Source organism: Acidicapsa dinghuensis (assembly GCF_025685685.1).
GTDB lineage: Bacteria > Acidobacteriota > Terriglobia > Terriglobales > Acidobacteriaceae > Acidicapsa > Acidicapsa dinghuensis.
This window is the reverse complement of record NZ_JAGSYH010000001.1, coordinates 634387-865072: the sequence shown is the minus strand read 5'-3', so window position 1 is coordinate 865072 and position 230686 is coordinate 634387. Positions and strand designations below refer to the sequence as shown.

The window sequence follows — 230686 nt, the reverse complement described above, 5'->3', positions numbered from 1 at the left end:
CCTCATTTGAACTCACTCACGACAAGCCTTTTGTTCAGGTGATGGTCAACGGTAAAGGACCTTACCGTTTCATTGTCGATACCGGGACGGCGGGAGAGGCGTTTGTTTCAAGTGCGCTGGCGGATGATTTGCATCTGCCAGTCGTTGGAGCGGTGCATCTCACAGATCCCAGTCATCAGGGCGGGCAGCACGTGTCGGTGGTTGCGATTGAGACGCTCAATGTGGCGGGTGTCGAGTTTAAGGGAGTCCGGGCTGTCAGACATGCGCTGAGTCAGGCGGATGGAAGCTGTGACGGACTGCTGGGATTTGGATTGTTTCGCCAGTATCTGTTGACGCTGGATTATCCGCACCGGCAGCTTTCGCTCTCAGAGGGAGCTATCGCACAGGATGCCGGCGGTTCCGTTTTACCGTTCCAGACACCGTACGGAATTCCGATCATTTCGCTGAAGATAAGCGATCTCGAGATGCAGGCGCAGATCGACTCGGGAGGAACGGGGCTGAGCATACCGGATGCGTTTGCGTCGAGACTGAAGTTTGGCATGGATCCGACTCTGTTTGGATTTGCCGAGTCGTTATCAACACGATTTGTGCTCAGGTCCGCGCAGCTTGCAGGGGATGTGCATCTGGGAGACTATGTGTTTTCGCGACCGTTTGTGGAGATTGAATCGGCGTTTCCGCTGGCCAATCTAGGATCGAGCGCGATGCAGGGGTTTGTGCTCACGTTTGATCAGAAGCATGGGCTGGTGCAGTTTGTGTCGAGCGAACAGACGCATCATCTGGGAGCTACGCCAACGGCGGTGACGCTTGAACATGCGCCGAAAGAAGAACTGCCTGCTCTGGCGCTGGTTCCGGTGGGTTAAAAAGAGGAGGTTTGCAAAGGGATTTGAGTGGCTATTCTGGCTAGCTTAGTTTGGCGGGGGAGCTCTGACCACTATAATGGCGGTGTGAATCGAATAGCGTCTGGATTGCTCCCAGTATTTTCGATCGATCGCAACGCAAAGGTACCGCTGCACCGGCAAATCTATGACGGATTCCGGTCTGCGATTCTGCGCCGGGATCTAAGGCCGGGGCAGCAGATACCGTCGAGCAGGGAACTCGCGGCGGAGATGCATGTGTCGCGGTTTCCGGTATTGAATGCGTATGCGCAACTGCTGGCGGAAGGATATTTCGAGAGCCGTGTCGGATCGGGAACATTTGTATCGACGTCGCTACCAGAGCAGAAGATGTCGGTATCGCTGCCGCCGAAGGAGCCTACACGCGAGCCGTCGGGGCCGCGCAGCGTCTCGCGTCGGTCGTTGCAGTATCCAGATTTTGAGTACCATGCAGCGATTCGTGGATGGGGCGCGTTTGGAGTGCACCAGCCTGCGATCGAGGAGTTTCCGTTTACGATCTGGTCTTCGTTGGTGGCGCGGCATACGAAGAACCCGCAACTGAATGCAATCCATCACATCGATCCCATGGGTACGGAGCGCTTTCGCAAGGCGATTGCGGAGTATCTGCGCAGCGCGCGAGGCGTGAAGTGCGAGGCGGACCAGGTGATGATTGTTTCCGGTTCGCAGCAGGCGCTGGATATTACAGCTCGTGTGCTTTTCGATCCGGGAGATCCGGTATGGATTGAGGAACCTGGCTATCGGCTGGAACGCAATGTGCTGCTGGCGGCGGGCTGCAAGTTGATACCGGTTCCGGTGGATCGCGAGGGATTGGATGTGAATGCGGGGATGGCTAAGAATCGCAAGGCGCGAGCCGCGTTTGTAACGCCATCGCATCAGTATCCACTGGGATCGACGATGAGCGCCTCGCGGCGGTTGCAGTTGCTGAACTGGGCGCAGCAGGCGGGGGCCTGGATCATTGAAGACGACTATGACAGCGAATACCGGTATGAGAGCCTGCCGATTGCGTCGCTGCATGGGCTGGATGTGAATTCGCGGGTGATTTATATCGGGACATTCAGCAAAGTGCTGTTTGCCTCGCTGCGGCTGGGCTACATTGTGATTCCGGAGGATTTGGTGCAGCGCTTTGTTGCTGTGCGTCATCTGATGGATATTTTTCCGCCGTATCTGTATCAGGAAGTGCTGACCGACGTCATTACCGAGGGGCACTTCGCGCGGCATTTGCGCAAGATGCGCCAGTTGTACGGGGAAAAGCGCACGATTCTGGCTGACAGCGTGCGCGAGGAATTTGGCGGGGCGGTTGAGATTCACGGCGTCGAGGCGGGGATGCACCTGGCGGTGACTTTTCCCGGTGGAGTTGCGGATGTGGAGATTGCTCAACGCGCGGCGAAGGAGCGATTGTGGCTGTGGCCGCTTTCTCCGTCATACATGGGAGACCATCCGAAGCAGGGATTCGTGCTCGGATTCGGCAGCACGCCGCGAGATCATATCCGGCGAACGGTGAGGCAGTTGAAAGCGCTCATCGAAACCTATAAATGAAGCCTATAAGTAAAGAGCGATAGAGCGCGCAGCGCGGGGAGTCGGCGGGCGTGAGCGCCGATTCCATTCTTTTGGCGGCGATCTGGTTTATGATTGGCTACACATAACTTGAAAGCAGCCTCATAGATAGAGCAGATCCGACGACCCACATGGATTTTGAACAGCTTAGAACGTTTCAGCTGGTGAGTCGCCTGAAGAGTTTTTCGCGCGCGGCCAGCCAGTTGGGCATAACGCAACCAGCGATTTCGGCGCAGATTCGATCACTTGAGACTGAGGTGGGAGCGCGTCTCTTCGATCGTGAGGGCGGCAAAGTCAGCATGACTGCTGCGGGACGGCTATTTGAGCCGTTTGCAGAGCATTGCCTGCAGTGCCAGAGCCATATCTTCGCTGGTATCAGCGAGCTGTATCGTTCGCCGCGCGGCGTGCTTTCGGTGAGTACAAGCGAGGCGGCGAGTTTGTATGTGCTGCCGCAGGTGTTTGCTGAGTTCAAGAAGCTATACAGCCGAGTGCAACTTAGCATTGTGCGAGCGGAACGCACGCGCACGCTGGAGTCGATCGTTAACCGTGAAGTGGATTTCGGAATTGTGTCATTGCCAGTGCGGGATAATCGGCTGATGGTGCATGCCATTCACCGAGATGAAGTGGTGCTGGTGGCTCCGGCTTCGCATCCACTGGCGCTGACGAGTTCGGTCGAACTCGATCAAATCATGCAATTTCCCCTGCTGATGACGCGGCAGGGAAGCCAGAGGCAGAAGATCGACCAGTTTTTTCAGAGCAAAGATGCGAGACCGCGTATCGCGATGGAACTGGAGTCGAGTGAGTTGCTGAAGCGGTTGATCGCGGCCGGAATCGGCGTTGGATTTCTGCCGCAGGCCAATGTGGCCCACGATGTGGCTGCTGGAGAGCTGAAGACGGTTCGAGTCAGTGGAATGCATGTATATCGTGAGCTTGGGCTGATATGCCTCAAAGACAAGCGTTTGACGCGTGCGGAACACGCTTTTCTGGAAGTAGCCACGCGTGGGACCGCAGGACCGGAAACCGGCACAAAGCCAAAGCCGCATAGTGCATAATGTTGCGAAATTGGTGCTGGAAGTGGAGAGCCGGTGTACTTTTCGGGGCATAACAGCTTGACGATGGAATCCAGAACTGTCAAAATTTCCGGCAAAGATTGGTGGTCATTTCAATTTGACTGCCGATGCGCTGCCTGACTGACCGCTTTATCGAAATGAAACAAGAGGCAACAGGCCCAGGCGGTGCGGGGTGACGTAATATGACTCACCTGCAATCGGGATTTGGAAAGCACAACTGGCGGCACCTTGTACGCACGATGTTTCCAGCCCTCATGCTGATAATTCCCCTCTCCACGCAGATCGACGCTCAGGGGGCCTCGGAAGTTCAGGTTTCCGTGGCGGTCAAGCCGGCCAGCTCGGTTACTGCATCACCGACACCTGTTCCAAAGCTTTCGCATCAGGAGATGGCGGATCTACTGATGGTTCGGCGGGAGTATCAGGCAGCGCTTGCGGAGTATCTGCAGGTTGAGCCCCGGACGGCAAAGACCTGGAACCAGATTGGCATTGCACAACAACAACTGCTACTGGAGCAGGATGCGCGCAAGAGCTATGAGCGGGCAATCAAGCTCGATCCGCACAACGCGGATGCGCTGAATAACCTGGGGTCAATCTATTACTCGCTGAAAGACTATCGTCACGCAGAGCACATGTATCGAAAGGCGCTCAAGCTTCGACCGGACTCCGCGCTGATTTACAAAAATCTCGGGACGGATATGCTGGCCAAGCACGATTTCAGCAAGGGATGGGTGTGCTATCAGCAAGCACTTTCACTCGATCCCGAGGTATTTGAGCGGATGCACGTGTTACGGGTTGGCGATCCTACGCCTGCCATGCAACGTGGGGCTATGAACTTCTATCTCGCAAAAAGTTATGCCAAGGTTGGCATGAACGATCGGGCGGTGGAATATCTGCGGATGGCGATTGATGAAGGGTTTGCCGACCGCAGGAAGATACTGTCGGATAAGGAGTTTGCCACGCTGCATAACTTTGAGGGCTTCCGGGAGCTGTTGAGCGAACAGAAGATGAGGCAATAGCGCGACGGAAGATTCATGCATGTTTCATGCATGATGTGCTTCACGCAGATGCTTCCATGCGAGCGGCCTGGGCATTTGATCGCAGTTCACTCAATGACTTGCCGGTAGTGTGGCTCAGGCATTGCTGAATTTCCGCTATCGCTGCAAGTGCGATGTCTGCCGGTGTGTTGCCGCCGAGGTCGAGCCCCATCGGTGCATGCAGGCGGTGCATCCAGAAGGCAACGCGATCTTCAATCGATGCCGATCCGGAGCGTTCAGCGGCAAGAGTGGCAAGGATCTGCTCCGTGCGGCGTCGAGGGCCTAGTACACCGATGTAAGCGAGGTTCTGGTCCAGCGCGAAGCTGAGCGCGCATGTGTCTTGTTCAAGGCTGTGCGTGAGTAGAGCGGCAGTGTCACCCGGGCGGGTTGTGAGGCTGGACAGGATGTCAGGGGTGGGAGCGTATACTTCGTGCGCTTCGGGGAAACGAACCCGTGTGGCGAGATGCGCGCGTCCGTCGAGGACGGTAATGAACCAGCCCATCTGGCAGGCGAACTTAACGAGCGGAATTGCGTCGTCTCCTGCGCCGAAGACGAAGAGGCCTGTGCGGGCCGGTAACCACTCGACGAAAACCCTGACGGTTTGACCTTCATTTTCGATATTGGTGCAGAAGGTATGACGGTTTAGAAAACTCTCGTAAGCGAGGTTGGCTACGCCTGTATTCCAATCCTGCTCGATGGTGTCATCGGGCCAGAAGGCTCGCTGACTGGTGTTGTCTCCATCGAGGATTGTGGCAATGGCGAGAGGCTCGCGTGAGTTGAAGCGGTGGGCGATTTGCTCCATGACGGCGTTGGCGGTGACGCTGCGTTCGAGGAAGACGTGAATTATGCCTCCACAGCCCATGCCGTAAGGAACATCACCATCGTCGGGGTGGGTGGAGTATTGGCGCAGGACGGGGCCGGACTGGGTGTACCAGAAGGCTTTTCGGGCTACTTCGGCTTCGAGGCATCCTCCGCTGATGGTGCCTACGTGCTGGCCATCTGCAGTGACGATCATGCGAGCGCCGGGTTTGCGGTAGCCGGAGCCATCGACCTGCACGACCGTTGCGAGCACGTAGTCCTGCCCGGAGCTGGAGAGCTCGCGCCAAAGGGGCAGGATCTGATGCAGGTCACTCATTACGGATATTGTAGTTTCGATGCTGTGAGCGATTCCACTGGGCGCTGGGCGAGATATAGCAGCCTTACGCCTCGCGGATGTTTGACTTGAGTAAATCTTCGATGCGCACGGGCAGTTCGCGTACGCGGATTCCGGTTGCGTGGTAGACGGCTGCGGTGATGGCTGGAGCTACCCCGGCGAGGCCGATTTCGCCTACTCCTCGTGCTCCGTACTCGTTCATGACAAGGTCGGGATAGTCGAGGAAGGTTACGTCGATGGTGGGTGAGTCGGGGCAGGTGGCAACCAGGTAATCGGCCATGCTGCCGTTGATGGGCTGCCCATTGCGCTGGTCGTAGCGGGTTTCTTCGAGCAGGCCCATGCCTACGCCCATGACGACGGCACCCATGATCTGATTGGCGGCGGCTTTGCGATTGATGATTTTGCCGCCGTCGATGACGGAGACGACGCGGCTTACGCGAAGGCGGGCGATGTCAGGCTCCCACTCGACTTCGACGAAGACGGCGGAGTAGGAGTGGAGCGAGAAGTCTTTGGCTTTGGGATCTTCAAAGGTGGAGACGGTGCGGCCCTGGCCGGTGACGCCGCTGACGCGGGCGATGCGAATGATCTCCTCGAAGGGAATGCCTTGATGATAGGGCTGGTCGCTGGGATGGACGAAGCCTGAGGTTAGTTCGAGTTTGGCTGCGTCGTGGTTGTGATGCGGCGAGCCCTCGGTTTCAACGGCGAGACGCAGCAATGTGCGTTTGGCGTTGTCGCAGGCCATGACGAGAGAAGGAATGCAGCTTGCTGTGGCCCATGAGCCGCCGGACATTGCGCCCTCTGGATGCGCAGTATCGCCGAGGAAGACGTCGATGCGGTCGAGCGGGACGCCGATCTTGTCATGCAGAACCTGGGCGAAGATGGTGTAGGTGCCGGTGCCGATGTCCTGTGTGGCGGAACGGACGCAGACGCGGCCGTTGGGGCATAGCTCGACGGAAGCGTTGGCGCCGAAGCGGAAAGCTCCCCAGCTTGCGGCGGCCATGCCCCAGCCGAGGATTTTGCCGGCCTGGCTGCCTGTGCCGCGCATGGAGCCGATGGCGGGGTTGCGCTTGCTCCAGCCGAATTTTTCGCGACCAGTTTCGAGGCATTCCTTGAGGTGGCGTGAGGAGAACTTTTGTCCTGTGCTCTCGTCTTTTTCTGGTTCGTTGCGGAGGCGAAGCTCGACTGGATCGATGTTGAGCGCGATGGCCATCTCGTCCATGGCGGACTCCATTGCGAAGAGGCCGGGGACTGCGCCGGGGCCGCGCATGGGAGACGGTGTGCCGGTGTTGCGCTGGACGAGTGCTGAGGTGACTTCGAGATTGGGAACGCTGTAGAGGTAAGGCGTACACTCGCCGCAGCCCTCGTCGATGTCGTCAATGAAGGAGGTGTGATTGAGGTAGTCCTGGCGTAGGGCGACGAGCTTGCCGTCTTTGGTGGCACCGATCTTCATTTGCTGTTCGCAGCGTGGGCGATGGCCGACATTGGAAAACATCATGCGGCGGTTGACGCTTAGCTTGACGGGGCGGTTGAGGCGCTTTGCCGCGACCGCGGCCATGGCGGAGTGAGGCCATGGGAAGAGCTTGCCGCCGAAGCCGGAGCCCAGATATTTGGTGATGATCTGCACGTTTTCGCTGGGGATGCCGAGTATTTGGGCCATGGCGAGCTTGGCATTCCAGACGCCTTGCGTTGTTTCGTAAAGGGTGACGTTGTCACCATCCCACACGGCGACACTGGCGTGCATCTCGATGGGGTTATGCGTTTCTACGGGAGTGACGTAAAGCTGATCGACTTTGACGGGCGCTTCTTCATAGGCTTTGTTGACGTCGCCACGTTTGGAAACGGATTTGCGCTTGCCTGCGTAGTCAGCGAGGCTTGGCTTGAGTGATGCGGGCGCTGAGTCGTATTCGACCTGGACGGCTTTGGCGGCGGCGGTTGCCTGCTCGAGGGTTTCGGCGATGACGACGGCGACGTACTGGCCCCAGTAGAAAATTCTGGTGTCTTCGAATGGTGGCCGGGCTTCGCTGGATGTGGCGCTGAAGTCGTTGGGAATGACGCGGTAGAGCTTGCCAATATTGTCTTTGTGCAGAACGAGCAGGACGCCGGGCATGCTCTCAGCTTTTGCTGTGTCCAGCTTGCGAATCGTGCCGTTGGCGATGGTGCTTTGAACGGGGACGGCGTGGACGAGATTGGGGAAGTGAAAGTCCGCGGTATATTGCGCCGTACCTGTGGCCTTGAACGGTCCGTCGATGCGGGGAACTGCTGCGCCGATGATGCTGGTGGTTGCGGTGTTCAGGCTTGCGTCATCCATTGCGCCGTTCGCCATGGTCTTTCTCCTTGCTCCGAATTGCTTATGCGGTGGCTACTTTGAGTGCGCGTATAACGCAGCGCTTTGCCAGCTCTACCTTGAAGGCATTTTCTGTGTGAGGCTTTGCGCCGCGCAGGGCTGCTTCGGCGGCGGCCTGGAAATGAGCGGGGGTGGCGGGTTTGCCGGTCAGGACTGCTTCCGCTTCGTGGGCTCGCCAAGGGCGGGTGCCGACGCCTCCCATGGCGATGCGAACGGAGTGAATGTGTCCGCCTTCGACTCTGGCTACGACTGCGGCAGATGCCAGCGCGAACTCGTATGAGGCGCGATCGCGGAGCTTGAGGTAGTGCTGTTTGGTGCTGATGGCCGGCGGGATCTCAACGTGAGTGATGAGCTCGCCGGGTTCAAGGACATTTTCGATATGGGGCGTGTCGCCGGGGAGCTTGTAGAAGTCGTTGATGGGGACGCTGCGCTTGCCTTTGGGACCTTCGATGAAGATGAGAGCTTCGAGCGCGGTCATCGCGACATCCATGTCAGAAGGATGCGTGGCGATGCAGTGATCGCTGGTGCCGAGGATGGCCATGGTGCGATTGAATCCGTCGATGGCTGAGCAGCCCGTGCCTGGGTTGCGCTTGTTGCAGGGGCCTGCGGTGACATCGCGGAAATAGGGACAGCGCGTGCGCTGGAGAAGATTGCCGCCTGTTGTGGCCATGTTGCGGAGCTGTGGGGATGCTCCCGAGAGGAGTGCTTCGGAGAGGACGGCGTATTTTTCTTTCACCGTGGGATGGAAGGCGAGGTCGCTGTTGCGGACCATGGCGCCAACGCGGAGGCCACCGTTGGGCAGGGACTCGACCTGGGCAAGTGGAAGGTCGTTGACGTCGACGAGCGTGGAGGGGTTTTCCACGTAGAGCTTCATGAGATCGACGAGGGTGGTGCCGCCGGCGATGAATTTGCTGCCGTCGCTGGAAGCGGAGCTGACGGCTTGATCGGTGCTTGCGGGATGCAGGTAGTTGAACTGATTCATTCCGACCCCCAAACCTTGCTGGTTAGGTATGTGGCGTGCGACGTTGCGGGTGTTCGATCAAAAAAATGCGCGTTTGCTAGAGATCAGTTTGCGACGGGTCAACTTGCGTACGGTCAGTTTGGGCAGATCAGGCCGATGCGTTGCCGCGAACCTGTTTCACCGCGGCGAGGATGTTGGGATAGGCACCGCAGCGGCAGATGTTGCCGGCCATGGCCTGCTTGATGTCTTCGTCGGTTGTGCCGATGGGCTCTTTAAGTAGCGCTACAGCCGACATGATCTGACCCGAGGTGCAGTAGCCGCACTGGTAGCCATCGTGTTCGACGAAAGCTGCCTGCATCGGATGAAGATTGCCGGGCTGGCCGAGGCCCTCGATGGTGGTGACTTCCTTGCCTGCGGTCATGATTGCGAGCGTCAGGCAGGAGTTTACGCGGCGTCCGTTAACGTGGACAGTGCATGCGCCGCACTGGCCGTGGTCACAGCCTTTCTTGGTGCCGGTGAAATAGATGCGTTCGCGCAAGAGGTCGAGCAGGGTTACGCGGGGATCAAGGCCGGTGAGGTCGTAGCTTTTGCCGTTGATGGTTGTCGAGCGAGAGATGGATGGGTTTTCCTGGGCTGGAGGCGTGCCTGACTCCTCTTCCGCCAGGGCGAAAGTGCCTGCGCTGACCATGAGACCGGTTGCACCGAGGCCCGAGAGGAAGGTGCGACGGCTGACGCGTCCAAGGTTGCTGGGGATGCTGGATGCGTCGTCTGTCACGGAGTTATCGGAAGGTGAAAGAGGTTCCAGATCGAGAAGCTGTTGGTCGTCTCGCAGAGTAGGGCGTTCTGCCATGGGGCTCCTCCCAGATGTGCTCATCGTATCTGAAGTCGAGCAGTGTCGGAAAGATGCTTTGACTGACATTTGAATGACAGAAAACCCCATAAAATTCGATTTAGTTGCGATTTCCAGCTACGATTCCAGACGATTTGAGAGGACAAAACCGCCGCTTGCTGGCGTGCTAATGCAGACATCGCAGATATGCAATACGTCCTAAGGAATCTTTGTGATACGGAAGAGGGTCTTTATGCTGAAAAGACGAATCGAATTTCGATTGAGGAAATGACATTGTCCAACGTAACGGAGCAAGAACTCGCGATGTACCGGCAGATGCTTGCCGTTGCTATTGAAGAAGCTCGGGAAGGATTGGCCGAGGATGGGATTCCGATTGGAGCGGCCATGTTTCGAAAAGACGGAACGCTGCTGGGCCGGGGACACAACCGGCGGGTGCAGGAAAAGGACCCATCGATTCATGGTGAGACGGATGCGTTTCGCAAGGCGGGGCGGCAGACGAACTATCGCGATTGTGTGATGGTGACGACTCTGGCGCCGTGCTGGTATTGCAGCGGGCTGGTGCGGCAGTTCCGCATTGGGACAGTAGTGGTGGGTGAAAGCCGCAATTTTTCGGGCGGTGTGGAGTGGTTGCGCGAGGCGGGGGTGAATGTCATTGATCTGGACAGCACCGAATGCGCGGAGCTATTGGCGGGCTATATCGAGAGCCATCCTGAAGTGTGGAATGAGGATATTGGCGAGTTGCCGCCAGAGTAACGAGCGCTGCGGTCGTGGTGATGCGGGGCTATCGCGATATATTCGGCATTGCTGTGCGCGGATATTGTGGACGCATCTAACCGCATCAGAGAGAATCGCTCATGTCCTTGTCAAAACGCATGTTTTCCTTCGTTCTCGCGATTGCGCTTTCTGCCATTTCCCTGCACTCGGTAGCGCAGCAGACTCCTGCTGCGCTGACGGCGGATCCACCGGTGGACAAGGTGCATCCGGCATCGATGGAGTCTTTCCAGATATCGAGCCATGGCGACAAGATGAATGCGATCGCCTACATTCCTGCAGGTGCAGGAGTGCATCCAGTGGCGATTGTCTTTCACGGTTTTCCGGGCAATGAAAAGAATTTGGATCTGGCGCAGGCGATTCGACGTGCCGGCTGGGTGAGCGTGTTCTTTGATTATCGCGGGAGCTGGGGGACGCCGGGAGCATTTTCTTTTACGCATGCGATGGAGGATTCGGAAGCTGCGGTGGCGTTTCTGCGCGAACCGGCGAACTCAGCGAAGCTGCATGTGGATTCAAAGCGGATTGTGCTGATTGGACACAGCATGGGCGGCTATATGGCTGCGCACACGGGAGCGCATGATTCCGGGATTCTGGCGGTAGGGCTGATTTCAGCGGTGAATCTGCATGACTGGGCGCAGTTGGGCGTCAATACTGCTGATCCAAAAGCTGGCGAGGCTAAACTCGCGGATCGCCTGGCGGCTAATCAGATTGCTTCGCTGGCTGGGTGTACGGCAGATTCTCTTGCCAAGGAGATGCTGGAGCACCGTGATGACAAAAACTGGAATTTTGTCGAGTATGCAAACTTATTTGGAACACGGCCCCTACTAGTGGTGAGTGCGAATGATGGATTAATGCCGCAGACGGACCGGTTGATTGGCGTGGTAAGGAAAAATCCGGACGCGCATGTAACAGCGGTTCATTTCGCTACGGATCACAGCTACTCGGATCAACGGATAGCGATGGAAACAACGGTCCTTAATTGGCTCGCTTCCTTAAAGTAACGAGCCGATTAAGGGAAAGTCGCTGGATCTTAGAAGTGGTACGCGAGACCGCCGGAGGCGCGGCCGTTGGAATAGGTGTTCGGGGAAAATCCGAGGTTATTCGGGTCCTGGGTTGTAGCTGAGAGAATGGCATCTCCTGAAACGCGCACGGAAAGATGGTTTGACAGTGCGTATTCGACGCCGCCACCGAAGGCGTAGGCGAAGGAGATGTTGGGTTTGATGCTTGCGTTGCTCGTGTGCTCGCCGCCAAAGAGGACGTGGATGAAGCCGGTGATTTTGTCCGAGGGGATGAAGAACTGCGGACCGGCCATGAAGGTGGTGGTGCGCGGCGAAACGAGCGAGCTGCTGGAGTAGACGAAATCACCGAAGTCGACTTCGCCGCCGAACCACTTGTTCAGTTTCGCGTCTCCGCCGACGTTGAAGCCGACGAGCGCGGAGGAATTCTTTACCTGGTTTGCACTGATATAGTCGGCGCCAGCAAAGACTTCATAACGTTGAAACGGGATGGGCGCGTCGGCGGGGGGAGTTGATACCTGGGCCGCGAGCGACGCGGGAAAAATCAGAGTCAAAACAGACAGCAAAAACTTACCCTTCACTCAATGCTCTCCTGAAAACCGTCTCCGGGCTTGCAAACGCACCCCGGCGCAGTCTGTACTTTGCCGATGCTCAATGCTTAGACGGGCCAAACTGGAATCCGGCAATTCTTTTCCAGCTTATCAGTCCGGGTCAGTCCGGGTCAGGCCGGGGGTTGCGTGGCAGCAAGATGAGGTTCTTCCGTCAAAGGATCCTCCCGGTCAAGGTACCAGGGGATATTGATGACGACGATGTTCTGCATTCCGCGCAAGAGCAGGATTAGTTTGAGTACGTTGGCGCGCTGGTTGTGCATGAGGTTTTGCCACCAGTGGCGTACGACAAGCTCCGGAACTAGAACGAGAACACGCCGGTGTTCGTCTTCCTGGGCGAACTGCAGGATGAGATCAAGCATGGGCTGCAGGATGTAGCGATATGGGGAAACCCGCGTGATTAGCTTCGGCACGTCCTTGCCGGCAGCCCGGAAAGGATCTTCGACGAGCTTTTTCCAATCTTTGGAGATCTGGTCTACGGAGTCAGTGGGCTGGATGTGGATGCAGCGGACTTCGCAGGAAAGGGACATGGCGAAGGACAGGGCTTTTTCTGCGACACGACTCCAGCGATCGATGGGCATCACGACGATAGGCGGGCGGGTTTCGGTGACGGCAAAGGGGGTGTCGAGGTCAATCTGGCGATTGACTTTGGCGTAGTGCCGGTTCACGGCTTTCATGATCAGGATCATGCAGGGAATCAGCAGGGCGGTGATCCAAGCCCCTGAGGCAAATTTTGTGACCAGGACCACCAGGGTGGTGATGCCGGTCGCAAAAGCTCCGATGCCGTTGACGACGGCTTTACCGGAATGACCTCCCTCGCGGAGCCAGTGGAGCACCATTCCGGTTTGAGAGAGCGTAAATGCGAGGAAGGCTCCGATGGCGTAGAGCGGAATGAGGCGGTCGGTGACGCCGTCAAACAGGATGAGAAGGATGGCGGTGAGAGCGACGAGAATGTAGATTCCCCAGGAGTAGAGAAGACGGCGGCCGCGCAGGAGGAATATGTGGGGCAGGTAGTTTTTGAGGGCGATGGCGCGGGTGAGGCGAGGGAAGTCGGCGAAGGCAGTGTTGGCCGACAGGGAGAGCACGAGGAGGATGGATGCAATGGTGACGTAGTAGAACCAGCCTCGACCAAGGACAGCACGCGTCAACATGGAGAGGACGCTCTCATAGTTGGGGCCGCCGGGATCCGTTGCTGCGACGTTGTAGGCATGGCAAAGGACCGCAATGCCGAGGAGAAGGACGCCGAGAAGGGCAATGATGATGGTGAGCGCCTTTTTGGCGTTTTTGCGCGCATCGTCACGAAAGGCCATTACACCGTTGCTTACCGCTTCGACTCCGGTCATGGCTGTGCAGCCTGAGGAGAAGACTTTGAGCAGAAGCCAGAGCGTGAGCATTTCAGTGGCAGGTGCGGGTTTTGGTAACTGCGTGACCGGAGTGGGATGTCCGCCGTGGATGGCCATTTGGACGAGACCGACGGCGATGACGATGAGAAGTGTTCCCAGGAAGAGGTAGGTCGGAATCATGAAGACTACGCCGGTGTCGTGAACGCCGCGCATATTGACCAGAGTGAGCAGAAACAGAATGCCCAGGCAGAGGGCGAGCGTGTGCGCCTGGAGGCTGGGAACAGCAGAGATGAGCGCTCCGACACCTGCGGAGATGCCGACTGCCGCGGTTAGGACGTAGTCGATCATGAGCGCGGCGGCTGCGAGCAGGCCTGCATTATCGCCCAGGTTTTCACCGGCTACGGTGAAAGAGCCTCCGCCATGAGGGTAGGCTTCGATGGTCTGGCGATAGCTGAAAAAGACGATCACCAGCAGGGAAACAACGGCGACGCTGACGGGGATGATCTGCTTGACGCCCATGATGCCGAGCGGGATCAGCAGGGTTAATGCGGCTTCCGGGCCGTATGCGGCAGAACTGAGCGCGTCGAGACCAAAGATGGGAATGCCCGCGAGGGAGCCAATGTGCTCAGCGCGCTCTTCGGAGGTAGCCAGAGGGCGGCCGAGCAGAAGATTTAACAAGTCACCGGGAGTTTTCATTAATTATGCCTTCGGTAGTCCTTTTGCAGGGTACACGCCGAAGGCATTGTCTCATGCGGATCTGAAAATTAAGTGTTCGTTTCAGTCTTGCCGGCGGGCAGGGTAAACAGAAACTTACTGCCTTTGCCGGATTCGCTTTCTACCCAGATGCGTCCGCCGTGCTGTTGCACGATGCGCTTGCAGATGGCGAGTCCGAGGCCCGTGCCGCCGAGAGCGCGTGAGTCAGAGGCATCGCCCTGCTGGAAGACCTCGAAGATGACGTCCAGTTTTTCGGAAGGAATGCCGCGCCCCTGATCCTGCACGAAGACGCAGACCTCTTCACGGCCTGTATCGAGGTTCTTTGCGGAGGGGTATGCGCCGAGCTTGATCATCGTTTGAGGCGGCGAGAATTTGACGGCGTTGGTGACGAGCTCGGCGAGGACCTGAAGTATGCGTTCCTGATCGACGTCGACCTTGATGGCGCTCGCGGCATCGAAGCGGAATGTGATTTTAGCCTTCACCGCATCGTCGTGAGCCTTATCCGCTGCGCGGCGGAGTACATCGATGACGGGCAGGGTTTCGCGATTGAGAGACATGGCGCCACGCTCGACTTTGTCAAAGTCGAGGATGTCGTTGACCAGGCGAACAAGCCGGTCGCAGTTGCCGATGGCTACCTCAAGCATCTGCTTCTGTTTTTCCGGACGCTTGTCGAGCTGACCGGAAGAAATAAGACCAAGAGAGGCGCGCAGGGATGTCAGGGGGGTGCGGAGTTCATGACTGACCGTAGAGATGAATTCGTCTTTCATCCGCTCCAGGCGACGACGTTCTGAAATATCCTGAAATGCCACTACCATACCTGCAATTGCCCCCTCATCTATCAATGGACTAGCTACATATTCCACAGGGACAGATGTGCCATCTTTACGCCAGAAGACGTCGTCTCGAATACGAACATCCTGCCGACGCCGCAAACCGAGGAGGATGGGGCAATTTGCCCGAGAATGCGGTGTTCCATCTGCATGACTGTGGTGAATTAATTCGTGAACATCTTTACCATTAAGCTCGTCTACTTTGTAACCGAGCATTTTGGCCGCGGCGGGATTGATAAAACTGAGCTTCCCGCTGAGGTCTATACCGTAGATGCCATCGCCGACAGCGGCGAGAATCAACTCGCGCTGGCGGCGCACTAACTGAAGCTCTTCTTCAGCGCTGTGCTGCTCGGTGACATCCATGCCGTGGGTGAGGACGAAGGAGATGCTACCGGGGAGATCCATACGCCTGCTGCGGAAAGCGATCTGGCGTTCGCTGCCATCTTTACGCAGGAAGGGAATAGTTCCCTGATATTCGCCCTTGGTGATGACGGTCTTGAGGCTTGAGGTAAATTCCGCAAGACCGGCCTTACTCAGGAAATTGGAGATTGGTTTCCCGGTTAACTCTTCTAGAGCGTAGCCGAGGCTATCGGCGGTGTATCCATTGAGGGATGTCAGACGACCGTCGAGTGTACAGGTGAAAACAAAGCCGAGACTGTTTTCGACGACGTGTTTATAGCGCGTTTCGCTGGTGAGCAGTGCCTGTTCTGCCTGCCGCTGGCCGGTGACGTCACTGCCGCTGACGATGAGGTATTGCACTTCCGTGCCCGCTTCCGCACCGTTGGCAAAGGTTGCCCCTGGAACGATAAGGGGGCGGAGGGTCCAGCTCACGCGGCGCGGTGCACCCTGCGCTGTGTGCCAGAGATTTTCGTAGGGCCCGACGGTCTGGCCATTGGCAGCGAGTGCAACCTTGTCCTGTGCCCAGCCATGAGCGTCACGCTCGACGAGGATCTCTTGAATGAAGGAACGGCCAACGATCTCGCCGAGGTGGAGACCGGTGAGGTCTTCGCATGGGCGATTGAAGCGGACCATACGGCCAGCAGTATCCAGAACGGCGACGAGGGCAGGGATGGAGTCGAGCGTGGCGGAAACGAAGTTGCGCTCGATGGCTAGAGCCCGCTCCAGGCGAAGGCGGGCGCGCTGAGCCTGCTCCTGGGCCGCAGAGCGGACGTAGAGCTCCATGCGGGTGACGGCCTGGCGGGCGAGGATGCTGAGGAGGCTTACATGTTCAGCCTGGAACCGGTTGGGCTCGACGGCGAGCATGGCGAGGGTGCCGGCCGGACGATTGCCGGGACCCATGAGCGGTATGCCGAGATAAGAACGACATGGAAGCGCCTCTTCCAGATCGACGCCTTCGGAAGTGAAACGTGCGTCCGCAGCGGCGTCATGAAGCAACAGCGGAGCCGAATCCTTCATGGTCCACCGGCAGGCTGCAGCAACCTGATAGCGATGGCGCGGCACAAAAGCATAGGTGCATTTGAACTGCAGACGGCCGTCTTCGACGGTGCTGAGGTAGGCAAAATCCGCACCGGAGAGGACTACGGCAAGCCGCAAAATTTCCTCGAGCGCCGGGTCTGGAGCTGCTTCGAAGAGGTCAGCTTCGGGCAGGGCTTCCGGTACGTGCCTTTCAGCCCGGATTTTGTCCTCGATTTGAGACATGGCGGCCATTTATCAACGTAACTTGAGTATGGCGGAATGAGGAGAGTTCTGCCCTTGCACAAAACGGGCAAAGACTATCGTCTGCCATGTCCTACCGAAGTAACGCCGACACTGAGGATTTCTCGCTGGGACTACAGTACCCTGAAACACCTTCGTAATCGAGGATTTTGTTTGCTTTATGGGGTGGTCGGGACGCGGCAGCAATCACCTGCATTCGGTGGTTCTTCATTGCTCGCATCCAGCACGACTTTCCAGCTCCCGTCCGGTTCTTTGCGCCAGATGGTGAAGTAACGTCCAGTCGTTACTTTTGCGTTACCATCCGGGTCTTTGCTGCGGCCTTCATAATGCCCCCAGGTATAACCCATGTCCCCGGCTGGGCTCATGACCGCGTCTGTCGGAGTCCATGTGAGCTGATAAGAGGAAGGCGACCAATTGGCAGCGTGGGCAATGGCATCGCGTCCGCGCACTGGCGACTGGCTGTTGGCAATGGTAACTGCATCGTCTGCGAACCATTTTGCGAAAGCTGGACCTCCGCCCTCGGCTGTGTCTTTCGCAAATTTGGCTTCCAGTTGAAAAAGCAGCTCTTTAGAGGGCGAAATAGATGTATCGGATAAGGGATTTGGAGGAGCGTCAGTCTGCGAACCGGGAAGAGCTGTTCCGCCGAGAACCTGGGCGATCAATTGTGGTCCTGAGAAGAGTCCGCATAGCAGAATAAGGCCCGCAATTTTACTGAAGAGGCTTTTCATTTACGATCTCGCATCGCTCCTGATTCTCAATTCTCATGCTACGCCAGGAAAGTGTGTTACCTGGTTACCAGGTTTTGCGTCTAAGGCGGTTAGTTGGCGTTGCAATCTGAGGAACCGTAGGGTTGTTGATGGGTTTGATGTTATCGGAGTCAAAATGTGAAAGTTGCTATAATCAAGATGACGTTGGCCGCCGTGGACCCCGTAGAAGTGGGGTCTTTTTCTTTAGCGTTCCTCATTGGGATAGTTGAGGACGGTATGCAGGCCGCGTTGCGTCATGCGGTAGCAGGTTAGACGCGGAAGGATTCGAATGACTCCCTTGCTCGACTCAATAGAATCAGCCCAGGATCTCCGGCGTCTTTCTCCTTCGCAATTGGAATCACTGGCTGCAGAAATTCGCCAGTGCCTGATCCAGTCTCTTTCAAGAACCGGTGGCCATCTGGGACCGAATCTTGGCGTGGTTGAGCTCACAATCGCGCTACACATGGTCTTTAACACGCCGGAAGACAAGATTCTCATGGATGTGAGCCATCAGGCTTATATCCATAAGTTGTTGACGGGACGCCGGAAACAGTTCGATACGATTCGGCAGCCGGGCGGATTGAATGGCTTCATGCTGCGCACGGAGAGCCAGCATGACGCGTATGGAGCCGGGCATGCAGGGACGGCTATTTCCGCGGCGTTGGGCATGGCGGTTGCACGCGATCTGAGCGGCGGCAAAAATCATGTGATTGCCGTGGCTGGGGACGCTGCATTTACTAACGGAATTTCATATGAAGCGCTGAATAACATAGCCGAGCAGACGAAACGGCTGATTGTGGTGCTGAACGACAACGAATGGTCGATTGATAGAAATGTCGGAGCGATTGCTCGTTACTTCCATCGCATTGTGGCGAATGAGCGGTATAAGCACCTGCATGACTCCGCTTCGAGGCTTATTGAAAAGTTCGGCGGCAAGGCCGCGATTCATGTGGCGCGCAAAGCGGAGGAAGCAGCCAAGGGCATGTTGTGGCCCTCGATGTTCTTTGAAGAGTTTGGATTGACGTACTACGGACCGATCGATGGGCACAACATCCCGCTGTTGACGCAGACATTTGAATTCCTGAAGTCAGAGAACCGGCCAGTGCTGCTACATGTGTTGACGCAGAAGGGCAAGGGATTTCAGCCTGCGTTGGATTTGCAGAAGAAGTTTCATGGGCTGGGGCCGTATGATCCCGAGACCGGACAGACAAAGCCTGCGGGACAGGTGACGTATTCGGAGGTTTTTGCGAATACTCTGGTGCAACTGGCGAATGAAGACGAGAAGATTGTTGCGATCACAGCGGCAATGCCAAATGGCACGGCGCTCGATCTGTTCCGTCCTCATCATCCGAAGAGGTATTTCGATGTAGGCATTGCGGAAGAGCATGCTGTGATCTTTGCGGCAGGGATGGCGACGCAGGGCTACAAGCCGGTTTGCGCGATTTACTCAACTTTTCTGCAGCGGGCTTTCGATCCGATTGTGCACGATGTTTGTCTGCAAAAATTGCCGGTGATCTTCTGCATGGATCGCGCGGGACTTTCGGGTGATGATGGCCCGACGCATCATGGACTATTCGATATTGGGTATCTGCGGGATATTCCCGAGATTGTTCTGATGGCTCCGAAGGATGAAGATGAACTTGCGGACATGATGCTGACGGCGACTCAGATTCCAGGTCCAAGTGGGATTCGCTATCCGCGAGGCGCTGTTGCCGGTGTTGCGCGCAAGAGCAAGCCGGAACTGCTGCCGGTTGGCAAAGCTGAGGTGCTTGCCGATGGTTCCGACGTCGCAATTCTTGGCCTTGGACCAATGATCACTTTGGCGCAGGATCTGGCCGGACGTTTGGAGCGGGACGGAATCTCCGCGGCCGTCGTGAACCCGAGATTTGTAAAGCCGCTGGATGTTGAACTGATCGAGCAATACGCAAAGCGGGTTCATGCTTTTGTGACATTTGAAGATCATGCGCTTGCCGGCGGCTTTGGAGCTGTCGTACTGGAGGTGTTGAGCCAGCTTGGCTTGAACGTTCCAGTGGTGCGCATCGGATGGCCCGACAGATTCATCGAGCATGGCAAGGTGGATCAATTGCGCGCACGTCATGGGGTGACGGCTGAGGCTGCTTATCTGCAGCTTCAACCATACCTCTCTTCACTGCGCAGGCGTGCTCGTGTCGCAATTTAGATTGCAAGCCGCTCTGGAATCAGCTACAAGAGGGCAGGAACCGATTCGCACGGGGCAAAGGCGGATCACCAGTAAATGAACGATTTGAAGAGGGTGCATTACCGCATTCAATATGCCGTATGTTTTGCAGAATCCTGCTTGCTATGGTCTGGTGATTTTTCGTCGATTCAAAGGCTGCGTGAGACAATTAGGGAAACACCCGGACGATGCTGATTTCTAAAAGAACACTTTTGCGCAGGCTGCTGTGCTCGTGGTCCAGGGTGGCGCAGATCTTTTTGTCATCTGCATCTGGTTTTGATTGCTCTGACCTTGCGTTGTCAGCAAACCGACTGGCTGCTGTCTTTCTTGTTGCGGTTGCTGCTTCCGCCGATGCGCGCCAGATTCCCAATGGACAGGTGGCACCTCCTCCTCCGCTGGTGCTCGCCGGCGGCACAGTGGTTGATCTGACAAGTTGGGGCGACTCGGCAAACGATATTCCGGACGCAATTATTTATATTCGCGATGGACATGTGCTGGCGGTTGGTCCGAGATCGGCACTGCCTATACCAAAGGGCTCGCAGGTCATCGATTGCACGGGAAAATATCTTATTCCGGGGCTCATTGACGGCTTTGCGGGCATGAGCAGCCAGGCCGATGCAGATGCCAATCTGTATATGGGCGTGACGACTGTCGTCGCTGGCTGGGACGAACGGCGTGGGCCGATTGATCAGCATGCAAATCCTACGCCGCATGTGTACCTGCTGGATAGCGTTGGATCGACGGATGACTATAGCCTGCTGATTCACAATCCCACGTGGGCACAGAAGCTGAAGGACCCTCCCGATGGCAGGTCGGTGGAGTTGAGCCCCGATGACACGGCGAGGCAATTGCTGGATACCGCGAAGCTGGGCACGCGTGTCGTGTGGCTGGGACATAATCTCACTGCCGCGAATACGCAATGGATTGTTGACCGCGCACATCAGATAGGGTTGATCACTTACGGCGAGTTTGTTTCAACACCGTACCGGGTTGCGATTCAAGCTGGTGTGGATGCTTTGCTGCACATGGGCCGGTATGAACTGGGTGTTATACCCGATGAACTGCAACAGCCGCTCACGAGCGATCCAGAGGGGTCTGCTTCGCGCACAGCTTACGGCTATGCGGAACGCCTGCCTCCTATGGATCCGCATTGGAAGAGCTATGGGCAGTTAATCGCGCAGCATCACGTAGCGCTGATGCCTACCTTCAGCAATTTCTATACGCGATTACCGAACCACAGAAATTTGTGGAAAGAGCCTGTAGCGCGAATACTCGATCCCAAGTTGATGTTTGCTCCTTCCGATCCGCAAACGGGAGAGGCTGTATATTCCTTGCCAGCATGGGCACGTCACGCGCCCAACTCTGTGCAGCGCTGGATGGAAGAAAATCTGCACCATAAGGCAGATCAGCAGGCAGATCGCTTATGGGCGATCAATCAATCGATCTTTACTGCATACCCTCACTACCTGGCTGCGAGCGGAGCGCCGGCGTCGGGTTCGATGCCAGGTATCTCGATGCACACCGAGCTTGAAATGCTGGTACGACTCGGGCTGTCTCCGCGAGAGGCTCTTGCGGCGGCTACGAGTAATTATGCGGAGCAGTTCCACTGGAGCGAGTTGGGACTGATTGCTCCAGGACGCAGGGCCGACATCCTCATTCTGGATGCCGACCCGACAGTGAGTATCTGGAATGTGCGCCGTATCAACACGCTGCTGGTGGATGGCAACGTGATCGACCGTGCTTCGCTGCTAAAAAAATAGGGCCCTATCCAGCTACTTCTTGCACAGCGCCCGTTATTTCGATTGTTTCTTCTGTGAATCGAGAAAGCGGCGAACGCGATCGAGCGTACGGGCCTTGCCGAAGACGACGAGGCTTTCGAGCAGCGGCGGGCTCATGGTGCCGCCGGTGACGATGGCGCGCAGCAGCATGAAGTTTTCTTTCACAGACCATTGCTTTTCTTCGCCGAATTTCTTGAGGGCCGGTTCGAGGGCTGCCGGGGTCCAGTCTGAAGCTTCGAGGACTGCGAGCTGTTCTGTAGCGAAGGCAAGCGTTTCCTCGATAGTTCGTTTCTTGGGCACGTAGACTTCCAGTGAGGGAACAACATTGTCCGCGAAGAAGAAGCCGGTGAGATCGCCGAACTGACCGAGGGTTTCGATGCGCGTCTGGATGAGCTCTGCGATGTTGCGCAGGTATTCATCGGACAGCACCGTGGAGCGCAGAGCGCTGTAGAAGTCGTCGAGCGAGATGCTGCGCAGGTATTCGCCATTGAGCCATTTCAGCTTGGTCAGGTCGAAGACCGGTCCGCCGGTGCGGATGTTTTTGACGTTGAAGTGCTCAACCATTTCGGCGAGGGTGAACTTTTCGGTGCCGTTGTTGATGTCGGCTGGCATGCCGCCGCCCATGAGGCCGAGGAAGTTGAGAACGGCGCCAGGCAGAAATCCGGCCTGCCGGTAGTAGATGAGTGAGACAGGATTCTTGCGCTTGGAGATTTTGGACTTGTCGATGTTGCGCAGAAGCGGCATGTGCCAGAAGCGTGGGAGATCCCAGCCGAAGGCCTGATAGAGCAGGACATGCTTGGGTGTCGAAGATATCCACTCCTCTGCGCGAATGACGTCGGTGATGCGCATGAGATGGTCATCGACGACGTTGGCGAGGTGATATGTCGGAAAGCCGTCTGACTTGAGGAGGACCTGATCGTCTACGTTTTTGTGCTCGAAGGTGATGGAGCCGCGTAGCTCATCGGTGAAGGTGGTCGAACCTTCGTCGGGAACCTTCATGCGAATGGTGAAGGGAAGACCGGACGCGAGATTGTTGTCGATCTCAGCCTGAGTAAGCCAGCGGCAAGTGCCGGGGTAACGCGGCGGGAGCTTGGCGGCCATCTGGCGCTTGCGGTCTTCTTCGAGCTTTTCCGCGGTGCAGAAACAACGGTAGGCGGTGCCGTTGGCGACGAGCTTGTCCACGTATTCGCGATAGATATCGGAGCGCTCGGACTGGCGATAGGGTCCATACGGGCCACCCACATCTGGTCCCTCATCCCAGGAAAGGCCAAGCCAGCGAAGGGCATCGAAGATCATCTGCTCGCTGGTGGGGACGAAGCGGGTACGGTCCGTGTCTTCGATGCGAAGAACGAATTGTCCGCCACGCTGACGGGCGTAGATGTAATTGATGAGGCCGATGTAAGCGGTTCCGACGTGGGGATCGCCTGTTGGAGAGGGTGCAATACGAACGCGAATAGGAGCGGAAGATGAGGTCTGGTCTGTCATGATTGCCAACCTTTGATGTTAGCAGGGGAGTACTGCTTCGATGGGGCTGCAGGAGCCTGTGAGTGCTGCGAAACTGCCGCAAATCTAACAGCAAAAACATACCCGGTTGAGAGTACCGGGTATGTTGGGTAAGATTTTTGCGGTTGCTTTAGGTGATGTCGTCTGTGTTGAAGGCCGGTATGATTTCCTTGCGCTTCGGAACTCCGTGGACCTGGCTGAGGAGGTCTTCGACAACGTCTTCCAACTGGCGCTGGCTCTCGATGACGGCAGACATGCTCTTGAGGTCTTCGGGATCACGCACACGCTCAAGCAGCACGACAGCGTGGCATTGAGCGACATGATCGAGGCCGAGGCCTTCGGGAGTCTTTGCCTTGATGCTGACTTGATCCACCTCTACGCAGAGTAGTTGGGCAACGCGCTCGCGCATCTCTCCGGCGATGGGCGATATCTTCGGTGCGGCTAGCACAAGCGTCGTGTCCACATTGACGATGCCGTAGCCTGCGTGCTGGATTTCTTCGAGGGCTAGGTTGAGGAAGATGGATGAGTCAGCGTCTTTCCAGCGGGGATCACCGGGAGGAAAGAAGCTGCCGATGTCGCCAGCTGCGACCGCGCCGAGCAGAGCGTCGGTAATGGCGTGAAGAAGCACATCTCCGTCGGAGTGACCTGCGAGGCCCTCGGGATGATTCAGCGTCATGCCGCCAATGCGAAGCGGGACTCCGGGACGAAAAGCATGCGAGTCCCAGCCAAAACCGATGCGAGTATCCATTCTCTCTTGCCTATCTTTTGTCTTGCCTGTGAGTTTTTACGACTGGGCCTGGCGCTGAAGATAAAACTCGGCCAGCGCGAGGTCTCCAGGTTGGGTAATCTTCAGGTTAACCTGTGAGCCGGGTACGACCGCTACGGGCAGCCCAGCGCGTTCAACAACGCTTGCCTCGTCGGTGCCTACGAAGCCGTCGGCGGCTGCCTCGGCGAAAGCGCGCCGAAGTATACCGCAGCGAAAGCCTTGCGGGGTCTGGGCGAGGACCACGAATTCGCGCGGAATGGTGGCGGTGATGAGAGCGCCGTGAGCGGTTCGCTCGACCTGCTTTACGGTGTCGATTGCGGGAAGGCCGACGATGGCGGCGCCATGTTCGACGACGGCGTCGATGGTGCGCTCGATCGTGGCGGTGTCGATGAGGGGGCGGACGGCGTCGTGAACCAGGACGATGTCATTGTCTTGCGATGGGAGCGCGGCGAGAGCGTTGGCGACAGATTCCTGACGGCTATCACCGCCCTCCACGACGTGGATGCGTCCGGCGAAGGAAAACTGGTTGGAGAACTCGGCGATTTGAGCCTCGACACGCTCGATCTCGTTGCGGCGAACGGCGACGTAGATAGCGGCAACTCGGGGAACGGCGGCGAAAGCCCGCAGTGAATGAACGAGGATTGGCAGTCCGTGAAGCTCAAGAAATTGTTTGGGCTGAGAGGCGGCCATACGGGTGCCGATGCCGGCAGCCGGGAGTATCGCGAAAACCTGCATAACTGATGGAGTATACATCCTTTACCATCGACGGGTGGGGACGCGGGCGCACAAGCCGGGATTGCCGATTGACCGTTCACTATTGAAGCCTGGGTTGCGTCTGGCGGTGGGGCTTTCAGGCGGAGCGGATTCGGTGGCGCTGACGCTGACGCTGGCTGGCTTGACGGCTGAATTGGGTCTGGTGCTCCATCTGGCGCATCTACATCATGGTTTGCGAGGCACGGAAGCAGACGAAGATCAGAGGTTCTGCGCCGAATTGGCTGAGCGTTTGGAAGTACCGTTTTTTACGCACCGGGTAGACGCTGCTGCGGAAGCGAAGATGCAAGGCGAGTCGATTGAGGAAGCTGCCCGGCGGCTGCGGTACGGGTGGTTTCGTGAATTGATGGCAGGGCATCGGTTGGATGCGGTGGCGACGGCTCATACTCTGGACGACCAGGCGGAGACCGTGCTGGGGAAGTTTCTGCGCGGGGCGTGGACGGAGGGCCTGTCGGGGATTTTTCCCTCTGTTGCGTTTGCCGAGGGGCGGATTCTGCGCCCATTTTTGACGGTAAGCCGTTCCGATATTGAGGTTTATTTGCAATCAGAAGGACAGGAATGGCGGGAAGATTCGTCAAATCGAGATGTCGCGTTTACGCGGAACAGACTGCGCCATGATTTGTTGCCGGATCTGGAGCGGTGGAATCCGCAGATCAAAGGGCATTTAGCAGGGATGGCGATGATTGCGCGCGATGAAGAGGAGTATTGGGAGACGGAGCTAGCCAGGCTTGCTCCGCAGGTGATGCTTTCCGGCCTGCCGGTGCGTGGGGGCGGAAGGGATAATTCCGGTGAAGAAGTGCTGGCCTTGGATGTTGTCCGGCTGGCAGGGATAGAAATCGCGGCGCAGCGGCGGCTAATTAGGTATGCCGCTGAAAGACTTGGGGTTGTTCTGGATTTTGAGGCAACGGAATCAGTGCGGCGAATGGCGGCCGAGGGGAGAGCGGGAAATAAATTGACATTGACCGCAGGACTTCGGGCGGAGCGAACACCCAGAGAGATTCGATTTTCACGTAGCGCCGGAGGAACGCCGGATCTGCCGATGACGGTGGAGTTGTGTGTTCCTGGCGAGGCAGAGGTGTTTGGATGGCGATTCAGAGTGGAGGGAAAAGCTGGAACGAACGTGGTTGTACGCAACTGGAAGCCTGGAGACAAGGTGACGTTGCGATACTCGAGCGGCCGGCGAAAAGTGAAGGAAGTGCTGGAACGACTTAAGGTTACGGGGGAAGCTCGGAGCATCTGGCCGGTTGTGGAGTGGATGGGGCAGCTTGTGTGGATGCAGGGCGTCGAGGTGCAACCCGTTGACGGGGTGGTAATTCGTGCGGAGAAGCTTTCCTGAATTACCTGTGTCTTTGGAACCCAAAGTACGCTCCTTGCGTACGATGTTCCATGAATCGATGAGGGCCGAACGCAGGCTTTGAAGCGAAAGGAAACGCGGCATCGTGAGTTCCGGCACAACCGTTTGCGCGGCAACCTTTGAAAATTCGCAGGGATCGAACTTGAAGGTGATCCTGATGCCCCGTAAGAGTTACCGAATTGGGCAGGAACGTTCGATTTAGATCATGCCAGAGACGCCGCAATGGGAGTACAATCAATGGACTAGCCACCGTGCACGGCGCGCGCATGTTTGAATCCGGTTCAAGATCAGTTTCTGATTCTTTCGCCTGCGATAGTTCGTCTAATGGTTAGCGAGGCGGTTGGGTAGCTCCCCATGCATTTCCTCCCAGCCGCGCAAAGGAGTACTGGTGAATTCGACCGTCAAGACAATCATGTTCTGGGCTTTTATCGTCATCTGCCTGGTGCTGCTGTTCGGAGTAGTGCAGAAGAGCGCGGTGATGGGAGGCAAGGAACAGGAAATTCCCTTCTCAACCTTCCTTGAACGAGTGCAGCAAGGTCAGGTCAATGATGTCACCGTGCAGAGCATGGAAGTGCATGGACACCTGAAGGGCGACGGCAAGGAACTTACCGGATTCCATACGGAAGTCCCTGCAAACTATCCGAACATGTACGACTTGCTGAACCAGGCTAAGGTTCAGGTGACGATCAAGGACGCGCAGGGCAACATGCTTTGGCCGATCCTGATTCAGATCGGGCCGCTGGTGCTGATCCTGGGTATCTGGTTCTTCATCATGCGCCAGATGCAGTCGGGTGGAAACAAAGCGATGTCGTTCGGTAAGAGCCGGGCGCGCCTGCTCTCGATGCAGCAGAAGAAGGTCACGTTCAAGGACGTTGCCGGGGTAGATGAAGCGAAGGAAGAGCTGAAAGAGATCATCGAGTATCTGCGCGAGCCGCAGCGGTTCCAGAAGCTGGGCGGACGGATTCCGAAGGGCGTGCTGCTTGTTGGACCTCCGGGAACGGGTAAAACTCTGCTTGCGCGGGCTGTGGCCGGTGAGGCTAACGTTCCGTTCTTCTCTATCTCAGGTTCCGACTTTGTTGAAATGTTTGTCGGCGTAGGCGCAAGCCGCGTACGCGATCTGTTTGAACAGGGCAAGAAAAACGCGCCCTGCATTATCTTCATCGACGAAATTGATGCGGTCGGACGGCATCGCGGAGCGGGTCTCGGCGGTGGTCACGACGAGCGTGAGCAGACGCTTAATCAGTTGCTGGTCGAGATGGATGGTTTTGAGTCCAACGACGGCGTGATTCTGGTAGCTGCTACGAACCGGCCCGATGTGCTCGATCCGGCGCTGCTGCGTCCTGGACGCTTCGATCGCCGGGTGGTGGTTGGTCTTCCCGATGTGCGCGGACGCGAGGAAGTGCTGCGCGTGCACGTGAAGAAGGTTCCGGTGGCTGAAGACGTGAACCTGAATGTTCTGGCACGTGGAACACCCGGCTTCAGCGGCGCAGATCTGGCCAATATGGTCAATGAGGCTGCACTGAATGCTGCTCGCGTGAACCGGAAGCAGGTCACGATGTACGACCTCGAGATCGCCAAGGACAAGGTTCTGATGGGCGCCGAGCGCAAGTCGATGCTACTGACCGATGAGGAAAAGCGGGTTACGGCTTACCACGAGGCTGGACATGCGCTGGTGTCAGTGCTGCGCGATCACACCGATCCGATTCACAAGGTGACGATCATTCCGCGCGGCATGGCTCTGGGCGTCACGGTCTATTTGCCTGGCGACCGGCACAATTACACTCGCGAATATCTCGAAACCCGGCTTGCGACTGCCTATGGTGGGCGCGTGGCGGAGGAGATTTTCCTCGGGCAGATGTCTACGGGGGCCGGTAGCGATATTGAGAACGCGACCGATCTTGCGCGGCGGATGGTCTGCGAATACGGCATGAGCCGGCTTGGTCCGCTTACTTTTGGCAAGAAGGAAGAGCAGATATTCCTCGGCCGTGAGATCGCGCAGCATCGCGACTTCTCGGAAGAGACAGCACGGCAGATCGACCAGGAAGTGCGCAGGTTGATCGACGAGGCGTATCAGTCGGCATATACGCTGGTGGATACGCATAAGGATGCGATGCACCGAATCGCAAACGCTCTGCTGGAGCGAGAGACGATCGATGCGGAAGAAGTCCGCCTGCTGATTGAAGGCAAGGAACTTCCTTCGGTACGCTCTTCGCTTGCTTCGCCGACCGATCAGGGGGGTGGGATACAGCAAGTGTTGAAGCCTGAATCGGGACGCGGTGGGCCGGGATTCCCTGAAGGCTCACCCTCACCGGCATAGATCGATCGTTGAACTTGAATCACGAGGCCATCCCTGAGGGGGATGGCCTTTCACTTTACGCAAAGACCATCGCCACTGCCCCTGCAGCGATCATGAATCCTCCGGCGATTGCTAGAGGGGAGATTTTTTCTTTCAGAAAGATTGCGGCAAAGATTATCACGAGCACGACGCTGAGCTTGTCGATCGGGGCAACGCGCGATGCGGGGCCTAATTGGAGTGCGCGGAAATAGCAAAGCCAGGAGAGTCCGGTGGCCAATCCGGACAGGGTAAGAAAGAGCCAGGCCTGATTGTCTACCTGACGGATTTCGCCATGTTTGCCAAGGGCAATCGCGATGGTCCACGCGAACACGACCACCACCGTCGTGCGGATTGCTGTGGCGAGATTGGAGTCGATGTGCGCTACCCCAATCTTGGCGAGGATTGCCGTGGCGGCAGCGAAGATGGCTGAAAGCAAAGACCAGAGAACCCAATTCATGGTTCCATGCTAGCGCCCGGCATCTGTGGTCGCGACGCTTACACTGAAAATATGGAAATGGGCCGGCCTAGCAGGACCGCACTCGGAGTAGCCAATCGCAGAGCCGTTCACCAGGTATTGGACCAACCACCTGTGCTGGTTGATCCCATCGCTGTGCGCATTCTTGGCTCGGATTTTGTTCTGGATGAGGAGCGTCAGCGGCATCCTTTTTCGCGAGCATTTCGTGCGTTCATGGCGGCGCGCAGCCGGTTTGCGGAGGATTGTCTGGCGCGGGCTGTTGAAGCGGGTGTGCGGCAATATGTGCTGTTAGGAGCGGGGCTGGATACCTTTGCATACCGCAATCCATTCCCCGAGGTTCGTGTGTTTGAGGTGGATTTTCCGGCGACGCAGTTATGGAAGAGGCGCAAGCTGGATCTTGCCGGAATTCCTGAGCCGGATAACGTGACGTATGTAGCTCTGGACTTTGAGCATCACACTCTGGCCGAAGGATTGGCGGCAGAGGCATTCGACGTAAACAGTCCTGCGTTCTTCGGCTGGCTTGGCGTTGTGCCATACCTGACGCTGAAGGCGTTTCGCACCACGCTGGATTATGTTGCCGGCTTGCCGGAGGGCAGCGGCATTGCATTTGATTATGCATTGACAGCTACAGAATTGAGTCCTGCTCTACGGAAAGCGCATGAAGCTCTTGCGGAGAGAGTGGCGCGGGCGGGGGAGCCCTTCAAGCTGTTTTTTGCCGGTGAACAGATGGAAAACGAACTGAAGACGGCGGGATTTCAGAAGATTGAGCAAGTGGATTCGATCGATTTGAACGAGCGGTATTTTGCAAATCGTGCGGATGGTCTTACGCTTCCGCAAGAGAGCTTGGGAAGGCTCGTTGCGGCGTGGGTTTAAGTACACTGAAGAAGATCATGATTTTGCCAGCGGTTCGCCGATTGTCTGATGTTTTCCTCGTCAATGCCGTCGGCATTTGTCTGCTGGTAACGGCCGGTTGCGGATACCATACGGTAGGTTCGGCGACGCATTTGCCACCTGATACGCGAACTCTAGCTGTGCCAGTGTTTGCGACACGGACGAATTCGAACCATACTGAAGTCGCGATGACCGATGCCGTGGTGCGCGAGTTCGCGACGCGGACACGGTTGCGGGTGAGTCCTGATGGTGATGCGAATGCTGACGCGACGCTGCACGGAACGATCCTGACGCAGACGGTCGCGCCCCTTACATACAACTCGCAGACGCAGCAGTCGTCGAGTTTTCTGGTGACGATCGTTGCAGCGGTGACGCTCAAGGCGCGGGATGGGCGAGTGTTGTATCGAAACGATAACTATGTTTTTCGGCAGCAATATCAGGCGACTACCGATCTGCCGACCTTTTTCGATGAGAGTCCCGCTGCTGTGGAGAGGCTTTCGCGGGACTTCGCCCGTCAGCTTGTTGCCGATGTGCTAGAGAGCTTCTGACAGTTTTAACGGCGATCTGCAAGGGTAGCATTCACAATTCCTACCCAAATATCCACATTTGCAGCAGGTTAAGGCACGGTATCCTGAACCGGATGGGTTCGGTTGCCAATTGGCGGGAGGCTCTGTCTTGAGCACGCAACGTGCCGGTGTCGGTTTTGCCGCCACGGACCGTTTCGAGGGCGAGATCGAGGCGGCAGCGCGGAGCGACTCGGCGCTGAAGTCCGGCTACGTTTTGCTTGGCGATGAAACATTTCTCTACGAGCGCTGCCGGAGGGCAGTTCTGAAGGCATTTGTGCCGGACGATCTGCGTGAGTTCTGTCTTTCCGATATGGATCTGGCGCAGCACTCGATCTTCGAGATTCTGGATCGCGCACGTACTCCTTCATTGATGGCTCCGTTTCAGGTAGTTTTTATTCGCAACCTGAAGCAGCTTTACACGCGCGGTGCGAAGAAAGATGAGTTTGCGGAGATCGACAGGTATTTCCGCTCACCGAACCCACAGGCGCTCCTGCTGTTTGTTGCGGATCATCTGCGCATTCCTGCCGATCCAAGACGGATGGACATGGAGGACAAGAATAAGTTCGAGCGTATCCGCGAGACGCTTGGTGACCACTGCACGATGGTGGAACTGGCCCGCGTGGAGGACACGGATGCGATGCGCTGGGTAACGATAACAGCGCTGGCGCAGGAGACGAAGGTCGATCCCGACGCAGCGCGAGAACTGGTGGATGCGCTGGGATCGGACATGATGCTGATCGCTTCGGAGCTGGAGAAGCTGCTGCTTTTCAGTTATGGTCGCGGGCGCATTACGCTCGGCGACGTGGAAACGATGGTGCTTAGCGCGAAGCAGCGGTCGCTGTATGAACTAACCGACGCGATCAGCGCGAAGGATCGGCCGAGAGCGTTGGCGTTACTGCATGGATTGTTGAACAGCTCCGATGCCGGAGAAGATGCCGCAATCGGGCATTTGTACATGCTGGCGCGGACGTTCCGGCAGATGCTGGTGATTCTGGAGAAGAATGTACGTGATTCGCGGGCGATCTGGCAGGCGCTTTGGCAGGGGTTCCGGATGCCGCCGTTTGCCGCAGATGATCTTATCCGGCAGGCCCGACGGTATAAGAGCAGGCGTGACCTGACACGGGCATTGCGGCTGATTGCGCGAGCGGATCTGGAGCTGAGGTCGTCGCCGCCAGATAAGAGGCTGGTGCTGGAGCGACTTATCTATGACCTGACCGGAGAGACGCGGAGTTATGGAAACCTGTATGTTTCTCCCCAGTTGTCCTTCGAATCCTGAGAAGTAAAAATTACGAGTTACTGAACGCCGCACTGCTGGAGCCACGGGCCGTATTTCTTGCCTGAGATTCCGGTATGAGTGGTGAACCATTTGCGGAGGTACTCGACGAGCTCATAAGCCGCGGCGCGCTGGCGCTGCTCGAATCGCGTGTCGAATTGAACGAGGCGGTTGAGCAGGCGCTGGTGGTCGACTCGGTGTGAGGCGAGATCGGGGAATCCGTATTGAGCCAGCAGGCGGTCTTCGCTTTCGCCATGCATGCGCATCAGTTCGCTGACACGCTTGAGCATGGGGCGAATGGTCTGTGAGTCTGCGTCCATGAGCAGCGCAGTGCGTAATTCGTTGAGTGCATCCAGCAAAATTCCATGCTGATCGTCGATGGACCGGATGCCAACCGTGCAATCGTGATTCCAAATGAGGGCAGCCATTGTGAACCTTCCAACCTTCCTAACTCTATAAGCGCAAATATCGGCAAAAGTTGCGCCGCTGCGTATAGGAAAGCGCGAACTGGGTGGTTACTCCAATAGTACTTCGGTGTCAAAGTCATGGTTCCGAACTGTTATCGTGACGGCTGCGGCGAGGATGAGGGCGCCACCGAGCCAGGCGAGCGGGCCCAGATGGTCGCCGAGCAGCTTGACGCCGAGGATGGAGCCGAGCGCGGGCTCGATATTGAGAAAGACGCCGGCGCGCGAGGCAGGAACACGATGTATGCCCCAGTTCCAGAGCAGGGTTGTGCTGGCAGTGCAAAGTACGCCGCTGCAGGCGAGAGCTATCCATGCTGTACGGCTTATTCCGGTTATTGGGGGTGGGCCGTCGGTGGCGAAGACCCAGACCACGAGCATGAAGGTTCCGGAGAGGATGCTGTAAGCAGTCACTGCCATAGGACCGTGAGAGACGATAAGGCTCTTGTTCATCAAGATCCAGCCGACGGAGATGGTGAGCGAGATCACGACAAGCAAATCGCCCTGCAGGGTGGGCCCACCGGAATTGGAGGCGCTACGGCCTCCGAGGACAATCAGCGATGCGCCGAGGGTCGAGCCGAAGAGAGCGAACCAGCTTATGCTGTCCATGCGTTCGCTGGTGAAGAGGGTCGCGGCGAGGGCAAGCATGACAGGAAGCGTTCCGACCATGAGCGAGGCGTGACTGACGGTGGTATGGGCAAGTCCTTCAAACTGCAGCAGAAACTGGAGGGGGATGCCGAGCATTGCGGAGACGAGCAGGATGATGCGATCGCGGGCGGTCCATCGCACGCGTTGATGTGACTGAAACTCCCTGCGAGCGATCCAACTCATGGGCAGCGTTCCGAGACACGCAAACAGGAAACGGTACAGCACCATGTGCGCTACGCTCATCTCGCGCAGGGCAAGTTTGCCGAAGAAGAAACCGGTTCCCCACAGGCAGCCGGCCGCGGCGCACGCGGTGTATCCCAGCCATCTGGATCGTGTGGTAGGAGAGGTCACATTTACACTGTCGCATACGGTGCTGAAACAGGCAGCCAAGCAACGGATGTATGCGAGACAATGGAAAACGATGGAGAAGCGTTTGCGCGGGCTGGGATTGCAGTATGTATCTAAGGTCGGCTGCGCGCTCACGTTAGCGGCTGCATTGCCAGCTGTACGATGCGAACCACAGACCGCGCCGACGGCGGATATGGCAAACGCGACGGCGTGGAGTATGGCCCTGGTGAACGGCGGAAATGCCGCTCAGCAGAAACAAAAGAAGCAAAAGCACCAGCGGTCCGCAGCCAATCCAAATGAACGGAAACCCGATGCGGAGATTCCGGTGGGGCCACTGGGATTTGCGCCGCCTGCGCCGTTTTATATCGGCGACCGGTATGCGCAGGTTTCATTGGATTTTCTGGATGAGAACAGCCTGCTCTTTACCTTTCGTGTGCCAGGACTTATTGCGAGAGGCCAAACCGCAGCTTCGAACAACGAGGCTGAGCGGCATATTCATGCAGTTGTGCTATCGATTCCAGACGGAAAGATAAACGCAGAGACACTCTGGACTCTGCACGATCACGCCCGGTATCTGTGGAAGCTGCGGAACGGCCGATTCATATTGCGTGACCGCGATTCACTCGAAGTCGGCGATTCCTCGCTGCATCTGGCGCCGTATCTCCGCTTCCCAGGGGAGGTCAATCACATTGAACTTGATCCCGAGCAGAACTGGCTTGTGGCAGATACTACGGAGCCTATACCAGCCCGGCAGGAGCAGGCTGCGAATGGTGTCTCCGTCGCTGCTGAAGATCTTCCGCTCTCAGCGGCTGCCTCGGTGGTGACGCACGGAGGAGGGGCAGCGGCACAGCGCACGAACGGCGGAATGCGTGATCTTGTGCGGATACTGGATGCGAAAACCGGAAAGGTGCGGCTCTACAGCCAGGTCAATGGAGTCGTTCATCTGCCGGTGGATGGTGAGGGTTATTACGAGGCATTACGGGGAGATGGCGATCGATGGATGATTGCGTATGAGTATTTTTCCGGCCAAACCCGAAATCTAGGGTGGGTGCAATCGATCTGCGATCCTCCGCTCGATGTTCCCGCTCCGAATGTGGTGGTTGCGTCGGGGTGTCTGGCTTCGGGGGAACGCCAGTTGAGTTTGCTGAGGCGGGGTGCGGATAAGGACCAGGGGCGATTATGGACCGTGACGACGCCTCCAAACCTTGTATGGCCCCAGTTACGCGATTCCGACGGCGGATTGCGGCTCGCTCGCGCAACTCTCGCTGTCAACCATCCTGTGGGTATTTATAATCCGTTGGACGCAAGTGATATTCGAGGGCAGATGATACAGGTTTTTGATCTGGCGACGGGGAAGCCGGTCATCATTGTGCCAGCTAGTCCTGTGCTGGATGGGGGAGGGAACTTCGCGCTGTCGCCCTCCGGAAACAGGCTTGCGGTGCTGAATGCGGGGTCGATTCAGATCTACAATCTGCCGCCTGCGCCAGCGATGCCGGAGGTTTCCAGTACCGCTCAGCCGGCGGCCAAACCGTGACCTGCGTTACAGATCGTGGTCACTATCGGGCGATCAATTGTTAATATCCCGTTGTACACTGATTGCCGGGAGAGCCTCTTGGCTACTGCGGTTTTTCACTATACAGCTACTGCATTAACGGACCGTGGCCGCAAACGCGCCTCCAATGAAGATGCCTTCGGTTATTCGGCAGAGCATGGTATCTACCTGGTTTGCGATGGCATGGGTGGCGCCGCGGCAGGCGAAGTAGCAAGCTCTTTGGCAGTGGAAGAGGTTCTACGGCGAGTGGAAGAGTGCCGCCGGGCTAAATCAGAGAATTCAGCTGATGGAGCGAATCGCGGATCTTCTGTATCCTGTATCGCCGAGGACGCTGTGGCTGCTGCGAATGAGGCGATTCACTCGCGCTCGCGACGGAATCAGCGTTTGAGCGGTATGGGGACCACGCTGGTGGGACTGCTGACGTCGATGAGCGAGGAGGATTCCCGCGCTTGGCTCTTCTATGTGGGTGACAGCCGTTGTTATCTATTCCGCAAGGGACATTTGGAGCTCAAGACGCAGGATCATTCCTTTGTGGAAGAACAGATCCGGCTGGGGCGGTTGACGCCTGCCGAGGCTGCCCGTTCGCCGTTTCGCAATATCATCACTCGTGCTTTGGGAACGCAGCCTACGGTACGGGCGGATGTGATCGAGGTTGCGGTTGAGCCGGGGGATTTGTTTCTGCTGTGTTCGGATGGATTGACGAGAGAATTACCGGATGCACGGATTGAATCGATTCTTGCCGATTTACCTGCCGGTGAAGACGAGGGCGCTCTTGAAGACCGGTGCCGTGTATTGATACAAGCAGCTAACAAGGCTGGCGGTAATGACAACATAACCTGCCTGCTGGTGCGTGCCGACTAGAGCGGTTCTCCTTCAGATGTACACCGAATCCACAGAATTTCTCGCGGTTTTTCCTCAAGAAAAATCGCCTTTCGCGATCTTTCGAGAGTGCACAGTAGAAGGAGAACTGCTCTAAATGCCAATCGAGAAAGTTGCAGTCATTGGCGCGGGAACGATGGGAAGCGGTATCGCTCATGTTTTTGCCCGCAGTGGATTCGACGTCTTGTTATGCGACATCGAGCAAGGGCGTCTGGATGCGGCAGTCGAGCGCATTCGTGCGAACCTTGGACGCGAAGTTGCGAAGGCGAAGCTGACCGAGCAGGCCGCAGATGAAGCGGTGCGCCGGATTACGACGACGACCGAGTTGACGGCTCTGGGAACTGCGGATTTTGCCGTGGAAGCGGCTAGCGAGCGGTTTGAACTGAAGGCAGAACTTTTTCGAGCTCTCGACGGGATTTTGCGGCCGGAAGCGATTCTGGCTACTAATACCAGCTCCATTTCTATTACCAAGCTTGCGGCTCAGACGAAACGAGCCGAGCGTGTGATCGGAATGCACTTTTTCAACCCTGTGCCGGTGATGGCGCTGGTGGAAGTGATTCGGGGGATGGCGACGGAGCAGGAGACGTTTGAAACAGTGCGCGATTTAGCGATGCGCCTGGGAAAAACACCTGTTGAAGTCAACGATTCACCCGGTTTTGTTTCGAACCGTGTTTTGATGCCGCTGATTAACGAGGCGGCCTATACGGTGATGGAGGGGGTAGCGACCGCCGAAGCCGTGGATGAGGTTTTTAAGCTGGGAATGGCGCATCCAATGGGGCCGCTGACACTGGCTGATTTTATTGGCCTGGACGTTTGCGTCGATATATTGCGGGTGCTGCATGATGGGCTCGGCGATCCGAAATATCGGCCGTGTCCGCTGCTGGTGCGGATGGTGGACGCGGGTTGGTTGGGACGCAAGTCGGGGCGAGGATTTTACCGTTACTCTTGAGGATTCCCTCAGTTCTTCCGGTCGTATTCTCCACATGTTGATGCTTCCCGTTTGGGCTATTCTCTAAAGATGGTCCGTTTCACGGTGCTCGCGTCCGGTTCGCGGGGGAACAGCTGTATTGTTTCCAGTTCGACGACGCGTGTGCTGGTGGATGCCGGGTTGAGCTGCCGGGAGTTGTTTCGCCGGATGCAGCTCGCGGGCGAAGATCCGCGGACTCTCGATGCCGTACTGATTACGCATGAGCATCAGGACCATGTGCAGGGGCTTAGCGTTACGGCCCGGAAACTTGGTATTCCGGTTTACTTTACCGAAGCCACGCATCGTGCGTGGGTCCGCCAGGTGCAGCCTCAGCGGCGTATTTCTTATGCGGAATGGTTGCGGCAGTATAAGCAGGTGAAGGCTGATGCGGAGCGCACCACGCAAGAGGCGGCTGGCGGAGATTGCGAAAAAGATGCCCGCGAATCTGCCGTTGAAGAGAATTCCGCAAAAGAGTCAATACAGAATTCTCGCGCTGATTTAGCGCAATTGCCCTCTGTTGCGTATTTTCGGGCAGGTGAAGTATTCATGATCGGAGATCTTTCGATCAGCCCGTTTACGATTCCGCATGATGCGGCCGACCCGGTGGGCTTTGTGTTCACAGCTGAGGGGGTACGATTGGCCGTTGCGACTGATCTTGGATACATTCCTCCCAATGTTGAGGTGCAGTTGCGGCGTTGCGACTTGCTGATGCTGGAGTCGAATCACGATCTTGAGATGTTGCGAGATGGGCCGTATCCATGGTCGGTAAAGCAGAGGGTGCTTTCGCGGGTCGGGCATCTGTCGAACGATGCAACGGCAGATTTTCTCGAGAAAAGTTACGACGGGGCAGCTACCTATGTAGTATTGGCGCATCTTTCTGAGAACAATAACCATCCAGACCTTGCCAGGATTGCCGCAGAGCGGGCGCTCGCATCTAAACCAAGCCTATTGGGCAACCGACTAATACTGGCCGATCAGTCTGAGCCGCTATCCCCACTCTGCTTTTGAGGGCGTTGCGACGCTATTTGCGTCAAATTAGAGCTGTTTATTCCGTTTACCTTTTAAGTGCCTGCACTGATTACGGTGCAACTTTGGTTGCACAGTTCGTAACTCCGATGAGTTACAATAGTCAGATATACAGGGGCCGGGATTTTAGACAGGACTTCCCTTGCTGATTTCCGGAATCGTGTAGCTGAAGTGTAGTCAATGCTAAAAAACAGAACCAAAGCTGCGGCAAAGCGAGTCTAATCACTATGGCACGATCCAAATGCACAGACCGGGTAGTTGGAGCCATTCTGGGTAGCTGGCGCTATGATATCTCGAGCATTGCGCCCGAGATGCGCAGGGATTATGAACAGCATCTGGAAGAGTGTTCTCACTGCCGGGCTCGTCAAAAATTTCATCGGACGCTCGATGCGACGTTGGCTGTCCTGACTGCGCTCTCCATGATTTCGTTTTTGTTTGCGTTGGCTGTTTTGCAGCGTGTGAAGTATATGGAGAATGTGGCGTTCAACATTCTTCATCTGGAGAAGATTTCCGTTTACCAGATGCTGGTTTCGGCTGCGTTTGCAGGATTGGGCTTCTCTCTGATTGCGTTTGCTCTTGTATTGATGACTACGCCTGCGACAACCTATCTTGGTGACATGGCGGCGCAGCGTGCGCGTTTGATTGAGGCGCGTTTACCGGCTGCGATACGATCCCTTCGTTCAAGATAGGCCTAAAGGTTTTGCACGGCGCAAAGCTCGCTCCACTCTCCCCGGGGCGGGCTTTGTTGTTTCTGCAGTCAACTGATTTCTGTCGATATTGTCGAAACGAGAACGCCGCATGCAGGCGAGAAAAATGAGTCGTCAATCTGATGTGCTCGAAAGACAAGTCGGTCGTTACCGTTCGATGGTTGCCTCGATGTAGCCATGGGGTTCATCGGTGGGCACGAAGATCTGATTCGGATTGTCCTGGCCAAAGCGATTCAAATCCACGAGCAGGCAGTGCAGATTGGGCATCGCCAGCGTGACGCTCTCCATCTGCGGCACCGCGGCCAACATGGCTTTGCCAATGTCGAAGAGTGTGTGCTGCACGCTGAGGCTGTCGTGTTCGGCAAAGACCTTGAGCAGGGTTGCGATGGCTGCTTCGCGTGAGGCGGCGTAGTCAGCGGGTGGTTCGCTGTATTTCCAGGTGGCAGTGGCGCGCGTGCCGAAGATGCGGTCTGTGCTTTCAGGCAGCGTGGTCAGCTTGTCTTTGATGTAGCCGGTGAAGGCTGATTTTGTAGTCTTGAGGATAACGAGGCCATCGATGCCGGAGTGGATTTCCGGCTTACTTCCGCGTTCGAGGGTAACTTGCGTGGTGTGTAGTTCCGGGCCGGCGAGCTGGTAGGTAGTTGCATGGGACGCGCCGTCTACGATTACCTGCTTCCAGTTCTTTTCCGCTACCTCGGTGCTGACTTTCAATACTTGTGGATTGTTCGCAATGATGTATTCGGCCAGCTCGATTGCGAAGTGCTCGAGTGTTTCGGACTTTGATTCACGGGCTAGATAGTACACGGTGTTCTTCATCGTGTCTGTCGGAAGGATCTTGCTGTTATCGCCAGTGGTGAAGCAGCTATCGAAGTCGCCGTGAAGAAGAACGAGCACGTCCCACTCTTTCATTGCGTGGTGGGTTGCGTGACGGACAACTTTCATGACGCGAACGCGCGCTTTGCCGTAACGGTTTTCTCCGAGTCTTGCCATGCGCTCCCTCTAAAATGTTTCAACTGCCTCGGTAGGTGGTGTAGCTGTTGTCGCTTAATAAAACGGGTATGTGATAGTGCTGTGAGCCATCGACGCGAAATGTGATGGCGATTTCCGGGTAGATGCTGGTACGAGAGTGACGTGAGAAGTATGCTTCAACGGCGAATGTTATCCGGTATATGCCGTCGCCTGAGTCGAGGCAAAGGTCGCGACAGCGTCCATCCCGGTCAGTATGCCCTTCGCCGATGGCCGTCCAGCGCTGGTCAAGATGCTTTTCGAGGTGAACGCTGATGCCTTCTGCTGGTTTGCCGAGTACGGCATCGAGAACGTGGGTTGTGATGGCGCTCATGCTTTGGATTCTCCCATGAGCCACTTGTGCAGGCGAATCTGTGTAATCTGCCGCTGCTGCTCGGCTGCTTCGCGCAGTTCTTCTTCGCGAGTGTTGCCGAGGCGTCGTGTCAGGATCGCAAGCATCTCTTCGGAGGATTTCTCGGTAGCGCAGACGATATAGATGAAACCGAATTGCTGCTCATATAGCGCATTGCCGACGGCCAGCTCGGAGAGGATGCTGGCCTGGGCAAGATCGACGGAAGATTGCTCCTGTTGAGACCATGCTGCGGATTGCAGGGACGCTACAGCGGCTTTGCGCTCGCCAATGCGCGGATGAGCAGCAAAGGCTTCCAGCCAATCTTGTTCACGCATTGTTGACCAAACTTCATCGGCTGCATGGTAAAGATCGGCTTCCTTTGCGAAAGGACGCATCGATAGCATGGAATGGGCCCAGCGATTGGATGCGCAGCAGTGGGTGAGCAAGCGGATTGCTTCCGGCTCACGGAGTGCGTTCCAATCCTGGAGGATTGGACTCGGGTCTGGCTGCTGTTGGCATACGTTTGTGACGGGTTGAAGGAATTCACAGAGCATGTTGGCGGCGACTTGCCTACGATACGCGGCGGTAGATCGAATGTCATCGATGGGCTTGATTTCGCCACAAAGGACCTTGCATAGCCCTGCCGTATCGAGCGATGTGAGTGGCTTTCCGCGCAGTGCGGCTTCGGTTTCCAGCAGGCGGACCGGCCTGTCAGCTACGCTTGCTCCTGCGAGGCGAATATCCTCGATGATGTCATTGTCGATGAGGGCTGACGCGGCCAGCGCAACCTTGGTGATGGCCATGGCGCGGCGGGTGCCGACCTTACGGAGATATTGGCGATGCTGTGCGAAGCGGCGCGGCAGATGCAGTGCCAGAACGAGTTCATCTGGCTTAAGGACCGACTGTTTGTAGCCGAGATGGAAGTTGGCGTAGGGAAGCCGTCGGGTGCCGCTGGAAGAGATCAGTTCAATCTCCGCATCGTAGACCAGGAGCGCTGGTGGGGCATCGGCAGCGGGCGATCCGTTGACGATGTTGCCGGCGATCGTGGCGCGGCTTTGATTGGCGATGGAGCCGATCCAACTGGCTGCTTTCGCCAGAAGCGGAAAGTCCGAGGCAACGGCAGGGTGACGGCGGAGTTGTGCGAAGGTGACGCCGCCTCCGATGGAAAGCTCTTTGTCGGTAACGCGAATAAAACTGAGTTCGCTAAGGCCCCATAGGCTGATGAGCTTCGGGGTGTTCAGGCGGCCTGCTGCGAATGCCACCATGAGCTCAGTGCCGCCGGAGATCGGCGTCCATAAACCGGGTTCGGCCGCCAAGTGAGCGAGCACATCGCTGAGGCTTTCGGGGGCGACCAGCTCATGGGTCGCGGGATTACCGCGCATGGGTGCGCGATCCTTCCATGGCGGCTGCGGTAATGACGGAGTCGAATATCTTGATGAAGCCTGTGCATCGGCACAGGTTTCCTGCAAGGCCTTCGCGAATTTGTTCAAGCGAGGGATTTGGATTGTGGGCGATCAGGTGGGTTGCAGCCATCAGCATGCCCGGCGTGCAGATGCCGCATTGCGCTCCGCCGCATTCGAGAAAAGCTTTTTGCAGAGGATGCAGTTCCGCGTCGATGGCAAGGCTTTCTACTGTTTCGATATGCGCGCCGTGAGCCTGAAGGATGGGAACCATGCAGCTATTGACCAGCTCACCGTTCATGCGAACAGAGCAGGAGCCGCATTCGCCTTCACCGCAGCCTTCTTTCGTGCCGGTAAGATCGAGGTCTTCGCGAAGGACATCAAGCAGACGCTTCATCGGAGGAGCTTCGACTGATGTCTGCTGACCGTTGATCGTGAGTTGGATTCGACAATCGCTCATGCAGTTATGTTTTCCGGATCAAGTCCGTAGGATGCGAAACGCAGGAAAATATCCTCCGGTAGCAGAGGGATGGCAGAGAAGCTTTCGCCGGTCGCGTTCTGGATGGCGTTGAGAATTGCCGGGGCAGGACCGTCATGCGGAAGCTCGCCGATGCCTTTCGCGCCGAAGGCTCCATAAGCAAAGGGGATCTGCTCAAAGTAAACATGGATGGGCGGAACATCCTGTGCCGTGGGCATGATGTAGTTGGTCATCTGGTTATTGAACATGTGACCGTTTTTCAACTGGACCTTTTCGTAGAGCGCGTAACCAATTCCCTGGGCAACGCCTCCTTCGATCTGTCCTGCAGCAAGCGTTGGATTGAGGACGGTGCCAACTTCCTGAACTGTATGGAAATCGATGACCTCGGCTGAGTAAGTGATGGTATCAACCGCGACCTCGGCTACGTAAACAGCCCATGCAAATGCCGGATATGCCTCACCGGTGTAGGTGTCGTCGTTCCAGTAGATGTTAGGAGGCGCTTCATAGCGACTGAGCGATTTGACTTCGCCATCGCGTGCTCGTAGCAGTTCGCAGGCCGCAAAGAAGTCGTGACGAGTGTAATTGTCAGAAAGATTGGCCGCTTCTTTGAGCGTCTGAATAAGCTGCCGGCCACTGCGCTGAATGAGATGGCCTACGACCATCGAGGTGCGTGATGCAACGGTGGGTCCACTGTTTGGAATGAGGTGGGTGTCGGAGGGAGCCATCTCAACATCGTCATAGCTGATGCCAAGTGCTTCGGCTGCGATCTGCGCGAGGATGGTGTTAGTACCCTGGCCGAACTCTGTGCTGGAGACGAGGACGCGAACTTTGCCTTGCAGCGTTACATCAACGCCAGCTAGAGAATTTAGCCTGCGTTCTCCTGAGCCAGTAAATCCCGAGCCATGATAGAAGGCAGCGATACCGATGCCGCATTTGACGGGGTTGGTGGCATTTTCACGCGCGTAGCGTTCGCGCTTGGCGTAGAAGTCGCTGACGGCTAGTGCGCGATCCAGCAACTGGTCGAGGATGACAGGCTCGCGCATGATCTGCTGCGTCGCGGTCGTATCGCCATCATGCAGAAAATTGCGGCGGCGCAGTTCTACGGGGTCCATTCCAACGGCTAGAGCGATGTGCTCCATGTGCCGCTCGATAGCGAAGATCGTTTGCGGTGCGCCAAAGCCGCGGAAAGCCCCGTAGGGAACGGTGTTGGTGGCCCAGGCACGTGAACGGATACGAATGTTCGGGCAGACATAAGGCCCGGTTGCATGTAGTGTGGCACGGGAAAGGACGGTCGAGGAAAGCGTGGAATACGCGCCGCCATCGGTGGCAATCTCGATCTCCATTGCGAGAAGTTTGCCATCCTTATCCACCGCTGTACGGTGCCGCGTGCGGGAAGGATGGCGCTTGGTGGTTGCTGCTAAATCCTCCATGCGGTCATAGATCATCTTGATGGGACGGCGTGCTTTGAGCGCGAGCAGCGCGGCGTGAGAAGCGATGATGGAGGGGTAATCTTCCTTGCCTCCGAAAGCTCCTCCAGTTTCGGTCTGGATAACGCGGACCTTGTCTTCGGGCAGGTTAAAGACGGCCATGAGCGACTTGTGGACATAGAAAGGGCATTGCAACGATCCCCAGACGGTGATGCCACCGTCATCGCTGTAGTCGGCAATCATGCCGTTGTTTTCGATATAAAGGTGTTCCTGTGCGCCGGTGCTATATTCGCCTTCGACGATGCAGGCTGCGCTTGACCACGCCTCGTCTACATTGCCTTTCTGAAGGACAAACTCCTTGAAGACATTGGGTGTTGAGGTGTCCGCGCCCCAGATAATTTCACGCTTTGATTCGCTCTCTTCGATGGAGAGGACAGCCGGCAACTCTTCGTAGTCAATGCGGACTGAGGCAACAGCCTGTGGCAGCAGGCGCTTGTCGGGATGAGCGATGAGCAGTATCGGCTCGTCGCAGTGATTGACAGCCCCATCGGCGAGGCAAGGCTGATCGGCGGCGATCATCTGAATGTGATTGTTGCCGGGGATATCGGCAGCGGTGACGATTACGAATTCGTGCCAGGGAACGGATTCGTCGAAATGAATGGCGAGGATCCGGCCTCGCGGGATTGTGCTGCGCACGGTGGCTCCGTGCCACATGCCCGGAAATTCAATGTCGTCTACGTATTTGGCTCGCCCCAGTACCTTTTCCGCACCCTCTTTGCGAATTTGAGGAGTGCCAACAACTCGCCGTTGCGCCGGGTTGGTTGAATCGTCCGTCATGGAGATGTCTGAAATGGAGCCGGATTAGGCGTTAGCATACACGGGACGCTGGCGGATGCAAAGACGTCTGTCGCCATGGCGCCCGTCATCACGGAGCATTGTTCCGGCAGAGAGCCTGCCTATCGCCCAGTACGTATGACGGTCCGGCACGTCTAAGAACAGGGTATTCTGTTCAGAAAGATGCGCGTACAACTACTCCCCTTCGGCATATTCAAGGATTTTCTGGAGACGGGGCCTATCGAAGTTCCAAGCGATGCGACGGTCGCCGATCTGCTTGGCTTGCTGCGCGAGCAAGCACCCCAGGATGCGCGGCTGAGCGATCTGCTGCCTCGAATTGCCGTGAGCGTGAATGCAGAATATGCCGAGGCTGGCCATCTGTTGCGTGAGGGCGATCAGGTGGGTCTGCTTCCTCCGGTTTCAGGTGGCAGCGAAGATGTAGCTGGGATGCAGCTTACGTACCTGACACGCGAAGTTATCGATGCGCAGCGGTTGATCGATCAGGTCAAGCAGGGGAGCGACGGCGCCGTAGTGGTTTTTGACGGTATTGTGCGCGATAACACCCGCGGGCGGCGCACCCTTTACCTCGATTATGAAGCCTACGAAGAGATGGCTGAAAAGCGGATCGCAGAGTTGGCTGGGCAGGCCCGGGCGCAATTCGGCATTCGCGGAGTGACGCTCGTACATCGCCTTGGGCGCTTGGAGATTGGTGAAACAAGCGTACTGATTGTAGTGGCCTCAGCGCATCGCGCAGCCGCTTTCGATGCTTGCCGCTGGTTGATAGATACGCTGAAGAAGACAGTGCCCATCTGGAAGAAGGAGACGTTCGCCGATGGCGTGGTTTGGGCGGATGGAGAGCCGTTTCCACCAGAGTTGAGCCTGGGAGCGGCCAACGACATCCTGTCGGATGCGGAGTCTAAGCCGTGATGCGCAGCAGGTTCTTTTTCGTAACGCTTCTGGCGGTTGCCGGGCCAGCGCTGCTGTGGGGGCAGTCGAATGCGCCGGAGCAGCAGGATGACACGTTTACGCTGCACGTAAACGTGAAACTGGTATCGGTGTTTACAAACGTTACCGATGCAAATGGCGCTATCGTCGGCGGACTCACGAAAGAAGATTTTGCGATTACCGAGGATGGGCGACCGCAGAAGATTTCGGTTTTTGAACGGCAATCGGAGTTGCCTCTCAACCTGGTGTTGGCGATCGATACCAGCGGAAGCGTGCACAAGGATATGCCGCTGGAGCAGGAGGCGGCACACAAGTTTGCGCATGCACTGCTGCGCCAGCAGGATCAAATGAGCCTGCTGGAGTTCTCCAATGACGTGCGCCAGGTGGTGGGCTTTACCAATCAACCGGCAAAGATCGACCGGGGATTATCCACCCTGCGTGGAGGGCAGGCTACGGCCCTCTATGACGCGATCTTCCTGGCGTCAGATACACTGGCCAAGCTGTCGCAAGGGTCAAAATCAACGCGTAAAATCCTTGTCCTGGTTTCAGATGGCGGGGATACGGCCGATACGGTAACGTATGCCGATGCCCTGGAACATGCGCTGCGCGGCGAGGTAATGGTCTACAGCATCATTGACGTGCCGATTGCCGCGAGCGCGGGCCGTGATACAGGCGGCGAGCACGCCATGATTACTCTGGCGGAGCAGACAGGCGGAAAGTACTTTTATGCTGAGTCGGGTGGCTTGGACGCTGCGTTTGCAAAAGTGTCCGAAGACCTGCGCACACAGTATCTGCTCGGGTACTATCCTGCGCACCAGGAACCCGGAGTGAATTTTCATCGCATTCACGTCACGGTTCCAAGGGCAGCGGCCGAAGCATTTGATATTCGTTATCGGACAGGGTATTACGCCGATTCCCACCCCTCCTCGGATTAGAGGCAAGTCCTCAGTAATTTGGGTTTGACCTGCAACTTCCTCAAGGATGCAACCAAAGCGGGACTTCTGCCGTCACATTACAATCAACTCATGACATCCCCCTTGTCACGTCCCCGATACTCCCGTACGCCTCCTCCTGGCGATACCGGTCAGGAAGCTCTCTATTTGCGCTCGCTGAGCGAACGCCAGGTAAATGTACGTGTTCAGCTTCGCGATGGAGAGAATGTAGATGGCTGGATTGAATATTTTGATGACGGAATGGTCCGCGTGACCCGGGAGGGTCTGCCGAACCTCTTCATCTACAAACATCAAATCAGAACGATCACAGAGCTGACCCGCAGGCGGCTTAACCGCGACGGTTCTGCATCATGACGTCCAGACAGGGCAGTCGTGGAATTGCGGGGCTGGGGAATGACTGGTTCGAATGGACGCCGCGCGCAATGGAGATTGCGCGACAGGCTGGGGCAAAGCTGCGCGATTTTTTTGCGCAGGGTGTGGCTACCGAGTACAAAGGCGATGTAGATCTGGTCACTATTGCAGATCGTACGGTGGAGGCGTTTTTACAGGAAGCGCTGCTGGCGGCATTTCCCAGTCATGGCATTTACGGCGAAGAAGGAGCCCGCGACCACCTGGATGCGGAGTATCGCTGGTATGTCGATCCGCTGGATGGGACGACGAATTTCGCGCACGGATTTCCTCATTTCTGCATTTCGATGGGATTGGAACATCGACCTGCTGGATTGGCGGCTGAGAAGGACGGTCCGATTGTTGCCGGGGTGATTTTCGATCCGCTGCGAGAGGAGATGTTTGTGGCGGAACGCGGCAAGGGTGCGGAGCTGAACGGCAGGCCGATTCATGTATCGACGGCTAAAAGTCTTGGAGAATCGCTGGTTGCCACCGGGTTTCCGAGTCGGAAGCGGCACGAGAATCCCAACATTCACTTTTACCATGAGATCACCATGCGTACGCATGGGGTACGCAGGGCTGGCTCGGCTGCTCTGGATCTTGCATATGTGGCATGTGGACGGATGGAAGCGTTCTGGGAGTTTAACCTGAACCCGTGGGACACTGCGGCGGGAATTCTGCTGGTGGAAGAAGCAGGCGGCATGGTGACGGATTTCTCGGGCAACTACCGCAAGCTTGATAGCCGGGAAATTATGGCTTCGAATCAGCATGTTCACGGGGAACTGCTGAAGCTTTTTGACGATCTTTTTACAGGCCGCAATCTGGCTCCGCTGCCCTCCGCCGTGGAATATGCGGCTAAACGCGCGCAGATCGATGATGCAAAGTAGAGATAAAGTTGGAGAAATCGCGTAGCGGTATCGCGGTGTGGGACTACCAGAATCAGCTTTGAAACCATGAAGGTTGCAGCGCGCCCAACGGGTAGGGCCGTGTGCTACTATGAGCGAGTTGAACCACCAGAGCACCAAAGTTTTGGAGAGCAGACAACATGGCTTATGTGATTGCAGAACCCTGTATCGGAACGAAGGACACCGCTTGCGTTGATGCCTGTCCCGTCGATTGCATCCACCCTAAAAAAGATGAAGATGGCCACGGCGATGCCGACCAGCTTTTTATCGACCCAGTTGAGTGCATCGATTGCGGCGCCTGTGTTCCGGCCTGCCCGGTTTCGGCGATCTTCGCAGCCGATGATCTGCCCGAGAAGTGGGCTCACTTTAGCGAGAAGAACTCAGCGCACTTCGGCCGCTAACGCGGTTCGATCGTATTACGAAGAAGAACGCGCCTCCGCACGTTGCCGGATGCGCGTTTTCTTTTGCGCGAAACCCGCCTGAAAGAAGGGCGCGTGCTGCCGGATGCTGTTCCGGTGCACTTGCGGTACAAGTATCAACATGGTGTTGCTTACCTCCGACGCGTTGATTCTCCGCACATGGCCGGTGCAGGAAGCTGACCTGATCGTCAGTTTTTTTTCGCGCGATTACGGCAAGGTGAAGGGCGTTGCCAAAGCGGCTCTCAAGAGCCGCAAACGCTTCGGAGGCGCGCTGGAGCCGATGACGCTGGCGCGGGCCTACTTTGCAGACAAGCCCCGGCGAGAGCTGGTGCGGCTGGATCAGCTTGAGTCATTGCGTTCGCCGCTGGCTCTGCCGGTCGATTACGTGCGCGCGGCGGTGTTGAGTTTCTATGCCGAGGTGTTGGAAGAGGCGCTGCCGGAGCACGATCCGCATGAGACGGTTTTTCGATTGGTGTTAGCCGTGCTGGATCAGACCACGGTCGAGAATCCGTGGATGCCGCTGACTTATTTTTCCTTGTGGATGATCCGGCTGATGGGGTGGCTGCCGGATCTGTCGGTGTGCAGCGCGTGCGGGGAGCGGCTGCATATGGGCGAGGCGAATTTTCATCCGCAGCTCGACGGGTTGTTTTGCATGGTGCACAGGCATGGCAGCGGGCAGATGCTGGCAGGAGATTCCTGGCAACTGGCGCACCGGATTTTGCGTGAACCAGTGACGGCATTGGCGCAGGAGCCGTGGCCGCGGCGGCGAGGACAGGACCTGCGCAGGTTCACCTTGCAGGCGCTGGAGCGGCATCTGGAGCGGCGTATGCGCTCAGGTGAAGCCTTGATGCGGCTCTGATTTCCTGGATGGCCGTGTAGCTTGGGTAGAATTGAGAGAGTTTATTCGCCCGAGAGAGTTCTTTGTGTCTGACGTGCAATCCATCCTTGACGTATCTCAAAAGAAATCACCGTTGACCTTTCAGGAGCTGGTATTCCGGCTGCAGCGATTCTGGGCTGAGCGGGGATGCATCCTGCAGCAGCCCTATGACGTTGAAGTGGGAGCGGGGACAATGTCTCCAGAGACGTTCCTACGGGTGCTGGGGCCGAAGCCTTATCGGGTGGGCTATGCCCAACCATCGCGCAGACCTGCGGATGGTCGTTATGGCGAGAACCCCAACCGGCTGTTCAAGCACACCCAGTACCAGCTCATCTTGAAGCCGCCGCCGGTGAATGTGCAGGAGTTGTATCTTGAGTCGCTGGAAGCGATCGGCATCGATCTGACGCGGCACGATATCAAGTTTGAAGAAGACAACTGGGAGTGGCCTGCGGGCGGCGCGTGGGGTGTTGGCTGGCAGGTGATGCTGGATGGGCTTGAGATTACTCAGTTCACCTATTTTCAGCAGTGCGGCGGCCTCGATCTGGACCCGATGTGCGCTGAGTTGACGTATGGCCTGGAGCGCATTGCAGCCTTCTTGCAGGATGTGGATTCGATTTATGACATTGTGTGGGCGCGTGACCCGGATACGGGAGTTGCAGTGACCTACGGCGAAGTGCGGCTGGCAGAAGAAGTGCAGTTCTCGGTCTATAACTTCGAAATGGCGGAAGTCGACAAGTTGTGGGAACACTTTCGGTTATATGAGAGCGAGGCGGCGCAGCTTCTGGAGCGGGCCAACCGGTTGATGGGTGACGACGCGGCTGATGTCGCGGAGAAGAAGCGGTTTCCGTTGTTGGCGGCGTACGAATTGGCACTCAAATGTTCACATCTTTTCAATCTGCTCGATGCCCGTGGCGCGGTTTCGGTGACGGAACGTGTTGGAGTCATCGGGCGCATTCGCACATTGGCTGTGGGTGTGGCAAAGGCGTACGCACTGCAGCAGGCTGCTTAATTCAGCGAGCTTTTTAAGCGTTCAAGGAAAGTTAGTCGAGATATGGCAGAGTTTTTATTGGAGATCGGCCTTGAGGAGATTCCGGCACGGATGATCACCGGAGCCGAGGCAGAGCTGGGTCGCAGGATTGGCGAACTGATTGCGCGTGAACGGCTTGCTGATGGAGATGTAAAGATCGTCGCCTATTCAACACCACGCCGTTTGGCGGTGCGCGTTGAAGGTCTGGCGCAGGCGCAGCCCGATGTGCAGGAAGTGTTGACAGGGCCGTCGTGGAAGATTGCTTTTCCGAATGGAGAGCCGGGTCCGGCCGCGCAGGCATTTGCGAAGAAAGCGGGCGTGGATCTATCGGCACTGGAGAAGACCAGCAACGCCAAGGGTGAGTATGTGTCTGCTTCAGTGCTGCGCAAGGGCCGCGCAACTGCGGAGGTACTGGCTGCTGAGCTTCCGAAAGAAGTGCTGTCAATTTACTGGGCCAAGAATATGTACTGGCGCGCGGGCAAGCCGGAGCGGTTTGTGCGTCCGGTTCGGTGGGTAGTGGCGCTGCTGGATTCGGAGATTCTGCCGATTGAGATCGCCGGTATCAAGGCTGGGAATCAGAGCCGGGGGCACCGGATACTGCATGGCAGCTCACCGATCGTTATCGAAACTCCGGGAGCTTATCTTGACGCTTTGCGAGGCGGGTTCGTCGAGGCGGATGTTGCGGTACGCCGAAACACGATTCGTAAGGCGCTGGATCGAGTAACGCGGTCGATCACGGCGACGCCTGGAGCGCGCTGGCGCGAGGATGAGGCGCTGGTCGAAACGGTGGTGCAACTGACGGAGTGGCCCACGGTGCTCTACGGCAGTTTTGAGGCAGAGTATCTGGCCCTGCCGGAAGAAGTACTGGTAACGGTGATGCGTGACCATCAGAAGTATTTTGCGGTAGAAGATGCCGCAGGAAAGCTGGCGCCACATTTTCTCACAGTATTGAATACACAGGTCGATGAGGCAGGAGAAGCAATCATTCGGCACGGCAACGAGCGTGTCTTGAGGTCGCGGTTCAAGGATGCGCAGTTCTTTTGGGAGACAGATCAGAAGGTATCGCTGACAGACCGCGTTGCGATGCTGAATGCAGTGACTTTCCAGAAGGACTTGGGAAGTTACGGCTGGAAAACGCAACGAAATCTCGAAGTGATCGCAAAATTACATGAGCTATTGCAGGTGCGCGGATTTACTGCGTATGACTACGCGGCTCTGGAGATTGCCGGAAAGCTGGCCAAGGCCGATCTGACCGCTGAACTGGTGAAGGAGTTTACGGAGCTGCAGGGTATTATCGGCGGCCTGTACGCCAAGGCTCAGGGGTTAAGCGAGACGGCTGCGGCAGCGATCTATTCACAATATGTGCCCGAGTCAACGGATGATGTGATTCCGGAAACCGTCGAAGGGCAGCTATTGGGACTGGCTGACCGTGTTCATACGATCACGGCGATGTTCAGCATTGGCAATGCGCCGACCGGTTCGCGAGATCCGTTTGCGCTTCGCCGTGCCGCGAATGCGATTGTAAAGATACTGGCGGAGTCGGCACTGCCGCTGCGGATTTCGGATGTCATTGCTGCGGCAGATAGTCAGGATTCGAGGGCGTCGGCTGGGGTTCACGAGTTTTTCGTGGAGCGCCTGAATTTCTACCTAAGCGACGTGCGTGGCTTCGCTTATGACGTGGTGAACGCTACGTTGGCAGCAGATGCGGATGATGTCCGCGACGCCATTGCTCGGGCTGAGGCTTTGACCGCTGCGCGCGGCTCGGAAGATTTCTTGGCTATCTCAGCGGCGTTCAAACGAATTAAGAATATTCTTCGGCAAGCCGCGGAAAAGGGTGAAGTTGTAAGCACAACCCGACCGACGGACGGGCTATTGAGCTCACCAGAGGAAAAGGCCCTGCTGGCCCAGGCTTCGAAGATAGCTGCGGATGTGACGGAGTTGCGCCAGAAGAAGAATTATCTTGCGGCGCTTGAGGCCATCGCTTCGCTACGGCCTGCGGTGGATGCTTTCTTCGACAAGGTGATGGTGATGGCGTCAGAGGCCGAGGTGCGCGCGGCACGACTGGCGCTGATCCGGTTTGTGCTTGAGGGCTTATCGGGAATTGCGGATTTCAGTGAAATCGTGATTGCCTGAGGGGTCTGCCGACTTCAAATTAGTGATTGTCCAGGAATGTTTCGACAGCCGGGTTCAGTTTGTCTGCTTCACGGCCGGGCGCGAGATGGCCGCAGTCTGAGGTCAAAAGCAAGGTCTTTGCGCCGAGCAACTTTGCAAATGCGAGAGCAGGAGTCGGATTGACCATGTGATCCTGCTCGGAGGCGACGACCAGGGCCTTTGCATGGACTTGATGCGCAGCATCTTCGAGGTTCCCACCGTGAGCGACGTCATGATGGATCATGGCTTCGAGTTGGTAGATGCGATCATTGGGGTCCATTTGGCCCAGGCTCGGTTTGGAATATCCGGCGTAGTGCGCATCAAAATCGGCTAATGTGATCTCGCGAGCGTAGTGCGTGGGAGTGGTCAGGTTCATGTCGTGGAGGATTTCCATCTGCGGGAAGACAGGATGGCCGGTGTAATTACCGTTTTCCCATGCCGGATTGGTGCGGATGGCGTCTTCTTCGCCGTGCCATAGGAGGAGATCGTAGGAGGTCAGGCGAGTCGATCCTACGATTGGAATGGCGAGGTCCATAAAGTCCGGGTAATCCACCATCCACTCAAAGGTCTGCATGCCGCCCATTGAGATGCCCATCACGGCGTGCACGTGGGTCAGATGCAGCGTTTCCGTGGCCAGACGGTATTCGGCGCGGACCATATCGCGAGTGGTGAAGGCTGGAAATTTCAGTCGAGGCTGAGCGGTGCTGTTGGAGGGCGAAGAGGAAACTCCGTTACCGAACGCGTCGATTGCTACGACGAAGTACTTTGCGGGATCGACGAGCTTTCCTGGGCCGACGTTGCCGCTAATCTGTTCGCTTGTGCCGGTGAACCATGTCGGGAAGACGACCGCATTCGTGTGCTCGGGGTTTAGCGTGCCCCAGGTCCGATAGCCGAGGCGGCAGTTTTCGATCTGGGCTCCGCCGTCGAGTTTGCATGTGCCCAGTTCGGCGAACTGCAAGGCTCGATCCTGTGCGGATGCCATGCGCGGCGCCAGAATCAAGGGAGCAGTTACCAAAACGATCAGATTTGCATGGAAGAACCACCGAAAGATAAAGGAGTTGTTCACAATTCTCCGAAAGAGCGCTGCTGCGCACACCTTCGCATGATACCGCCGCTATGAGGCTTGCCTTTCCGGTCGATTGGGAGAATCCATGCCGGAGCAATTGACGTCTAAAATTGATAGATATGTCCGACAGCATTTCCCTCAGCCTCTGGTATCCGCAATTTCGCCTGGAGCAGCTTGATGACAAGCTTGTTCAGGTGCTGCAGCAATTCCAACGATTTGGGGGCGAACCGGGGGTATTCTCGGCGACGGTCTGGCCAGTGAATTGGCGTGAAGCTGCGGCTTTTCAGGAGGTTTACGGTCTGGGAGAAAACCAGGCGAGGATCGATTACGCCGTAGATCAGGCTTTGGAACTGCTGCACGATGATTACGCCTACGAATTCCAGATCGGATGGACGCTTTGGGAGCCGGAGGAAAACGGTGGTCCGCGGCCGAATTGGGTGAAAACCACGAGGCTGGTGCGAGTGCTGGGGTACGGTCCAAACTTTGACGACGGAGCGTACGAGCAGGAAGGGCATATCCGGATCGACTTTGGGAACGACGCGCCTTTTCTGCAGGAGAATACAACGCTCACGGAAGAGGCGGTTCGCTGCATGGAAGAGAATGTCCGGCAGCTTGTGGAGTTGACCAACGCGATCGAGAAAGAGTCGCAAGCGTCCGCGCGCTTGATGTGGTCTGAACTGGGGGAGACGCTCGCATCGAGGCTGGTGGCTCGCCTGAATCGCCTGCAATGAAACCTGTTCGTCAATGCTTTTTCCCACAGCCATGGTTCTCGAGATCATGGATCTCACGGTCACGGATCGAGTGCGGGCTATTGGCCGGGGCCGATCTTTGTGTTGATGGGAATGATTTGGAATCGAGTCGCTGAATGAGTGTCGCCACATCCAAGCCCCGGATCACGATTGAGCGGCTGCGTACGCTGGTGCTCATCGGTGGCGTTTTGCTGGTGCTGGTGATTGCTGCTGTATTGATTGGCGGCAAATGGGTGCGTCGCTATATCGAGAAAGACATTCCAGGGCGGCTTGGCATCAACATTGTGCAGCAGGCGGATGGGGTCGATTACTCACAGACGCGCAAGGGCAAGACGATTTTTAAGATCCATGCCAACCGCGCAATCAAGCACAAGAGCGACGGCAGTGCTGTGTTGCAGGATGTTCGGATTGAACTCTACGGTGAGGACGGTACCCGTACGGATACGATCTCGGGCAAGGAGTTCGAGTACAACCCAAGCCAGGGGATTGCCACAGCCGCAGGTGAAGTGGAGATCACAATGGTGCGGCCAGGGGAAAAGCCCGCGGTGGCAAAGATGCCGATGCCTGGCTTGAAGACGAAGGCTGGCTCGAAAGGCACGCCTCAAGGGGCTAATAAATCAGGTGCGGCACACGGCTCCGCGGCAGGCAATTCGGCGGCATCAACCAATCCCGGATTGCATGGCTTGCCTCAGGCGATCACGGACGAGCAGATTCATGTAACGACCAGTGGTCTGGTCTTTCATCAAAAAGAGGGAATCGCGACTACCACGCAACACGTGGATTTTGCGCTGCGGCAGGGAAGCGGGTCGGCAAACGGAGCGACGTATGACTCGCAGAATGGCAGCCTGGTACTGGATCACGATGTGCAGATTCATGTGCAGAGAAACGCCGCAACGGCGCAGGCTCCAGTGAATATCTACGCAGCGCATGCGGAGTTTGAGCACGATGCGATGACCTGCCTGCTGACCGATGCAAAGGCTGATTCCAATGGAGACAATGCGCAGAGCGGATACGCGCTCTTGTATCTGCGTGATGATGGCTCGATTTCGAAGCTGGATGGTTCAAAGGGGGTCACGCTCAAGACGGAAAAGGGCGGCCTCATTACGGCTCCGAATGGAACGCTTGATTTCGATGCGGAGAATCATCCGGCAAAGGGCGTTTTGCAGGGAGGAACGAAGTTTGGTTTGACACAGCCGGATCGAACGGTTGAGGGGACCTCTCCGGTTGCTCATCTCACGTTCGATAAACAGGGACAGTTAAGCCAGGCTCATCTTGAGCAGGGTGTGGAGTTTCATTCGCGGCAGCAATCTGTCTCCGCAAAGAATGTGCCGGTTGTTGTGACTCGCACATGGAAGTCACAGACCGCGGATATTTCGTTTGCTCCTCAGCCATCACAGACGAATCAATCGAACAAAAATGGCCAGAGGCAGGCGAATGCGTCATCGGCTCATGTTGAGGCGCGTACTGTACAGGGAAATGGCGGAGTGACCGTTACGTCTGAGACAACTTCAAACGGTGTCTCTTTACCTTCGCGGTTGTCCGCGGATGCGCTGACGGCTGAACTCGGTTCAGACCACGCATTATCTGAACTGAATGCGTCAGGTCGAGTGAGTTTTGACGAGCGGGGAGTCAAAGGCGATCACGATAGCGGAAGTTCCGATCAACTCGAGGTTCATTTTTTCCCGGCTGGGTCTCCACAGGGAAAAAGTGGTGGAAAGACGACATCTGGCGGCGGAGTGGATGCGTCGCAGGTGGCATCTATCGTGCAGACCGGGCATGTCATTCTCATTCAGGACGCGGCGGCTCGCGATGGCCGGAGTTCCGAGCAGACCTCAGTGCGGGCAGTCGCGGAGCGGTCGGAATATAACGGCTCCAACCAGATGGTGTATTTGTCTGGAAGCCCGCGGGTTCGCGATGGCGGGATGGACATTGCTGCTGACCGGATCGATCTGTCTCGTGCTTCCGGAGATGGGCTCGCGCGAGGCAACGTTCGCATCAGCTGGGTATCTGCGGGAACTTCAGGAACGGCTGCGCCCGGAAGTTCGCTATTAGGAAATAGAGGAAGTGATTCAGGAGCGAATGACCCGCTGAATGCGGTTGCCGCAGAAGCGGAGTTGCATAAGTCCACGCAGGAAGTGGTTCTGCATGGCGGGAGCGGTAGTTCCGATGCGCTGCATGGAGATGTGCGTCTCTGGCAGGGGGTTAATTCTGTGGCCGCTCCGGTGATTACATTGAATCGGCAGAAGCAGACACTTGATGCGCAGGCTGGCGGTGTAGATAGCCCTGTTAAGACAGTGCTGATGGGAAGTTTAGGTAATGCGCTGAGCACACCTAGGAACTCCAATAAAGGATCTGCGAGCCCCGGTGCAAAGAGTTCCGACGCTCCATCTTTGATCCGTGTCCGAAGTGGCTCGCTTCACTACTCTGACGGTGAACATCTCGCCGTCTTTCAGAGCGGGTTGCTACCAAACGTAGTCGCTCAGGCCACGGGGTCCGATGGCCTGTCTACCATCTTGGCACAGCAGGTTGACGTAACACTCACACCCCGGTCTTCCGCTTCTCATGCGTCTGCGCAGGGTAACGCCACTCATGAGCCGCAGCGTTCGATCGATCATCTCGTAGCGACGGGAAAGGTGAGGATTGACTGGCCTGATCGCCGCGGTACTGGCGAGCAGCTTGTATATCGTGGAGAGGACGGCACCTTTACACTGACAGGATCGGCGACGGTTCCGCCGCGGATTACGGATGAGGTGCGCGGTTCGATTTCAGGGAAAGCGCTGGTATACCATAGCCGCGATGCGAGCGTCACTGTAGAAGGCGATGGTGGCAAAACAGTTACGGATACGCGGTCAAAGAAATAATCGGATGTGGTCTGGTCCGGTCAACGCAATTTTTGATCAGGGCGGAAAGTAAAGATGCTTTCCGTCAACGGATAACGCGTAAGAATTTTGGATCGAGATGCAGACACTTAGTGCCGAAGGAATCGGCAAAACGTATGGCGGGCGACAGGTCGTTCGCGAGGTCAATCTTAGCATTTCCCGCGGAGAAGTGGTGGGTTTGCTTGGACCCAATGGAGCGGGCAAGACGACCAGTTTTTACATGATCGTCGGATTGGTGACGCCGGAAAGCGGGCGGGTGATGGTTGACGATCAGGACATAACACGTGTTCCGATGTACCTGCGCGCGCGAAGCCATGGCATCAGCTATCTTCCGCAGGAGCCCTCGGTCTTTCGCAAGCTGACGGTGGAAGAAAATATCATGGGGATACTCGAGGCGCAGCCGATCTCGGATCATGAGCGCCGGGTGAGGACGGAGCGGCTGATACAGCAACTCAACCTGCGGCATATACGGACCACGAAAGGCTATGCTCTCTCTGGTGGTGAGCGCCGGCGCGTGGAGATTGCACGCTGTCTCTGTATTCAGCCGAGCTTCTTACTGCTCGATGAGCCGTTCAGCGGTATCGATCCGATTGCGGTTTTAGATCTGCAGAAGATCATTTTTGACTTGAAATCGAGCGGAATTGGGATTCTGATTACGGATCACAACGTCCGGGAGACGCTTTCCGTAACCGATAGGGCGTACATTATTGCGGAGGGGAAGATATTCAGGACGGGCACTCCCCATAAGCTGGGCAATGACCCGGATGTGCGACGTATCTACCTCGGAGAGGGATTTTCGCTCGACTGAAAAAGGCTTTCCATAGAGGCAGGAAAGCAAACGAACAGATGTCGAGACCGTCCATTGGGGATGAGCTGAGGAGCGGACGGGTACTTGAACCAGGCACTCAGGAAATAAAGCATGCGTTTTCATTGAACTTCCAAGTGCTGATGAGACTATGGGAATTTCCAAATTGCATGCTGCCCATTCCGGTACACCTGTCCTGTAACGAGACAAGTTGACGGACGGGAACTTCGCAACGGATTTACACTTAGAGGAACTCAGACCGGGGAAATCACGCTATGCCACTTCTGCAGCCAAGACTGAACCTGAAAGTCGCCCAGCGTCAGATATTGACGCCCGGGCTGATGCAGATGGTCAGTCTGCTTGCGCTGAACAAGCTTGAGCTGACGGAGATGATCAATGCGGAGATGATCGAGAATCCGGTGCTTGAGGAGATAGATGAGTCTGTTCCGATTCTCGATGAGGTTGGCGGCAAAGAGGCGATGCGGGACAGAGTTGAGGAGGCGCCTCCCGTAACGGTCAAAGATCCGTTTGAAGAAATTGATTTTGGCTCCTATTTTCAGGAATATCTTGATCCGGGTTTCCGAACCACGCAGGAATATGAGGAGTCGGATAAACCTTCTTTTGAACAGTTTTTGTCTCAGCCGACAACACTGACGGATCACCTGGAGTGGCAGCTTGGCTCGATGGTGCTCGATCCACAGATAAGAGATGCTGCCGAATATCTCATCGGCAATCTGGATGAGAACGGATATCTCTCCGCACCGCTCGAAGATCTCGCCGAGGTATATGCGGAGGGAGACGCAAACGGGCCTGTAATGGATCTTCTGCGGAAAGCTCTCGATGTGATTCAGCGGCTTGATCCTATTGGAATAGGGGCGCTTGATCTGAAGGATTGCCTAAGGATTCAGTTGGAAGCGCAGCGGCGTGAATTGGAACTTGTATTTGCCAGGCAGGGGAATCAGGCAAAACCTGGGAAAGAGAGCTTGCAAACGATCTCTCAGGTTGAGAAGTGGGATCACCCGGAAAATGACAGCGAAGATTTGACGGATGCGGTGGCGGGAGCGTTGGAAGAAGATTTGCGCCCGCTCGCTTACGTGGTAGATCCATCCGCTGCACCACTATCCAACGGCCATGCCGTGAGCGGTGATGTTGCGAATGGGCATCATTATCATTCCAAAGGCCATTTCACGCTGAATGTGGCTGCAAGTCTGGATGATGGGTTCCACGCGCGGGAGGAAGATGTACTGCGCAATCGCCGTCAAAGTTTTGAAACAGCGATAGCAATTGTGCTGAATTGTTTGCCGTTGCTTCAGAAGCGCGACCTGCGCGAGATTTCGCGTGCGGTTGGGGCTCCGATTCCAGAGATAAGCAGTGCCATTGAGTTGATCCGAACGCTGGATCCCCGGCCCGGACTTCGCTACAACCGGGAACAAGCACGGCTGATCGAGCCGGATGTGGCCTTTGTGAAGCGGGGCGATACTTGGGCCGTGGCCATGAACGAAGAGGACATGCCAAGCTTCCGGCTGAGCCAGCGCTACCGGCGTATGCTCACGTCGGAAGGCACAGACAAAGAAGTCAAAGACTATGTGAAGGAGCGCTTCCGTTCGGCGATGCAGTTGATGCGGAACATCGCTCAACGGAAGAGCACGATCCTGCGAACATGCGAAGTGATCGTGCGCAGGCAGCAGGATTTCCTGGAGCACGGAATCGAGGCTCTGCGGCCGATGATGATTAAGGAAGTTGCCGAGGAGATTGGAGTTCATCCATCCACGGTGAGCCGTGCAGTCGCCAACAAATACGCGCATACACCTCAGGGTGTGATCGAGTTGCGTGCCTTTTTCTCTGAAGGCGCGAATGGACCTGAGGGAGCTGATACGCCGCTGGTCGTGCTCAAGCGGATGGTACGCAAGCTTATTGAAGATGAAGATCCAAGGCGGCCGCTCACGGATGATCAACTGGCGACCATGCTGCAGGCGCGCGGCATCCAGGTGACTCGCCGCACGGTAGCGAAATATCGTGAGGATATGAACATTTCCTCAACGCATCAACGGCGGCGCAGGGAAGTTTAACGAAGTTCGATTAACGAATATCGACTCTTGAGCAGCTATTCGTTCTTTACGCCGAAGCGCATCGTCCGATAGTCAAAGGTGTAGCTTTTCAATTCTTCCAAGGCGTCCATGCCGAGAGTGCCATACGTGTCATCGATGGCGGCATTTCCCATTGGCTGCGTGAGCACTTGCACGAAGTGCAGCGTCAGCGGCGTTTTGCCTACCTGCAGTGTTGTGGTTTCATCCACGTATGCAGGTTCAGGCGGAGCGCTTGTGAAGCCCGGCATGGCAAGCAATTGCATTTTTTGGCCGGCAAAGGAGCTTTCATGCTCGGCGTAATAACGAGAGGTTAAATAAGTCTGCTGGCCCGCCGCATCGACTACAAACATTCGTTCATCGCCGGGCTTGCCGAGCGCCGTCAGAATGCGGTCTCCGTCCAGATAGAATGGTGCGCCTCCGGTGAATCGTTCTCCTTTTTGGCCGGGTTGTACCTGAATGTCTGAGTTTTGAGTGATGGTGATGCTGCCGAGTGCCGATACGGCCGGATAGCCCAGAACACCGCGAACGCGATAATCCGAACCAGGGAAGTAGTAGTCGATATCGTCGTAGACGAAGGCCGTCATGTTGCGATAGGTGACCGTTCCGATGGTGAAGCGCGGAATTACAGTTGCGCGGACTTTGATCGGGTGTCCAGTGAGCGAAGTGACGATGGCGGAAGCGTCAGACAGTTTTAGCCCGACGGACTTTGCAGTTGAAAGACAGACGAGATTGAAGGGAGAGGTTGGATCGAGCATCCAGTCGTGTGATTCGCCGTCCACGAAGACTGGAACATCGGTAAGACCAAGCCCGTCGCGGTCAAACGGGAGGGTGAATGGTTCGCCAGCTTCGATGGCCATGGGAGGGTTTTCGCGAACGAGCGGCAAGAGCTTGATAGGTAATTCGATATCCGACCGTTCATCTTTGGTGAGCGTTTTGGAAAAGCGATACTCATATTCGAGATAGGCTTGATTGGCTTCAGCCCATCTGCCTGCACGCAGATAATCCTCGGCCAGCGATTTGCGGAGGAGTTTTTCCTCTTCAGTTGGCTGGCTGGTCCGCAGCTTGTCTAGCAGCGGCTGCAGCAGTTTGATGGATTCTTCCGGCTTATTTTCGCGGTTTGCCAGGACGCCGCGGAAGAGCTGCTTTTGGTCGGGCGTAAGGCTGCTGGAGTGGCTGTCGCTGTCGGAGTCCTCCAGCACTTGCTGCATCTCGTGAAAATCGTGATCGGCCAACAATCGCTCCAGACGATTGAGGAGACTCAACGTGCCGAATTCCGAACCTGTACGCACATCGGCGGCGCGCCCTGGTTGTTGGGATGGCTGCGGTGCGGGGGCATCCTCTGGCTGTGCGAGTTGTATGGGCGGAAGCGCAGGGGCTGGTTTGGCGGGTTCCTGCGCGTGAACATGGAAGGTGACGGCGATCAGCGGCAACAGCGCCCATCCGAGCGCGAGAAACCAATGTGAAAGAGGCTTGTCGAGGCCTGATTTGCGAGGCCAGGAATCCCATACAACCATAGGTACGAAGGTACCAGATTTGAGTGGCGGCGAAAGATGCGATGGCGGGGATGAGCAATGGCGTCTGCGCCTGTGTATAACGCGGAGATTTTGTTCGATTACGGACACTCGTGCAAGCCATCTGTTGAGACTTCATTTATGCGCTTCCCGCTACACTAAAGCGAGCCATGAAACGCAGAATGATCGAGCACTATGAGATTGACCGCCGTCTCGGCGCAGGAGGCAGCGGGGTTGTGTATCTGGCCAATGACACGCTGCTGACACGGCCTGTGGTGCTGAAGATTCTCCGTCGCGGCTTGCTGACGCAAGAGCAGATGCGCAACACGGTGTTGCGTGAGGCTAGGTTAGCATCGGCGATCGAGCATCCGAACGTCTGCGCTATTTACGAAGTTGGCGAGACCGGAGACGAATCTTACATCGTTATGCAGTTCGTGCCCGGTCAGTCGCTCGACAAGCTTATTGAGCGAGGGCCGGCAAATGCTCAACTAGTGCTTTCTGTCGGTATTCAGGTTGCCGACGGTTTGCAGGCTGCACATGCGCTGGGCATCTTTCATCGCGATCTGAAGCCGCAAAACGTGATGCTTACGGACGGCGGTCTGGTGAAGATTCTGGATTTTGGCCTGGCTCGGCGGCTGCATCCGGAAGAAGCTGGATTCGATCCGGCAAAGCCCGCAATGGCGCGTTCGGCGTCTCTTGCTGAGACTTATACCGCACGAGGCGGCACCATCCGCTATATGGCGCCTGAGCAGTTTGTGACGGGGCAATCCAGCGTCCAGTCCGATATCTGGGCCCTGGGAGTTTTGCTTTACGAATTGGCAAGCGGACGGCATCCGTTTGCGCGGCCGGAGGCCGAGGATTTTCAGATCATCCGGTCGATTCAGTTTTCCGATCCGCCGGATATGGATGCGATCGTGCCGGATGTATCGATTGAGTTGAAGAGTGTGATTTCTGCTTGTCTTGAAAAGAATCCTGCGTCGCGGTATGCCTCGGCGGCAGAAGTTCGAGAAGCGCTCAAGACGATCATGAAGGCGATGCAGTTTGAGACGGGGAGCATACCCGGCGAGGCTGCGGCAAATCTGGTAACGACCGGTCCGGAGGCAGAAAAGCGGACTACGAGTTTTCTCTCGATGCTGGCTGAGCGGTTCCGGGAGTCTTCGTCGGAAGCTCCGCAGCAGAACTCGCTGGTGGTTTTGCCTTTCAACAATCTCGGCACGACCGACGCGGCTCCTTTGTATGGTTTTGCGTTGGCGGATGCGATCGCAGCACGACTGGCTCGCATTCCGTCGATTGTGGTGCGCCCATCCAGTTCCCTGATGAGTCTGTCGGCATCGCAGCTTGTGCAACTGGATCCACTGGATTTAGGGCGAAGATTGCTGGTTTCGTATGTGCTGGCGGGCAATTTTATGCGTTCAGAGCAGGGATTTGATCTGAACTGGCAACTGCTGGATGTGCAGGCGCAGAGTGTGCGCTCCGGGGGAACGATCAGTGTTGCGTCTTTTGATCTGATCGCTGTGCAGAACGAGATTTCCAACGAGGTATTTGCTGTTTTGCAGGGAGTGGGTGGTGTAGAAGCGCGTGGGTCGCAGGCCGAGAGCCTGAGAGCAAACGTGCGAGATGCCTCGCTTCCAGAAACCGTCTCGGAAGACTACCTGCAGGCACGTGCTCTGTTGAGCTCGTTTATGACCCGCACCAGTGCGCGAGCGGATCTCGACAAGGCGCGGGAGTTGTTTGAACGGGTAACGAAGAGCGATCCCGAGTTTGCCGCTGGATGGTCGGGGCTGGGCATTGCGGAGTTGCAGTATGTGCGTCATGGGTATGCGGGACAGATTCATGTGATGACGGCGCGGCGGGCTTTTGATCTTGCGTACAAGCTCGATCCAGGATCGACAGAGGCAAATCTTTACCGCATTTACATGCTGCTGTCACGTGGTGAGAAGGAGTCCGCGCGGCATGGTATCGCAAATCTGCTGATCTCGGCTGCCAACGACTGGAACGTACACATGGTTGCGGGCATTACGCTGCGTATCGACGGCATGTATGACGAGGCTTTAAGCCAGTTCAGTGCGGCGCTCAAGCTCAATCCTGCCAATGCCGCGGTGCTGTACAACCATCGCGCACGTGTTTACCAGTACCGGAACCAGTTGGATGTGGCGGGCGACGAACTGGCGAAGGGGCTCGCGCTTGAGCCGAAACATCCATTGTTGAGAACGTCGGCGGGCTACCAGCAGATGCGTTTGGGCAATGTGCTCGAGGCGATTGCGCTGCTTGAGGCCGTGATTCGGGATGATGAATCCATGCGCATTGCCGTGCCTACGCTGGCGCTTTGCTACGTACAGGCGGGCGATCGCACTCAGGCTGCTGCGTTGCTGAAAGATGACACGCTGGCGGCAGCGGAAGCAGATTCAGAGATGGCTTACCGGCTTGCCTCGTATTTTGCCGTCGAAGGCGATGCAAGCGAAGCGCTTCACTGGCTGCGGCGCGCGATTTATCTGGGAAATGAAAACTATCCGTGGTTTTCAAAGAACCCCGCCTGGACAAATCTGAAAACTAATGCGGATTTTGACCGGATTCTGGAAGATCTGAAGAAGGCATACCGCAAGAATCAGAAGATATGGAAGAGGTTGCTGGAGCAGGTGGAAACGGGGAACTGACGTCTTCAGTCCATTGGATGGGCCAGCATCCAGAGCAGCCAGAAGAGCAGGGAAAAGCCGACGGCAGCGAGGGTTGAAGAGAAGTTGACGGCGTCATTGTTGAGCCAGCCACGGCGCTCGATCAAATCACCGAGGACGCTGTCAAAAAGTAGTCCGCCGATTCCGCCTGACGAACTCATTCCGAATACGAGCCACGCATCTTGTGAATGAAAGGACCAGGTTCCCGTTCCCCACACTGCGACAGCCGCAACGATTGCTGCTGCGATGATGCCGGAGAACGTACCGACCAGTGTGATTCCGCCATCCGTGCCTGGCGGCACAAGGCGGAACGTTGTGATTGAGCGCGGCTGGCCGCCGAAAACCTGGCCGATTTCGGAGGAGACGGTGTCAGCTGTCGCCTCTGCCAGCGCGGCTATTGCGAGGACCAGATTCAGGTAAGCAGCGTTTTCCGCGAAGCGATTGAAAGATAAGGACGCAGTCGCGGCGAGAGCCGCAATTCCCAGATTGGCGGCAACCTGAGCGGCATTTCGTCCGCGTTTATTTTCGGCCGTGCCGAGACGTTCCTTTTGTGATTTGCCGATCTTGGTGGCGGTGAAGGCCAGGAGAAAGACGGCCAGTACGGGGAGAAGAGCGCCATGCAGCCAACTCCAGGCATAGGGGAAGCGCGCGGTGCTGAACATAAGACTTGTCGTTATGATGGCGCCCGTAGCCGAGGCACCGGCAGTGCCGGCGCGAAGAAGCCAGACCAGCAAGCCAAAAGAGCCGCTGATGCCGAGGGTGGTCCACAAAACAACTGGCTGCCTGGGAGCCCACCAATAAGCTGCAAACAGGACATTGAGGGAGGTCCATGGAAGAACCAGGAGCAGGATCGCTTTTGACTGCCAGGCCAAAGACCTTTGCTCCTGCGGATTTACCATTTTTGCTCCTGGGAACCTGCCCTGCGACCCGGTGCGAAGCCAACGAACGGGGAGCTTGCACGTCCAATTGAGGATACCGGTTTCAGCCAAGGCCGTGATTTACAATCGACCAGTAAGCAGGGACAACTACTGAATGAGCAAATTTTTCCAGCAGTACTTCGGAGCCGGTCCCGGTGACGTGCGTCCGGCAGAATCTTCCGATCGTTTTTCAAAGCTTTACAGCAAGTTTCAGGTACCGCATACGGTTGCGTTCTGTGCCGCTGCAGCTTTGATTGCAGGGCTTTCTGGCTGTGGAGACAATCTGCGACCAACAGTAACCCCAATTACTGGAACCGGTCCTGCAGCCCAGCCGCTTTCCTATGCATTTGTGGTTTCGGCTCCTACGAATTCTTCAACTGCTGCAGGCTATGCAACGGTCATCGATTATTCAGGTGACACGATTATGGCCACAGCGGCTACCGGACCAAGCCCTAAGACTTTCGCGATCAATACAGGTACAGTCGGCTGGACATTGAATGAGGACGGAACTGTTTCCAATGTTCCGATATCAACGCAGCTGCAAGAGAAGAACATAACCTACAGCACCCTCAATCCGATTCCGGCTGCGGGTACGACGTCAACAGATCCTGCAGGTCTGGATCCAGTGGTAGCGCTTTTTGGTGCTTCAACAGGGCTTTTTGCATTGGATGTAAACCTGAATGAACTGGACGTGCTTACTGGCTCTCCAGATGCGTTCAAGCTGGATGTACCGGTAGATCCAACACCTGTGACTGCGGTTGGCGTGGCCGGGGCAACACGGATTTACTCGATTAGCCAGACGGTACCTTATCTGACGCCGATTACACTTGATGGGGCGCAGGTTGACGGGGGCGTCGCTTGCTCGATCGATCCACATTCCGCCGATCTGGCAGGTTTCACTGGCGTGGCGGACGGAGTCAACACTTCGTTGTACACGGTTACCTCGCATATCCCGCTTGGTGTCTGCCCGGATTACGCGGTGGGAACTCCAGACACGCGGCGGATTTATGTACTGAATCGCGGGAGCGACACGATTTCGGTCATCAATAGCCAGAATGATGCGCTGGATAGCTGTGTATGTCCGCCGGCCGGCTGCGTAAACCAGAACGGACAAACCTACACATGCCATCCGACGCTGCCGCTCTCTCTTACGGCTGTGTCGAACACCGGCATTGCGCCGCCGAACGGTACAACCGGATTGCCGCAGATTGCGGGGCCTGTGTACGCCGAATACAACGCTGCTACACAGCAATTGGTAGTGTCTAACTTCGATGGCAGCACGGTAAACATCATCGATGTCAGTCTTGATGAGTATGGCAACGATAGCCAAACCTTTGGTACGACTTACACCGTGAATGTGGGTAAGAATCCCGCTTCGGTTACTGTACTGAACGACGGCTCTCGCGCCTATACTGCGAACCAGACAGACGGCACGGTTTCGATCATTAACCTCTCAAGCCACACGATTGAGACAACTCTGGCAGTGACGGGAAATCCGCGTACTGTTGTTTCCACCCAGAACTCACTTTACGGCAAGGTCTATGTCGTTTCTCCCAACAGCCCGTACATTACGGTGATTCGTACCGATCAGGACATTGTCAGTACAACCGTGTTGGTGCAAGGAAATGCGATCGATGCGCGGTCCACGACGCAAGATGGAAGTACATCCAATACCAATCTGATCAGCCGAATGCCTGGCGCAGGCCAGCCTTGTTTCTTGCCGCTTAGCACGTTCTCATCTGCGGCCCCGGTGACGTTGGCTAACTGTTCCGCTCTTTCGGCCAGCGAGATGAGTTCAGCAACTTTGAGCACTGCGGCACGCAGAGGTTCGAAGAAGATTTAACTGGAATCAGAAGCATTAAAAAGGCCAGTCCGCCGGACTGGCCTTTTCTGTTTGGCTGGGATGAATTACGCTGCTGGATTTCTCATACAACGGCTGCCTATTGGCCACTCATGTAGATCGGCAGGGTGGGCGTGTTCGATCCTCCCTGATCTTCCACAGTTACTCCAAAACTGCTCGCCTGGACGTTGGCCGGGATTTCCGGGAAGACTATCGCCGCACTGCCTTGCAGATCAGGAGTAAATGTTCCAGCTGGAATTGGATTGCCACCGTTTGCGGGCAGAACCCATAGCTCATAGGTCTTGCCGGGAGGCGGTCCAGGCATATTGGTAGCGGTGAAAACAAGTCTTCCGTTGACCGCGGAATAGAGAACGTGTCCCTCAGGCTCCTTATTTGTATTAATGCCCCTACGCAGCGTCGCATCCTGTGCGTTGGTTCCGCGCAGGAAATCCTCCAGCTCCTGGAACTTGCTGGACTCGCGTTCGAAGCGATTGATCTCCGGCTGCATTTGCCTGAGTTGGTGAATATGGGAAAGGTCGTCGTATCCGACGAAGGTCAAAGCTATCGCCAGAGCCCCGGAGAGAATCAGAAGAGGGGCGGGCGTATCCATCCAATGACGAAAGGCTTTGGAGAAAAGATAAGCACGGCTTCTGGTCCGAATCTTTTCCAGAGCGGATGGCGAAGGGGCTGGATTGTTCAGCCTGGCGAGGAACCGTTCGCGGGCTCCGTCAGGCAACGAAGACGGCGGCTGAACCGCGCCAAACACTGCCAGGTCGGTTCGATATTGGGCCAGCCTGCCGCGGCACACGTTGCACAGCGAGATATGGGCCGTGAACTGGGTTAGTTGTGTGTCCTTGAGGGTTCCCAGGGCGTACTGGATGAGATCATCTTCTTCCAGGTGAAATGCGTGATTGCTCATACCTGCAGCGCCTTTCTCACCGTCGCCAAAGCCGAGCGAATGCGCGTCTTGACTGTCCCTAGCGGAGCACCAGTCCGTTCTGAGATCTCGATGTGGGTTAATCCGTCAAAATAAGCCATGTGCAGCGAGGATTGCTGTTCTTCCGGCAATGTTTCAACCGCTTCTCGAACCCGGTCCATCATGCGGCTGTCTTCAATAGTGCGCTGAAGATTGCGGGGCTCCGGGAGAACCATTTCTTCAAGAGGTGTCAGACGCGCCCTTCGGCGAATGACATCGATAGCGCGATTGCGCGATACCACGGCAAGCCATGATCCGAGGCTGCCTTTTTGAGATAGAAATCCGCCCGGTTGTCTCCAGACCTGGAGAAGAACCTCTTGCATGACGTCTTCGGCAAGTTCGGGCTCACGCAAAACCCGTAACGCGATCGAATAAACCAATCCTGAATACCTGTCAAAAAGCGCCGCCATGGCGGATTCATCCTTCCTGGCGACCGCTTCCAGCAGTTCGGCATCATCCATCTGAAATACTTCCGATCTTCTACCGTCGCTGCTCAGCTCGCTTAGAGTACGCAGCATGATACGTTTTGGATTGCGTGGCCACCTGACCACATCCGGCGAGTCATTGCGACGAATTACCGCATGCGTCACCTGAACTGGCTATGCAACTCGATCAACAAATACAAGAATAATAGAGTCAAGAGGATGAGTGAGACGAAGAGAGTTCGAATTGACGCGCTGCTGGTTCAACGTGGTCTGGTTCCAAGCCGGGAACGGGCGCGTGCCCTGATTTTGGCGGGCCGTGTGCTCGTGGCGGAGCAAAAAGTGGACAAGGCCGGCACCGTTGTGGATTCAGAGGCTCCCATTCGCCTGCTGGGAGAGGATCTGCGCTATGTGAGCCGTGGGGGGCTTAAGCTGGAGGCCGCGCTCCAACATTGGAAGATAGATGCTGCTGGACGGTCTTGTCTCGATATAGGGACATCGACTGGGGGCTTTACAGATTGTTTGTTGCAACATGGCGCGGCGCACGTGTGCTGTGTCGATACCGGCTTTGGACAGATTGCAATGAAACTGCGTTCCGATCCGCGAGTGCGCTTGTTTGAACGGACAAATGCGCGTTTATTAAGCCCCGGAACACTGAATCCTGCGCACGCAGGTGATCCGGAATTGACGCTGCTGGTCGTCGATGTTTCCTTCATTTCCGCTACGCTGGTTTTGCCTGCTGTAATGGCCGCAGCAACAACACTGAGAGAATTTGTAGTGCTTGTGAAACCGCAATTCGAGGCGGGTCGTGAGCATGTTGGCAAGGGAGGAATTGTGCGCGATCCGGAGGCGCATCAACTCGCTATCAGGCGAGTCAACGACTGTCTGTGCGGTCTGGGTGCAACAGCGCTCGATGTGATCGATTCGCCGATTGAGGGCATGGAGGGCAACCGGGAGTTTTTACTGCATGGGATGCTGCCTGATTCCGTAGAGGTTTCGTACTGACTGAGTGGGGTACACTGACGCAAATGACTCGAATCGCCATCGTTTCCAAGCCCTCCAAACCGGAATTGATCCGGTTACTGCCAGAGCTGGTCGACTGGCTTCGCGAACACCAATTTGAACCAGTTTTAGATAGAGAGAGCGCCTCCTATATGGTAGGGCCGGCCGCTGCATACAAAGGCGAGTCCGGATCGCTGGTTGGCGGGCTTGAGATTCGAGACAGGGTGGATTTGCCGACGGCCAAGCCGGTGCTGGTAATTGTGCTCGGGGGAGATGGCACTCTCTTGGCAGTGGGCCGCATTTTTGCCCCATCCGATACGCCGATCTTGAGCGTGAATCTCGGCTCGCTTGGGTTTCTGACCGAGGTGAGGCTTTCCAGTCTCTTTCCGACCCTCGATAGCTGGTGCGCCGATTGCCATGCCATCGATGAGCGCGCGATGTTGCATACAGATCTATGGCGCGGCGATGTTTGTATCGAAGGATTTGAAGCTGTCAACGACATTGTGTTGTCAAAAAGCGCTATTGCGCGCATGGCGGATTTTGCAGTGGAACTCGATGGGATGCTGGTAGCCAGATTTCGTGCGGACGGTGTCATTGTGTCCACTCCGACTGGTTCTACGGCGTACACACTGGCAGCCAACGGGCCCATCATGGTGCCGGGAGTTGACGCGCTGGTAATCACTCCCATCTGTCCGCATCTGCTGACACTGAGGCCGATCGTGATCCCCGGGACTGCCGGCCTGACCCTTCGAATCGAGGGGCCGAAGGGTGGACAGCCGAACTCAACGATTTTGACTGTGGATGGTCAGCAGGCGGTGGATCTGCGCATTGGAGATGAGCTTCGTTGCAGGCGGTCGGAGTACGCCGTCAAGCTGGTGCGTATCGGCGGTAACGGTTTCTTCGAGGCTTTGCGCACAAAGCTCAAGTGGGGCGAAAGATAACCCTTCCCGAATCTGCGATGACGCATGTTACACTCTCCGTCATCCGGTACAGCTATAGCTCGACATCGCTTCCGGCGCTCGTTCGAAGAATGCCGCTGCATGCTTGCAACCGTCCTTTGCATGCGCGTGCATTTTCCCCAATTCCAATTCTTTGAGGGAGACTCCAAGCGTGATCGTTTCGCGAAAACGGCCCGTCCTAAGAGCAATCGCTTCAGCTATTACGCCTGCTGCTTTGGCCTTTGTTCTTGTGTCTACACTGAGCACTTCGGTTTTTGCGCAGGAACGTCGCGCCAATGCCGAAACGAAAGAAGAAACGCCGTCAAAAGATATTCCGATACCTGTAGAGAAGGCTGCCGTAACACAGCATCAGGAGACGATAGGCGGACGTGAGATTCATTACACCGCGACGGCTGGAAATCTGCTGATCAGTAAAGAAGATCACGACGACTACGAACGGCCCTATCACAGCATCTTCTACATCGCTTACACGGAAGATGGCGCCGATGCCAATACCCGGCCTGTGACGTTCCTTTACAACGGCGGTCCAGGATCAGCCACGATCTGGCTGGAAATGGGATCAGTCGGCCCGATGCGTGTACTGACTGACAGTCCGGATGCAACCCACAATGCGCCCTTCAAGATCGTTCCCAACGAATACAGCCTGCTCGACAAGACGGATCTCGTCTTTATCGATGCGCCGGGAACCGGATTCTCTCATCCGGTGGGGAAGGGAACAGTGAAAGACGTGGCCGGAGTCGATGAAGATCTGACTGCCTTCACGAAGTTCATCGTTCGCTACATTACGGTGAACCATCGCTGGAATTCACCGAAGTTCCTGTTTGGCGAGTCGTACGGAACCACGCGCTCGGCGGGTTTGTCCGCGACACTGAATTCCGCAGGAGTGCAATTGAATGGCATTGTGTTGCTTTCGTCCATTCTGAACTACAACGCTCATGCAGCCGGTCTTGACAATGGCTACATCACCGACTTCCCGAGCTTTGCTGCAATTGCCTGGTATCACAACAAGGTGCCTAACAAGCCTGCAGATGTGATGACTTTCATCCGGCAAGCTCAGGAGTTTGCGCATGGTCCGTATGCGGAAGCGTTGTGGGCAGGCAATGCTCTGAGCGACGCAGATGCGGACAAGATTGCAAACCAGATGAGCCATTTCATCGGGCTGTCGCCGCAATTCATCAAGGAAGCGAATCTGCGGATCAGTGCTTCCCGGTTTCGCAAGGAGCTGTTGCGCGACGAGAACAAGATTCTTGGTCGCTACGACGCTCGTTTCGAAGGACCGGATGCAGAAGCAGCCGGCGACAACGCACCTTACGATCCTTCGGATACGGGCATCAGCGGAGCCTATATCGCCGCTTTCCATTCGTATCTGCAGAACGATCTGAAGGTCACGGATACCGATACTTATAACAACAGCGGTCCCGGGCTTAATCAGAACTGGGATTTTAATCACCGGCCTGCAGGTGCGATGGGTCCGTTCGGACGCGAGCAGCGTATGCCCTATGTGGCAGGCGATCTGGGCGATACAATCCGCAAGAACCCACACCTCAAGGTTTTTGCGGCGAATGGTGTCTACGATCTGGCGACTCCGTTTACTGCGACTGAATGGGAGCTTGCCCACATGGGCACAGAATCCAAGATGCGCAGCAACATCACGTGGGGATACTATCCGGCTGGACATATGGTGTATCTGAACGTGGAAGCACTCAAGTCTTTCCGGCAGGATCTCGGGCACTTTTACGATAATGCCAAATAACGAATGGCCTTGAGGGAGAGTTAAAACGCGATGAGAACGAAGATGCGAGAAACCCTCTTCTTCAAGGCCTTCATCTTTTCTTTACTTATCAATGCATTAGTTTGCAGCGCCGGTATGCTGAGTGACCTGGCCAAGCCACTGCAATTTCTTGGCTACTTCGCACGTGCCGTCACTGCTCCTCCGGCGTTTCTCATTGGATGGCTCATCAGGCCTCGTACGTCGTCATTGCCTGCGATTATTGGGGCTGGCATTGCGGGACTAGCCTTTTCCGTCGTCTTCTACGCGGTCGTTCTCTGGCTTGTATTGCTGTATATGAATAGATCCAGCCAAAAGAATGCTGAGTGATTCCCAGATATTTTCGGTTCTCGCTGTAGAGTGCATTGCACTCTCTCCATGTTCCGCAAGCAAGATTTTGTGCTTCCGAAACATGATATGAACTTTACTTTCTATTTACGCTATCGCCGAACAGGCAGGCATTGACTGCTTAAGATTACTGGCTTAGCTCAGCCAGGAGCACTTTGGCTTTCTTGGCCAGAGTCAAGGCTCCGTCAACATCTCCGGAGTTGAGGGCCGCACGGGCCTGTTTCAGGAATTCCTTGATTTGTGCAGCAGTTTTGGTCTCGTTGTCATTGAGATGGCGTGTTATGCCGTTGAGCCCCTTCTCCGTGGTGTTGATATCATCTTCCGCCTGAGAGCGTTGATCGCCGGATGAAGCACCGGAAAGTTGTCCGATGGGGTTCGCGGCAGATCCACTGGGATTGGCAGATGCTTCCTGAGTCGGCTGCTGAGTGGTAGGAGCCGGTTTCTTCTTATGGTGTACAGGTTTTTTCGGCTGTTCCTGTGGTTGAGGCGCAGGTGGAGTCGCAGGTTTTGCTGGTTCTACCACCTCGGGAGGAGGTAAATTCGCAGTCGAAACAGTTGAGGGTTGTTGCGCAGGAGCATCCACAATTGGCGGAGCCAAAGTTTGTTGTGGCGTCTTATCTTTATGGTCGCAGCCCTGCAGAAGTGCAACGGAAGCCAGCACCGAAAGCAGCCACGCACTAGACGTGACGGTACTCCTCATTCTTTAAACCCTTTCGTACGTTCTAACGCCGTCGGCTGAGGATGCCGCCGTCCCCGGTCCGTGGCGGAGAGAGGTATTCGCAACTGGAACACTGAGCCACGGCCTACTTCTGATTGTACGTCGATACTGCCATGATGCAACTGCAGAATACGATACGTCATGGCAAGCCCGATTCCGCTTCCCTCCCGTTTGGTCGTGAAATACAGGTCGAAAATTTTGTCTCTTAGTTCCTGTGAAATGCCGGTTCCTTCGTCTTTAATTTCGATGATCCCTAATTTACCCTCTTCGAGAAGCCGAATCTGGAGGTTGCCTCCCTCGGGCATAGACTGTGCACCGTTCTGCATTACGTTCAGTAAGGCTTGTTTCAGCAGATCAACATCGATCTTTACCGGTACCGGGTAGGGAGGAAGATAACTGGTCAAATGTACGTTGCGCATCGACATCTCCTCGGCAGAGAGCGCCACAATGTCTGACACCACATCGCGTAAATCGTACTCGATCAGCCGTACTTCTACCGGACGGGAGAAATCGACAAGTGTTTGCACAACCCGGTCAAGGCGATGAATTTCAGAATCGATTACGTCAAGATGACGGACGGCCGGAGCCGCTGCATTGCCCAGCTTTGTTTTGAGCAGTTCCAGGTGGACAACGATCGCGTTGATGGGATTCTTGACTTCGTGACCAACGCCCGACGTCAAGCGGCCAATCGCTGACAGTCGCCGGGAAAGTTCCAGTTCGCTCTCGATGACCTGCACGGATTCCACGTCGTGCAGGGTCAACAGCGCACCAAGCCCTCCTCGGGTTCCATCATCGTGAATGAAGTCGAGCGAAACTTCGATACGATTTCCGGCCTCGATGGTCACTTCTTCCTTGACCAGGGACATTCCGGCGTCCCATGCTTCCCGGATCAGACGTCCGAGGACAGTCGAGCGATCAAAGATTTCTTTGGCTTGCAGGTTAAGAAGCTCATTGCGATTCACTCCGAGGAATCTGGCGACGGCATCGGAGACGAGTACGGTACGTCCATCAGCGGTGAAGAGCATGAGGCCGTCCTGTAGATTTCCGAGAACCTGATCGAGGTTTTCTTTGAGCGCGGAGAAGACCTCCTCGACATTTCTCATGCGCTGCCCAATGCGCTCGATTTTGTTCGAAACCTTGGCAACTGTGTCGAAGCGTTGCTCTTCCGCTGGCGGGTCTTCTGCCAGTGGGGTCCAGTAATCGAGTTGAAGATTGAGTTCTTCGATAGGGCGGAGGGCCAGATTGGCAAGGAAGAATGCGATGACCAGCGAGATTACAAGCGCAAGCGACATCAAGGTCAAGGTACGCCGGGCTAGAGGCTCATATTGAGTGCGCAGCAGGGAACTACGAACACCGACACGTACCGTAGCAAAGGGTTCACCATTTCGCTGAAGCGGAATGATTACGTCATATACTTTTATAGGACCAAAAACAGCTTTGAGAAGTTCAACAGCATTGCTGTCGCGAAGGGTTTCATAGTTTTCCCGTATCGGCAGGGGCTGGTCCTGACCGCCGGCACGAGTCGTGAGCAGGGCACGGTCATCGGTATCTCCGATACTCACGTCATAAATCGTGGGTGAGTAACGGAGTGCAGAATTCATGGCTCCATTGAGCGATTCGTCTTTGCGTATTGCGTCCGCAACAAGATTTCTCAACTGGGCTTTATCGCCCGGGGTGATCGCGTCATTTCGTAAGCCGTTTTCGAGCGCTTGTTGCAGGGCGTACCAGACCTCCTGCGCCACAATCACATTTGTTTCATAGGATTGATTGACGACAGCCTGAAGCAACTGGCTCATGTAAACAAGAGACAGCACTGTTGTCGTGAGAAAGACCAGGCTGGTAATAGCCAGAACAAGTTTGGTTTTCAAACTCATTCTCTTGTTCCTCCGCTATCGCGCTGGCTGTCGTATTCCTTGAGCTTGTTATGCAACGTCTTCAAGCTCACGCCGAGAATTTCCGCTGCCCGAGTCTTGTTCTGATTGGTCGACTCCAGTGTGCGCAAGATCAACAATCGCTCCGCTTCGTCAACAGTAGAGCCCAGCGGTACCACGATACTTTGGGCATCAGCGACAGCGGCGGTCAGCGCGTTGGTTCTGCCAAAATTGGGTGGAAGCTGCGCAATATCGATGAATCCACCCTCTGGCGCGAGAATAACGGCTCTTTCCACCAGGTTGCGTAATTCGCGAGCGTTCCCGGGCCAGTCATGTTGTTGCATCCGTTCCAGCACTGCAGGAGTAAATCCCGCCACCCTTCTGCCGTGTCTCTGATTCATCTCGGCGATCATCGCCATTGCCATGTCAGGAATATCTTCCCGATGTTCGCGAAGCGGCGGCATGTGAATGTGAAATACATTCAAACGGTAGTAGAGATCGGAGCGAAGTTTTCCCTCAACAACCGCAAGCTCAGGGTCGCGGTTGGTGGCTGCCAGCACTCGAACATTGACGTCCTGTTCGTTGCGAGCGCCCAGACGGCGCAGCTTGCGATCTTCAAGGACGCGAAGCAGCTTGGCCTGTGTACCGATTGGCATCTCACCCAGCTCATCGAGTAGGAGGGTACCGTCCTCCGCCAGTTCGAAGCAGCCTGCACGGCGCTCAACAGCACCGGTGAATGCGCCTCTCTCGTGGCCGAATATCTCGCTTTCCATCAGGGATTCGGGGATGGCCGCGCAGTTCACTGCGACAAACGATCGCGCTTTGCGCTCGCTAAGGTCATGCAGGGTACGGGCAACGAGCTCCTTCCCGGTGCCGCTCTCGCCGGTAATCAGGACGGAGACATTAGATGGAGCGATCCGTTCAATGAGCCCGAAGACCTCCTGCATCATGCGTGAATGGCCTACCAGTGAGCCGAGAACGCCATTTTGGCGGAGTTGACGCCGGGTAACCTCAAGCTCGATGTCGGTGTCGAGTTGCCGGGCCGCGTTGGCAAGGATGGTCTTGAGCCGCGTTGCGTCGACGGGTTTCTGGATGAAGTCGTAGGCGCCGAGCTTCATTGCATCGACTGCAAGTTCAACGGAGCCCTGTGCCGTCAGCACGACAACCGCCATTTTGCTGCCGGATTCGGTTAGCTTGGTTAATAACTCAAGCCCGTCCATCCGCGGCATTTTCAGATCGGTGACGACAATTGCGGGATCCCAAGTGAGAACCTTCTCGTATCCCTCGATGCCGTCGCGGGCCGTTTCTGTGCGGTAACCCCATGCTGATATGAGCTCCGCCAGCCCCATCAGGGCATGGACCTCGTCCTCGACGATTAGAACCTTGGTTTGCGCGTGCATACTATCCAGTATTGTTTTACGTGATTTCCCTTGCCGGATGCTTTCATTTGGGCAGTAGAGAAATCTAAGCCAGTGTATCGTTTTCTGCCGTAGTCATTCAGACACATAGCTGGCCGAAACCACTCGACGCGAATTGGCGATGCGGCGGGTTTGTCACATATCCTGAATAGATATGTATGAATACGAAATTTCCGCCAAAGATGCCGCCGAAATCCTGAGCGAGGGCAAAGCAAGGCTGATCGATGTTCGGGAGCCGTGGGAATTCCAGGTCGCCAGTATTCCTGGCAGCACCTTGATGCCGATGGGAGACATCCCGTCGCGGGCCCACCAGGAGCTTGACCCGGATGAACGTCTTTTGATCTTGTGCCACCATGGAGCAAGGTCGCTGAGCGTGACTCATTGGCTTCGGCAGCAGGGTTTCGATGCGGCACAGTCCGTCGCAGGTGGAATCGATGCGTGGTCCTATGATGTGGACCCTGGCGTGCCGAGATACTAAGGATTGTCTGTTTTTTCCACTCTCCCTTGTGGTGCACTTTTTACGCGTACGGCTGGTCCCGCAGGGTTGGTAGGCTGCAGTTCCCACTCGCCCGGCGCAATGTCAACGAGGTGGAATTCACGCGTCACATCCTGTAAAGAAAGCTTGAGATGCGTCGGGAAAGCCCCAGATTGCCGGGCGGTTTCCCATCGCTTGACGGCGTCCAGGATTGCGAGCTTATCCGCAGGGATGGTTATACCGGATGCCGCGGCTTGCTGCGCCTGGCTTTCAAAGCTGATGGCAAGGGCGAATCCGGCATCGAAGCCGGCGGAGCGCGCGCCGAGCCACTCGGCGTCTTCCAAGGTGGTTTCCTTCCTAAGCGAAAACCAGCCAAGCATGCGGGGAATGAGATTGCGTGTGTATAGGATCTGGTTCTTCATACGCAGCATGGTCTGGCTCTCGCGAAAACCTGCATACCAGGGTTCACCCCAGTTGTAGCGAGTGGCGATATGCCAGGTGAAGTGATGCGGCATGCTGGCGTCGTTGATGAATGCTTCGCGGATCTCCGGACGCATCTCATCCCACCAGGTTTTGGTGAAGAGTGAGCAGCCGTATTGGCCCATTCCGGTAGACCAGTTGCCTTCGAGACCATCGAGCGAAGTCTGCTGCGCTCCGGTGTGGTTGCAGAATCTGGCCAGATTACGCGCCACCTCGATGCTGAGGCTGGTGTCGGTGAGAAAGACTTTGTAGTCATGGTCCAGCAAACGGCCAACTGTGGCGTCAATGGGATGCGAGGAAGCATGGGTCCCGAAGGCGCCCCGTTTGCACTGAAGCAAACGCCAGGGGGACTGGGCTGACACGGCTTCGTATTGGATGAGTTCGTCACCGATGACCACGGTGTTGAGTGCGCTGTGCTTTTGAAAATACTCGGGATCATCGACGGGGATTTCTGTCTGCGTAGGATCAATGGCGGCAGTGAGCCTGGCCGTGCCTATGTGAGCCAGTCGCGGGTCGGGTTTGGGAGTCACATACGCGTCGTTTGTAGTAATGAAGTTTGAGAGCATGTGAAAGCCGACCTTAATACCTGCTTTACGGCCCTCGTCAACGCAATATTTGAACCCGTCCCACCCGCGAGGGAAGAGGTCGCGCTTGAGCTCGAAATGGCCCCATGTTTCAAAGGGAGAGCTTTGGTAGAGGTATCGCAGGCCCGCGCGTTTGGTTAGCTCGATTGCATGAGCTATCGAGGCTTCGCCAAAGTCGGCGATGAGATACGAATCAGTAGCGTGGATGGATTGCTTGGCCCAGACACCTTCCAGCATGGGGTGAGGCAGTCCTTCGGAGACTTCGACTGCCCCAAGAGTGGAAAGAGATTCTGATGCTGGAGAGGCGAAGAGTGCAATTTTACTGCCGATTACTCCGCCGTCATTGAATGGCGGCGCGTCGTACTTCTCCCACCCCCAGTTTGAGATGATGCGCGCGTGATCGCGGTTGCGGCAATAGGCTTGCAGATCGCTGCCGTTCGCGGTAAGACGTGCTGTATCGCCGCGCCAGCGTTGCTTGTTTTTCAGTTCCGCAGGAAGTCCTGGATAGTTGCCTGGATCATCAGCCTCAACGGAATCCGGCTCGATGTCGCTCTCTTCGTTCGGATAACCACCAAGTGTCTTTACGTTGAGCGCTTGTATGCCGATTGCGCATTCACCATCCCGCACGACGCCGACAATCTCGCCAACGATCTCATGAATGGTGGTCGGGTACGATCCCCACAAGACCAGTTCTACAGGCTGATTGCTGTCGAGTTGCACGAGCTCGAAGGTGATATGTGTTGGCCTTTGCCGCACCGCAATTTGTGCCGTCGCATCGATGTCTGCATAGCGAAGAATCAGATGAGTATGGGACTCATTCCACGTCGATGCTGAAGGGGCGTGAAAATTGCCAAGAATGCGCAGGCTCAACAGCGGCGCAGGCTGCGGCATGTAATTGCGATTGCGGAAGTGGATTGCTGAAAGCATTCCTGCATTATTGAATTCGAAGGCGGCATAGCGAGTACGAAGGCTGTGCTGCTCAAGAGCCTCGGCTACCAGAGAATGGCAAGCCAGGTATGTGGAAGCGCCGGCCGTTGTTATCAGACGGCCGAATTCGCGGCGGTTAAGATTTCCGCTACTGTCGCACGATGCAGAGGAACTTGGCGCCGAGGAACTCTCCGATGTGTTCTGGCATAGCAGCTTTGGTTTCATGTCCATCGATCTGTCATTGTCCTCGGGGTTCCGATGATTTGTGTCGTGGATATTTACATTTCCCCTGGGGGCAGATTGGCAAGCCACGCGGAGCAAACTATTACTGCGATCATCAGCATAGCTTCAGTTCGCAGCCATCGCCGCATGATCGTAGCTTGACGATCAGTCCACGGTAGCGGCGCTTTCAGCAGGAATCGTACTCGTGCACCGTGTCCCAACGCGAGAAGCACGAAGGAAAGTTTCAAGAGCAGCATGCGCCCCCATGGCGTGTGAGGCAGCGGAACGAGCGATCCTCCCTGGCCTTCCCAGGAATTGTAGATTCCAGTAGCGATGACGATGGCCAGCGCCACTGTGATGGTTTGCGAGAGCCGCCTGCCAAACAGCGCCAAATCGTCGAAGTGGTTGGCGGAGGCCAGGCAAGGAGCAGTTATCAATCCGGCGATGATGACTCCACCGCTCCAGGTCGCGATAGAACACAGATGCAGGAACTGCATCGCTTCGCGCAAAGTAAAGTCTCCATCAGAGGCGGCATGCCCGTTAAAGGAGCGGAAGGCAAGGAAACACACGACGAGGCCTATCCCAAGCATCGTGCCTTTAATTCTGGATAGAGAAGAGAAGAGGAACGATAACAAGAGGAGGCAAGGGAGAAGACACCAGCTTATGAGGAGTGCTCTGCCCGAATGAGTGCTCGCGACGTCTGGCATGGCTTGCCAGGCGTCAGTCCATGAGGTATCCCCGACCATCGACGCTGAGAGCAGGAAAAATTGAACTGGGAGCAGCAGAAGTAACGCCACGGATGCTGTTCGAAGACATGCTCTTAGCTTCTTGTCGCCAGTGCTCAGTCTTCCGATCCAGAGACGGTTTAGCAGAGCCCCCGCCGCGGACACATACGCGACGTCGGTGAATGCGGCGGCGCAGATTCGCATGACCGGGAAGAGAGTTGGCATTTCGAAATGTTTTATCGCACCGTGAACTTGTAGCTTCCCTGCAGCCGATGCCCGTCAACTGAGACATTAACCCAGTGAACGATGTAGGTCCCGGCAGGCAGCGTGGGCACTGGCAGGGAAATAGTTTTGGGATCGCCGGGGACGGCTGCAGAACTCTGGGGATCTGCTGATTTGCCTTCCATATTGGTCAGCTTGATAGAGCTGAATTTGGGCTCTACAGCCTCTGAGAATGTAATGGAAATTTTGCTCGGCGCTGGCCCGGTTGAATCCGGTGCAGGAGCCATGGTCGTGGGGTGGGCGTGCGCAAAGGCAGATGGTGCGGCTGCCACTGAGAGTGCAATTACAGTCGATAGCAAGGTATTTTTGAAGCGATGCATGGTCCCTCCCTTTGGAGCAGATGGATAATGAGAGCGATGGTTGACTGATCGCGCTCATTAGACATTAATACCTGTGGCCGGCTGCTGTTTGCACAGGTTCGTATCACTGGCGCATTCCACAATACGAGGATATAGATTACAGCTTGTACCGGCGTATGAGATGTAGCTTTGCGTCCATCGGTGTCGCGGTCTATTGAGCCTTAGGAAGTTGCTAGCGTCAGCAGCCCTTTCAGATCGAGCTTCGATCCTGAGGTCGTTCCTCGCGGAAGTGTTGGTGTAACAGCAAGTGCCTGCGAATGTCCCTCATACCAGACCACCAAAGAAGATTGTTCTGCTCCAGGCAAGCGTTGTTGATTGATCCAGTGATAGTAAGCTCCCATGTCGCCGTCTATGAGGGAGCCAACTGGATCTAGTTCGATCTTGGAATCGTTGTTTGACAGTAGCTCGTTCATCGATCGTTGCCGCTGGCGTGGCGCATAACGAGCGACGAGCGTTAATGGCTGAGCTCGCCGCAGACACTCTCTGCACGCCCATTGCACAAACGTTGTCGAGAAAATCTGTGTGCCGGATCCCTCGGTAAACAATTTCAACCGATATCTCCCCATTACAGGATCGCCGCCATCGTCGAAGCCGAGGTCCGACGGAGTCAGTTGTGCCATGTGAGTGCGAAGCTCTTCAGGACCCATGCCGGGTCTCGTGATCTCGGATTGCATGAAACGCAAAAGTGAGTCGCGAAGCGGTGTGATGCCCTGATAAGAGACAGATGTCAACGAGGTATGAGGAGGTTCTGGTGATCCGCCATCGATATACCAGTGCAGATAATTTCCAGGATGGTTGCTGGCGCGTGTTGACGCGAATTCGAGTATCTGCGCCAGGCCATTGTCAGGGGTGACGGCTTCGAAGAGCGTTCCATGTTGCCGAAGTTGTTTAAAGAGGTGTCCGTCATACTGTGGAACATCTTTGCCGATTACGGCGATTCCGACACGAGGAATCGGCAACGGGGCAACCGGCAGGTTTGCGTCTAACTGTCTGCCGTATTCTGTCGCCGCAGACCGGAAAGCATCGAGCTGGTGGGTACGCCACAGATAAGCCGACAATTCCTCGGTGAAGCGGCCTGGTTCATCGACCCAATCAAGCCTCTCAAGATCACCCGTGAGTTTTAGCTGCGCAAAGCCAGCAAAACGGGCGTCGAGTTTCTCAGCTGAAAGATGGTCAAGATCTGCCAATTCGCGGTCGATGGCAGTGCGCTCTGCGGGGAAGCGGTAGTCGTAATCGATGACCTCACGCAACAGGCTCGCTACAAAACTGAGAGGAAGCTGCCGCAACACGTTGAGATGGGTAACAGCTACATGTTTTGCTTCAGGTGGATATTTGCTGAATTTATCGGGAGTGAGATCGCTTGGCTGCATAGCTTATACCAGCTCCCGAATAGGCTTGCCGCTGGAAAGAGAGGTTTGAAAACCCATCATAGCGCCCAGGGTCGGTACGAAGTCGATCGATTGTACTGGCTGGTCGTAGATAACGCCCTGGCGAACTCCGGCTCCGAGAGCCATCATCCATGTCGTCCGTGAGGCAATATCGCCGGTACGATGGTGTTGAAATCCATTGCCCCCGGCGTCTTCGTCAGAATCGCGACCAAAGTCAGGCAGGATGAACATGGTTGTGTTGTTTGCGTATTCGGGCTCGCTTTGCACGGCTTTCCATAGTTCTGCGCAGAGCCGGTCGGTGCGCTGTATGCCTTCAATGTAGAGCGAGTAAGCCCCCGCATGCGCTACATCGATATCGTGCATGGTGATCCAGAGCAGGCTTGGAGCCTCCTGGCGCATGAGCTGTCGCGCGATGTAGACCGACAATTCATCCGGGCTTGAGAGTGTGCGTGCGTGCGCGCGAAACTCATCTACTGAGAGCTTCAGCATTTCCTGCAACTGATGCAGCTCAAATTCATTGCCGGTAAGTTGAGGCGTGTACAGGGGCGTTTCGTAGTTGTCTCGCAGCAGATGTTCGAACTCGGCATCGGAACCGCTAAGCGTCGCCGTGAGTAAATGTTTGGGTAGAATGACCTTCGCGCCGAGCCCGGGACCGTAGGATCGGTTGTCGCTCTCACCAATGCGGTTGAATCCGTTGCTTGGCGCGACTACCCATGCGTCTGATGCAGGACGGCGCAGCTCTTTGCGGAAGTATTCAAATACAGTGGGGTGATCTGGAGGCACGGCGGCGAAGTTATTGAGCGTTTCATAGACGCCGGTAGCAAGACTGGCCGTGGCGACATAGTGACCGAGAATGCCTTGATTCTGTACGTGCGTGAAGAAAGAGGATTGTGGAAGCAACTCGTGCATCAGGTTCGGAATATTCTCTTGACCCTCGGGCGCAAAGGTCTCCTGGTCACGTGCGCCGCCGCCAAAGGTGACGACAATGACTTTGCGCTTATTGAGTACGGAGGCAGCCCTTGCGAGAGGGCTGGCTGAAACCAGCGACGAGCCGAGTGACATTGCCGCAGCGCTACGCAGGAAATCTCTTCGATTGATGCTAAGCCGGCGCGCGATTTGCATCGGCGAGCTCTCCAACATGGATCCCTGCCCTGATGTACGAATTGATTCAGTGCGGATATTCAACGAATGATACCTGGTTCTTTCCATAAAACGTTGCCGGCCTATTGAGGCCCGGCAACTGCGCCGCTCTTTGCGGAGTATATGAATTGTCGGACTTCAGCGCGTTCACGATCAAGTTCAGCCAGATGTTGCGCACGCAGCCGCTGATAGATCTCAATTTCTCCCTTGGCTTTGTCCCGTTGATCCGTATGAACGTAACTCTGACCCAACCTGTAGTGCGCATCAGCAAGACTCGCATCGAGCGCAATGGCTTTCTGATAAAAAGGAATTGAATCAGCATACTTATGCTGGTCTGAGAGCAGATTTCCCATCTGCAACTGCGCCTCGGGCATGCGCGGATCAAGTGTAATCGCTTTATCGAGCAGTGCCTGAATCTGATGCGGATCGAACCCTGCGTCTTCCGTCCGCTTTCCCTTCCACAGGCTCATCGCGTAATAGTAAGCGGCGTGGGCATTCTTGGGTTGCAGCTCTGCATAACGGCGAAAGCGCGCGATCACGTCTTCCGCCTGATTCGGTGAACTGTCATATGCCTTCGAAAGAAAGAGATAGCCGCGAGGATCTGAGGGATCAAGATCGGCGGCCACCAGAAGCGCCTTGACCGATTCATCGTATTTGCCGAGCGAATAGAGTGCCATGCCTAGCCCGATGCTCATACGCGGAGACTTTGGGTATCGCCTGACTCCTTCCTGGAAGACCTCTACGGCAGGATTATAGGTGCGATGGAGAAGCAATTCGCTGCCCCAGCCAAAAAGGTTGTCATCGCTGGGATCCATGTGAGCGGCGGTCTGAAACTCATTGATAGAATCGATGAATTTACCTGTGTTTTCATCTATTTGCCCAAGCATATTGTGAACCTCAGCAGTGTCTTTAACCTTTAACAGGCGGTGCGCTTCGGTCTCAGCCTCGGTGTTCCGATCGGTCAACAAGCAAGCCATCGCAAGATCATAGCCATTGTCGTACTGCTCCGGTTGGATCTCTGCCGCAGCTTTAAGGAAGGGAATAGCTCTGGCGGGCTTTCCGTCCTGCACATACAGCTCGCCGAGATCGTGGTTTGCATTGTAGTTATGGGGCTCAATCGCGAGTGCTTTTTGAAATTGCTGCGCCGCAAGATCCGCTTTACCTGTCTGCGTGAGCACCGCCGCCAGATTGACGTGCCCAGCGGCAGAGCCAGGATTGAGCCGTGCAGCTTCCTCAAGCTGCGTGACTGCTTTATCGTTCAGCGATTGGGCCGAGTAAACCATGCCGAGCAGCTCATGAACTTCAAAGCTTGCCGGAACCTGCCGTGCCAGTTTTTCGAGAATAGCCGCGGCTTCAGGAAATTTGCCGGCATTGAAATCGACGGACGCCTGCTGGAAATACCGGTCGAGATTCGAAGCGCTCTCGCCCGATTGTCCGTGAGCGCAAAGGGTACACAGGAGGAGCGCTGCCGTCAGGGTATTTGCGAGATAGGGTCGCCGGATCACTAATCGAACTCTGCCACCGTCGTATCAACTACAGGATAAGCATACAAAAACCCCGGGAGGCACGCCTCCCGGGGTTTGGTTGAGGTGCGTTAGTAGTACAGCTTCAAGGCAAACTGAATCTGACGAGGATCGTAAGGAGCATCGCGCGTCGATCCGACTTCACCGAAGTGTGGATCTGTGATGGTGCCCGAACCACCGATGGCTACAACGCCGTTGCCGCCAAAGTTAGGAGCATTGAAGTTCGGGTGGTTGAAGATGTTGAAGAATTCCGAACGGAATTCAACTGAGTACCGCTCGGTCACCTGGAATCTCTTGAAGGCCGAGAAGTCGAGGCGATGGAAGCCAGGTCCAACCGTCTGACCGGGCTTGGAACCGAGGGCGTCGGCGCCGTTCAGAGGTGCGCAACCGGCGACTGAGGTAGTATTCGGTGCGATTGTTCCGGTGGAATCTGTTAGCTGACAAGGCTGGTTGAAGGCTGCGGCGTTGTTGATCCAGAACGGTCTCGGCGTTGGGTCGCCAGCCACCGTTTTGAGCTTCATGCCAAGCTGCGGACTTTGACCCGCAACCAGAATGTCGTTGCAACCAGTGCCAGATGTTGTGCCGGTTGGGCAGCCGAAGTTGAGAGGCTGTCCACCCTGCAGTGAGACGATCCAGTTCACTGCCCATCCGCCCAGGATTGTGTTGGCAAGACCGCTTTGGCTCAGGAACTGTTTGTTCTTACCCACCGGCAGCTCATATCCGCCGCTGAAGTGGACTACGTTGCGGAGGTCAAAGTCTGCCGGGGCCCAATCGAACCGAGGCCCGAGGCCAGGAACGTTGTAGGCACGCAAGCCGCCTGTGGTGCCGCCGTTGAGCAGGTCACCGGCGTCAGACATCGCTTTAGCCCACGTGTACGTCAGCAGGAAGGTGAGTCCGTTGGCGTACTGTTGTTCCAGCTTGGTCTGCAACGCGTGATACGTACTGTCGCCGTAGGAGACCTGATAACTGCCGCCTCCAAAGTCAGGGAAGGGCACGCAGCTATCCTCCGGGTAAGTTGCGTAGTCAGTGGTTGAGGTGTGGCAGCTCTTGGTGCCGCTGAGATTGCTGGGCAGAATCTTAGTGACGTTCTGGTAGCCCACGCCGCCCTGTAGATCGGCTCCCTGCGTGAAGACATAGGACGCCTGAGCTGAGATGGAGCGGGTAATGGAGTACTGCAGCGTCAGGTTCGCGCTGTAGGTTCTCGGGGTGCCGTAGTTGAACTGCAAGCCCTGCAGACCTAAACTCTGCGCGTTAAAGGTTGCAGGATCGAGTGGAATGCAGTTGAAGCCGGATTCGAAGTTGGCGGTTCCATGACCAGTGCTGGGGTCCCCGCCCGCCGTCGGGCAACTCGCGTAGCCCGTATTGTAGCTGGTGGGTACAACACCGCCTGAAGGTCCAACAAAGCTGGGAGCTGCCTGCGTACCGGGCGTTACGTTGAAGACGAAGGGATAGTTTTCGCCGATGTTCGGGCCGTATCCCTGGTTTTCAAACGAGTTGTAAAACAGTCCGACACCGCCGCGAACTACCAATTTCGGATTGACCTGATAGGCAAAACCTACACGCGGAGCGAGATTGGTCTTCTGCGTCTGCACCAGGCCCTTGCCCCACCGATCCGTCTCCAACGGAGTGATGCCGTCCAGGGCGAGTAAATCCTGGAAGCCTGCGCAACTGGCCAGGACAGTAAGGCAATCGGAAGTGGTAGACAGAGTCCGGACATCCTTGCCGCTCTGGGAATAGAGGAACGTTGGACCACCAAAGGGACTGCCGGAGACAGGGAAGGGAATGAAGTTGGCCTGCCCGCCGTTGGTCTCGTTGATGGGACCGAAGTAATCCCAGCGGACGCCAAGGTTTAGAGTCAGCTTGGGATTTACTTTCCAGTCGTCCTGGAAGTAGCTGGCAAAGTAAACCTTTTGATCGTAAGTTTTGTTGATGTTTGAGGAATCTACACTGTCGGCGCCGCCGGACCAGCTAAAGCCGCCCTCGCTAGTAGGATAGGTAGCTGCTTGCGGCGTCAGGAGAAATTGTGGAAGACCGCCTGTGGTTTCGCCCAGGTTCGGAATATCAGTGAATGATCCTCCGTAGTTGAACTGGCCGTGCGAATAGGCGGGCTGTAAGGTGGAGAACTTCACGTTCTGAAATTCGATGCCCATCTTGAAGCTGTGCTTGCCGTAGATCTTCGTGAAGTCATCGGTAACCTGGAGCGTCTGGCTGACTTCGTCTGAAGGCAGGAAGTTGTTGCTGCCGAGGTTTGCCAGTCCGCCGAAGGTGAATCCGGGAAGACCGCCGTTTTCCTGGCCTTGAACGATGTTGCCGTTGTTAGCGATGCCATATTGGGCCGGAATTCCAGCTACAGTACCTTCCGGTCCGAACCGGGTGGTATGAAGATGAGCGAAGCCAGCGCGAACCTGGTTGATGGTGTTGGGATTGAACACGTGAGTGTAGCCCGCTACCGCCTGGTCAGACTTGGCTGTCTGTATGCCCTGATTGAAGCTTCCGCCGTCAGCGACGCCACCAAAGATACCAGGGATATAGATTGGATCGTCCGAGTAGCTGAAGCGGACGAAAATCTGGTCTTTGTCTTCCGGGTTATAGTCCCCGCGAACATCGAAGCTGTTGCGATGCTCGTAGAGGTTTGGGCTGACACCGTAGGTCTGGATACCTGAATTCGGTGCTGGGTAGAGATTCAAAACATTGATTGCATTCGGATCGAGACGGCTTGCATCACTGATCTGGTTCAGAGTAGGACATGCAGCTTGAGTGATGTTGGCATTGCCCACGGCGCATCCAAAAGGATCGCGGACATAAGCGTCGCTGCCGGAGTTGTTGGTAAAGCCGGTAACCGGGTCCGGTTGCCCTGCACGAACTAAACGGGTAGTTGCCGGATCAAGTACGGTTCCCTTTTGAATGTTGCGGCCAATTGCATCGGTCCGGGTGGTTCCGTCATTGATTGAGAGAATGTCAGAAAGATTCTGGTAGTTGCTGCTGCGTTCCAGGGCCGTGGGCACGTTGCCGTCCTCAGCAGTGCCCTGTACCCGGCGGAATCCTTCGTAATCACCAAAGAAGAACGCCTTATTTCTGATGATTGGACCACCGCCGGAAGCGCCGAACTGGTTCTGGCGTAATTCACCCTTCTTGATGCCGGTGTTGTTTTCGAAAAAGTCAGCAGCATCGAGCTTGTCGTTACGGAAGAACTCCCAAACCGCGCCGTGCAGGCTGTTGGTGCCAGACTTAATCGTTGCATTCAACACCGCGCCGGCGGAACGCCCGAGCTCTGCGCTGAAGTCCGCCGTCTGCACCTTGAACTCCTGGATGGCATCCACTGGAGGCAGGATGACGTAGTTGGTTCCATTCAGGAAGTCAACGGCGTTGGAGTTGTTATCGATACCGTCCAGCAGGTAGTTATTCTGCGCCGGACGAAGGCCATTGGCAGAGAAGGCGCCCGAAGCCGCGTTGCCGCGCGTGTCAGCTTGCGGTGTCTGCATGCCGGCGCCGAGCTGCGCGAGGAAAGTGAAATTGCGGCCGTTCAGGGGAAGGTCGTTCACTTCCTGCGATCCGATTACCTGACCCATCGAGGCATCTTCGGTTTGCAGTTGAGGCGGGGCCTCAGTAATCTCGACGGTTTCCGTCGCGCCACCGGCCTTCAACTGCAGATTCACGCCAAGGTTCTGCGAAACCTGAACGATCAGGTTCTCCTGCGTGGTAGTGGCAAAACCTTTTGCCGCTACTGTGATCTTGTAGTGACCGATACGAACGGGGTTAAAGGAGTAGAAGCCGCTGCTGTTGCTCAGAGTTTCCAGGCTCAGACCTTGATCGGTGTTGAGCAGCGTAACGTGAGCCCCAGGTATCACAGCTCCAGAACTATCGGTCACAGTGCCTGTGATCGAGCCTTCGTCCACCTGTGCCTGCAGGGTTGATGCTGTCACCAGTACCATGCACACGCATCCGAGCGTGATGCCAGCTATGGTGGTCAGTCGTTTAAAGAAATTGCGCGTAAAGGCCATCCGAATAACCTCGACTTTCTCGTGAGTAACGCCGCGCTTCTTGAAAACTTCTGTTTTTCTTTCGAATCCGCGGATCCACCGGGTACATGGACCCAAATTCGGTGAGTGCAGCTGACAAGACTGCCGAGGTATCGTTTTCTCAGTGTGCTGTAAACGGTTACAGGGGCAGCGCACAACACGGTAGAACATACAAAGAAACTTTGTCAATCGAAAGTTGGAGGCGATGAAAAAGCCTCAATTTGACATGGGTTTTCCGCATGCCTGTAGCGAAAGGTGAGCTGATTTTCCACTGTGGTGGTATTCTGCTGTTCAACCTGCCGGGTGATCGGACAACAACGCGAAGCATGTATTCTCCCTCCTATCCCAAGTCAGGTGTCACCCGGCGCAGGCTTCTGAAGTATCTGGGGATTGCGCCTGCCGCAGCTCGGTGGGTTTCGCTGGCAGGTTCCTTTCTTCCGCGGGAAGCGTTCTCTGAGCAGCCGTCCTACCCCAGCGAGGTTGATTTTCACGAGCCTCGACTGCAGCCGCATTATCCTTCAAAGTCTCCGCTCGAGAGTGTGCTGCGCCTTGTTGCTCCCGGGCGCGACGAGTTCTTCACTGAAAAATATGCGGCTGAGATTGATTCAATTCTCCAGAATCTCTCAAAGGAATTGCAGTCTGCTGCTCCTGGCTTATCGGCGCTTAAAAATGTATTCGACAGTTCTTTTTCAGGAACCGGCTTGCACGTGGTTCAGGAGAAGACGCTCAGTTCAAATGCAGGTCTGGAACTGATCGAGAGAAAATTCGCAAGCGATGGAGTGGGTCCGGACGGATTTCTGCATGGATTCGAAGCATATCTCGGTGGAATGCATGTCGAGACCGCGGAATTCCAGATTGTGTTGATTCAACAGGCATCGGAGACTCCGCTCACTGCGCACGCTGAGATACGTTACGACTTTGTCCTTGCGAAAGGACAGAACCAGCGCGAACAGCGCATCGGAACCTGGACCACGGAGTGGATAGCCACGGGGCAAGGGAGGTGGGCCGTACGCAATTGGTCCACAGCAGAGGAGCGAGTGGCTCGCTTTCACGGATACGGATTTGAGGATGTGACCTCTGCTGCGTTAGGGCACACAGAGTCGTATCGTCAACAACTGCTTCGCGGTGGTGACTACTGGCGAAGTGTACTGGACGGCGCCTGCGGCATCGATGTTTATGGCAACAACGGCATCGCCGTCGGTGATTTCGACAACGATGGTTTTGACGATATGTACGTATGTCAGCCTGCTGGACTGCCGAATCGTCTGTATCGCAATCGCGGTGACGGAACCTTTGACGATGTTTCTGAGTCGTCCGGAGTGAACCTGCTGGACGGCACAGCGTGCGCGCTCTTTGCCGATTTTGATAACCGGGGGCTTCAGGATCTGCTCGTCGTCTGTGCCAGTGGACCGCTCTTCTTTCGCAATACAGGCGCGGGTAAATTCGCGCTCGCGCCGAATGCATTCCGTTTTGCGCAACCACCGCAGGGAGCGTTTACTCACGCAGCGCTGGCTGACTATGACAACGACGGACATTTAGACATTTATCTTTGCACGTACTCTTACTACGTCGGACTGGATCAGTATCACTACCCGATTCCATATTTCGATGCGCGCAATGGCCCAGCCAACATTCTCATGCACAACGAAGGTAATGGCATATTTGTCGAGCGAACCAGGGAAACTGGATTGGATGCGGAAAACGATCGCTATAGCTTTGCCTGTGCATGGAATGATTTCGATGGAGACGGGCATCCTGATCTCTTGGTAGCCAACGATTTCGGCCGGCCCAATCTCTACAGAAACAACGGCAATGGCACATTTACTGCCATCTCAGAGGAGGCTCACGTCAGTGAAGTAGGCGCTGGTATGAGCGCTGCGTGGGGTGATATCGATAACGACGGAAATCCTGACGCCTATATCGCCAATATGTGGTCAGCGGCTGGCGAACGTGTTTCGACGCAGAAGCAGTTTCATCCCGAAGCCAGCGCCGAAATTCGTAAGCTCTATCTGCGTCATGCACGCGGCAATTCGGTTTTTCACAATACTGGAAAAGGTGTCTTTGAAGACGCGAGCGAAAGCTCAGGTGCAAGCATGGGGCGATGGTCCTGGTGCTCGGACTTTCTCGATTTTGATCACAGCGGCTGGATGGGCCTGTACATCGCCAATGGATATATCTCTGCGCCGGACCGCGGAGATCTGGGGAGTTTTTTCTGGCGTCAGGTGGTGGGCAAATCTCCCAATGACGCTACGCCTTCGCAAACCTATGAGCATGGTTGGGGCGCATTGAACGAGTTGATTCGTGCGGATGGCACATGGAGCGGATACGAGCGCAACGTGCTTTACGCGAATGACGGCAAAGGGCAGTTCTTCGAGGTCTCGGGGGTCCTTGGTCTTGACTTCGTAGAAGACAGCCGCTCCTTTGCGCTTGCAGATCTGGATGGCGATGGACGCATGGAGATCGTGCTCAAGAATCGCAACGCTCCGCAGCTTCGCATTCTGCATAATCGCAACGCTCAGATCGGAAATTCGATCATCGTTCGGCTGCGCGGCACTCGATCGAATCGCGACGCGGTTGGAGCCACTCTAACGTTGCGATGTGGCCAGTTGCAGCAAACAAAACAGTTACAGGCTGGTTCAGGCTTTCTGGCGCAACACAGCAAAGAGGTTCACTTCGGTCTAGGTGCTGCTCCAGAACGCATCGATCTCTCTGTTCGCTGGCCTATGGGCGCAACCCAGCATTTTTCTGACTTGCCGGCGAATCACAGGATCGAGCTTGTCGAGGGTTCAGACAAATATAAGGCAAATCCATTTGCTAAGACCGCAACGGCATTTGAAAATGCAGTTCCGCAGAGAATTCCAGATCCGTATCCAGCTACCGCGGAGACATGGCTGCTGCAGCCGATCAAAGCGCCCGGTTTCTCGCTGAACGACGTTGCTGGAGCTCCGCATAGCCTGGAGAAACTGAGCGGCAATCTAATCGCTCTTGCCTTTTGCGACGTAAGTTCCAATCTCAGTCTGCGCCAGCTTGCACACTTCGCCGAAGCCGTTTCCGCTGCCAGGAGCAGTGATCTTAGTTTCATCGCGGTGCACTGTGAAAGTGGCGGCCAGAAATCGTCAACCGAAGCGGATATCCGAAAGCAGAACCTTCCGTATCCAGTTCTCTTCGCCAATGATGAAGTTGCCGGACAGTACAACATCATTTACCGCTATCTTTTTGACCGGCGGCGTGATCTGGGTTTCCCGACTACCTTTCTTCTTGATCGTGAGGGCATGATTGTCAAGGTCTATCAAGGGGTAGTCGAAGCAGGCAGGATTATCGATGATGCTGCATCCATACCGACGCACCCGCAGGACCGTGTTCGCAAAGCGCTACCATTCGCTGGACCACTGTATCAGGACGCGATTCAGAGAAATGATTTCACGTATGGCGTCGCATTCTTTCAGCATGGCTATCTAGATCAGGCAGAGGCGTCTTTTCGCCAGGTGATTGCCGCCAAGCCCGACGATCCGGAGGCATATTACAACCTCGGTACATTGAGCCTGCGCCGTAATGATTTATCAAATGCCCAGTCATACTTGAACAAAGCCATTGAGTTGAGACCGGAGTATCCAGAGGCATGGAATAACCTCGGTATGCTCGCAGCTCAGCAGAACAATCCTCAAGAGGCCATTCGCAATTTCCTGAAATCGATTCAACTCAGACCTTCATACGTCATCGCTTACCTCAACCTCGGGAATGTCTATCGCCGTCAGGGGCAGGCAGACAAAGCGCTCGAATATTTGACTCAGGCAATAAAGCTGCAACCTGATGATCCGGAGATCTACTACAACCTGGGCATGTTGTATGCTCGCGAAGGGCAAAGCGATCTGGCGGCGGACAACCTCAATAAGGCGATCGCACTGCGTCCTGAATATGCTGAGGCTCGAAATAATCTTGGTGTCCTGTATGTTCGCAACAAGAACTACGATAAGGCGGAAGAGCAGTTCAAGGCATGCGTTCAGATCGTGCCGGACTTCGATCAATCGTACCTAAATCTCGCCAGGTTGTATGTGCTGGAAGGAAAGCGCGACCAGGCGCGCGAAGTGCTGCAATCACTGCTCCAGCATCAGCCGGAGAATGGCGCCGCAAAGCAAGCCTTGCAGATGCTGGCATCCAATCCCTGACGATAGCGATACCTTGTCTCGCTCAAACGTACGAACCGTGCGTTGAAACTTTATAATGGCGCTGTCTATGAACGTACCGCGGCGGCGTTTTCTTAGTTCCTCTCTCTATCTGCTTGGCACACCGCTGCTGGATGTGCTCACTACGCCCTTGTGGAAGTGGCGCAATCCTGAACTCGTACATGCCGCTGTTGCTCAACCCTCATCTCCAAGCGTCCAGTTTGTCGATGTAGCCGCACAAGCCGGCCTCAATGCGCCGAATGTATGGGGCGGCATCGATCACAAGCGCTCCATCATTGAAGCAAAAGGCAGTGGCCTCGCGTTTTTTGACTATGACAACGATGGCTGGCTGGATATTTATCTGACGAATGGCGACCGTCTCGACGCAACATGGCCTGCAGGCCAAGCGCCTACCTCACATCTCTACAAGAACAATCGTGACGGCACGTTTACAGACGTGACTGCAAAATCAGGGCTGGGCCGCACCGGCTGGCAGACCGGAGTCTGCGTCGGCGACTACAACAACGACGGGTGGGACGATCTCTTCTGTTGCTTCTGGGGCCACAACATTCTCTTCCGCAATAACGGCGACGGCACCTTTACGGATGTAACGAAGAAGGTGGGTCTCTGGCAGGATGCAGTGCGATGGGGAGCGGGCTGTTGCTTTCTCGACTATGACCGCGACGGTCATCTCGATCTTTTTGTCTGCAACTACATCAAGCTTGATCCGGACAAAATTCCTTCGTTGAGCCAAACGACATTTTGCCAGTGGAAAGGAGTTCCGGTGATGTGCGGTCCGCGCGGACTCCCTGGTGACACCAACATTCTGTATCGCAACAACGGCGACGGCACGTTCACTGATGTGTCTGAGAAATCCGGCATCCTCAAGCCCGGTCCACGCTACTCGATTACATCTGTAGCGTACGACTTCGATAACGACGGCTGGCCCGATATCTACGTTGCTGTTGATTCGGAGCCAAGCATTCTTTTTCAGAACAACCATGACGGCACATTTACCGATGTGGCAGTCGTGGCTGGCGTAGCCTATAACGACGATGGTCACGAGCAGGCGGGCATGGGTGTTGCCGTAGCCGATTACGACTGCGACGGACATTTCGATATCTTCAAGACCAACTTCGCCGACGATACTTCCAATCTCTATCACAACAATGGCGATGGAACATTTACTGATATGAGCTTTGCTGCTGGCGTTGGCGTCAACAATAGTTTCGTGGCCTGGGGTTGCGGTTTCATCGACTACGACAACGACGGCTGGCTCGACATTATGCAGATCAATGGGCACGTCTATCCCGAGATCGATAAATACAACTTCGGCCAGAAGTTCAAGAATCCGCGCATCGTATATCGCAACCTTGGTAACGGACACTTTCAGGACGTGTCGGCGCAGATGGGACCGGGTATTACAGAGCACTTTTCGAGCCGCGGCGCGGCCTTTGGCGACTACAACAACGACGGCGCTATGGATGCGCTGATCCTGAATATGAATGATCTGCCATCGTTGTTGCGCAATGACGGAGGCAACAAGCAGAACTGGATCAAGCTCAAGCTGGTTGGTACGAAATGCAATCGCACGGCTATCGGCGCCCGCGCCCGCGTCATCACAGGCAAGCATATTCAGATGGATGAAGTGCACAGCGGCGGCAGCGTTATGTCGCAGAGCGACCTTCGGCTTCATTTCGGCCTGGGCAAGCTCGATACGGTAGATGCCATCGAAATCAAGTGGCCGACAACAGGAAAGATTGAGCGCTTCACACAGGTAAAGGCGAATCAGATCATAACCATCCGCGAGGGCGATGGCATCATCGCAACTTGGAAGCCCAAATAACAGCGGAAGTGGAGGTTAGTTCTTTTCCGGCTGTGCGGCTACCTCAAATTGCTTGATCTCCTGCCGCTGCTTTTCAACTGCCGCAGCCTGCTCTTTCTCGATGGCGTCATGCTGTGCAAATTCATGCTGCGCCTTATCTTTCTCGCCCAGACGATCGTAGGCAACGGCAAGCCGATAATGCGCGTCACCAAGTTCTGGCTCAGCTGAGATTGCTTTCTGAAAGAAAGAAACAGCAGCGGACATATCGTGGTGCGAAGAGCTCAGAATCCCCAGTTGCAGATATGCTTCGCCACAGCGGGAGTCGAGCGTAACCGCCCGAGTCAGCAAACTCTCTGCATGTTGCGCTGAGGAGTCGTTGACACCTGCCGGATGCCGTCTCAGAAGCGCGGCAGCATAGAGATAGTTCGCCTCAGAACTGGATGGTTGCAGGTCTACAAACCGGGCCAGCTTCGTCTCGATGCAGGGAAGTGGATCAGGAGAGACTGCATCGACCTTGCCCAGAATTTCATAGGGCTCAGGATCGGACGGAGCCAGGTCTGAAGCTTCGCAGAGGCGTTGCGCCGCCTGCTCATAGAGCGCCCCGGCAAAGAGCGACGCGCCCAGTCCCATGGTCATGCGGGAAGAGGACGGATAGGCAGCAGCGCCTTTTTCAAAAACAGCTTTTGCCTGCCAGATCGCACGGTGCAAGAGCAGTTCCGATCCCCATGCAAAGTAATTTTCTTCGCTTGCATTGGTGCGCACCGCAGCTTCAAATTCGCGAACCGCATGTAGAGGATCGTTTTGCGCCTCATCGATTTCTCCCATGAGGCGATGCGCATTGCCATCTGCGCTGGCATGCAGCAATCGTTCCGTTTGTTCCCGTGCATGGGCCAGGTCTCCGGCCATCTTATACGCCAAAGCCAACTCATAGGCGTTAGTCTTGTCTGCGGAATCGATACGATTTGCAGCTTGCAGCGGCGCGATCGACTCCTGCGCACGTCCTGCACGAAGCAGGAAGTCGCCAAGCTCATGGTTGGTGCGAAAGCTCTGTGGATCTTGCGAAACAGCCGCGCGCAATTCCGCCTCTGACTTGCCCGCTTCAGGATTCTCCTCGGTCAGACCTGGCAATCGATACTGCGCATGCGAGTCTTGCATCAGAACCGTCTGGCGCGCCAGCGTTTCGCTAGTGCGAAGATTGGCGTCGGAGCCGTGACCCCCAACAGCGGTCCAGTCCGTTACTCCTGCAATCTTGAAATCAGGCTCGTCGGCAAACTCCATCGCCGCGGCTTTTTCGTTCGCCGAAGATTTGTGGGGAATGTTGGGGGCCACAGCGATTACCAGCGTGACCACGTTTGATTCGGAATCTGAAGATGCGTCAATCTCCTGTGCCGTGCTTCGTTGTCCATGCCACTCTGCCTGCACTGAATATTTCGCAGGCTTAATGTCTCGAAAATCGAAATTCCCTGCGGCATCTGATGTTGTCTGCCGCGGTGCAGTTGATTCCGGTTGGGTGAGCGTTACCACTGCTTCAGGCAGCGGTGTACCCCTCGTATCCCGCACTGCGCCGTGGATTGCAGTTTGACGGTCTTTGGTGCCATCAGTTCGCGCTTGTGCAAGCGCTTGTTTGTCAAGAGAGGCGATTGTCAGCAGAATCGCCAGGAGCAAACTGAGGCGAAGCAACATTCTCAGTTTGAAAGCGCAGTACGTAGACGCGTGTTGATCTGGAAACAGCATAATTTGCGTGCAGTAATAACTGCTTCTATGACCGCGGCGCTCGCTCTGGCCATTAACCCAACATGCTACACTGAGCCAGTCGTCCCCGGGCAGTGCGCTGTGTTTAAGCCGCTTGCGACAGCCTGCGGTGATACGACGTTTTGCCGATCCTGCGCAACGCAATGAGGGTTTTCTCTGAAGATTTGCGCGATACCTTGACTGAGACTCGCCAGGATGTTCGGGAAGGCGGTGTAACTCCGCCACTGCCCCGCAACTGTGAGCGCTACTCGCGGACTGCGCGTTCTATCAGCAGTTCGCAGGAACTCTGTCCATGCGCCACTGGGAGGATATCCCGGGAAGGCGGCCGGAGATGCGCAAGTCAGGAGACCGGTCCTCGGCGTCAATCACTTGCTTACGTTCCGAGGGGAACGGAGGGAATGATGACTCCTACCAAAAAGAATTTTCAGTGGCGTACATACGTGTTGCGAGCCAGATGCCTCTTTCATCCGTATCTGTCGGCGGCGCTCGTTTTGCTGTTGTCGCCCGCGCTGCTGCTTGCAGGCGTTATTCGCGGCACTGTTACTGATAACACCGGGGCTACCGTAACCGGAGCAACCATAGTGCTGCTCAACGGCGGCAAATATGTAGCCAAGACACTGTCTACCTCCGACGGCAGCTACCAGTTCGTTACCGGACAGAGTGGCCGCTTTACGATTGTCATCACGGCGCCAAGTTTTCGTCAGCTCGATGTACCCGCATTCTGGGCTGGATCGGGAGACAGCGTAGAGAAGAACCTGGTTATGGAGCCGCAGTGGGTGCATCAATCCATCGTCGTCACCGCTACCGGCACTCCAACACCACAGCAGCAGACAACTTCCTCAGTGGATGTGCTCTCCGGACTCGACCTGCAGCGGCGTTACGACTTTGTCAGCCTGTTGCGTCTTCAGCCGGGAACATCTGTTGTGCAGGCCGGCGAGCTTGGAGCGCAAACCTCGCTCTTTATTCGCGGCGGCGACTCCAACGCAGCACGCATCCTGATGGATGGCGCCACAATCGATGAGGTGGGCGGCATCTTCGATTTCGGCTCGCAACCCACCACAGGCATCGAGAACACTGAAGTTTTGCGCGGCCCCGACAGCAGCCTCTATGGCGCAGATGCCGCCAGCGGTGTTGTCAGCTTTAACACGCCGCGCGGATATACACCATCGCCGCTGCTTACATTTCATGGTGATATCGGCAACTTCACTACGTTTCTAAATGAGCTTGAGTTGGCCGGCAGCCATAAGAAGCTTGACTACTATGGCGCATATTCATGGCTGCAAACACAGAATACGATTCCGATGGATGAGTATCACCTCGGTAGCGGAGCCGTGAATCTCGGATGGGCTCCCACGGCAAACCTGATCTTTCGCGGGACCGCGCATTACAACGTCTCAGCAACAGGCGTGCCCAACGCGTGGGACTTCTATCATGTTGCCGACGACCGCAAGCAGAGCGACCAGAACCTCTACATGAGTGGGTCAGTTGACTACCAGTTTACGCCTGACTTTCACAACCACATCGCCTACGGCGGAGCGCGCAAGCGCGAGCAATCCATGCAGTGGTATCCCGCCGGCATCTGTGTTCCCGCCGGTACCTGCGAAGAAGATCTCGGCACGCCTGGAGCAGGGAACTACTACGGTCTCCCTGTCACAATCGCAGGCGCGAATGGCTACAGCACGAGTGGCCAGGCCATCTTGAATTATTCGACTGCCAACTATTCGGTCTACCCCAACCGCCTCGATCTGGTGAATAACCGCGATCAGGCGCTATATCAAGGCGACTTTCATCTCACGCCACATCTGATGATTCTCGGCGGTTTTCATTTTGAAGATGAGCGCGGAGCAGAGCGTGAACCGGTGTATTTTCTCGACGAAAACGCGCGCCGGCACAATTATGACTACCTCGCCGAGGTTCACGGTGATTTTCTCCATAGCCGCATCTTCTATACACTTGGCGGCAGCCTCGAGCACTATCAGGTCTTCGGCACGCAAACCTCTCCCCGCGGCGGCATCTCGGTTTATGCGTTCAAGCCCAGCCCGCATGTCTTCAGCGGCACGCGTGTGACCTTCAATTTTGCTGAAGCTGTGCGTGAACCAACCATCGCTGATGAATCCGGCTCACTCTACGGACTTCTACTTGCATACGGAGAGCAATCAATCATCCAGCAACTGAATATTCCGCAACTCAGTGCTCCTACCGCACGAACTTATGAAGGAGGAGTAGAGCAGGGCTTTCTAGGTGATCGCGTCATCTTCCATGTGAACTTCTTTCACAACGAATTTGGCCGTCAGATCGAAGACGTAGGAACTGGTTTGATTCCGTACTTTTTCCCGGATCTAGCTACTGCCCAACAGCAGCAGCTCGAGGGGCTGCTCAACAACAACGGTGCGTTTTCGCTTGATGTGAATTCTCAAAATTTCCGCGCGCTCGGTATCGAAACCACAGCCGAAGCTGGCCTGGGCCGCAGTATTTTCCTTCGCGGTGGCTATACATATTTAGATGCTGTGGTCCAGCACTCCTTTTCCAGCGATGAAGAGAATCTGCTTGGTGGCTATCCTGCCACGTTCGATGGCATTCCGCTGGGCATCTACTCGCCGCTGGTAGGCGCGCGTCCATTCCGTCGCCCGCCGCACACCGGCTTTGTGACCGCGACCTACGCCGGCAAGCGCTGGACACTTGCCGCAACAGGCTCTTTCGCCAGCCGCAGCGACGACTCTACCTATCTGGGGTACATGGATATCAATCAGGGCAATTCACTGCTGCTGCCCAACCGCAATCTCGATTACGGCTTCGCCAAGATCGATGCCGGAGCCAGCTTTCAATTGGTTCGCTATCTTTCGATCTATGGACAGACCGAGAACCTGACCAGCGACCAGCACATTGCACCCATCGGTTATCCGAGTTTGCCGTTTACTTTCCGTGTTGGGCTTCGCATTCAGCTGGGTAAGCAGGCGGGTGAATAAAGAAAACTCATCGAGGGCGTGTCTGGTGGCAAGCCACAGCGCTGCCGTTTGTATTCACAAGCGGCGGCGCATACCTCGCCCAAGAGGATTTTGCATTCGGGTTTTCCGAAAATCGCTCTTACTACCAGAACCAGCAACCATTCCTCCGAGCTACCCCAAAAATGGGGAGCAATTAGAACCCTATTTTCCACAGGTTCAATCAATAGGCCCAATTTTCTTTGCGTCGTCAAGCTGCTTCTGTGCTACCAAATATTTACGCCCCTTTAACAAAGAGCGAAAACGCACAGGGGCATTCTGTAGGCAGGCTCACCTTTTTCAATATCCAAGCCGTCGTAATTACGTTCTAGTGTTCCCCAAACCTGGACCTTCTGAGGAAAACATGAAAATACACTCTTTGAAGCGATTCAGCGCTTTGCGTCTAGTTGTCTTTGTAGCCCTTATGGGCATTTCTATATCAGCCATTGCGCAGCAAACTCTGGGTTCGATCAACGGCACCGTGCTTGACCCTGCCGGCGCCGCGATTCCTGATGCAACCGTCACTGTAACCAATTCTGCGATTGACTTCACTCGATCCGCGAAATCCCAAGGGGATGGCTTTTTCCAGATATTTAACCTGCCGATTGGCACTTATACCGTGAAGATTTCGCATGACGGCTTCGAGACCACGGAGCTTACCGGCATCGGTGTACAGGAAGCCCGTGCGACCACGGTAAACGGTACGCTCAAGCTGGGCCAGGTTTCCAACACCGTCGAGGTAACGGGCAATCCAATGCTCAATGCCACCGACACCACCAATGGCTACACTCTCGACTCCACACAGATCGAGCAGACGCCACTTGCCACAGGAAGCTTTACGCAGCTTGCGACTCTTTCGACGGGCGTCAGCGCCGAACTGCTCTCCAATCTGGACTCAAACGCTGGCCTAGGCAACCAACCCATCTGGGCAAACGGCCAGCGTGACACCTCTAATACCTTTCAGGTGAACGGCGTCGATTCGACCAATATCTTCAACGGCAAGAGTTCTTCGGGTTCGCCCTCGCAGCGCTATAACTTTGGCGTTGGCGAAACCGACCCGGTGGGCGGTGAAAATGGCACAGGCACGAGCGTATATGAGTCCAACGGCAACAGCCTGCCTTCGCCTCCGCCTGAGTTCCTGCAGGAGCTTCGCGTCAACACCTCGATGTACGACGCCCAGCAGGGCGCCACTGCCGGCGCACAGATCGACGTCAACACCGCGACCGGCACGAACAACTGGCATGGTCAGGTCTACGGCACGTTCGCAAACAACTCACTGAATGCTTCGCCGTTTTTCTTCAATCAGGAAGCTCAACTGTCTCAGGAAGGTGTCGGAGCTTTTCCGTCGTATTTGGCCAATCCAGCTTTGCACCGCTGGACGACCGGTGGCACATTTGGCGGTCCAATCAAGAAAGACAAGCTCTTCTTCTTTCTTGCCTATCAGCATGGCAATTTTAGTGATCAGGCTACGGGAATCTCGCAGACCACCGTACCTTTTGGCTTGACCAATGACCGCTCCACGAGCGGGATCAACAATGCCCTCCTGAGCTGGTGCTACAACCCCCAAACAGCTTCCTATAGCTGCTCCGCTTTGCCCTCTATTGACCCGGTAGCCAGCGCGTTGCTCAACGCTAAGCTACCGAACGGGCAGTTCATGATTCCTTCGGCTCAAAACTCAAATTACATCGGGTACGGCGTCCCCAATGTGACGCTTGTCGGCACATCCACGCTCATCACGGATCAGGCGACGGCTTCGCTCGACTACGCTGTATCCAAGGCGGATCAGCTTTCGTTCAAGTACTACTACCAGAATGATCCCGTCCATAAGCCGTATGGCCTTGCCGCAACCGGAGGCTTTCCGCTCACCCAGGAAAATGGCTCCCAGGTTGGCGCGATCGACAACACTATCGTTCTCGGATCTCGCATCAACTGGGAGCAGCGCCTTGGCTTCGTGCGCATGCTGTCTTACAGCTACAACGATCAGACAGTTCTGCCCGATGCGACGCTTGGTCCTACGTTTGGTATTGGCTCGGGAGATAGTACCGGACTGATTCTGTCTAAGCAGATGCCGGGCCTGCTGATTGATCAGATGGCAACATCGAATCTCGGCACATCCGGGCCATCCATGGCCCTCGGACCTTATAGCTCGGAAAGCACGACGGTCAATGCTGGTTACTACCAGAATCGCATCAATCCCTCATCCAACGTTATCTTCTCCCTGGGCAAGCACACGCTCATTGCGGGAGGCGGATACAGCTACACACAGCTCAACATCGAGAACAACCGCAATGGCATGCTGAATGTCACGGCGAAGGACTTTAACGGCTTCCTTCAGGGAGAATCGTACAAATCCAACATTCTCGACAGCACAGTTGCAGGCTCCAACCGCAACAACATGGACCGCTACTACCGTTCCAACGAGCTCGCCTTTTATTTGCAAGACAAGTGGCAGGTGCAACCCAACCTCAGCATCACTGCGGGCGTGCGCTACGACTACCACGGCGGCCTGACAGAAAAGTACGGCAACATGTTCACCTTCAACCCGTCGCTTTATGACGTCACGGGCACCAGCGACGAGGGTTTTAAAGTCTTGAATTCAGGTTTCGTCGTCGCTCCCAACAACCACTTTGCAGGCAGTGTCGCCAAATCCAACCTCGCCGGCAGCGATTCTACGTTGACTGGCAGACAGTGGGGCATTAGCCCGCGCGTCGGTTTTGCCTGGTCGCCGAAGCAAAACCAGGGGCGGATCGTCTTCAGCGGAGGCGCTGGTATCTACTTCGACCGCGGGGAACTCTTCAGCTACCTGTCGCAGCCATACGGCTCGTCGGGTGGTGGAGGTGTGTTCGGCGTAACCCAGGCAGTTCCGCTTGTCACGCTGGTTTCCGGAGCCGGCGAGACTTTAGAGGACCCCCTGGGAACACCTTCCTACGTCGCGCCAAGTGCTGATCCCTCTTACTTTGGGCAGGCTTTGCAGGCCCAGCTCGACAACATGACGGGTAATGACGAATACGTGCTGTCCGGCGGTGCTGTCCAACCCTTGGGTAAGAAATGCGGTGCCATCGATAATCAGGAGAACTACCAGGCTTGCACCCCAACCATCGATTTTGGATCCTACAACCCGAGCAATGTTTTACCGTATACGATCAATTACACGCTCAAGATGCAATGGCAGCCCCGGCCGGATTTGTCCTTCGATCTTGGTTATGTCGGAAATCGTGGTCGTCACTCGGTTATTCCCATCCCATTTAACGAGCCAGGCCTGGCGACGGCGCAGAATCCCATCTGGGGCGAAACAGCTAGCTACGGCTGGCAGGTACTAAATGCCAACTCTGTAGCTACGATCAACACGCCGTATGGTTATCAGAATTACGATTACAACTCCATCGCAGGTGAGCCGTGGAACACAGCCAGCGGTGGCAATATAGACTTCCGGACGCCCTACGTCGGATATAACTTCAACTCGGCGCTTTTCAAGACCGTCGGCGTCTCTGCGTACGATGCTCTCCAGGCTCATCTAGAAAAGCGCCTGTCGCATAACTTCCAGGCAGGCGTGAGCTATACCTGGAGCCATGCTCTCGATGAACAGAGCGATCTGGGCATCTTCTTTACCGGAGATAACCCAAATCGTCTGCGTGATTCATGGGCTTCAGCCGACTTTGACCGTACGCATATCTTCAGCGCCAACTTCCAGGCAGCTCTGCCCAATTGGAGTAAGCCTCGCTCGGCGCTCTCTTTTGTAACCAATGACTGGAACCTTACCGGCGTCGCGATTCTTCAGAGCGGCCAGCCATACTCGCTCTATGAGTTCTACGGCGCTTCGGGCAGCATCTTCGTCGGCAACTATCCTAACCTCATGAATCCGATTCTGGGCGTGAAGAATCCGAGCAATCCCAAATCCATGCAGACCGGCAACAAGGGATCGTTCCGTGGAGCGGGTGGCGATTACATTCCGGCTCTCGATCCTTCGCAGGTAGCGATTAACTATCTTTCGCCGGGCCAGGATGGCATCCCGGTTTCCACCGGCAACGATCCGCAGGATATCTACGAGACGGATTTCGCACCCTCCGATCAGCGCAACATCTTCCGGCAGTCTCCGCAGAAGCGCCTGGATGTATCCTTCCGCAAGAGCCTCAAAATTACGGAACGCTATAACCTGCAGTATGCCTTCAACATTTTCAATGTAACCAACACCACCAGTCTCGACGTGCCGATGAACCAGACTCAGATCGCGCAAAGCTATGCTTGCTCGACAGCGGCTCAGAATGGACTGGGAGGCTATAACAATTGCACGAACTATTACCTGAACTACGGTCAGGTAGCGACCACCAATGGTACGGCAGACCAGGCTTCTGCTCAGCAGGCGTTATTTCAGGTGCCGCATGTGAATGGTTCCGGCAGGAGCACCACAGTGCCGGCAACCATCAACGGCAGCCCCAACAACGGCGCTAACTTCGGTTCTGTCTTAGGAGTCATTGGTGGCGCGCGCTCCGTCACAATGGCACTCCACTTTACCTTCTAACACTCGATTCATCAGCAAGCATCGAACCGTTCGAATCAAATCAACACAGCAAAACCCAGCCTGCGTGAGCATTGGCTGGGTTTTTTGCTGGGTAGCTATCACTATCGGATACTTTTTGAGAGACCGGCGCATCCTTATTTTTGTTGCTAAATATTTATGTTTCCTCGCACTTTCGTTAACGCTCCGTTTCTATGCAGCAGGCATCGCGGCTGAAGTTTTAACTCGTCTCAATTGCTCCGCACAGAAGCGGCAGCTCCGGCTGCCGCTTTGTTTTCCATTCGCTGCACGAAGGCACAAATCTCCATAAAAACACGTAACTGCAAATCTCTGCATCCGTGCGAGTTACAACATTCCCCGCCAAAGCCGTTGCAGTTCGGCCTGGAGTGTTCCACGCGGAGCAATCCGTGGGGCATTTTCCAGAGGGAAACAAAAAGGCCCCAGCCGAAGGTGAGGGCCTTTGAGTTTGCGCCGAAGGCGCGGTCGTCTGGACGGCGAGTCTTAGTACATGCCTTCCATGCCGCCGCCGTGACCGCCGGCCGGGGCCGCAGCCTTGGGCTCGGGAATCTCCGAGACCAGAGCTTCGGTGGTCAGCAGCAGACCAGCGATCGAGGCCGCGTTCTGCAGGGCAGTGCGGGTGACCTTGGTCGGATCGATGACGCCGGCTTTCACCAGGTCTTCGAACTTGCCGGTAGCCGCGTTGTAGCCAAAGTGAGATTCGTTGGAGTCGAGGATCTTGCCGACAACCACCGCACCCTCTTCGCCTGCATTGGCAACGATCTGGCGTAGAGGCTCTTCGATAGCGCGGCGAACAATCTGCGCACCGATCTTCTCGTCGCCCTCAAGCGTCTTCACCAGCGCATCCACAGCCTTGGCGGAACGAACCAGGGCAACACCGCCGCCCGGAACGATACCTTCCTCGACAGCCGCACGGGTGGCATGCAGAGCATCCTCAACGCGAGCCTTCTTCTCCTTCAGCTCGGTCTCGGTGGCTGCGCCAACCTTGATCACGGCAACGCCGCCGACCAGCTTCGCCAGCCGCTCCTGCAGCTTCTCGCGGTCGTAGTCGCTGGTGGTCTTTTCGATCTGTCCGCGAATCTCCTTCACGCGGCCCTGGATGTCAGAAGCCTCGCCCGATCCATCGACGATCGTCGTGTTGTCCTTGTCGATCGTGACACGCTTTGCGCGGCCCAGGTCTTCGATCTTGACGTTCTCGAGCTTGATGCCGAGATCCTCAGTGATGGCCTTGCCACCGGTCAGGATCGCGATATCGCCGAGCATCGCCTTGCGACGGTCGCCGAAGCCAGGAGCCTTGACTGCAGCTACGTTCAGCGTGCCGCGCAGCTTGTTCACCACGAGAGTTGCGAGAGCCTCGCCCTCAACGTCCTCGGCAATGATCAGCAGGGGCTTGCCGCTGCGTGCAACCTGCTCCAGAACCGGCAGCAGATCCTTCATGTTGCTGATCTTCTTCTCGTAGATCAGGATGTAGGGATCATCGAGGCCGGCTTCCATGCGGTCCGCGTCGGTCACGAAGTAGGGGCTCAGATAGCCACGATCAAACTGCATGCCTTCGACGGTCTCGAGGTAGGTATGCATGGTCTTCGACTCTTCAATCGTGATTACGCCATCCTTGCCGACAGTCTTCATCGCACCGGCAATAATGTCGCCGATCTCGGTGTCGCCGTTGGCGGAGATTGCGCCCACCTGCGCGACGGAATCATCTGTCACAGGCTTGGAGAGCTCGCCAAGGGCGCCGCCGTTGGTGAACTTGCCTTCTTTGTCACGGGTGCCGATTACGGCTCCAACGGCCTTGTCGATGCCGCGCTTCAGGGCGGTCGGATTGGCGCCGGCGGCAACGGTCTTCACGCCCTCGCGGAAGATGGCCTGGGCCAAGACTGTAGCAGTGGTCGTGCCGTCGCCAGCAACGTCCGAGGTCTTCGAAGCAACTTCCTTCACGAGCTGCGCGCCCACGTTCTCTAGCGGGTCCTTCAGCTCCACTTCCTTGGCGACGGTGACGCCGTCCTTGGTGATCGTCGGGGAACCGAACTTCTTCTCGATGACCACGTTGCGGCCCTTCGGACCGAGGGTCACCTTCACAGCGTCCGCCAGCGTGTTTACGCCGCGCAGGATCGCCTGACGGGAATCTTCTCCGTGCAAAATCTGCTTTGCCATTGTGTTTCTTCTCCAGTAAGCGCAAAGAGCGCATTCAACTGTGGATTTGGTTTACTTCGGATCCTTCGCGAAAACATGCGAAGCACTCAAAGGGTGCGGAGCACCTACTTCTTGAGGATTCCGAGCACTTCTTCTTCGCGCATGATGAGGAACTCTTCACCGTCGATCTTGATCTCGGTGCCGGAGTACTTGCCGAAAAGCACGCGGTCGCCAGCCTTCACATCGAGCGGGAAAACCTTGCCTTCGTCGTTGGACTTGCCTTTGCCCACGGAGATGACTTCGCCTTCCTGGGGCTTTTCTTTTGCCGAATCAGGGATGATGATGCCGCCCCGAACTGTCTCGCCCTCTTCCACACGGCGAACCAGGATGCGATCGTGGAGCGGAGTAAAGGTCGTGGTTACGGAAGTAGCCATACGTTTTGCTTCTCCTTCAGTCGATTAGGCGCGAACGGGTGTCTGCACCCGGCACGCGTTTGAATTGAAAAGGTAAGATTGTCCGTTGGACGAACCTACGTCTCTCGGACGGCTCCCGTCCGGAATCAACTGCCAAGCTTAGTGATCTGCTCCGGTTAACGGAGCTTTAGCACTCTCAGCTTCCGACTGCTAGAGTAGCCAAGCGAACTGGAAGCTGTCAAGTGCAATGGAGATGAAATATGAGTGAATTATACTCATCTAAACTGAGCACATGTGGTGTGTGGGGCGGAGCAGGTTGGAGCGAAACCATTATTTGTGCCGTCTGGGATGCTTCATGCAAGATGATTGCGGAAGGTAGATTTACTGTGCGCGGAAAGTTGGATATCGGTGATGGTGGCGTGGTTGATGCAAATAAACTTGCTTCGATCAAGCAAACGAACGCAGTTGAAGTAATTTCCAAGCCTGCCAGACAGACTTCGCCTCCGGTTGAAACCAGGCGAACGACCAGAAACGGCATCCCTCTGCTTCACGTAAAGCCAGGATCGTTCCGTGTTACGCCCGAACTGGTTCACGAACAGCGCGAGGAACTGTCTGAAGCTTCGAACGGCTAGTTATTCTTCTCCGCTGGTTTTCCGTCGTTTAAGAGCGTCAACGAGCGTTGCAGCGAGGCGCGGTATTGCTGCGCGCGCTCGACTGTGGTGTCGCGGCCGCGGTTCTGCATTAACTGCTTAACGAGTTGGTCATCGGGGACGTTGGTTTTGTCGGCGAGATCCTGCACTTGCTTCTCGCCCTCGGCATAGACCTGCGGGAAGCGCGCGATTTGTTCACGGGCTGTTTCGGGCTTGTAGCTAATGCGGTCGCCGGTTTGCCATGCGTCGATCAGGGGATCAGGTGCGCGGGTGAAAGGCCATTGCGCATTAAGCGTGTCGTAGGCTTCACGAAGACGCTCTTCGGCCCCTGCAAAGCCGTCTAGTTGTGCGCGAGAAGCGAGCGATCCTGCGGGACGATGAATGTGGAGAACGACGCGCTCGGAAACGGAATAACGTGGGGTAGTGATGATGGTCGAGAGCGTGTTTCCTTCGTAGTGCCAACTGGGCTTGTCGCTCTGAAGAGCAAAAGTGAGAGCGGTTCCATTGGAGATGACGGAATTGGGCGGCCAGTCACCGGGCAGGCGAATCTCATAGCTTCGTTGGGTGAGCATGCCTGGATAGGAGCCGCGTACAGGCGCGATCTCAATGGTGAGGTCGTCGCCGGATTGTTTCGCGCTGATATCGGTCCAGGCACAGACACCGCTTTTGTAGTTTTCGCCACGGCTTGCATCGTCATAGACCGAGTAGGTTGATGTCTGAGTATCGGCGAACGGGAAGATGTTGAGGATGAGCGGATCGACCGGCTTCTGCCCGGTATAGAGCATTTTCGGCTGCATGGGCACGATGGCTCCGGCGCGAAGGAAGACGGGGATCTGGCTGATAGAGTATTTGCGCTGAACGGTTTGAGGGCCTGTAAAGTGTTTGCCGGTTGGCCTCTCGATCCACTCGCCCTGCGGTATCCAGACCGCTTCGTCTGCGAGCTGCGAGTCCTTGTCAACGGGTGTGGTGACAGGAGCGACGATCATATCTTTGCCAAAGACATACTCATTCTTACTGGAATAGGCTTCGTCGGCTTCGGGCCAGTCGTAATAGAGCGGACGCAGGAAGGCCACACCGGTATCGTAGGTGCGGCGGCCCTCGGTGTAGAGGTATGGCTCAAGCGCGTAGCGTAATTGAAAGGTGCTGCGCATGATGCCGGAGTACGGCTCGGGATAGGCCCAGATGCGGCGCTCGGAGTCGGGATTTTTGGTGGTGTGGGTCCGCAAGATAGGACTGAAGGCGCCGAATTGAATCCAGCGCGTGTAGAGCTCCGGAGCGACCGCACCAGGCATGTGTCCGCCGATGTCGTGGCTCCAGTAAGCGTAGCCAACGTTAGCAGCGGTTGCGGTGAACCAGGGTTGGAATGCGAGCGAGTCCCAGACGGAGATGGTGTCGCCGGAGAAGCCGATCTGATAGCGGTGATTGCCGAGCCCTCCCCAGCGATGGAAGAGCAGTGGGCGCTTGCCTTCGCGTTCCTGATCGGTGAAATGGACATAGTTAAGCCACCAGGTGGGTGAGACGCCTGCCATCTGCGTGTTGTGTTCCTGCTGCCAGTCGAGCCACCAGAAATCGATGCCTTCTTTTTCAAGTGGATGGTGCAGCAGGTCCATGTAATTTTGCGCGTATTTTTTGTTGGTTATGTCGAAGGGAACATACTTGTGTGTGGCTGGATCGATGCCCATGGCGCGCGCCATGGCTGGATAAGCCGCCTCCCACGGTTGCACTCCTGAGGCTGGATGCAGGTTCAGCGTGGCCTTGAGGCCCTCCTCATGCAGGTTTTTGAGGAATGGAGCGGGATCGGGGAAGAGCAGCGGATTCCAGGTATAGCCGCTCCAACCCAGCTCGTGACCGGATTGATCGACTTCGTGGCGTGCTTCGAGCTGCTCTTTGTTGAGATGCCAGTCCATATCGATGACGAGCACATCGAGCGGGACGTTGTTGTCGTGGAAGCCACGAACGAGGTCGTCGAGTTCCTGGTCGCTGTAGGCCCAGTAGCGCGACCACCATGCTCCGAAGGCGAAGCGCGGAGGCAGCGGAATGCGGCCGGCAACCTGAACGTAGTCATGCAGGGCCTGTTTGTAGTCATGGCCATAGCCGAAGAAGTACCAGTCCTGGCGATCGCCAGCGGGGCGTAGAACCACCCACGGCCATGGGCTGGCTTCGCCGTGGGTGAAGTTGAAGTTGTCGGAGTCGAAGAGTGGACGGGTTGAGTCATCAACGAGCGTCCAGCCATCGCGCGAGATGAGGCCGGGCTCGATAGGCTCGCGTGTTTTGCTGCCGCGTGCGCCGTCCAGTGTGCGCGTGGTGCCCTGCAGATTGCCGGTATCAGGCGTGCCGGGATGCCAGGTGACCTGCTTGCCGTTCAGATCAAAGGTGATGGTGAGGTTGTCATCGGTGAACTTGCCGTCTGTGCCGGTTTGCGGATTGTAGGTGAGCTTGAGTGCGCTGGTGTCGATGATGAGTCCGGATGCAGTTTCGCTATGTGTGAACTTTGGCACAGGAAGACGGCGGTTGAGGAAGACGAACGATGGGCGGTCTTCGAACTTGCCGTCGGCGCTCCACTCCATACGGATGAGTTGCGGAGTGAGAATGGTGAAGCGAGCGTGGCCGATGGTCACGATGGCGTGCGGGTCGGCTGCGGCGTTGTAACTCGCTTCGGGTGCTTTTGCAGCAACGGATTGAGGTGCGGATGTTTGCTTGCCGGACTCTGCGAGGGTCAACTGTGTTGAGAGGACTGTTGCGGCAAAGGTCAGAATCCACGTACAGAGAGTTTTTTTCATCGCATCTCCGGTTGCGATAAGGCTAGTACCGGAGGCGTGCAGAAAACAAATTGAGGCACGAGTGTTCCGTGGTCGCATGGGTCGCTGATAGAGATTCACCGCGATAAACCAATCGGTTTTCCAAGGAAAAAGAATTATGCGCGCATCGATTCCAAGTGATTCATACGAAGAGTTACTTGTTTGGCAAATTCTGCTCCAGCTTCTGAAACGCCTGCACAGACTCAGGTGTAATTAGTTCATCATCCCAATGTTCTACCAATTTGCCTCCGCGAACGCGAAAGGTGTCGAAGCTGAAACGCTCGTAGATAGTTCCTTGCGCGGCGGTAGGATCAGTACGTGTATTCTTGACGATCGCGGTTACAAGGTCACACTCAGCAGTCAAGATCACCACTTGCGGTGCTTTGCCGCCTCGTCTGGCCGGGCCGTCGAGCACGTTTGTGTTTCCGGGGTTATCTGCAGCGGCAATACCGGTGAAGAGTTGCTTGAATTCTTCGTAGTCGCTGATGTGTTTCTCTGCGCCAAGCTTCAACGCCAGTGGGTTGTGCTGAATGTAGCTGGGATCGATTAGCGCGATGAGCTCTCGCAGTGTGATGCCGGACCGATAGAAATCCATTACGGCTTTTTTCTCAGCATGTAATTCCGCTGGCGTAATGCTGCATGCATGCGGCTGCGGAGTTTCCTGTGTCTGTGCCATCGAAGGTAAGGAAGTTCCGAGCATCGAAACGAATATTGTTACGGCGATCCATGACGCGATTCTGCTCTTCATTAAATCCCCACTTTCCATTTGTTAAGCTTCGGGTTGATGTTCAGGACTGAGTTGCAATCACGAGGCCGCTATTCGGCGCGCAGTGCTTCAACCGGATTGACGGATGCGGCGCGTCGGGCTGGCAGATAGCTGGCGAGTAAGGATGACGCGGTTAGAACTATGCCTACGGTGATGAGGGTCGCGATGTCCCATGGGGCGACACCAAAGAGCAGGCTGCGCATGAGCGTGGTCGCACCAAGGGAGCAGAGCAGTCCAGCAACGACGCCGATGGCGATGAGGCGCGCGGCCTGTGCGAGCACCATCGTGGAGACGGAACTGCGCTGAGCACCCAGGGCCATGCGCACGCCGATTTCGCGAGTACGCTGCGAGACGGAGTAGGCGATGACGCCGTAGAGGCCGATGACGCCGAGTATGAGAGCAATGACGGCGAAGCCTCCTGCAAGCCATGCTGCTGCGCGACGTAGATATGCGGGCTGGCTTGATTGGATGCGTTCGTCCATGGTCTGCGTGACCTGAATGACGATGCCCGAGTCAACGCGGCGGATGACGGATTCAAGAGCAGTTAGAGTTAGGCTTGGCGCTTGCGTGGTGCGCGCGACGATGTAGAAGGAATTATCGGGCACCTGATCGAAAGGAGCATAGAGGACCGGCGCAACGCTGCCGTCGATCGCGCCCTCCTGAATGTTGGCTACGACACCTACGACTTCAGCGGGCGATTTGAGTTTATCGCTGTGGATGTGCTGCCCGATGGGATTCACGCCTGCGAGATAGAGGCGCGCGAAGGTTTGATTGACGAGAACGACAGGCGGATGCGAGGTGTCGTCCATTGCGGTGAAGAGCCTGCCTTGCTGAAGCTGGGCGCGAGTGGTGCTGAAGTACTGATAGCCTACGGAGCGGAAGTTGGCTTCCTCGGGATTTGCGAAGCGCGGTTGGCCCTGGATGTAGAAGGTGGTGCTACCGGTGAAGGTGAAGCCTGAGCCGACGCCTCCGGCGATACCGGCTAGCGGTACATGACGAGCGATGGCAGCGGATTCGATGCCCGGCAGACGCAGTGTTTCATCGACGAGACGATGCGCGAGTATGACTTGTTGCGCTGGTTTGTCGTAAGCGGGAATGCCGGAGGCGTCGAGGCGCACGATGTCGAGATGGCTGGTTTCGATTCCGAGATTGGAATGGATGAGGAGATAGAAGCTGCGGACAAGCAGGCTTGCTCCCATGAGCAGGATGGTTGCGGTGCAAAGCTCGACGATGACGAGGTTTGTTCCCAGCTTGCGCCAGACGACGCTCGCGGCGGAGCGGCTGCTTTGCGCGAGACCCTGGTGTAGATCCGATGTAAGGAAGCCCGGGAGCGGCGTGAGCGCGAAGAGAATGCCGGAGGTGAATGCGACAGCGATGCCGAAGGCGAGTACGTGCCAGTTGAAGCCGAGGGCATTCAGACTGGGTGTGGCGGCGAGCATGTCTCCGGGCGTGATGCGCAGCAGCACACGAATGAGCGCGGCTGCTGCTGCGAGGCCAGGGAGGATCGCAGCTGCGGCGATCAGGAAGCCTTCGATCAGGAATTGTCTGATGAGCCGAGAGCGTGGCGCGCCGAGTGCTCCGCGGACGGCTATCTCGCGGCGGCGGCTCTCGGAGCGTACGAGCAGCAGGCTGCAGACATTGAAGGCTGCGATCAGGAGCAGAAGCGCGGCTGCGGACATCAGCAAGGTGAGCAGCGGACGGAGTTTGCCGGAGACGATGTCTGTCCAAGGCAGGATGGCTGCGCCGCGGTCTTTGTCGGCATCGGGATATTGCTGTGCGAGGGTCGCGGCGATGTTTTGAAGATCGGAGGATGCCTGCGCGAGTGTGATGCTGGGTTTGAGCCTTGCGATCGCGGAAAGGCCGTGATCGCCGCGGGTTTGCGGCGGGTCCCAGAGCTGAAGAGGAATCCAGAAGGTGACATCGCCGATGGGCGCGAAGGAAAAGCTGGCGGGTAGGACGCCGATGATCTGTGCGGGCTGGCTATCGAGCGAGATGGTTTGGCCGATCACGTCGGAACGGCCGCCATAGCGGCTCTGCCAGGCCGCATAAGTAAGCAGCGCGACGCCGGGTGAACCAGGTTGGTCTTCTTCCGTGCGAAAACTCCGACCGAGGATCGGGACGACGCCAAGAAGATCGAAGAAGCCTGCGCTGACGGATTCGGTGTCCACCTGATCAATGCCGGATGCGGTGCGGCCTGAAGTGGTGCGGAGTGCTGCGGATGTGGGGTTGCTGTTGTAGACAGCGATGGCGTCGAGAGAGCGGTTGGCGCGCTTCCAGTCGAGGTAATCGAGGTAGGAGAGCTGATACCGGTTGCTGAGTGGTGTGGTCTCAAAGAGAGCGACGATACGGCTTGCATCGCGATAGGGAAGCGGCCGAAGCATGACGGCATCGACAAAAGCGAAGATGGCCGCGCTGGCGCAGATGCCGAGAGCGAGGACTCCGATGGCCGTTGCAGCGAAGGCTTTGTTGCGCTGAAGTTGACGCAGGCCGTAGCGGAGGTCGAGCCAGAGGCTTTCAAGAGTGAGCGCGGCATCTGCACCGGTGACATGCTCTTTGACTGACTGAGGATTACCAAAGCGGAGCCGAGCATCCCGTTTTGCGGCTTCAGGGCGCATGCCTGCGGCTTCGTTATCGGCGGCTCGCAGATCTATGTGCGATTGAAGCTCGGTTACGATCTCCTGATCCAGGCGGGAGCGTTGGAAGAGGTTCGTGATGCGGCGAAGAAATTTCATCAGCGTAAGTATCTCTCAGGCGAAGCAGATCAATCTGGTTCTTCAAGGACGCGTGTTGGTCCTATTCGACTCGCAAAGCTTCAATGGGATTGACCGATGCTGCGCGTCGCGCGGGCAGGTAGCTGGCAGTCAGAGCAGAGGCAGCGAGAATGACACCGACGGCGGTTAGCGTTGCCACATCCCAGGGAGCTGTGCCGAAGAGAAGACTTCGCATAAGCATCGCTGCGGCGATGGAGCAGACGAGCCCGGCTGCGACTCCGATCACAATCAGACGGCCTGCTTCTCCCATCACCATTGCGTAAACCGAGCTGCGTTGTGCTCCGAGGGCCATGCGCACGCCGATTTCGCGGGTGCGCTGGCTTACAGAGTAGGCGATGACTCCGTAGAGGCCGATAACCCCGAGCAATAACGCGATGGCAGCGAAACCCCCGACCAGCCATGCCGCGGAGCGGTGCAAGTAGGCGGACTGGCTCTTCTCGATGCGGTTGTCCATGGTTTCGCCGTCATAGAGGAGGAAGTCCGGATTGATGCGGCGTACGGTCTGCTCCAGAGTTTTGAGAATGAGCTCGGGCTCGCCTGCGGTGCGGGCAACGACGTAGAAGACGTTGTCAGGCACCTGATCGAAGGGCACGTAGAGCGCTGGACCGACTTCGGCGTCCATGGGACCCTCGCGGATGTTGTCGATGATACCGGCGATCTGCCAGGCGGGCTGGGAGTCATCAAAGCTGAGGCGGCGTCCGATGGGATCTTCACCGGGGAAGTACTTGCGCGCGAAGGACTGATTGATGATGGTCACGATGGGCTGGGTGGCGTCGTCGTGCTCGGTGAAAAACCTGCCGCGCATGAGCCTTGCGCGCACAGTGCTGAAATATCCGGCGCTTACCTGGCGCATGTCGGCTTCATTGCCGGTCTGATGCGGCGGCCGCCCCACGATGTTGAAGGTGGTGCTGCCACCGGCGACGTTGGCCAATGGGACCTGGCGCGTGATCGCCGCGGATTCTACTCCAGGCAGCCGCCTGATTTCGTCGAGGACCTGATGCGAGAGCGCCACCTGCTGGTACGGCTTCGCGTAGCTTGCAAGGCTGGAAGCAGTGATCCGCAGCGTGGCCAGGTGATCGGTCTGCATGCCTGTGTCGGCGTGCATCAGCCGGTAGAAGCTGCGCCCAAGCAGGCCAGCGCCTGAAAGCAGCACCATCGCTGTGCAAAGCTCGACAACGACCAGATTGGAACCAAAGTGCCGCCAGACCGTTCCTGCGGCCGAAGGGCCACCTTGCCCGAGCCCCTCTCGTACCGTCTCGAACGAGAGCCGAAACAGTGGTGTCAGCGAAAACTGGATGGCGGCGAGGATGGCCACCATGAGCGCAAATCCGAGCACGTGCAGGTTGATCCCGAGCTGCGTGAGATACGGCATCGCTGCAAGCATTCCGGCCGGAACGAGCTTTACCAGTACGTGGATCTGTCCATAGGCGGCTCCCACGCCCAGCACACATGCGGTAGCGGCCAGCATCAGCCCCTCGATCACGAATTGTCGCACGAGTCGCATTCGGGAAGCTCCCAACGCCCCGCGCACGGCGATCTCGCGGCGACGGTTTTCCGAACGCACCAGCAGGAGGCTGCTTACATTGACTCCCGCGATGAGGAGAAGCAGCACTGCTCCGCACATCAGCAGGAGAAGGATGGATTGGAGTTTGCCAGTGACGACTTCCGTCCAAGGAACCACGGTGGCGCCGCGTCCGTCGTCGTAGCCGGGGTACTGCTTCGCCAGGATTGCTGCGACGTTGCTCATGTCCGCTTGCGCTTGAGCCACAGTGACGCCGGGCTTGAGTTTTCCCAGTCCGGAGAGATTGTGCTCGCCGCGCGTGTCAGCCTTGTCTGAGGCATGCAGAACGATCCAGAACTCGGCAGGGCCGGCCCCGGCGAAGTAGAAATCCTTGGGTAGTACGCCGACGATGGTGCTGGTTACATTGTCTATAGTGACGGTCTTCCCCAGGACATCCGGCTGTCCTCCATACCGTTTCTGCCAGACGGAGTAGCTGATGAGAGCCGTACTCGGGGCTGCTGGCAGATCTTCACCATCGCGAAAATCGCGGCCCAGAAGAGGACTGATGCCAAGGGTGCGGAGAAAACCGGCGCTGATAGTTACTTCGTCGACCCGCTCGATGCCTGTGGGCGACTGCATCGCCAATGAACCGGCGTCATACGCTTCGATGGCGTCGAAGGTGTGGTTCATGCGCTTCCAGTCGAGATAGTCGAGGTAAGAGAGATGGAAGCGCGGGCCGAGCGGGTTGGTCTCGAAGAGGCCCATGATGCGGGCGGGATCGCGGTAAGGAAGCGGGCTGATCAGGACAGCGTCGACAAAGGCGAAGATGGCGGTACTGGCGCAGATGCCGAGTGCGAGTACTCCGATAGCAGTGGCTGCAAAGCCCGGATTGCGGCGAAGCTGACGCAGGCCATATCGGAGGTCGAGCCAGAAGCCTTCGAGGCTGAGGGCGGCGTCTGCACTGGTCACGCTTTCGCGAACGACCTGGGGATTACCAAAACGGACACGTGCATCACGGCGCGCCGAAGCAGGGGACATGCCGGAGATACGGTTGTCGTCGGCACGCAGAGCCAGGTGAGAGTCGAGTTCGGCTTCAATTTCGTCGGCGAGACGATTGCGGCGGAAAAGATTCGTGATTCGGCGAGTCCAGGCCATGCGTCCTCCTTGTACTGCTGCGCTTACTGAAAAGGGGACCAGACGCTCACGGCGGGACGGTTCCGTGCGTCTAACTAATCCCTAGACAACTTGGTAAGGCCGATCCTACCCATAGATGTATAGGTATGTCAAGAAGGATATAGCGAATCTGTTCTGCGGGGTGCGAGGAAGATGCGAAAGGACTACAATGGCGGCATGGTGCAGTTCGGTTCTGTTGTTCGTCGATTGATTCTTCCCGGAGTCGTGATCGCGTCTTTGGGCGCGGCCACCATGCTCCATGGCCAGGATGCTCCCAAGCGCGGGCGCAAGTATAAGGTGCCGCCGGCGACCTCGCATGTGGTGATAACGGTGTTACGCGGGACAACGGGAAAACCGCTCGTGAATGCGTCTGTGATCTTCCATCCCCTGGAAGACGGCCATGACGACGGCAACATGGAACTGAAGACGGACGATGACGGCAAGGCAACCCTGGATCTGCTGGAGACCGGATCTTCGGTACGTATCCAGATTCTGGCCGATGGCTGGCAGACCTTTGGGCAGGACTTCAAGGTAGACAAGAGTGATATGGCCATTGAAGTGAAGCTGAACCGGCCAGTGGGGCAGTATTCGATCTACAAGAAGGACGGCGGTTTGCGTAAAGATGGCGACGGCAAGGTGACTGAGGACGGCAAGCCGGCAACGCCAAAGCCAGATGGGGCAAGTGATGCCCAGCCGAAGGATCAGTCCGGTTCTTCGACGGATGCTAAGGCGCAGGATTCCAAGGATGAGTCGGCCAAGAGCGACGCTCCTAAGGATGACGCGAAGCCGCAGGATTCTTCCTCCCAACCGAAGTAACCTATTAGCTGCCGTTTCTGATGCCGGTCTGGAGGGAGACGTATGCCGTTTGCTTCTGAGGCCGGGGCAAGTTCACAACGAAAAGTAGCGATCGTAACTGGCGGCGCCAGGCGGTTGGGGCGGGAGATTGCCCTGACGCTGGCGCGCGCCGGTTTCGACGTAGCCATCACGTATCGCACATCGAAGGATGATGCGGAAGAAATTACGCGTGCGATTCGCGGGTTTGGTGTGCGCTCGGCGGCATATGCGATGGATGTGCGGGATGAGGCAAGTGTGTACGGCGCCATAGCCGCGATTGCCGAGGAGTTTGGCCGCATCGATGTGTTGGTGAATAATGCCGCGGTTTTTGAGTCGGTCCCGCTGCCGGAGATCACGGTAGAGCAGTGGGATGCGATCTTCGCCGCAAATACACGCGGGCCGTTTCTGGTGGCGCGCGAGGCGCTGCCATACCTGAAAGCGGCTCACGGGCGTGTCGTGAATATAGGTTCGCTGGGCGGCAGCCACGCCTGGGCGACGCATGGGCACTACTGCGCTTCGAAGGCTGCATTGCACATGCTGACGCAGGTGATGGCCAAAGCCTTTGCGCCCGAGGTCAGCGTCAACTGTGTGGCTCCGGGATATATTGAGATTCCGAAATCAGAAAGTGTGGCGGACAGGGAAGCCGAGCACTTCTCGTCGAAGACGCCAATGAGGCGGAACGGATCTCCGGAGGATGTGGCGGAAGCTGTGGCGTTTTTCGCTACCGGGCCGCGGTTTATTACCGGACAGATACTGATTGTGGATGGCGGGCTGGGGCTTTGACGGTTACTGGCATGGCCAGCATTCTGATTCAACTGGAACAAGAACGTTTCTAACCAGTCAGAGACTGGACGCAGGTTTTGCTCTTACCTTGACAATCTATTCATCATCCCGTCACACAGGGAACCTACTGTGCTCTCAGATTGGGGAGCTTTGCCATGAAAAGTACCTTAGTGCTGGGGATAGTGGTGGCAGGGATGGTATTTCTGCTGTCGGGATGTGCAGCCAACAAGTACGTAAACAATAACGTACCAACCTCTTCACCGGGCAGCGGCATTGCGGTGCCTTCGTCCGTGGTTGGCACTCAGGGTAGTCTTTATTCGATCTCTGTTTTCGCCAAGGCGCCCGGAAATCTGGAGCCGGATGATTTACTGCAAATGGGCACCTCGATCTTCGTCGTCTGCCAGGATCCGAACATCAATCCTGATGGAACGTTGGCTCCTGGCGTGACCTCTGCCCAGAGCGAAGTGATCGAGTACGACGAGAACGGAAATGTACTACAGACCTTCAATGTTCCAGGGCATCCTGACGGAGAAGCCGCTTATAACTCGACCACGGTCTGGGTGAGCAGCAATGAGGACGCCAATCCCGTTATTACGGTAATCAATACGACGAACAACACGCTTCAGTCGTACACTTCGGATGTTGCGACCTTGCCTCATGGCGGCGGTCTTGACGACATGAAGGTGATTAACGGCGTTGTCTACGCGAGCGCCTCGAATCCCACGACGACATTTAATCCGAGTCCGAATCTCGCGCCATATTCGACCGACTCCAGTGGCGCGACCGCTGAATATGGCGTGAACACCGGGCCGGTGATGTATGCGATTTCGCTCAACAGCGACGGTAAGACATTTCACTCGACGCCGGTGGTCTGGTCGAGCACACAGGCCACGCTTCTTCCCGCAGGCACGCCGGTTACATTGAACATGACCGATTCGGATTCATCGATGATTGATCCGGCGGGCGATCTGGTAGAGGACAGCCAGCAGGATTCCGAACTGGTGTTTATCAAGAATGTCGGAACGCCGCAACAGTCGGTCAGTGTGTTGCCCATGACTCTCTATGGCAATCCATGGCCACTGGACGATACTCGCTGGTCGCCGGCTAGCGGCAGCTCCTTTATGCTGCTGTCGGACGCCCCGGCGCAGTTGCTCTACAAGATCACTGAGACGAACGGTTTTGCGCCACAAGCCGCCTATAGCGCGGGTCAGGGAACGCTCCTGTTCAGCAATATGAAAACGGGAGCTATGACACCGATCTATGTGGGTATGAATAATCCCCATGGTCTTATCTTCGTAACGCAATAAGATAAGCCGTTCGTTGTCTAAGTGAGTTAGCGAAAATCAGCCCTTAGCTACATCCTAGAGACCGGCTTAAGGCATTTTCCGAATTACTGTGGACTTTACGAGAGCGTTTGCAGGTGGATTTTTCTTAAGGAAAAATCCACTTAGGCGTCGCGGCTTCGGTCTACTCCAATTCGGAAAATGCTTTATCGGCCAAAGATTCGACCGAAAAAGCCGGTTTTCTTGTCCCTGTCGGTAGACTTCTCTTGGGAGGAGCGCCGCTGTGGGGATTGCACCGATTCATTGAACTTGATCTGTGCTTCTTCGAGGCCCACTGGTTCGGGTTGCGCGGGCATCTTGATGCCTTCGATGGCGGCGCGGGGATTGTCAACGCAGAGGCGGCGAGCAGTTTCTTCACCGGCGCGGTTGGCGACGTAATCGTAGGCCTTCTTGAGATGCGGAGGTCGCCACTCGAGATTATGGGCATCTGTGGCCAAAAAGTGGATCCAGTTGCGATCGAGCAGTTCATTGGCGAAGGCTTCGGCGGAGTTGCCGAAGCGTCCGTAAAGCGAGGACGCCGTGACCTGAACGACGCAGCCCTTGCGAATCCACTCGGCCAGCATCTGCGGATGGCGAACAATGATCGGATTGCGCTCGGGGTGGGTGATGATATTGGTGTATCCGGCGGCTTGCAGGCGTGAGAGCGCATTGCCCAGTTGCGGCGGGATGGCCATCTCCGGGAACTCGACGAGCAGGTAGCCTTTGCCGTCAATCGAGTAGCGCAGGGGATTGTGTAGCGCGTCCTGGATGTTGTCGGCGTTGAGGTGGAAGTCGCAGGCCAGATGCAGACGGATCTTGTCGCCGAGACGGGCCTGAATTTCGGCCATGCGCTCGGCGTTGACCTCGGCCTGGTATGGATAGCTATCGCTGGCGTGCGGGGTGCAGGCGATGTCGGTGACGCCTTCTGAGGCGGCTACTTCGGCCATGGCGATGGAGGTCTCGATGTCGGGAGAGCCGTCATCGACGCCGTAAATCAAGTGATGGTGAATATCGATCATGGCCAACGAGCTATCGTAATCGAGCAGATGTTAAGCGGGCGACCCGAGCTGTTTTATTCCGCACTATCGGGTCGCGAGAGCGTTGACCATAGAGGAGAAAATCTTCCAGCCATCGGCGGAGCCAAGCAGCTTTTCGCTGGAGCGGTCAGGGTGGGGCATCATGCCGAGGACGTTGCGCCCGGCGTTGAGGATGCCTGCGATGTTTTCAAGCGAGCCGTTGGGGTTGGCTTCGCGGGTAATTTCGCCTTTTGGGGTGCAGTAGCGGAAGGCGATGCGGTCTTCGGACTCGAGCTGGTGCAGGGTCTCGGCGTCGCAGTAGTAGTTGCCTTCCATGTGGCCGATGGGAATCTGCAGGACTTCGCCTTTGGTGAGCTGGTTGGTGAAGAGGGAATTCGTCGTTTCAGTCCGTAGATGAACCTGCTTGCAGATGTATTTGAGACCGGCGTTACGCATGAGCGCGCCGGGGAGCAGGCCGGACTCGGTGAGGATCTGGAAGCCGTTGCAGATGCCGAGGACGATGCCTCCGGCGTCGGCGAAGCGTTTGACGGCCTGCATGACCGGTGAGAAACGCGCGATGGCGCCGGTGCGAAGGTAGTCGCCATAGGCAAAGCCGCCAGGGACGAGGACGGCGTCAACGTTCTGGAGGTCTTCAGAGTCGTGCCAGAGGAAGGTCACCGGCTGGTGAGCGATCTCGGAGATGACGTTATAAGTGTCGTGGTCGCAGTTGGAGCCGGGAAATACCAGGACGCCGAATTTCATACTTTCAGGGTAACAGGGAACTACGGCAGACAGATTTACCAGATGCGCGTCACCAGCATTGTGTCAAAGGCGACATCGTTACTTATCAACGTCAAGCCCTCTAGCAATGCTTGCGCGGCCAGCATCCGGTCAAAGGGATCCTTGTGAGGATTTGCCATGGATCCCGCCAGGTGTGCGTGCTCCAATTCCAGAGACAATGGTTTGAACTGTAGGGCGGTGAGAATTCGGGATGGATTCGTAACCAGTGGAGCAGCCTCCGGAAGCTTACCGGAACGATACTTTGTCGCGGCTTCCCAGACACTTACCACCGAGATGTAGCACTCATTGGTTCTATTTGCGATCGCCGCTCGAGCCAAATTGCTCAGCCGAGGATGATTGCCCATCGCCCACAGCAGGGTATGAGTGTCGAGCAGCACTCTCACTCAGGATCCTTCGGTGTTCCGTTATTGTCGGACCAGGTGGAAACAATCGGTGCCTCCCAAAGAGCCAATTCTTCCTCACTCATGGGCTCACTCCAGTCGTAATCCGAGAACATTCCCATCTCTGCGGCGAAAAGGCCGATGGGACGTTCTTTCAGTGTAGAGGCTTGAGGGGGATCGATTGGGATAATACGGGCGACGGGTGTCTGCGCGCGTCCATGTGTCAGGATCACTTCTTCGCCGGCGAGCGCACGCTTGACCAGCTTGGAAAGGTTGGTCTTGGCTTCGTGCATGGTGGCTTCCATCCTGCTCTCCTTAGTCTACTTTATATTAGCTAAGTTTAAATCTTCGTGCAAACGCAACGTTCATTGCGGGTTTGACGAGGAGTCCTGGATGGAGCGGCGCATGCGCTGAAGCGAGTCCCGGGCGAATCGATGCTGTTGGCTGCGGGTGAAGAAGTAGCCGAGCCGGACGAGCCAGTGGGCGGGTTGCGAGACGGCGAGCAGATCGTAGAAGACCGCGCCGGAGATGGGGTAGTACTCGATCAGAAAGCGTTCTTCGCCGCGCTCGACGTGCATGGCGGTGGTTCCGTAGCCGAAGCCGAAGCGGTCTTCTTCATCGATGACGTAGAGGATACGGCTGATATTGATGGACCAGAGCCAGAGCGAGTGAGCCTCCACGGCGACGACCTCGCCCTGTTCGATGGGCGCTTGCGGGTTGGCTATGCGAACCCAGCCGAGATCGAACTGGAGCCACCGGCGGAAGGCTTCTTTGGCGGCGGTGAAGGCGGCTTGTCCCTGGCCGATCTGTGAGCGGTGATAGTCGAGGGCGAAGCCTCGGGGGCAGATGACTTGCTCGCGGCCACCTTCGGTGCGGAGATCGAGACCGTAGCTGGCGGGAAGGCCGCGAGCGCGGCGGAGTTGCTCCTGGACTTCTGCTTCCGTCGGTCTGCGCAGTGAGAACATTTGCGTCAGTATTCCATGACAGATGACTTAGGACTTATTCTCTTCTTCGCAACGGTCCGCAATTACGTTTTGCGTCAACTGTGGCAGACTCCTGGAGAAATAGTTGTTTGACGCCTGAATTCTTGGGCGAAGTAACCTTGATTGAGAGAGAAATCGCTTGACAAAGAATATTGCGCAGCGCAACATGTCATCATGCGACATGTCTCCGGCAATAATAACGCTCTCGGGACGAAGCCACTTAGCGAGCCGGTTGTGCTTATTCTGGCTAGTCTCTCTGAAGAACCTCGCCACGGATACGCACTCCTCATGGATATTGAGAAGTTGAGTGAGGGGCGTATTCGTTTGAGCACCGGAACACTCTATGGAGCCATTCGCAGGCTTCTTGGGGATGGTTGGATTGAGCGATTTGAGCAAGAAGACACTTCACGAGACAAACAGGCTTACACTCTGACAAAAATAGGTCGCAAAGCCCTTGAGTCTGAAATTATGCGGCTTCGTCATCTTGTGCAATTGACAACGGCGCGATTGCGGTAAAGGAGTTTTGAATGAAGATTTTGGCTGTTTATCGTGGGTTGTTAAACCTCTATCCCTACAGCTTTCGGCAGCAGTTTGCGGACGAAATGGTCGAAATCTTTCGCCAACTAACTCAGGACCGTGCTGTGATGAGAGGGCCGATCTTCGCCTCGATAATATTTCATGAATTCCTCGGTTTACTAATTGGAGCAGCAGGAGCGTGGATTGTGATAATGATACCCAGGAAAAAATCCTTTGTTATCTCCATACCATTCATTCCGGAGCCTGGACCCACTCCAGAAGAAACAGCATTGAGCACACAAGAGCTTCAACAGCTTCTTGATGTAACCAGAGCCAGTGTAGATCAGCTTGCCGCAAATGGTGATTTTGCCGCTGCTCGCGCTAATGATGCTACGGTCGCGCGTCTTCAGCTGATCCTGCATCGACGGGACCATCCGCGTAAATCCTGGATTACTTGGGCGAGCTGATAAAGAAGTGTTGCCTATTTTGAGCAAGTGAATAGAATGCTCGTCTGACATTAGGGCGATGCACTCATAGACCGAGGCCCCTATCGCTCTCGGATCATTAGTCCTGTTAAACGCCGTTCTAAGAAGTGACGGCGTGATCGTTAGGAACGGCTATCCGCGACCTAGTAGATCACGGATAACTCGGCTGCTTTGCCATCGTCTGCGATAACGACGGTCAGCCTATGATGCTCGCTGTCGTAGGCGGCCTGGACTGCTCCTAAGCTACTGGTGGCGCTCGCTGCGGGTTTATCCGCTCCGTAGATTTCTACGTTGAACTGAGTCCACCACGGAGTGTAGCTGCCCTCGCGGGGGCTGATTTTGACGGTGACGCCGGTGGCTGTGCGTTCACAGGAGAACTTGAGGCGCAGGAAGTCGCCCTTCTGGTAGGCATAACTGATGCCATCGTCGAGATAGAGTGAGCCAGAGCATTCGCCACCAGGGCGGGCTGGCGGATAGACGCGCAAGGTAAGAGGACCGGAGGGCTTGATGTCGGTGCTCTCGACCAGCGGCTGGATGGGGATGATCGATCCGGCGCGCGCGAAGACAGGTAGCATGTCGATGCTGGGGTGCAGGTTGATCTGCAGGTCGTTGTCGGGCACGTTGTCATTGCCAACGCGTTGCGCTTCGAGGCCTTTCATGGGAACCTGTTCGCCGGTCCAGAAGTCATACCAGCCTACTGGAGGGAGCACTGCCTGATAATCGTCGCGCATATCCGGATATGGGGATGGAGCGATGAGCAGGTCGGGACCGACGAGAAATTCGTTGTTGGTGTTCAGGTCTAGCGGATGGCGGTCCTTGCTGGCGTTGGGGAATTCGAGGAAGAGCGGGCGCATGATGGGGATGCCGGTGCGGCTCATCTCCTCAGCGGTGGTGTAGAGATAGCTCATCAGACGGTAGCGAGTTTCGATGAAGCGGCGGCGGACGTTGAGGTCTTCGGTGGTGCCGTTTTCCCATGGTTCCTGCGGATAGGTGCCCATGGAGGTGTGGTCGCGATCGATGGGCTGGAATGCAGCGACCTCGATCCATTTGGTAAGCAGGTCGGGCTGCGGTGAGCCAGCGAATCCGCCCACGTCAGCTCCTGCTAGGCCAAAGCCACTAAGGCCGAGATTCATCAACTGCGGGCCGGTCTGACGAAGATGATTCCAGGTGCTGGAGTTATCGCCGGTCCAGGTGGCGGCGTAGCGGTGGCCTCCTGCGTAGCTTGCTCGGGTGAGAACAAAAGGCCGCACGTTGGGATCGAGCTTGCGCAGACCCTCATAGGTGCCGCGTGAGTTTTCCATGCCGAAGACGTTGTGAATTTCGAGATGCGTGGCGGTGCGGGTCTTGAAGCCGGGTTCTTCGATGCGATGCTGGGTGTCATCGGGCATGGTCTTCGAGGCGACCTCAAAGATGGCCGGCTCGTTCATGTCGTTCCAGAAACCAGCGATGCCTTTCTGCACAAAGTCGGAGTAGAGCGTACCCCACCAGTCGCGGCTGGATTTCTGCGTGAAGTCAGGGAAGACTGCAGGGCCTGGCCAGACAACTCCCGTATAGATGGACCCATCGGAATTCTTGACGAAGTGGTCGCCGGCGATGCCTTCGTCATAGGGCTTGTAGTTCTGGTTGGGCTGCTTGGCGATGTGGAGATCGGTAATGAGCACGGTGCGAATGTGTTCGGCGTGCAACTCGCGGATCATGTCGTCGAAATGCGGAAACCGTTTGGGGTCAACAGTAAATGGCCAATACTTGAACTGATAGTCGATATCGAGATAGATGGCATCGGCAGGGATGCGGTCTTCACGGAGCGTGTGGGCGATGCGCTCGACTTCAGATTGCGGGTAATAGCTGTAGCGCGATTGCTGGAAGCCGAGCGTCCACATGGGCGGCAGCGGAACGGTACCGACCAGCCAGGCCCACTCTTCTTCAACCTGCTTGGGAGATGGGCCGTAGAAGATGTAGTAGTCGAGCGGGCCATTGTCGGCTCCGAAGGAGTAGCCGTCGCGAACCTCTTTGTCGAAGTCGAAGGTGGTGCGCCATGTGTTGTCGAGGAAGATGCCGCCGGCGATGCCGTGGCGGAAGGTCATGAACCACGGGATGGATTTGTAGATGGGGTCGGTTGACTCCTGCCAGCCGAAGGCATCGGTGTTCCAGTCGACGAAGGCTTCGTTGCGACGGTCGAGCGGGCCGGGTTTGTCGCCAAGGCCGAAGTAGTGCTCATCCTCAGGTGACTGTTTGTAGACGCGGAAGCTATTGCCGTGAAATTCGATTGGGCGATCGGCGATGTCCTGGACGATGACGTTGCCTTGGGCATCTTTGACCGTCATCAGCAGCGGATTGCGTTCAATGGTCACGACCAGATCACCAGTGCTGAAACCGACTGAGTGTTCATCGCTCTTGTATTCGGTCGGCGACTGCGCGGTACGCGATGCGGCGAGTACGGCCCATGAAGCATCCTCGGGTAGCGTTTCGGTGGCTCCGATGCGAACGCGCAACAGGTCCTTGCGAAGCGCTGTGATCTGCATGATGGCGCTGCCGCTGCGGATTTCAACCCCGTTGGGCAGAGCGTGTGCGTTCGTCACGCGATCGAGTGAGATGTGTCCGGCTGCGGACTCGGCGGCGAAGGATCTGATAGTGAAACCGAAACTAACCAGAACCGGCAGGGTCAACGAAAGTAAATGTACGAAAGACCACGATGCGTATTGAGAGCGCCGACGGAGAAGCAAGGATGGCTCCTGGATGCTAGGTGCAACGATACTCGGGAAGGATACTCCATCCCGTAAGGCATGGGATGATCCGCAGGCTCTTGTCCAACAAAGCAGAGACTCATGTATTCTGCGAAAAAGGAATTCTGCAGTTGGAACCGTTGTGTAGTTGAACCCTAGGAGTGCATGGGTACAGAGGTTGTTGTGCTTGCGCGATTCCTGCTGACGGGGGTCGCCCTTTTACTCGCGTTTCTGGCGTACGTCAGCTGGAGCAGGCGCAAAGATGTTCCAGAGGCGGCTACGTTCGCCGTGCTTGCGCTCAGCATGGCGGTGTACTCGTTCGGGTATGCCGGGGAGCTGGCGCAGACAGCTGTCCCCGCCGCGCGATTCTGGCTCCATATCGAGTATCTGGCTCTTCCGTGGGCTGGCGCGTTGTGGGTGATGGCTGCGTGCAAGCACAATGGCATCAAATCCCGGCCGTTGCTGCTGTTTCTTATTCCTGTCATTACGTTTGTAGGGCATTACACCAACGTTCATAACCTGTTCTATACAGCGCCGATGACGATGGTGCATCGGCCTCCGTTCTGGGTGCTTACGGTGCAACGCGGTCCGCTTTCGCTGCTGGATAACGCATACCTGATGGTCGCGTTCTGCATTGGCGCGTGGATTTATCTCTCCGGGCTGAAGCACGCCTCCTCACTGGTTCGCAGACAGTCGGTAGTGATGGTAATCGGGTCATTTCTGCCGTTTGTCGGCTACTTCACTTACCTCGGCGGCCTCAGCCCATGGGGACTCGACATTACACCGGTGACACTTGGGGTTACATGCCTGGTGATGTATTACGGCATCTTTCACTGCGGCATCTTCAATGTTTCTCCGCTGGCGCGCAACATCATCTTCAACAGCATGCGCGACGCTGTGCTGGTGATGGATACCTACGACCGTCTTCTCGACTTCAACCACGCGGCGCTAGCCATGTTTCCAGTGCTGAACCAGCGCAATCTTGGAACTCCGCTGCTCCCAATGCTGAACTCAGCACCCTTACTGGCTGGCGCGATCATCCGTGGCGACGATAAAGCTGAGATCCAGATCGAATACGCAACAGTGGAGCATTATCTGGTTCGCATCTGGCCTCTTTTTTCCTCTTCTAACCCCGATTCACGGCAGATGGGGCGTGCTGTTGTACTTGCCAACGTAACGGCGCAGGTGCAATTGCGGGAAGAACTACGGAGCCGGGCGGAAACAGATGCGTTGACGGGTATTGCGAACCGGCGTCGCTTTAATCAGGTGCTGCATATCGAATGCACTCGATTCACACGCGGGCATGCGCCATTCTCTTTGTTGATGATTGATCTGGATTACTTCAAGGAGGTCAACGACCGGTACGGACATGCGGCTGGCGATGAGGTGTTGCGGCAAGTCGCGCAGATCCTGCTGGCTACGTTGCGATCTACGGATCTGGTCGCGCGCTACGGCGGTGAGGAGTTTGCTGTACTGCTGACGGAGACGCGGATCCAGGGTGCGATGGTAATCGCTGAGCGTATCCGGGCAGCGGTTGAAGAGCGAGTGATCTCGGCAGACGGGAATGAGATTTCCCTCACATTGAGTATCGGAGTTACGAGTCACACCGAAGAGGATGCCGAGGCTGTTGAGGAGTTGTTGAAGCGCGCCGATGAAGCGCTCTACCGGGCCAAGGCTGCCGGACGCAACTGCGTGGATGCAGGTTAAGCCAGCGTCGCACGGGCTGTGCCCTAAGCCGTGGATGGCAGGCAAGGTGCTATACTCGTTTGGGTTGGGAACGCCCGAGGCATGTCTGCGGCGCACTCACGGATCGTTTACCTGCATTGAGGTTTCGTCATGTCAGGCCATTCAAAATGGGCCACAATTAAGCACAAGAAGGGCGCGCTGGACGCCAAGCGCGGCAAGATCTTTACCCGCCTGATCAAGGAAATTACCGTAGCTGCAAAAGCTGGCGGGGGTGATCCGGATGGCAATCCGCGGCTTCGCAGCGCGATTCTCGCCGCCAAGGCCGAGAACATGCCGGCGGACAACATCAAGCGTGCCGTACAGCGCGGCACCGGCGAGCTTGAGGGCGTGTCGTACGACGAGATTTCGTTCGAAGGATACGGTCCCGGCGGTGTCGCGTTGATTGTCGATACATTGACCGACAACCGCAATCGTACGGTGAGCGAAGTGCGTCACGCATTTTCGAAGAATGGCGGCAATCTTGGCGAGTCTGGCTCGGTGCGCTTTATGTTTTCGAAGAAGGGCGTGATTGGTGTGTCCAAGAGCGCTGCGGACGAAGACACCCTGATGGGCATTGTGCTGGAGCAGGGTGGAGAAGACCTGAGCGACGAGGGCGAGAACTGGGAGCTCCTGACTGATCCCGGCGCGTACGAAAAAGTGCTGGAAGCGGTGAAGGCAGCCGGAATTCCCACCGAGTATAGCGAGGTGACGATGGTGGCCTCGACCTATACGAAACTTGAGGGCTCGACCGCGAATCAAATGATCCGTCTGCTGGATGCGTTGGAGGATCTCGACGACGTGCAGAATGTCTACTCCAACTTCGATATGGACGCCGCGCAGCTTGAGGAGGCGGCAAAGTAGGATCGGTCGCAATCGAATCGCGAAGGCCGCCGGCGCATGGCGGCCTTTTTGCTGAAAGAATGTAAGAAGAATCGTACAAGAAAGCTGAGCATAAGCTCGGTGTCTTGCCAAAGAGGTTTGAGAGGGAAGCCAACTTGCTCAAGAATAAGAAACACATATTGGCGATAGTGCTGGTGGCCGTTTTTGCTGCATCGATTGTGAGAGCGGAGACTCCCGCGCCGCGCAAATGGGAGTATGGGCCGTTTGTGAATTACGGAAATGGGGTCGGCGACAGGTCGGATTATCACTTCGTATGGGCTGGTTTTCAGGCAGGCCGAGTGATTTCGCCGATGGTACATGCCGGCCCTTTCACCGGTCGGTTTGAATTTGGTGCGAACGTGATGCCGTTTTGGCAGGCGTATACGCCATCGCCTTACACCAAGGTGGTGACAAATGGCGATACTCAGACCGTCGAGCAGTACGGTGGTGGAACATTCCGGGGCGTCAGCCTTACGCCGGTGATCTTCCGCTGGAACTTTGGCCGTGAGGATCGCCGCGTCCTGCCGTGGTTCCAGGCGCAAGGTGGCGTAATTTACACCACGCATAAGTTTCCGCCGGACCTGGAAGTGCCGCATGGAACGCCTGGTGGTACCTCGGTCTTCAATTTCCGCTCGGGCGCGGCGGTAGGTTGGCATTACTTCACGCAGCCGCAGAGATCGATTGATTTTTCAGTGAATGCAGAGCATATTTCATCTGCCTCACTTGGAGATCGCAATCCGGGCGTGAATGCCACGGTTCAGGTGCAAGTCGGCTACACTTGGTGGAAATAAGCATTCAAAAACGGTACTCGGTTTTCCGGTTAGAAATACGCTGGCCGGGCTTCGCTGAACCGTCATTGCGGTGCCGTTGCCGAGCGTCTTGATAAGAGAAAGTGAATAGGATGGATGGACCTGTTGTAGCGTGTGTACCCAACTTCTCGGAGGGTGTTGACGAAAGCTGCGTTCGGGCAATCGTGAGTGCCATGCGGGTGGATGGGGTGCGTCTGCTGGACTGGTCTATGGATAGCGATCACAACCGGTCGGTGATTACTGTCGCCGGTCCTCCGGCAGCGATTCTTGAGGCCGCGATACGCGCCGTGGGGCAGGCTGCAAAAACAATCGATCTGACAAAGCAGACGGGCGTTCACCCGCGCATCGGTGCTGCCGACGTGATTCCATTTGTGCCGGTCTCGCAGGTTTCGTTGGATCAGTGCGCGCTGCTTGCCCGGCAGGCGGGTGCTGAGATTTGGAAGCGGCATGGTGTCCCGGTGTACTTCTATGAGGCAGCGGCTGCTCGCCCCGACCGAGCGAATCTGGAAGATGTTCGCAGGGGACAGTTTGAAGAATTGCAGAAGCTGGTGCGACAGGATGCGAAGCGGCGACCGGATGTGGGCGGTCCCGATCTGCATCCGACGGCTGGAGCATGTGCGGTGGGAGCGCGTAAGTTTTTGGTGGCGTATAACTTATACTTCGACTCGACCGATGTGGCGATCGTCCGGGCGATCGCCAAGGAACTGCGCGCTTCTTCCGGCGGCATGAAGGGCGTGAAAGCGCTTGGGGTATTGGCGCACGGCCGCGCCCAGTTGACGATGAATATCACCGATCTGCAGGCGACGCCGGTTTCAGCGGTTTATGCACAGGTGTTGCGATTGGCGGACCGGCACAAGACGGAGCCGGTGGAGGCCGAGGTAATCGGCATTCTGCCGCGGATGGCATTTGAGCAGGACAGCGAGTGGATGCGTCTATTACCTGAGTTCGATGCGGCCACAAAGGTGTTGGAGAATCGTCTTGAAGCTCCGCAGGAGTGGCCGGAGGACTGAAGTCACGAATTTTTCGAAAATCTGGAGCAGTTTTTCGCTATTTTGCGCGTTTAACAAAGAGAGGCTCTGCCACGAGAGCGCTCAGTTGTGCCGATTTGGCACCTGGAGCGCGGGTAGTTCTGGCGTGACGAGCCGTAGTTTGAGAGGATTGTAAAGGAATGAAGGCTGGTAAGACATTGTTGTTTAAGGTTGCCCCGGTTGCGCTGATAGCCGCTTCGATGCCTGGTTTTGCAGCGCAGTTATCTTCGGATGCGCGCACGGCAATTCCGCATGATGTGCAGCAAATGGTAGTGATCGATTATCGAATCATGCAGAATTCGCCTACCGCGATGCAGCTTCGCGGGCAGGTGATGCCACCGGAGCTGAAGCAGCTTGAAGACGCGCTGCGCAAGTTCGGCCTGGACGAAAACGCCGATGTGGAGCAATTGGCATTTGTGCTGTATCGGACAGGCAAGAGCAGCGACAATCTGGAAACCGTCGGCATTGCCCAGGGACAGTTTCCGGTGGACGATGTGCTTGCGAACTTGAAGAAACAGCGTATCAAGCCGACTCTCTGGCGCACCAACAAGATCTATCCAATGGGAAAAACCGGCATGAGCGTGGTTTTCGTGGATGAGTCTACGCTGGTCTTCGGGTCTTCCGGTTCGGTGAAGACTGCTATGGATGTACGCGATGGCCTGGCTCCTGGGCTGCTATCGAATGGTCAGGTCATGGACTCCATGCGCAGCGTGGACAATGAACCGCTGTGGAGCGTTCTCGACGAAAAGGGAACGCAGACCATGATGAAGCAGGTACTGGGCGAGGCTGGTTCCGTAGCCGACTTCGACACGGTCAAGAAGCGCATGGTCGCCAGCTACTACACGATGGATTTTCAGCACGGCGTGAAGTTCGATATGTCGGTGGTGACCGGTGATAACTTTGCCGCCGCCACGGTCTCTTCACTGCTCAACGCTGCCATTCTCTACAAGAAGATGAGCGGCACGGACATTGAGAAGCAGGCGCTTGCCGATACCAGCATCAGTTCCGATGCGGGGCGGCTGGATGTGCATTTCGCCAGCAGTGACGACCAGTTCAACACCATCCTCAAATCGCCCATGTTCCAGAGCATGGTGCGGTAACGCAATTTTGGAATCGGGCCCGGCGTAGTTGCCGGGCCTTTTGCTTTTCTTCGGGCAATATCCAAAGGCGTAGCTATGACCGCCGTGGAAATGGAGCGAGTCTGATTTGTCTTTCTCTGTCTTATCCGTTCCCGTGTTCTTCCTGGCGCACCTCGTGCACTTCAACAGGCAACTCGATGGTTTCGAGGCGCGACGGAACTCCTGCCACGACAACCCGGTTGCGTCCGCGTCCTTTGGCGCGATAGAGCGCCTGATCGGCAGCTTCAATCAGATCCTGAGGAGATTTGCCGCGCTGCGGCACGATGGTAGCGCAGCCGATCGACACCGTCACGATTCCAGGCGCATTGCCTTCGTGGGGTAAACGCCGATTGCGCACGGCCTGGCAGATATCTTCCGCCACGGCTTTCGCTCCCATGTCATCTGTGCCGGGCAGCACCACCGCAAATTCTTCGCCGCCATATCTCGCGACCAGATCTCCGGGGCGAAGGACCACATCCAGTGCAGCCTCGGCGATTTGCTTCAGACAGCTATCGCCCCGGACGTGTCCGTAAGTATCGTTGTAGCGTTTGAAATGATCGGCGTCGATCAACAGCAATGAGACTTTTTCCCCGTCCCGCAGGGCACGGCGCCATTCCGTAGCCAGCGACTCATCAAAGCGCCGCCGGTTCGAGATTCCCGTTAAAGCGTCCACGACGACCAGCGATTCCATCGCTCGGTACGCGGATTGGAGATTCTCCTCGGAACGCTTGCGCTCAGTGATGTCGCGTACTAGATTTAGAAAGCCGATCGGGATGCCTGTTCCGGGATCGCGATAGACGCGCAGACTGCCCTCGACCCAGATGTATTCACCATCTCTGCGGCGCGTGCGGTATTCAAGAGTGCCGCCTTCAGACCCTGCCCGCAGAGCGCGCATGGCCATCTCAAACTCGGAAATATCCGAGGGATGAATCAGCTCACGGATCTCCCTGTTCGCCAGCTCGCGCGGCTCCCATCCAGTGAGGAGCCGGACTCCAGGCGAGATGTAATTCTGCATGCCATCGAGATCGCCGAGGATGATCGCATCTCGCGAGTTATCAACGACAAGCCTGTGCAAAGCAGCGATTTTGCGCAGCTCGCTCTGGGTCTTGCGCAGATTGCCAAAGACAACCGAGATGGCATAGAGGGTAAACATCAATGCAGCGAGATAAAGCTGTAGAATCGCCGCTTTCCACTGATGCCCGATATGGGGTGCGGCGCCGATCGGGCCGCGCCCATGTACCGTGTACCATGAGCCGATGACTGCCACGGCCAGGGTCGAAAGCGCAGCCCATCCCAGGTCAATCTGCATCAGCACCAGAACAAGAAATGGAAAGACAACAAAGAGAAGAGGGGCACTTGCGATCTGGAAGGAAATCACGGTTACCGCCAGCAGCATTACCAGATAGAGCCACTTTTTACGCAGCAGGTAGGCGTTGCGCATGCGGTTTTCCAGAATAGCGACAATTGTGGGCGTCACTACCGCAATGCCCAGTCCGTCGCCGCTGATCCAACCAAGAATCGTGTTCAGAAAATCTTCATGGTTCGCAAGATGCCTGAAGATACCAAATGGAATGGCCGCGATAGACGGCCCAAGCAGGCAAGCCAGACCAATAAAGCGGAAGACAAAACCGCCATCCGTGAAGTGAGGCAGTTCCGTGGATTTGCGCTTGAGGAGAAGTGCGCCTACAAGGATCTCAAGAACATTGAGCGCGTTGTATATCAGGCTCATGCCCGGTGTTTCGCCTATGAAAATGCTGCCCAGAAACATAGATGCGAAGGCGACAGCAAGATATTGGGGCCAGCGCCAACGGGGTGCGAGCAGCAGATACGCAAGAACCAGTCCGTTGGAGAGCCAGATGATATTGGCGCCGGTCGGTGTTCGGTCGAAGCTGGCGACCCAGAGGATAGACAGCATGACCGTGAGAAAGATGCCCGCCAGCCTCAAGGCAAAGGCGTGCGTGTGCCACCATCGCGTTGTTGCAGCATTGGTTGGCACCTGATTCCTCCTGAAGAAGCTACTTAACTCTGCATCCACCCGTTTCGCCTTCGCCAATATCCGCATGGCGCGTTGCCGGCAGAGGAGCGTCGCAACGGCACCTGCCGAATAGCCATTACACGCTCGTGGATGCAACTCTTTGTTTTGTTTCTATTATGAAGCAGGTTTTAAGTTTGTCTTGAACTCAGTTTTGCCCCCCGGAAGAAGACGGATCGTGATTGTTCCATATTGGCCGTCCGAGAGCTTCGGACCGCTGGAGTGAGAGCTTCCTCCACTGCCGTAGGCGTACGCTATTTTGATCGGCCCGGAACCTTGAATCTGGAACCGATATTGCATGGCTGATCCTGCTGCGATACTGTCCGCGCCAAAACTGGCACTGGGGTAATCCACTTCCAATTGGCGGACAGATTCCCCAGATTGGTTTTCGATACGAGCGTCGACCCACTTACCATTCCATGAACTTCGGCATCCGGATACGGTGCACAAGGATAGGAATAAAAGCGAAGTCCAAAAGCCAGATCGAGGTATCTTCAGCTTCAATTCGCCTCCTTTCCCGGAGTGGAGGTAACGGTTTCCGTATTTTCAGAGGTCAAACGTTTCTCCAATTTATTGATTCGGCGCAACATATCTGGAAGGCGCTCCAGTGCGGCCATGGCTCGCAGCCAGGTTCGGTTGTCGAAGGCCGGCGATCCGGAAAGCATTTTGCCGGCGGGTACGTCGTGAGAAACGCCCGACTGTGCAGTGAGAATCACGCCATCCCCGAGAGTGCAGTGACCGGCGACTCCGGCCTGTCCAGCCAGAATCGCATTGGCGCCGACAACCGACGAGCCCGCCAGACCGGCCTGGGCGCATACCAAAGTGTCTTTTCCCACCTTGGAACCGTGCCCTATCTGGACGAGGTTGTCGATCTTTGCCCCATCGGCTATTTCGGTTTCCCCGACAGTCGCCCGGTCGATGCAGGCATTTGCCTGAACGTCAACATGGCTGCCGATTCGAACCGGTCCGGATTGGGGGATCTTTTGCCAGCGCCCGTGATTGTCCTTGGCGAACCCGAATCCGTCGGCCCCAACCACTACCCCGTTTTCGAGGGTTACATGGTCGCCTAGAGTGCAGTATTCGCGAACCACGGAATGAGCGTGAGCGAAGAAGTGATCGCCGACGGTGACACCGGGATAGAGAACCACATGGGAAAGGATCGTAGCATCGTCGCCAATACGAGCCCCGGGCCCTATCACCGCGTAGGCTCCGATGTGAGCGCGTTGGCCAACAATCGCTGTGGAATCGACGACTGCCGTGGGATGGATGCCGGGAGCGTAAGCCGGCGGTTGATAGAAGAAGCCAAGCGCCTGTGCGAATGCCAGATAGGGATTGGCAAGACGCAGGGTGGAAACCGAAACCTCGGGAAAGTCTGGATTTACGAGGACGGCCGCAGCCTGGGTTTTATGGACCAGAGCCGCATATTTAGGATTGACTATAAAAGTGATTTCGGAAGGACCTGCTTCTTCAATGCCTCGAACACCGGAGATTTCAATGTCGCCATCTCCGCGTAATTCCGCGCCAAGTCTGACGGCTAAGTCTGCCAACGTCATGCAAGCGATTGTAATGGACTGATGGATTGTCCGTGCGGTTGGCCAGCGTATCCAGCACTTATGCTGCTGAGCTTATTCGGAGCTGGAGTCTTCGGAGCTGGAGTCGACAAGGAACAAACCTGGCTGGTCCATTGTAGTTCGATGGCGAGGAGCGGATGGTTGCATTACTCCCAGAATGGTCAGATCGCGGATCGCAGAGTTTGGGATAAAGACGCGCTGCGTGTTGGAGCGGGTGTCTGGTGGCGTGAGCATCAACCCGCTGCCATCGATCAGCGAGCGGTCGTTGGCCGCCACCCCTTCCAATTCGTCGCCATCTTCAAGCGTGAGCCGTAGCCATATCCCTGCCAGCCGGGGGCGGCTTAGAAAGCGACGGCGCAAAAGCCGCTCGGGCGAAGGTGCGTCGGAACCGGAGCGCCAGCCTTCACCAGAGCCTGCTTCCCGCACGTAGCAGACCCATTTGATCTCTGGCCATGCAATCTGCATCAACTTGCCTGACGGAAGCAGTAATTCCATGTTGCGTGTCTGAGTCGAGGGGGTAGCATCAGCGTAACCGGCGCACCAGTCGCGGGACAACTTACGCACGATCACGGGTTTACGTGCAGAACTCACTCAAGATGGATTCTCGCATGGTGCCACGATGAATCCGGTGCGTAAACCTGTGGGATGTAGCCAAGCTGGTTACGGTGTGATAGTGTACTTGGGTTGCACGCCGTAATGCTATCTTTTCTAACCGTTGTCGCATCAGATATTTGAACCAGATTTGATGCAGAAGGTGCTCCTGAAGCGAGCGCAAAAACAGGGAACAGGGAATGCCAGACTATATTTATTTGCTGGAAAACCGCCTCGCAGCGGCACAGCAAAACGCCTTACGTACTGTACGGGATCTGGCGCGTGATGCGCAGATGACCGTTTTCCTCGTTGGTGACGCGGTACGCGACCTGACCAGCGGGACTTCCGTTCGCGGCCTGGAGTTGGTCGTCCATGGAAACGCGCTTGCCTTGAAATCCGCCATTACAAAAGCTGGCGGCCAAATCTGGGGAGAAGATGCAGAGTCGCGCACTCTGTTTCTCTGTTTTCCCGGAAATGTTCGGCTGGATCTGACCAGTGCAAGCCGAGCCGATTATCCAAAGCCGGGAAAGCCGGTGTATCACTGGACCAGCATTCAGGAACATCTACGGAATCGCGACTTCACCGTAAATGCCATGGCGATCTCCCTCAATGAGGGCTCTTACGGATTGCTCATGGATCCCGCCAACGGCGTGGCCGATATAGAAGCCCGCTTGTTGAGACTCGTCACTAATTACGGGTTTCTCAACAATCCTGCGCTGATGATTCGGGCAACTCGTCTTAAGGTTCGGCTTGGATTTGAACTGGAAGAACGCACGCAGCTCCGCTACGAAAACGCCAAGAACGAAGAGGTCATCGAGTATCTGAGCGATCTGGAGCGTGGACATGAGCTTGTGCAGATTGGCTACGAAGAAGATCCGCTCAAGGTTATGCAGGCTCTTGAAGCTGAGGGCTGGATGCAGAAACTCTTTGCTCTTTGGACCTCAGCCAAGGCCGACGTCGACAAACTGAAGGCCCTTCATGATTTCTCTGTCGAGTTACAGGTGCAGGGCGTGCATCCCGATATGTCTGCGGCCCAGATGCAACTGTTGACTGCGAAACTTGCGGCAAAGGATCTGGCCGAGCTAAAGAAGAAGTTGCTGCCTCATGGCTTCGTCGAACATTGGAATGCACTAGATAGCGATGCAGCGGCGTTTGCGAAGGTTCTGCTGGCAAAGGATAACGCTGCACCTTCCGCAGCCTACAAGCTCTTCATGAGCTATCCGGCTGAAGCTGTTCTCTGGCTTGGCTTTACCAGCAAACAAGCCGCAGTGAAGGAAAAGTACGAGAACTTCCTCAAGGAGTGGCCTCAGGCCAGACAGCGCGTGCCATATGCGCTCATGGTCGAGATGCGTATTACGCCTGATTTGCCTGGCCATGAGGATCTTGTGAAGACCATCTTCCTGCAGTTGATCGATGGTGGCCTAACGACGCCAGAAGAAATGCGTGCTCTGCTTGAGCCATATTCTCCGCCAGCACCGCCTCCTCCTGTCACGATCAAGCGGACGCGTGGCAAGCGTGGAGATGCTAAGAAGATCCAACTCGACGAGGATGAGGAGTCTGAGTCGGGCGATGAGGACGAGGACGAAGACGGCGATGAGGATCTCGACGGCCTCGATCTGGGTGGTGATGATATTGAGCTGGGTGGAGACGAGGGGGGCACAGTCGTACCGGGTGCCGAGGACGAAGAAGATGATGTCTTCGCTCGTGACTCGGTAGGTGCCGGCGCTCTCGAATCAGATAGTGATGAAGACGATCTCGACGAAGACGATGATGGCGAGTCAGACGATGAGCCTCCAACCCGTGGTCGTAAAGGCGCGGCAAAAAAGGCGGCAAAAGTCACCGCGCGATCGGAATCTCGTCGTGACGGATCGACGGCAATGGGCGCTGGTCTGAAGGCTCTGGCTATGAAGCTTGATCTTGAAGAGCCCAGCAATCCTGCCGATTTGGATGAAGCCGATCCTGTACTTGAGGCGGATGATGAGCCGGAAGATAAACCGGCTCGCAAGTCCGCGGTTAAGGGCAAACCGGCGAAGACAGCCGCCAAGCCAGCACCTGCTAAACCAGCACCCGCGAAAGCTCCAGTAAAGGCCGCTGCAAAGCCAGCGGCCAAGCACGTCAAGGCTCCTGCCAAGGCGCCCGCTAAGGCGACAAAGTCCGCGGCGAAATCTGCAAAGAAACGGTAGGCTGAATCCAGGTCTGCGTGCGTTGTACCTCAGCATTTCCGAGGCCGGTTTACAGGCTTTGTATTGTTGATTCCGCCGTTGTTTGCCCTTTGCGATGCTCTACACCCTTGAGCTGGCCGGCATGCTGGCAGACATATTCCCAGGCGCGGGATAAATCCGGCTGATGGGCACGAGGTAATCCAAGCCGCGATTGTTAAGCGCTGGAATTCTGATTGATTGCTGCTAAAAAAAACACCGTGAAGAATAGAGCAGGAGCGCCTACGTGTGCCGCTCTTCCGATCCAGGCTTGACGCGAGGTGTTTTAGGCGTCCCTAGATAAACTTCGCCTTGTGGATGGCGGCTTGATCGGCGGTAGCGAACTTTACTGAAAAAGTGGCGTTGGCAATCGACACACTCCCAAGGGAAAAAACCGAACAAGTGCATTACGCGATGCTTCAAGTCCTTTTTGCGCTTAAGGCGTCGGCTGGAAGTTGATCCGCAATGTGGACACTCAGGATTCATGCTGAAGCCCTTAATCATTTTCTTTACGCTGTTGTAGCTGGTTTAATCTTCCCGAAATTATCTGCTGTCAAACACTCACAAAGCTGCAATGACGTAGACGGCAAAACACTGCTACTGGTTGCATGTGAATTACCAAAGTTCGTGCAAGCAAAGCTAACAAACTCTTAATTTTAGCATCCACATAGCGATCATCTGTCAGGATTTTTCCCCTCTTTCCCGCGATCTGCTTAATCGGTTCTGGGAACACATTTTTGCCTGTTTTTCCTCAACTATGTAGGTCTACAACTTGATGCGGATCGATGCAGCGGTTCCAGGCAACGCCTAGAATTGACTCTGTCATGGCTGAATTTACTCACCTTCATCTGCACACGGATTATTCCCTGCTCGACGGAGCTTGTGACGTCGACAAACTTGTTCAACGGGTTGAATCCATCGGTCAGAAATCGGTTGCCATGACCGACCACGGCAACATCTATGGTGCAGTGCACTTCTTTGACGCGGCAAAAAAGAAGGGCGTTAAGCCAATCCTGGGATGCGAGCTTTACGTCTGCAAAAATCAGGACCATCGCGCCGATCCAAGCGGGGACAAGTACAACCATCTTCTGGTTCTCGCTCAGGATGAAGAGGGCTATCGCAACTTGGTTCGCATTACCTCCGAGGCGTCGGTCCATGGCTTCTACAAGAAACCGCGCGTCAGCAAGCAATATCTTGCGGCACATTCAAAAGGGCTGGTCGGTTTTTCCGGTTGCTTGTCTGGAGAACTGAGTGAACAGCTCATCAAAGGCGATTATGACGCCGCACGTGCCACTGCTTTGCAATATCAGGACATCTTCGGAAGCGGCAACTTCTATCTTGAAATCCAGGATCAGGGTCTGGATCTTGAAAAGAAGATTCACGCCGATCTCTACAATCTGGAGCGCGAGCTTGGCATTCCTCTGGTCGCGACCAACGACTCGCACTATCTCTGCGAAGACGATCACAAGCCGCACGATGTAATGCTCTGCGTGCAAACTGGCGCGAAGGTGCAGGACCGTGACCGTTTCCGCTTCGATGCGGACCAGTTCTATGTGAAGACAGCGGACGAGATGGCGCGTTTATTTCCAGACCGTCTCGATATTTTGCAGCGCACGCAAGAGATCGCCGAGCGTTGCAATCTCAAGCTGAGCAAAGTCGATAACCCATTCCCTGAGTTTGCCGTTCCCGAAGGGCACACCATCGACAGCTACTTCGAGCAGATCTGCCGCGATGGTTATAAAAAGCGTCTTGATACTGCGATACGTCATCTCGAATCACGCGGCCTGTTGCGCAATCCGCTTCATGTCTATGAGGCCAGGCTCGAGCGCGAGATCAACATCATCAAGCAGATGAAGTATTCGGGCTACTTTCTGATCGTGTGGGACTTCATTCGCTACGGGCGCGAGAACGGCATTCCCGTCGGTCCGGGCCGCGGTTCGGCTGCCGGTTCGCTTGTTGCCTACGTCATGGAGATCACCAACGTCGATCCGATTCAGAATGCGTTGCTCTTCGAGCGATTTCTGAATCCGGAGCGCGTATCAATGCCCGATATTGACGTGGATTTCTGCATGAACCGCCGCAGCGAAGTCATCGACTATGTGACGCGCAAGTACGGACGCGAGCAGGTGGCGCAGATCATCACATTCAACACCATGGCCGCAAAGGCCGCGATTAAAGACTGCGGCCGGGCCATGGATATGCCCTATGGCGACGTCGATCGCATCGCGAAGCTGATTCCGGCAACCATCGGCATCACGATTGATAAGGCACTTGAAGAGCAGCCCGAACTGGCGAAGGTTTACAACTCCGACGTGCAGATTCGCGAGTTGATTGATACGGCCAAGAAGCTGGAAGGTCTCGTTCGCGGATCGGGTGTCCATGCCGCGGGAGTAGTGATTGCGCCGCGTCCGCTGACAGAACTCGTGCCCATCGCGAAGACTAAGAACGACGAAATTGTGACCGCCTACGACATGAAGGCGATCGAGAAGATGGGCCTGCTCAAGATGGACTTCCTGGGCTTGACCACGCTTACTGTCATTACCGACTGCCTCAAGTTGATCGAGCAGAATCGCAGCGTCAATCTCGACATCGAGACGATCCCACTCGATGACAAGGAGACCTACGAAAAGGTCTTTCACCGTGCGCTGACCTCGGGCGTCTTCCAGTTTGAATCGGGCGGCATGCGTGACGTGTTGCGGCGCTACAAGCCAGAGTCTATCGAAGACCTCACCGCTCTCAATGCTCTTTATCGTCCGGGTCCGATCCAGGGCGGCATGATCGATGACTTCATCGAGCGCAAGTGGGGCAGGCGCAAGGTCGAATACATGCTGCCTGATCTTGAGCCGCTGCTCAAGGAGACGCTCGGCGTCATCGTCTACCAGGAGCAGGTGATGCAGATCGCCAACGTGCTCGCAAGCTATTCGCTTGGCGAAGCCGATCTATTGCGCCGCGCCATGGGTAAGAAAGATCCGGCAGAGATGGCCAAGCAGCGCGACCGCTTCATGCAGGGCGCCGTGGCGTTGGGGCATCCGAAAGATACGTCGGTCGAAATCTTCGACCAGATGGAGAAGTTTGCCGGATATGGCTTTAACAAGTCGCACTCTGCGGCGTATGCGTTGCTCGCCTATCAAACGGCGTATCTCAAGACGCACTATCCGGTGGAATTTATGGCTGCGCTCCTGACCTCAGAAATTTCGAAGCCGGAGAACGTGGTCAAGTACATCCAGGAATGCAAGGAAATGGGCATCGCCGTTGAACCGCCCGACGTGCGGCTCTCAGGCGCGCACTTCACGCCGAGCGGCGATGCAATTCGTTTTGGACTGACGGCGATCAAGAATGTGGGTGGCAACGCGATCGAATCGATTCTCGCCGCGCGACGAGAGCTTGAAGCTAAGGGTGAGAACTTCACCAGCATCTGGGAATTCTGCGAGAAGGTTGATCTACGCCTTATGAACAAGCGCGTGATCGAATCGCTCATCAAGGCCGGCGCGCTCGACTCGATGGGTACGCGTGCGCAACTGACAGCCAGCATTGACCGCGCCATCGAGCGCGCGCAAAAGGCGCAGAAAGATGCCGAGCACGGCCAGCATGGCCTCTTCGGCCTTTTCAGTGAGCCTGTTGGAGGCGGGGGCAAACGCGACGACCTGCCGAACGTTCCCGATTGGGATGAACATCAACGCCTCAACTCTGAAAAGGAAGTACTCGGTTTCTTTGTCTCAGGTCATCCTCTCGATAAGTATCGGGAGAAGCTGCGCAACCTGCCCGGCGTGATTGATACTGCGACCGCGCTGGAAATGAAACCGTCGCCTCCGCCGAAGTGGGGGCAGCAGCGCGGTCCGGAAGATGAGATTCAGGTAGCCGGAGTGCTGGTAGGCATGCGACCCCAGAAGAGTAAGCGAACGGACAAGATGTATGCACAGGGACAATTGGAAGACGCTACTGGCAAGATTGAAGTTGTCTGCTTCCCCAAGGACTACGAGCGGCTCGCGGACAAGCTCAAGACAGAAGCCGCTGTGCTGTTGCGCGGCGCTCTCATCGGCGAAGAGGATTCCGCGCCGAAGATCTCCATCACTGGTTTGCAGCCGTTGGATGAAGTACAGGTGCGTCTGCCTACCGGAGTACGCCTGCGCATGAATTTGGAGCTTGCCAGCCGTGAATTGTTTGCATCGCTCAAAACGCGCATGGATGCGGCCCCTGGACCGGGTAAAGTGATGATGCATCTTGAGAAGAAGGGCCAGTATGACGTGATTCTGGAGCCGGCGGCAGCTTCGGTTGCCGCGGATCGGGCCTGGATTGAATCGGTGGAAGAGTTGCTGGGACGAGGCGCTGTACAAGTAGTGAGCTGATTTCAGGAGTTAGAGAGTGCGTTACCGCCGTCTCGGTCATGGGCCGCTGGAAGTATCGGAGATCAGCTTCGGCACATGGCTCACCTTTGGTGATTGGCTGCAGACAAGCAACTCGATTCGTAGCGTGCATGCGGCGCTCGATCTTGGCATCAATCTCTTCGATACCGCGAACATGTATGCAGCGGGCAGGGCAGAGAAGGTGCTGGGCAAAGCGCTGCGCACGTCAGGTCGCTCGCGCAATCAGTACCTGATCGCTACTAAGGTCTTCAATCCGGTAGGTCGTGAGAAAGATCGAGGACTGTCGGCAGCTCAAATCGCAAAACAACTTGATCGCTCTCTTCAGCGGCTCGGAACGGATTACATCGATCTTTATCAATGCCATCGTTACGACAAGGACGCGCCCTTAGAAGAAACACTGGAGGCGCTGGATCGTGCAGTGAAAGCAGGCAAGGTTCGCGCCATCGGCTTGAGCGAATGGCCAGTCGAGAAAATTCAACTGGCAGCCGAGTTAACCAGTGCTCATGCCTGGACTCCCATGACATCGAGCCAGCCGCAGTATTCGTTGCTGTGGCGCAAACCTGAGAACGCAGTCTTCGCGGCCTGTGCAGAGCATGGTTTGGGTAACATCGTCTACTCGCCTCTGGCGCAGGGAGTGCTGACCGGCAAGTATAAGCCCGGCGAGAAACCGCCCAAAGGCAGCCGCGCAGCAAACAACCAAAAGAATCAGTTCATGGAAACCAACGGCCGGCATTTTCGCAGCGATTTTCTGCTGGAAGCAGTAGCAAAGCTGAATCCGATTGCGGCCGATCTCGGTATTACGATGATCCAGCTCTCGCTGGCGTGGGTGCTTCGCCGTCCGGAAGTCTCGTCCGCCATCGTTGGAGCATCGCGGCCAGAGCAGTTGGCGGGCAGCGCGGTTGCGAGTGGCGTTGTTCTGCCGCCCGATGTGCTGGCTCGTATCGATGCAGCGTTGGGTGATGTTGTTTTGCGCTGAATATGTTTCATGGTGCGACCGGTAAGGTATATTTTTGCAATCATTTGTCGCTTTGGCCTCAGCCCCGTAGAATCGATAAGGACCGTTACAGCGTTGCGGCCACAGGCATTATTGAAACTTCATGAGCGAAACGACCCATAGCAGTTCCCCTCAGGGTCAGCCGGGAACGCCGGCGTGGACCAAAGTTGAGCGCGCCAGGCACCCAAAGCGGCCTTATCCAATGGACTTCATCGAACGTCTCTTTACCGACTTCAGCGAGATTCATGGCGACCGCGCCTTTGCAGACGATGAAGCTGTAGCCTGCGGCATGGCACGGTTTCACGGTCACGAGGTGTTGGTGATCGGCAACCGCAAGGGCGGCACCACCAAGGAGCGTGTACGGCGCAACTTCGGCATGCCAAATCCCGAGGGTTATCGCAAGGCGTTGCGCGCGATGAAGATTGCCGAGAAGTTCAACCGGCCCATCATCACTTTCATTGATTTGCCCGGGGCATTTCCCGGCCTTGGCGCGGAGGAGCGCGGTCAGGCGGAAGCAATTGCGCGCAACCTGATCGAAATGGCCAAGTTGCATGTGCCTACGATCGCCATCATCTCCGGCGAAGGCGGCTCCGGCGGAGCGCTGGCGCTGGCCTTGGCTGATCGCGTCTTGATTCTCGAGAACGCGCTCTACTTCGTAATTACTCCTGAAGCCTGCGCCGCCATTATGTGGCGCGATGCGGCGCACAAAGAACGCGCAGCCGAAGCGATGCGCATTACCGCGCAGGAAGTAAAGGAACTGGGTTGCGTCGATGACATAGTTCCCGAGCCTTCAGTAGGCGCACACGAAGATCGGGATGCAGCCTTTGAGTCGCTTGATTCCTGCTTGCTGTATCACGTCGAGCAGTTGCTTGCCATGCCAGAACAAGAGCGCCTGGTGCAGCGGCGAAACAAGTTCCGCAATATAGCCCAGTTTTATACGGAAGTCTAAGCATGCCGGGAGCCTGCCAACCTGCAAAGCGGGGAGACGAGCATGACGACTGAGTCCGCTGGCGGAAGCGGATCTGTGCCGCCGCCTTTTGCTGCGCCGCAAAGTGCTCCCTCTACGCCTCCTCCGTTTCAGGCTGCGCCTCCAGCGATGGCGCCACTGGTGTTTCCGGCTCCTTCTGTGCAGCAGTCGCGCAATGCAAAAGCAATCCGGCAATTCGGCCATTTCATTTTTGCCGTCCTGTTTTTCTTTCTTGCTCGTTTGCTTGCACGGCACGGTGCGCGTGGGCTGGTTTCAGAGGATTGGGTACCTCTGGTCGAACAGGCCATGTTTGCCTTCTTGCTGATCTTCGGCTTTGCCGGGCTGGGGTTTTCACTTGACCAGCAGCTTCACCCAATCAGCCAGCAAGGATTGGGGTTTCGCAAAGGCTGGCTTGGCGAGCTTGGCCTGGGTGTAGCTGTCGGGTGGGCGATTGCCATCATCTGCGTATTGCCGCTTGTGTTCTTCGGCGGCATTGTCATTCACACCAGCTTTAGCCGTTTGGGTTTCGAATGGCTTCTTGCGGACGCGGCGTATTTCCTTCTTGGCACGCTGACGGTTCAGGTCGCTTTTCGCGGGTATCCATTTCAGGCGGCGATTCGTTCTATCGGGGAACTGCCTGCTACGCTGATGCTCTCGGTGCTCTACGGCATTCTCTATGCTTCTTTGCCGGGAGCTGGCCGGGCAAGCATGGCGGTTTGCATTGCGATTGGACTGTTGCTTTCCATGTCGTATTTGCGTACGCGAGCGTTATGGCTTGCCTGGGGTACCCAGTTTGGCTGGGATGCTTCCCGGGCGCTTCTATTCGGTTTGCCGGTGCGAGGAATCAGTACGCATTCGCCTGTGCTGCAGGGTATCCCCACGGCAAGCGTCAGCCTGAGTGGCGGCAGCTTTGGTCTGGACGGAAGCTGGTTCGCTTTTGTTGTGCTGCTGGTTGCTTTACCGGTCGTCTATCGTCTCACGCGCGATCTCAGCTTCGAACACAACGCGCCGGTGCTGGAACCCGGCGGATTTCCGGTCGATATTGATTCCGCGGCGCGCCGGCAGCATGAGGCTGTGATGGGACCCACGGAACCGCCGATACAACCACTGGTACAGATTCTTCCAGCAGCCGCGCCGCCTCCGGCGCAAACGCCAATTTCCCCTCAAGCCCCTGATTCCTTGCCAGATTCTATTCAAAAACCGTAAGTATTTTGGGAGTGGTCAGGTCTATTTGACTCTACCGGCTCTTGCTTCCTGTCATCCATCGGCGTTACGCTGTGGCGCAAGGTGTGAGTTCTCTGCTCACGCGCTTGGAGGCCTGGCATGGCGCGCCGCAAGCGGTTTCCGACACTTCCTCTCATTATTCTCTGCGGCGTCGTGGCTCCATTGCCGAACCACGACAATACCGCCTTTGCACAGAAGCAAATCATTATTGTGAATACGCAGCAGCAAGGCGGCATTGCGATTGATCGCCGCTATGCGCAGATTGAGCCAACGAAGGTCAATCTCTCGGCTCAGCCAATCGATGCGCGCGGACACCAGGATATTCTTCGCGTACTGACTGCCGAGCAGGGCTTTGCCATGCGCCCATTACCGCGCGGCAAAAAGGGGTTGACTCTTGAGGCCAACGGCAAACTTAGCCCGGCGGGCATGCCGTATGTGAATCAGGTGAACGAGCAGGGCCTTTCAGTGAAGCCCGGCGGCCGTATTGTGATCTCGAACATACGAATCGAAAAAGAGAAGATCGTCTTCGACATGAATGACGGTCCTGACCGGAAACATGAATTTCTACGCCACGTCGAGATTGGCGTGGGCGGATCGGGTGCGACCAATCCCATCGTCCAGGATGATGGTACGGAGCCGACTGGTACACGTGTCACGCTAGTCTTCCATAAATACGTGCCTGAGGTGACGCCGGCTCAGGTGAAAGCTCTGCTGTCTCCGCTGATCTCGTTTGATATGAAGACGCCGGTGCAGGCGTATACCGACACGCTGCCGCCGCAGTTGAAGAAGGCGATTCTCGATCACCATGTGATGGTGGGCATGAACACCGACATGGTGCTGTATGCGCTGGGGCATCCGGATGACAAGTCACGCGAGATCGAAGGCCAGACGCCGTTTGAGGAGTGGATCTACGGCCATCCGCCAGAGGACGTGACGTTTGTGCGCATCAACGGGAACCGTGTGATTCGCGTGGAGATTGCCCGGACGGGCCAGCCGCTCGAGATCTACACAAAGGATGAGGTTGAGGGCCTGATGACTACCGACGGCAGACCTGTGCTGGCGGCAGCAACGCAGCAGCACACGATCGAGCTTGGGGATGTGCATCGCAATGCCGATACACAGGCTCCAGCACCTCCGCCGACGCTGCGTGCGCCGGGCGAAAAACTGCCAGATGACAAGGACTCGAATACGCCCGGCACCATGAACCGCGAAGGGCCGATGAAGCCGGTGATCTTCCCGAAAGACACAACGAACGATCCGGCGCATACGGTGGATGCTCATCCGGAGAAAAAGCAGCCGGCGCAGTCTTCAAGCTCGACGACGAATTCTGATTCGGCAGCGAAGCCAAGTTCCGATACGAAATCTGGTTCTGACGCAAAGCCAGATTCCAAATCGAAAGATGATGCCAAGCCTACCGATAAGCCGCGCCCGGACTATCCGGGGGATACGAAGCCTGGAGATACCAAGCCGCAATCCAACTTTTACTCGTCGCAGGCTCAGCCTTCGTCAAGGTAATTGCTGAAAATAAATGAATTGTTGGCGAGGAGGGGGTAATTATCCCTTGAAGACATGTAGAAAAAAAATATGGCAAACCTTGGGCGGATCATGGGAAAGATCATTCTGCGTGCGTTTCTAGCTCTTTGTGCTGTAGCTCTCTTCGTCGTTTTTTTTATGCGGGAGCGTGTTCACAGGCCGGGTCTCGGAACAACGATCTCGGTGTTACTCCTGATCTCTACGGTGTGGTTGCTCGTGATTGAAGTATCCGAGTGGCGCGCAAAGCGTTCTACTGATCGGTCCGAGCGGATTGATATAGGTGAGTCGCAAGATATTTAATTCCTCGTTGTGAGGGGATAATTTCCGAGGAGGGGTTAATTATTTTTCCTGGCATTGTCGGATTCGATAATGTTTACTGAAATGCTAATGGAATAATATTAACGGTTTTGACCTTCAGCCGATAAGTTGAAAGTCAGCCGCAGTCACCACTCCATTGTGCAGGAACGAAGCTTAATTGTACGCAAACGATGCTGTGCAGAAGCTTCAGCAAGGGAGCTGAAAGCCCCCTTGCTTTCTCGACAGTGATTCACTTCTATTTAGCGCGTTCCTGAGGCCGGAGCGATTCCTACGACCATCTCTGTGCCGCCATCCAGCTGGATGTCTTTCTTAGCGCCGAGCAGAACCGTAGAGACCCGGGCCATTCTTGGATCCTGTTCTCCAGGAGCATTATTTGCCAGGAGGACGCCCGGAACCGCAGTGGTCGCGATGGCAATTTGACCGGATTTAGCGATTACGGTTCCGGCTGGTGGTGCGCCGGCTGTGGTTGGAGCGCTGCCTGTCGCACCGCCCGCATTCGGGGTCGCTCCGCTCTGGGGTGAGGTGCCCATTCCGGCTGAGCTTCTATTGGGAGCGACACCCGCGCTGGAGGGGCCGGCTGCCGAGCTGTTACCAGGTCCAGCCATGCGTGAGCTTGCTGCGGCGGAGGGCCCTCCAGAGGCATCCGCGCTCCCTGCCGGGGAGATGGACTGAATCTGCGACTGAATGGGCAGCGTCTGGCCGCCTTTTAACTCGATCTGATCGAACTTTAGAGCGACCTGAGAGTTTGTACCCGACTGGCTGGCCTGAACTCCGATTATATGTCCCTTGAGCTTGGAACCTTTTGGAATCTCAGTTCCGTCTGCGGTTTTCACAGACGACTTGGTTTGAATCACGACGTCATCCCCAGCTTTTGCAGTGCTGGAGTCAAGCTTGCTGACTAGCTCACCGCTTACTGCGCTGAGCGGTGCGGCAGGTGCTTCTGCGGCTTGTGGCGCGGGACTTTGCGTGGCAGGATTTTCAGGTGCTGAAGGGCTCTGAGAGGACGGGCTTTGTGGGGTGGCTGGTGTGGTTTGTGGACTGGTCGGGGGTGCCTGCTGCGCCCAGAGTGGAGCGCTGGCAAGGACGAAAAGAGCTTTAAGTAGAGCTGTATTTGCCTTCATTCGGAGTCCTCCATGGATACACACTCCCGCGTCCAAATGCCCCAACGCGGTCGCCTCACTTTTGCAACTACGGTGCCAAAACGAGAATCTTGGGCGTTCGTTCCGCAAAGGAATGGAGGAGTGGGAGTTAATTCCAGAAAGACTCATGGACGATGATTTGGGAGGATTTTCAGGCAGGTATTGTCTACATCATCGTGTATTTCTTACGCGGTGAGAATTGCATGGCCCGTCGTTGCATGTCGATCGGCAGTAGCAAAAAACTCAAATATGCCTTGACCTTCTACATATCCAGGCATATATGTAGAAGCCAAAGGTATGACGACTGAAAATCGCTTCGATCTCCCGCAAGGCACTCTCGATCTCCTGATCATGAGGATTGTTGCGCTAGGCCCCATCCACGGCTACGCCATCGCCCAAAGGATTCAACAGATGTCTCGCGAAGCGTTGCAGGTGCAGCAGGGATCGCTCTATCCCGCTCTGCATCGTCTCGAATACAAGAAACTGCTCAGTTCCAATTGGCAGCCCTCCGAGACCGGACGTGAAGCCAAGTTTTATGAGCTCACCGTCAAAGGCCGAGCCCACCTGAAAACCGAGACGGAGAACTGGAAACGCCTTACCGAGGTGGTAGGCCTCATTCTCAAAGGAACCCTGGAGGGACTCTCATGAGTTGGCTTCGAAGACTGTTTGCACGCAGGCGCATGGAGATCGATCTCGATAAAGAACTGCGATTCCACTTCGAATCACAAGTGGCTGATAAGGTGCGCTCCGGTGTCACGCGGAGAGAAGCCCGCAGACTCACGCGTCTGGAGTTCGGCGGCATCGATCAGATCAAAGAGGAGTGCAGGACGAGCAGGGGAACACTCTGGCTTGAATCGATTGTGCAGGACGTCCACTACGGCCTGCGTCAGATCATGCGCTCTCCGGGATTGTCCATTGTGGCGATTCTCTCGCTTGCGTTGGGAATCGGGGCGAACACCGCCATTTTTACGGTGATCGATGATTTGCTGTTGAAGCAGTTGCCGGTTCACAATCCGAAGATGCTTGTTTCATTCGGTGATGGAAGCGATGCGGGAATTATGGCATCCTCCAGTCCCGGTCCGTATGACATCTTTCCGTACGATTTCTATCGACGAATCTCCGGCAACCAAAAGGCGCTGGATGGAATCTGCGCGTTTGCAAGCTTTACGAATCAGGTGAGTGTACGCGCGGGTTCGGGAGCTCAGGGGCCAGCAACGCAGGCGATCAGTCATCTTGTTTCGGGATCATTTTTCAGCGTGCTGGGAGTACAGCCTCTGATGGGGCGTGTGTTAACTGCGGAGGATACAGCGGTTGAGGGAGCCAATCCCGTTGTAGTCATCAGCTATCACTATTGGCAGGAAAATCTTTCAGCGGATTCGAATGTTATTGGGCGCGTGCTCACAATTAATAACACGTCGTTCATGATCGTTGGAGTGACGCCACCGTCATTTTATGGCGTGACATTGAGCGAGGTGACACCCGACTTGTGGCTGCCTATTACGATGCAGCCACAGGTGATGATGCGCCCCTCTCTGATGAAGCTTGGTGGGTTGTTCTGGATCGATATCATGGCGCGCCGAAAGCCGAACGTCTCCGTTGCGGAGGCTCAATCGTGGGCAACCGTCGAGTTCCAGCGTTTTCTGACCGAGCGGGAGGGAGCGCAAATTTCCGGGCGAAGACAGAAACAGATCAGCGGCACATTCATTCCACTGCTGCCCGGTGGAGCGGGTCTCTCCGATGTACGGCAGACTTATCAGGTGCCCTTGATGGTACTGATGACCATGGTCGGCGTTGTGCTTTTAATCGCATGCGCTAATCTCGCAAATCTGCTGCTGGCTAAGGCGGCGTCACGCGAACGCGAGTTCTGTGCACGGCTGGCACTGGGGTCGAGCCGAGGTCGAATTGTGCGTCAGATTTTGATTGAGGCGCTGATGCTAGCGCTTGTCGGCGGTACGCTAGGGCTGGCCGTTGCTTTCTGGTCCACGCGCGCGATTATTCACTTTATCGATGGCGGAGCTGCATATACGGCGTTTTCTGCAACGCCGGATGCGCGAGTGCTTCTGTTCACGCTTGCGATTTGTGTTGTGACAGCGATTTTATTTGGGATTGCACCCGGCATACGTGGTTCGCGAACCGACATGTCGGGAGTCCTGACTGCAAGCGCCCGAACCGCAGGAGGCGGGGCTGCACGGTCGCACCGAATACTTCCAAAGGCACTGATTGTCACACAGGTAACTCTCTCGGTTGTACTGCTTACACTTGCAGGGCTGCTGTTACGAACCCTACAGAACCTGCGTGGGAAAGACATAGGGATGGATCGCAGCCATGTACTTCTCGTCAACACGAATCCTAAATTTGCTGGTTATCAGCCCGAGCGGCTGAATGCACTGTATGACCGCATTCTCAATCGGATCGATGCACTTCCCGGGGTACGTTCCGCGAGTTTAGCCGGCTCGCCGCCGTTACAGTACGGCACCTGGGGATCGCCGATTGATTTGGATGGCCGGCCTACGCCGCCCAATGAAAATATCAGTACGCTGCTTAACCGCGTATCCACAGGCTACTTTGAGACACTTGGCATTCCGCTGCTTCGCGGCCGGACGATTCAATCACTCGACAGTGCCAATGCACCCAAGGCCGCTGTGGTGAACCAAACATTCGCAGATCGTTACTTCCCGAACCGCGATGCAATTGGACATACTTTCACAATCGCTGATCCAGAGGCTCCAGGTGTCTGGCATATCGTAGGAATCGTGCGCGATTCCAAGCATAGAGATCCAGCGGAAAAGCCGGAGGCTTTTGCCTATCTAGCCACGACACAGCTTTCCGGCGAAGACCAGTATGCGTACTGGCTGCAGGTCAGAACCGACGGCGATCCCAGCCAGCTTACCGGCGAGGTCCGTGGTGCGCTGGCAGAAATTGACCCGAATTTGCCAATTCTGAAAACGCAAACGATTGAAGAGCAATTCAATGGTCTGATCGATCAGCATGCCTTCATTTCGGAATTGGCTGCTGTCTTCGCGGCACTCGCGCTCGCCCTGGCCTGCATAGGGCTTTACGGAGTGATGACCTACAACGTGGTGCGGCGCATGAGTGAATTTGGCGTTCGAATGGCATTGGGGGCTTCAAAAGGAATGCTTATTCGGCTGGTGCTGAAAGAAAGCTTTTACCTGCTCGCGATTGGAGTTCTGCTTGGCATTCCAGCGAGCCTGGCAGCAAGCCAAGCCATCAGGGCAGGCTTGTATGGCGTAAATCCAACAGATCCGCTTACGCTGGCCGCCGCTACGTTGGTCATCAGTGCATGTTTACTCTTCGGCGCTTATATGCCGGCGCGTAGAGCGGCGGGCATCGACCCCATTGCTGCGTTGCGATACGAATAGATTTTCGAAGAGGTGTAGAGCGCCAAAGTTATTGGTCCATGTCTTTCAAGATTTGTCGCGTATGCATGACCTTGATTGAGGCTCAAAAATTGGCTTGTTGGTAAGTCTGATGTGATGGCCCCGCATAAATTGAGGCTTTGAAGTTGATCCGCTGCCTACTGTCGTTAGTGGGTTTTCAGTATGGTTTCGTGTAAACTGAGGGGAGCGAGTCGACCGTTTTTCCTGCCAGCGGTAATTCCCTTGAGAAGGTACATTGGCGCAGGTTCCGGATGATTTTTCGGGATCGGGAGAGACTGTGGCCGCGCCGTCGAAGCCGCCTGACCGTACGGATCGGGTGTGAGCCGAGAGCAAATCAAAGGAGAGAAATCAGGATCCATGGCCAAGATTGCAAAAACAGGCGACCGTAAGAAAGCAATGGACACGTCGAAGTCGACGGATTGTCCGAAGTGTGGCAAACCGACCCGCATCGTAAAGCGCGTGAAGGACCGTGAGCGCGAAATCGCCGGCGGAATGTACATCTCGTGCTCCGCATGCGAGTTTTACGAGAAGCTTTAAGAAGCGATTGAAATTACGAAAACAGCCCGGCGAAAGCCGGGCTGTTTTGTTTTCGGCGTCATGGAAGGGATCATGTTAAGACCTTGCGTGCGAGTTCAAGAATGACGGCTTCGGCTTGCGTTTCTGTGAGAGTGCTCTCAACGAGTGCGTCAAAAAACTCAAACGATGTCAGTGCGGCCAGAGAGGCGATCCTTGTATTCGATTGCGTATTGGAATCACCCGATCCTTGCCAGCGGCTTACGATGCGGGTTGCAATCAGTGTTCGGCGTTGATTGCGCGCTGCGATGACAGCGCCGAATTCGGGATCGATTGCGCCGATGCCGTGGATGCGGCGGAAGAGTACCCGATTGCGCGCCCAGAACCCGCAGAAGACGTGAATAAGCTGCTCCAGCATTGCCTGCGGCGAGGGTTGCATCATCGCTTCGCGCATTCGCTCCATGCCGCTGTCGAGCGCGATCACGTCAAAGAGAGCTTCAAGCAGGGCGGTCTTGGTGCCAAAGAGATTGTGGACGGTCTGCCGCGTGAGTCCGCACTCGGCCGCAAGAGAGGACATGGTGAACTGGCGAAAGCCATTTGCCTCAAGCTGTAATCGCGCGGCGCGCAGGATGTCGGCTCGGCTCTTGTCCATCTGCTCCAGGCGTTTACCGAGTTCGTAGGGACGCCGGGGTTCTTCGATCTTGCTGGTGGCCATTGCAATTGATTGTATGTCGCTAAATTTAGATTGACAATATGTAAAACTAAATCTAAAGTAAGAACCGTAAAGCGCCGCCAGTGCGACCGGCGCCAGGAGTTGCAGATGGCAACCAGCGGCCAGAGTTGGCAGGAAAGTATCAGGTGGGGCGGTTTTCCGCTGTGGATGAAGGTTGGCTTCTGGGGGTGCATGCTGATCGCTGTGGCGGTCGTGCTGCGCCGGGCCGTTTCGCTGTTGAGCGGACCGGGCGCGGGCGCGCCGCCGCAGTTGCAGGCGCTTGATAACTACTTCGCGTCGCAGGCTCTTCTCACATGGACCCACATACTGTGCGCGTTGGTGTTCGTGCTTCTTTTCCCGCTGATCTTCTGGCGGAGAACTGCAAACTCCGGACTGCTGGCGCGCATATTTTTTGCGCTTGGTCTCGTTGTCGGGCTAACTGCATATGCCATGAGCGCACATGCGGTTGGTGGATGGCTCGAACGATCCGCCGTTCTCTTTTTCAATTCGTTGTTTCTTGTTTGCTTGATCATTGCTTTCCGCAAGCGCTTTGGAGATGAGCCGGAGCGGGCGAAACCCTGGATTCTGCGTTCGGTGGCGATTGTGCTGGGCATCGCTACCACGAGACCGGTGATGGGTGTTTTCTTTGCAACATCGCGGGTGACACATCTGACGCCGCAGCAGTTCTTCGGCATAGCATTCTGGATTGGTTTTTCCATCAACACCATCGGCATGGAACTCTGGCTGCGTCTGCGCCAGCCGTTTCTGAAAGGGAATGAATGATGAACAACGCAGTCGTGGTACCTACACACAAAGGGCCCAATCCGGGCATGCTGGCGGTTCTTTACACCTTGCTGTTTTGCATCGGGCTATATCCGGTAACGATGTTGTACAAGATGCCGTACTGGCCTGGGCCATGGGAGCAGGCTTCGACGATCCTCTCGTACTTTCAGTCATACGGAGACAGGGCTCTGTTCTGTATAGTTCTGCAGTTTGGCGCGATGGTCTGTCTCGGCCTCTTTACTGCGACGGTGGTGAGCCGGCTGCATTTTCTGGGTGCGCGGGCGGCGGGAACGTACATTGCCTTGTTTGGCGGCTTTCTGGTGGTCGCTGACTCATTCGCCGGCACCATGGCGATGTGGGCGATGCTGAGGCCGCCGGTGATTGGCGACTCGGCAGTTGTAATGGCTTTGTACTATCTCGGTTTTGGCCTGGGAGGGCCTGGGTTTTCAGTGCCCATGGGGCTGCTGATAGCCGGTGTTTCGGTTACAGCGGCGTTCATGAAGCTGTTGCCGAAGTGGGTGATCGTTTTCGGGCTGGTGCTTGCGGTTGCTGGCGAACTGAGCTGGTTGCAGCTTGCGTTTCCGAAGCTGATCTTTCTGATTCCGCTGGTGCGCTTTCCCGGATTTATCTGGCTGATCTCAGTTGGCTTCATGCTGCCGAAGTCGCGCAAGGCTCCGTTGGCGGCGTAGCCGAGCTGGCCACGATTTGAGTTTTATTCACCGAGCATGAGGCGCTGGATGCGCTGGGCTTTGCCGGTCTTGGGGTCGCAAGTGATGACGGCGGCGCACATCTTGGGGTTGCCGGTGGCAGCTTCAAACTTGCCGGGCATGCCGGTAAGGAAGCGATTCAAGACAAGCTGCGTTTCGACGCCGATTACTGAGTCGTATGGGCCGCTCATGCCTACGTCGGTCTGGTAGGCTGTGCCGCCGGGCAGTACACGCTCGTCGGCTGTTGGGATGTGCGTGTGCGTGCCGACGATGCCGGTGACGCGGCCATCGAGATGCCAGCCCATGGCCACTTTTTCGCTGGTGGCCTCGGCGTGGAAGTCGACGAAGATGATGCGCGCACCGCTCGATTTGCGGATGTTTTCGAGGATTTCGTCGGCGGCGCGGAAGGGATCGTTGGTGCCGTTGATGAAGACCTTGCCCATGAGGTTGACGACGGCGTAGGGCGTGCCTTGATCGGGGCCTGCTGCAATGAGTCCTTCGTAGACTCCGTAGCCGGGCAGGCCAGCCTGCAAGTTGGCGGGACGCAGGACTCGTCGTGCGTGCTCATGGCTTTCAGCAGGGACTGACTTCATGTAGTCGATGAGCTCGCGCTTGTCCCAGACGTGGTTGCCGGTGGTGATGACGTCGGCGCCCCAGTCGAAGAACTCTTCGGCGAGTGCCGGTGTGATGCCGAAGCCGCCTGCTGCGTTTTCGCCGTTGATGACGGTGAGGTCGATCTTGTGAGAGTCCAGAACATGCGGCAGATGCTCGCGTACGATGCGGCGTCCTGCGCTGCCGAAGATGTCGCCTACGAAGAGAATATTCATTCAGTAGAGATCAGAGATCAGGGGTCAGAGATCGGTTGAAAGTGAGCAGTGGACAGTGAACAGTGGGCAGGGAACAGTGAATGAGCATCAGTGAGTGTCGCTTTCTGATCTCTGATCTCTGATCTCTGACCCCTTTTCCGCGCGCATCAAGGGAAAGAGGATCACATCGCGTATTGATTTCGAGCCGGTGAGGAGCATGGTTAGACGGTCGATGCCGATGCCTTCGCCGCCGGTGGGAGGCAGGCCGTAGGTGAGGGCGCGGACGTAGTCTTCGTCCATCTGGTGAGCTTCGTCGTCGCCGCCTGCGCGCTGGGTTAGCTGGTCTTCGAAGCGCTTCTTCTGCTCGACGGGGTCGTTGAGCTCGCTGAAGGCGTTGCCGACTTCGAAGCCGCCGATGAAGAATTCGAAGCGCTCGACGACTTCCGGGTTCTCGGGGCTTTGTTTGGATAGCGGCGAGACTGCGGTGGGGTAGTCGTAGATGATGGTGGGCTGGAAAAGGTTGGGTTCGACGATGGTTTCGAAAAGCGAATAGATAGTCTTGCCGATTTGTTCATTCTTCTCTGAAAGAGACATAAATACATGCAAAACACCACCAATACGCCTAGATTCGGCGAAGTTCAGTCGCGCTTCTTTATCGTGCTTCTGCCAATCGATGAAGTCTTGATCTTCGCGGTCAACTACAGAGCCGACCGAATAATCAGAAAGATCTGGACGTTTGTAACGTGCAGCCATGACTTGCATAAGCTTAGTTTGAGCCTCATCATGGCTTTGGTATAGCTGTTCGTAGACTAGATATAAACGCGACACAGTGGCAAAAAGACTGTCTTTTGAAGCAAAATCTTGAGTTTGCGGCTTTGGGTTTGCTATCTCGGGCCAGTAGTCGATGATTGCCTGAATCATCGACAGCCGCTGCCACTTCGCGAGATCGATGGTTTGCTCGTTGTACTCGATGACCGTGGTGCCGTTGACTTCCTGCGCGACATACGCGATTAGTTCTTCCGTGAGCGTCATCAGGTCGTGGTAGTTTGCATACGCCTGATAGAACTCCAGCATGGTGAACTCGGGATTGTGCTGGGTGCTGACGCCTTCGTTGCGGAAGTTGCGGTTGATCTCGTAGACGCGGTCGATGCCGCCGACTACCAGTCGCTTCAAATACAGCTCCGGCGCGATGCGCAGGTAGAGATCCATATCGAGCGTGTTGTGGTGGGTGGTGAAGGGACGCGCTGCCGCGCCGCCCGCGATGGGCTGCATCATCGGCGTCTCGACTTCGATGTATCCGCGGGTATCGAAGAAATTGCGCACCGCCTTGAGGACCTTCGCGCGCTTGATGAAGACTTCGCGGGAGTCGAGATTGGTGAAGAGATCGACGTAGCGCTGGCGGTAGCGCGCCTCGACGTCGGCGAGGCCGTGGTACTTCTCCGGCAGCGCGAGCATGGCTTTGGAGAGGAAGGTGAGCGTCTCGACGTGGATGGTGAGCTCACCGGTGCGGGTGCGGAAGAGGTATCCGGAGACGCCGATGTGGTCGCCGAGGTCGAGCAGCTTGTAGAGCGCGAATGCCTGTTCGCCAACGGCGTCGAGGCGGACGTAGATCTGCAGGCGCTGGCCCTGCTGCTGGAGCGTGGCGAAGCCTGCCTTGCCCTGCTGGCGGATGGTGATGATGCGTCCGGCGACGGCAACGCGTGGACGCTCGGTGTCGGGCAGCTCATTCAACTGCTCGGCGGGAATGCTGTTCCATGTGGCGCGAATGTCCGCGATCGGGTCGGCCTGCTGGTTTTCTTCGGCAGGGAAGCGGTTGGGATAGGCCGACTGGCCGAGGGCTTCGATGGCTTTCAGTTTTTCCTGGCGAAGCGCAAAGAGATTGCGCTCAAACTCCGACTCAAACACGTGTCTTTCCTTTTCGCGATGTCAAATATAGAACCACGATGAAAGCCTCTCCCACGGCTATTTCTGTGAACATGGCCGGGTAGTCGATAACCACAGAAAATCTGGAGCTATCGCTCTTCGGTGGTTTGAACAAAGGGGCATGCCATCGCGAAATTCGTTGGGGGCCCCAACGAAGCCCGTCGTAGTCGTAAATGGGAGAAACCTCTACCCATGGCGGAAATAGTGACGGGATTGCAAAGATCGCAAAAGCTAGCCATATGAGAAGCTTTTCCTTGCTTGTCAACAGAAGCACGATACTTCCTAAGGGCTTATCAAGTGGTTTGTGCGACGTCAGTATAGTTTTATCACTATTGGTGATATTCCACTGCGCGTGGACTCGCGCGCATGGTCTCGATTGTGTATAACCGGAGGGATGCCCGAGGATCCTAAAACAACCGGCGACGCGAACGAGTACGCGAATAGGGAGGCAAACAGCGAAAACTGGACGCCCCGACGCGGCGGCCAGGCATCTCCCAGCCGGTCGGGTTCGATGAAGAGTCTGGCGCAGGCCGAAGAGCTGATGCAGATCGCTTTTGTGCTGCCGAGTGGCATGCTGCTTGGCTGGGGCGCGGGCTATGTGGCTGACAAGATCATGCACACGCACTGGGCGACGGTGACAGGGCTGATTCTGGGCATTGTGCTGGGCATGGTCAGCGTGATCCGCACGGCGACGGCCGCGATGAAAAGACCGGGAACGGAAAAATCGGACGCGAAGATGCTCGGTTCGAGCAAGTCTGGCTCGAGCGAATCAGGCAGGGCAGGCAAAGATAGCTAAGCAGGGGTAATGAGCGAGAGGATAGCGAATTCAGTGGAGCATCCGATTCTGGAGCTCACGGATGAGAACGTTGCGGCGATGCTGCGCCGGGTGGTGCGGCTGACGGCTGGGCTTGGGGTCGCGGCGGCGCTGGTTCTGTGGGTGGTAAGCGGCTGGCAGACGGCTGCTTTATTCGCTGTGGGCGCGACGATCTCGATTGGCAGCATCTACGAGTGGGCGCGGCTGATTCGGATGGTGATGGCCCGGATGGACCGGTTTGAACAGATAGATCAGATAGATCAGATGGAAGGCAAGTCCGACGCCCAGCCTGCCAACGCCCGCAGAGTTGGGCTGGGACCGGTGGTCGTGATCCTGCTCTTCCTGATGCGTCTGACGATCGCTGGAGTGGCTATTTATGTTAGCCTAAAGTGTTTCCATGGCTCGCCGATCGCGTTGCTCTGCGGACTGGGCCTGGCATTAGCCGGGCTGGTTTGGGAAGCGATGCGGGTTCTAAGAGGATAAGCCGCGTTCGCGCGGATAGCTTCTCGATTGCGGACAAACCGCGCCACAAGCCAAAGTTTTTGATCAGGACGATTCGAACGATATGCATGAAACGCTTGCACTTACCCGGTTGCTGAACCAGCTCTTCGCCGGGCCTGTGGACTCACTGCTGAACGCAATCGGCATTCATCCGCTGCACCCTGAGTCGCCAATCAAGGACGCCCTTGCACTTGAGCTGCTGATCGCTGCTCTTCTTTTGCTCTTTTTCATCGTAGTTCGGGCGTCGCTCAGTGTGGAGAAGCCGGGTGTGCCGCAGCAGTTTGCCGAGTTGATTCATGAGTTCATCGGCGGCCAATCGGAGACGATCATCGGGCACAACTACAGCCGGTTCCAGAGCTTCGTCACGATCATTTTCCTCTTTATCCTGGCTTGCAACCTGATCGGATTGATTCCTGGAATCAACTCGCCGACGGAAATGGAAGCAGTGACTCTGGGGCTGGCGGTCGCGACGTTTGTCTACTACAACTTCTACGGGTTGAAGGAACAAGGCCTGTGGGGATACATCAAGCACTTTGCGGGGCCGGTCTGGTGGCTTGCGCCGCTGATTTTCCCTATCGAGATCGTCTCGCACTTCGCCCGTATCATGTCGCTCTCGGTTCGTCTTTACGCCAACATGTTCGCCGGCGGACTGGTGACAATGGTCTTCTTCTCGCTGGTGCCGATCGGTGTGCCGGTTCTCTTTCTAGGCCTGCACCTGCTGGTTTCGGTGATCCAGGCGTTTGTCTTTACGCTGCTGGTGATGATCTATCTCTCGCTGGCTGTGCAGCACGAGCACTAAAAAGTTTGTGGCATTCCGCCGGAGAGCGCTTCTGCTCCGGACGAACGGACGGTCTTGAGCGTGAGGGGGCCAGCTTGGTGAGCCTCAACCACCCACTGAAGATCAATTCATGTGAAGCTGGAGCACTATGCGGAAACTGCAGTATCTTCTGATGACCCTGTCGGTTCTTTGCTTCGCCTCGCCGGCATTTGCCCAGGCGACGGCTGGTGGCAGCAGCATCAATCTCGCACCTATCGGCATCGGCCTCGGCCTGGCGCTTGCCGCCGGCCTCTGCGGCCTCGGTCAGGGTAAGGCAACGGCGAGCGCCGTCGAGGCTCTTGCGCGTAATCCTGGAGCACGCCCCGGAATCTTCACCTTCTTGATTCTCGGTCTGGCGTTTATCGAATCGCTCACACTGTTCACGCTGGTCATCATCTTCATCATGATCAAGTAATCGGTCTGGAAGCAAAAAACAACGCCCGGGAGCTTTCCCGGGCGGTTGCTTTTTGATGCGCATCTAAACTTCATCAAATACATTACGTGAAATGTACTTCATGCAGATATAAAAAGACTTACATTAAATCTTCTTAATCCATAAATTCTTGATTTTGCACTTGACTTGCAGCTTCCCGGCATTGTTTTCTTGAGTCACTGAATCACATACCCCATTCGGAAACGGGCGTTCGTCTGAGCTCGCTTTCGGCTGTGTTGCGACCGAAGAGCAGTTGTTGACGGGAGAGATGGCTCGGCACAGAAGCCTGCAGCACATGGGCAGTCGGGCAAAAGAGCGCCGGTGATCCGCACATGGCGACACCCCAGCAAGGCTGTTTCGACGACGGGTTGCAGGCGGATTCGCCTGGACCACGAATCTTGCGTGAGCGGATTTCTCTTTGGGGGATGTGTGATCAAGCGCCTGGTGGACGTGATTCTATCTGCATCGCTTCTGCTGTTTTTCTCGCCGGTTCTGGCCTGTGCCGTAATGATGATTCGGCTCACATCGCCGGGTCCTGCCATCTTTCGACAGACCCGTGTAGGCCGGGGATTTCAGCCTTTTGAGATTTTGAAGCTGCGCACAATGGCGCAGGATCGACCGGGGCTGGCGTATACGCTGGCGAGCGATCCGAGGATCACTCCTGTCGGGCGTTTTTTGCGGGAGGCAAAGATCGACGAGCTGCCGCAACTCTGGAACGTACTGCGCGGCGATATGAGTCTGGTGGGGCCGCGCCCAGTAGTGCCGGAGATCAGCCTGGAATTTCGTCCTCATTATGAGCATCTGCTGCGCGTGCGCCCGGGACTGACGGATCCGGCGTCGATTAAGTATCGCCATGAGGCGCGGTTGCTGGCCGCGATGCCCGATGGCAAGGGCTACTTCAAAAGCGTGGTAACGCCGGACAAGCTGCGTATTTCAGCCGATTATCTTGAGCGCGCCACGCTCTGGACGGACGGAGTAACGATGGCGATGACGGCCGTGGTCTGCTGCTTTCCACGATTGTGCCGGCTGTATGGTTTGCCGCCAGCTGGTTCGGATGGAATGAAGAATCGGGAGCAAAGAGAGGACTCGAAGCGCGATGGTGCGATACTGGCACACGCGCAGTCCAATGCGGATACGGAAAATTTGTCCCATTTACCAGTCTGGCAGGGGATTTCACTTAGTCTGAGTGATTTCCTGGGGACATCGACTTCCACAATGCCAAACTGACGGGATTTCTCTCTTCGGCAAAGGGCGACTTGCAGCTAGGATGATGCCGTGGGCAAATCATCTGAGTCTGTGTCCCCGCCGATATTGTTTTTGCCGGATATGCTTCATACCGATGGCGTGACGCGCGAAGGCGTTGGATTGCTGATGCGAGACGGTGTGGTGGAAAGCGTTATCGCGCCCAATGCTGCGCCGGTGGGTGTTCATGTGGTGCGGCTCGCCGGGAAGGCGCTGTTGCCGGGGCTGGCGAATGCGCATTCTCACACATTTCAGCGCCTGTTTCGAGGGCGTGCCGAGGGCCGTGCGGTTGGCGGCGACACGTTCTGGACCTGGCGGGTGCAGATGTACCGCGCTGCGAATTTTGTATCGCCAGAGGATCTGTACGATGTGGCGCGCGCGACCTTTTTAGAGATGGTGCGCGCCGGAATTACGGTGGTAGGCGAGTTTCACTACCTGCACGGCGATCCGGATGGGCGGCCGTACGACGATCCGAATCTGTTGAGCAGGCAGGTGATTGCAGCGGCGCAGTCGGTTGGTCTGCGGATTTGTCTGCTGCGGACGGCGTACTTTCGCGCGGGTTTTCAGAAGCCTACTGACACGGGCCAGCGGCGGTTTTATGAGCAGCCGGATAAGTATCTACACAATCTGGAAGCGCTCGCAACCGAGTATGCAGGTGCGCCTGCGGTTTCAGTGGGCACGGCTCCGCATAGCATTCGAGCAGTTCCGGCGGATGCAATGCAGCGGATCGTGGAGCAGGTACGCGGGCGGATGCCGGTTCATCTGCATATCTCGGAGCAGCCGGCGGAAAACGAGGCGTGTGTGGCCGAGTATGGCGCGACGCCGGTTTCGCTGTTGGCCGATCGCGGAGTGATCGCGCACGATTCGACGCTGGTGCATGCGATTCATCTTACGGATGCAGAGTTCGCTGGGGTGGCGTGGCTTGGTGCGACGATCTGTTCGTGTCCCACGACGGAGCGGAATCTTGGCGACGGTATTTTTCCGGTGGATAAAGCCGCGCGGCTGGGCATTCCGGTGGCTTTTGGTTCGGACAGCCAGGCGCAAATAGATGTGCTGGAGGACGCGCGGCAGATGGAGTACCACCTGCGGTTGCGCGACCGGAAACGCGGCGTGATCGATGGCTCCATGGCTGCCGGTGCGGGCTGGCAGGGCGATATGGCGGGCGCTCTGTTGCAGGCGGCTACGGTGAATGGTTATCGGGCGCTCGGGCTGCACGGCGGACGATTGGCTCCTGGCGAACCCGCCGATTTTTTGACGGCCAATTTAAACGATCTGTCGGTTCTGGGCACCGATGCTGGGTCGCTCGCGGAGCAGACTGTTTTTGCGATGGCCAAGTCCGCGGTCCGCGATGTGGCGGTGGCTGGGAAGCTGATTCTTCAAGACGGACACCACGGCGAGGAAGAAGCGATTGAGGAGCGATACTGCGCGGTGCAGCGGCGGTATGCTCAGGCTCATTGAAGCAGGAGAATGGCGATGACGATGGCAACGGATCTGGCGATGACGGTGCGTGCTCCGAGAGGGAGCGCGCTACGGTGCAAGGGTTGGCAGCAGGAGGCGGCGTTGCGCTGCCTGATGAACAATCTCGACCCGGATGTGGCCGAGAGGCCGGCGGATCTGGTGGTCTATGGCGGCATTGGCAAGGCGGCGCGCAACTGGGAGAGCTTTCATGCCATTGTGCGCGAACTGGAACGACTGGGCGATGAAGAGACACTTCTGGTGCAGTCGGGCAAACCGATCGCGGTCTTTCCAACGCACGATATGGCTCCGCGGGTGATCATCGCCAATTCAAATCTGGTGGGTCACTGGGCCAACTGGGAGCATTTTCATGAGCTCGACCGCAAGGGCTTGATGATGTACGGCCAGATGACGGCGGGGAGTTGGATATACATCGGCACGCAGGGCATTTTGCAGGGGACGTTCCAGACTTTTGCTGCGCTGGCGGATAAGCACTTTGGCGGTTCGCTGAAGGGCAAGTTTACGGTGACCGGCGGAGTGGGAGGCATGGGGGGCGCGCAGCCGCTGGCGGTGACGATGAATGATGGTGTTGTGCTGGCAATTGATGTGGACGGCAGCCGCATCGAGCGCCGCGTGGAGACGCGTTATTGCGACACGATTGCCGAGAGTCTGGACGATGCGCTGGCTCTGTGTGAGGCGGCTCGGCGCGAGGGCAGGGCACTGTCGGTGGGGCTGGTCGGCAACTGTGCCGAAGTGCTGCCGGAGCTGGTGCGCCGGGGCGTTGTGATCGATGTGGTGACGGACCAGACGAGTGCGCATGATCCGCTGAACGGCTATGTTCCGGTTGGGATGACGCTGGCCGAGGCCGCCGAGTTGCGGCAGCGCGATGCGGCGGAGTATGTGCGGCGTTCGACGGCATCGATGGCCGTGCATGTGCAGGCAATGCTCGATCTGCAGCGGGCGGGGGCGATTGCATTTGACTACGGCAACAACATCCGGCGTTTTGCGGCGGATGCGGGTTGCGAGCGGGCCTTCGATATTCCGGGGTTTGTACCGGAGTATATTCGTCCGTTGTTTTGCGAGGGGGCTGGGCCGTTCCGGTGGATGGCGCTATCGGGCGATCCGAAAGACATTGACCGTACAGATGAGCTGGCGTTGCAGCTCTTTCCGAACAATGCGATTCTGCATCGGTGGATGCGGCTGGCGCGGGGACGATTTGCGTTCCAGGGCCTGCCGGCGCGCATCTGCTGGCTTGGGCTGGGTGAACGCGCGCGGATGGGCGAGGCGATGAACGATCTGGTGCGCAAGGGCGAGCTTTCGGCTCCGGTGGCGATTGGCCGCGATCATCTCGATACTGGATCGGTTGCCAGTCCTTACCGTGAAACGGAGCGCATGCTGGATGGTTCCGACGCCGTGGCGGACTGGCCGATCCTGAATGCGCTGTTGAACACGGCTAGCGGCGCGACCTGGGTGAGCTTTCATCATGGCGGCGGCGTGGGGATGGGTTATTCGCTGCATGCAGGGCAAGTAACGGTGGCGGATGGAACAGAAAACGCGGCGAAGCGCATTCGGCGAGTGCTGAACAACGATCCGGGGTTGGGTGTGGTGCGCCATGCAGATGCCGGGTATGAGCTGGCGCGGAAGACGGTTCGCGAAAAAGGCCTTCACATGCCGATGGACAGTGGGCAGTGAACACTGAACAGGTAGGAATGCCGGGAACAGCGAAGATCGCGGTGGTGAATATCGGCCAGTTGGTGACCCTGACAGGTCCGGCGCGGCCACGCGTTGGTGCGGAGATGCGCGAGCTGGGGCTGGTTCACGATGCCGTGTTGCTGGTCCGTGACGGCCGCATCGAAGCCGCAGGCGCGTATGCGGAGCTTCGTGACCGGATCGGGTCTGAGACTCAGGTCATTGATGCGGGCGGTCGGCTGGTGACGCCGGGGTTTGTGGATGCACATACTCACCTGGTCTTTGCCGGTAATCGCGCCAGTGAGTTTGAGCAGCGGCTGGCGGGGAAGACGTACCAGGAGATTGCGGCCGCGGGTGGAGGCATTCAGTCCACTGTAAAGCTGACCCGTGCGGCGAGCGAAGATGAGCTGCTGGCGGAGGCGCGGCGGCATCGCGATTGGATGCTGCGTTCGGGAACAACGACGATTGAGGCGAAATCTGGCTATGGTCTTGAGCGCGAGACGGAGTTGCGGCAGTTGCGCGTGATTGCACGGCTGGCAGAGGAGGGTTCCGTGAAGCTGGTTCCGACGCTGCTGGCGGCGCATACCGTTCCGAAGGAGTTTGCTGACCGGCGCGGGGAGTACGTGCGCTTTGTCGCCCAGGAGCTGATTCCTGAGGTTACGTCCCTTGGTCTGGCTCGTTATTGCGATGCTTTTTGCGACGACCACGCCTTTACTGTCGAGGAAACGCGCGTGGTGCTGGAGGCAGCGAAACGCCACGGTCTGGGGCTGCGGCTGCATTGTGAGCAGTTTCGCCCCGGAACGGGAGCCGATCTTGCGGCGGAGCTTGGCGCCGTGACCGCCGATCATCTGGAGATGGTCTGTGACGATACGCTGCAGAGGATAAAAGCTGCCGGAGTGCAACCGGTACTGCTGCCTGCGTCGGTCTTTTGCCTTGGGCGCGATCAGTATCCACCGGCGCGGAAGATAATTGAGATGGGGTTGCCGGTCGTGGTTGCGACGGATTTCAATCCCGGCTCGTCGCCAGCGCCATCGATGCTGTTTGCGTTGTCGCTGGCGTCGATTGCGATGAAGATGCTGCCGGCGGAAGCGTTGACGGCGGCGACGGTGAATGCAGCTTATAGTCTCGGCTTAGGTCACGAAGTTGGATCTCTGGAACCGGGTAAGGCTGCGGATTTTGTGATCCATGAGTGTGCGGATTATCGAGAGCTTGCGTACTATGTTGCCGCACCGGCTCATCTGCGCCTCTTCGTAAATGGCGCCGAGGTTGCTCTGTGAGTTCGATCGAGGCTGCGGATATTCTGCGTGAGTTGGTGGCGATTTCGACGCCGTCGGCGGTTTCGAATTTGCCGCTTCTAGCTTGGGTCGCGGGGTTCCTGTCTCGATATGGATGGCGGTCGGAACAAATGGTCTGGACCGACCTTGCGGGAGTTGAGAAAGCCAATCTGCTTGTGTGGTCTGGGTCGGGCGAACGCCCAGCCCGTTTTGATTCTGCGTTTGTCTGTCATACCGATACCGTGCCGTACGCGACGAGCTGGCAAGGTGCGCTGGTTCTGGAAGAACGCAGCGGACAATTGCATGGCTGCGGCTCCTGCGATGTGAAGGGCGCACTGGCTTGCTTTCTGGCGGCGATTTCCCAAGTACCTGCCGGAGATGTGGGCAGGTGGGGGTTGATTCTCACGGCAGACGAAGAGATCGGCTGCAAGGGCATGGAACGGCTGCTCGCTCGCGGTGATCTCCGAATAGGCTCGGCAATCGTGAGTGAGCCTACCTCTCTTCGTCCTGGCATCGCGGGCAAGGGCTATGGGCTGACGCGTGTCACGGTGCATGGTGCCGAGGCTCACTCTGCGTTTCCGGCACGAGGAGCCTCAGCTATCCTGGCAGCCGCGAGGCTGATAGCTGAGATTGACGATAAGCTTGGCGGCTGCAATGAGGTAGTTGACGCGCTTTTCGATCCGCCGCGGACCACCTGGAATATCGGCACGATTGAGGGCGGGGCAGCAAAGAATATCGTCGCCGGACGATGTTCGTTTCTCGTGGAGTGGCGGCCTGTGCCCAGTGAGCCGCCGCAGGCGTTTCTGGGCGGGTTGCGCGCGATCCTTGCCTCAGCGCAGGCGGCATGTCCCAAAGCTCGCTTTGAATTGGAGCCGCTTCGCTCGGATGCGGGGTTTGCTCCGGCGGCTCAGGGTATCCTGCAACAAAACCTCCAGAAACTGCTTGGAACCGAGCCAACAGGCATCAGCTTCGGATCAGAGGCAAGCAGGTTGGCAGCTATCGCCGACGAGGTGATTGTGATTGGCCCTGGAGACATGCAGACAGCGCACAGCGACCGTGAGTGTGTACCTGTTGCCGAACTGGAAAAATGGACCGGCGCTCTGGTTGAGCTGTTGCAGCATAACCAGAACGCCGAAATTGTTTAGCGTACTGTCTTAGACGAAGAGCGGAGCCAGCACCAGTGTCACGGTCGCAAGCAACTTGATGAGCACGTGCAGACTGGGACCGGCGGTGTCCTTGAAGGGATCGCCTACGGTGTCGCCTACAACTGCGGCCTTGTGCGCGTCAGAGCCTTTACCGCCGTAGTGTCCTGACTCGATGTACTTCTTGGCGTTATCCCACGCGCCGCCGCCGTTGTTCATCAGCATAGCGAGCAGGATGCCGCTGATGGTGCCGACCATGAGAAAAGCCGCGACCGACTCCGCACCAGAGAGATTGACGATGCCAGCCATACCGGCGGGGAGGTCGATGCTGCTTTTGAGGTGGAAGCGCGTACTGAGATGGCGGAACGAGACACCGATAATGACCGGCATAAGCACGGCGATGGCGCCGGGCATAATCATTTCTTTCAATGCCGCACCGGTGACGATATGGACGCATCGTCCGTAATCCGGACGGCTGGTGCCGGACATGATGCCGGGGTTTTCCTTGAACTGTGCGCGAACGTCTTCGATCACTTTTTCAGCGGCTCGGCCCACGGCGCGGATCGCCATGGACGAAAAGATGTAGGTGAGCATTGCGCCTAACAGCGCTCCTACGAAGACGGGAATACCGGCAAGGTTGATATTCGAGAAGTCCCAGCCTGGAGGCAGATGCAACCCGGCACCCTCAACACGGCGCTGGACAATCTCCTTGATCGTTTCCAGGTAGGCGGAAAAGAGCAAAAAGGCCGCCAGAGAAGCTGAGCCGATGGCATAGCCCTTGGTGAGCGCCTTGGTCGTGTTTCCGGCAGCATCAAGGCGGTCGGTACGGTCGCGGACCTCATGCGGCTGGTTGCTCATCTCAACGATGCCGCCGGCATTGTCGGTGATGGGGCCGAAGGTATCCATCGCCAGAATGTAGGCCGCGCTCGACAGCATGCCCATGGTGGCGATTGCAGTGCCGTAGATGCCCTTGGCGTAGTCGGAGATACCGGCAGCATCTTCAAGGCCGCGCACGCCGCAGTAGTAGCTGAGCAAGAGAGCTGCGCTGATGACGATGACAGGCAGCGCGGGTGTCTCCATACCGACGGCAAGGCCGGTGATGATGTTGGTCGCTGGGCCGGTTTGGCACGCTTCGGCGATGGATCGGACAGGGCGGTAGCGCGTCTCCGTGTAGTACTCCGTGATCGAAACAAAGAGGAACGAAGTGATGATGCCGACGACGCCTGCGCCCAGCAGCCACCAGCGGTCGTCGAGCAGGAAATGCACGCCCAGCGCGAAACCCGCCAGCGCCAACAGGCTGGTGACGTAGTAGCCCCGGTTGAGGGAGTGCATGGGATCGTCGCTCTCTTTGCCGCCGACCACGGCGACTCCGATGATCGAGGAGACGATGTTGACGGCGTGCACAATGAGCGGGAAGAGAATGCCTTTGATTCCGAAGACCGGATAGAGCGCCGCGCCAAGAATCATAGCTCCGACGCTCTCAGCCGCGCTTGATTCAAAGATATCGGCGCCGCGGCCTGCGCAGTCGCCAACGTTGTCGCCAACCAGGTCGGCAATGACGGCTGGGTTGCGCGGGTCGTCCTCGGGAATGCCCGCTTCCACCTTTCCGACGAGATCGGCACCCACATCAGCGGCTTTGGTGTAAATACCGCCCCCGAGCTGGGCAAAAAGCGCCACCAGGGACGCTCCGAAGCCGAATCCGACGAGCTGGTAGACGACTGCCTGGGGCTGACTGAGGCCGCCGAAGAGCAGGAAGAGAATGCCGATGCCCAGTAGGGCAAGGCCTATCACGACGAGGCCAGTGACCGCGCCGCCGTGCAGGGCGAGTTGCAGGGAGCGTGTAAGGCTGGTGCGTGCGGCAGCTGCTGTGCGCAGATTGGCGCGGATGGAGACGAACATGCCGGTGTAACCGGAGATTCCGGAACAGGCCGCTCCTACGAGGAAGCCGAAAACGACGCGGAGCGCCATGGGCTGGGTGGGGCCATACATCCAGTAACCGGCAAAGAGAATGACGGCGATAGCGATGGCCATGAGGGCGATGGTCTTATACTGACGGCCCATGAAGGCTTGAGCGCCTTCCTGAATGGCCCGTGCGATATGTTGCATCTCAGGCGAACCCTGATCGGAGGCCAGAACCGAGCGCGCGAAGAACAGCGCGGCCACCAGCGCTACAACGCCGATGGCAAGTGCAATCCATAGATAGATAGTGTCATTGCCTGAAACGCTGCTGGTGAGTGGATCGGCCAGCATGGCAAGCGCAGTGCTGAAGAAAGACATTCGAGGATAAGCCTCCTAGATTGTTGGTGGCGGGCATTCCTTTGAGAGGAGCCGGAATTAGGCCAATATGGACATCCGAGCAGAGCCCAGTTCTTACGGGAAAGTGAGTATAGCTTGTGACGCAGCCCGGTCATTGCAGTACGACGAATAGAAACACGGCAGCAATTGGATCGTCAATACACCCTGGTGCATCTATACCACTCGGATGCTCCGGATGAGCAATTTGGACCGCTTTTTCCACCGGTCGCAGGATTGATACAATCGACAAGGTTTAGGCTGTTTGGTGGCCTTGGCAGGGCGGAACTTTTAATCCGGAGGTGCGAGATGGGCCGTGGAATTTCAAGCTCAAAAGAACTGAGGCAAGGCGGCTCTCCGGGTAAAAATGGGTCTGGCGCTGCAACGCTGACTGCTGATGTGGTGTCCGGCTCTTCGACGGAGGATCACCTTAGCCCTTCGGAACTGCTTGAATTTTACAAGCTGATGTACGAGTCGCGGCGCATTGACGACCGCGAAGTCCTTCTCAAACGGCAACAGAAAATCTTCTTTCAAGTCTCGGCGGCAGGGCATGAGGCCTTTCAGGCAGCCATGGGCAAGGCGCTGCGAAGCGGCTATGACTGGGTGGTGCCGTACTATCGCGACCGTACGCTGTGCCTGACGCTCGGTGTCACGGCTGAGGATATGTTTCTGCAGGCCGTTGGCGCTGGAACAGACAAGGCAAGTGGCGGACGGCAGATGCCGAACCACTGGAGCAGCCCGGAGCTAAACATCATCAGTACGTCTTCCTCGACGGCGACGCAGATTCTGCACGCTGTGGGATGCGCTGAGGCCGGGCAGTTTCTTGCGCACAATCCGCAGGCAGCGGAAAAGGGAGTCGGAGATTACAGGGCTTTTCACGATATCTCGTTCCACTCTGACGAGGTGGTACTGACGACCCTCGGTGAGGGATCGACCTCGCAGGGTGAGTTCTGGGAGGCGCTGAGTACGGCGTCAAACCGCAAGCTGCCGGTTATTTTCGCGGTAGAGGATAACGGGTATGCGATTTCGGTTCCAGTGGAGACGAATACTCCCGGTGGGAACATCTCACGGTTGGTTGCGAATTTCCCAAACTTCTATTTTGCAGAGGTAGACGGCACCGATCCCGAGGCGAGCTACTTTGCCATGAAAGCGGCGGTGGAGCATTGCCGCGCAGGCAACGGACCAGCATTTGTTCACGGTCACTGCGTGCGCATCTACTCGCATTCCTTCTCGGATGACGACAAGAACTATCGCACCGCCGAGGAGCGGGAAGCGGATACGATGCGCGATCCGCTGCACAAGCTGCAGATGCGCCTGCTGCGTGACGGCATTTTGAGCACCAGCGAGCTGACCGAAATGGAAGAGCGCATCGATGCCCAGGTTGCCGCTGCGGCAGAGCGCGCGCTGGCTGCGCCACTCCCGGCAATATCCAGCATTCCGAAGCATATTTATTCCGAAGACTTCGATCCCACGCGGCCCGAGCTCGAAACAACTCCTGGACGGCCTCACATGGAGGAGTCCGGAAGTACAGAACAGGGCGCTGACCGCACCATGGCTGACCTGATCAACGCCTGCCTGCGCGACGAGATGCGGCGTGATCCGCGCATCGTCGTATATGGCGAAGACGTTGCCGATGCGACACGCATAAAGGCGCTGAAAGAGTCCAAAGGCAAAGGTGGGGTTTTCAAACTCACCGCAGGGTTGCAGACGGAGTTCGGCGTTGAGCGGGTGTTCAACTCGCCGCTGGCTGAGGCGAATATCGTCGGGCGAGCGGTTGGCTACGCTGTACGCGGCATGAAGCCGGTAGTCGAGATTCAGTTCTTCGACTACATCTGGCCGGCTACGCACCAGATTCGAAATGAGCTGGCTGTGATGCGCTGGAGATCCAATGGCGGGTTTGCCTCGCCTGTGGTCATTCGCGTGCCGATTGGCGGATATCTGACAGGCGGGTCTATCTATCACTCGCAATGCGGCGAGTCAATCTTTACGCATATTCCGGGTCTGCGCGTGGTCTTTCCGTCCAATGCGCTGGATGCGAATGGCTTGCTGCGCACGGCGATTCGCTGCGACGATCCGGTGCTGTTTCTCGAACACAAGCGGCTCTATCGCGAGCCGTATGGCCGCGCGCCTTATCCGGGCCCGGATTACATGATTCCGTTCGGCAAAGCAGCCATTACGCGGCCTGGAACTGACGTGACGGTTGTGACTTATGGAGCGGTGGTGCCTCGTGCTCTGCAGGCGGCCAAGCGCGCCGAGCAGATGCATGGTATCTCCACCGAAGTGATCGATCTGCGCACCCTGAGCCCGTATGACTGGGAGGCGATTGCAACCTCGGTGAAGAAAACCAGCCGGGTCATCGTGGCGTATGAGGACGTGAAGAGCTGGGGTTACGGCGCGGAGATAGCCGCTCGCATCGCCGATGAGCTCTTTGAAGATCTCGATGCGCCGGTGAAGCGTGTAGCAGCGATGGACACGTTCGTTGCCTATCAGCCGGTGCTCGAAGATGCGATTTTGCCTCAGCCGGATGATCTGCTGCAGGCGATCACCGAACTTCGAGCTTTCTGACAAGACTTTTTGGCGGGCGTTCTGAATGCGGCACACTCCGCGGAGCGCCTTGTTATCCTGAAAACAGTCGCAGCAGCGTCGTCTATCGAATCTTCCTACCACGAACCGAGCGGCAGCCGGATAGCTGTTGCCCGTATACATCGAGCAGGAGACCGCTTGCATTCAGATCAGACGGTTACCCCCGATCCGTCCGTTCGTAAAGTATTGATCTATCGGCTTGGCTCGCTGGGCGACACAGTTGTTGCGCTGCCATGCTTTCATCTCATCGAGCGCAAGTTTCCAAATGCCGAACGGCGGCTTCTGACAAATTTCCCCATTCATGCCAAGGCACCGGCATCCGCGGCAGTGCTCGGCGATTCAGGGCTGGTGCATGGCTACATGCGTTATACAGTCGGCACGCGCAGTGCCGGTGAGCTGCTCAGACTGGCGCGCGAGATTCGCCGATTCAAGCCGGATGTGCTGGTTTACCTGATGCCGGTGCGATCAACCGCAAGCGTCCAGCGCGACAAGTGGTTTTTCCGCGTGGCGTGCGGTGTTCGGCATATCGTGGGCATCCCTGTACCCGAGCAGTTAGAAAGGATCGAGAATTCATCCACCGGCATGTATCAATCAGAAGCCGTGCGCCTTGCGCTCACTGTCAGCGCACTCGGCGATGCCGGTGTCAGCGAGTTGAAGAACTGGTCGCTGCGACTGACCGATTCCGAGCGCAACAAGGCTCGCACTGGGCTCGGACAGAAGGTCGGCCAACCGCTTGTCGTCTGCGGTCCCGGAACGAAGATGCAGGCAAAGGACTGGGGGCAGGAGAACTGGCGTTTACTGATGGAAAAACTATCCTCGGCATATCCCGGTTTCGGACTGGCGATGATTGGCGCGAAAGAAGATTCAGAGGTCAGCGAATATGCAGCCGCAGCATGGTTGGGGCCAAAGGTGAACCTCTGTGGCATACTGAGTCCGAGAGAAACGGCAGCCGTGCTCGAGCATGCTGCTGTCTTTCTCGGCCCGGATTCAGGTCCAATGCATCTGGCTGCGTGCGCAGGCGTGCCGTGTGTAATTGCGTTTGCAGCGCGAGGTCTGCCAGGTGTCTGGTACCCGGCAGGATCGCAACATCGTGTCATTTACCATAAAGTCGATTGCTTCGGATGCAACCTGGAAACATGCATCGAGCAGGACCGGAAATGCCTTACATCCATCACTGTTGATGAAATGGCAGATGCGGTCGCTGCAGTGATGGCAAAAAGAACAGAAGCTGTCTGAGCAGGTTGCAGCTTTGTGGCGCATCTGAGCAGTTGTTTCACGCGAACCATAATCTCAGTCGGCAACAATACAGGAGAGAATTTCCCCCATGTACATCGTCACAGGCGGCGCGGGCTTTATCGGCAGCAATCTGGTCCATGAGCTCAACGCGAACGGCATCACCGACATCCTGATCGTCGACAACTTCGCCAATGCGCGCAAATTTCTCAACCTGCATGGCGCGCGGTATATCGACTACATGGACAAGCGCGAGTTTCGCCGGGTTCTGAAGGAGTCGCCGAATTCTCTCGGCAAGACGGAAGCGATCCTGCACCAGGGCGCCTGCTCCAACACGCTCGAAGACGACGGCGTGTACATGATGGACAACAACTTCACCTACACGAAAGAAGTACTGCGGTATGCGCTCTCGGTAGAAGCACCGCTGGTCTTTGCTTCCACGGCAGCGGTTTATGGATTAAGTGGACCGGGTCGTTTCACGCTGACCATCGAGAACGAACGCCCTCTCAATATCTACGGTTACTCCAAGCTCGTCTTCGATCACTATTTTCGCAATGAGCTTAAGCTCGGCCATATCCCAAGCACGGTGGTGGGGCTGCGCTACTTCAACGTCTACGGTCCGCGCGAGCAGCACAAGGGTCGCATGGCATCGGTGATTCATCACTTTACCAAGCAGATGAAAGAACAGGGCAAGGTGAGACTCTTCGCTGGAACCGGCGGCTATGGCGATGGCGAGCAGCGCCGCGATTTCGTCTACGTTCGCGATCTGGCCAAGCTCAATATGTTCTTTGCGCAGATTGGGCCTTACGCGCCAAAGGCCGGCGAGCAAGCGAAAATCTATCGCGGGGTGGCCAATGCAGGAAGCGGCAAGAGCCGCACCTTCAATGACGTGGCCCGCGCGCTGATGACTGTGCACGGGGAATGCCCGATTGAGTACATTCCGTTTCCGGCTGATCTTGAGGGCCGCTATCAGCACTACACCGAGGCCGATCTTGGCACCCTGCGCGAGCTTGGCTACACAGGATCGATGACGGAGCTCGAAGCTGGCATCACCGAAACCTACGCGACGATGCGGGAGACAGGCGAGTAGCTGTTAGCGCGCAAGCAAATAATCAACGGCATCCGGCAAGGTTGCAAGAGCGAGGTTTGCCAACGTCGCGCCTTTCTCTGAACCGGGCTTGCGATGCGCCTGCGCTTCGGCATCGCCTTCGAGAAAGATCGCAGGCATGCTGAGATTGCGCGCAAACTCAATATCTGATGCCGAGTCGCCGATCATTACGCTGGTGTTAACGCTGATCTCGGCAAACTGCGCTTTTGCCTGTTCGAACAAGCCTGGCAGCGGTTTGCGGCAATCGCAGCTTTGCTTGTCATGCGGGCAGAAGTAGAAGCCATCAATCTTTGCACCGTATGTTGCCAGTACGCGATTCAATTGCGTGTGAATCGCATCGACATCGGCGGTTGTATAGAGACCAAGAGAGACACCACGCTGGTTGGAAAGCACGAGAACGCGCAAGCCAGCATGATTCAGTCGGGCCATTGCTTCGGGAACACCAGGGAGAAGCGCGAATTCTTCCCAACGCGTGACATATTTGCCCTCAGGCATTTTGCGATTAATGACTCCGTCACGATCTAGAAATACGGTGCGGAGCGTGGTACGAAAGTCAGGTGCGGTGCTCCCAGTAATGGAGCTCTGTTCGGAATGAGCTATCGACGGATTCGTCACCCGGTTAGAATACAAGTATTACGTTGATGTCGTCCGGCAGGAAGGCAGCATAGGTCGGCCAGTTCAACCGGAAACATGAGACATAGACGGCCCGAGCAGTGGCCCACTTCCGTTCCGCATCTCCCCCGGGAATGCGAGGCAAAGGAGCGCATGGCGAATCATCCGGATCGGGAGTCCGTCTTCGGCAAAGGCATTGTCGATCATCTCGAACTGATTCAAACCCTGCACCACCAGCAGGAGTTGTTGGAAGAGATTGCGAAACTGATGGCAGCAGCTCTGCACCGGGGCAATCAGATCTTCTGGTGCGGCAATGGCGGCAGCGCCGGTGACTCGCAGCATCTCGCCGCTGAGATCGTAGGCCGCTTCCGTCGCGAGCGTCGCGGTCTACCTTCGATCGCGCTCACAACCGACACTTCGATCCTAACCTCAGTTGCAAACGACTACGGCTATGAGGCTGTTTTCGCACGCCAGATTGAAGCGCTGGGCAATGAAGGCGATGTGCTGGTAGGCATTTCAACCTCAGGTAACAGCCACAATGTCGTCTGCGCATTGCAGGCCGCGCGTGCCCGCAATATTGCCACCGTTGCTTTTACCGGCGAGGGCGGCGGACGCATGGCCCCACTTGCAGATTATCTCTTCGCAGTGCAGTCGCGCGATACGGCCCGCGTTCAAGAAGCGCACATGCTTGCTGGACACATGCTTTGCGATTGGATCGAACTGGATTGGGTCGCTTCAGAAGCCGCTCGCGTGGAATCTGCAATCAAGTAAACATCATCAGGCGCAGGCGCTGTTTAGATGCTCACTTAGCACGGAAACCCAAGGATGAAAAATGATCGAACAGCTTCATGACGTCATTCAAAAGATTGAACAGGAGTGGCCTGCAAAGCGGCTGCTGGTGCTCGGCGACGTCATGCTCGATAAATACATTTGGGGCGATGTGGGCCGCATCTCGCCTGAGGCTCCAGTACCGGTGGTGCGTGCAACGCACCAGAGCCAGCAGCCCGGCGGCGCAGCGAACGTTGCGATGAATCTCGCCAAGCTTGGAGCACAAGTCTGGCTTATTGGATTTACAGGCGGCGATGCTGATGAGAAATTACTCGAAGCCTGTGTGAAAGAGCACGGGATCGAATCGGCATTTGTCCCTTGCAGCGGCTTTCCTACAATCACGAAAACCCGCATCGTTGGCGGCCGCCAACAGATGCTTCGTCTCGATAGCGAAAATCTGGGCCAGCGTGCGCAGGGCGATCACAGCAGGCTACTGGAGCGCGCACTGGAAGAGCTGCCGAAATGCGATGCCGTCGTGCTTTCGGATTATGCCAAAGGCGTCCTGATGCCAGAGTTGTGCCAGGCAGTGATCCACGCTGCGCGCCAGCACGGGATTCCTGTGCTGGTCGATCCCAAGACTGCTGATTTTTCGCGGTACAAGGGTGCGACGACAGTGTGCCCGAATTTGAATGAGCTCTCAGTTGCAACGCGCGAGGATGCTCGGAATCTTGAAGCGATGCTCACATCGGGCGAGCAAATGGTCTCGGCGTTTGATCTTGAATATCTGACGGTAACGCTGAGCGAGAAGGGAATTGCGGTTCTGCGGCCGGGCAACCGGTTTCTCGCTCCGGCACAGGCACGGCAGGTCTTTGATGTGTCTGGCGCGGGCGACACCGTGATCGCGGTTCTTTCACTATGCCTTGCTTCCGGTCTTGCCATTGAGCCTTCCGTGCAGCTTGCGAATATCGCTGCTGGCATTGTTGTCGGCAAGGTCGGCACTGTTCCTGTTGAGAAGCATGAACTGCTCGCTGCGCTTGCTCCAGACATTGCACTGCATGCGGAAGACAAGGTGCTCACACGCGATGAGCTGGCGCGCCGCGTTGCCGTATGGCGCGCGAATGGCGAACGTGTCGTCTTCACTAATGGGTGCTTCGATCTGATTCACGTTGGGCATATCACCGTGCTGGAACAGTCGCGCAGATTGGGTGATCGTCTGATAGTCGCGATCAACAGCGATGAATCCGTGTCGTGCCTGAAGGGGCCGAACCGGCCAGTGGTCGGTGAAAATGAGCGCGCTCGTGTGTTGGCCGCACTTGCTTCTGTCGATGCAGTCACCATCTTTGGCGAAGCCACTCCGTTTGAGTTGATCGTTGCGACTCGGCCGGATGTGATCGTCAAAGGGGGCGATTACAACGAAGACACAGTTGTTGGCGCAAAGGAAGTGAAGTCGTGGGGCGGCAAAGTAGCGATTGTGCCGACGGTCGAAGGTCACTCAACAACAAGGCTTATTCAGCGCTCTCTGGCAGGAACGAGCAGTTAGCGCGTAGCCGGGGATGTAAGCTCATCCAGCCAGCGGCTGATCTCGGGAACAAAGTTGAGATTGGTGGTCACTGGCGCGCGCAAGACGACCGACATCTTTGGTGAGCGGACCAGTTGATAAGCTGCCGGTGGTTTCGCTTCTGCAGCACTGGGCTGCGAAATGAGCCAGAGCGATGGCAGGGCCAGTCCAGATGCCGCGGCCGCGAGATCGTAACGATCCTTGACCAGCCAGTGCGCTGGCACCAGGCGGCTTCGCCGGTCAGAAAAAACAGTCTGCATGGCGTCGATGACAGGGTCCGTGAGAACCACGCCAGCTATCCTTGACGATGGCTGCCCGGTCAGCTCAGCGGCTATGTCCGCTCCCAGTTCTTCCCCGTACACAACGATGGACGAAGCTGCGATATGGCGTGACTGCTCCAGATAGGTGAGTGATTCGTTTGCGTCTTCAAGCAGGCGGCCTTCGCTCGGTTTGCCTGGTACGCTCTGACCATATCCGCGATAGTCGATGGCAAGAACATTGACTCCGAGGCGATGCAGCGCAGCGAGCGTATCAACGTCGCTGCTCAGGTCGCCATCGGCTCCATGGAGGTAGAGCATCGTGAAACGCGCGGCGGGCGAGGGAATCCACCATCCTGTGAGTCGTGTGTCTCCGGATTCGGTAGCCCAGAAATGCACCGGTTCAAATGCCAGTCCTGCGCTTGCCGGAGTTTTTGTGATCGTACGCTGTGGGTGATACAGCAACTGCCAGCTGCCTTGCCAATAGAGCAGACACAGCGCCATCCACCCGCAGCCTGCAGCGATGACGATCATGACAGCCAAAGCTGATAACAGCCATCGCCCTGACACATTCGGAAACGCCGAGGCAGGCTGGTGCTGCATCTCTTCAAGCGCCTTGGTGAAAGCCGATGCATGTGGCTTCTGCTGTGGCTTGGCTTTGCGCTGGGATGGTTTTGCTTTCGGCATGCTTTCGGTAGCTTGTTATAAGAGCGGCTGATAAAACCGGCTGTATTGATCCTATCGCGTCCGATACTATGAAGTGGTTTGAGGGAGTGTATATGCCGGAAATGATCCGAGTCTGCAGCGAGAGCGAACTGCCTGCGGAGGGCGATGTATGTGAAGCTGCGGATGGCAATCTGTGCATCGCTCGCGTCAACGGCGAGATTGCCGTGCTGACGAATATCTGTCCGCATGAAGAGGGCCCGCTTGGGCAGGGAATTATTGAAAACGGCCGTGTCGTGTGTCCATTTCACGGATGGGCATTTGACGTTAAGACTGGAGCCGCGGAACACAACCCGAACGCGAAGGCGCGCGTGTTTCCCTGCGAAGTTCGCGACGGTGCGCTCTATGTGCTTCCTGTGCCGATTTCAAGTTAGCGTGCATCGCATCGCCGCCGATGAGTCTTACACAATGCTGCGCACACCCGGAATTCGAACAAGAGGATCAGACAGCAGCCAGCATGCTGTGCATGTCAATACGCCTGTAACGCCGAATTTGATGAGTGCCGGTGCGGTCCAATGCCAGAGTGCAAGGCTGATGCTCACAAGAATCGGCGGATGGATGATGTACACAGCATAGGCGCGGCGATTGAGCCAATCCCAGAGCGGCGATGGCTGATTCATGTATTTGCGAAACAGCAGCAACCATGCGCCTATCAGAGCCCACGCAACAAACGGCTCCCAGAAGGCGTACAGGATCGCGGGCCAGGAGAGTCCACCCGAAAAATCGGCTTTGCCTCCACTGTGGAAGGCGCGCGCTACCGCAATCCCTATCGGCATCGCGGGAAACGCTATGATCAGTGTCCGCAGCCATGGGCGGACATTGCGCCACGAGAGCTGCCGCAGCCAGTCGTGACGGCGTGCCGCAATACCGACCGCAAAGAGGAAGATATATCCGGCGAAGTAGCCAAGCTGCAGACCGAAGACATTCTTACCGACAGGCACAAACTCCCGGATGGCTAGCGCTCCAACCGCTGTTCCCACGGCGCTCAGCAGCCACCAGCCGTAACCTGGAACTGGCTTCGGACTACGTCTCGCACCGGCAAGGGGCATGCCGAAGATCGCCCGCCATGCGCAATAGGCGAGGCTGAAGATCAGCAATGCCTGGGCAAACCACAATGGCCCGTTAATGAACTCGCGATGATTCCAGAGATACTGTATGCAAGGCCAGAATCCGTCGCCAGTTGCGGCGTTTACGATGCCTGTAGTCAGCGGTCCAAGCAGCAGGCCAAAGGCGAGCAGAGGCAATCCGAGACGGAGAAAACGATCGAGAAGAAATTGGCCGTAACCTTTGCGTTCAAGCGAGCTGGGCGTGAAGTAGCCCGCGAGCAGAAAAAAGAAGCCCATGAAATACGCCTGATTGGTAGCGACAAACATCGTCAGAAGCAAGCTGGAAAGCGTGCCCGACGGCTTGAGCTCATTCCAGAACCAACCGCCGCTGGCGCCGTATGTGATCGCCGTGTGGTGCAGAACGACCAGCGCCGTCATGACGGCACGCAACCGGTCGATGTAGAAATCGCGAGCTGGCGCGGAGGGTGTAGCGGAGGAGAGCGTGGCGGAAGGCGCTTGAGACGCGCCGTACACAGTATCCGTTTTGGCCGCCAATTCGGGCATGCCCAATACTACGCCGGATGGAGCAGAGCCGTTCCAGCCGGCGTATCGTGGATTGGCTAATATTTCACGATTGCTGCGAAGGAGTCAGGCTTGAGGCTGGCTCCGCCGACAAGCGCGCCGTCAATCTCCTCTTCATTGAGCAGGGCAGAGGCATTCTCAGGCTTTACAGAGCCGCCATAGAGGATGCGAACATTCACAGCGATCCCCGATCCGAGCAGCTTCGCAACTTCAGCGCGAATGATCTTGTGAGCTTCAACTGCCATCTCAGGAGTCGCTGTTTTACCAGTGCCGATGGCCCATACGGGTTCGTACGCGATCACGATTGGCGTGGCGGCCTCAGCGGTAATGCCTGCAAATGCGCCGGTGATCTGCGTCTTGAGCACATCAGCGGTCAGGCCTGCTTCGCGCTCGGCGAGCACTTCGCCAATGCAGACAACGGGAACGATGCCGTGTCTCAGCGCGGTGTGCAGCTTCTTGTTTACGATCTCATCGGTCTCGGCAAAATATTGCCGGCGCTCGGAGTGACCGATGAGCGTGTGCGTCGCACCAACAGCCTTGAGCATCAGCGCTGAGGTTTCGCCGGTATAAGCTCCCTCTTCGGCAAAGTGCATGTTCTGCAGGCCTGCTGCGACGTTCGAGCCCTTGACGGCTTCGACGACGGTGGCAAGCGATGTTACGGAGGGAAACAGAGCGATCTGGTCGCGGGTGTGGCCCGCGACCAGTGGTAGAAAGGCATCGGTAAAGGCCTTGGCTTCGGCCGGAGTTTTATACATCTTCCAGTTGGCTGCGATTAGTGCAATACGACCCATGTTGTGTTGGTTTCCTCGCACTCGATTTTATCGGATGCAGCCGCTGCGGCGAGATGCTTTATGACACGAGCTTGCAGGACATACACACGAGTCTGCAACACGGCTCTCTCCTTGCCCACCTATACCGGAGATATTCCCGCGAGTTAAAGGACCTCTCGCACAATGCGCCGCACCAGCTCAGTGGTTGCTCCATAAACAATGTGAGCGGCTAGTGGAGGAACCAGGGCCGGTGAAATGCGGGCACTGTCTCGAGGAGCCAGCTCGAGTGCAGGTACAGCAACCATGTCTGCCCCGCCAAACAGCGCAGCTCCGAAGATGGTTCCGAATCCGGCGGACACAGCGAGATTGCATTCAGTAAGACCGCCGTAGACTCCACCCATCAGCGCCCCAAAAGCGTAATGCACCACCGGACCGCCCTTCTGTTTTCCTTCCCAGGAAAGATGACGTCCGCCCGTTGCGGTATTGACGATGGCATCGGCAGCCTTCATCGTAGCGTCTTCCCTGGGATGCTCCTGAGCTTCAACTTCGTCCACTTCATCGCACCAGTTCTGTTCGTCGCTCTGTATAGCGGCCTTCAGCTTTTTCCCCGGACCGGCCATGAACTCATTCATGACCCACGATGCCACAAGACCGCCAATCATACCGGCCATCACCCCACGTGCAAGATTCTGCTCTTCGGCCATAAAAAGAAATCTCCTTCGCGTCGCGCTCCTCACTGGGATGCGTTCTACGAAGGAGATCTTCGTTGTCGCTGTTAAAGCGATCGAGTTCTGAACGAAATCTGCTACTTATTGGTCAACGCTTCAACGCCTGGCAGCTTCTTGCCTTCCAGGAACTCAAGGCTTGCTCCGCCGCCGGTGGAGATATGTGTGATCTGATCCGCGACTCCTGCCTGGTTGATCGCGCTTACCGAGTCACCGCCGCCGATGATCGAGGTCGCGGTCTTGTTTGCGGCCACCGCATGCGCAATGGCGTTGGTGCCCACGGCAAAGCGCGGAAATTCAAAGACACCTGCGGGGCCGTTCCAGAGAATCGTCTTCGCCTTCGAAACGATCTCCGTGATCTTCTTGACCGTCTTTGGGCCGATGTCGAGGCCCTGCCAGTCTTCGGGAAAGTTCTTCGTCGAGTCCCACTCCTGCGTTTTTGCATTGGCGGAGAAGCTGTCGGCGAGGATATTGTCGACCGGCAGCAGAATCTCCACGCTGTTAGCCTTGGCTTTTTCCAGTGCGCCTTTGGCCACGTCGATCTTGTCTTCTTCCACCAGCGATTTGCCGGTGGTCACGCCGAGCGCGCGATCAAAGGTGTAAGCCATGCCGCCAACGATTACGAGCGTATCGACCTTGTCAAGCAGGTTGTCGATCACGTCGATCTTGCCCGAGATCTTCGAGCCACCGATGATGGCGACGAACGGCTTTTCCGGAGCTTCTAGAGCCTTATTCAGATAGGTCAGCTCTTTCTCCATCAGCAGGCCGGCAGCGGCGGGCTTGAGGAAATGCGTGATGCCTTCCGTGGAGGCATGTGCGCGATGCGCCGAGCCGAAAGCATCGTTGACATAGACATCGGCCAGCGAAGCGAGCTTCTTGCTGAACTCTGGATCGTTTGCCTCTTCCTCAGCATGAAAGCGCAGATTCTCAAGCAGCAGTACCTGGCCAGACTCAAGCTGGCGCGACAACTCTTCTGCTATCTCGCCGACGCAATCTGGCGAGAAGCCTACGTTGACCGACAGGCTCACATCCTGGTCGAGCAGTTCGCGCAGGCGATCGACCACTGGCCGCAGCGAATACTTCGGGTTTAGCTTGCCTTTGGGCCGTCCCAGGTGCGAGGCCAGAATCACCTTGGCATGATGGCGCAGCGCGTATTCAATGGTGGGCAGCGTTGCGCGAATGCGGGTGTCATCGGTGATGGCCGAGCCGTCTTCGGTGAGCGGCACGTTGAAATCAACGCGGATAAAGACGCGCTTGTTTTTAAGATCAAGATCGCGAATTGAAAGCTTCGACATAATCACTAGCCTTTCGCGCCTGCTGAGGTCGCCTGCTCGGAAGCAGCGATAGCTTCCAGCTCGATCTCAACGCGCCATTTGGGGTTTAACAGTTGCGCCACAACCAGCATCGTCGCTGCCGGGCGAATGTCATGAAAGATCTCCCCATGCACACGGCCTACTGCCTGCCAGTCATCGACATGAGTGAGATAGATGCGGGTGCGGACGACATCGTTGAAAGACGCTCCCGCACGCCCAAGCACTTCGTTGGCAATCTCGAAGATGCGCCGCGTCTGCGTCTCGACATCGGCATCGTCAGCGCCAACCGGACCTGTGCCAGCAACATGGATAACGTTGCCAACGCGCACGGCGCGCGAGAAACCGATGATGGGTTCGAAAGGAGAGCCGCCGGTGAAGTTGTTTCTGCTCATTGATCCTCATCCCAGGAGTCCCAAAGTATGGCTCCGCATTCGAGACAACGACGTTTTTCATCGGTCGCCTTGGTAATCCGAGTCCTACATACCGGGCAGCGTCGAAGGGCTCGATCAAAAAGATAACCCAAGAGGAGAATCACAAGTATTACCGGGATGAATGCTATCAAGGTGATTTCAAGACGGTCCCGTAATGCTCCTTTGGGGATGTATCGAACCGCCAGAACTGCGAGGGGAAATAGCCCAATAAGCAGGATTCTGACCCGATGAAAGACCAACACAATCTGAGAGTTGTTAATTACGATCATGCGCGCAACATTTTGCGGATCTGGATATCTCGCCGAATCCGAATCATCGTTTGCGTGATCGATCTCTTCAACCCGCATCTGCTCTGCCTCTTCACGCAGGTTTGTTGTTCATGCGTGGTTGGGATCTGTGGTTCCCATCCTTCGCGAAAGTAGCGAAGGATGGGATATCCGCAGTTTTGGTGAGAGCTGAATGAAAACTACAGACCCTTCTTGACCAGGAAGCCAATCAGGTCGACAACACGGTTGGAATAGCCCCACTCGTTGTCGTACCAGCTCAGCACTTTCACGCTGTTACCAACTACCTTGGTTAGCGGAGCGTCTACGATCGAGCTGCGCTTGTCGCCCTTGAAGTCAGAGCTGACCAACTCGCCTGCCTCGTAGCCCAGGATGCCCTTGAGCTCGCCTTCTGATGCAGCCTTGAGCGCGGCATTCACAGCCTTGGCGTCAGTCGGCTTCTCGCTGATAAAGGTGAGGTCAACGATCGAGACGTTCGGAGTTGGGACGCGGATCGCGAAGCCGTCGAGCTTGCCTGCGGTCTCAGGGATGACCAGCTTCAGAGCCTTTGCGGCGCCGGTCGAGCTTGGAATCATGTTGATCGCGGCTGCGCGGGCGCGGCGCAGATCCTTGTGCGGGAAGTCGAGGATCACCTGGTCGTTGGTGTAGCTGTGAATCGTCGTCATGATGCCGCTGACGATGCCGAAGTTTTCAATGAGCACTTTGACGAGTGGCGCGAGGCAGTTGGTGGTGCAGCTCGCGTTCGAGATCACGTTATGCTGCGCCGCATCGTACTTCTCTTCGTTCACGCCCAGAACCACGGTGATGTCTTCATTAGTGGCAGGAGCCGAGATGATGACCTTCTTCACGGTCTCGCCGAGGTGAGCCTTCGCCTTGGTGGCATCGGTGAAGTGTCCCGTAGACTCAACGACGATCTGAGCACCAGTTGAGGCCCAGTCAAGCTTGGCAGGGTCGCGCTCGGCAAATACCTTGATCTTCTTGCCATCGACCGAGATGAAATCTTCACCGGCAACCACTTCGTTCGGAATGTTGCCCAGAATCGAGTCATGCTTCAACAGGTGCGCCAGCGTTGCTGGGCTGGTGAGGTCGTTCACTGCGACAAATTCAATCTCGGGGTTGCCCAGGGCCGCGCGAAATACGTTGCGGCCGATACGGCCAAACCCATTGATACCAACCTTAACTGCCATGTGTTTGCTCTCTCCTTAGAAATGCTGGACCCCACATCAGTGCGGGACCTGTGTTCGGAAAATTCGCGAGCTTCTGAGCAGGCGCAAGGGTCTTCCGCGTCTGCCGGCGGAGTATGCCAAGTCGTCGGGATTCAGCAGGATTCAGACCGCGAAAGCGCTTGCACCAAACTCTTAAGATTAACACCGCTGTCAAGTCAATCGGAACCAAATCCTGAGAATAGTTTTGTGCGGCAACGCGCATAGCGCGTGGTCCAGAGCAAGTTTAAGTTGGAGAAGTGCTCGCTGATGTACCTCTGGATGCACTGATTGATGTGCATCGAACGGATATGATAACGATGATGTAGAACTCGGACAGGAACGCATGAGACGACGCTCAAAACGCGAACCGAACCTTTCAGAATCCACCGGCAAGATCGGACACGAGCTTCCATCCAATCAGCCCAAGCCCTTAATTCCCAGTTATTCGGATGCTCCGCCTATGCAACGCCCGGCGCAGCCTGGTCCGGCGCGCATTGAATCCAATGCGGACCCAGCGCAATTTGCCAAATCCCATACGCAACGGCCACAGGTACTTGCTTCAAACTACGATGGCGAGGAGCAGGGAGCCGGCCGTTTCGAAATGGAAACGCAACCCGATCTGCCGTCAACGCCTCCGGAAGAGAATGTGGCCACGAGTCCCACCAAAGACCCGAAGGGGTTTGTGGTTCTGACGATTGGTCTGCCGGGCTCAGGCAAGACTACGTGGTTTAAGCGACGCGGGGTGCAGCCGCTATCGAGCGATATGCTTCGGACCATTCTCTTCGACGACATTACCGAGCAGCGCTATCAGGGGCTAGTTTTCTCGACGCTCCGCTCTCTATTGCGCGCACGTCTTATTGCCCGCATGCCGTGGAACTATGTGGATGCCACCAACCTCAGCGCGCATGAGCGCCGCCAGTGGATCAAGATGGCCAAGAGTTTTGGATACGAGGTGCAGGCCGTATTCTTCGACGTTCCGCTTGATGTCTGCCTTGATCGTAATCGACGCCGTGACCGCCCCGTCGGCGATGAAGTAATGCAGAAAATGGCTGAGCGCCTGAAGCCGCCGGCGTTTGATGAAGGCTTCAGTAAGATCACCGTAGTGCGCGTGAAGAATACGAACTGACAAAGTCTCAGAAAGAAGAGTGACGGATGAGCAGCAGCGCAGCGACGCCCTATATCGAGCCGTGGATGCGTGGTACATACGCAGATGTTCCTGCCGCCGGCCGTGCAGTTCTGCACGCACTTGATCTTGCGCTCGAAGACATCACGAAATGGACTGCCGGGCTGACCGATGAAGAGGTTCATCATCAGCCGTACGGTCTGCCGACAATCGCATTTCACCTGCGTCATATTGCCCGCAGCGTCGATCGCATTCTTACCTATGCCGAGGGCAACCAACTTGCGCCTGAGCAACTCGCGAAGCTCAAAGCCGAACAGCTAGGTGAAGAAACGCTGGCACAACTCATCGCTGAGGTCGAAGTCTCCTTCGTCGATGCTTCACAGCGCATTCGTGTGCTCGCTACGGCCGATCTCGAAACCTTCCGTGGAGTAGGCCGAAAGCAACTGCCCACCAGCATCGGCGGAGCCATGATCCACGTGGCAGATCATACGCAGCGGCATGTCGGGCAGGTTGTCACTACGGCAAAGCTACTGGTAGCGATGCGCGGACCAGAACCTGCAGTGGAGATCAAGCAGGAAGCCTGAGATGCGAACTCAGGCTTTCTCTTCTACCAGCGACTCCAGGATGTGCCCCATCTTCTCGTGCTTGGTCTTCAGGTATTTTTCGAAGGTCTCGTGCGGTTCAACCTCGGCTGAAACCCGTTCGACGACCTGAATGCCCGCACTCTCCAGCGCAGCTACCTTCTCGGGATTATTTGTAATCAGCCGCACAGCCGGTACGTTCAGCATCTTCAATACTTCCGCAGGCAGCTCGAAGGCACGGCAATCGGCAGCGTATCCGAGCTCTTCGTTGGCCTCGACGGTATCCAACCCCTGGTCCTGCAGCGCGTAGGCCTTGAGCTTTGCCATCAAACCGATGCCGCGGCCCTCCTGCTGTTCGTAAAGCAGAATGCCCTGGCCTTCCTGACTGATCTTGCTGAGCGCCAGCTCAAGCTGTAGTCGGCAGTCGCAGCGCAGTGAGCCGAAGACATCGCCAGTCAGGCACTGTGAATGAATACGCACCAGTGGCGGCGCGGAGTGGATGTCGCCCATTACCAGCGCTACCAGCCCTTCAACACGCTTGCCCTGTTGTGCACTCTCTTCACAGCAGGGGCGCGGCGCAGGCAGATGCCCTTCAAAACCCAGTATGCGGAAGTGACCCCAGCGCGTGGGAAAGTCAGCATCGGCAACCTTTACAACTTTCTCGAAACCCATAATCTGATTTTACGACCCTTCTGATTCGCCCCTCATTGGATGCAGCGCGGCGTCCCGCGTACCATGAAATGCGTGGCCGACCATAAGCTCATTCTGATTACGCTGCTCGTCAAGCTGGGCATTGCCGCTTCGGTATCGAGCGCGCTCGCCAGGTCACGCGTATTTCAGCGGCTGCTTTTTGCCGAGCGGCGTCAGGCCCGGCAGACGTTGGCTCTGCTGGCCTTCTTCCTTGTTCCTCTGACGCTCGGCGTCTGGGTCCGTATTCGCGTCCAGAATTTTCTCGCTGCCGACATCTCCTTCGAAATCACAACCCTGCTCGGACTGCTGTTTGGGCCGGGCTGGGCCATGCTCGGCGCGCTCGTTCTGTCCATTCCTGCGGAATTCCACCACGAATATCTTTCAGCACCGTTCCTCATGGCGGTCGGGTTGGTCTCGGGCATCTTTGGCTCCTGGATCGGCAAGGAGGCGGCCCGGGAGGATATCTGGTCGTTCACGCCATTTCTCGATCTGAGCCTCTGGCGCTGGGTCCGCCGTAACCTGCGTCAGCCGAAGTTTGACCGCCAGATTCTGCTGCTCATGCTGATTCTGGTGATGATTATTGCGCGTGATTGGCTTGCCAGCCACTATCCACATCGCCTGTTTGCTTTGCTCACAGATGCAGTCTGGCTGCAATTGCTGGTATGGCTTTCCGCTCCGATCGTCGTCGGCATTTGCCTGAAGATGTGGAACGCCCTGCGCATTGAGCTCAAGCTTGAGGAACAGAAGCGTCTCGTACTGGAAGCCCGCCTCGACGCGCTTCAGCGCCAGATCAATCCGCATTTTCTCTTCAATACACTCAACTCCATTGCTTCGCTGGTCCGCTTCCGTCCCGATCAGGCGCGAGAAATGATCGTCAAGCTGGCGAATCTGCTCCGGGGTCTTTTGCGTGACCACGACACCTACGTCCGTCTGCGCGACGAGTTGCGCTTTACCGACGACTATCTCGATATCGAGGTCGTCCGCTTCGGTCCGGAAAAGCTGCGCGTCGTTAAAGAGTTGGACGAGCGAACGCTCGATCTGCCGGTCCCCAGCATCTTGCTGCAGCCTCTTATCGAGAACAGCATCAAGCATGGACTGGAGCCGCGCATCCACGGCGGCACCATCACCATTCGCAGCCGCATGCAACAGGAAAGCTTTGTGGTTGAGATCGAGGACGACGGTGTAGGCATCGTAACCAAGCCTGCCTCTGGCATCGAACGGCGGGGCGCGGGCATCGGTCTCAAGAATGTCCGCGAACGCCTCGAAGTCCTTTACGGGACGCACGCGCGTTTCACTGTCGTCTCGCGCCCAGGCCGGGGAACCCTGGTTTCGATCGAGATTCCCTATGACCCGGAATACGACCCGGAAGTTGAAGCCTCCGACCCTAGGCCGAGCAGAGTGCAGGATATAGCCGGCAAAGCCTGATTTGTTCCTGAAACCGGGAGGCCAGAGGATTCTCCAAAAATACCGAAGTATTCACTTGACTATTTCGACTCTTCGACTAATACTCAAGCAATAACTTCACTGTTGTCCATCGTTCGAAGAGGGATGACGTGAAACTGGAGGAGAAGGAAAATGAGAAGGTTAATTGTTTTCAATCACATATCGAGCGATGGCTACTTTACCGACGGCAACGGACAGTTCAATTGGGCAAGTCATCTTAGCAACGATCCGGAATACGCGGCCTTTGTGGCAGAGAATGCGAGTGGAGAGGGGCACCTTATTTTCGGGCGCATTACCTACCAGCTCATGGCCAGCTTCTGGCCGACGCCAACCGCAGCGCAACAAATGCCCGAAGTAGCCCGAGGCATGAACCGTATGCGCAAGACTGTTTTTTCGCGTACGCTTCAGGATGTCTCCTGGAACAACACCGAGCTGATCCGGCCGGCAAACGATGATCTCGCCGCCGCAGTGCGCGAACTCAAGGAGCAGGATGGTCCCGGCATGGCAATCATGGGCAGCGGCAGCCTCGTCGCGCAGCTTGCCCCGACCGGCTTGATCGACGAATATCAGCTGGTTCTGAATCCGCTTGCGCTGGGCAGCGGTCGCAGTCTCTTCGAAAAGATACCCCGATTGCTTTCCCTCAAGCTGGCCAGCTCGCGCATATTCAATAACGGCAAGGTATACCTGAATTACGTGCCGGCCCGATCGAATCCCCAATCGAGCCCATGATTGAGTGCCTGACCAAGTGTATGGTCGAACTTTGTTTTGGCACTTAACATTCAAGGAAGCGGAGGAGCATCCATGGAGCAGTTACCCGTCGTACACAGCACATTCGTTCTGGAGCGCAGTTTTGCTGCTCCGCTAGACCGGGTCTTTTCCGCGTTTTCTGATCCAGCGAAGAAGCGCATCTGGCTCAGTGAAGACGGAGATCATCCGGTCGACTCATTCGAGATGGATTTTCACCTCGGCGGCATCGAGCGGCTGGAATATAAGCTGGGAGACGACACGCCGTTTCCAGGAACACCGCTTGTCAGCCTCAGCATTTTTCAAAACATCGTAGACGGCGCAAGAATCGTGCAGGCCAGCCGCATGACATTGGGCGGTCATTGCATCTCGGCAACCCTGGTAACGTTTGAGTTTTCGGCTTCTGATGAGGGAACCGGCTTGACGGTCACGCATCAGGGAGCCTTTTTTGAGAGGTCGGACGGTCCTCAGATGCGAGAGGGAGGCTGGTGCCGGCTGATGGATTCTCTCGGGAATTATCTTCATTCAGAATGAGCGATTTAAAGGGAAAACAAAAACAGAAACTTGAGGAAAATTCTGGCTCCAGCGCTGGCCAGAATTCTCCTCCAGATGCTCATCGCTCACCAATGGCCGCCGAGGGGGAGGCAAAGATAGCAATCGTCTTCCACGCGCTGGGAGATCCGACACGCAGACGCATTCTAGAAATGCTGAGCGCCGGGCCCCAGTCCGTTTCGCAGCTGGCAGAGCCGCTTGGAGTAACGCTGACAGCCGTGATGCAGCACCTGCAGATTCTCGAACAATGCGATCTTGCCCGAACCGAAAAGATTGGCCGTGTGCGCACTTGCAGAGTGGAAACATCTGGCTTTGCCGTGCTGGAGCAGTGGATTAAAGCTCGGAAGACTCCCTTGGAGCAAAGCCTCGATAGGCTCTCAAAATTCCTTATAGAAGAGCAAGATAAGCGTGAATAGCTCGATTGAAGTTTAAATAGAGGTGCCTACGTAACAACGGGTTCGCCAGCGAGTATCGACTCGTAGAACTCAATGTATCGCGGCAGGATTTTCGTCGAGCAGAAGCGATCCTGAGCAGTTTTGCGTGCTGCCTTGCGCATGACTTCGTGACGTTCGCGATCCATTAGCAAGGCAATCGCCGCCGCCGCCATCCCATCCACGTCACGTATTTCGAACAGCATTCCATCCACGTCGTCCGTGATCAGCTCCGGCACGCCCCCGACCCTAGTGGCGATCGCCGGTGTCTGGCAAGCCATCGCTTCCAGCGCCGCCAGGCCAAAGCTCTCCATTTCGCTGGGCATAAGCATCAGATCGGCCAACGGGAGCAGTTCGTTCACACGGTCCTGCTTGCCCAGAAAATGAACGCGATCCTGAATTTCGAGCGTGTGCGAGAGCCACTCCGCAGTTGACCGGTCCGGACCGTCGCCGATCAGAATGAGCTGCGCCGGAACCTGATCGGCAATCTGTGCAAAGACCTCGACCACATCGGTTACACGCTTGACCGGTCGGAAATTCGAAAGATGCACTAGCAGAAATTCATCGTCCGCGGCAAAGCGTCGTCGCGCTGTCATCCGTGCTTCCGCGTCGGTAAAGGGCTTGTACACATCGCAATTGACGAAGTTGTGCACTACTTCGATGGGTCGCTTGACGCCAAAACTCGTCTCCGTTACCCCTTTCAGATAGGCCGAAATGCTCGTGACTCCATCGCTCTGGTCGATCGCATACCGGGTAATCGGCAAATACGACCGGTCCATGCCCACCAGCGTGATGTCGGTGCCGTGTAGCGTCGTCACAAAGGGCAAGCGTTTTCCCCGTTCAGCCAGCATCTGCCGCGCCAGGAGTGCCGCCACCGAATGCGGAATCGCGTAATGCACATGGAGCAGATCGAGCTTGTAGTATTCGGCTACCTCGGCCATACGCGAGGCCAGCGCCAGATCGTACGGAGGGAACTCGAAAAGGGGGTAATTCGAGACCGGCACTTCGTGGTAGAAGATGCCGGCTTCACGGCCGGTCAGACGAAACGGCTGCGAATAGCTGATGAAGTGAACCTCGTGCCCCAGGGCCGCCAGTTCGATGCCGAGTTCGGTAGCGACCACGCCGCTGCCGCCGTATGTTGGATAGCAAGTGATTCCAATGCGCATAAGCCTGCATGATACGACGAGGTACCCACGGTCAAGGATTCGCGGATCCAGTCAAAAACACGGTAAACCTGATACGGAAGGCGGTAAACGTGGAGCGCGGTGCGGACCGAAACGCAGCGTTTAGCAAATTTCCTGCGGATACGAAAGAAATTTCTTTGAATATCTTCGACCGATGTTATAGTTCAGAGAAAAAGTAGGCGAGACCCGTCCCGTGGAGCACTTCTCAAGCCTCGCCCAGGAAGGCCTTATCGGTGAGACCGCTTTTTCACCGGTAAGCTTGTGTAAACCGTTACAAAACCGTCCCAACCCCCTCGCGAACAGCAAAGACTGAGCCGAGGGGGTTTCCATTTTTCTGAAATACCTGAAACCGCACCTGCAAACGAGTGAAAAAAGAGGCGAGGCCCGTCCCGTGGAGCCCATACCGAACCTCGCCAGAGGAACACTCGTTAAGAATTGCTGGATAAACGCAGGGAAGTCCCGCACGTCAATCCTCAGTGGCAGCCAGAGTGAAGATCGAACTCTCTGGCTCAATCAGCTTGTGGTGCGCCAAAGCGGCGCAGTCTTAGTGAATCCGAATATCCCCGGAGCCAGTCTCGACGCGAACCAGAGGTCCGCCGCCGTTTACTTTCCCGGTAATATGGTGCCGCTCAAACGATCCCTGCACCACCATCTCGCGATCCGTCTTGATATCACCCGACCCAGTGGAAGCCTCAAGTGTGAATGATGCCTGGCTCGGCCAGATCTCCACGCTGCCCGATCCCGTCGTTACCTTCCAGTCAGCTTTTGGAGCGCCGCTGAGCTTGATATCGCCAGAGCCAGTCTGCGCCTTTAGTCCGCCGGAAACATTCTTCAGCTCAATCGTTCCTGAGCCGGTATTGGCTTTTACATCGCCGGAGCCCACTTGCTCCGCATAGATATCACCCGACCCAGTCTCTACCGTGAAGCTCTGCTGCAAACCCGTCGCGTGAATCGTTCCCGACCCCGTGTTCAGACGGGCATCGACGCCCACGCCCTCATCCGTCACATCGCCCGAGCCCGAGCTTGCGGAAAGGAAAGCCTTCGCCGGCGCCTGAATGTCGTAGTCAATGGAGATATTGTGCAGATTCTCGTGATCCAAGCCGATCCGGACAATATCACCCGTTTGCGAGATCGGAGGATTATCCGCAATCTGCTGGACGCGATCCGAGTTGCCATCCCATCCATTCGAATGCACATGTCCGGAGATATGAATCTTGCTGTCCGATCCGGGATGGATGTGGATGTATCCCGAGCCTGTTAAAATATGGAGAGTAACGCTTCCTGAAACCTGAAGAGTGCGGTCAAAATTTGCCTCGGAGGCAAATGCCGGAAGAGCGGCCAGCGCCACTGCTAATCCCGATGCTGCAATCCAACGTTTCATCGCGTTCCTCACAATCTTCTTCGCAACGGGATGCTTTTCCGTTCCCGTCGGAGTATTTTGAACCGTTGATTTCAGTTCAGCGTTTACCCCGCGCCAACTGAACCAACCATCTTATGCTTCCTTGCCAAAGTCACGCTACGATCTCTGCATGAAAGCGTTCAACACTTGGTAATAGCAGCTTCCGTGCCAAACGTTCTCATATTTAACTTGTTCATAATCAATAACGTACCTAGCATGGCGGCCAAGGCTTTTTCGGGTTCCTGTCCGCAATCGCGACGTAACTGTCCGAATCCGAACATGGCTTACTGCAGCACGACCGCGTCGCCTTCCTTCAGTCCACCAAGTATCTCCGTCATCGAGCCGTTGGAGATTCCTACTTGCACCGGTACTTTGCGTGTCCCCTCCTTCTTGTTCTTATCCGGCACGTTCACATAGGTTTTTTTCAGGCTGTCATAGACAACCGCGTTCTCAGGCACCTGAAGCACGTTTTTGTGCTCTTCCAGAAGAATCTCGGCATTGGCCGTCATCTGAGACTTCAGCTCGCCGCCCGGATTGCTGATGGAGACCCGGACCTCAAACGTAGTCACGTTGTCCTTTTCAACGCCCATGGGAGAGATCTTCGTTACCTTGCCGTAAAAGTAGCGATTAGGAAAGCTCTCGACCTTAATGCGTGCTGGCTGCCCCATGTAGACATGCGCAATGTCGGCCTCATCCACCTTGCCCTTCACATACACTTCGCTGGTGTCGCCCAGAGTCATCACCAGAGTAGCCGTCGATCCAAGCACCAGGATCGAGCTGACCGCATCGCCAATTTCGACATCGCGCGAGAGCACCACGCCATCCATGGGAGCGACGATCGTTGTGTAGCTGAGCTGTTCCTCTAGCTGCTTCAGGCTGGCTTCAGCCTGTGCCACCTGCGCTTGAGCCTGTTTCAGCTTTGCGGTATCCACGCCAATCTGCGCCTGTGCCGCATCTTTCTTGTTGAGCGCCGCCAGATAATCGCGATTGGCATTGTCCAGTGCTTGCTGGCTTACGACGCCATCCTTCTGCATCTGCATATTGCGATCCAGGGTCGTTTTGTACATGGGCAGGTCCGGCGCAGCGGCGTTCACCTTGTCCTGCGCGATCGCAGCCTGAAAGTTGGTGACATTCGCCTCTGCGGCTGCGAGTTGGGCTTTTTGCGCCGCTACTTGATCCAGAATCTCCTGCTGGTCAAGCTGTGCCAACGGCTGCCCCTTGTGCACACGGTCATTGATATCCACAAACAGCTTCTCGACGATGCCCGAAGCTTTAGATTTCGCCTCGACCTGTGTGATGGGCTGAATCTTTCCCGTAGCGACTACCGAGCGGACGATGTCACCGCGCGTCACCTTGGCCATTTTGTTTGGATCGACGCCATTCCCCGAGGCCAAACGAGCCAACCCTACCCCGGCAACAACGATGAACAAAACTACCGCCAAACCGATCCAGAGCCATAGCCGGCCCTTCTTCTTCGTAGCCACGTGCGGCCTCCCGACTCTTCTACCTAACCGGTGTCCCTACTGATTGTTCTCTTGCACTTCAATGTCCACGCGCCGAGCAGAGAGAACAGCTATAGATCCCAAAGCATTCATACGTGAGCCCCAGCAGATTGGTTCCGCAAGACGATTCAGGCTGGAAGACGATCCAGGTCCGGACGTAAGGCGAACCACTTTGCTGCCCCGAATCGGACACTGAACAGAATGCTATCTAACGCGAATGTTAGACTCACCCTGTAAACAAGCGTCATGCACGGCCTCCCTCTGCTCCAAATCGTTGCCGTTGCCGTTCTCATCCTCGCCAACGGTTTTTTCGTCGCCGCAGAGTTTGCTCTCGTCTCAATGCGCGATACCCGTGTCGAGCAGATGGTCGTCGCGAAAGTTCCAGGCGCTGGGTCCGTCCGCCGTCTGCAACGCGACCTCGACGCGTTCCTGCCCGCTGTTCAACTCGGAGTAACGCTCTGTTCGCTCGCCATTGGCTGGCTCGGTGAACCTACCGCCGCCGGTATCTTCCTCTCCTGGATCGAACTGCTGCCGTGGAGAATTCCGCATGCGGCCATCTACGCCCATTTCGCAGCCGTTTCGCTCGGCTTTGCGCTGATCACCTATTTTCATGTTCTGCTCGGCGAGCTGGTTCCCAAGTCGCTGGCCCTGCGCCGGGTGGAGAACATGGCCTTGGCGGTCGCGGCGCCGATGCTTTTTTTCATGACCGTAACCCGGCCGGCAGTGAAGCTGCTGCGTGGTTCGGCGACGCTCGTTCTTCGCGCCTTTCAGGTCGAGATGTCGCACGAGGCCAGCGTTCACTCGCCTGAAGAGTTGAAACTGATCGCTACGGCGGCGCGCCGCATGGGTGTTTTGCCCCCATTTCAGGAGCGCCTCATTCACCGCGCGCTTGAGCTCGATGAAGTTCCTGTGCGGGAGATTATGACGCCACGCCAGCAGATCGTGTCCCTGGCAAGCAACACGCTGATTGAGGCTGCCAGCGCCAGCGTCATCGATCACCAGCACAGCCGTGTTCCGGTCTATGACGAAACACGCGGCCCGGAACACATCATCGGTGTTGTCTACGCCAAGGATCTCGCACGTCTCATGCACTTTCGTGGAGCTGTCGGCCTGCGGGCCAGGGCAGCCGTTCAGTCTGTCTCCGCCTTTTCCGATCTGCGTGTCAGCCAGATCATGCGCGACGTGCTGATGGTTCCAGAGACCAAGACGGTCCTCGACCTTATCAAGGAGTTCCAGCAGCGTCGCCGCCAGATGGCCATTGTTGTCGATGAATACGGCTCAACCGTCGGTCTTGTCACCGTCGAGGATGCCATTGAACAACTGACCGGCGAGCTCGACGATGAGTTCGACGATCCCGCGCGACCGATTCTGACTACAGCCTCGGGCGCGTTGCTCCTTGAGGGCAGCGTCAACCTGCGCGATCTGGAAACACAGATGCAATGGCATCTGCCGCGTGACGGCGGTGTGGAAACACTCGCAGGCTTCATGCTCATGCGCCTCGGCAGAATTCCGAAAAGCGGCGAAAGCGTCGTGTATGAAGGCCGCCGACTGACTGTGACCGAGATGGAGGGCCGTCGTATCAAACAGATCCGGGTTGAGCCGATTGAGCAGCCAGAAGCCGTCTCTGCGCAAGCCTAAGCTACTCGCGTACAGAACCGAAAATCAGCTGGCCGCAGTTGGGACTGGCTCGGCCAACCGGTACGTTTCAGGCACATTCGGCGAAAAATCGAAAACTTCTTTCGTGCAAGGACAGTTTCCATGTCGAAAATTAAATAAGCACCCGCTTCAACGCAGAACAATTAAAATAATCGGATAGTTTCTCCGGATGATTCGGCCGTATTCGCTGTTTCGTACAACCCTGTTCGCTCTGATCGCCCTTGCGCCGGTGCTCTTCGCCGTATGCGTCTCCGCGCAGGAGCGGACGTATCGCCAGTACGGGCCGAGTGACGGCCTCGCCAATCTGGGCATCAACTGCCTCTTTCAGGATCACATTGGCTATCTCTGGGTGGGTACGGACAACGGTCTTTACCGGTATGATGGCAGCGCCTTTCAAAGTTTTGGCCATACCGAGGGTATCGAAGATACCGAAATTCGCAGCGTAGCCGAAGCCCCCAATGGCGATCTATGGGTTGCGACCCAGGGTGGCATGGCGCGGCGTTCCGGATCGCGGTTCCAGAGCGTGGATGTCGGAGCAAAGGGACTGTTTCTTGCAGTAGCCTTTGATGATGCCGGTCATCTCTATCTCGAACACACTTCCGGCATCCTGCGCGGCACGCCCGACGGCAGAGGTAATTATCAATTCACCCGCGTCGTCTCCGGCTCTGTGGGCGGCATGCTCATTCGCGGTGAAGATGTCTGGTTCCGTCGAGATGGAGATCTTTGGAAACTGAGTGGCGATTCTCTTGAAAGAGTAGGCTCTCCTGCCGGGCTGCCATCCGATCTTTGGGGAGCCATTGCCTTTGATGCTGCCGGTAATCTGTGGGTTCGCAGCCCTTCGCATCTCTACGAGCGGCCCAAAGGGGAATCGCGTTTTGTCGATCGCTCGGAAGGTGTCCCCAACGCACAGTCCATTCGTCTCTTCGCCGATGTGCATGGCCGTCTCTTCGTTTCGACAGTCGCAGGAGTTGTGATCTTCGAAGGTTCGAAGCGGATTTATCTCGATCCCGCTCACGGCCTGCCTTCGGATGTTGCTGGCCCCGTCCTTCTTGACCGTCAGGACTCTCTCTGGATCGGCATGCGTGGCGGAGGTTTGCTGCGTCGTCTTGGGCAAGGGCAGTGGGTTTCGTGGCGCAAATCGGATGGCCTGCTCAACGATAGTGTCTGGTCGATGATGCACGATCACGCGAACCGTCTCTGGGTCGGAACCAGCGGTGGGCTAAGTATCTTCGGTCCCGATGGCAAGGTCGAACACACCTACTCTTCGCACAACGGTCTCGCGGGCGATAATGTTTTTGCTATAACCGCCAGCCCGGCAGGAGATGTTTTTGTCGGAACCGCTCCTGCCGGCGTCAGCCGTTTCGATGCGGAGGGTAAATTCCTCGGCACGTACGCGGCGGCGGCAGGACTCAAAGCAGATCAGGTCAATGCACTGCTCATCGACCGCAATGGCATCCTGTGGATCGCGGCAGCCTCCGGAGGTTGCTTCCGAAGCACCGCTCCGGTCGACGGACGCAATCCCATCCGGTTCGAGCATGTAGCTGTTCCCGGCATCGCAGCGGATGACTATTTCTATGACATCCATGCCGACCGGCAGGGCCGTCTCTGGATGGCAACATCGCGCGGAGCGGTCAGCTTCGACGGCTCCCGTTGGAAGGTCATCACCAAGGCCGATGGACTCAAGGCGTCCGATCTGGTATCGGTTGTGCCGCATAACGGAGATCTGTGGATTGCCTATCGCGATGCCCTCGGCCTGGCCCGGATTCAATTCAACGGCGATCGCATCTCCATTAAGAGCTATACGCAGCAGGATGGTTTATCTTCCGATCTGATCTATGCGCTGGCATTCGATCACCTTGGCAGTCTCTGGGTCACAACCGACAACGGTGTCTCCGTTCTGGATCAGGATCGATGGATACGCTACGGAACAGAAGATGGCTTGATCTGGGATGACGGCAACGATCACGCCATTTATATCGATGACGATCGCGGTGTCTGGCTGGGTACAGGCCGCGGGCTCTCCTTGTTTCACGAGCCACCGTACAAAATCCCCCCGCGGCCCCCGGTCGCCGTCATCACTTCAGCCATTGGCGAATCGCAAGAGTATCAGCTCACAGAAAATCCGAAGCTCGAATACGCCCAGAACTCACTACTGCTGCAATTTAGCGCCCTCAATTTCGCTACCGAAACCCGCACGCATTTCCGCTATCGTCTCCTCGGCTCAAAAGGCTCATGGATCGACACGACGCAGCGCAGTGTCCACTTCGAGGGGTTGCCGCCTGGAGACTACGTCTTTGAGGTCATCGCTGCGGGTCCCAATGGCTTGTGGAGCACGACTTCGGCAAAATTCGCCTTTACTATCAGGCGTCCCTGGTGGCTGAGGTGGTGGTTTTTCATTCTGTGCGCGCTGGCAATTTTTACGCTTGTCAATGCGATCATTCGTTATCGTGTCGGCCGTCTCATCGCACAGAAAGAGTTGCTTGAGCGGCAGGTCGCCGAGAGAACGGCTGAGTTGCAGGAGAGCCATCGCCGCCTGGAAGAGATTGCCTATCACGATGCGCTTACAACTCTGCCCAATCGCCGCATGTTTACCGATGAATTTCGATCTCTGGTTTCACTTGCGAAACGTCATCGGCAGGTCTTTGCGCTCCTGCTGGTAGATCTCGATACCTTCAAAGAGATCAACGACTCCTACGGTCACGACGCGGGCGACGCGGTTCTTATGCAAACTGCAAATCTGCTGCGTGCCTCTGTGCGCGAGAGTGATCGAGTCGCCCGCCTCGGCGGCGACGAGTTTGCCGTGCTACTCATCTGGCCTGCGGATACAGCGGGCATCTATACCGTTGCGCAAAGAATCGTAAGTGCATTCGCATCAGGTCTGCCGTTTCGCGGATCGACGCTGCAGGTTACATGCAGCATTGGTGTGGCTGAGTTTCTCTCCGACAGCGATGATCAGGAAGGGCTGTACAAATGCGCCGATCTCGCGCTCTACGATGCGAAGAATGCGGGCGGCAATCAATGGCGTCGCTATCACGAGGAACTCACCGCTGAGCGGCCTTCGGCGTAAAGCAGCCCTAGAGTGTTCGCTTGAACAGAGGCGTTGCAACCAGCAGCGTTACGATTCCGAAGCCAAACAGAAAAGCCAGATCGAAACGTATCGCAACCCAGCCACCATCTTTCAGGAAGATCGCCTTAAGCCCATGGACCGCATAGGTGAAGGGATCGCAGATCGCAATGGCCTTGAGCCACTTGGGAAATCCGCTGATCGGCGAGATCGCGCCGCTCGGGAAGAATAGTAGCGTATTCAGCACGCCGAACATGGCGCGCGGCACCAGCGGATCTTCCACCCGCACCATCATCAGGAACATCATTCCGTTGAATGCAACTGAGGTCGCAACAATCAGTGCAAACAACTGCAGCGCGATCATGGGATGGAAAATGACGCCGAGCCCAGCCGCCAGGCTCCCGATTAGCGCCAGGGTGATGCCCGACAGCACGGCTTTGATGGTGCCCGCAAGATTGAGCCCAAGCACCAGTTCAAGCCGCGTAATCGGCGTGACTAGAAATCCCTCGTGAATGCCGCGCGCCTTGTCATCGATGTACAACATGCCCCCGCCGATCATGACGGCCACATACATGGCCAGCGCAACGGAGCCAGACAACAGGTACTTCATGTACTCGACGTATGGATACAACTCCACGATCTTCAGCGCAATCGACTGCACCACGAGCGGCTGAATCTGCGGTGCATTGAGTGCATCCACCAGCGATTGCATCTCCTGCTCAAGCGCTCCGCTCATCGTCTGGTCTGTGTTGTCCACTACCAGACCGATAGCCGGCGAATCATCGGCAAGCACTCGCCGCGAATACTGCGATGGAATAATGACGGCGCCGTCGATCTTGCCTGTGCGCACGTCTTCACGAGCCTGCTGCTCATTGTCGTAATCCACCGTCGTAAATGTACGGATGTTGACTGCGATCGACTGAAACGCTTCGTGAATCTTCAGCGCCTGCGATCCGTGATCGTAATCCACTACGCCGATCTTCGCGTTGCGTATCTTGCCGCCAAAAGCATTGCCCAGCACAACAAGCTGCACCAACGGCAGCATCATAGAAACCATCATGAGAGCAGGCGAGCGGAAGAACTTCCGCATTTCGCGTTCGACAATCGCAAACATTCTTGTCATGGCTGCATCCCCGGACGTTGCGGCATCACGAATCCGTGCGCCTTCACCTGTTCGTCACGTAGCTGACGGCCTGTGTAGTAAACGAAGACATCATCGAGCGTCGTATTCTGAACACTCAATCCCTTGATGACTTGACCTTCACGCGCCGCCAGTTCCACCAGTTGCGTCGTTGTCTGCGAACCATTGGCCGAAAGCACGCGGTAAAGCCCATTAGCGTGTGATTCAACGGAAGTCACTCCCGGCAGTTGCTCCAGCTTTGATTGCCACTCTGCATCCTCGCGCTCAAACTGCACCTCCACCACGCTGCTGCCCGGCACAGTTGCTTTGAGGGCGAGCGGAGTATCGAGCGCAACCAGTTTGCCATGATCCACAATGGCGATGCGATCGCATAGCCGGTCAGCCTCATCCATGTAGTGCGTGGTGATCAGAATGGTGAGCTTGCGTCTCTCCTTCAGTCGGTTCAACATCTCCCAGACCGCCACGCGCGACACTGGATCAAGGCCAGTCGTGGGCTCATCAAGGAAAAAAATCTGCGGTCCGTGCACCAAGCCTCGCGCAATCTCAAGCCTGCGCCGCATGCCCCCGGAGAGAGTCTTCGTCTGTGCCTTGCGCCACTTCGTCAGATCCACTGCTTCAAGCAGTTCCGCGATATTCTTTTCGCGGTGAGCCTTGGGAACCTCGTACAGCTTGGCATAAATCGTGAGGTTCTCCTCCACTGTCAGATCGATATCGCTCGTCATCGCCTGCGGAATTACGCCAATCGCGCGCCGCACTGCATCCGATTCTTTCGACACATCGTGACCGGCCACAACCGCTCGCCCCGCAGTCACCGGAATCAGCGTCGTCAGCATGCGGATCAGCGTGCTCTTGCCCGCGCCATTCGGCCCCAGCAGGCCAAATATCTCGCCATCTCCCACGTTGAACGAGACGCCTTTGACAGCCTCAAAATCGCCATACCGCTTCACGATGTTGTCCACGCCAATGATGGTGCCTGGCGGAAATGCAGCGGTCTCGGCCTGGTCCTTCAATGCCGCAGTCATTGCTTCACCAGCTTGTCTTTCGGTATGTAGACTTCGGCCAGCATTCCCGGCACATATTTCTCGCCGGGATTATCAATCAGCAGCTTCAGCCGAATCGTTTCGATATCCCGCTTGCGCCGGCTCACATCGCGCTGTGTCGCAAAGTCTCCTTCTGCCGATTTCGCAATCACTTTGCCCCACAGCGTCGCACCGCTCGGCATCACTACCCGCAACTTGTCGCCAAGCTGCACCGCGTCAGCTTCGGTTTCCGGCAGAGGTGCATACACCCACGTCTGCGTAAGATCCGTCACCGTCACAATCGGAGTGCCCGCTGCGACAACCTCGCCCTGCCGTGCAGCGCGCACATTCACTTTTCCCGCGATAGGGGAAAGCACTCGCGCGTAATCAAGATTCACTTGAGCCTGATTCAGCAGCGCCTGCGCATTCTGATAATCGCCGCGCGTCGATGCCACGGTCTTCGCAGCCGCTTGTGCTTCGATCGTGTTCGCCTGTGCCTGCTTCAATGAGGCCCGCGCTGCGGCAACAGTCTCCTTCGCGGCATCTATGGCGGCCTTGTCGGCAGCCAGCGCTGTCGTCTGCTCATCGCTCGATTGCTGGCTCATGATGCCTTGCTTCGCCAGCGCGACGGTGCGCGTTGTATCGGCCTGCTGATGCTCGTATTGCGCCTGAGCCTGCAACAGCGATGCCTGCGCCGTTCGCACCTGTGCCTCCGCATTGAGCACCTGGCTTGACGTGCTGCCCGTGGTTTGCCGCTCGGTGTCGCGCGCGCCCTGCACTTTGAAGTGTTGGCTTTCGGCAGCCGCGGCAGCCGCAGCCCGCGCTGCAGCCAGGTCGTCGCTCTGGATCGTGGCAATCAACTGTCCAGCCTGTACCTGATCGCCTTCATCCACTGTCAGCGTCTGAATCCGTCCAGGAATGCGCGAGCTGACGATAACTTCATTGGCGTCCACCGTGCCGATGAGCTGTAGGTCTTCGCTGTGATTGGTCGAGAAAAGATACCAGGCAAGCGCAATAACGAAAAGAATGCCGAGGATCATGAAGACACGGTTCCTTGCACTCATGCAAACTTCCTCCGCAATTGAAAATCTTTGACTTCAGGCATAGGCATCTGCCGAAGCACTTTCTGGACAAGTTTTGCTCCATGCGCGCGATCGACGAACAGGGCATTACCCCACAATTGAACGGCGCCGCGCCGCCTTGCCTCCAGCGCTTGCGGATGAAACGGTTCGATCCCAAGCGCTGTAGCAACCATCGGCGCACTGAGAAAGTAGAAAACGTTTGTGCCAAAGATGGCATAAACCACCTGCATGGGCTCTGCCTTGCACAGTTCTCCCGCACGGACACCTTCCTCAACAGCGGAAAGGAGCCTCTCCATCAGTGGCCGGAATGTGGACTGGAAAAAAGCCGTTTCTCCATGGTGCTCATTGCGTTGAACACGCACCATCTCCTGCTGCAACAGGCTTTGAAACTCATGCTTGGTCAGGATGCGATCGAAGTGATTGAGCGCGCACCGCAATAGACGTTCCCCAGGGCTGTACTTCGGGTCGAGAGCTGCCAGCGCATTATGCACCACCTCTGCGGAAACAGACTCGATTGCGGCGCTATACAACCCCTCTTTATTCTTGAAGTAGTAGTAAAGCAGCGCCTTGTTGGCGCTGGCCGCCTGTGCGATCGCATCGATTCGCGCGCCCGAAAGTCCGTGTGCCCCGAACTCGCGAATGGCTGCTTTCAGAATCGCCGCCCTGGTTTGCTCTGCACGGCTGCTGTTCGTCGAAATGGTTTTTGAGTTCGTCATTAATTAAACAGTTAGTTAATACTAGCACGATTTTTATTTTCCCCGGCAAGCGCCGAAACTCAATGGATCTTCCTTGGATATTGCCTGCGGTCGAAAGAAGACCTTTGAAAATCTCAGTTTCGCGCTGCGCCGCCCGGAAGATTATTTGAAGAAGGCCTGCTGTGCGATTAGCTGTTTTCGCCTAACTGCGTCTTTTGCATGGAAAATAGCGCGCCTTGTGTCTCGTCTTCTTCGCGCTCCACGTGCGGTATATCGAGCATGGCTTCGAACTCGACCCGGTTCCTGCCATACTGCTTGGCGCGATACAAGGCTCGATCCGCCGATTCGATGAGCGCTTCAGGCGATCCGCATACTGGCGCCTCGCAACTGCATATGCCAATGCTGATGCTCAGATAATTCCCGATCTCCGAGGGGTTTGTAATCTTCAATCCTTCGATTGCCGCCTTCATGCGCAGGGCAATAGCCCGTGCGGCATCCATGTGGGTTACAGGCAAAATCGCTGCAAATTCTTCGCCGCCATAGCGTGCGATTAAATCTCCACTCCGCGAAGCTACCGACTGAAGCGCGGCAGCCACCCGAGTCAGGCACCGGTCACCATGCCGGTGTCCGTACGTGTCATTCATGTTCTTAAAAAAGTCGAGATCGATCAGCAGCAGCGAAAGAGGCGAATGCACTCGCATCGCACGATGCCATTCCGAATCCAGCGTCTGATCAAATCGGCGCCGGTTGGCAATTCCAGTCAGGCTGTCCTGTAAAGATAGTTCTTCGAGCCGGTCATGCGCCGTTCGTAGTTCCTGCTGGATATGCATGTAACGCATCTGCAGGACGGTCGTACGTATCCCATACGCTGCAAGCCCGGCTCCGATAGCGAGGACGCCGGTATAAAAGTGATGTTCCAACGTCACAAATCCAAGCGCCGTCAGTGCGATCGTGAAGAAAATAGGGCTGCCGTGATCGAAGAAAATCGCCAGCCTGCTTCTTGTTGCATCTTTGCGAAGAACTGCCGGTTGCGGCTCCGGCAGCGCAAAGATCAACAAGGCGAGCAGCAGGAAAGAAGCATCGACCAGAAATCTCCACGGCGACCTGCCCATCGCCGCGAGCATGGAATGGTTGTAGAACGCAATGCTGGCGCTGTACGCGGCAAGATAAAGCAACAGCGTGCGGAAGAATCCATGCTCTTCACCTTTAGGAGAGGCCAGCAGGCGTACGGCGCATCCAGCAACGAGAGCAAGATTTTCTACGTTATAGGTAAAGTCGAGCAGATGTTTCGATATCGGTTGAATTCCGGTATCAAAAAACGGCGAACTTGCAAAAATCACAACGTAGGTCAGGTATCCGGCAAAGAATGCCTGTCCAGCATCCAGCCAGGAAAACAGCGGTAGCTTCTCGCCTTCCACGGGCGTGGAAAGGGCGAACAGAATGGGAACGCCGTAGAAGAAAAGTGCAAAATTGGCCAAAGACGGGGCACCAAAAGCAAGACGTTCCACCTTTTCATCCCACGCCAGCATCGGAACGGCCATGGAATAAAGCACCAGGGCTGTAGCCAGAAGAATCCATAGCCCGCGCGCCCGGCTGGTGATCGTGCGAGCGTGCCAGATCACTGCGGCGAGCGCGGTGATTGGCGCAGCGATTTGAAAGAGATAGCCGGTCTCCGCGGAATACACCCAGCTCAGGCGGCTACACCATCCGTCTAAAATCAGGAAAGCAGCCGTCACAATCAATGCATGCTGGAGCCGTGACGGCGGCCACGCCCTAGACTTCATTTCCCTTTCATCTCCCTCGTGACACACTATGCCGAACAGCCGGCCAGCGAGCACGGATGCTGGATATTGACACAATCCCGCGCGAAAGACTAGCCATAGGCGGACACTTTGGCGTAAATCGGTGAACTTTGCCGGATTGCTCGCTTCAATCTGCCACCGGAGCGGATTGAAGTGTGGTCTTGCCAGGCAACGTCAGCCCACAACTAGCGGTGCTTGACGATACGCTTCCTTGCGGTAGTAATCAATTTACCTGTTGTGGCGTATTTTCGTCGCTCAATCGGTGAAGAAAGCACAAGACTTGTAACAGGATTCCCAAATGGGAGCAGCGCTTCGATCAGCGCTTCCAGATCAGCGAGGGTTCCAGTCGTCACCTTCAGTAGAAACGCGTCGCCTCCGGTCAGGTGATGGCATTCCCGTACCTCCTCCAATGTTTGTATGAACTCCATCAGCTTGTAGTAATGTGGCCCGTCGCAGCTCATGCGAATGTAGGCCAGAATGTCGAGCCCCAGCGCCTCTCGGTCGATTTCCACAGAATAGCCGTGGATGATGCCGGCCTCTTCCATCTGCTTCATTCGCTCTGCCGTCGCCGTGGCGCTCAGCCCTATGCGCCTGGCTAGTTCAGCAACCGAAATTCTGGCATTATCCTGCAACTCCTTCAACAAACTGCGCCCAAAGCTATCCATAAGGTAGCTTTGCCCTTCTGAAGTGAAATCCATGGCCATAGAAGATAATTGTAGTGAATCTATTGGCAGATTCGACTGCATAAAGTGCTTACTCTCTGTACCGTCTGCCCTGATTTGCCTACCATCCAGCCTATGGAGAAAAGGGAATTGACCCCCACCTCAGGCTCAGCGCTTGCTATCGATGGCAGCCCTCTGAAATTGAGCGAAATTGAAACTATCGCAAATGGATTCAGCAAGGTAACACTTATGCCGGCCGCGCGTGAGCGCGTAAAGGCAAGCCGGACTGTTATCGAATCGATCCTTGCCTCGGGTGAAACGGTCTATGGAGTCAATACCGGCTTTGGCAAGCTGGCTGATGTTCGCATTCCTGCCGAGCATCTCGCCGACCTCCAGACCAATCTCGTTCGCAGCCACGCTGCAGGTGTCGGTGAGCCGCTTTCGGAAGCCGAATCCCGGGCGATGCTGCTTCTCCGCGCCAACGTTCTGGCCAAAGGCTGCAGCGGAGTCCGTCCTGAAATTCTCGATCTGCTCCTCGCCATGCTCAATGCCGGAGTCCATCCGGTCATTCCCGCCAGAGGCTCCGTAGGCGCCAGCGGTGATCTCGCCCCGCTCTCACACCTGGCGCTTGTCCTGATCGGCGAAGGCGAAGCAATCTATCGCGGTCAACGCATCTCTGGCGCTCAGGCACTTTCTCTTGCCGGGCTCTCTCCGGTCCAGCTGGCCGCCAAAGAGGGCCTTGCATTGCTGAATGGAACGCAGGCCATGACCGCCGTAGGTGCTCTGACAACCCGTTACGCTCAGTGCCTCGCCGCCATCGCCGATCTCGCCGGAGCCATGTCTCTCGAGGCTCTCAAGGGCACTCCAGCGGCCTTCGATTCCCGCATCCATGCTGCCCGTCCGCACCCAGGCCAGATTGCCTCTGCCGCCAATCTCGAACGGCTGCTCGAAAACAGCTCCATCCGCGAATCCCATCGCTCCGCGGCGGTTGATTCCCGTGTGCAGGATGCCTATTGCCTTCGCTGCATGCCTCAGGTTCATGGCGCCGTCCGTGGCGTGCTTGATCACGTCGCTCACATTCTTGAAGTTGAATCCGGTTCGGCCACCGACAACCCGCTCATCTTTGCCAATTCCGGCGCGACTCTGCCTAAAGTCGTCTCCGGCGGCAACTTCCACGGCGCTCCGCTCAGCTACGCCTTCGATTACGCATCGATTGCTTTAACTGATCTTGCCTCTATCTCGGAACGCCGCATCGACCGGCTGATCAATCCCGACATCAACGAGGGCCTCCCAGCCTTCCTGACCGCCAACGCCGGCCTCTCGTCGGGATACATGATTGCCCACGTCACAGCCGCTGCGCTGCTCAACGAATGCAAGGTGCTAGCCCACCCCTCCAGCACCGACTCAGTCCCGACATCAGGCGGCAAAGAAGATCACGTCTCTATGGGCATGACCGGGGCGCTTAAACTGCGCCAGATCGTCGATAACCTAGAAAAGATCCTTGCTATTGAGATACTCTGCGCCGCTCAGGGTCTCGACTTCCGCCTGCCGCTGCGCCCCGGACCTGCCGTAGCAGAAGCTCACACCCGCATCCGCGCACTCGTACCTCATTTGAATGAAGATCGCTCTCCAGCCCCCGATATCGAAGCGATTTCTAAGGCAATCAGAAACGGCCAACTGACCGAGTAAATCGATTTCTGCTCCACAAGAGCGGTCGTACGGGTTAGCATGGCCGCATGCGTTTTTCGGTATTCGTCTATCTCTTGATCGCAGTTAGCGGAGTATTAAACGCTGCTGCGCAGACAAACTCAGCTGCTCCGCCGCCCGCCCGTCCAACACCCCCCACACGCGACCCCCACACTCCCGGCTATGTGCAGGCAAGGGAACTGCCCGACGGCGCGATCCCGTCACCCACCGAAAACGGTAACTTCATCATCGGCCCGTCGCACCCTGCTGCTCCGGAAATGACGCCCCCCGCAGACACGCCGAAGGGAACCATCGTCGAGTTCATGATGCGCTCTGAGGACAGCAAATACTACCCCGGCATCGTGCGCGATCCCGGCATATTCGGCACTCCCGACCCCAAAGATCCGGCAAAACTCATCGTCACTACCAGCCACCCTGCTCCATACACGCGCAAAGTTACGGTTTACGTGCCGAAGCAATACGTCCCCGGCACGGAAGCGCCCTTCATCGTTGGCGCGGATGGCCCGGACCGCGTGCTCTTCACGGCCCTCGACGGCGTTATCGCCGAGCATAAAGTGCCTGCCATGATCGCCATTTCCATCCAGAATGGCGGAGGCGACGCCCAAGGCAGTGAGCGCGGCCTCGAATACGACACCATGTCCGGCCGCTACGCCGAGTTCGTTGAGCACGAGGTTCTGCCTCGCGTCGAGTCAGAGGCGCACGTCAAGCTCACCCACAATCCCGATGGCCGCGCTGCCATGGGCGGCAGCTCCGGCGGAGCCTGTGCGTTGATCATGGCCTGGTACCATCCCGAGTGGTACCACCGCGTCCTCGCCTACTCCGGCACGTGGATCAACCAGCAATGGCCCTCCAACCCGGCAACCCCACACGGGGCATGGGAGTTTCCCGAGCACCTCATCGCCGGTACACCTCGTAAGCCAATCCGCATCTGGATGGAGGTCGGCGACCACGATCTCTACAATCCCAACGCCATGCGTGACGGTATGCACGACTGGGTTCTCGCCAATGAAAACCTCGCCCACGCACTGGCCGCCAGGGGCTATCACTACCAGTTTGTATTTGCGAAAGATGCAGGCCACGTCGACCACGCCACAAAGGAACAAACTCTGCCCGAAGCTCTCGAGTACTTATGGCAGGGATACAAAGAAAAGTAGCGCGACGGCCCAGTATTTTCACCTGCGCGGGCCGCAGGAAAAGTGGTCAGCAAAAGGCTGGAGTAATTACTGAAGAATATAGACCCGTATCGTATCTGTTTAACGAAATAGAAACAGCACTGCAGGAAATGATTTTCTACTCACTTCAAGGAAGCGGACAATTTCGTATGCATTGTCTATAGCTATATTTATCAATTATTTGGAGGCAGAATTTTGCACGGTTTGGCGCTTACGGATGATTCACTTTTACCTTATTTCGCTATTGATTTTTGAATAAAAAATCCCTAAAATAAAAGAATTCATGGCTTCCTAGTAAGCTTGCCCGCAGGGCTCCAACGCCACAATCCGTTAAACGTTTTAAAAGGATGCCCAGGCAGACAGCAAACCCCCCGCGCGGGAGCCAGTTTTGAAAGTCATTCATCCATAGAGGGAAAACATCGATGGCAAAGCGTCGTGGTAATCCGAACTGGGGCAAACCAGAGCCTATCGGCCCGGTTGTGCCTACTGTCACCTCCTTTGAGCAGATCGTCAAGGAGTTTAAACTGACCCCGGATCAGTACATCCGCTCCACCCGGCTTCGCGAATGGGCGCGCCGCAACCGGAATTCCAAGTACATTCCGGAAGCACTGCTCGAGGCCTGGGGTTTCGAAATCGAGTCCACCCTTTAACCCTCGGACTCCCCTCGCTGCAGTAAGAAGTTTCCGTCAAACAGCCCAGTTGTAGAGAAATGCGCCATGCCAACCGGCACGGCGCATTTGCTTTTTGCAGCATCAGAATGGCAGCAGGAGAAGCGGCAGCACCACTCCAGCCGCGAGCAATCCTGAGATTGTCCAGACTCCCCGGCTGAATCGATACGCCATATAAATCCCTGTCAGTGTCGAAGTAAACAGTCCAATCGAAACAATCAGAAAGAATATCTTCATCGGCAGGTGCCCGTTCGGTTTTGGTCCAGCCGCCTCCGGCGTCTTCTCCGCCCGCTTGGGCTCGGACGGACCAGGCACTCCATCGGCCGTTGACCGTCTATGCGCTTCAGCAGCGGTATCTGGACTGGCAGGACGTGGCCGTCGCTGTGGAACCTCGACTGTCTGCTTCTTATGCAGCTGAGCCAGTGTCATGATCCACTTCGGCGGCTGGTAGTTGCTGTCGCGTCCGGTTTCATGAAGGCTGAAGGTCTGTAGAGCGCCTGTAAACGCAAAGAAAAGAAGCGCTGGCGAAATGAAGACGCCAAAATACAAATGGATTGTGCGCATGAGTCTCAGTATTCGGTGCGATCGGGACATGCTGAGAGGGCTCTCCTTGGAATCAAATACGACTAAATATGTCGGATATAAAATAAAGACTAAATCGGCGTGAATTGGTTGACAATCCGTTGTCACAAATCCGCAATCCTTATGCGAATTTTGCCCTCAAACCTGAGGTGCGCGACAATGTTTACGGCGACTCATTTCAACCGCTGCACTGGATACTCAGGTAAACCATGGCTGATTTGGCAGTTACGCAAACTCTCCAGACGGATCCGGAACCGGTTTCGCCGTTTGTCGATGTCCCGCAGGCTCTCGAAGAGTTCCGCGCTGGCCGCATGATCATCGTGGTCGACGACGAAGACCGCGAGAACGAGGGCGATCTCACGCTGGCTGCCGAGTTTGTCACTCCCGAAGCCATCAATTTCATGGCCCGCTTTGGCCGCGGACTTGTCTGTCTAACCCTTACCGAGGAGCGTGCCGATCATCTCAACCTGCCGCCGATGACCCAGCACAACTCCTCACGCTTCGGCACGGCCTTTACCGAGACCATCGAGGCCCGTGAAGGCGTCACCACCGGCATCAGCGCGCATGACCGTGCCCATACCATTCGCACTGCTATCGCGTCCGGCGCAACGGCATCGGACCTCGCACGTCCCGGCCACATCTTCCCCCTCCGCGCCCGCAAGGGGGGCGTCCTCGTCCGCGCCGGCCAGACCGAAGCATCCGTCGATCTCGCTCGCCTGGCTGGTCTCACTCCCGCCGGCGTCATCTGCGAAATCATGAACGACGATGGCACCATGGCTCGCGTGCCCGATCTCGTCAAATTCTGCGCCGAGCACAACCTCAAAATGCTCACTGTCGCCGAGCTTATCCGCTACCGGCTGCGCCATGAGCGCTACATCACCCGCGCTGCCGAAACTCTCATCCGCACCCGCTACGGCAACTTCCGCATGATCGCCTACGAGAGCGAAGTCAATGGCGGCGAAAGCCACGTCGCCCTCGTTCACGGTTCGCTGCACGGTCACGGCGATGAGTGGGACTGCAATCACTGTCAGGACTCTGAGGCCACACCCGTACTCGTACGCGTGCACACTCGCTGCACAGCAGGCGATGTCTTCGGAGCGGACTGCAACTGCCGCGAGATTCTCGATCAATCCATGCGCATGATCACAGAGGCAGGCTGCGGATCCATCCTCTACCTGCACAACACCAGCCGAGGCTTCGAGCTAAGCAAATCTTCGGAGGAGACGCGCCTGCTGACGCACAGCGACCTGCGCAAGATGGAGAAGGGCGCGGAAACCGACGACCATCAGCAGCGCATTGTGCGTTCCGTTGGTCTAGGAGGTCAGATCCTCTTCGACCTCGGCATCCGCCGCATTCGTCTGCTTTCCAACACGCCCATGCATATTCCGGCCCTCGAAGGCTTCGGCCTCGAAATCGTCGAGCAGGTACCGATTCCCGTAAGTAGCCCTACCCCTGCCTGCACCTAAAGTGAGCCGGAAACAAGCAAATCCATTGCGCAAAGGGAACGTTCTGGAACGGCTACGGCTCCGGTTGTTTGCCGAAGTGCGCCACATCATCGTTCACTGAGAACTGATCTTTCAGATTGTCTTCATACGGGAAGACATGCACCATCCACGTGAAGACGCGCGGCAGAAATGTCCCACCCGCCGCCTTGCACGCATCTTCTGTCCGGATCGACCCGAACATTCCAAACTTGGGGTGCTCGCCGAAATACTCCTTCACGCGATCCGCAGGTGCAGCGCAGAAATTTGTATGTTCATGCCATCGCGCGATACTCAGCGGGATACGGCTATTCAGCTCTTCCGCCGTTGCATTCGGAGCTGCAGTGAACATCACCCCTTCCAGCTTGTACTGCTGTTTCGGCGTGTCGAAGTAGAGTAGCGAAGTCGGTCGCGTCGGATCGAAAACTCGATCCGCCAGCGTTGCATTGGCCTGATTGTTGAAGTGATACTGCGGCTGCTTGACCTTGGGATTCGCGATCACATAACCATCGGCCAACGCTTTCCGGTAGTCCTGGTAACGCTCGATCGCGGCACGCACCTTCTCCACTACCTCTTTAGCGCGTTCCTCGTCGCCTGGTTGTATTGGACCGGCGTGAGTCATCGTCATATGCCCGGCCATCGCCGCCATGCTTGGCCCCATATCCTTTGCACTCAGGCCGCGCATATCCATACCAGGCATATCGTCCGCCGACTGCTGAGGATAAGCAACAACGCATGAGGCAAACACGATGGAAAGCAGAAAACTTCGGGCCTTCATGCCTTCAGATTGCTCCTAGCGGCTAGAAGCTCTCCATGACCACTCGAGCGCGTCCAGCGCAGACCACCGTTCGGGTCAGCGTATTCCCGCCAGCTTCAGGTAATTTGGCTCGTCGGAAACATCCTTATGGCGAAACGCGCGCACGATCTTCCTGTCCTTTAAAAAGAACACTCCAGGCATCTGATACGCATCCTCTTTGAAGATCGGATTGATGCCGTACTTGAAGAGCGCACCCTTGAACCACCCACGCAGCACCGCCAGATTAAAGGGCTGCAGATACGGGTTCGTCTTCCTCAGCGCAAATGCCGAGTGCTGATACAGCGAAGCATCCGGATTGCTGATCCGTTCAACCGAGTCCAGCTTGTAGTACTTGAAATAGGGCCGCGCACGCTCCGGTGTTCCCAGATGCACAAACACCGGCCGGATGCTCTTCGCCGCCAGTTGCTCCTGAATCTGCGAAACCTGATCCAACGCCATGGCGCAAAACGCGCAGCCGAAATGTCGAAGAAAGACAAGCAGCACTGGCGACTCATCCACCAGTTCCAGCAAAGTACGTTCGCTTTCGGTTCTGTGAGAGCGCAAGGCCTCAGCCAGGTCTTGTTCGTCTTGATCTTTCATCGAGTCAGATGGCACCGTCAGGTCAGCTCAAAAGTAGTATCGGAACCATTGTCCATCACGAGGCCAATAAAAGAAACGAAAGCTGTCTGAATCGGTGTAGTCAAAAGTCAAAAAAGCCCGGAAGGCGAAATGCTTCCGGGCTCTTTTGGCTTCAGCCTGTCTGCTTAGTCGTTTGTTACTTGGGTTTGTCTTCCGGACGCGGCTCGCTTTTTGGTGCGGGTCGTGGCGCAGGCCGCGGTGCAGGCGCCGCATGCTGTGGCGCAGGGTGCGGAGCCGGCTCCGCGTGAGTCTGCGGTCGCGGAGCAGGCTCATGTTGCGGTGTCGGTCGAGGTTCCGGCGCTGCATGTGGTGTCGGAGTTGGCGCCGGTTCACGCCGCTGCTCCGGAACCGGCCTGCTCTCCGGCCGCGGCTCAGAAGTATGCGGCTGTGTGGTTGCGCGCGGTGGTGTAGCGGGTCGGGTTTCCGTACGCGGTTCAGTCCGTGTCTCCGGCCGCGTTTCAGGGCGGGCTTCTGTTCTCGGCTCTACCGGTCGCGCAGGGGTAGTCCGTGTTTCAGGCCGTGGCTCTGTCGGCCTCGTCGTTTCGGGTCTCGTAGTTTCCGGTCTGGTTTCAGGTCGTGTTTCGGTTCGAGGTTGCGTCCTCGGTTCTACAGGCCGCGCGGGGGTGGTTCGAGTTTCAGGCCGCGTCTCTGTTGGCCTTGTAGTTTCGGGTCTTGTAGTTTCAGGCCTTGCAGTTCCCGGTCTTGTCGCTTCTGGTCGCGTAGCCGGCCGGGTTGTTGTCTCAGGCCGTGTCGTCTCAGGTCTCGTTGCCTCAGGCCGAGCCGCGCGGCTAGGTGTAGTTTCACGCGCGCTAGGTCGCGTAGCTCCCGTTGCTGGCCGGGCAGCTTCCGTGCCCCTTGTTTCACCGGGCCGTGCTCCTGAGGTCGTGCGCTCTGGCGTACGTCCAGCCGCTTCTCCGTTTCTAGCGACTGGCTTTACCGTGGCTGCTGCTCGCTGTGCTGCCGCAAGATTCGCACCACGTGCTGCTTGTGCGTGACTAAAGTCCGCCGCCGTCGCCGCAGGCCGTGCCATAGCTGCTCGCGGAGGGGCGCCGTGGTTTGCAGAGTAGTAGTTCACTTTGGTATCGCGGGCCAGCGTCGCCTGCCGTGTCTGGCTGGCGACTGGACCAAAGCGCCGGCCTTGCTGAGCCTGCATCTGTGCAGCCGTGGCGCGAGCCCTCAAGCCACCAGTTCCGCCGTTATAGCTCACGCGGTTGACCGTGCGGTTCACGATGACTGTGCGGTCGATATACGTGTTGCGAATGATGGTTCGGTTCACATTGACAACTGCTGTGTTGTAGCTGAAGTTGTTGCCAACCCAGCGGCCCCCATAGAAGCCGGCGCCGTTATAGCCAAACCCATAGTCCACGCCGCCATAGAAGCCTACTGTCGATCCCCAGTACCCTTCGTGGAAGGCGTATCCTCCATCCCCCCATCCCCAATAGCCGGGCGTCCACAGCAGCCCTACCGCCGGGGGTTCAATCCATGTGCCAGGAACCCAGTAATAGCCATAATCTCCCCAAGCCCAATAACCGGGTGTCCAGATGTAGTTAGGCGCTGGGCATAACGGCTGCTCATAGACCGGCAGCATTGGGGGAGCTACTCCGACCGAGATACCAATCGAAATCTGTGCAGTAGCAACATTTGGTAGAGCGGTCAGAGCAAAAGCCAGCAAAAGATAACCGATCCATCGGCGAGCTTGCATATATCACCTCTTTGTCTCGCCCGCCAATTTCCTGCTTCTCAATCAAAAAAGAAGCTGTAAAGCTGGGACAGCTAAGAGGTGCGTAAAAGCGCAGCTCCCGTCCATTCCACGGGCGATGGACACATATCTGGAAGCTGTAAATGCGCTTATACGTTGCTTTCGTGCAATATTGCTCGTTTGTTCCAATTCGGCTAATCCGCGCTCGAACTACGCCGGCTCGTCATAAATACCGATATCGGCAACATGAAAATCGTCGCGATTGCCCTCAATCGATAGCCTCACCTTTGAAGCGCCGTTCCGCGCAATGCGATGAATCCGCACCGGCCCAGGATCTCGGCTCTCCACAATCGTGGACCATCCCGAACCGTTCCACGCTTCGAACTTGTAGTTGGCGATGCGGCTCTCCTGGTAGTCATTCCACGCGCCCACAGGCTCCACAAGCGATAGCACGTTGAAACTGATACGCTGCCGCAGGTCTACCTCAAGCCATCCGCTGCGATTGCCCTCACCCACATTCCAGCTCGACCGATAATTGCCATCGTTCACCAGATCCGGTCCCACCGTATCGGGATACGAGCTCGCATGAATCGGCTTCGCCGTCGCCAGATTCGGTCGCGTAATCACCACATGCTCCGCAACCTTTTCCATCGGCCCGGAGTGCTTCCAGGCCTGCCCAATCTCCTTCAGCCGCGCCACAACGTTCGGAGCCATCTGTCCCGTGCGGTCCGGCGGAGCATTCAGGATCATGTTGCAGTGCCGCCTGTTCAACGGAACCAGCCACTCATTCACCACGGTCTCGGTCGGCTTCAGCGGCCCGTTGATATCCGATTGCTTCCAGAACCATCCCGGCGTAATCGTCACGCACGAGAACGCCGGCAGATCGCTGCCCTGCGGCACCTTCTGCCCGGCATTCTGTTCAAAAGCTTTTAGATCCGTGTAGTACAAGCCGCCAGCAGGGAACTGACTGGCATTCAAATCCGACACCAGGCAATTCGGCTGTATCGACTTGATGTGTTCGTATATCTCCGGAAACGGCATCTCCTCATACGTAATCCGGCTCCACGGTGCATTCCATCCGTCGATAATCAGCGCGTCAATCTCGCCGTAGTTGCTGAAGAGCTCCGTCAACTGATCCTTCACTAACTTGATCTTGTCCGGCGTCATGTTGAAGTGGCGAATATCATCCCGCAGCGACAGAATCGAGTAATACAGCGCCGTGCGCAGCCCCGCTTTGCGAAATGAATCGACATACCGCCGCACCACGTCGAGGTTTTGTCCCGATTGCGCCACGCTCGCACTGCGTGTCTTAGTAGGCCACAGGCAGAATCCATCATGATGCCGCGTCGTCAGGCATCCCCACGTCATGTTGGCAGATTTCGCCGCCTCAGCCCATTGATCCGTATCGAGCGCCGTTGGATGAAACAGCGTAGCCGGCGAAGTCGGATCGCCCCACTCGCGATCCTGAAACGTCGCCATGTTGAAGTGGATAAACATCCCAAAGCGCAGATCGATAAAGTTCTGCTGCAGCTCAAGCAGCGGCTTGCCGCGCCGTACTACCGGCCCTTGTGATTCTTCTGTAATAGCAAGCCCATTCGTTGCACTCAAAGCAAGCGACGCCGCGCCCGCCATCCACTTGCAAATATCTCGCCTGGTCTGCATCCATTCACCCAATCAATCACTGGAATCGACACCATTCTTACACTTCGGCCTCACATCTGAGGACCAAATAGTGCACCGATCAGTTCATATATTGAATTTGCAGAAAAAGAGAAACAGAGAAGCGAGAAGACAGCAGCGCTATAAGCGTCGCAAAAACGCCAGTGCCGCATCCAGTTGAGGAAACATCGCCTCGTCCGACTTGAAAGCCGCCGAATGCACGCATCGCCGCGTCCCACGCACCTTCACCGGATGCTTCAAGTGCAGCATCTCGTGATACAGCAGATACTCGATCGCATAGCGCGGACTCGACGGCCGGTCAAAGACCTTGCTCACCACAATCGTGTTGTGCGCCGCATCGTAGTGCCCCAGCAACCGCTTCGCACTGTGCTCGCTCCATGTAAGCTGCGGCCTGCCCAGCAACCCATGAAAGAACCGCTCGTTGAGCGAATCGAAGACTTCTTCTAGATGGTAGTAGCGTCCCTCGGGCCCCGTGTATCGCTTCGCTCCACGCGCATGACGAATTTGCTCCGTCTGCCGCGCGACTGCTTCGCTATATTGAAATCGCTTGTACCGATGATTGTGCGCACGATCGATCGGCTTCTTGTAAATCTTGGCGATGAGAATATGCGCGATCGCGCGCAACACGCTCTCCGGCGCGCCTTCCAGCAAATCCGAAAGGCTCACGTGCAGATGCCCCTCGCGCAATCGGATCGTCGTGTTCAGCGAAACAAATCGCCGGAAACGGATATGGAAGGGCGGCATCGGAGCACGCGGCCGCAGAGCCCTGTACTCCTGCTCAAAGATTGCTACCAACCCTTCCGATGACATACTTACAGTATAAAGTTTGCGGCAAGTGCCGCACTCACCGGCGCCATCACTTTCAGGGGAGCCTGGGAGTGAGTCGAGTTTTGAAAGGGCACGAGTTTACTCGTGCCGTTAAGAACGCAAAATCAAAGGGACTTTAGTCCCCGAGGAAGGGTGCATTGAAACTCGGGACTTGAGCGGAGATTCTCTAACTGATCGTCCTCGCCGCAAGATTGATCGTGACGGTATCATCCGGCGTCTTCGTCGTTCCGCCATCCGACTCCGGATGAAACTCAATCGTCATCGTCGTTGCCGTCACCACAATACGCAGATAGCCATAATCCGTGTCGTCATAGCTTTCCAGAGTCAGCGTGCTGTCAATTGGATATGGCGTGCGCAGCGTCGTTCGCATTGTGCTCAGCGGCGAATGCCCGCCACATCCAGCCACCACATATGGAATCTGATATCCGTTGATCGACCGCGTAAATCGCTGATAATTGTGCGAATGCCCCGACAGTACCGCATGCGGCCACACACCAGCCGTAGTGCATGCGGAGTCGATATCCTGCAGCATCAACGGGCTGCCTCCATGCGTCGATCCGCCCGTATACGGCGGATGGTGCACGGCAATCACTACAGCGCCCGCATAGTTCTCGCTCTTGATCCGCGACAGCGCCGTCGTCAGAAACGTAATCTGCCTCTGATCGAGCGTTGAATATGTTCCGCTCTGATCCGAGATCACGCCCGGATCTTCCAGCACATTGCTGTAGAGCCCCAATATCCGCACAAACGGCGCGTCAAAGGTGTAGTACACACCTGGCTGAATCATCGTTGTCCGCAGCAGTCCACCCGCATCAGGAGATGGCGCAGGAGCCGCGGAGCAGAAATTCGTCAGATACCCCTTCAGCGTCGCCTCCGCATCACCCGGATACACAATCCCATCATGATTCCCCGGAATCCCCAGTATCGGCGCGGCATAATTGCGATACGGCTCAAAGAACTGGTCGTAGTAATACTCGCTCTCGCCAAAGTAGTAGACAACATCGCCCAGGTGATAGAAGAACGACGGCACATCCGCCGCGCTTTCTTCATCGAAGTCCGTCACCATCTTGTCCGCGACCAGCGATTGCGTTGCCGGACCAACATCGCTGCCCGTGTCGCCCACGCTGTGAAAGACAATCTGTCCTGCGCTTTGAATCTGCTGTGTAATCGTTGCGCCGGTGCTTCCATACACCTGCGCCAGTGTCAATATAGGCTCAGCCGCTCCGCCCGTGGGCTGCGGAACAGGCTGTACTCCCGGCGTATCTTTGTCCTGCGCGTCAGTCACCGGATTCTTGAAGCTTGTAGGATCAGGCGATGGAGTTGGCTGCGCAAACACCGGCTCTCCGTTACTGGACGACGCGGCATTACCCTGTGTTGGAGGGGCAGTTCCTTCAGGGTTGGTGGCGGCTGTTTTCTTCGAAGAACCATGTTGAGGTTTGGGCATGAGAGCATCCTCCTGCCGCCGCAGTATACGCACTTTCTCTCAGCGGCGGCATCAACACTCGTTGAACAGTGTAGAGAAGCGATCTCTTTCGAACACAAGCCTGCATGCCTGGCCTGAATGGAACCTGGCCCTCACTATTGCAAATCAGGATCCGGCTCTGCAGCCAATTGCTGCTTCCACTCCAGTATGCGTGCCTTGCCCGCGGCCGCTTCTGCTTCAGGAATCTTCCCGGCCTTCTGCAAAGCAATGGAAAGGCTCGTATGCGCCAGCGGATCCTGCGGCGTAAGCACCGTCAGCGCCAGAGCTGCAGCAACCGAAGCATCATAGTCGCCGCTATCGCCCAGCGCGCGAATCAGCCCATGATAGGCATCTGCGTGATTCGAATCCACAGCAATCGCCTCACGAAAAGCCTTCGCCGCGCCTTGCGGATCATCAGCTGCGAGCAAATCTAACCCTTCGTGTGTCCAATCCTCTGCTGAACGCGCGCTCATCTCTTCGTGATCGTATCAGGCCGCGCCTGTTGGCCAGCATTGCGCATCATCAATCTGTAATCCTGCGCCAGTTCGCCTTCGCCGCATCCCCATCCGGCATCGCAAGATTTACGCGTGTCTTCGGAGCAATCACCAGATCCACACGGCGATTCTCCGCGCGTCCATTTTCGGTGTCATTGCTCGCCACCGGATGATACTCCGCATAGCCTGCAACTGAAATTCGCTCCGGGGCAATTGCACGCGTCTCCAGCAAAGTGCGTCCGATATGCGTTGCGCGCGCAGCAGAGAGCTCCCAGTTTGAATCGAACTCCGCATTATGAATCGGCACATTGTCCGTGTGCCCTTCCACGCGTACGTTGTATCCCGTCGGCCCAAGCACTTGCGCAATCTGCCGCAGCACCGGCAGCGTCTGCGCATGTGGAACAGCCGACCCTGAGCTGAAGAATCCAGCCTCGCGCAGGCTGATCACCAGACCATCCTTGCCCATCTGTATCGCCACAGTGTGCTTCGCAATCTGATCCGAGAGCATATGCTCCATCGCACTCTGCATCCGCTCCAGATCACGTTTAACCTCAGCAGGCGACATCACATCCTCACCCATCACGACATTCATCGGCATCGGCGCAGCATCTTTGGCGGCAGATGCCGTCTGTGTTGGATCTACAGGTTTCCGCGTTGCATTCGGGAAGATGCCGAGCTGACGGAACGCCGAATCGATCGACTGCGAGATCATCTGCTGCTTGCGTAAATCGGCTTTTGACGAAGCATAGAGCACCACAAAAAACGCAAACATCAGCGTGATGAAATCGGCATACGACACCAGCCATCGTTCATGGCTGACATGCCCCCTGCGCCGCTCGCGGCCTCTCATGCGGCCAGCTCCTTGGGCTCCTTGTCACGCTCATCCAGAAAGCCACTGAGCTTCACCTCAAGCATCCGCGGATTGATCCCCTCAAGAATCGAGATCACGCCCTCCAGCATCATCTCGCATCGCTGGTGCTCCTCCCGCATGCGCAGCCGCAGCTTTCCCGCCGCTGGCAAAAAAAACAGATTCGCCGCACCCACTCCATAGATAGTGGCGACGAACGCAACAGCGATGCCTTTGCCCACCTCTTCAATCTTGTCCAGGTGCTGCATCACCTGAATCAATCCAAGCACCGCGCCCAGGATGCCGATCGTCGGTGAAAACCCACCGGCAGATTCGAACACCGCGGGCACACGCTCTTCACCCTCCATGCGCGAATCGAGACTAAGCGTCATGATCTTGCGTAGCTCCACAGGCTCCGTCCCATCCACTGCCAACGTCAACGCCTGCTTAAGAAAAGGCTCATCGATACTTTTGAGATCTGCATCCAGCGAAACCACACCCGAACGTCGCGCCTTGTTCGCAAAGACTAGCATCTTATCGATCAATTTGCGGTTCTCATCCTCGGGCCTGAAGAAGACTTGCGCCAATCGCCGGAAAGCACTCAGCACCGTGTGCAGCGGAAACTGCAGCATCACCGCGCCCAGCGTTCCACCAAAAACAATCAATGCCGCAGTCGGTTGAAACACCTGTCCAAGATTGCCGCCTTCCAGCAGCAAGCCCGTAATAATGCCAACCAAAGCAACCAGTAATCCAAAGAAACTCGCCTTGTCCATGTCACTCCCGCCTGACTGCACAGTGCAATCGATACACTGTCGCAACCCTTTCTACCCGCCACAACAGACCGTTACGCCTTATGTGTTGCAACAGCTTTTCCGGAGCTATCTCTTCCCGCATCAGGATTGAGGCTCGTCATCGCCACCACGCGATTCAGGTCCGGCATCTTTCCAGTCCGCGCTGCCAGCTTCGCCAGCAACTCGGCGCGATACGCCATCACCTTCTCGACAATCTCCGCGCAGCTTTCGCGAACGATCAGTTTTTCTCCATGAATCAGCGTCAGCATCGTGTCCGGCGATGCCTCCGCCATTTTGATGAGGTCGCTGTTCAACAACATCGGAGTTCCATTCAGCCGGGTGACTTCAATCATGCGTGAGCCGCCTCCAATGTTCCTCCTTATCGGCAGCAGTCAGGCAAAGGAATAGTCGCACTTCCGATGCTCGTGCGTACGCGTCAATCAACACGCAAACCAGCCGCGTTAAAGTCCCGCAACCCATCGCCGATACACGCACCAGATGCGGCGGTGGATCTCCAGCCTGGCTCTCTCAAGCATTGAGAGTCTGTGCAGGACCTTCCCTGCAAATCCACGCATCGTCCAGGAGTAAGCCCATGTCTTTGGGTGTACTGAATAACATTGCCGCGCTGTATGCGGAGAACAGCCTTAACAACACCAATGACAGTCTGCAGAACGTGCTCACGCAACTCTCTTCAGGCTCCAAGATCAACTCCGGTTCCGATGACGCCGCGGGCCTTTCGCTCATCAACGGCCTCCAGGCCAACGCAACCGCTCTGACGCAGTCCTCCACCAACGCCACCGAAGGCGTAGGCCTGCTGCAAGTCGCCGATGGCGCTCTCTCGCAAGTGACGAACCTGCTCAACCGTGCCGTGACGCTCGCCACCGAGGTCTCCAACGGCACCCTCAACTCCACTCAGGATGCAGCCGCGAACCAGGAGTATCAGTCGATCCTCTCCGAGATCACCTCCATCGGCCAGACCACAACCTACAACTCGCAGCAGGTCTTCACCGGAGCCGCAGCCGGCACCAACATCTACACCGGCGATTCCTCAACCTCCGGCTCTTCCATCGACAATCTGTACTTCGCGCCTCTGTCGTCGTCCACCGTCGGAGACTCGGGAGGCACTGTCGTCCAGAGCTCTGCCGGCCAGTTCTTCGACCTTTCACTCGATACCAGCGGTTCTCTGACCACGGCAGCGCAGTCAAGTGACAATCTGACCGCTGGCGCGAGTCTGGTCTTCACCGTCACCAACGCCGATGGTACGACCAGCACAGTCACAACGACGGCAACCACTGTCGGCGGACTGATTTCCGAAATCAACAAAGATGGCATCGCGGGTGTCAGCGCCAGCCTGACAACTGCCTCTGCGGTTGGCGATGCAGGTGTAGCCGCAGCAGACACCGGCATCCTCATCTCCAACACCAACTCCAATGTCTCCATCGCCGAGGGCACCACTTCTCTCGAAGACGCCACCACAGTACAGACAGCGGCTCCCGCTGCCTTCACATCCACCAAGGCTACCGAAACCATCAGCTACCAGAAGGGTGCCAACGAGCAGACCACCGATCTCGCAACGTCCGACCTGACCAGCGAAGGTAACGCGCAGGCGGCCCTGCTGCAGCTCAACTCAGCCATCAGCAACGTCGCAGCACAGCGCGGCTATCTCGGTGCGCAGGTCAATACCCTCAACGCCGTATCGCAGGTTGTCGACACGCAGCAGGAAAACATCACCTCGGCCCAGAACGCAGTCCAGGCAACGGACTACGCTTCTGCCACCACGGCTCTCTCCAAGTACGAGATCCTCAGCCAGACCGGCATCTCGGCCCTGGCGCAGGCCAACAGCATCCAGCAGGAAGTCACCAAGCTCCTGCAGTAACCATCAACTCCCCTGGGGGAAGCGCCATTATGGGCTTCCCCATTTCTTTATTCGGCGTCTCCACATCACTTGGCTTCGCCACGCATCGGCGATGATGTGAGCTTTCTAACCGCACAACGTCTGAAGTTGGCCGCAAGACTGCGAAATACTCAATCCGAAGTACTCAATCATCGATGAGAGGTTGCGATGGGTACAGTTGGCATTTCCTTTGGATCGCCCACAGCGGGCACGGGCTTCAACGTAAGCAATACGGTCAGTCAGATTGTGGCAAATCTTCAGAACGTTGAGACGCCATGGCAGAATCAGCTCACTACTCTTGAGGGCCAGGACTCGGCCATCTCCAATCTGGGCACCTTGCTCTCCAATCTCTCCAACGACATTTCGCAGTTCACCGATTTCAGCGGTGTGCTTTCCACCAAAGAAGGTTCGAGCTCCAATCCCGATGTAGTCGCACTGACATCGTCCTCATCATCCTCCGTTGCGGGCACCCACACCATCGTTGTCAATTCGCTGGCGACAACTGCCTCCGGATATCTCGACAACGTCACCAATACCAATGACACACTGACCGGCTCCGTTACGATTCAGGTTGGCTCAGGCACAGCGCAGACCGTCGATGTCGGCACGGACAATACTCTTTCCGGTCTTGCCGCATCGATCAACAACGCAGATATCGGAGTCACCGCCAGCGTCGTTACCGATGCCAACGGCTCACGTCTCTCCATTGTCTCAGGAACCTCAGGCGCAACCGGCAACCTTACGGTGACCTCCGCAATCACCGATTCCTCAACCGGCAAGGCCCTCAATTACAACTCCATCCAGAGCGGCCAGAACTCAAGCATTGTTGTCGATGGCGTCAGTGTCGCCACGTCATCCAATACGGTAAGCACCGTCATTCCTGGCGTCACTTTCCAACTTCTCGCTCCGTCGACTGATACCGTACAGGTCCAGATCGTCAACAGCACCCCGACGGTAGAAAGCGCGATGGAAGCTTTTGTCTCGGACTTCAATGCCGTTGTCAGTGCAATCAATACCCAGGAGTCGAACAACTCCTCCGGCAGCGCGCAACCGCTCTTCGGCTCTCCCACGCTTTCGTTGCTGCAACAGCAGCTTCTTTCCTCCATCAGTGGTTCGTCGTCTTCTGGTTATCTCGCGCCCATCTCCAATGCCTCCGATACGCTCTCAGGCACTTTCTCCATCGCCGTGGGCTCTGGCTCTGCCACTAACTTTGATCTGAGCTCACTTTCCGCAGGCAATCAAAATCTCGCCGGGCTTGCAGCCGCCATCAACGCTGCCAATCTCGGCGTCTCTGCTGCCGTCGTCACCGGTTCCACTGGATCATCGCTTTCCATCGTCTCTCAGTACGGGCAGGCCGTCACCGTCAACTCATCCATTAGCGACTCAATCACCGGCAGTTCGCTCTCCTATACCTCGCTCGGCGACGTCAATAATCTGGCCAAGCTCGGTATCTCCGCTCAGGATGACGGCACCATCTCTCTTGATTCCGCTACGTTCGAGCAAGAGCTCAACTCCGACTATTCCGGTGTTACCGCATTCTTCCAGGACGCGAACAGTTGGGGCGTGGACTTCTCCAACACTGTCAATAATCTCGGTACCTCCAGCGTTACCGGAACACTTGCTCTCGCGCTCAGCGCAGATAGCTCCATTGAATCCTCGCTTAATCAAAATATCTCAGCCGAGAATCAAACGATCTCCGCGGAGCAAACAAGCCTCACATTGGAACTGACCAGTGCGGATGAAATTCTGCAGGCTATTCCGCAAAATCTCGATAACATCAACGAACTCTATTCCGCAATCACTGGCTACCAGGCGCCCCAGCAATAATCTGCATTATGTGCAATCGGCAGTTGGGCGAGGGAGTGCCCGATTTTCATGACATCCTACAAAGACCACATGCTCGACGGGGCATCCCCCGTGGATCTCGTCGTAGCGCTCTATGACGGTATCATTCGTTTTCTCTACGACGCTATCGATGCCGTCGAACACGCTGACATTACCGCACGCCGGGCCTCTGTCAAACGAGCGCTCGCCATCGTGATTCATCTGCAGACTCGGCTCCGCATGGATATCGGTGGACGTCCCGCGCAGGTTCTTGCTGAGTTCTACGCTTCTATCTTTGCCTTAATCCTTCAGGCCTCTGTAGCAGCAGATGTTCAGCGCTTCAACCGCGCGATCGTCTGCGTTCGTGAGATGCGCAACGCCTGGCGTCAAATCGCCTTGCAATCAGCGCAACCGCCCGCAACTACAGCCATCAATACTTCTCGCGCGTTTACCACACCGGCGACGAACATACCCGAATCGGATGCCTCGTCCCGTTGGACTGCATAGCAACGAATGCAACAATCCGCATCAACCGGTTACGGAAAGCTCTTCTTCCAGCAATTGCTTTTCAAAGAGATCGGCATAGTATCCGCCTCGGGCCAGTAGCTCTTCATGCGTGCCAAGCTCATCAATTGCGCCATCAATCAGCACAGCTATCTGGTCCGCTTCGCGCACAGTCGAGATGCGGTGCGAAATCAGAATCGTCGTGCATCCGCCGTTCTCACGCGTGTATCGTCGCAACCCCTGGAGTATCCGCTCTTCCGTATACGTGTCCACACTGGCCAGCGCATCGTCCAGAATCAGAATGCGCGGTTTCCGCAACAGAGCTCGCGCAATCGATGTTCGCTGCTTCTGTCCGCCTGAAAGTGTCGCGCCGCGCTCGCCTACGACCGTATCGAATCCCTGTGGAAACTCTTCAAACTCTCGCAGGATATGCGCAGCCTCTGCTGCCTCCAGCACCTCTGCTTCGGTCGTTTCCTGCGCACCAAACTTCAGATTCTCCCGGATCGTATCGCTGAAGAGAAACGTCTCCTGCGGCACCACACCGATATTCGATCGCAGCACATGCAGCGGATACTCCCGCACGGGCCTGCCATCGATAAGCAGTGTCGGTGGCTGCGCAGGCACATCCAGCAGGCGCGGAATCAGATTGATCAGCGTCGTCTTGCCTGACCCGGTCGGCCCCACAATCGCCAGCGTCGATCCCGCCGGCACATGGAGCGACACGTTGTTCAGCACAGTCCGTTCGCCATACTCAAACGAAAGCCCGTGAAACTCGATCTCGCCATCCAGCACCAGATCAGCAGGAATCGTTGCATCAGCCATACTGTTATCAATCGACGGCTTCGACTTCAGAATCTCGTCGATCCGCTTCACGCTCGCCGTGCCGCGCTGGAAGATATTGATCACCCAGCCCACTGCAATAATCGGGAAGGTGAGCAAAATCATGTAAGTGTTGAAGGCAACAAACGCGCCCACATCGATCTTGTGCTCCAGCACCAACCGCCCACCGGCCAGCAGCGTAATCACCATCGAGACGCCCAGCACAAACTCCAGAGTCGGCCACAGCATGCCCATCAGCTGCACCAGCCGCAGCGCGCGTCCGATGTATTCGCGATTCGCCTTTTCAAACGACTTGATCTGTGATTCTTCCCGTGCAAACGCCCGTATCAGCCTTGCTCCGGAAAAGTTCTCCTGCGCATGCGCCGTAATCTCGGAAAAACTCGCCTGGATGCGCTCAAATCGCTCATGAATCTTCGCGCCGAAGTACTGCACCAGGATTGACGCCACCGGCATCGGAGCCAACGCCACAAGCGTCAGCCACGGACTGATGCGCAGCAAAAAATACAGCGCACCTACGGAAAACAGCACCGTGTTGGCCGAGTACATGATCGCCGGCCCAAGTAACTGGCGTACCGCATTCAGATCGTTCGTCATGCGCGCCATGATGTCGCCGGTGCGATGGCGATGGTAATAGCCTTGATCCTGCTGCTCCAAAGTCTGAAACAGATCGTTGCGCAGATCAAATTCGATATCGCGTGAAATGCCGATCAGAATCCAGCGCGAAGCATAGAGAAACACGCCCTTGACCAGCGCAATGCCAACCAGCAGCCCTGCATATATCAAGATGATCTGCCGTGTCTCCGGCGCATGCAGGTCGCGATGATTCAGCTCATTGATCGCGCGCTCAAGAATCTTGGGAAAAATTACCCAGATGGCATTCGTCGCCATCAGCGCGAGCGTACCCCACAGATATCCCATGCGGTATCGCGCCATGTATCTGAATAGCGGCTTCAGGTCGCTGAGCATAATCTCATTCTATCGGGACAGAGATCCCGCATGCTCCAGATGGCGCCGTCATTTGGAGCCGCTCTAGCTGTCTTTGCGATACAGCATGTCGCGAATCACCTTGCGCCGCTCGGCATTCATCTCGTCCAAGCTGCGCCGCTCCGTCGCGTCCATCTTGCCCGAGCCGGATGCGCTCTCATTCTCAGGATCGCTGCATTCCGGGCAACGATTCGCAAATCCCGGCTTATCCGGTTTCAATTCAAACTCCTCACCGCAAACAACACATACTTTAATTGGAAACGCCATAACACTCTGTATTTTACTAAAAAAGCGGCTCAGATCAGAAGGTGAACCGTGCTCCAATCTCCAGCCGCCGTGCCGTCTCCGCCGCCACTGGCTGGTCAAAAGTCGATGACGAAACTACGTTTCCGACCGTCGTCACATTCGTGTGATTCAGCAGATTCGCACTACGCCCATTCACCGTGATCGTTCGCGGATGGTCCGCATTCTTCGGCCCCAGTGTGAACTCGCGGCTCAGGTTCGCATCCAGATGCATCACCCCCGGCATCGTACCCAGGTTCCGTGGCACGTTGCCATTCACCGCATTCACTGAGAGCAGCCCATACCGCGTTGCGTAAGCCCCGGTCCCGCTCACAGCCGCAAACGCCGGCCGGTCGTTGAAATCGCCATCGCCGTTATTGTCCGTCCCCGTAATCACGTTGTACGGTATTCCATCCCGCGCATCAAACTGCGCCGCGAACTCGATCTTGTACGGCAGCGTCACATTCGTCTCCACCCACACAGAGTTATCGCGCATCCAACTCGTGCGCGCCGACTCTCCCAGCTCGCTGTAACTCGACTGTGGACTATTGAGGTTATTTCCAAACACATTGGCTTTCACATTCTGATGGTCGTAATCCAACTGCAGTCCAAATCGCTTGTAGTGATGCTGTTCCAGGTGTGCAGAGAAGAAATTCCCCAGCAGATGTCCCGAGTTCTGCCACTCCCAGATATTTTCATTTGGAGCAATCGGCCGCGGAGCCAACAGCGCAGCCGCCGGATCAGGCGCAACACCAACGCTGCTCGCTACCATCGGCGCATTGATATTCACAATGCGCACACCATTCCAGTCCGCTCCCCAGTAAAAATCCGTCTTCACGTGCCAGTCGCCCGGCAGCACGCGCTCTAACTGCAGATAAGCCCCCAGCGACGACTCCTGCGTAAGCCGCGGATTGAACTGATTCACCGCCGCAATCTGCATCGACTGCGAAGAGCCCAGCGGATTCGCAAAGTCCGGATCATAGATCAGCGTTTCCTTCTGTCTCACGCCATTCAGCCGATACACATCGATCGGAATATCCTGATACACCGCCGGATCGCTGAACAGTCCACCGCGTAGATGAATGATCCATCGCTCCTTCTTATCCGGAGACCACGCGATCCCCACCCGCGGATCAAACCCCGCAAAGCTATCCGGCTGCACACGCATCTGGTAGCGCAGCCCCGTATCCAGCGTCAGCCTCGGCAGCATTTTTATCGTGTCCTGCACAAAGAACCCAAGCCTCCACTGCATTAGCGGCGTCACCGGCGTCCCCGTCGTCACCTGATACGTCGTCGGCGTTCCACCAGCCAGATTCAACGTCGCCCGCCGATACTGCTCCAGCGCGGAGATCGTCGTGCTCTCTCCCGTTGGATTATTGTTCGCATCCAGCACTGGCGCGCTTCCTCCGCCAAACACAAACGCTCCATTAAACGTATCCGGATCGTAGTCATGCACAAACAGCCCCAGCGTCTGCACACCAAGCTTCACCGTCTGCCTGCCATGCGTGATCATCACATCGTCATCCATCTCCAGATCACGCTCGCGATCATTCAACGCCTGGCTCGTAGCCCCGCCGCCATTGAAGTACCCAGCCACCTGCAGTGCAGCAGCAGTCGATAGCGGCGTCTGCTGCGTCCTCTTCCACGTAAAGCCAACCCGCGTCTCATGCAGCAGATTCGGATTCAGCGTCAGCGTGTTGTTAAGCCGCAAATCATATTCAGCAATCAGGCTGTCATATCCCGCCTCCGGCAGCGTCAGTCCGCCAACGCCCTGGTTGCCAAGATTAGTCACATTCGCGGAATACGACAGCGAAGCAACATCCTTAGCCGAGGCCTGCCAGTCTCCGCGCGCTGAAGCAATCCACAACCGCTGCGGCGCAGCAACAGCCTCGTGCAAAGGCTCGCCGCTTCCATCTGCACCAAGCGTCACCGCATTCACCACATTGAACTCATCGATATCGCGCTTCTCCAGCGCCAGCGCATACCCAACCTTGTTTTTGAGCACAGGCCCGCTCAGGTCAAATCCATAACGCCTTTTGCTCGCCGGAGTTCCCGTCAGTGCAAAGGGATCGGAAGCATTCCACGCACTTGCGCTACCTGAAAAAAACACCGACCCATGAATCGAATCCGCGCCAGGCTTGGTAAAAATCTCAATCAACCCTCCGCTCCACGGAGGCCACCGGTACTCCGCCGAAAACAGATCCGGATTCACCCGGATCGAAGCAATCGAGCTCTTTGGCGGCAGAGCGCTGTTGTTCTGAAATCCATTCACCGAAATCACCGCTGTGCTCGCATCGCCACCCGCGCTTGACGAAAGCAGCTGCAACTGCCGCAACAGATCGTCAGGATCATCGGGCAGCTGTTGTATCTCCTCGCTGCCCAGCGTCACCGTGTCCGATCCGTGATCCGCATCGATCGTCGGCGCATCGTCATTCACCTGCACGCTCGTCTGCGCCGTCGCAATCACCAGCCGAAACTCCAGATGCGCAGCCCCGTTTGCGCCCTTCATCGCTGTCTGCGTGGCCGTTGCGAATCCAGTAGCCTCCGCCGTGATTACAGTCGATTGCGCCGGAATACACGCCAGTACAAACCGGCCTTCGGAATCCGTATTAGCAGGCTCTCCATTAACCGCGCGCACCGTCGCACCCACAATCGCCGCACCGGCTGGATCCATCACAACGCCATCCACGCGCATCCCATTCGCACATGGCTGTTGCGCCAAGCATGTACCTACATCTATTGCGAATATCCCAAGCCCGGCAACCAGCATTTTCAATAGCGTGCAATGCATCGTCCATCACACCTCACCTCACTATCGCGAGAATTGTGAAACAGCCGGAGTCCTTTGCAGCGGAGCGGTACAACAATGCAGGGAAGCAGCAGGTGTATGCAGAAAGAATTTGCTGTCAGGTTGTTTGTAAGAATAGAGAGAAGAGAAGCGAGGCACTACGATCGCCCGGTGGACAGCAGATTCTGCCATCCCGCTCGGCTCATTTTCAGACGTTGTCCATTACGCAATACCACCCAGCCCTCATTGCGCCCTTCGCGAACAATTTCCTGTACCTGGTCGATGTTCACAATAGCCGAGCGATGCACGCGCACAAACCGCGACGGATTCAGCGTCTCCGCAAGCTGCTTGATCGTCTCGCGCAGCATCAGCTTCTTCGCGCCTACATGCAGGCACGAGTAATAATCCGCCGCCTCAATCCATTCGATCTCTTCCACATTCACGAACGCATCACGCGTTCCATTCGGCACAACCAGCCGCTTCGGATATTCCTGCTGCGATGCCGATCCATGCGTGAGTGTTGTGAGAATACTCTGCAACTTCTCGTGCGACATAAGCGCAGCCTGCGCTGCAATTTGTTCCTTCACCCGCACCAATGCTGCATGCAGCCGTTCAGGCTCTACCGGCTTCGTCAGGTAATCGAGCGCGTGCACTTCAAATGCCTTTACCGCATAGTGGTGATGCCCGGTGACGAACACAGTAGCGGGCATATACATCGCGCCCATTTCTTCGAACACATCAAGGCCATTCAATCCCGGCATTTGAATATCGAGAAACAGCACATCGAACTTTTCGCTCTTCAACGCTGTGACAACTTCTTTGCCGTTCCTGCATTCGCCCGCAACAGAAAATTCTGTTTCACCTGCCAGCAGAAAGCGCAGACGCTCTCGTGCCAGCGGCTCATCATCTGCAATCAGGCAGCGCAGCTTCACTTCCATGCAACGGCCTTTCTCTCATAGGGAATCGTAATCGTCACGGCAAAGCCTCCCGGCTCGCGCACACACGCCTCCATCGAGTAAGCGCCTTCATAGAAATGCGCCAGCCGCTCGCGCGTATTCTTCAGTCCAATGCCGTTCCCAGGCTTCGGTGCCTTCGCAACCGCCGCAACAGAATCACGAATCTCTAATCGCAACAGATCGCCATCACGCCGCGCCGAGGCCTCCACAACGCCGACATCTTCGCAGTTGGCAATCCCATGCCGGATCGCATTCTCCACAATCGGCTGCAGCAGAAAGCAGGGAACCAGGCTGTCCAGCGCCTCACGCTCTACCTTCATCTCCACGCGCAGCCTGTCTGCAAATCGTACCTGCTCAATTGCGAGATAATTCTCGACGATCTCAAGCTCCTGCGACAGCGGCACCTTTTCCGGTGTGTCGCGCGCCAGCGTGCTCTTCAGGATCGCATTCAGATGCGACAGCATCTCTGCTGCGTCCTCCTTTCGTCCAAGCTCCACCAGCGTCGTAATCGCATTCAAAGTGTTGAAGAGGAAATGCGGCTCAAGTTGCATCTGCAGCGCGCGCAGATGCGCCGCTGAAAGCTGCCTCTGCAATTCAACCGCGCGCATCGCATCCCGTTGCGCACGCAACTGCAACTGCACCACCACAATAATCCCCGCAACAAATCCGTAGACCAGAATTTCCATTCCGTACCGGTTAATATGCAGTTGCTGGACCCAGATGGCATACGCGGAAACGCCGCGCGGTCTCGCTACCGAAAACCCGACACTGCCAAGCAGCAGTAGATGTATCAGCCCCAGAGCGCATGCCAGTCCAATATGGGCTGCAAATATTTTTGCAGAAAGCCCCGAAGCTCTCAGCAGCCGGTCACCGGCCTTCCACATCGTCGTTGCCAGTAATCCCCACCATCCCCACAGTGCCACTCCATAGAGCAGGGAAGGCCAGTAGAAGATGGACTGGCATTCGCTGGCCGTGGCCAGCGCAAGCGCTATCGATGCCGCTGCAATCACGGCGACGCCGCTGAATTGAATCTTTGGCAAATGGCTGCGGCGAAGCGTTGAAGAAGTGCCAGTGACTGGCATCGCGCCGGTATTGGAAATGGTAGCCATGGATCGAGTGCTCCCGATTGCGATGATATGCCTCTCACCAGATTCGTGTCGCACCGGCACACGATGCGAATCGTATGCAGCCAGCCCGCGCAGATTTGCAACCAACAGCGCTCATCCGGCAGGGAACCGCCATGACGAAATCGCAGGCAAAACGTCGTATCTGGTTTCCGTTCTAAGTCGGCGTGCGCAGCAACAGATAGCCGCCCGTAAGCCCGAACAGCAGATCCGGCGACCAGGCCGCCATCGCGGACGGTAGATAATTCACATTGCCCATAGCGTCAAACAACCCGGCAAGCCCCCAGTACGCGATGGCAATACCAACCGCCCACGCCACGCCCGTCAGCGATCCGCGCCGGCTCATCATCAGCGCAAAGGGAATTGCGAGCACTGCCATCACCACTGTCACCAGTGGATACGCCAGTTTGTGATAAAGCTGCACCTTCAGCCGCATCGTGTCGAACCCGCTCTGCTGCAAGTCGCTGATATACCGCTGCAGCTGGCTAAAGTTCATCTCCTGCGACTGCAGGCTCTCTTTTTCAAAGTAGTTCGGCTGTTCGTTGATCTCTTCAAACGTTGCCTGTTGGAATTCATGAAACCCAGTAACCGTCGCACCGTCGATCGTGCGCTCCCATCCTTTTTCAAACGACCATGTACGTTGCGCATCGTTCCATACCGCACGCGAGGCAAAGATGCGTTTCGTCAGATGAAAGCTCTTGGGGTCAAACTCAAAAACGCTGATGTTGGCAAAAGCATTCTGATAGCGATCGAAGAACTGATAGTAGAAGATATGATCCGGCTCGCCCGGATGGTGCTGTCCAAAGATCCACTTCTGGTCCGGATTCAGCGTCGTCTGCGCGGGCCGTCCCTTGATGATGTTGCGCAGCGCCTCCTGACGCCGGTTTGCCTGCGGCAGATAATACTGGTCAAAGGCAAACAACGCGCACGCGAGCACCACCGCAATCACCAGCACTGGAATCACCAGCCGGTAGATGCTGATGCCCGTAGCCTTCATCGCGATCAACTCGCTGGAGCGATTTAGCAGGC

At 56.5% G+C, this 230686-nt stretch carries 184 protein-coding genes and 1 riboswitch (2 of these 185 running past the window's edge); of the genes, 94 read left to right on the top strand and 90 right to left on the bottom strand.

The window, feature by feature from the left end; translation table 11 throughout:
- From OHL22_RS03375 to OHL22_RS03360, 4 genes are all read left to right on the top strand, one after another.
- Positions 1-860, top strand: the 3' portion of a protein-coding gene (locus tag OHL22_RS03375) for an aspartyl protease family protein (RefSeq protein ID WP_263333221.1). Its footprint begins 109 nt before the window's first position; only the last 860 of its 969 coding nucleotides appear in the window; its start codon lies off the left edge, out of view; the stop codon is at positions 858-860.
- 105 nt (positions 861-965) lie between these two features.
- Positions 966-2429, top strand: coding sequence for a MocR-like pyridoxine biosynthesis transcription factor PdxR (pdxR, locus tag OHL22_RS03370; protein WP_263333218.1), 1464 nt, complete (start codon positions 966-968; stop codon positions 2427-2429).
- Between the two features lie 149 nt (positions 2430-2578).
- Complete coding sequence (locus OHL22_RS03365) at positions 2579-3499, top strand: LysR family transcriptional regulator (RefSeq protein WP_263333216.1); 921 nt, start codon at positions 2579-2581, stop codon at positions 3497-3499.
- 272 nt (positions 3500-3771) lie between these two features.
- The gene (locus OHL22_RS03360) at positions 3772-4533 is read left to right on the top strand and encodes a tetratricopeptide repeat protein (protein ID WP_263333214.1); all 762 of its coding nucleotides are present in this window, start codon (positions 3772-3774) and stop codon (positions 4531-4533) included.
- Between the two features lie 40 nt (positions 4534-4573).
- On the opposite strand, the gene OHL22_RS03355 is transcribed toward OHL22_RS03360, so the two are convergent.
- The 4 genes from OHL22_RS03355 to OHL22_RS03340 form a co-directional block, all read right to left on the bottom strand.
- The gene (locus OHL22_RS03355; protein WP_263333212.1) at positions 4574-5686 is read right to left on the bottom strand and encodes an XdhC family protein; all 1113 of its coding nucleotides are present in this window, start codon (positions 5684-5686) and stop codon (positions 4574-4576) included.
- Between the two features lie 64 nt (positions 5687-5750).
- Positions 5751-8027: a xanthine dehydrogenase family protein molybdopterin-binding subunit gene (locus OHL22_RS03350; RefSeq protein ID WP_263333210.1), complete on the bottom strand. Its 2277-nt coding sequence runs from the start codon at positions 8025-8027 to the stop codon at positions 5751-5753.
- Between the two features lie 25 nt (positions 8028-8052).
- Positions 8053-9030, bottom strand: a complete 978-nt coding sequence (locus OHL22_RS03345) for an FAD binding domain-containing protein (RefSeq protein ID WP_263333207.1) — start codon at positions 9028-9030, stop codon at positions 8053-8055.
- A gap of 127 nt (positions 9031-9157) precedes the next feature.
- Entirely contained in the window at positions 9158-9859 is a 702-nt protein-coding gene (locus tag OHL22_RS03340; protein ID WP_263333205.1) for a (2Fe-2S)-binding protein, read from the bottom strand.
- A 273-nt stretch (positions 9860-10132) separates the two neighbouring features.
- Here OHL22_RS03340 and OHL22_RS03335 point away from each other — a divergent pair, with 273 nt between their 5' ends.
- Together OHL22_RS03335 and OHL22_RS03330 are read left to right on the top strand one after the other, a co-directional pair.
- Entirely contained in the window at positions 10133-10612 is a 480-nt protein-coding gene (locus OHL22_RS03335) for a nucleoside deaminase (protein ID WP_263333203.1), read from the top strand.
- A gap of 101 nt (positions 10613-10713) precedes the next feature.
- Positions 10714-11631 (top strand): alpha/beta hydrolase family protein, encoded by a 918-nt coding sequence (locus tag OHL22_RS03330; protein ID WP_263333200.1) that lies wholly within the window; start codon positions 10714-10716, stop codon positions 11629-11631.
- A gap of 29 nt (positions 11632-11660) precedes the next feature.
- On the opposite strand, the gene OHL22_RS03325 is transcribed toward OHL22_RS03330, so the two are convergent.
- The 4 genes from OHL22_RS03325 to OHL22_RS03310 all read right to left on the bottom strand — a co-directional run bounded on the left by OHL22_RS03325 (position 11661) and on the right by OHL22_RS03310 (position 17546).
- Positions 11661-12227 (bottom strand): outer membrane protein, encoded by a 567-nt coding sequence (locus OHL22_RS03325; RefSeq protein WP_263333198.1) that lies wholly within the window; start codon positions 12225-12227, stop codon positions 11661-11663.
- Between the two features lie 140 nt (positions 12228-12367).
- A complete protein-coding gene (locus tag OHL22_RS03320; RefSeq protein ID WP_263333196.1) occupies positions 12368-14293 on the bottom strand; it encodes an APC family permease in 1926 nt (641 codons plus the stop codon).
- Between the two features lie 68 nt (positions 14294-14361).
- On the bottom strand, positions 14362-16800 hold the full coding sequence (locus OHL22_RS03315; RefSeq protein WP_263333194.1) for a PAS domain S-box protein: 2439 nt from the start codon (positions 16798-16800) through the stop codon (positions 14362-14364).
- Between the two features lie 176 nt (positions 16801-16976).
- A complete protein-coding gene (locus OHL22_RS03310; RefSeq protein ID WP_263333192.1) occupies positions 16977-17546 on the bottom strand; it encodes a YybH family protein in 570 nt (189 codons plus the stop codon).
- 156 nt (positions 17547-17702) lie between these two features.
- On the opposite strand from OHL22_RS03310, the gene OHL22_RS03305 reads away from it, so the two are divergent.
- The 3 genes from OHL22_RS03305 to OHL22_RS03295 all read left to right on the top strand — a co-directional run bounded on the left by OHL22_RS03305 (position 17703) and on the right by OHL22_RS03295 (position 21521).
- On the top strand, positions 17703-17837 hold the full coding sequence (locus OHL22_RS03305) for a hypothetical protein (RefSeq protein ID WP_263333190.1): 135 nt from the start codon (positions 17703-17705) through the stop codon (positions 17835-17837).
- Between the two features lie 16 nt (positions 17838-17853).
- On the top strand, positions 17854-19743 hold the full coding sequence (dxs, locus tag OHL22_RS03300) for a 1-deoxy-D-xylulose-5-phosphate synthase (RefSeq protein ID WP_263333188.1): 1890 nt from the start codon (positions 17854-17856) through the stop codon (positions 19741-19743).
- 314 nt (positions 19744-20057) lie between these two features.
- Positions 20058-21521 (top strand): amidohydrolase family protein, encoded by a 1464-nt coding sequence (locus OHL22_RS03295; protein ID WP_263333150.1) that lies wholly within the window; start codon positions 20058-20060, stop codon positions 21519-21521.
- Positions 21522-21554: 33 nt separating this feature from the next.
- Here the strand turns inward: OHL22_RS03295 and gltX are convergent, their stop codons facing one another.
- The 3 genes from gltX to ispD form a co-directional block, all read right to left on the bottom strand.
- A complete protein-coding gene (gene gltX, locus OHL22_RS03290) occupies positions 21555-23024 on the bottom strand; it encodes a glutamate--tRNA ligase (RefSeq protein WP_263333148.1) in 1470 nt (489 codons plus the stop codon).
- 148 nt (positions 23025-23172) lie between these two features.
- Positions 23173-23790, bottom strand: coding sequence for a 2-C-methyl-D-erythritol 2,4-cyclodiphosphate synthase (gene ispF, locus OHL22_RS03285; protein WP_263333146.1), 618 nt, complete (start codon positions 23788-23790; stop codon positions 23173-23175).
- A 36-nt stretch (positions 23791-23826) separates the two neighbouring features.
- Positions 23827-24543 (bottom strand): 2-C-methyl-D-erythritol 4-phosphate cytidylyltransferase, encoded by a 717-nt coding sequence (gene ispD, locus OHL22_RS03280; RefSeq protein ID WP_263333310.1) that lies wholly within the window; start codon positions 24541-24543, stop codon positions 23827-23829.
- A 61-nt stretch (positions 24544-24604) separates the two neighbouring features.
- Between ispD and tilS the strand changes: the two genes are divergently transcribed.
- Positions 24605-25915 (top strand): tRNA lysidine(34) synthetase TilS, encoded by a 1311-nt coding sequence (gene tilS / locus OHL22_RS03275; RefSeq protein WP_263333144.1) that lies wholly within the window; start codon positions 24605-24607, stop codon positions 25913-25915.
- 406 nt (positions 25916-26321) lie between these two features.
- Positions 26322-28250, top strand: a complete 1929-nt coding sequence (gene ftsH / locus OHL22_RS03270) for an ATP-dependent zinc metalloprotease FtsH (protein WP_263333142.1) — start codon at positions 26322-26324, stop codon at positions 28248-28250.
- A 55-nt stretch (positions 28251-28305) separates the two neighbouring features.
- Here ftsH and OHL22_RS03265 read toward each other — a convergent pair whose 3' ends face one another.
- A complete protein-coding gene (locus OHL22_RS03265; protein WP_263333140.1) occupies positions 28306-28725 on the bottom strand; it encodes an EamA family transporter in 420 nt (139 codons plus the stop codon).
- Between the two features lie 57 nt (positions 28726-28782).
- Between OHL22_RS03265 and OHL22_RS03260 the strand changes: the two genes are divergently transcribed.
- The 3 genes from OHL22_RS03260 (at position 28783) to holA (ending at position 31476) form a co-directional block, all read left to right on the top strand.
- Entirely contained in the window at positions 28783-29616 is an 834-nt protein-coding gene (locus tag OHL22_RS03260) for a class I SAM-dependent methyltransferase (protein ID WP_263333138.1), read from the top strand.
- A 17-nt stretch (positions 29617-29633) separates the two neighbouring features.
- On the top strand, positions 29634-30182 hold the full coding sequence (gene lptE / locus OHL22_RS03255) for an LPS assembly lipoprotein LptE (RefSeq protein ID WP_263333135.1): 549 nt from the start codon (positions 29634-29636) through the stop codon (positions 30180-30182).
- Positions 30183-30309: 127 nt separating this feature from the next.
- A complete protein-coding gene (gene holA / locus OHL22_RS03250) occupies positions 30310-31476 on the top strand; it encodes a DNA polymerase III subunit delta (RefSeq protein ID WP_263333133.1) in 1167 nt (388 codons plus the stop codon).
- Between the two features lie 17 nt (positions 31477-31493).
- Here holA and OHL22_RS03245 read toward each other — a convergent pair whose 3' ends face one another.
- On the bottom strand, positions 31494-31901 hold the full coding sequence (locus OHL22_RS03245) for a bacteriohemerythrin (protein ID WP_263333131.1): 408 nt from the start codon (positions 31899-31901) through the stop codon (positions 31494-31496).
- Between the two features lie 87 nt (positions 31902-31988).
- Positions 31989-32933, bottom strand: a complete 945-nt coding sequence (locus OHL22_RS03240; RefSeq protein WP_263333130.1) for a DMT family transporter — start codon at positions 32931-32933, stop codon at positions 31989-31991.
- A gap of 70 nt (positions 32934-33003) precedes the next feature.
- Between OHL22_RS03240 and OHL22_RS03235 the strand changes: the two genes are divergently transcribed.
- From OHL22_RS03235 to OHL22_RS03215, 5 genes are all read left to right on the top strand, one after another.
- Complete coding sequence (locus OHL22_RS03235) at positions 33004-34464, top strand: hypothetical protein (protein ID WP_263333128.1); 1461 nt, start codon at positions 33004-33006, stop codon at positions 34462-34464.
- Positions 34465-34542: 78 nt separating this feature from the next.
- A complete protein-coding gene (locus OHL22_RS03230) occupies positions 34543-35343 on the top strand; it encodes a protein phosphatase 2C domain-containing protein (protein WP_263333126.1) in 801 nt (266 codons plus the stop codon).
- 115 nt (positions 35344-35458) lie between these two features.
- Positions 35459-36310 carry a 3-hydroxybutyryl-CoA dehydrogenase gene (locus OHL22_RS03225; RefSeq protein ID WP_263333124.1) on the top strand — a complete coding sequence of 284 codons (852 nt, stop codon included), beginning with the start codon at positions 35459-35461 and terminating at the stop codon, positions 36308-36310.
- Between the two features lie 69 nt (positions 36311-36379).
- Positions 36380-37336 (top strand): MBL fold metallo-hydrolase, encoded by a 957-nt coding sequence (locus OHL22_RS03220; protein WP_263333123.1) that lies wholly within the window; start codon positions 36380-36382, stop codon positions 37334-37336.
- Between the two features lie 245 nt (positions 37337-37581).
- Positions 37582-38043, top strand: coding sequence for a hypothetical protein (locus OHL22_RS03215; protein WP_263333121.1), 462 nt, complete (start codon positions 37582-37584; stop codon positions 38041-38043).
- Between the two features lie 165 nt (positions 38044-38208).
- Here the strand turns inward: OHL22_RS03215 and pucL are convergent, their stop codons facing one another.
- Genes pucL through OHL22_RS03190 form a run of 5 tightly spaced genes read right to left on the bottom strand, consistent with a single transcriptional unit; the run spans position 38209 to position 43560 of the window.
- Entirely contained in the window at positions 38209-39051 is an 843-nt protein-coding gene (gene pucL / locus OHL22_RS03210) for a factor-independent urate hydroxylase (RefSeq protein ID WP_263333119.1), read from the bottom strand.
- Positions 39052-39070: 19 nt separating this feature from the next.
- Positions 39071-39400, bottom strand: a complete 330-nt coding sequence (uraH, locus tag OHL22_RS03205) for a hydroxyisourate hydrolase (protein WP_263333116.1) — start codon at positions 39398-39400, stop codon at positions 39071-39073.
- Positions 39397-40800 carry a 2-oxo-4-hydroxy-4-carboxy-5-ureidoimidazoline decarboxylase gene (gene uraD, locus OHL22_RS03200; protein ID WP_263333113.1) on the bottom strand — a complete coding sequence of 468 codons (1404 nt, stop codon included), beginning with the start codon at positions 40798-40800 and terminating at the stop codon, positions 39397-39399. Before uraD ends, uraH begins: the two co-directional genes overlap by 4 nt.
- Positions 40790-41278: a (2Fe-2S)-binding protein gene (locus OHL22_RS03195; RefSeq protein ID WP_263333111.1), complete on the bottom strand. Its 489-nt coding sequence runs from the start codon at positions 41276-41278 to the stop codon at positions 40790-40792. The genes uraD and OHL22_RS03195 overlap by 11 nt, the downstream gene beginning before the upstream one ends.
- The gene (locus OHL22_RS03190; RefSeq protein ID WP_263333109.1) at positions 41275-43560 is read right to left on the bottom strand and encodes a xanthine dehydrogenase family protein molybdopterin-binding subunit; all 2286 of its coding nucleotides are present in this window, start codon (positions 43558-43560) and stop codon (positions 41275-41277) included. The genes OHL22_RS03195 and OHL22_RS03190 overlap by 4 nt, the downstream gene beginning before the upstream one ends.
- Before the next feature lie 180 nt (positions 43561-43740).
- Here OHL22_RS03190 and OHL22_RS03185 point away from each other — a divergent pair, with 180 nt between their 5' ends.
- From OHL22_RS03185 to glyS, 8 genes are all read left to right on the top strand, one after another.
- Positions 43741-44484 carry a molybdenum cofactor biosynthesis protein gene (locus OHL22_RS03185; RefSeq protein WP_263333107.1) on the top strand — a complete coding sequence of 248 codons (744 nt, stop codon included), beginning with the start codon at positions 43741-43743 and terminating at the stop codon, positions 44482-44484.
- Positions 44484-45437 (top strand): VWA domain-containing protein, encoded by a 954-nt coding sequence (locus OHL22_RS03180; protein WP_263333105.1) that lies wholly within the window; start codon positions 44484-44486, stop codon positions 45435-45437. The genes OHL22_RS03185 and OHL22_RS03180 overlap by 1 nt, the downstream gene beginning before the upstream one ends.
- Positions 45438-45602: 165 nt before the next feature.
- On the top strand, positions 45603-45809 hold the full coding sequence (locus tag OHL22_RS03175) for an RNA chaperone Hfq (protein ID WP_263333103.1): 207 nt from the start codon (positions 45603-45605) through the stop codon (positions 45807-45809).
- Positions 45806-46729 (top strand): inositol monophosphatase family protein, encoded by a 924-nt coding sequence (locus tag OHL22_RS03170; RefSeq protein ID WP_263333101.1) that lies wholly within the window; start codon positions 45806-45808, stop codon positions 46727-46729. The genes OHL22_RS03175 and OHL22_RS03170 overlap by 4 nt, the downstream gene beginning before the upstream one ends.
- Positions 46730-46887: 158 nt before the next feature.
- A complete protein-coding gene (locus tag OHL22_RS03165; RefSeq protein WP_263333099.1) occupies positions 46888-47148 on the top strand; it encodes a 4Fe-4S dicluster domain-containing protein in 261 nt (86 codons plus the stop codon).
- 139 nt (positions 47149-47287) lie between these two features.
- A complete protein-coding gene (gene recO, locus OHL22_RS03160; RefSeq protein WP_263333097.1) occupies positions 47288-48025 on the top strand; it encodes a DNA repair protein RecO in 738 nt (245 codons plus the stop codon).
- A gap of 64 nt (positions 48026-48089) precedes the next feature.
- Complete coding sequence (locus OHL22_RS03155) at positions 48090-49052, top strand: glycine--tRNA ligase subunit alpha (RefSeq protein WP_377819790.1); 963 nt, start codon at positions 48090-48092, stop codon at positions 49050-49052.
- A 42-nt stretch (positions 49053-49094) separates the two neighbouring features.
- Complete coding sequence (glyS, locus tag OHL22_RS03150) at positions 49095-51203, top strand: glycine--tRNA ligase subunit beta (protein ID WP_263333095.1); 2109 nt, start codon at positions 49095-49097, stop codon at positions 51201-51203.
- Positions 51204-51222: 19 nt separating this feature from the next.
- On the opposite strand, the gene OHL22_RS03145 is transcribed toward glyS, so the two are convergent.
- Positions 51223-52287 (bottom strand): alpha/beta fold hydrolase, encoded by a 1065-nt coding sequence (locus OHL22_RS03145; protein ID WP_263333093.1) that lies wholly within the window; start codon positions 52285-52287, stop codon positions 51223-51225.
- Between the two features lie 119 nt (positions 52288-52406).
- Between OHL22_RS03145 and OHL22_RS03140 the strand changes: the two genes are divergently transcribed.
- From OHL22_RS03140 to OHL22_RS03125, 4 genes are all read left to right on the top strand, one after another.
- On the top strand, positions 52407-53018 hold the full coding sequence (locus OHL22_RS03140; protein WP_263333091.1) for a hypothetical protein: 612 nt from the start codon (positions 52407-52409) through the stop codon (positions 53016-53018).
- 134 nt (positions 53019-53152) lie between these two features.
- On the top strand, positions 53153-55897 hold the full coding sequence (locus tag OHL22_RS03135) for an LptA/OstA family protein (RefSeq protein ID WP_263333089.1): 2745 nt from the start codon (positions 53153-53155) through the stop codon (positions 55895-55897).
- Between the two features lie 97 nt (positions 55898-55994).
- On the top strand, positions 55995-56723 hold the full coding sequence (gene lptB / locus OHL22_RS03130; protein WP_263333087.1) for an LPS export ABC transporter ATP-binding protein: 729 nt from the start codon (positions 55995-55997) through the stop codon (positions 56721-56723).
- 272 nt (positions 56724-56995) lie between these two features.
- Positions 56996-58789, top strand: coding sequence for an RNA polymerase factor sigma-54 (locus OHL22_RS03125; RefSeq protein ID WP_263333085.1), 1794 nt, complete (start codon positions 56996-56998; stop codon positions 58787-58789).
- 35 nt (positions 58790-58824) lie between these two features.
- On the opposite strand, the gene OHL22_RS03120 is transcribed toward OHL22_RS03125, so the two are convergent.
- Positions 58825-60321 carry a retropepsin-like aspartic protease gene (locus OHL22_RS03120; protein ID WP_263333083.1) on the bottom strand — a complete coding sequence of 499 codons (1497 nt, stop codon included), beginning with the start codon at positions 60319-60321 and terminating at the stop codon, positions 58825-58827.
- Positions 60322-60488: 167 nt separating this feature from the next.
- Here OHL22_RS03120 and OHL22_RS03115 point away from each other — a divergent pair, with 167 nt between their 5' ends.
- The gene (locus OHL22_RS03115; protein WP_263333081.1) at positions 60489-62972 is read left to right on the top strand and encodes a serine/threonine-protein kinase; all 2484 of its coding nucleotides are present in this window, start codon (positions 60489-60491) and stop codon (positions 62970-62972) included.
- 5 nt (positions 62973-62977) lie between these two features.
- On the opposite strand, the gene OHL22_RS03110 is transcribed toward OHL22_RS03115, so the two are convergent.
- Positions 62978-63862 (bottom strand): DUF92 domain-containing protein, encoded by an 885-nt coding sequence (locus OHL22_RS03110; RefSeq protein ID WP_263333079.1) that lies wholly within the window; start codon positions 63860-63862, stop codon positions 62978-62980.
- A gap of 160 nt (positions 63863-64022) precedes the next feature.
- Between OHL22_RS03110 and OHL22_RS03105 the strand changes: the two genes are divergently transcribed.
- Complete coding sequence (locus OHL22_RS03105) at positions 64023-65750, top strand: YncE family protein (protein ID WP_263333077.1); 1728 nt, start codon at positions 64023-64025, stop codon at positions 65748-65750.
- A 97-nt stretch (positions 65751-65847) separates the two neighbouring features.
- Here OHL22_RS03105 and OHL22_RS03100 read toward each other — a convergent pair whose 3' ends face one another.
- Positions 65848-66666 (bottom strand): anti-sigma factor, encoded by an 819-nt coding sequence (locus OHL22_RS03100; RefSeq protein WP_263333076.1) that lies wholly within the window; start codon positions 66664-66666, stop codon positions 65848-65850.
- Positions 66663-67184, bottom strand: a complete 522-nt coding sequence (locus tag OHL22_RS03095; protein WP_263333074.1) for a sigma-70 family RNA polymerase sigma factor — start codon at positions 67182-67184, stop codon at positions 66663-66665. The genes OHL22_RS03100 and OHL22_RS03095 overlap by 4 nt, the downstream gene beginning before the upstream one ends.
- A gap of 183 nt (positions 67185-67367) precedes the next feature.
- Between OHL22_RS03095 and OHL22_RS03090 the strand changes: the two genes are divergently transcribed.
- The 4 genes from OHL22_RS03090 to OHL22_RS03075 all read left to right on the top strand — a co-directional run bounded on the left by OHL22_RS03090 (position 67368) and on the right by OHL22_RS03075 (position 71204).
- Entirely contained in the window at positions 67368-68150 is a 783-nt protein-coding gene (locus OHL22_RS03090) for a TlyA family RNA methyltransferase (RefSeq protein ID WP_263333072.1), read from the top strand.
- Positions 68151-68173: 23 nt separating this feature from the next.
- Positions 68174-69088, top strand: a complete 915-nt coding sequence (locus tag OHL22_RS03085) for an NAD(+)/NADH kinase (protein WP_263333070.1) — start codon at positions 68174-68176, stop codon at positions 69086-69088.
- Positions 69089-69257: 169 nt separating this feature from the next.
- The gene (locus tag OHL22_RS03080) at positions 69258-70859 is read left to right on the top strand and encodes a S10 family peptidase (protein ID WP_263333068.1); all 1602 of its coding nucleotides are present in this window, start codon (positions 69258-69260) and stop codon (positions 70857-70859) included.
- Between the two features lie 30 nt (positions 70860-70889).
- Positions 70890-71204, top strand: a complete 315-nt coding sequence (locus OHL22_RS03075) for a hypothetical protein (protein WP_263333066.1) — start codon at positions 70890-70892, stop codon at positions 71202-71204.
- Between the two features lie 145 nt (positions 71205-71349).
- On the opposite strand, the gene OHL22_RS03070 is transcribed toward OHL22_RS03075, so the two are convergent.
- The 3 genes from OHL22_RS03070 to OHL22_RS03060 are packed head-to-tail and all read right to left on the bottom strand — an operon-like array spanning position 71350 to position 75211.
- On the bottom strand, positions 71350-71922 hold the full coding sequence (locus OHL22_RS03070; protein ID WP_263333064.1) for a hypothetical protein: 573 nt from the start codon (positions 71920-71922) through the stop codon (positions 71350-71352).
- Entirely contained in the window at positions 71919-73814 is a 1896-nt protein-coding gene (locus OHL22_RS03065) for a sensor histidine kinase (RefSeq protein ID WP_263333062.1), read from the bottom strand. The genes OHL22_RS03070 and OHL22_RS03065 overlap by 4 nt, the downstream gene beginning before the upstream one ends.
- Positions 73811-75211, bottom strand: coding sequence for a sigma-54-dependent transcriptional regulator (locus tag OHL22_RS03060; protein ID WP_263333060.1), 1401 nt, complete (start codon positions 75209-75211; stop codon positions 73811-73813). Before OHL22_RS03060 ends, OHL22_RS03065 begins: the two co-directional genes overlap by 4 nt.
- 172 nt (positions 75212-75383) lie before the next feature.
- Between OHL22_RS03060 and OHL22_RS03055 the strand changes: the two genes are divergently transcribed.
- Positions 75384-75707, top strand: a complete 324-nt coding sequence (locus OHL22_RS03055) for a rhodanese-like domain-containing protein (RefSeq protein WP_263333058.1) — start codon at positions 75384-75386, stop codon at positions 75705-75707.
- Here the strand turns inward: OHL22_RS03055 and OHL22_RS03050 are convergent.
- The 7 genes from OHL22_RS03050 to OHL22_RS03020 form a co-directional block, all read right to left on the bottom strand.
- Positions 75704-77695 (bottom strand): hypothetical protein, encoded by a 1992-nt coding sequence (locus OHL22_RS03050; RefSeq protein WP_263333056.1) that lies wholly within the window; start codon positions 77693-77695, stop codon positions 75704-75706. The two genes, OHL22_RS03055 and OHL22_RS03050, sit on opposite strands and share 4 nt — an antisense overlap.
- 278 nt (positions 77696-77973) lie before the next feature.
- Positions 77974-78507: a copper resistance D family protein gene (locus tag OHL22_RS03045; RefSeq protein ID WP_263333054.1), complete on the bottom strand. Its 534-nt coding sequence runs from the start codon at positions 78505-78507 to the stop codon at positions 77974-77976.
- Between the two features lie 371 nt (positions 78508-78878).
- Positions 78879-79244: a copper homeostasis periplasmic binding protein CopC gene (gene copC, locus OHL22_RS03040; RefSeq protein WP_263333052.1), complete on the bottom strand. Its 366-nt coding sequence runs from the start codon at positions 79242-79244 to the stop codon at positions 78879-78881.
- A gap of 200 nt (positions 79245-79444) precedes the next feature.
- Positions 79445-80653, bottom strand: a complete 1209-nt coding sequence (locus tag OHL22_RS03035) for a hypothetical protein (RefSeq protein ID WP_263333050.1) — start codon at positions 80651-80653, stop codon at positions 79445-79447.
- A 3-nt stretch (positions 80654-80656) separates the two neighbouring features.
- Positions 80657-81793 (bottom strand): hypothetical protein, encoded by a 1137-nt coding sequence (locus OHL22_RS03030; RefSeq protein ID WP_263333048.1) that lies wholly within the window; start codon positions 81791-81793, stop codon positions 80657-80659.
- A 101-nt stretch (positions 81794-81894) separates the two neighbouring features.
- Positions 81895-83316, bottom strand: a complete 1422-nt coding sequence (locus tag OHL22_RS03025) for a tetratricopeptide repeat protein (RefSeq protein WP_263333046.1) — start codon at positions 83314-83316, stop codon at positions 81895-81897.
- An 89-nt stretch (positions 83317-83405) separates the two neighbouring features.
- Entirely contained in the window at positions 83406-87266 is a 3861-nt protein-coding gene (locus OHL22_RS03020) for a TonB-dependent receptor (RefSeq protein WP_263333045.1), read from the bottom strand.
- Between the two features lie 326 nt (positions 87267-87592).
- Between OHL22_RS03020 and OHL22_RS03015 the strand changes: the two genes are divergently transcribed.
- Complete coding sequence (locus OHL22_RS03015; protein WP_263333043.1) at positions 87593-91519, top strand: FG-GAP-like repeat-containing protein; 3927 nt, start codon at positions 87593-87595, stop codon at positions 91517-91519.
- A 67-nt stretch (positions 91520-91586) separates the two neighbouring features.
- Entirely contained in the window at positions 91587-93362 is a 1776-nt protein-coding gene (locus OHL22_RS03010; RefSeq protein ID WP_417281651.1) for a CRTAC1 family protein, read from the top strand.
- 15 nt (positions 93363-93377) lie between these two features.
- Here the strand turns inward: OHL22_RS03010 and OHL22_RS03005 are convergent, their stop codons facing one another.
- Positions 93378-95024, bottom strand: coding sequence for a carboxypeptidase regulatory-like domain-containing protein (locus OHL22_RS03005; protein ID WP_263333039.1), 1647 nt, complete (start codon positions 95022-95024; stop codon positions 93378-93380).
- Between the two features lie 212 nt (positions 95025-95236).
- Positions 95237-95464, top strand: a riboswitch (cobalamin riboswitch).
- Between the two features lie 30 nt (positions 95465-95494).
- On the opposite strand from OHL22_RS03005, the gene OHL22_RS03000 reads away from it, so the two are divergent.
- Positions 95495-98059 (top strand): TonB-dependent receptor, encoded by a 2565-nt coding sequence (locus OHL22_RS03000; protein WP_263333037.1) that lies wholly within the window; start codon positions 95495-95497, stop codon positions 98057-98059.
- A 379-nt stretch (positions 98060-98438) separates the two neighbouring features.
- A complete protein-coding gene (locus tag OHL22_RS02995; RefSeq protein ID WP_263333035.1) occupies positions 98439-102593 on the top strand; it encodes a carboxypeptidase regulatory-like domain-containing protein in 4155 nt (1384 codons plus the stop codon).
- A gap of 498 nt (positions 102594-103091) precedes the next feature.
- Here OHL22_RS02995 and groL read toward each other — a convergent pair whose 3' ends face one another.
- Both groL and OHL22_RS02985 read right to left on the bottom strand, forming a co-directional pair.
- A complete protein-coding gene (gene groL / locus OHL22_RS02990) occupies positions 103092-104762 on the bottom strand; it encodes a chaperonin GroEL (protein ID WP_263333033.1) in 1671 nt (556 codons plus the stop codon).
- A 104-nt stretch (positions 104763-104866) separates the two neighbouring features.
- Positions 104867-105175, bottom strand: coding sequence for a co-chaperone GroES (locus OHL22_RS02985; RefSeq protein WP_263333031.1), 309 nt, complete (start codon positions 105173-105175; stop codon positions 104867-104869).
- 239 nt (positions 105176-105414) lie between these two features.
- Here OHL22_RS02985 and OHL22_RS02980 point away from each other — a divergent pair, with 239 nt between their 5' ends.
- Complete coding sequence (locus OHL22_RS02980) at positions 105415-105786, top strand: hypothetical protein (RefSeq protein WP_263333030.1); 372 nt, start codon at positions 105415-105417, stop codon at positions 105784-105786.
- Here the strand turns inward: OHL22_RS02980 and OHL22_RS02975 are convergent.
- The 4 genes from OHL22_RS02975 to OHL22_RS02960 form a co-directional block, all read right to left on the bottom strand.
- Positions 105783-108584: a glycoside hydrolase family 31 protein gene (locus OHL22_RS02975; protein ID WP_263333028.1), complete on the bottom strand. Its 2802-nt coding sequence runs from the start codon at positions 108582-108584 to the stop codon at positions 105783-105785. The genes OHL22_RS02980 and OHL22_RS02975 overlap by 4 nt on opposite strands.
- Before the next feature lie 172 nt (positions 108585-108756).
- Positions 108757-109350 carry a hypothetical protein gene (locus OHL22_RS02970; protein ID WP_263333026.1) on the bottom strand — a complete coding sequence of 198 codons (594 nt, stop codon included), beginning with the start codon at positions 109348-109350 and terminating at the stop codon, positions 108757-108759.
- A gap of 68 nt (positions 109351-109418) precedes the next feature.
- Positions 109419-112100, bottom strand: a complete 2682-nt coding sequence (locus OHL22_RS02965; protein WP_263333024.1) for an ABC transporter permease — start codon at positions 112098-112100, stop codon at positions 109419-109421.
- Positions 112101-112161: 61 nt separating this feature from the next.
- Positions 112162-114795 carry an ABC transporter permease gene (locus OHL22_RS02960; protein ID WP_263333022.1) on the bottom strand — a complete coding sequence of 878 codons (2634 nt, stop codon included), beginning with the start codon at positions 114793-114795 and terminating at the stop codon, positions 112162-112164.
- Positions 114796-114966: 171 nt separating this feature from the next.
- Between OHL22_RS02960 and OHL22_RS02955 the strand changes: the two genes are divergently transcribed.
- From OHL22_RS02955 to OHL22_RS02945, 3 genes are all read left to right on the top strand, one after another.
- Entirely contained in the window at positions 114967-115629 is a 663-nt protein-coding gene (locus tag OHL22_RS02955; protein WP_263333020.1) for a carboxypeptidase-like regulatory domain-containing protein, read from the top strand.
- Positions 115630-115671: 42 nt separating this feature from the next.
- Positions 115672-116430 carry an SDR family NAD(P)-dependent oxidoreductase gene (locus OHL22_RS02950; protein ID WP_263333018.1) on the top strand — a complete coding sequence of 253 codons (759 nt, stop codon included), beginning with the start codon at positions 115672-115674 and terminating at the stop codon, positions 116428-116430.
- A gap of 155 nt (positions 116431-116585) precedes the next feature.
- A complete protein-coding gene (locus OHL22_RS02945; RefSeq protein ID WP_263333016.1) occupies positions 116586-117737 on the top strand; it encodes a hypothetical protein in 1152 nt (383 codons plus the stop codon).
- Positions 117738-117919: 182 nt separating this feature from the next.
- Here the strand turns inward: OHL22_RS02945 and OHL22_RS02940 are convergent, their stop codons facing one another.
- From OHL22_RS02940 to OHL22_RS02920, 5 genes are all read right to left on the bottom strand, one after another.
- Entirely contained in the window at positions 117920-118771 is an 852-nt protein-coding gene (locus OHL22_RS02940) for a tyrosine-protein phosphatase (RefSeq protein WP_263333014.1), read from the bottom strand.
- Positions 118772-118834: 63 nt separating this feature from the next.
- A complete protein-coding gene (gene purQ / locus OHL22_RS02935; RefSeq protein ID WP_263333012.1) occupies positions 118835-119530 on the bottom strand; it encodes a phosphoribosylformylglycinamidine synthase subunit PurQ in 696 nt (231 codons plus the stop codon).
- A 35-nt stretch (positions 119531-119565) separates the two neighbouring features.
- Positions 119566-119946 (bottom strand): type II toxin-antitoxin system VapC family toxin, encoded by a 381-nt coding sequence (locus OHL22_RS02930; RefSeq protein ID WP_263333010.1) that lies wholly within the window; start codon positions 119944-119946, stop codon positions 119566-119568.
- Positions 119947-119948: 2 nt separating this feature from the next.
- Positions 119949-120254, bottom strand: a complete 306-nt coding sequence (locus OHL22_RS02925; RefSeq protein ID WP_263333008.1) for a type II toxin-antitoxin system Phd/YefM family antitoxin — start codon at positions 120252-120254, stop codon at positions 119949-119951.
- A gap of 60 nt (positions 120255-120314) precedes the next feature.
- Positions 120315-120914 carry a DUF1990 family protein gene (locus tag OHL22_RS02920; RefSeq protein ID WP_263333006.1) on the bottom strand — a complete coding sequence of 200 codons (600 nt, stop codon included), beginning with the start codon at positions 120912-120914 and terminating at the stop codon, positions 120315-120317.
- Between the two features lie 192 nt (positions 120915-121106).
- On the opposite strand from OHL22_RS02920, the gene OHL22_RS24975 reads away from it, so the two are divergent.
- Both OHL22_RS24975 and OHL22_RS02915 read left to right on the top strand, forming a co-directional pair.
- Positions 121107-121448 carry a PadR family transcriptional regulator gene (locus tag OHL22_RS24975; RefSeq protein ID WP_377819792.1) on the top strand — a complete coding sequence of 114 codons (342 nt, stop codon included), beginning with the start codon at positions 121107-121109 and terminating at the stop codon, positions 121446-121448.
- Positions 121449-121459: 11 nt separating this feature from the next.
- Entirely contained in the window at positions 121460-121915 is a 456-nt protein-coding gene (locus OHL22_RS02915; protein WP_263333004.1) for a hypothetical protein, read from the top strand.
- A 161-nt stretch (positions 121916-122076) separates the two neighbouring features.
- Here the strand turns inward: OHL22_RS02915 and OHL22_RS02910 are convergent, their stop codons facing one another.
- Positions 122077-124656, bottom strand: coding sequence for a glycoside hydrolase family 31 protein (locus tag OHL22_RS02910; protein WP_263333002.1), 2580 nt, complete (start codon positions 124654-124656; stop codon positions 122077-122079).
- A gap of 165 nt (positions 124657-124821) precedes the next feature.
- Here OHL22_RS02910 and OHL22_RS02905 point away from each other — a divergent pair, with 165 nt between their 5' ends.
- From OHL22_RS02905 to OHL22_RS02885, 5 genes are all read left to right on the top strand, one after another.
- A complete protein-coding gene (locus OHL22_RS02905; protein ID WP_263333000.1) occupies positions 124822-126363 on the top strand; it encodes a histidine kinase N-terminal 7TM domain-containing diguanylate cyclase in 1542 nt (513 codons plus the stop codon).
- 129 nt (positions 126364-126492) lie between these two features.
- A complete protein-coding gene (locus OHL22_RS02900) occupies positions 126493-127242 on the top strand; it encodes a YebC/PmpR family DNA-binding transcriptional regulator (protein ID WP_263332997.1) in 750 nt (249 codons plus the stop codon).
- A 134-nt stretch (positions 127243-127376) separates the two neighbouring features.
- A complete protein-coding gene (locus OHL22_RS02895) occupies positions 127377-128051 on the top strand; it encodes an acyloxyacyl hydrolase (protein ID WP_263332995.1) in 675 nt (224 codons plus the stop codon).
- Between the two features lie 110 nt (positions 128052-128161).
- Positions 128162-129079 carry a glutamate formimidoyltransferase gene (gene ftcD / locus OHL22_RS02890; RefSeq protein WP_263332993.1) on the top strand — a complete coding sequence of 306 codons (918 nt, stop codon included), beginning with the start codon at positions 128162-128164 and terminating at the stop codon, positions 129077-129079.
- Between the two features lie 158 nt (positions 129080-129237).
- Entirely contained in the window at positions 129238-130197 is a 960-nt protein-coding gene (locus OHL22_RS02885) for a hypothetical protein (RefSeq protein ID WP_263332991.1), read from the top strand.
- A 121-nt stretch (positions 130198-130318) separates the two neighbouring features.
- Here OHL22_RS02885 and OHL22_RS02880 read toward each other — a convergent pair whose 3' ends face one another.
- The 3 genes from OHL22_RS02880 to OHL22_RS02870 form a co-directional block, all read right to left on the bottom strand.
- Complete coding sequence (locus OHL22_RS02880; protein WP_263332989.1) at positions 130319-132211, bottom strand: sensor domain-containing diguanylate cyclase; 1893 nt, start codon at positions 132209-132211, stop codon at positions 130319-130321.
- 536 nt (positions 132212-132747) lie between these two features.
- Positions 132748-133800, bottom strand: a complete 1053-nt coding sequence (lpxD, locus tag OHL22_RS02875; protein ID WP_263332986.1) for a UDP-3-O-(3-hydroxymyristoyl)glucosamine N-acyltransferase — start codon at positions 133798-133800, stop codon at positions 132748-132750.
- Between the two features lie 72 nt (positions 133801-133872).
- Positions 133873-134409, bottom strand: a complete 537-nt coding sequence (locus tag OHL22_RS02870) for a DUF6982 domain-containing protein (protein WP_263332984.1) — start codon at positions 134407-134409, stop codon at positions 133873-133875.
- A gap of 200 nt (positions 134410-134609) precedes the next feature.
- Between OHL22_RS02870 and OHL22_RS02865 the strand changes: the two genes are divergently transcribed.
- The 6 genes from OHL22_RS02865 (at position 134610) to OHL22_RS02840 (ending at position 145671) form a co-directional block, all read left to right on the top strand.
- Positions 134610-136592, top strand: a complete 1983-nt coding sequence (locus OHL22_RS02865) for a tRNA nucleotidyltransferase/poly(A) polymerase family protein (protein ID WP_263332982.1) — start codon at positions 134610-134612, stop codon at positions 136590-136592.
- 839 nt (positions 136593-137431) lie between these two features.
- Positions 137432-140953 (top strand): DNA polymerase III subunit alpha, encoded by a 3522-nt coding sequence (dnaE, locus tag OHL22_RS02860; protein WP_263332980.1) that lies wholly within the window; start codon positions 137432-137434, stop codon positions 140951-140953.
- Positions 140954-140969: 16 nt separating this feature from the next.
- Complete coding sequence (locus OHL22_RS02855) at positions 140970-141947, top strand: aldo/keto reductase (RefSeq protein WP_263332978.1); 978 nt, start codon at positions 140970-140972, stop codon at positions 141945-141947.
- 121 nt (positions 141948-142068) lie between these two features.
- Positions 142069-142914 (top strand): acetyl-CoA carboxylase carboxyltransferase subunit alpha, encoded by an 846-nt coding sequence (locus OHL22_RS02850; protein WP_263332976.1) that lies wholly within the window; start codon positions 142069-142071, stop codon positions 142912-142914.
- Between the two features lie 42 nt (positions 142915-142956).
- Complete coding sequence (locus OHL22_RS02845) at positions 142957-144138, top strand: CPBP family intramembrane glutamic endopeptidase (RefSeq protein ID WP_263332974.1); 1182 nt, start codon at positions 142957-142959, stop codon at positions 144136-144138.
- A gap of 117 nt (positions 144139-144255) precedes the next feature.
- Positions 144256-145671 (top strand): hypothetical protein, encoded by a 1416-nt coding sequence (locus OHL22_RS02840; RefSeq protein ID WP_263332972.1) that lies wholly within the window; start codon positions 144256-144258, stop codon positions 145669-145671.
- A gap of 575 nt (positions 145672-146246) precedes the next feature.
- On the opposite strand, the gene OHL22_RS02835 is transcribed toward OHL22_RS02840, so the two are convergent.
- Positions 146247-147128 carry a hypothetical protein gene (locus tag OHL22_RS02835; protein WP_263332970.1) on the bottom strand — a complete coding sequence of 294 codons (882 nt, stop codon included), beginning with the start codon at positions 147126-147128 and terminating at the stop codon, positions 146247-146249.
- 315 nt (positions 147129-147443) lie between these two features.
- On the opposite strand from OHL22_RS02835, the gene OHL22_RS02830 reads away from it, so the two are divergent.
- The 3 genes from OHL22_RS02830 to OHL22_RS02820 all read left to right on the top strand — a co-directional run bounded on the left by OHL22_RS02830 (position 147444) and on the right by OHL22_RS02820 (position 151081).
- Positions 147444-147794, top strand: coding sequence for a PadR family transcriptional regulator (locus OHL22_RS02830; RefSeq protein WP_263332968.1), 351 nt, complete (start codon positions 147444-147446; stop codon positions 147792-147794).
- Positions 147791-150526: an ABC transporter permease gene (locus OHL22_RS02825; RefSeq protein WP_263332966.1), complete on the top strand. Its 2736-nt coding sequence runs from the start codon at positions 147791-147793 to the stop codon at positions 150524-150526. Before OHL22_RS02830 ends, OHL22_RS02825 begins: the two co-directional genes overlap by 4 nt.
- 375 nt (positions 150527-150901) lie before the next feature.
- Positions 150902-151081, top strand: a complete 180-nt coding sequence (locus OHL22_RS02820; RefSeq protein WP_263332964.1) for a hypothetical protein — start codon at positions 150902-150904, stop codon at positions 151079-151081.
- A gap of 70 nt (positions 151082-151151) precedes the next feature.
- Here the strand turns inward: OHL22_RS02820 and OHL22_RS02815 are convergent, their stop codons facing one another.
- Entirely contained in the window at positions 151152-151772 is a 621-nt protein-coding gene (locus OHL22_RS02815) for a TetR/AcrR family transcriptional regulator (RefSeq protein WP_263332963.1), read from the bottom strand.
- A gap of 105 nt (positions 151773-151877) precedes the next feature.
- On the opposite strand from OHL22_RS02815, the gene OHL22_RS02810 reads away from it, so the two are divergent.
- Together OHL22_RS02810 and OHL22_RS02805 are read left to right on the top strand one after the other, a co-directional pair.
- Positions 151878-152552: a DUF2306 domain-containing protein gene (locus OHL22_RS02810; RefSeq protein ID WP_263332960.1), complete on the top strand. Its 675-nt coding sequence runs from the start codon at positions 151878-151880 to the stop codon at positions 152550-152552.
- Positions 152552-153241 (top strand): hypothetical protein, encoded by a 690-nt coding sequence (locus tag OHL22_RS02805; protein ID WP_263332957.1) that lies wholly within the window; start codon positions 152552-152554, stop codon positions 153239-153241. Before OHL22_RS02810 ends, OHL22_RS02805 begins: the two co-directional genes overlap by 1 nt.
- A 23-nt stretch (positions 153242-153264) precedes the next feature.
- Here the strand turns inward: OHL22_RS02805 and OHL22_RS02800 are convergent, their stop codons facing one another.
- A complete protein-coding gene (locus tag OHL22_RS02800; RefSeq protein WP_263332954.1) occupies positions 153265-154086 on the bottom strand; it encodes a TIGR00282 family metallophosphoesterase in 822 nt (273 codons plus the stop codon).
- A gap of 87 nt (positions 154087-154173) precedes the next feature.
- Positions 154174-155970, bottom strand: coding sequence for a lysine--tRNA ligase (locus tag OHL22_RS02795; protein ID WP_263332953.1), 1797 nt, complete (start codon positions 155968-155970; stop codon positions 154174-154176).
- 412 nt (positions 155971-156382) lie between these two features.
- Between OHL22_RS02795 and OHL22_RS02790 the strand changes: the two genes are divergently transcribed.
- From OHL22_RS02790 to OHL22_RS02750, 9 genes are all read left to right on the top strand, one after another.
- Positions 156383-156784, top strand: a complete 402-nt coding sequence (locus OHL22_RS02790) for an AtpZ/AtpI family protein (RefSeq protein ID WP_263332952.1) — start codon at positions 156383-156385, stop codon at positions 156782-156784.
- A 9-nt stretch (positions 156785-156793) separates the two neighbouring features.
- Positions 156794-157285: a hypothetical protein gene (locus OHL22_RS02785; RefSeq protein WP_263332950.1), complete on the top strand. Its 492-nt coding sequence runs from the start codon at positions 156794-156796 to the stop codon at positions 157283-157285.
- An 82-nt stretch (positions 157286-157367) separates the two neighbouring features.
- Positions 157368-158102, top strand: a complete 735-nt coding sequence (gene atpB / locus OHL22_RS02780) for a F0F1 ATP synthase subunit A (protein WP_263332948.1) — start codon at positions 157368-157370, stop codon at positions 158100-158102.
- 127 nt (positions 158103-158229) lie between these two features.
- The gene (locus OHL22_RS02775) at positions 158230-158535 is read left to right on the top strand and encodes an ATP synthase F0 subunit C (protein ID WP_263332946.1); all 306 of its coding nucleotides are present in this window, start codon (positions 158230-158232) and stop codon (positions 158533-158535) included.
- A 420-nt stretch (positions 158536-158955) separates the two neighbouring features.
- On the top strand, positions 158956-159780 hold the full coding sequence (locus OHL22_RS02770; RefSeq protein ID WP_317890881.1) for a sugar transferase: 825 nt from the start codon (positions 158956-158958) through the stop codon (positions 159778-159780).
- Between the two features lie 48 nt (positions 159781-159828).
- Entirely contained in the window at positions 159829-161253 is a 1425-nt protein-coding gene (locus OHL22_RS02765) for a formimidoylglutamate deiminase (RefSeq protein WP_263332944.1), read from the top strand.
- A gap of 15 nt (positions 161254-161268) precedes the next feature.
- Positions 161269-162942 carry a urocanate hydratase gene (gene hutU / locus OHL22_RS02760; RefSeq protein WP_263332941.1) on the top strand — a complete coding sequence of 558 codons (1674 nt, stop codon included), beginning with the start codon at positions 161269-161271 and terminating at the stop codon, positions 162940-162942.
- Positions 162939-164216: an imidazolonepropionase gene (gene hutI / locus OHL22_RS02755; RefSeq protein ID WP_263332938.1), complete on the top strand. Its 1278-nt coding sequence runs from the start codon at positions 162939-162941 to the stop codon at positions 164214-164216. Before hutU ends, hutI begins: the two co-directional genes overlap by 4 nt.
- Entirely contained in the window at positions 164213-165358 is a 1146-nt protein-coding gene (locus OHL22_RS02750; RefSeq protein WP_263332936.1) for a M20/M25/M40 family metallo-hydrolase, read from the top strand. Before hutI ends, OHL22_RS02750 begins: the two co-directional genes overlap by 4 nt.
- A 9-nt stretch (positions 165359-165367) precedes the next feature.
- Here the strand turns inward: OHL22_RS02750 and OHL22_RS02745 are convergent, their stop codons facing one another.
- Positions 165368-167518 carry a sodium-translocating pyrophosphatase gene (locus tag OHL22_RS02745; protein WP_377819793.1) on the bottom strand — a complete coding sequence of 717 codons (2151 nt, stop codon included), beginning with the start codon at positions 167516-167518 and terminating at the stop codon, positions 165368-165370.
- 438 nt (positions 167519-167956) lie between these two features.
- On the opposite strand from OHL22_RS02745, the gene OHL22_RS02740 reads away from it, so the two are divergent.
- The 3 genes from OHL22_RS02740 to rfaD all read left to right on the top strand — a co-directional run bounded on the left by OHL22_RS02740 (position 167957) and on the right by rfaD (position 172553).
- Complete coding sequence (locus OHL22_RS02740; protein ID WP_263332932.1) at positions 167957-170212, top strand: alpha-ketoacid dehydrogenase subunit alpha/beta; 2256 nt, start codon at positions 167957-167959, stop codon at positions 170210-170212.
- 156 nt (positions 170213-170368) lie between these two features.
- Complete coding sequence (locus OHL22_RS02735; protein WP_263332930.1) at positions 170369-171466, top strand: glycosyltransferase family 9 protein; 1098 nt, start codon at positions 170369-170371, stop codon at positions 171464-171466.
- Positions 171467-171554: 88 nt separating this feature from the next.
- The gene (gene rfaD, locus OHL22_RS02730; protein WP_263332928.1) at positions 171555-172553 is read left to right on the top strand and encodes an ADP-glyceromanno-heptose 6-epimerase; all 999 of its coding nucleotides are present in this window, start codon (positions 171555-171557) and stop codon (positions 172551-172553) included.
- Between the two features lie 3 nt (positions 172554-172556).
- Here rfaD and OHL22_RS02725 read toward each other — a convergent pair whose 3' ends face one another.
- The gene (locus OHL22_RS02725; protein WP_263333305.1) at positions 172557-173147 is read right to left on the bottom strand and encodes a D-glycero-alpha-D-manno-heptose-1,7-bisphosphate 7-phosphatase; all 591 of its coding nucleotides are present in this window, start codon (positions 173145-173147) and stop codon (positions 172557-172559) included.
- 189 nt (positions 173148-173336) lie between these two features.
- On the opposite strand from OHL22_RS02725, the gene OHL22_RS02720 reads away from it, so the two are divergent.
- Entirely contained in the window at positions 173337-173954 is a 618-nt protein-coding gene (locus OHL22_RS02720) for a D-sedoheptulose-7-phosphate isomerase (RefSeq protein ID WP_263332926.1), read from the top strand.
- 61 nt (positions 173955-174015) lie between these two features.
- Positions 174016-175491: a bifunctional D-glycero-beta-D-manno-heptose-7-phosphate kinase/D-glycero-beta-D-manno-heptose 1-phosphate adenylyltransferase HldE gene (gene hldE / locus OHL22_RS02715; RefSeq protein ID WP_263332924.1), complete on the top strand. Its 1476-nt coding sequence runs from the start codon at positions 174016-174018 to the stop codon at positions 175489-175491.
- On the opposite strand, the gene OHL22_RS02710 is transcribed toward hldE, so the two are convergent.
- A complete protein-coding gene (locus OHL22_RS02710) occupies positions 175488-176453 on the bottom strand; it encodes an alpha/beta hydrolase (protein WP_263332922.1) in 966 nt (321 codons plus the stop codon). The two genes, hldE and OHL22_RS02710, sit on opposite strands and share 4 nt — an antisense overlap.
- 92 nt (positions 176454-176545) lie before the next feature.
- Between OHL22_RS02710 and OHL22_RS02705 the strand changes: the two genes are divergently transcribed.
- A complete protein-coding gene (locus OHL22_RS02705) occupies positions 176546-176863 on the top strand; it encodes a Rieske (2Fe-2S) protein (protein ID WP_263332920.1) in 318 nt (105 codons plus the stop codon).
- A gap of 27 nt (positions 176864-176890) precedes the next feature.
- Here OHL22_RS02705 and OHL22_RS02700 read toward each other — a convergent pair whose 3' ends face one another.
- The 6 genes from OHL22_RS02700 to gap all read right to left on the bottom strand — a co-directional run bounded on the left by OHL22_RS02700 (position 176891) and on the right by gap (position 182827).
- Positions 176891-178099 (bottom strand): acyltransferase family protein, encoded by a 1209-nt coding sequence (locus OHL22_RS02700; RefSeq protein ID WP_263332918.1) that lies wholly within the window; start codon positions 178097-178099, stop codon positions 176891-176893.
- 56 nt (positions 178100-178155) lie between these two features.
- Entirely contained in the window at positions 178156-178908 is a 753-nt protein-coding gene (gene tpiA / locus OHL22_RS02695; protein WP_263332916.1) for a triose-phosphate isomerase, read from the bottom strand.
- A gap of 143 nt (positions 178909-179051) precedes the next feature.
- The gene (locus tag OHL22_RS02690; protein ID WP_263332914.1) at positions 179052-179591 is read right to left on the bottom strand and encodes a hypothetical protein; all 540 of its coding nucleotides are present in this window, start codon (positions 179589-179591) and stop codon (positions 179052-179054) included.
- A gap of 101 nt (positions 179592-179692) precedes the next feature.
- The gene (locus tag OHL22_RS02685) at positions 179693-180907 is read right to left on the bottom strand and encodes a phosphoglycerate kinase (protein ID WP_263332912.1); all 1215 of its coding nucleotides are present in this window, start codon (positions 180905-180907) and stop codon (positions 179693-179695) included.
- A gap of 5 nt (positions 180908-180912) precedes the next feature.
- On the bottom strand, positions 180913-181317 hold the full coding sequence (locus OHL22_RS02680) for a RidA family protein (RefSeq protein ID WP_263332910.1): 405 nt from the start codon (positions 181315-181317) through the stop codon (positions 180913-180915).
- A gap of 505 nt (positions 181318-181822) precedes the next feature.
- Positions 181823-182827: a type I glyceraldehyde-3-phosphate dehydrogenase gene (gene gap, locus OHL22_RS02675; protein WP_263332908.1), complete on the bottom strand. Its 1005-nt coding sequence runs from the start codon at positions 182825-182827 to the stop codon at positions 181823-181825.
- A 361-nt stretch (positions 182828-183188) separates the two neighbouring features.
- Between gap and OHL22_RS02670 the strand changes: the two genes are divergently transcribed.
- Positions 183189-183971, top strand: a complete 783-nt coding sequence (locus OHL22_RS02670) for an ATP-binding protein (RefSeq protein WP_263332907.1) — start codon at positions 183189-183191, stop codon at positions 183969-183971.
- A 26-nt stretch (positions 183972-183997) separates the two neighbouring features.
- Positions 183998-184552 (top strand): DinB family protein, encoded by a 555-nt coding sequence (locus OHL22_RS02665; RefSeq protein ID WP_263332906.1) that lies wholly within the window; start codon positions 183998-184000, stop codon positions 184550-184552.
- Between the two features lie 9 nt (positions 184553-184561).
- Here OHL22_RS02665 and ribA read toward each other — a convergent pair whose 3' ends face one another.
- Positions 184562-185221, bottom strand: coding sequence for a GTP cyclohydrolase II (gene ribA, locus OHL22_RS02660; RefSeq protein ID WP_263332903.1), 660 nt, complete (start codon positions 185219-185221; stop codon positions 184562-184564).
- Positions 185222-185284: 63 nt separating this feature from the next.
- Between ribA and OHL22_RS02655 the strand changes: the two genes are divergently transcribed.
- The 4 genes from OHL22_RS02655 (at position 185285) to OHL22_RS02640 (ending at position 188394) form a co-directional block, all read left to right on the top strand.
- Positions 185285-186664, top strand: coding sequence for a sensor histidine kinase (locus OHL22_RS02655; RefSeq protein ID WP_377819794.1), 1380 nt, complete (start codon positions 185285-185287; stop codon positions 186662-186664).
- Positions 186665-186814: 150 nt separating this feature from the next.
- Positions 186815-187411: a dihydrofolate reductase family protein gene (locus OHL22_RS02650; RefSeq protein WP_263332898.1), complete on the top strand. Its 597-nt coding sequence runs from the start codon at positions 186815-186817 to the stop codon at positions 187409-187411.
- Between the two features lie 72 nt (positions 187412-187483).
- Entirely contained in the window at positions 187484-187960 is a 477-nt protein-coding gene (locus tag OHL22_RS02645; RefSeq protein WP_263332896.1) for an SRPBCC domain-containing protein, read from the top strand.
- Positions 187915-188394, top strand: coding sequence for an ArsR/SmtB family transcription factor (locus OHL22_RS02640; RefSeq protein WP_263332894.1), 480 nt, complete (start codon positions 187915-187917; stop codon positions 188392-188394). The genes OHL22_RS02645 and OHL22_RS02640 overlap by 46 nt, the downstream gene beginning before the upstream one ends.
- A 26-nt stretch (positions 188395-188420) precedes the next feature.
- On the opposite strand, the gene bshA is transcribed toward OHL22_RS02640, so the two are convergent.
- The 3 genes from bshA to OHL22_RS02625 form a co-directional block, all read right to left on the bottom strand.
- On the bottom strand, positions 188421-189575 hold the full coding sequence (gene bshA / locus OHL22_RS02635; protein ID WP_263332892.1) for an N-acetyl-alpha-D-glucosaminyl L-malate synthase BshA: 1155 nt from the start codon (positions 189573-189575) through the stop codon (positions 188421-188423).
- A gap of 562 nt (positions 189576-190137) precedes the next feature.
- Entirely contained in the window at positions 190138-190974 is an 837-nt protein-coding gene (locus OHL22_RS02630) for a DUF4097 family beta strand repeat-containing protein (RefSeq protein WP_263332890.1), read from the bottom strand.
- A 302-nt stretch (positions 190975-191276) separates the two neighbouring features.
- Positions 191277-192476, bottom strand: coding sequence for an efflux RND transporter periplasmic adaptor subunit (locus tag OHL22_RS02625; RefSeq protein WP_263332888.1), 1200 nt, complete (start codon positions 192474-192476; stop codon positions 191277-191279).
- Between the two features lie 264 nt (positions 192477-192740).
- Between OHL22_RS02625 and OHL22_RS02620 the strand changes: the two genes are divergently transcribed.
- Together OHL22_RS02620 and OHL22_RS02615 are read left to right on the top strand one after the other, a co-directional pair.
- Positions 192741-194132 carry a hemolysin family protein gene (locus OHL22_RS02620; RefSeq protein WP_263332886.1) on the top strand — a complete coding sequence of 464 codons (1392 nt, stop codon included), beginning with the start codon at positions 192741-192743 and terminating at the stop codon, positions 194130-194132.
- 187 nt (positions 194133-194319) lie between these two features.
- A complete protein-coding gene (locus OHL22_RS02615) occupies positions 194320-197217 on the top strand; it encodes a ligand-binding sensor domain-containing diguanylate cyclase (protein WP_263332884.1) in 2898 nt (965 codons plus the stop codon).
- Between the two features lie 7 nt (positions 197218-197224).
- Here the strand turns inward: OHL22_RS02615 and OHL22_RS02610 are convergent, their stop codons facing one another.
- From OHL22_RS02610 to OHL22_RS02585, 6 genes are all read right to left on the bottom strand, one after another.
- On the bottom strand, positions 197225-198337 hold the full coding sequence (locus OHL22_RS02610; protein WP_263332882.1) for an ABC transporter permease: 1113 nt from the start codon (positions 198335-198337) through the stop codon (positions 197225-197227).
- Complete coding sequence (locus OHL22_RS02605) at positions 198334-199377, bottom strand: ABC transporter ATP-binding protein (RefSeq protein WP_263332880.1); 1044 nt, start codon at positions 199375-199377, stop codon at positions 198334-198336. Before OHL22_RS02605 ends, OHL22_RS02610 begins: the two co-directional genes overlap by 4 nt.
- Positions 199374-200438 (bottom strand): HlyD family secretion protein, encoded by a 1065-nt coding sequence (locus tag OHL22_RS02600; RefSeq protein ID WP_263332878.1) that lies wholly within the window; start codon positions 200436-200438, stop codon positions 199374-199376. Before OHL22_RS02600 ends, OHL22_RS02605 begins: the two co-directional genes overlap by 4 nt.
- Complete coding sequence (locus OHL22_RS02595; RefSeq protein WP_263332876.1) at positions 200435-201172, bottom strand: TetR/AcrR family transcriptional regulator; 738 nt, start codon at positions 201170-201172, stop codon at positions 200435-200437. Before OHL22_RS02595 ends, OHL22_RS02600 begins: the two co-directional genes overlap by 4 nt.
- 167 nt (positions 201173-201339) lie before the next feature.
- Positions 201340-202935 carry a GGDEF domain-containing protein gene (locus OHL22_RS02590; RefSeq protein WP_263332874.1) on the bottom strand — a complete coding sequence of 532 codons (1596 nt, stop codon included), beginning with the start codon at positions 202933-202935 and terminating at the stop codon, positions 201340-201342.
- Positions 202936-203138: 203 nt separating this feature from the next.
- Positions 203139-203699 carry an Lrp/AsnC family transcriptional regulator gene (locus tag OHL22_RS02585; protein ID WP_263332872.1) on the bottom strand — a complete coding sequence of 187 codons (561 nt, stop codon included), beginning with the start codon at positions 203697-203699 and terminating at the stop codon, positions 203139-203141.
- 66 nt (positions 203700-203765) lie between these two features.
- Between OHL22_RS02585 and hutH the strand changes: the two genes are divergently transcribed.
- The 3 genes from hutH (at position 203766) to OHL22_RS02570 (ending at position 207144) form a co-directional block, all read left to right on the top strand.
- The gene (hutH, locus tag OHL22_RS02580) at positions 203766-205304 is read left to right on the top strand and encodes a histidine ammonia-lyase (protein ID WP_263332871.1); all 1539 of its coding nucleotides are present in this window, start codon (positions 203766-203768) and stop codon (positions 205302-205304) included.
- Between the two features lie 47 nt (positions 205305-205351).
- Positions 205352-206476, top strand: a complete 1125-nt coding sequence (locus OHL22_RS02575) for an alpha/beta hydrolase (protein ID WP_263332869.1) — start codon at positions 205352-205354, stop codon at positions 206474-206476.
- A 440-nt stretch (positions 206477-206916) separates the two neighbouring features.
- A complete protein-coding gene (locus tag OHL22_RS02570; RefSeq protein ID WP_263332867.1) occupies positions 206917-207144 on the top strand; it encodes a hypothetical protein in 228 nt (75 codons plus the stop codon).
- Between the two features lie 102 nt (positions 207145-207246).
- On the opposite strand, the gene OHL22_RS02565 is transcribed toward OHL22_RS02570, so the two are convergent.
- Entirely contained in the window at positions 207247-207726 is a 480-nt protein-coding gene (locus tag OHL22_RS02565) for a PepSY domain-containing protein (RefSeq protein WP_263332865.1), read from the bottom strand.
- A gap of 227 nt (positions 207727-207953) precedes the next feature.
- Between OHL22_RS02565 and ribB the strand changes: the two genes are divergently transcribed.
- The gene (gene ribB, locus OHL22_RS02560) at positions 207954-209210 is read left to right on the top strand and encodes a 3,4-dihydroxy-2-butanone-4-phosphate synthase (protein WP_263332863.1); all 1257 of its coding nucleotides are present in this window, start codon (positions 207954-207956) and stop codon (positions 209208-209210) included.
- 52 nt (positions 209211-209262) lie between these two features.
- Here ribB and OHL22_RS02555 read toward each other — a convergent pair whose 3' ends face one another.
- The 10 genes from OHL22_RS02555 to OHL22_RS02510 form a co-directional block, all read right to left on the bottom strand.
- Positions 209263-210003 carry a hypothetical protein gene (locus OHL22_RS02555; RefSeq protein WP_263332861.1) on the bottom strand — a complete coding sequence of 247 codons (741 nt, stop codon included), beginning with the start codon at positions 210001-210003 and terminating at the stop codon, positions 209263-209265.
- Between the two features lie 75 nt (positions 210004-210078).
- The gene (locus tag OHL22_RS02550; protein ID WP_263332858.1) at positions 210079-210621 is read right to left on the bottom strand and encodes an AhpC/TSA family protein; all 543 of its coding nucleotides are present in this window, start codon (positions 210619-210621) and stop codon (positions 210079-210081) included.
- A gap of 175 nt (positions 210622-210796) precedes the next feature.
- Positions 210797-212362, bottom strand: coding sequence for a YXWGXW repeat-containing protein (locus tag OHL22_RS02545; RefSeq protein ID WP_263332855.1), 1566 nt, complete (start codon positions 212360-212362; stop codon positions 210797-210799).
- A 207-nt stretch (positions 212363-212569) separates the two neighbouring features.
- The gene (locus tag OHL22_RS02540) at positions 212570-214021 is read right to left on the bottom strand and encodes an alpha-L-fucosidase (RefSeq protein WP_263332853.1); all 1452 of its coding nucleotides are present in this window, start codon (positions 214019-214021) and stop codon (positions 212570-212572) included.
- Positions 214022-214159: 138 nt separating this feature from the next.
- Positions 214160-214834, bottom strand: coding sequence for a M48 family peptidase (locus tag OHL22_RS02535; RefSeq protein ID WP_317890880.1), 675 nt, complete (start codon positions 214832-214834; stop codon positions 214160-214162).
- A gap of 199 nt (positions 214835-215033) precedes the next feature.
- Complete coding sequence (locus tag OHL22_RS02530) at positions 215034-216311, bottom strand: metallophosphoesterase family protein (RefSeq protein WP_263332849.1); 1278 nt, start codon at positions 216309-216311, stop codon at positions 215034-215036.
- A 134-nt stretch (positions 216312-216445) separates the two neighbouring features.
- Positions 216446-216802, bottom strand: coding sequence for a tetratricopeptide repeat protein (locus OHL22_RS02525; protein ID WP_263332847.1), 357 nt, complete (start codon positions 216800-216802; stop codon positions 216446-216448).
- A gap of 49 nt (positions 216803-216851) precedes the next feature.
- Positions 216852-217673, bottom strand: a complete 822-nt coding sequence (locus OHL22_RS02520; protein WP_263332846.1) for a flagellar motor protein MotB — start codon at positions 217671-217673, stop codon at positions 216852-216854.
- A complete protein-coding gene (locus OHL22_RS02515) occupies positions 217670-218443 on the bottom strand; it encodes a flagellar motor protein (RefSeq protein ID WP_263332844.1) in 774 nt (257 codons plus the stop codon). The genes OHL22_RS02520 and OHL22_RS02515 overlap by 4 nt, the downstream gene beginning before the upstream one ends.
- Positions 218444-218514: 71 nt before the next feature.
- A complete protein-coding gene (locus tag OHL22_RS02510; protein WP_263332842.1) occupies positions 218515-218814 on the bottom strand; it encodes a flagellar FlbD family protein in 300 nt (99 codons plus the stop codon).
- 239 nt (positions 218815-219053) lie between these two features.
- Here OHL22_RS02510 and OHL22_RS02505 point away from each other — a divergent pair, with 239 nt between their 5' ends.
- The 3 genes from OHL22_RS02505 (at position 219054) to fliS (ending at position 222686) form a co-directional block, all read left to right on the top strand.
- Entirely contained in the window at positions 219054-220337 is a 1284-nt protein-coding gene (locus tag OHL22_RS02505) for a flagellin N-terminal helical domain-containing protein (RefSeq protein ID WP_263332840.1), read from the top strand.
- Positions 220338-220523: 186 nt separating this feature from the next.
- Positions 220524-222182 carry a flagellar filament capping protein FliD gene (gene fliD / locus OHL22_RS02500; RefSeq protein WP_263332839.1) on the top strand — a complete coding sequence of 553 codons (1659 nt, stop codon included), beginning with the start codon at positions 220524-220526 and terminating at the stop codon, positions 222180-222182.
- A gap of 48 nt (positions 222183-222230) precedes the next feature.
- Positions 222231-222686 carry a flagellar export chaperone FliS gene (gene fliS / locus OHL22_RS02495; protein WP_263332837.1) on the top strand — a complete coding sequence of 152 codons (456 nt, stop codon included), beginning with the start codon at positions 222231-222233 and terminating at the stop codon, positions 222684-222686.
- A 21-nt stretch (positions 222687-222707) separates the two neighbouring features.
- Here the strand turns inward: fliS and OHL22_RS02490 are convergent, their stop codons facing one another.
- From OHL22_RS02490 to lptF, 6 genes are all read right to left on the bottom strand, one after another.
- The gene (locus OHL22_RS02490) at positions 222708-224489 is read right to left on the bottom strand and encodes an ABC transporter ATP-binding protein (RefSeq protein ID WP_263332834.1); all 1782 of its coding nucleotides are present in this window, start codon (positions 224487-224489) and stop codon (positions 222708-222710) included.
- Positions 224490-224552: 63 nt separating this feature from the next.
- Positions 224553-224726, bottom strand: a complete 174-nt coding sequence (locus tag OHL22_RS02485) for a hypothetical protein (RefSeq protein ID WP_263332832.1) — start codon at positions 224724-224726, stop codon at positions 224553-224555.
- An 82-nt stretch (positions 224727-224808) separates the two neighbouring features.
- Positions 224809-227484, bottom strand: coding sequence for a TonB-dependent receptor (locus OHL22_RS02480; RefSeq protein ID WP_263333304.1), 2676 nt, complete (start codon positions 227482-227484; stop codon positions 224809-224811).
- A 251-nt stretch (positions 227485-227735) separates the two neighbouring features.
- Positions 227736-228515, bottom strand: coding sequence for a LytR/AlgR family response regulator transcription factor (locus OHL22_RS02475; RefSeq protein ID WP_263332830.1), 780 nt, complete (start codon positions 228513-228515; stop codon positions 227736-227738).
- Positions 228506-229642, bottom strand: coding sequence for a sensor histidine kinase (locus OHL22_RS02470; RefSeq protein ID WP_263332828.1), 1137 nt, complete (start codon positions 229640-229642; stop codon positions 228506-228508). Before OHL22_RS02470 ends, OHL22_RS02475 begins: the two co-directional genes overlap by 10 nt.
- Positions 229643-229814: 172 nt before the next feature.
- Positions 229815-230686 carry the 3' end of an LPS export ABC transporter permease LptF gene (lptF, locus tag OHL22_RS02465; RefSeq protein WP_263332826.1) on the bottom strand. The gene runs 1507 nt beyond the window's last position, so 872 of the gene's 2379 nt are visible here — the last part of the coding sequence; its start codon lies off the right edge, out of view; its stop codon occupies positions 229815-229817.

Coding starts and splice junctions, on each gene's coding strand:
- OHL22_RS02565 (WP_263332865.1), bottom strand. CDS start 207,726: ATGCGCACAATCCATTTGTATTTTGGCGTCTTCATTTCGCCAGCGCTT.
- OHL22_RS02555 (WP_263332861.1), bottom strand. CDS start 210,003: ATGAAGGCCCGAAGTTTTCTGCTTTCCATCGTGTTTGCCTCATGCGTT.
- OHL22_RS02540 (WP_263332853.1), bottom strand. CDS start 214,021: ATGCAGACCAGGCGAGATATTTGCAAGTGGATGGCGGGCGCGGCGTCG.
- OHL22_RS03060 (WP_263333060.1), bottom strand. CDS start 75,211: ATGCACGCGCAAACCAAGGTTCTAATCGTCGAGGACGAGGTCCATGCC.
- OHL22_RS02575 (WP_263332869.1), top strand. CDS start 205,352: ATGCGTTTTTCGGTATTCGTCTATCTCTTGATCGCAGTTAGCGGAGTA.
- OHL22_RS03065 (WP_263333062.1), bottom strand. CDS start 73,814: ATGAGTTTGAAAACCAAACTTGTTCTGGCTATTACCAGCCTGGTCTTT.
- OHL22_RS02815 (WP_263332963.1), bottom strand. CDS start 151,772: ATGGCCACCAGCAAGATCGAAGAACCCCGGCGTCCCTACGAACTCGGT.
- OHL22_RS02835 (WP_263332970.1), bottom strand. CDS start 147,128: ATGAAGGCAAATACAGCTCTACTTAAAGCTCTTTTCGTCCTTGCCAGC.
- OHL22_RS03140 (WP_263333091.1), top strand. CDS start 52,407: ATGTCCGACAGCATTTCCCTCAGCCTCTGGTATCCGCAATTTCGCCTG.
- OHL22_RS03340 (WP_263333205.1), bottom strand. CDS start 9,859: ATGGCAGAACGCCCTACTCTGCGAGACGACCAACAGCTTCTCGATCTG.
- OHL22_RS03095 (WP_263333074.1), bottom strand. CDS start 67,184: ATGGATGATGCCGAACTGCTGGAAGCGGTCGCCAGGAAGGATGAATCC.
- OHL22_RS03345 (WP_263333207.1), bottom strand. CDS start 9,030: ATGAATCAGTTCAACTACCTGCATCCCGCAAGCACCGATCAAGCCGTC.
- ribA (WP_263332903.1), bottom strand. CDS start 185,221: ATGGGTTTCGAGAAAGTTGTAAAGGTTGCCGATGCTGACTTTCCCACG.
- purQ (WP_263333012.1), bottom strand. CDS start 119,530: ATGAAATTCGGCGTCCTGGTATTTCCCGGCTCCAACTGCGACCACGAC.
- OHL22_RS02820 (WP_263332964.1), top strand. CDS start 150,902: ATGGCCAAGATTGCAAAAACAGGCGACCGTAAGAAAGCAATGGACACG.
- pucL (WP_263333119.1), bottom strand. CDS start 39,051: ATGGCAAGACTCGGAGAAAACCGTTACGGCAAAGCGCGCGTTCGCGTC.
- bshA (WP_263332892.1), bottom strand. CDS start 189,575: ATGCGCATTGGAATCACTTGCTATCCAACATACGGCGGCAGCGGCGTG.
- ftcD (WP_263332993.1), top strand. CDS start 128,162: ATGGATGGACCTGTTGTAGCGTGTGTACCCAACTTCTCGGAGGGTGTT.
- OHL22_RS02630 (WP_263332890.1), bottom strand. CDS start 190,974: ATGAAACGTTGGATTGCAGCATCGGGATTAGCAGTGGCGCTGGCCGCT.
- OHL22_RS03260 (WP_263333138.1), top strand. CDS start 28,783: ATGGGCCGGCCTAGCAGGACCGCACTCGGAGTAGCCAATCGCAGAGCC.
- OHL22_RS03045 (WP_263333054.1), bottom strand. CDS start 78,507: ATGCTTGGGATAGGCCTCGTCGTGTGTTTCCTTGCCTTCCGCTCCTTT.
- OHL22_RS02830 (WP_263332968.1), top strand. CDS start 147,444: ATGACGACTGAAAATCGCTTCGATCTCCCGCAAGGCACTCTCGATCTC.
- OHL22_RS03235 (WP_263333128.1), top strand. CDS start 33,004: ATGGAGAAGCGTTTGCGCGGGCTGGGATTGCAGTATGTATCTAAGGTC.
- copC (WP_263333052.1), bottom strand. CDS start 79,244: ATGCATCGCTTCAAAAATACCTTGCTATCGACTGTAATTGCACTCTCA.
- OHL22_RS03215 (WP_263333121.1), top strand. CDS start 37,582: ATGGCACGATCCAAATGCACAGACCGGGTAGTTGGAGCCATTCTGGGT.
- OHL22_RS03180 (WP_263333105.1), top strand. CDS start 44,484: ATGCGCAGCAGGTTCTTTTTCGTAACGCTTCTGGCGGTTGCCGGGCCA.
- lpxD (WP_263332986.1), bottom strand. CDS start 133,800: ATGACGTTGGCAGACTTAGCCGTCAGACTTGGCGCGGAATTACGCGGA.
- groL (WP_263333033.1), bottom strand. CDS start 104,762: ATGGCAAAGCAGATTTTGCACGGAGAAGATTCCCGTCAGGCGATCCTG.
- OHL22_RS02655 (WP_377819794.1), top strand. CDS start 185,285: ATGAAATGCGTGGCCGACCATAAGCTCATTCTGATTACGCTGCTCGTC.
- OHL22_RS03105 (WP_263333077.1), top strand. CDS start 64,023: ATGAGCAAATTTTTCCAGCAGTACTTCGGAGCCGGTCCCGGTGACGTG.
- OHL22_RS03310 (WP_263333192.1), bottom strand. CDS start 17,546: ATGAAAAGCCTCTTCAGTAAAATTGCGGGCCTTATTCTGCTATGCGGA.
- OHL22_RS02570 (WP_263332867.1), top strand. CDS start 206,917: ATGGCAAAGCGTCGTGGTAATCCGAACTGGGGCAAACCAGAGCCTATC.
- OHL22_RS02595 (WP_263332876.1), bottom strand. CDS start 201,172: ATGACGAACTCAAAAACCATTTCGACGAACAGCAGCCGTGCAGAGCAA.
- tpiA (WP_263332916.1), bottom strand. CDS start 178,908: ATGGGTCGTATTGCACTAATCGCAGCCAACTGGAAGATGTATAAAACT.
- OHL22_RS02470 (WP_263332828.1), bottom strand. CDS start 229,642: ATGGCTACCATTTCCAATACCGGCGCGATGCCAGTCACTGGCACTTCT.
- OHL22_RS03075 (WP_263333066.1), top strand. CDS start 70,890: ATGAGAACGAAGATGCGAGAAACCCTCTTCTTCAAGGCCTTCATCTTT.
- OHL22_RS03365 (WP_263333216.1), top strand. CDS start 2,579: ATGGATTTTGAACAGCTTAGAACGTTTCAGCTGGTGAGTCGCCTGAAG.
- OHL22_RS24975 (WP_377819792.1), top strand. CDS start 121,107: ATGCGACATGTCTCCGGCAATAATAACGCTCTCGGGACGAAGCCACTT.
- OHL22_RS03000 (WP_263333037.1), top strand. CDS start 95,495: ATGACTCCTACCAAAAAGAATTTTCAGTGGCGTACATACGTGTTGCGA.
- OHL22_RS02865 (WP_263332982.1), top strand. CDS start 134,610: ATGCCAGACTATATTTATTTGCTGGAAAACCGCCTCGCAGCGGCACAG.
- dxs (WP_263333188.1), top strand. CDS start 17,854: ATGACTCCCTTGCTCGACTCAATAGAATCAGCCCAGGATCTCCGGCGT.
- OHL22_RS02685 (WP_263332912.1), bottom strand. CDS start 180,907: ATGTCGAAGCTTTCAATTCGCGATCTTGATCTTAAAAACAAGCGCGTC.
- OHL22_RS02620 (WP_263332886.1), top strand. CDS start 192,741: ATGCACGGCCTCCCTCTGCTCCAAATCGTTGCCGTTGCCGTTCTCATC.
- OHL22_RS03055 (WP_263333058.1), top strand. CDS start 75,384: ATGTATGAATACGAAATTTCCGCCAAAGATGCCGCCGAAATCCTGAGC.
- OHL22_RS02985 (WP_263333031.1), bottom strand. CDS start 105,175: ATGGCTACTTCCGTAACCACGACCTTTACTCCGCTCCACGATCGCATC.
- OHL22_RS03020 (WP_263333045.1), bottom strand. CDS start 87,266: ATGGTACTGGTGACAGCATCAACCCTGCAGGCACAGGTGGACGAAGGC.
- OHL22_RS02585 (WP_263332872.1), bottom strand. CDS start 203,699: ATGCAGTCGAATCTGCCAATAGATTCACTACAATTATCTTCTATGGCC.
- ispD (WP_263333310.1), bottom strand. CDS start 24,543: ATGCAGGTTTTCGCGATACTCCCGGCTGCCGGCATCGGCACCCGTATG.
- OHL22_RS02970 (WP_263333026.1), bottom strand. CDS start 109,350: ATGAAGAGCAGAATCGCGTCATGGATCGCCGTAACAATATTCGTTTCG.
- OHL22_RS02545 (WP_263332855.1), bottom strand. CDS start 212,362: ATGCAAGCTCGCCGATGGATCGGTTATCTTTTGCTGGCTTTTGCTCTG.
- OHL22_RS03170 (WP_263333101.1), top strand. CDS start 45,806: ATGACGTCCAGACAGGGCAGTCGTGGAATTGCGGGGCTGGGGAATGAC.
- OHL22_RS02720 (WP_263332926.1), top strand. CDS start 173,337: ATGGCGAATCATCCGGATCGGGAGTCCGTCTTCGGCAAAGGCATTGTC.
- OHL22_RS02920 (WP_263333006.1), bottom strand. CDS start 120,914: ATGTTCTCACTGCGCAGACCGACGGAAGCAGAAGTCCAGGAGCAACTC.
- OHL22_RS02590 (WP_263332874.1), bottom strand. CDS start 202,935: ATGAAGTCTAGGGCGTGGCCGCCGTCACGGCTCCAGCATGCATTGATT.
- OHL22_RS02645 (WP_263332896.1), top strand. CDS start 187,484: ATGGAGCAGTTACCCGTCGTACACAGCACATTCGTTCTGGAGCGCAGT.
- OHL22_RS03030 (WP_263333048.1), bottom strand. CDS start 81,793: ATGCAAATCGCGCGCCGGCTTAGCATCAATCGAAGAGATTTCCTGCGT.
- OHL22_RS02510 (WP_263332842.1), bottom strand. CDS start 218,814: ATGATTGAAGTCACCCGGCTGAATGGAACTCCGATGTTGTTGAACAGC.
- OHL22_RS03350 (WP_263333210.1), bottom strand. CDS start 8,027: ATGGCGAACGGCGCAATGGATGACGCAAGCCTGAACACCGCAACCACC.
- OHL22_RS02805 (WP_263332957.1), top strand. CDS start 152,552: ATGAACAACGCAGTCGTGGTACCTACACACAAAGGGCCCAATCCGGGC.
- recO (WP_263333097.1), top strand. CDS start 47,288: ATGGTGTTGCTTACCTCCGACGCGTTGATTCTCCGCACATGGCCGGTG.
- OHL22_RS02775 (WP_263332946.1), top strand. CDS start 158,230: ATGCGGAAACTGCAGTATCTTCTGATGACCCTGTCGGTTCTTTGCTTC.
- OHL22_RS02940 (WP_263333014.1), bottom strand. CDS start 118,771: ATGATCGATATTCACCATCACTTGATTTACGGCGTCGATGACGGCTCT.
- OHL22_RS03220 (WP_263333123.1), top strand. CDS start 36,380: ATGGTCCGTTTCACGGTGCTCGCGTCCGGTTCGCGGGGGAACAGCTGT.
- OHL22_RS03015 (WP_263333043.1), top strand. CDS start 87,593: ATGCCTGTAGCGAAAGGTGAGCTGATTTTCCACTGTGGTGGTATTCTG.
- OHL22_RS02980 (WP_263333030.1), top strand. CDS start 105,415: ATGAGTGAATTATACTCATCTAAACTGAGCACATGTGGTGTGTGGGGC.
- OHL22_RS03165 (WP_263333099.1), top strand. CDS start 46,888: ATGGCTTATGTGATTGCAGAACCCTGTATCGGAACGAAGGACACCGCT.
- OHL22_RS02600 (WP_263332878.1), bottom strand. CDS start 200,438: ATGAGTGCAAGGAACCGTGTCTTCATGATCCTCGGCATTCTTTTCGTT.
- OHL22_RS02475 (WP_263332830.1), bottom strand. CDS start 228,515: ATGGAAGTGAAGCTGCGCTGCCTGATTGCAGATGATGAGCCGCTGGCA.
- OHL22_RS02955 (WP_263333020.1), top strand. CDS start 114,967: ATGCGAAAGGACTACAATGGCGGCATGGTGCAGTTCGGTTCTGTTGTT.
- OHL22_RS03190 (WP_263333109.1), bottom strand. CDS start 43,560: ATGACGGACGATTCAACCAACCCGGCGCAACGGCGAGTTGTTGGCACT.
- rfaD (WP_263332928.1), top strand. CDS start 171,555: ATGTACATCGTCACAGGCGGCGCGGGCTTTATCGGCAGCAATCTGGTC.
- OHL22_RS02665 (WP_263332906.1), top strand. CDS start 183,998: ATGAGCAGCAGCGCAGCGACGCCCTATATCGAGCCGTGGATGCGTGGT.
- uraH (WP_263333116.1), bottom strand. CDS start 39,400: ATGAGCGCCATCACAACCCACGTTCTCGATGCCGTACTCGGCAAACCA.
- OHL22_RS02650 (WP_263332898.1), top strand. CDS start 186,815: ATGAGAAGGTTAATTGTTTTCAATCACATATCGAGCGATGGCTACTTT.
- OHL22_RS02610 (WP_263332882.1), bottom strand. CDS start 198,337: ATGACAAGAATGTTTGCGATTGTCGAACGCGAAATGCGGAAGTTCTTC.
- OHL22_RS02605 (WP_263332880.1), bottom strand. CDS start 199,377: ATGACTGCGGCATTGAAGGACCAGGCCGAGACCGCTGCATTTCCGCCA.
- OHL22_RS02800 (WP_263332954.1), bottom strand. CDS start 154,086: ATGAATATTCTCTTCGTAGGCGACATCTTCGGCAGCGCAGGACGCCGC.
- ispF (WP_263333146.1), bottom strand. CDS start 23,790: ATGGATACTCGCATCGGTTTTGGCTGGGACTCGCATGCTTTTCGTCCC.
- fliD (WP_263332839.1), top strand. CDS start 220,524: ATGGGTACAGTTGGCATTTCCTTTGGATCGCCCACAGCGGGCACGGGC.
- OHL22_RS02530 (WP_263332849.1), bottom strand. CDS start 216,311: ATGCCCAAACCTCAACATGGTTCTTCGAAGAAAACAGCCGCCACCAAC.
- atpB (WP_263332948.1), top strand. CDS start 157,368: ATGCATGAAACGCTTGCACTTACCCGGTTGCTGAACCAGCTCTTCGCC.
- lptB (WP_263333087.1), top strand. CDS start 55,995: ATGCAGACACTTAGTGCCGAAGGAATCGGCAAAACGTATGGCGGGCGA.
- OHL22_RS03115 (WP_263333081.1), top strand. CDS start 60,489: ATGAAACGCAGAATGATCGAGCACTATGAGATTGACCGCCGTCTCGGC.
- OHL22_RS03100 (WP_263333076.1), bottom strand. CDS start 66,666: ATGAGCAATCACGCATTTCACCTGGAAGAAGATGATCTCATCCAGTAC.
- OHL22_RS02960 (WP_263333022.1), bottom strand. CDS start 114,795: ATGGCCTGGACTCGCCGAATCACGAATCTTTTCCGCCGCAATCGTCTC.
- OHL22_RS02845 (WP_263332974.1), top strand. CDS start 142,957: ATGACGACTGAGTCCGCTGGCGGAAGCGGATCTGTGCCGCCGCCTTTT.
- OHL22_RS03185 (WP_263333107.1), top strand. CDS start 43,741: ATGCGCGTACAACTACTCCCCTTCGGCATATTCAAGGATTTTCTGGAG.
- gap (WP_263332908.1), bottom strand. CDS start 182,827: ATGGCAGTTAAGGTTGGTATCAATGGGTTTGGCCGTATCGGCCGCAAC.
- OHL22_RS03070 (WP_263333064.1), bottom strand. CDS start 71,922: ATGAGGAGTACCGTCACGTCTAGTGCGTGGCTGCTTTCGGTGCTGGCT.
- fliS (WP_263332837.1), top strand. CDS start 222,231: ATGACATCCTACAAAGACCACATGCTCGACGGGGCATCCCCCGTGGAT.
- OHL22_RS02785 (WP_263332950.1), top strand. CDS start 156,794: ATGAGCGAGAGGATAGCGAATTCAGTGGAGCATCCGATTCTGGAGCTC.
- OHL22_RS03360 (WP_263333214.1), top strand. CDS start 3,772: ATGCTGATAATTCCCCTCTCCACGCAGATCGACGCTCAGGGGGCCTCG.
- OHL22_RS02700 (WP_263332918.1), bottom strand. CDS start 178,099: ATGCCCGAATTGGCGGCCAAAACGGATACTGTGTACGGCGCGTCTCAA.
- OHL22_RS03010 (WP_417281651.1), top strand. CDS start 91,587: ATGAACGTACCGCGGCGGCGTTTTCTTAGTTCCTCTCTCTATCTGCTT.
- OHL22_RS02550 (WP_263332858.1), bottom strand. CDS start 210,621: ATGAAAGATCAAGACGAACAAGACCTGGCTGAGGCCTTGCGCTCTCAC.
- OHL22_RS02705 (WP_263332920.1), top strand. CDS start 176,546: ATGCCGGAAATGATCCGAGTCTGCAGCGAGAGCGAACTGCCTGCGGAG.
- OHL22_RS03320 (WP_263333196.1), bottom strand. CDS start 14,293: ATGAAAACTCCCGGTGACTTGTTAAATCTTCTGCTCGGCCGCCCTCTG.
- OHL22_RS02480 (WP_263333304.1), bottom strand. CDS start 227,484: ATGCGCGTGGATGGCGTTGTGATGGATCCAGCCGGTGCGGCGATTGTG.
- OHL22_RS03085 (WP_263333070.1), top strand. CDS start 68,174: ATGACTCGAATCGCCATCGTTTCCAAGCCCTCCAAACCGGAATTGATC.
- ribB (WP_263332863.1), top strand. CDS start 207,954: ATGGCTGATTTGGCAGTTACGCAAACTCTCCAGACGGATCCGGAACCG.
- OHL22_RS02905 (WP_263333000.1), top strand. CDS start 124,822: ATGGGTACAGAGGTTGTTGTGCTTGCGCGATTCCTGCTGACGGGGGTC.
- OHL22_RS02810 (WP_263332960.1), top strand. CDS start 151,878: ATGGCAACCAGCGGCCAGAGTTGGCAGGAAAGTATCAGGTGGGGCGGT.
- gltX (WP_263333148.1), bottom strand. CDS start 23,024: ATGACAGACCAGACCTCATCTTCCGCTCCTATTCGCGTTCGTATTGCA.
- OHL22_RS02995 (WP_263333035.1), top strand. CDS start 98,439: ATGAAAATACACTCTTTGAAGCGATTCAGCGCTTTGCGTCTAGTTGTC.
- OHL22_RS02885 (WP_263332991.1), top strand. CDS start 129,238: ATGAAGGCTGGTAAGACATTGTTGTTTAAGGTTGCCCCGGTTGCGCTG.
- OHL22_RS02825 (WP_263332966.1), top strand. CDS start 147,791: ATGAGTTGGCTTCGAAGACTGTTTGCACGCAGGCGCATGGAGATCGAT.
- OHL22_RS02490 (WP_263332834.1), bottom strand. CDS start 224,489: ATGCTCAGCGACCTGAAGCCGCTATTCAGATACATGGCGCGATACCGC.
- OHL22_RS03315 (WP_263333194.1), bottom strand. CDS start 16,800: ATGTCTCAAATCGAGGACAAAATCCGGGCTGAAAGGCACGTACCGGAA.
- OHL22_RS02965 (WP_263333024.1), bottom strand. CDS start 112,100: ATGAAATTTCTTCGCCGCATCACGAACCTCTTCCAACGCTCCCGCCTG.
- OHL22_RS02950 (WP_263333018.1), top strand. CDS start 115,672: ATGCCGTTTGCTTCTGAGGCCGGGGCAAGTTCACAACGAAAAGTAGCG.
- dnaE (WP_263332980.1), top strand. CDS start 137,432: ATGGCTGAATTTACTCACCTTCATCTGCACACGGATTATTCCCTGCTC.
- OHL22_RS02790 (WP_263332952.1), top strand. CDS start 156,383: ATGCCCGAGGATCCTAAAACAACCGGCGACGCGAACGAGTACGCGAAT.
- hutU (WP_263332941.1), top strand. CDS start 161,269: ATGACGATGGCAACGGATCTGGCGATGACGGTGCGTGCTCCGAGAGGG.
- OHL22_RS03195 (WP_263333111.1), bottom strand. CDS start 41,278: ATGAGCGATTGTCGAATCCAACTCACGATCAACGGTCAGCAGACATCA.
- OHL22_RS02525 (WP_263332847.1), bottom strand. CDS start 216,802: ATGAGCGCGCGTTCAGCAGAGGATTGGACACACGAAGGGTTAGATTTG.
- OHL22_RS02515 (WP_263332844.1), bottom strand. CDS start 218,443: ATGGACAAGGCGAGTTTCTTTGGATTACTGGTTGCTTTGGTTGGCATT.
- OHL22_RS02520 (WP_263332846.1), bottom strand. CDS start 217,673: ATGAGAGGCCGCGAGCGGCGCAGGGGGCATGTCAGCCATGAACGATGG.
- OHL22_RS03330 (WP_263333200.1), top strand. CDS start 10,714: ATGTCCTTGTCAAAACGCATGTTTTCCTTCGTTCTCGCGATTGCGCTT.
- OHL22_RS02900 (WP_263332997.1), top strand. CDS start 126,493: ATGTCAGGCCATTCAAAATGGGCCACAATTAAGCACAAGAAGGGCGCG.
- OHL22_RS02975 (WP_263333028.1), bottom strand. CDS start 108,584: ATGAAAAAAACTCTCTGTACGTGGATTCTGACCTTTGCCGCAACAGTC.
- OHL22_RS02615 (WP_263332884.1), top strand. CDS start 194,320: ATGATTCGGCCGTATTCGCTGTTTCGTACAACCCTGTTCGCTCTGATC.
- OHL22_RS03265 (WP_263333140.1), bottom strand. CDS start 28,725: ATGAATTGGGTTCTCTGGTCTTTGCTTTCAGCCATCTTCGCTGCCGCC.
- glyS (WP_263333095.1), top strand. CDS start 49,095: ATGGCAGAGTTTTTATTGGAGATCGGCCTTGAGGAGATTCCGGCACGG.
- OHL22_RS03005 (WP_263333039.1), bottom strand. CDS start 95,024: ATGTTGCTTCGCCTCAGTTTGCTCCTGGCGATTCTGCTGACAATCGCC.
- OHL22_RS03120 (WP_263333083.1), bottom strand. CDS start 60,321: ATGGTTGTATGGGATTCCTGGCCTCGCAAATCAGGCCTCGACAAGCCT.
- lptE (WP_263333135.1), top strand. CDS start 29,634: ATGATTTTGCCAGCGGTTCGCCGATTGTCTGATGTTTTCCTCGTCAAT.
- OHL22_RS03050 (WP_263333056.1), bottom strand. CDS start 77,695: ATGCTTTCAGCAATCCACTTCCGCAATCGCAATTACATGCCGCAGCCT.
- OHL22_RS03035 (WP_263333050.1), bottom strand. CDS start 80,653: ATGCAGCCAAGCGATCTCACTCCCGATAAATTCAGCAAATATCCACCT.
- OHL22_RS02710 (WP_263332922.1), bottom strand. CDS start 176,453: ATGCCGAAAGCAAAACCATCCCAGCGCAAAGCCAAGCCACAGCAGAAG.
- OHL22_RS02840 (WP_263332972.1), top strand. CDS start 144,256: ATGGCGCGCCGCAAGCGGTTTCCGACACTTCCTCTCATTATTCTCTGC.
- OHL22_RS03225 (WP_263333124.1), top strand. CDS start 35,459: ATGCCAATCGAGAAAGTTGCAGTCATTGGCGCGGGAACGATGGGAAGC.
- OHL22_RS02850 (WP_263332976.1), top strand. CDS start 142,069: ATGAGCGAAACGACCCATAGCAGTTCCCCTCAGGGTCAGCCGGGAACG.
- OHL22_RS02925 (WP_263333008.1), bottom strand. CDS start 120,254: ATGGAAGCCACCATGCACGAAGCCAAGACCAACCTTTCCAAGCTGGTC.
- OHL22_RS02690 (WP_263332914.1), bottom strand. CDS start 179,591: ATGGCCGAAGAGCAGAATCTTGCACGTGGGGTGATGGCCGGTATGATT.
- OHL22_RS02670 (WP_263332907.1), top strand. CDS start 183,189: ATGAGACGACGCTCAAAACGCGAACCGAACCTTTCAGAATCCACCGGC.
- uraD (WP_263333113.1), bottom strand. CDS start 40,800: ATGCGCGGTAATCCCGCGACCCATGAGCTGGTCGCCCCCGAAAGCCTC.
- OHL22_RS03135 (WP_263333089.1), top strand. CDS start 53,153: ATGAGTGTCGCCACATCCAAGCCCCGGATCACGATTGAGCGGCTGCGT.
- OHL22_RS03125 (WP_263333085.1), top strand. CDS start 56,996: ATGCCACTTCTGCAGCCAAGACTGAACCTGAAAGTCGCCCAGCGTCAG.
- OHL22_RS03245 (WP_263333131.1), bottom strand. CDS start 31,901: ATGGCTGCCCTCATTTGGAATCACGATTGCACGGTTGGCATCCGGTCC.
- OHL22_RS02680 (WP_263332910.1), bottom strand. CDS start 181,317: ATGAGCAGAAACAACTTCACCGGCGGCTCTCCTTTCGAACCCATCATC.
- OHL22_RS02740 (WP_263332932.1), top strand. CDS start 167,957: ATGGGCCGTGGAATTTCAAGCTCAAAAGAACTGAGGCAAGGCGGCTCT.
- hldE (WP_263332924.1), top strand. CDS start 174,016: ATGATCGAACAGCTTCATGACGTCATTCAAAAGATTGAACAGGAGTGG.
- OHL22_RS02945 (WP_263333016.1), top strand. CDS start 116,586: ATGAAAAGTACCTTAGTGCTGGGGATAGTGGTGGCAGGGATGGTATTT.
- OHL22_RS03355 (WP_263333212.1), bottom strand. CDS start 5,686: ATGAGTGACCTGCATCAGATCCTGCCCCTTTGGCGCGAGCTCTCCAGC.
- OHL22_RS03090 (WP_263333072.1), top strand. CDS start 67,368: ATGAGTGAGACGAAGAGAGTTCGAATTGACGCGCTGCTGGTTCAACGT.
- OHL22_RS02505 (WP_263332840.1), top strand. CDS start 219,054: ATGTCTTTGGGTGTACTGAATAACATTGCCGCGCTGTATGCGGAGAAC.
- OHL22_RS02915 (WP_263333004.1), top strand. CDS start 121,460: ATGAAGATTTTGGCTGTTTATCGTGGGTTGTTAAACCTCTATCCCTAC.